At 52.3% G+C, this 204642-nt stretch carries 157 protein-coding genes, 3 tRNA genes, 2 pseudogenes and 2 riboswitches (1 of these 164 cut by a window edge); of the genes and pseudogenes, 105 read left to right on the forward strand and 57 right to left on the reverse strand.

From position 1 onward, the window contains the following. Together N909_RS0120425 and N909_RS0120430 are read left to right on the forward strand one after the other, a co-directional pair. Positions 1-923, forward strand: the 3' portion of a protein-coding gene (locus N909_RS0120425) for a DUF4815 domain-containing protein (protein WP_029917973.1). The gene continues 2626 nt to the left of window position 1, outside the view; 923 of the gene's 3549 nt are visible here — the last part of the coding sequence; its start codon lies off the left edge, out of view; the stop codon is at positions 921-923. A 12-nt stretch (positions 924-935) separates the two neighbouring features. Further along, the gene (locus tag N909_RS0120430; protein WP_029917974.1) at positions 936-1187 is read left to right on the forward strand and encodes a hypothetical protein; all 252 of its coding nucleotides are present in this window, start codon (positions 936-938) and stop codon (positions 1185-1187) included. Positions 1188-1255: 68 nt separating this feature from the next. Here N909_RS0120430 and N909_RS0120435 read toward each other — a convergent pair whose 3' ends face one another. Genes N909_RS0120435 through N909_RS0120455 form a run of 5 tightly spaced genes read right to left on the reverse strand, consistent with a single transcriptional unit; the run spans position 1256 to position 3595 of the window. Continuing rightward, positions 1256-1585 (reverse strand): CGGC domain-containing protein, encoded by a 330-nt coding sequence (locus tag N909_RS0120435; protein WP_029917975.1) that lies wholly within the window; start codon positions 1583-1585, stop codon positions 1256-1258. Beyond that, positions 1582-2256 carry a class I SAM-dependent methyltransferase gene (locus tag N909_RS0120440; RefSeq protein ID WP_051689984.1) on the reverse strand — a complete coding sequence of 225 codons (675 nt, stop codon included), beginning with the start codon at positions 2254-2256 and terminating at the stop codon, positions 1582-1584. Before N909_RS0120440 ends, N909_RS0120435 begins: the two co-directional genes overlap by 4 nt. Positions 2257-2269: 13 nt before the next feature. After that, positions 2270-2596 carry an ArsR/SmtB family transcription factor gene (locus tag N909_RS0120445; protein ID WP_211254002.1) on the reverse strand — a complete coding sequence of 109 codons (327 nt, stop codon included), beginning with the start codon at positions 2594-2596 and terminating at the stop codon, positions 2270-2272. A gap of 38 nt (positions 2597-2634) precedes the next feature. Continuing rightward, positions 2635-2991, reverse strand: coding sequence for a DsrE/DsrF/TusD sulfur relay family protein (locus tag N909_RS0120450; protein WP_029917978.1), 357 nt, complete (start codon positions 2989-2991; stop codon positions 2635-2637). A 13-nt stretch (positions 2992-3004) separates the two neighbouring features. Next, the gene (locus N909_RS0120455) at positions 3005-3595 is read right to left on the reverse strand and encodes a class I SAM-dependent methyltransferase (RefSeq protein ID WP_029917979.1); all 591 of its coding nucleotides are present in this window, start codon (positions 3593-3595) and stop codon (positions 3005-3007) included. A 245-nt stretch (positions 3596-3840) separates the two neighbouring features. Between N909_RS0120455 and N909_RS0120460 the strand changes: the two genes are divergently transcribed. The 18 genes from N909_RS0120460 (at position 3841) to N909_RS0120550 (ending at position 27347) form a co-directional block, all read left to right on the forward strand. Next, entirely contained in the window at positions 3841-4803 is a 963-nt protein-coding gene (locus N909_RS0120460; protein ID WP_029917980.1) for an amidoligase family protein, read from the forward strand. An 11-nt stretch (positions 4804-4814) separates the two neighbouring features. Next, positions 4815-5336 (forward strand): DUF5049 domain-containing protein, encoded by a 522-nt coding sequence (locus tag N909_RS0120465; protein ID WP_029917981.1) that lies wholly within the window; start codon positions 4815-4817, stop codon positions 5334-5336. Beyond that, entirely contained in the window at positions 5321-6118 is a 798-nt protein-coding gene (locus tag N909_RS0120470; protein ID WP_029917982.1) for a class II glutamine amidotransferase, read from the forward strand. Before N909_RS0120465 ends, N909_RS0120470 begins: the two co-directional genes overlap by 16 nt. Continuing rightward, the gene (locus N909_RS0120475; protein WP_029917983.1) at positions 6115-6639 is read left to right on the forward strand and encodes a gamma-glutamylcyclotransferase family protein; all 525 of its coding nucleotides are present in this window, start codon (positions 6115-6117) and stop codon (positions 6637-6639) included. Before N909_RS0120470 ends, N909_RS0120475 begins: the two co-directional genes overlap by 4 nt. A gap of 160 nt (positions 6640-6799) precedes the next feature. Then, positions 6800-7015, forward strand: a complete 216-nt coding sequence (locus N909_RS0120480) for a helix-turn-helix domain-containing protein (protein ID WP_029917984.1) — start codon at positions 6800-6802, stop codon at positions 7013-7015. A 9-nt stretch (positions 7016-7024) separates the two neighbouring features. After that, entirely contained in the window at positions 7025-9157 is a 2133-nt protein-coding gene (locus N909_RS0120485; protein ID WP_029917985.1) for a type I restriction-modification system subunit M, read from the forward strand. Continuing rightward, positions 9157-10578 carry a restriction endonuclease subunit S gene (locus tag N909_RS0120490; RefSeq protein ID WP_029917986.1) on the forward strand — a complete coding sequence of 474 codons (1422 nt, stop codon included), beginning with the start codon at positions 9157-9159 and terminating at the stop codon, positions 10576-10578. The genes N909_RS0120485 and N909_RS0120490 overlap by 1 nt, the downstream gene beginning before the upstream one ends. Continuing rightward, positions 10565-13552 carry a type I restriction endonuclease subunit R gene (locus N909_RS0120495; protein WP_029917987.1) on the forward strand — a complete coding sequence of 996 codons (2988 nt, stop codon included), beginning with the start codon at positions 10565-10567 and terminating at the stop codon, positions 13550-13552. Before N909_RS0120490 ends, N909_RS0120495 begins: the two co-directional genes overlap by 14 nt. Continuing rightward, a complete protein-coding gene (locus N909_RS0120500; RefSeq protein ID WP_029917988.1) occupies positions 13549-14226 on the forward strand; it encodes a response regulator in 678 nt (225 codons plus the stop codon). The genes N909_RS0120495 and N909_RS0120500 overlap by 4 nt, the downstream gene beginning before the upstream one ends. Continuing rightward, on the forward strand, positions 14204-15622 hold the full coding sequence (locus N909_RS0120505; RefSeq protein ID WP_051689986.1) for a sensor histidine kinase: 1419 nt from the start codon (positions 14204-14206) through the stop codon (positions 15620-15622). The genes N909_RS0120500 and N909_RS0120505 overlap by 23 nt, the downstream gene beginning before the upstream one ends. A 110-nt stretch (positions 15623-15732) precedes the next feature. Next, positions 15733-16728: an undecaprenyl-diphosphate phosphatase gene (locus N909_RS0120510; RefSeq protein WP_211254003.1), complete on the forward strand. Its 996-nt coding sequence runs from the start codon at positions 15733-15735 to the stop codon at positions 16726-16728. A gap of 480 nt (positions 16729-17208) precedes the next feature. Continuing rightward, a complete protein-coding gene (locus tag N909_RS0120520) occupies positions 17209-17832 on the forward strand; it encodes a DedA family protein (protein ID WP_029917992.1) in 624 nt (207 codons plus the stop codon). 3 nt (positions 17833-17835) lie between these two features. Next, positions 17836-19041 carry an MFS transporter gene (locus tag N909_RS0120525; RefSeq protein ID WP_029917993.1) on the forward strand — a complete coding sequence of 402 codons (1206 nt, stop codon included), beginning with the start codon at positions 17836-17838 and terminating at the stop codon, positions 19039-19041. Next, the gene (locus tag N909_RS0120530; protein ID WP_051689987.1) at positions 19038-19643 is read left to right on the forward strand and encodes an undecaprenyl-diphosphatase; all 606 of its coding nucleotides are present in this window, start codon (positions 19038-19040) and stop codon (positions 19641-19643) included. The genes N909_RS0120525 and N909_RS0120530 overlap by 4 nt, the downstream gene beginning before the upstream one ends. A gap of 5 nt (positions 19644-19648) precedes the next feature. After that, on the forward strand, positions 19649-21733 hold the full coding sequence (locus N909_RS0120535) for a bifunctional DedA family/phosphatase PAP2 family protein (protein ID WP_051689988.1): 2085 nt from the start codon (positions 19649-19651) through the stop codon (positions 21731-21733). Further along, a complete protein-coding gene (locus tag N909_RS0120540; RefSeq protein WP_029917996.1) occupies positions 21730-23190 on the forward strand; it encodes a TolC family protein in 1461 nt (486 codons plus the stop codon). Before N909_RS0120535 ends, N909_RS0120540 begins: the two co-directional genes overlap by 4 nt. Continuing rightward, positions 23187-24287, forward strand: a complete 1101-nt coding sequence (locus tag N909_RS0120545) for an efflux RND transporter periplasmic adaptor subunit (protein WP_029917997.1) — start codon at positions 23187-23189, stop codon at positions 24285-24287. The genes N909_RS0120540 and N909_RS0120545 overlap by 4 nt, the downstream gene beginning before the upstream one ends. Positions 24288-24290: 3 nt before the next feature. After that, positions 24291-27347 carry an efflux RND transporter permease subunit gene (locus N909_RS0120550; RefSeq protein WP_029917998.1) on the forward strand — a complete coding sequence of 1019 codons (3057 nt, stop codon included), beginning with the start codon at positions 24291-24293 and terminating at the stop codon, positions 27345-27347. A gap of 569 nt (positions 27348-27916) precedes the next feature. Here the strand turns inward: N909_RS0120550 and N909_RS0120555 are convergent. Further along, positions 27917-29665: an ABC transporter ATP-binding protein gene (locus N909_RS0120555; RefSeq protein WP_029917999.1), complete on the reverse strand. Its 1749-nt coding sequence runs from the start codon at positions 29663-29665 to the stop codon at positions 27917-27919. 150 nt (positions 29666-29815) lie between these two features. Then, positions 29816-31573, reverse strand: coding sequence for an ABC transporter ATP-binding protein (locus tag N909_RS0120560; protein ID WP_029918000.1), 1758 nt, complete (start codon positions 31571-31573; stop codon positions 29816-29818). A gap of 587 nt (positions 31574-32160) precedes the next feature. On the opposite strand from N909_RS0120560, the gene N909_RS0120565 reads away from it, so the two are divergent. Continuing rightward, a complete protein-coding gene (locus N909_RS0120565) occupies positions 32161-33522 on the forward strand; it encodes a DUF2254 domain-containing protein (RefSeq protein WP_029918001.1) in 1362 nt (453 codons plus the stop codon). Between the two features lie 164 nt (positions 33523-33686). Continuing rightward, complete coding sequence (locus N909_RS0120570) at positions 33687-34973, forward strand: mechanosensitive ion channel family protein (protein WP_036684363.1); 1287 nt, start codon at positions 33687-33689, stop codon at positions 34971-34973. Between the two features lie 194 nt (positions 34974-35167). Here the strand turns inward: N909_RS0120570 and N909_RS0120575 are convergent, their stop codons facing one another. Then, positions 35168-35845, reverse strand: coding sequence for an SDR family NAD(P)-dependent oxidoreductase (locus N909_RS0120575; protein WP_029918003.1), 678 nt, complete (start codon positions 35843-35845; stop codon positions 35168-35170). A 496-nt stretch (positions 35846-36341) separates the two neighbouring features. Between N909_RS0120575 and N909_RS0120585 the strand changes: the two genes are divergently transcribed. The 5 genes and pseudogenes from N909_RS0120585 (at position 36342) to N909_RS0120605 (ending at position 41675) form a co-directional block, all read left to right on the forward strand. Beyond that, positions 36342-37361 (forward strand): NAD-dependent epimerase/dehydratase family protein, encoded by a 1020-nt coding sequence (locus N909_RS0120585; protein WP_029918004.1) that lies wholly within the window; start codon positions 36342-36344, stop codon positions 37359-37361. 140 nt (positions 37362-37501) lie between these two features. Beyond that, positions 37502-38824 (forward strand): hypothetical protein, encoded by a 1323-nt coding sequence (locus N909_RS0120590; protein ID WP_029918005.1) that lies wholly within the window; start codon positions 37502-37504, stop codon positions 38822-38824. A gap of 159 nt (positions 38825-38983) precedes the next feature. Continuing rightward, positions 38984-39339, forward strand: a pseudogene (locus N909_RS0120595) (DUF3375 family protein); the annotation flags it as partial. Beyond that, entirely contained in the window at positions 39333-40091 is a 759-nt protein-coding gene (locus N909_RS24085) for a Wadjet anti-phage system protein JetD domain-containing protein (RefSeq protein WP_425415860.1), read from the forward strand. The pseudogene N909_RS0120595 and the gene N909_RS24085, both read left to right, overlap by 7 nt. Positions 40092-40565: 474 nt before the next feature. Continuing rightward, a complete protein-coding gene (locus N909_RS0120605; protein WP_051689991.1) occupies positions 40566-41675 on the forward strand; it encodes an AbrB family transcriptional regulator in 1110 nt (369 codons plus the stop codon). A gap of 139 nt (positions 41676-41814) precedes the next feature. On the opposite strand, the gene N909_RS26515 is transcribed toward N909_RS0120605, so the two are convergent. The 3 genes from N909_RS26515 to N909_RS25820 all read right to left on the reverse strand — a co-directional run bounded on the left by N909_RS26515 (position 41815) and on the right by N909_RS25820 (position 42841). Next, entirely contained in the window at positions 41815-42105 is a 291-nt protein-coding gene (locus N909_RS26515) for a c(7)-type cytochrome triheme domain-containing protein (RefSeq protein WP_084167838.1), read from the reverse strand. A gap of 170 nt (positions 42106-42275) precedes the next feature. Further along, positions 42276-42563 carry a sll1863 family stress response protein gene (locus tag N909_RS0120610; RefSeq protein ID WP_029918008.1) on the reverse strand — a complete coding sequence of 96 codons (288 nt, stop codon included), beginning with the start codon at positions 42561-42563 and terminating at the stop codon, positions 42276-42278. Between the two features lie 101 nt (positions 42564-42664). Then, positions 42665-42841 (reverse strand): hypothetical protein, encoded by a 177-nt coding sequence (locus tag N909_RS25820; protein ID WP_155006021.1) that lies wholly within the window; start codon positions 42839-42841, stop codon positions 42665-42667. A 378-nt stretch (positions 42842-43219) separates the two neighbouring features. On the opposite strand from N909_RS25820, the gene N909_RS0120620 reads away from it, so the two are divergent. Further along, positions 43220-43948, forward strand: coding sequence for a PRC-barrel domain-containing protein (locus tag N909_RS0120620; RefSeq protein WP_029918009.1), 729 nt, complete (start codon positions 43220-43222; stop codon positions 43946-43948). Positions 43949-44243: 295 nt separating this feature from the next. Here the strand turns inward: N909_RS0120620 and N909_RS0120625 are convergent, their stop codons facing one another. From N909_RS0120625 to hrpB, 3 genes are all read right to left on the reverse strand, one after another. Further along, the gene (locus tag N909_RS0120625) at positions 44244-44921 is read right to left on the reverse strand and encodes a type 1 glutamine amidotransferase domain-containing protein (RefSeq protein WP_029918010.1); all 678 of its coding nucleotides are present in this window, start codon (positions 44919-44921) and stop codon (positions 44244-44246) included. Positions 44922-44946: 25 nt separating this feature from the next. Continuing rightward, positions 44947-45972 carry an NADP-dependent oxidoreductase gene (locus tag N909_RS0120630; protein ID WP_029918011.1) on the reverse strand — a complete coding sequence of 342 codons (1026 nt, stop codon included), beginning with the start codon at positions 45970-45972 and terminating at the stop codon, positions 44947-44949. Between the two features lie 172 nt (positions 45973-46144). Further along, a complete protein-coding gene (gene hrpB, locus N909_RS0120635) occupies positions 46145-48631 on the reverse strand; it encodes an ATP-dependent helicase HrpB (RefSeq protein WP_029918012.1) in 2487 nt (828 codons plus the stop codon). Positions 48632-48789: 158 nt separating this feature from the next. Here hrpB and N909_RS0120640 point away from each other — a divergent pair, with 158 nt between their 5' ends. Both N909_RS0120640 and N909_RS0120645 read left to right on the forward strand, forming a co-directional pair. Continuing rightward, positions 48790-49644 carry a pirin family protein gene (locus N909_RS0120640; protein ID WP_029918013.1) on the forward strand — a complete coding sequence of 285 codons (855 nt, stop codon included), beginning with the start codon at positions 48790-48792 and terminating at the stop codon, positions 49642-49644. Positions 49645-49931: 287 nt separating this feature from the next. Continuing rightward, positions 49932-50477 carry a YaeQ family protein gene (locus N909_RS0120645; RefSeq protein ID WP_029918014.1) on the forward strand — a complete coding sequence of 182 codons (546 nt, stop codon included), beginning with the start codon at positions 49932-49934 and terminating at the stop codon, positions 50475-50477. Positions 50478-50703: 226 nt separating this feature from the next. On the opposite strand, the gene N909_RS0120650 is transcribed toward N909_RS0120645, so the two are convergent. The 4 genes from N909_RS0120650 to N909_RS0120670 all read right to left on the reverse strand — a co-directional run bounded on the left by N909_RS0120650 (position 50704) and on the right by N909_RS0120670 (position 57966). Continuing rightward, positions 50704-52692, reverse strand: coding sequence for an alpha/beta hydrolase family protein (locus tag N909_RS0120650; protein WP_029918015.1), 1989 nt, complete (start codon positions 52690-52692; stop codon positions 50704-50706). A gap of 424 nt (positions 52693-53116) precedes the next feature. Beyond that, positions 53117-53701 (reverse strand): YdbL family probable chaperone protein, encoded by a 585-nt coding sequence (locus N909_RS0120655; protein WP_029918016.1) that lies wholly within the window; start codon positions 53699-53701, stop codon positions 53117-53119. A gap of 117 nt (positions 53702-53818) precedes the next feature. After that, entirely contained in the window at positions 53819-57010 is a 3192-nt protein-coding gene (locus tag N909_RS0120665) for a translocation/assembly module TamB domain-containing protein (protein WP_029918017.1), read from the reverse strand. Between the two features lie 266 nt (positions 57011-57276). Then, entirely contained in the window at positions 57277-57966 is a 690-nt protein-coding gene (locus tag N909_RS0120670) for a FadR/GntR family transcriptional regulator (protein ID WP_029918018.1), read from the reverse strand. Between the two features lie 292 nt (positions 57967-58258). On the opposite strand from N909_RS0120670, the gene N909_RS0120675 reads away from it, so the two are divergent. The 9 genes from N909_RS0120675 to N909_RS0120720 all read left to right on the forward strand — a co-directional run bounded on the left by N909_RS0120675 (position 58259) and on the right by N909_RS0120720 (position 66472). Beyond that, the gene (locus N909_RS0120675; protein ID WP_051689992.1) at positions 58259-59497 is read left to right on the forward strand and encodes a CaiB/BaiF CoA transferase family protein; all 1239 of its coding nucleotides are present in this window, start codon (positions 58259-58261) and stop codon (positions 59495-59497) included. Continuing rightward, on the forward strand, positions 59494-60369 hold the full coding sequence (locus N909_RS0120680) for an HpcH/HpaI aldolase/citrate lyase family protein (protein ID WP_029918020.1): 876 nt from the start codon (positions 59494-59496) through the stop codon (positions 60367-60369). Before N909_RS0120675 ends, N909_RS0120680 begins: the two co-directional genes overlap by 4 nt. Before the next feature lie 20 nt (positions 60370-60389). Next, the gene (locus tag N909_RS0120685) at positions 60390-61355 is read left to right on the forward strand and encodes a tripartite tricarboxylate transporter substrate binding protein (RefSeq protein WP_029918021.1); all 966 of its coding nucleotides are present in this window, start codon (positions 60390-60392) and stop codon (positions 61353-61355) included. A gap of 167 nt (positions 61356-61522) precedes the next feature. After that, positions 61523-61981 carry a tripartite tricarboxylate transporter TctB family protein gene (locus N909_RS0120695; protein ID WP_029918022.1) on the forward strand — a complete coding sequence of 153 codons (459 nt, stop codon included), beginning with the start codon at positions 61523-61525 and terminating at the stop codon, positions 61979-61981. Between the two features lie 2 nt (positions 61982-61983). Further along, positions 61984-63510: a tripartite tricarboxylate transporter permease gene (locus N909_RS0120700; RefSeq protein WP_051689993.1), complete on the forward strand. Its 1527-nt coding sequence runs from the start codon at positions 61984-61986 to the stop codon at positions 63508-63510. A 165-nt stretch (positions 63511-63675) separates the two neighbouring features. Further along, positions 63676-64386, forward strand: a complete 711-nt coding sequence (locus N909_RS0120705) for an RraA family protein (protein ID WP_029918024.1) — start codon at positions 63676-63678, stop codon at positions 64384-64386. Between the two features lie 146 nt (positions 64387-64532). Next, complete coding sequence (locus N909_RS0120710) at positions 64533-64865, forward strand: ArsR/SmtB family transcription factor (RefSeq protein ID WP_036684196.1); 333 nt, start codon at positions 64533-64535, stop codon at positions 64863-64865. A gap of 48 nt (positions 64866-64913) precedes the next feature. Further along, entirely contained in the window at positions 64914-66221 is a 1308-nt protein-coding gene (locus N909_RS0120715) for a permease (protein WP_029918026.1), read from the forward strand. A gap of 17 nt (positions 66222-66238) precedes the next feature. Next, complete coding sequence (locus N909_RS0120720; protein ID WP_029918027.1) at positions 66239-66472, forward strand: thioredoxin family protein; 234 nt, start codon at positions 66239-66241, stop codon at positions 66470-66472. Positions 66473-66534: 62 nt separating this feature from the next. Here N909_RS0120720 and N909_RS0120725 read toward each other — a convergent pair whose 3' ends face one another. After that, a complete protein-coding gene (locus N909_RS0120725; protein ID WP_029918028.1) occupies positions 66535-68397 on the reverse strand; it encodes a sigma-54-dependent Fis family transcriptional regulator in 1863 nt (620 codons plus the stop codon). Between the two features lie 267 nt (positions 68398-68664). Between N909_RS0120725 and N909_RS0120735 the strand changes: the two genes are divergently transcribed. The 8 genes from N909_RS0120735 to ttdB all read left to right on the forward strand — a co-directional run bounded on the left by N909_RS0120735 (position 68665) and on the right by ttdB (position 76952). Then, positions 68665-69630: a Bug family tripartite tricarboxylate transporter substrate binding protein gene (locus N909_RS0120735; protein WP_029918029.1), complete on the forward strand. Its 966-nt coding sequence runs from the start codon at positions 68665-68667 to the stop codon at positions 69628-69630. 103 nt (positions 69631-69733) lie between these two features. Then, positions 69734-71278 (forward strand): tripartite tricarboxylate transporter permease, encoded by a 1545-nt coding sequence (locus N909_RS0120740; protein ID WP_211254006.1) that lies wholly within the window; start codon positions 69734-69736, stop codon positions 71276-71278. 3 nt (positions 71279-71281) lie between these two features. Further along, positions 71282-71752, forward strand: a complete 471-nt coding sequence (locus N909_RS0120745) for a tripartite tricarboxylate transporter TctB family protein (RefSeq protein WP_029918031.1) — start codon at positions 71282-71284, stop codon at positions 71750-71752. Positions 71753-71804: 52 nt separating this feature from the next. Then, a complete protein-coding gene (locus N909_RS0120750; protein WP_029918032.1) occupies positions 71805-72890 on the forward strand; it encodes a tartrate dehydrogenase in 1086 nt (361 codons plus the stop codon). A 13-nt stretch (positions 72891-72903) separates the two neighbouring features. Further along, positions 72904-74166, forward strand: a complete 1263-nt coding sequence (locus tag N909_RS0120755) for an aconitase/3-isopropylmalate dehydratase large subunit family protein (RefSeq protein ID WP_029918033.1) — start codon at positions 72904-72906, stop codon at positions 74164-74166. Between the two features lie 45 nt (positions 74167-74211). Then, positions 74212-75375, forward strand: a complete 1164-nt coding sequence (locus N909_RS0120760) for a mandelate racemase/muconate lactonizing enzyme family protein (RefSeq protein WP_029918034.1) — start codon at positions 74212-74214, stop codon at positions 75373-75375. 75 nt (positions 75376-75450) lie between these two features. Beyond that, positions 75451-76350 (forward strand): L(+)-tartrate dehydratase subunit alpha, encoded by a 900-nt coding sequence (ttdA, locus tag N909_RS0120765; RefSeq protein ID WP_029918035.1) that lies wholly within the window; start codon positions 75451-75453, stop codon positions 76348-76350. Further along, complete coding sequence (gene ttdB / locus N909_RS0120770) at positions 76347-76952, forward strand: L(+)-tartrate dehydratase subunit beta (protein ID WP_029918036.1); 606 nt, start codon at positions 76347-76349, stop codon at positions 76950-76952. The genes ttdA and ttdB overlap by 4 nt, the downstream gene beginning before the upstream one ends. A gap of 116 nt (positions 76953-77068) precedes the next feature. Here the strand turns inward: ttdB and N909_RS0120775 are convergent, their stop codons facing one another. Together N909_RS0120775 and N909_RS0120780 are read right to left on the reverse strand one after the other, a co-directional pair. Beyond that, on the reverse strand, positions 77069-78796 hold the full coding sequence (locus N909_RS0120775; protein WP_051689994.1) for a MopE-related protein: 1728 nt from the start codon (positions 78794-78796) through the stop codon (positions 77069-77071). Positions 78797-78973: 177 nt separating this feature from the next. Next, a riboswitch (cyclic di-GMP riboswitch) is annotated at positions 78974-79050 on the reverse strand. A gap of 424 nt (positions 79051-79474) precedes the next feature. Then, complete coding sequence (locus N909_RS0120780; RefSeq protein ID WP_029918038.1) at positions 79475-79984, reverse strand: hypothetical protein; 510 nt, start codon at positions 79982-79984, stop codon at positions 79475-79477. Positions 79985-80242: 258 nt separating this feature from the next. Between N909_RS0120780 and N909_RS0120785 the strand changes: the two genes are divergently transcribed. The 6 genes from N909_RS0120785 to N909_RS25825 all read left to right on the forward strand — a co-directional run bounded on the left by N909_RS0120785 (position 80243) and on the right by N909_RS25825 (position 90005). Then, on the forward strand, positions 80243-80746 hold the full coding sequence (locus tag N909_RS0120785; protein WP_029918039.1) for a methyltransferase family protein: 504 nt from the start codon (positions 80243-80245) through the stop codon (positions 80744-80746). 318 nt (positions 80747-81064) lie between these two features. Beyond that, positions 81065-81829, forward strand: coding sequence for a type I 3-dehydroquinate dehydratase (aroD, locus tag N909_RS0120790; RefSeq protein WP_029918040.1), 765 nt, complete (start codon positions 81065-81067; stop codon positions 81827-81829). Positions 81830-82020: 191 nt separating this feature from the next. Further along, positions 82021-82860: a hypothetical protein gene (locus N909_RS24920; protein WP_029918041.1), complete on the forward strand. Its 840-nt coding sequence runs from the start codon at positions 82021-82023 to the stop codon at positions 82858-82860. A 517-nt stretch (positions 82861-83377) separates the two neighbouring features. Continuing rightward, positions 83378-88567: a RecQ family ATP-dependent DNA helicase gene (locus N909_RS0120800; RefSeq protein WP_029918042.1), complete on the forward strand. Its 5190-nt coding sequence runs from the start codon at positions 83378-83380 to the stop codon at positions 88565-88567. 46 nt (positions 88568-88613) lie between these two features. Next, entirely contained in the window at positions 88614-89321 is a 708-nt protein-coding gene (locus N909_RS0120805; RefSeq protein ID WP_029918043.1) for a DUF4124 domain-containing protein, read from the forward strand. Positions 89322-89684: 363 nt separating this feature from the next. Beyond that, complete coding sequence (locus N909_RS25825) at positions 89685-90005, forward strand: hypothetical protein (RefSeq protein WP_155006022.1); 321 nt, start codon at positions 89685-89687, stop codon at positions 90003-90005. Positions 90006-91696: 1691 nt separating this feature from the next. Here the strand turns inward: N909_RS25825 and N909_RS24925 are convergent. From N909_RS24925 to N909_RS0120830, 4 genes are all read right to left on the reverse strand, one after another. Next, the gene (locus N909_RS24925) at positions 91697-94618 is read right to left on the reverse strand and encodes a c-type cytochrome (protein ID WP_029918044.1); all 2922 of its coding nucleotides are present in this window, start codon (positions 94616-94618) and stop codon (positions 91697-91699) included. 231 nt (positions 94619-94849) lie between these two features. Next, positions 94850-94926, reverse strand: a riboswitch (cyclic di-GMP riboswitch). 786 nt (positions 94927-95712) lie between these two features. Continuing rightward, complete coding sequence (locus N909_RS0120820) at positions 95713-96381, reverse strand: response regulator (protein WP_051689996.1); 669 nt, start codon at positions 96379-96381, stop codon at positions 95713-95715. A gap of 15 nt (positions 96382-96396) precedes the next feature. Next, complete coding sequence (locus tag N909_RS0120825; RefSeq protein ID WP_029918046.1) at positions 96397-97803, reverse strand: PAS domain-containing sensor histidine kinase; 1407 nt, start codon at positions 97801-97803, stop codon at positions 96397-96399. Between the two features lie 472 nt (positions 97804-98275). Then, the gene (locus tag N909_RS0120830) at positions 98276-98911 is read right to left on the reverse strand and encodes a DeoR family transcriptional regulator (protein WP_029918047.1); all 636 of its coding nucleotides are present in this window, start codon (positions 98909-98911) and stop codon (positions 98276-98278) included. A gap of 296 nt (positions 98912-99207) precedes the next feature. Between N909_RS0120830 and N909_RS24930 the strand changes: the two genes are divergently transcribed. The 23 genes and pseudogenes from N909_RS24930 (at position 99208) to N909_RS0120960 (ending at position 127394) form a co-directional block, all read left to right on the forward strand. Beyond that, positions 99208-100203: an energy transducer TonB gene (locus tag N909_RS24930; RefSeq protein ID WP_029918048.1), complete on the forward strand. Its 996-nt coding sequence runs from the start codon at positions 99208-99210 to the stop codon at positions 100201-100203. A 41-nt stretch (positions 100204-100244) separates the two neighbouring features. Continuing rightward, positions 100245-100436, forward strand: a complete 192-nt coding sequence (locus tag N909_RS0120840) for a hypothetical protein (RefSeq protein ID WP_029918049.1) — start codon at positions 100245-100247, stop codon at positions 100434-100436. 344 nt (positions 100437-100780) lie between these two features. After that, positions 100781-102859: a TonB-dependent receptor domain-containing protein gene (locus N909_RS0120850; RefSeq protein WP_029918050.1), complete on the forward strand. Its 2079-nt coding sequence runs from the start codon at positions 100781-100783 to the stop codon at positions 102857-102859. 561 nt (positions 102860-103420) lie between these two features. Further along, positions 103421-103522, forward strand: a pseudogene (locus N909_RS25420) (sugar phosphate nucleotidyltransferase); the annotation flags it as partial. Between the two features lie 128 nt (positions 103523-103650). Next, positions 103651-105057, forward strand: a complete 1407-nt coding sequence (locus tag N909_RS0120865; RefSeq protein WP_029918052.1) for a sugar transferase — start codon at positions 103651-103653, stop codon at positions 105055-105057. A gap of 334 nt (positions 105058-105391) precedes the next feature. Then, positions 105392-106939 (forward strand): capsule assembly Wzi family protein, encoded by a 1548-nt coding sequence (locus tag N909_RS0120875; protein ID WP_029918053.1) that lies wholly within the window; start codon positions 105392-105394, stop codon positions 106937-106939. Between the two features lie 33 nt (positions 106940-106972). After that, entirely contained in the window at positions 106973-109666 is a 2694-nt protein-coding gene (locus N909_RS0120880) for an SLBB domain-containing protein (protein ID WP_245613653.1), read from the forward strand. 59 nt (positions 109667-109725) lie between these two features. Further along, positions 109726-110031 (forward strand): nucleotidyltransferase domain-containing protein, encoded by a 306-nt coding sequence (locus N909_RS0120885; protein WP_029918055.1) that lies wholly within the window; start codon positions 109726-109728, stop codon positions 110029-110031. Positions 110032-110123: 92 nt separating this feature from the next. Then, positions 110124-110531, forward strand: a complete 408-nt coding sequence (locus N909_RS24110) for a hypothetical protein (RefSeq protein WP_155006023.1) — start codon at positions 110124-110126, stop codon at positions 110529-110531. A 301-nt stretch (positions 110532-110832) separates the two neighbouring features. Further along, the gene (locus N909_RS0120895) at positions 110833-111186 is read left to right on the forward strand and encodes a GxxExxY protein (RefSeq protein WP_155006038.1); all 354 of its coding nucleotides are present in this window, start codon (positions 110833-110835) and stop codon (positions 111184-111186) included. Positions 111187-111466: 280 nt separating this feature from the next. Beyond that, the gene (locus N909_RS0120900; RefSeq protein ID WP_029918058.1) at positions 111467-112681 is read left to right on the forward strand and encodes a GumC family protein; all 1215 of its coding nucleotides are present in this window, start codon (positions 111467-111469) and stop codon (positions 112679-112681) included. 241 nt (positions 112682-112922) lie between these two features. Beyond that, positions 112923-114044, forward strand: coding sequence for a non-hydrolyzing UDP-N-acetylglucosamine 2-epimerase (wecB, locus tag N909_RS0120905; protein ID WP_029918059.1), 1122 nt, complete (start codon positions 112923-112925; stop codon positions 114042-114044). A gap of 19 nt (positions 114045-114063) precedes the next feature. Further along, a complete protein-coding gene (wecC, locus tag N909_RS0120910; RefSeq protein WP_029918060.1) occupies positions 114064-115290 on the forward strand; it encodes a UDP-N-acetyl-D-mannosamine dehydrogenase in 1227 nt (408 codons plus the stop codon). A 163-nt stretch (positions 115291-115453) separates the two neighbouring features. Next, positions 115454-116464 carry a UDP-N-acetylglucosamine 4,6-dehydratase (inverting) gene (pseB, locus tag N909_RS0120915; RefSeq protein WP_029918061.1) on the forward strand — a complete coding sequence of 337 codons (1011 nt, stop codon included), beginning with the start codon at positions 115454-115456 and terminating at the stop codon, positions 116462-116464. Between the two features lie 9 nt (positions 116465-116473). Further along, entirely contained in the window at positions 116474-117637 is a 1164-nt protein-coding gene (pseC, locus tag N909_RS0120920; protein ID WP_155006024.1) for a UDP-4-amino-4,6-dideoxy-N-acetyl-beta-L-altrosamine transaminase, read from the forward strand. A gap of 73 nt (positions 117638-117710) precedes the next feature. Continuing rightward, positions 117711-119495: an N-acetylneuraminate synthase family protein gene (locus N909_RS0120925; RefSeq protein ID WP_029918063.1), complete on the forward strand. Its 1785-nt coding sequence runs from the start codon at positions 117711-117713 to the stop codon at positions 119493-119495. Next, positions 119474-121015 carry a UDP-2,4-diacetamido-2,4,6-trideoxy-beta-L-altropyranose hydrolase gene (gene pseG / locus N909_RS24115; protein WP_036684200.1) on the forward strand — a complete coding sequence of 514 codons (1542 nt, stop codon included), beginning with the start codon at positions 119474-119476 and terminating at the stop codon, positions 121013-121015. Before N909_RS0120925 ends, pseG begins: the two co-directional genes overlap by 22 nt. Next, the gene (pseI, locus tag N909_RS0120935; RefSeq protein WP_051689998.1) at positions 121015-122091 is read left to right on the forward strand and encodes a pseudaminic acid synthase; all 1077 of its coding nucleotides are present in this window, start codon (positions 121015-121017) and stop codon (positions 122089-122091) included. Before pseG ends, pseI begins: the two co-directional genes overlap by 1 nt. A gap of 6 nt (positions 122092-122097) precedes the next feature. Next, a complete protein-coding gene (locus N909_RS0120940; RefSeq protein WP_155006025.1) occupies positions 122098-123390 on the forward strand; it encodes an MATE family efflux transporter in 1293 nt (430 codons plus the stop codon). Positions 123391-123394: 4 nt separating this feature from the next. Beyond that, positions 123395-124672, forward strand: coding sequence for a hypothetical protein (locus tag N909_RS0120945; RefSeq protein WP_155006026.1), 1278 nt, complete (start codon positions 123395-123397; stop codon positions 124670-124672). After that, complete coding sequence (locus N909_RS0120950; protein WP_155006027.1) at positions 124656-126041, forward strand: hypothetical protein; 1386 nt, start codon at positions 124656-124658, stop codon at positions 126039-126041. Before N909_RS0120945 ends, N909_RS0120950 begins: the two co-directional genes overlap by 17 nt. Before the next feature lie 50 nt (positions 126042-126091). Continuing rightward, on the forward strand, positions 126092-126622 hold the full coding sequence (locus N909_RS0120955) for an acyltransferase (protein ID WP_029918069.1): 531 nt from the start codon (positions 126092-126094) through the stop codon (positions 126620-126622). A 7-nt stretch (positions 126623-126629) separates the two neighbouring features. Further along, positions 126630-127394 carry a WecB/TagA/CpsF family glycosyltransferase gene (locus tag N909_RS0120960; protein ID WP_051690023.1) on the forward strand — a complete coding sequence of 255 codons (765 nt, stop codon included), beginning with the start codon at positions 126630-126632 and terminating at the stop codon, positions 127392-127394. A gap of 5 nt (positions 127395-127399) precedes the next feature. On the opposite strand, the gene N909_RS0120965 is transcribed toward N909_RS0120960, so the two are convergent. The 14 genes from N909_RS0120965 to N909_RS0121025 all read right to left on the reverse strand — a co-directional run bounded on the left by N909_RS0120965 (position 127400) and on the right by N909_RS0121025 (position 143159). Further along, complete coding sequence (locus N909_RS0120965) at positions 127400-129004, reverse strand: glycoside hydrolase family 55 protein (RefSeq protein WP_245613654.1); 1605 nt, start codon at positions 129002-129004, stop codon at positions 127400-127402. A 147-nt stretch (positions 129005-129151) separates the two neighbouring features. Then, positions 129152-129352, reverse strand: a complete 201-nt coding sequence (locus N909_RS26600; protein WP_425415856.1) for an IS3 family transposase — start codon at positions 129350-129352, stop codon at positions 129152-129154. 224 nt (positions 129353-129576) lie between these two features. Then, positions 129577-133929, reverse strand: a complete 4353-nt coding sequence (locus N909_RS0120970; RefSeq protein ID WP_063336446.1) for a multicopper oxidase domain-containing protein — start codon at positions 133927-133929, stop codon at positions 129577-129579. A gap of 88 nt (positions 133930-134017) precedes the next feature. Next, entirely contained in the window at positions 134018-134305 is a 288-nt protein-coding gene (locus tag N909_RS0120975; protein ID WP_029918073.1) for a hypothetical protein, read from the reverse strand. Positions 134306-134447: 142 nt separating this feature from the next. Continuing rightward, the gene (locus N909_RS0120980) at positions 134448-134873 is read right to left on the reverse strand and encodes a hypothetical protein (protein ID WP_051689999.1); all 426 of its coding nucleotides are present in this window, start codon (positions 134871-134873) and stop codon (positions 134448-134450) included. Next, entirely contained in the window at positions 134858-136558 is a 1701-nt protein-coding gene (locus N909_RS0120985) for an ABC transporter substrate-binding protein (protein ID WP_029918075.1), read from the reverse strand. The genes N909_RS0120980 and N909_RS0120985 overlap by 16 nt, the downstream gene beginning before the upstream one ends. Positions 136559-136565: 7 nt before the next feature. Further along, positions 136566-137144: an SCO family protein gene (locus N909_RS0120990; protein WP_029918076.1), complete on the reverse strand. Its 579-nt coding sequence runs from the start codon at positions 137142-137144 to the stop codon at positions 136566-136568. A gap of 482 nt (positions 137145-137626) precedes the next feature. Further along, positions 137627-138286 (reverse strand): response regulator, encoded by a 660-nt coding sequence (locus tag N909_RS0120995; protein WP_029918077.1) that lies wholly within the window; start codon positions 138284-138286, stop codon positions 137627-137629. Then, entirely contained in the window at positions 138283-139326 is a 1044-nt protein-coding gene (locus N909_RS0121000) for a sensor histidine kinase (protein WP_029918078.1), read from the reverse strand. Before N909_RS0121000 ends, N909_RS0120995 begins: the two co-directional genes overlap by 4 nt. A gap of 175 nt (positions 139327-139501) precedes the next feature. Then, positions 139502-140518 carry a hypothetical protein gene (locus N909_RS0121005; protein WP_029918079.1) on the reverse strand — a complete coding sequence of 339 codons (1017 nt, stop codon included), beginning with the start codon at positions 140516-140518 and terminating at the stop codon, positions 139502-139504. Position 140519: 1 nt separating this feature from the next. Continuing rightward, entirely contained in the window at positions 140520-141206 is a 687-nt protein-coding gene (locus N909_RS0121010; protein WP_155006028.1) for an ABC transporter ATP-binding protein, read from the reverse strand. Positions 141207-141211: 5 nt separating this feature from the next. After that, a complete protein-coding gene (locus tag N909_RS0121015) occupies positions 141212-142366 on the reverse strand; it encodes an ABC transporter permease (RefSeq protein WP_029918081.1) in 1155 nt (384 codons plus the stop codon). Positions 142367-142387: 21 nt separating this feature from the next. After that, a complete protein-coding gene (locus tag N909_RS0121020; RefSeq protein WP_029918082.1) occupies positions 142388-142687 on the reverse strand; it encodes a hypothetical protein in 300 nt (99 codons plus the stop codon). A 4-nt stretch (positions 142688-142691) separates the two neighbouring features. Further along, the gene (locus N909_RS0121025; RefSeq protein WP_029918083.1) at positions 142692-143159 is read right to left on the reverse strand and encodes a nitrous oxide reductase accessory protein NosL; all 468 of its coding nucleotides are present in this window, start codon (positions 143157-143159) and stop codon (positions 142692-142694) included. Between the two features lie 411 nt (positions 143160-143570). On the opposite strand from N909_RS0121025, the gene ispH reads away from it, so the two are divergent. From ispH to gltX, 15 genes are all read left to right on the forward strand, one after another. Then, entirely contained in the window at positions 143571-144422 is an 852-nt protein-coding gene (gene ispH, locus N909_RS0121030) for a 4-hydroxy-3-methylbut-2-enyl diphosphate reductase (protein WP_029918084.1), read from the forward strand. 216 nt (positions 144423-144638) lie between these two features. Beyond that, on the forward strand, positions 144639-146066 hold the full coding sequence (locus N909_RS0121035; RefSeq protein WP_245613655.1) for a PfaD family polyunsaturated fatty acid/polyketide biosynthesis protein: 1428 nt from the start codon (positions 144639-144641) through the stop codon (positions 146064-146066). Further along, on the forward strand, positions 146063-152914 hold the full coding sequence (locus tag N909_RS0121040) for a type I polyketide synthase (RefSeq protein ID WP_029918086.1): 6852 nt from the start codon (positions 146063-146065) through the stop codon (positions 152912-152914). The genes N909_RS0121035 and N909_RS0121040 overlap by 4 nt, the downstream gene beginning before the upstream one ends. 2 nt (positions 152915-152916) lie before the next feature. Next, positions 152917-159876 carry a type I polyketide synthase gene (locus N909_RS0121045; RefSeq protein WP_029918087.1) on the forward strand — a complete coding sequence of 2320 codons (6960 nt, stop codon included), beginning with the start codon at positions 152917-152919 and terminating at the stop codon, positions 159874-159876. Positions 159877-159956: 80 nt separating this feature from the next. Next, positions 159957-161000, forward strand: a complete 1044-nt coding sequence (locus N909_RS0121050) for a 3-oxoacyl-ACP synthase III (protein ID WP_029918088.1) — start codon at positions 159957-159959, stop codon at positions 160998-161000. After that, entirely contained in the window at positions 160994-161914 is a 921-nt protein-coding gene (locus N909_RS0121055) for an alpha/beta fold hydrolase (RefSeq protein ID WP_029918089.1), read from the forward strand. The genes N909_RS0121050 and N909_RS0121055 overlap by 7 nt, the downstream gene beginning before the upstream one ends. Then, positions 161911-163572 carry a fatty acid CoA ligase family protein gene (locus tag N909_RS0121060; RefSeq protein WP_029918090.1) on the forward strand — a complete coding sequence of 554 codons (1662 nt, stop codon included), beginning with the start codon at positions 161911-161913 and terminating at the stop codon, positions 163570-163572. Before N909_RS0121055 ends, N909_RS0121060 begins: the two co-directional genes overlap by 4 nt. Then, entirely contained in the window at positions 163569-164567 is a 999-nt protein-coding gene (locus tag N909_RS0121065) for an NAD-dependent epimerase/dehydratase family protein (RefSeq protein ID WP_029918091.1), read from the forward strand. The genes N909_RS0121060 and N909_RS0121065 overlap by 4 nt, the downstream gene beginning before the upstream one ends. Next, positions 164515-165240 carry a 4'-phosphopantetheinyl transferase family protein gene (locus tag N909_RS24935; RefSeq protein WP_084167847.1) on the forward strand — a complete coding sequence of 242 codons (726 nt, stop codon included), beginning with the start codon at positions 164515-164517 and terminating at the stop codon, positions 165238-165240. Before N909_RS0121065 ends, N909_RS24935 begins: the two co-directional genes overlap by 53 nt. 272 nt (positions 165241-165512) lie before the next feature. Further along, positions 165513-166892 carry a PQQ-dependent sugar dehydrogenase gene (locus N909_RS0121075; protein WP_051690002.1) on the forward strand — a complete coding sequence of 460 codons (1380 nt, stop codon included), beginning with the start codon at positions 165513-165515 and terminating at the stop codon, positions 166890-166892. Positions 166893-166895: 3 nt separating this feature from the next. Continuing rightward, on the forward strand, positions 166896-167699 hold the full coding sequence (locus N909_RS0121080) for a hypothetical protein (RefSeq protein ID WP_029918094.1): 804 nt from the start codon (positions 166896-166898) through the stop codon (positions 167697-167699). A 55-nt stretch (positions 167700-167754) separates the two neighbouring features. Beyond that, positions 167755-167828 (forward strand) — tRNA-Cys (locus N909_RS0121085). Between the two features lie 55 nt (positions 167829-167883). Then, positions 167884-168702, forward strand: a complete 819-nt coding sequence (locus N909_RS0121090; RefSeq protein ID WP_029918095.1) for a sulfite exporter TauE/SafE family protein — start codon at positions 167884-167886, stop codon at positions 168700-168702. 107 nt (positions 168703-168809) lie between these two features. After that, positions 168810-169613, forward strand: coding sequence for an AmmeMemoRadiSam system protein B (gene amrB / locus N909_RS0121095; RefSeq protein ID WP_029918096.1), 804 nt, complete (start codon positions 168810-168812; stop codon positions 169611-169613). Between the two features lie 69 nt (positions 169614-169682). Then, the gene (gene gltX / locus N909_RS0121100) at positions 169683-171080 is read left to right on the forward strand and encodes a glutamate--tRNA ligase (RefSeq protein ID WP_029918097.1); all 1398 of its coding nucleotides are present in this window, start codon (positions 169683-169685) and stop codon (positions 171078-171080) included. A gap of 71 nt (positions 171081-171151) precedes the next feature. Here the strand turns inward: gltX and N909_RS0121105 are convergent, their stop codons facing one another. Continuing rightward, positions 171152-171511 (reverse strand): PilZ domain-containing protein, encoded by a 360-nt coding sequence (locus tag N909_RS0121105; RefSeq protein ID WP_029918098.1) that lies wholly within the window; start codon positions 171509-171511, stop codon positions 171152-171154. A gap of 316 nt (positions 171512-171827) precedes the next feature. Here N909_RS0121105 and N909_RS24940 point away from each other — a divergent pair, with 316 nt between their 5' ends. The 10 genes from N909_RS24940 (at position 171828) to N909_RS0121155 (ending at position 183039) form a co-directional block, all read left to right on the forward strand. Continuing rightward, the gene (locus N909_RS24940; protein ID WP_029918099.1) at positions 171828-172427 is read left to right on the forward strand and encodes a TetR/AcrR family transcriptional regulator; all 600 of its coding nucleotides are present in this window, start codon (positions 171828-171830) and stop codon (positions 172425-172427) included. Further along, on the forward strand, positions 172424-173968 hold the full coding sequence (locus tag N909_RS0121115) for a TolC family protein (RefSeq protein ID WP_029918100.1): 1545 nt from the start codon (positions 172424-172426) through the stop codon (positions 173966-173968). Before N909_RS24940 ends, N909_RS0121115 begins: the two co-directional genes overlap by 4 nt. After that, a complete protein-coding gene (locus tag N909_RS0121120; protein WP_029918101.1) occupies positions 173955-175031 on the forward strand; it encodes an efflux RND transporter periplasmic adaptor subunit in 1077 nt (358 codons plus the stop codon). Before N909_RS0121115 ends, N909_RS0121120 begins: the two co-directional genes overlap by 14 nt. 2 nt (positions 175032-175033) lie before the next feature. Further along, on the forward strand, positions 175034-178132 hold the full coding sequence (locus tag N909_RS0121125; protein WP_029918102.1) for an efflux RND transporter permease subunit: 3099 nt from the start codon (positions 175034-175036) through the stop codon (positions 178130-178132). A 305-nt stretch (positions 178133-178437) separates the two neighbouring features. Then, positions 178438-179628, forward strand: coding sequence for an amino acid aminotransferase (locus tag N909_RS0121130; RefSeq protein ID WP_029918103.1), 1191 nt, complete (start codon positions 178438-178440; stop codon positions 179626-179628). Positions 179629-179836: 208 nt separating this feature from the next. Beyond that, positions 179837-179911 (forward strand) — tRNA-Gln (locus N909_RS0121135). A 481-nt stretch (positions 179912-180392) separates the two neighbouring features. Then, complete coding sequence (locus tag N909_RS0121140) at positions 180393-181355, forward strand: tetratricopeptide repeat protein (RefSeq protein WP_029918104.1); 963 nt, start codon at positions 180393-180395, stop codon at positions 181353-181355. Positions 181356-181423: 68 nt separating this feature from the next. After that, positions 181424-181582, forward strand: coding sequence for a hypothetical protein (locus N909_RS25830; protein WP_155006029.1), 159 nt, complete (start codon positions 181424-181426; stop codon positions 181580-181582). Between the two features lie 60 nt (positions 181583-181642). Next, on the forward strand, positions 181643-182920 hold the full coding sequence (locus N909_RS0121150) for a tRNA nucleotidyltransferase/poly(A) polymerase-related protein (RefSeq protein WP_029918105.1): 1278 nt from the start codon (positions 181643-181645) through the stop codon (positions 182918-182920). A gap of 43 nt (positions 182921-182963) precedes the next feature. Beyond that, a tRNA-Gly gene (locus N909_RS0121155) sits at positions 182964-183039 on the forward strand. 114 nt (positions 183040-183153) lie between these two features. Here the strand turns inward: N909_RS0121155 and N909_RS0121160 are convergent. The 5 genes from N909_RS0121160 to N909_RS25835 form a co-directional block, all read right to left on the reverse strand. Then, complete coding sequence (locus tag N909_RS0121160) at positions 183154-183750, reverse strand: PIN domain-containing protein (protein ID WP_029918106.1); 597 nt, start codon at positions 183748-183750, stop codon at positions 183154-183156. A gap of 84 nt (positions 183751-183834) precedes the next feature. Continuing rightward, a complete protein-coding gene (locus tag N909_RS25430; RefSeq protein ID WP_084167849.1) occupies positions 183835-184137 on the reverse strand; it encodes a DUF4156 domain-containing protein in 303 nt (100 codons plus the stop codon). A 489-nt stretch (positions 184138-184626) separates the two neighbouring features. Then, on the reverse strand, positions 184627-185967 hold the full coding sequence (locus tag N909_RS0121165) for an IS1380 family transposase (RefSeq protein ID WP_029918107.1): 1341 nt from the start codon (positions 185965-185967) through the stop codon (positions 184627-184629). 234 nt (positions 185968-186201) lie between these two features. Continuing rightward, a complete protein-coding gene (locus N909_RS0121170) occupies positions 186202-186657 on the reverse strand; it encodes an Lrp/AsnC family transcriptional regulator (protein WP_029918108.1) in 456 nt (151 codons plus the stop codon). 30 nt (positions 186658-186687) lie between these two features. Beyond that, positions 186688-186906, reverse strand: coding sequence for a hypothetical protein (locus N909_RS25835; RefSeq protein WP_155006030.1), 219 nt, complete (start codon positions 186904-186906; stop codon positions 186688-186690). A 397-nt stretch (positions 186907-187303) separates the two neighbouring features. Between N909_RS25835 and N909_RS0121180 the strand changes: the two genes are divergently transcribed. From N909_RS0121180 to N909_RS26235, 4 genes are all read left to right on the forward strand, one after another. Further along, positions 187304-188209 (forward strand): helix-turn-helix transcriptional regulator, encoded by a 906-nt coding sequence (locus N909_RS0121180; RefSeq protein WP_051690003.1) that lies wholly within the window; start codon positions 187304-187306, stop codon positions 188207-188209. A 443-nt stretch (positions 188210-188652) separates the two neighbouring features. Beyond that, positions 188653-189105 (forward strand): hypothetical protein, encoded by a 453-nt coding sequence (locus tag N909_RS0121185; protein WP_029918111.1) that lies wholly within the window; start codon positions 188653-188655, stop codon positions 189103-189105. 70 nt (positions 189106-189175) lie between these two features. Continuing rightward, positions 189176-189352, forward strand: coding sequence for a DUF3012 domain-containing protein (locus N909_RS24125; RefSeq protein WP_036684418.1), 177 nt, complete (start codon positions 189176-189178; stop codon positions 189350-189352). A 284-nt stretch (positions 189353-189636) separates the two neighbouring features. After that, positions 189637-190416, forward strand: a complete 780-nt coding sequence (locus N909_RS26235) for a choice-of-anchor N protein (RefSeq protein WP_029918112.1) — start codon at positions 189637-189639, stop codon at positions 190414-190416. Positions 190417-190526: 110 nt separating this feature from the next. Here N909_RS26235 and N909_RS0121200 read toward each other — a convergent pair whose 3' ends face one another. The 12 genes from N909_RS0121200 to N909_RS0121260 all read right to left on the reverse strand — a co-directional run. After that, positions 190527-191378 (reverse strand): metallophosphoesterase family protein, encoded by an 852-nt coding sequence (locus N909_RS0121200; protein WP_029918113.1) that lies wholly within the window; start codon positions 191376-191378, stop codon positions 190527-190529. Between the two features lie 3 nt (positions 191379-191381). Beyond that, positions 191382-192758, reverse strand: coding sequence for an SLC5/6 family protein (locus N909_RS0121205; protein WP_029918114.1), 1377 nt, complete (start codon positions 192756-192758; stop codon positions 191382-191384). A gap of 69 nt (positions 192759-192827) precedes the next feature. After that, positions 192828-193736, reverse strand: coding sequence for a radical SAM protein (locus N909_RS0121210; RefSeq protein ID WP_029918115.1), 909 nt, complete (start codon positions 193734-193736; stop codon positions 192828-192830). Further along, entirely contained in the window at positions 193723-194379 is a 657-nt protein-coding gene (locus tag N909_RS0121215; protein ID WP_029918116.1) for a ferredoxin--NADP reductase, read from the reverse strand. The genes N909_RS0121210 and N909_RS0121215 overlap by 14 nt, the downstream gene beginning before the upstream one ends. Then, entirely contained in the window at positions 194376-194996 is a 621-nt protein-coding gene (locus tag N909_RS0121220) for a TetR/AcrR family transcriptional regulator (protein WP_029918117.1), read from the reverse strand. Before N909_RS0121220 ends, N909_RS0121215 begins: the two co-directional genes overlap by 4 nt. Positions 194997-195321: 325 nt before the next feature. Then, a complete protein-coding gene (locus N909_RS0121225) occupies positions 195322-196653 on the reverse strand; it encodes a multiheme c-type cytochrome (RefSeq protein ID WP_029918118.1) in 1332 nt (443 codons plus the stop codon). Positions 196654-197031: 378 nt separating this feature from the next. Then, entirely contained in the window at positions 197032-197709 is a 678-nt protein-coding gene (locus tag N909_RS0121235; protein WP_051690005.1) for an FKBP-type peptidyl-prolyl cis-trans isomerase, read from the reverse strand. Between the two features lie 54 nt (positions 197710-197763). Further along, the gene (locus N909_RS0121240; RefSeq protein ID WP_029918120.1) at positions 197764-198438 is read right to left on the reverse strand and encodes an FKBP-type peptidyl-prolyl cis-trans isomerase N-terminal domain-containing protein; all 675 of its coding nucleotides are present in this window, start codon (positions 198436-198438) and stop codon (positions 197764-197766) included. Positions 198439-198507: 69 nt separating this feature from the next. Beyond that, positions 198508-199233 (reverse strand): FKBP-type peptidyl-prolyl cis-trans isomerase N-terminal domain-containing protein, encoded by a 726-nt coding sequence (locus N909_RS0121245; protein WP_029918121.1) that lies wholly within the window; start codon positions 199231-199233, stop codon positions 198508-198510. Further along, entirely contained in the window at positions 199230-199676 is a 447-nt protein-coding gene (locus tag N909_RS0121250) for an FKBP-type peptidyl-prolyl cis-trans isomerase N-terminal domain-containing protein (RefSeq protein ID WP_029918122.1), read from the reverse strand. Before N909_RS0121250 ends, N909_RS0121245 begins: the two co-directional genes overlap by 4 nt. 162 nt (positions 199677-199838) lie before the next feature. After that, the gene (locus N909_RS0121255; protein ID WP_051690006.1) at positions 199839-202334 is read right to left on the reverse strand and encodes a multicopper oxidase domain-containing protein; all 2496 of its coding nucleotides are present in this window, start codon (positions 202332-202334) and stop codon (positions 199839-199841) included. Between the two features lie 432 nt (positions 202335-202766). Next, on the reverse strand, positions 202767-204642 hold a 1876-nt coding region (locus tag N909_RS0121260), incomplete at its 5' end, for an efflux RND transporter permease subunit (protein ID WP_036684206.1).

Raw genomic sequence — 204642 nt, forward strand, 5'->3', positions numbered from 1 at the left:
TCACGGTGCAGATTCGCGGCGTCACCACCGGTCTGCCCAACGGCGTGGTGTTCGCCGAGAAGGTGCTGGCCCCGAACGAGATCAGCCTGAGCGGCGAGACCCGCATTCGCTTCGATGACCCGTTCTACGCCGAGGCCAACACCAGCTATTCCGTGGTGCTGCTGACCAACAGCACCAACTACAAGGTGCGTACCGCCACCCTGGGCAAGATGGGCCGCTGGGGCATCATCACCCGCCAGACCTACATGGAGGGCGTGCTGCTGGAGAGCTCCAACGCCGAGACCTGGACCCCGCTCAACGGCTCCGACCTGGCGATGAAGATCTACGGCTACAACTTCCAGTCCGAGGGGATGATCCGCTTCCAGCCGATCACCGGCGTGCAGTTCTCCGACATCAACCTCGACGAATACTCGGCCATCCCCCAGGGCACCGGTCTCGACTGGGAATACTCCACCGACGGCGGCGTGACCTGGGACGCCATGGTTCCCGCCGAGGAGGAACGGCTGCCCAACCTCGCCACCCGGGTTCAGATCCGCGTGCGCCTGAGCAGCTCGCTTTCCAACGACACTCCGGCCATCAACTTCCGCGACGTCAACCTGGTGGGCTACCTCAACAAGACCACCGGGGCCTACCTGACCCGCGAGAACGAGCTGACCCAGGGCGTGGAATCGACCAAGGCCTATGTGCAGATGCAGATCCCCAGCGGCACCACCCTGCAATGGTTCGCCAGCAACGACGGCGGCCTGACCTGGGAGGCGATGACCATCCAGGACACCCGGCCCATCGACGAGAACTGGACCGAGTACACCCTGGTGCGCACCTTCACCGACAACACCGGCAACAAGGTCCGTTACAAGGCCGAGATGACCGGCACGCCGCTGATCTACCCGCGCATCCATTCGCTGGGCGCGACCCTGAGCTAAGGAGGCACGGCCATGATCGTTCGACGCAAAGGCGGCCTGACCGAGTTCATCCCCACGCCGCAGGAGAAGCGCGACGGCCTGATCCGCGACCACGCCCTGGGCCTGCTGGAGAATCTGCACCAGCGCCTGGCGCGGCTGGAACGGGCGTCAAAGCTCCCGACCGACGAAGCGGAGGCCTTCACGGCGCTGCTGGCGCGGATGCGGGCCGATGAGTCGCGCAACCTCGAGCTGCACGCCAGCCTGTTTCAGGATTATCTGGAATAATTACTTGATTGAGGGGAAAGGAAAGACCTCCTGAGTTTACGCTCAGGAGGTCTTTGTAAAGAGAGGCTTTAGTGAGTCCAGTCGATGATCTGGATCTCATCACCGACCTTTTTGACAATCGCTTCCCGCATCGCTGCGAAGTGTGGGCATGCGACCCCAATGGGGTTTCCTTTTGAAATGCAGGAGGCGAAAACGATGGCTTCAGCGCCTCTGTCCACCATCAATTTGGCCCTCGGAATGGCTCGTTTTCCAGGACAGCCGCCACAACTGACGAAGCCAACGACCTCGGCCGGGCCGCTTTCCTCGAATGCCATCTTGCCCGCAGCGGCGACTTTAAAGTCCGTATTTCCCGGACACATATCCTCTGTTTGTTGACACCTGATAATACCAACCTTCATCCATGATCTCCTTTGTTGTTATTTGTCCTGAAAAAAGAAAGCACGACGAAACTCTCATCTCGGAGAGTCACTCTGCTTATGTCATCGCCGCCAAGTGGTTCATCTGGAATCGGCAGAACGCAATCGTGTTCGGTTTGACAGGTGAAACCTGCGTTTTCCGCTAACGCTTTGATTTCCTCCGAAGTATAGAAATGGGCGGAGGAATAAAAGGTGTGGCCTCGCTTTCCTCGCAGCGAATGGTAAACACCCCACGGACTGTTCGAGGGGACGAAACTGATGACCAGACGTCCGCTATCAGTCAAGACGCGCCAGCATTCCATAAGCGTTTTCCTGGGGTCATTCAGAAAACAGATGGTACAGACCAGCAACACGCCATCAAATGAAGAGTCTTCAAAGGGAAGTCGCTCGCCAGGAGCCAAATGGGCTTCAATGCCGCGCTCAGACGCGATGTCGACCATTTCCTGAGAAGGGTCGATACCCACTTGAACCCCCAGCGCGTTTGCGAAACGGCCGGAGCCGACCCCAACTTCGAGCCAGCGGCCACTTACCGGATCGACGGCCTGTCGCAGGCAATCCAGCTCCAGCGAAAAAATCCGGGACCCGTGCTCGGAATCAAACCACTGATCGTATTCGGCGGCGTGAGTTTCAAAGGGGCTGGGCTGGTTCTTCATATCGGCAATCCATTCATTTTTCCGCCGACATCAGCCCGGTGACTGATTGACAATTCCTGTCTTCGTAATCCCCGGCGAGCACGCACATCAACGCCTTGATCAATGCTGGGTTCGTGAGGAAATAGCACCGCTTTTTCCCGTCTTCAGTGAAACTGACAACTCCCTCGCGTCTCAGAATCGACAGGTGCTGTGACAGGTTGGGTTGCGGAACGCTGAGAATCTCGCAGACATCGCTGACGCATTTCGTGCCATCCTTCAAAGAATCCAGGATGGCAAGTCGCGTCGGATGAGCCAATACGCGCAACAGGTCCGCCCATTCGGCATAATTACTTGTTTCCACAGTCACGTCCTCGCTGATATTTCCAATTGGGTAGGCACTCAAAAGGTGAGCACCTTGTCGCTGTCCACCACCCATTCAGAAAGCGCGGCCATCGTGGACTGCTCCGCCCCTTCAAAATACGGGTGGTTTTTATAGATCCCGCAACGGGCCATGCAGGTGCCGCAAACCTTTACGGGAACACCTCCGACGATAAGATCTTTCAGCATCTGCGAAAGGTCCTGGTCGTAACCTTCCGGCGGCTTACAGACATCCCTTGCCATATCTACGGCATCGTTCATAAGGAAAATCCGCACGCTCTGGCCGGTTTCCAATAGCTTTCCGGCAAGACGCAGACCGTTCCAGGTCACGTCCGTGTTGTCATAAGGTTCGCGGTTGAAAATAATCAAGATATTCATGGTTCTCTCCTGGTTAAAATGAGGTTTCCGGCCTGATCAGTAGGATTCCAAAGTGGTACGGGCAGCATGCCGAAATATCGATTTGCTCATGCCGCTTGAATCCAGCGGCTTCCGCCCAGGCTTTGCACTGTTCAGGGCTGGGCCTGATCTCCATGGATGGTCCGCGAGGGGTGGGAATGTCACGTCTCCAATGGATGACCGAGGCGATCCCACCAGGCTTCAAAATCCGTAGAGCTTCCTTCAGCAGTTCCACGGGATGTTCGATATGCAGAAGGTTGTAAATCATGACATGCGCGACGCTCCCATCGGGCAGCCCTGTGCCGTTCTCGACGAAATCGCGTGCTGCTAACCGAACATTATGGAGACCCAGGCGGTTACATTTCTCATCTACGAGGGTGACGAGGTCAGCCTCGATATCAAAGCTATGAACAAACCCTGAGATCTTTTTGGCAGTCGGGATCGTGAACGTCCCGTAACCCGACCCAAACTCAGCAACATCCCCCTGATCGACACGGCTGGCAACCAGCGTATCGACAAGACAGTCGGCGTCGAAAAAACTGTCCCAATAATCTTCATCCGGCATGCCGCTCTCTCGGCCTTTCATTCCTCAGCTCCTTTGCGCGTTCGTATTCTCATATTCGCACATCAATATATGAAATGGCGCGACAAGGTTCAAGCCTAAATTCCAGAATCTATCAAGTCATTGAAAATACACGTGTTAAATGTCGGCTTCGGCTGTTCTTCTACTTGATTTGTGTCCGGAAAGAAGCATTCATTCATGGTGTAAGCAGAGGCTAAAAATCCTTGCCCGACAACGACTTAGAAGCGCCATGAACGACGGAGGCACGCATGAACCTGAAAGAGATCCACTACGGGATCGAGATCGAGACCGTAAAACGCACCCGGGAGCAGATCGCCTGGGCCATCCACTCGGTGGTGGGCGGCACGGTCCGCCATGTCGGCATCCCCAGCAGCTATGACCCCTGGGAGGTCGAGGACCTGCGCGGCCGCGTCTGGAAGGTGGTGGGGGACGCCTCCCTGACCAGCGTCCCGGCCCATCTGCGGGCCGAGGTGGTCAGCCCGGTGCTCGGCTACGACGACATCCCGCAACTGCAGGAGGCGGTCCGGGCCATCCGCCGCGCCGGGGGCAAGATCAACAGCCAGTGCGGCATCCACATCCATATCGACGCCGCGCCTTTCGACGGCAGGCACCTGGGGAACCTGGCCAAGATCATCTACAAGCAGGAACCGCTGATCCTCCACGCCCTCGGCATCAGCCGCGACCGGCTCAACCGCTACACCCGGCCGGTCAGCGACGAGCTGATCCAGCGCATCGAACAGCATCGCCCGCGCACCAAGGACCAGCTCAACCGCATCTGGTACGGCTACCACAACCGCCAGCCCCAGCACTACGACAACAGCCGCTACCACGGGGTCAATCTGCACAACGTCTGGTACCGGGGCACGGTGGAGTTCCGCTGGTTCGAGGCGACCCTCCACGCGGGGCGGATCAAGGCCTACCTGCAGTTCTGCCTCGCCGTTGCCGCCAAGGCGCTCAACGGCCGGGCCGCTTCCAGCCGCAAGCGGGACTTCGATCCCCAAAGCGCCAAGTACGACTTCCGGGTCTTCCTGCTCCACCTCGGCCTGATCGGCGACGAGTTCAAGACCGCCCGCAAGCATCTGATGGCCAACATGCCCGGCGACGCCGCCTTCAAGAACGGACGGCCCAAACCGGAGGACGTCCTGCCGGACGAAACCGAAACCACCACTCTCACCAACGAGGCCGGGCAAGTTCCCGGCCTCACTGTTTAAGGAGGTGCCCAATGAAGATTCTGATCCGCTCAACCACGCTGGACGGCGAACCGATCCCCGGCAGCGGGGAAACCATCCAGGCAGCCGACTGCCTCGAAGTTGTCGAGCTGATGCGCGGCCAGACGCCGTTCACCGCCAGCCGAGCGCCCCGGGACTACATGACCGAGGTGCTCTCCGGCATTGAAGGCGGACCGACCCAGCCTCTGCCGGAGGACGCCGCCGCTGCGGCCGCCGAGTTTCTCACCCGCCTGGCCCGGCATGGCTTGATTGAGTTTCTGCCCGACGACAAGGCCAGCGATCCCTGGCCGGAACGCTTCCTCGAAGCCCTGGAGACGGTGCGGCTCTCCGGTCGCACCAACATGCTCGACCACCCGGAGGTGACCCGGCTGACCGCCGAGATGGGCTACCCGGAGGTGGCCGAGTGGCTGGCGGACCACCGGCGCGAATACGCGACCTTCGTCCTCGAAGGGACGAGACCGCTCGGCAAGAACTTCGGCGGCAAGGGGGACCCGGCTCCATGTGCGGACAAGTAGGCATCATCTTCGGCCGCAAGCGCAGACGGCCCGACGAGCGGGATTACCTGCGCGAGGTCTTCATCCGCATGCTGCTGCACAGCGAGGAACGCGGCCCGCACGCCTCCGGTCTGGCCTGGCTCAAGATCGACGGCAGGCACCGGATCTTCAAACGGCCGATGCGGGCGCACGAGCTGGTCTACGAGAAGCTGTTCCAGGAGATGCTCGGGCAGGTCGACAACGAGACTACCATCCTTATGGGGCACACCCGCTGGCGCACCCGGGGCAACGAGTTCAACAACCGCAACAACCATCCCATCCGGGCCGGGATCGTCATCGGCACCCACAACGGCACCATCTACAACGCCGACCACCTGTTCCGCCGCCTCGGGCTGCCGCGCTACGCCGAGGTGGACAGCGAGCTGATCTTCCGCCTGGCCGACCGTTTCGCGCCCGAAGGCCCTATCGACCAGGAGGGGTTGAAGAAGGCACTTGCCCTCTGTCGCGGCCAGATGAGCGCCGTGCTGGCCTCGCGGCTAGACCCCGGAACCATCACCGTGCTCAAGGGCAACAAGCCGCTCTGCCTGCGCATCCACCGCCAGCACCGGGTGGTGCTCTACGCCTCGGAGACTGCCTTTATCGACTTTGCCGTGGACAACGAGAAGGGCTGGCGCGAGCTGGAGGTGCCGCCCATGACCATGCTCACCATCCGCCACGAGGATGTGCGGGCCATCGAAAACAGCGAATTCCGCTTCATACCCCAGGAGCGCAAAGGGACACTGCCCGAAGGAGTGAATGCATGAACATCGGAGACACCGCGAAGCTGAACACAAATCCGGAAGACAGTCCCGAGACCATCCTCCGGCTCTTCGTCTACGGCACCCTGAAACGGGGCTACTGGAACCATCAACGCTTCTGCGCCCAGGCCCGCAGCATCGAACCAGCCGTGGTCTGGGGCAGGCTCTACCATCTCCACGCCGGTTTCCCGGCCCTGGAAGTGCCGGAAGGTCTGATCCTGGCCCGGGGCACCGCCAATCCACTGGCCGATGCCCGCAGGCAGCAGGAGATCGGCACGCCGCGCTTCGGACGCCCGACCGGCGACTGGGATCTGATCCATGGGGAACTGGTGACCTTCACCGACCCGCAACGCGACCTGCTGCCCATCGACCGGCTGGAAGGCTTCCGGCCCGGCGGGCACAGCATGTACCAGCGGGTGATGGTGGCGGTGCTTTGCAAGCGCACCTCGATTCCAGCCTGGATCTACCGGATGCCCCGTGTTGAAACCGGCACTCGGCTTGACTCCGGCGTCTGGCATCGAGCGTGATAGAAAATAATCGGCTCAAATCGGTAAAGATCGTTTGACATAGCACATAGTGCCTTTGTATATTGATGGAGTTTTTTAACCTGGGAGAGGTGCGTCCAGTCTCTCCCGTTTCGCCTCTGGCGGACGTGGCAAACAACCAAAACGCCCGTGGAGCAAGAGAATGAACGAGATGGAAGACCGCTGGTTATCAATAACCGAGATCTGCAAGTACCTCGGGGTCAGCAACGACACCGTGTACAAATGGATCGACAAGCATGGTATGCCCGCCCACCGCATGGGTCGACTTTGGAAGTTCAAGAAAGATGAAGTGGACGAGTGGGTCAAGGCTGGCGGCGCGGCCGAGCCTGTAGAAACCGACAAGAAGCGCAAGGAGTAATAACGGGCTATGAACCATGTGATCCACAACAGCATCGTGAATTTTATCTGGGGTATCGCCGACGACGTGTTGCGCGATGTCTATGTGCGCGGCAAGTACCGCGATGTGATCCTGCCGATGACGGTTATCCGCCGCCTCGATGCGCTCTTGGAGCCGAGCAAAGAAAAGGTGCTCGGCATGAAGAAGCAGCTCGACGGGGCCGGGATCGCCAATCAACACGCCGCGCTCTGCCAGGCCTCCGGCGAGGCCTTTTACAACGTTTCGCCCTTTACCCTGCGCGACCTGAAGAACCGTGCCAAGCAACAGCAACTCAAGGCCGATTTCGAAGCCTACCTGGACGGCTTTTCGCCCAACGTCCAGGAGATCCTCGACAAGTTCAAGTTCCGCAACCAGATCCCCACGTTGATCGAGGCGGACATCCTCGGCCACCTGATCGAGAAGTTCCTCGACGGCCGCATCAACCTCAGCCCGAAGCCGGTGCAGGACGTGGACGGCAACGAGATCCTTCCGGCGCTCGACAACCACTCCATGGGCACCATCTTCGAGGAGCTGATCCGCCGTTTCAACGAAGAGAACAACGAAGAAGCCGGAGAGCACTTCACGCCCCGCGACGTGGTCAAGCTCATGGCCGACCTGATTTTCCTGCCGGTGAAGGGTGATATCGAGTCCGGCACTTACCTCGTTTACGACGGGGCCTGCGGCACCGGCGGCATGCTGACCGTGGCGGAGGAGCGCCTGACCGAACTGGCGGCAAACCACAGCAAGGATGTTTCTATTCATCTATATGGGCAGGAAATAAACCCTGAAACTTATGCAATCACAAAAGCCGACCTGCTGCTGAAAGGCGAAGGGGCCGAGGCAGAGAACATGAAGTACGGCTCCACGCTCTCCAGCGATGCCTTCCCGTCGCAGGAATTCGACTTCATGCTCTCCAATCCGCCCTACGGCAAGAGCTGGAAGACCGACTTGGAGCGCCTGGGCGGCAAGGGCGACATCAAAGACCCGCGCTTCGTCACCCAGCACGGCGGCGACCCGGAATACAAGATGATCACCCGTTCCTCGGACGGGCAGCTCATGTTCCTGGTCAACAAGCTCTCCAAGATGAAGCACACCACCCGCCTCGGCAGCCGCATCGCCGAGGTTCACAACGGCTCGTCGCTCTTCACCGGCGACGCCGGTCAGGGTGAGAGCAACATCCGCCGCTGGATCATCGAAAACGACTGGCTGGAGGCCATCATCGCCCTGCCGGAGAACATGTTCTACAACACCGGCATCGCTACCTACATCTGGGTACTGACCAACCGCAAGAGCGAGGAACGCAAGGGCAAGGTCCAGCTCATCGACACCACCGAATGGTACGTTCCGCTGCGCCGCAATCTTGGGAAGAAGAATTGCGAATTCTCCGAGGAACACATCCGCGCCATCTGCGACCTAGTGGTCAATCCGGTCGAGACCGAGAAATCCAAGATCTTCCCCAACGAGGCCTTCGGCTACTGGAAGGTGACGGTGGACCGCCCGCTGCGCCTCGCCGTTGACCTGAGCCCGGCCCGGCTGGAACGGTTTGTGAAAACCTGCACCAAGGCGAAGGAAGAGCCGCTGGCCAACCTGGCCAGTCGCGTGGCCGAGCCCCTCGGTGCTGGGCCGCACCTGGATTTCAACGCCTTCATGGATGCCTGCGACACCGATGCCGACAAACACGGCGTCAAGCTCACCGCCAAGCGCAAGAAGCTGCTGCAAAGCGAGCTCTGCGACACCAGCGAGGATGCCGCGCCGGTGCTGAAGAAGATTTACAAGCCCGGCAAGGCCACGCCCGACCCCATCCACGGACTGTTCGAGGCCGAGGTGAATGGTAAGACCTGCGTGGTCGAATACGAGCCGGATACCGCTCTGCGCGACAGCGAGCAGGTGCCGCTGCTGGAGGAAGGCGGTATCGATGCGTTCTTCCGGCGCGAGGTGCTGCCCTACACCCCGGATGCCTGGATCGACCCGGGTAAGACACAGGTGGGTTACGAGATCTCCTTCACCCGCCATTTCTATCGGCCAGCGCCCATGCGCACCCTGGATGAGATTAAGGATGACATCTATGCCCTGGAGCAGGAAACCGAAGGGCTGCTGGAACAGATTGTCGGGGAGGCTGAGTAATGAAGCTGGCCCCTTATCCAGACTACAAGGACGCGGGTGTGAGCTGGGTCGGGAGCATTCCCGCGCATTGGCCTGAGAAGCGGGCAAAATATTACTTCAAAGAGATCGATGAACGCTCCCAGGCAGGCGACGAAGAAATGCTCTCGGTGTCGCACATCACGGGAGTGACACCCCGCAGCCAGAAGAACGTAACCATGTTCAAGGCCGAGTCGAATGTCGGCCAAAAATGCTGCCAACCAGGCGATCTGGTCATCAATACGATGTGGGCCTGGATGTCTGCACTCGGTGTCTCGAATCATGCTGGAATTGTAAGCCCCGCTTATGGCGTTTACCGGCCAAGAGGCAACCAGGCCTACGATAACTATTATCTCGATCATCTGTTGCGGATTGAAGGATATCGGTCGGAATATATTTGCCGGTCAACGGGCATTCGCTCTTCACGGCTCAGGCTCTATCCCGATAAATTTCTGAGCATGCCGGTGGTCTGCCCTCCGCAGGAAGAGCAACAGACCATCGCACGATTCCTGAAGGCGCAGGACCGCTTGTTCCGTAAATTCATCCGCAACAAGCGGCGGCTCATCGAACTGCTCAAGGAGCAGAAGCAGAACGTCATCAACCAAGCCGTGACCCGGGGGCTTGATCCCAAGGTCAATTTCAAGCCCAGCGGCGTGGAATGGATCGGAGATATTCCGGAGCATTGGGACGCCAGACGGCTCCGCACGCTGGCGGCGGTCAGGGCAAGTGGCGTCGACAAGAACACGAACGAGGACGAAGTCCCGGTCATGCTCTGCAACTACGTGGACGTTTACAAGAACGACCGCATCACCGCTGCCATCGATTTCATGAAGGCCACGGCCACGCTGGAAGAAATTCGCGCTTTTGAGCTGAAAGCGGGTGACGTGATCATCACCAAGGACTCCGAAAGCTGGGATGACATCGCCATTCCCACTTTCGTGCCCGAGGCAATTCCAGGCGTCGTTTGTGCCTATCACTTGGCCTTGATCAGACCGTTCTCAGGGGAAATCGAAGGCGAGTTTCTGTTCAGGGCCTTCTCATCCGACCCCGTGGCAGACCAGTTCCGGATTGCCGCCACCGGCGTTACTCGCTTTGGCTTGGCGCAAGGTGCAATCAAGGGAGCGTTCTTCCCACTCCCGCCGTTGGACGAACAGCGGGCGATTATTGCTCACATCAATGAGAAGTGCGCCGAGATAAGCCAGGCGATTTCAAGGGCCGAGCGTGAGATCGAACTGATGCGCGAATACCGCACCCGGCTGATTTCCGATGTGGTCACCGGTCAGGTGGATGTACGCGGCATCGAGGTGCCGGATGTTGCTGTGGACGAACTGCTTGCGATAGATGAGGACACCAGTGAGTCCGATGACGTGATCGATGACGAGGGGGATATGGATGAAACCGACTGACACCAGCGAAAAGGGCCTGGAATCGATCATCGTCGCCTCCCTTGTGGAGGATGCCGGATATGTTCAAGGCGACCCGCAGGACTACGACCGCGAACATGCCGTCGACCTGGCCAAGTTGCTGCAATTTCTCGCCGCCACCCAGCCCGATACCTTTGAGGCTCTCGGCATCGACGAGGAAGGCCCCAAGCGCACCCAGTTCCTGCACCGCCTGCAGGGCGAGATCGCCAAGCGCGGCGTGGTAGACGTGCTGCGCGGCGGCATCAAGCACGGCCCGGCCCATGTGGACATTTTCTACGGCACGCCGACGCCGGGCAACGTGAAGGCAGCGGAACGGTTCGCGGCCAACATCTTCAGCGTCACCCGCCAGCTCCGCTACAGCCGCAACGAGACTGCTCTCTCCCTCGACATGGCCGTGTTCATCAACGGCCTGCCCATCGCCACCTTCGAACTCAAAAATAAGCTCACCAAGCAGACGGTGCTCGATGCCGTGCAGCAGTACCAGCGCGACCGCGACCCGAAGGAGCTGCTGTTTCAGTTCGGCCGTTGCGTCGTCCATTTTGCCGTGGACGATCACGAGGTGCGTTTCTGTACCCACCTCAAGGGCAAGGGCTCGTGGTTTCTGCCCTTCGACAAAGGCTACAACGACGGCGCTGGCAATCCGCCGAACCCTCATGGGCTCGCCACCGATTACCTGTGGAAGGAGACCCTCTCCAAAGAGGGGTTGACCGATATCCTGGAAAACTACGCCCAGGTGGTGGAGGAAAAGGACGAGAAGACCGGCAAAAAGAGGTGCAAGCAGATTTTCCCTCGCTACCACCAGTTGAAGGTGGTGCGCATGCTGCTGGCCAATGCCGCTGAGAGTGGCATCGGCAGGCGCTACCTGATCCAGCACTCGGCGGGCAGCGGCAAAAGTAACTCCATCGCCTGGCTGGCGCACCAGCTCGTGGGGCTGGAGCACGAGAGCAAGGCGTTGTTCGATTCGGTCATCGTGGTCACCGACCGACGGGTGCTCGACAAACAGATCCGCGACACCATCAAGCAGTTCGCCCAGGTCTCCGCCACCGTCGGCCATGCCGAACACTCCGGCGACCTGCGCAAATTCCTCAAGGCCGGGAAGAAAATCATCATCACCACCGTGCAGAAGTTCCCGTTCATACTCGATGAGATCGGCGACGAACACCGCCAGAGCAAGTTCGCCATCATCATCGACGAGGCCCATTCCAGCCAGGGCGGCAAGACCACCGCCGCCATGAACCGTGTGCTGGAAGAGACCGCGCCCTACGGCGGCTCTGATGCCGAGGGGGAAGAGACAGTCGAGGACAAGATCAACAAGATCATGGAAGGCCGGAAGATGGTGACCAACGCCAGCTACTTTGCCTTCACCGCGACCCCAAAGAACAAGACCCTGGAGATCTTCGGCGAGCCGGACCCGCAACCCGACGGCACAGTAAAGCATCACCCGTTCCACAGCTACACCATGAAACAGGCCATCCAGGAGGGCTTCATCCTCGATGTGCTGAAGAACTACACCCCGGTTGAGAGTTATTACCGCCTGGCCAAGACCGTGGAGGACGACCCGCTCTTCGACGCCAAGAAAGCCCAGAAGAAGCTGCGTCGCTATGTGGAGTCCCACGAGCATGCCATCCGCGAGAAGGCCGAGATCATGGTGGACCACTTCCACGCCCAGGTGATCGGCCATCGCAAGATCGGCGGCCATGCCCGGGCCATGGTCATCACCAACGGCATTGTGCGGGCCATCCAGTATTTCCACGCCTTCAAGGATTACCTCAAGGAGCGCAAGAGCCCTTACGAGCCCATCGTGGCTTTTTCCGGGGAGCACGAGTACGGCGGCAAAAAGGTCACTGAGGCGACCCTGAACGGCTTTCCCAGCAGTCAGATCCCGGACAAGGTTCAGCAGGACCCGTACCGCTTCCTGATCGTCGCCGACAAGTATCAGACCGGCTACGACGAACCACTGCTGCACACCATGTACGTGGACAAGGCGCTTTCCAGCATCAAGGCGGTGCAGACCCTCTCGCGGCTCAATCGCGCCCATCCGCAGAAGCACGACACTTTTGTGCTCGATTTCTACAACGACTCGGAGACCATCCAGAAGTCGTTCGAGCCCTATTACCGGACCACCATCCTCAGTGACGAGACCGACCCCAACAAGCTCCATGATCTGAAGTCGGATCTGGACGGCTACCAGGTCTATTCGCAAACGCAAATCGACGACCTGGTGGGGCTCTACCTGAACGGCGCGGACCGCGACAAGCTCGACCCGATCCTGGATGCCTGCGTGGCCACCTACAACGCCGATCTCGATGAAGACGGCCAGGTGGACTTCAAGGGCAAGGCCAAGGCTTTCGTCCGCACCTACGGCTTTCTGTCCTCGATTCTGGCGTACTCGAATGCCGACTGGGAAAAGCTGTCGATCTTTCTGAATTTCCTGATCCCGAAACTCCCCGCGCCCAAGGAAGAGGACCTGTCCCGGGGCATCCTGGAGGCCATCGACATGGACAGCTACCGTGTCGAGGTGAAAACCAGCCTGAAGATTGGCCTTCCGGATCAGGATGCCGAAATCGGACCGGTGCCGACCAGCGGCGGCGGCCGCAAACCGGAACCTGAGCTGGACCAACTGAGCAACATCATCAAGGCGTTCAACGACCAGTTCGGCAACATCGATTGGAAGGACGGCGACAAGATCCGCAAGGTTATCGCCGAGGAGATCCCGGCCAAGGTGGCGGCGGACGCGGCCTACCAGAACGCCATGAAGAACAACGACAAGAAGACCGCCCGGATTGAGCACGACGCCGCGCTACAGCGCGTCATGATCGACCTCCTGTCCGACCATACCGAACTGTTCAAGCAGTTCAGCGACAACCCGTCTTTCAAGAAGTGGCTGGGCGACACCATTTTCGGCGTGACCTACCAGCAACAGGCCGGACAATCGCCGAGAGGAGAGGCGCTGTGAGGATTCTTGTCGTTGAAGACGACAAACAAACCCTGCAATTCATTGCCAAGGGATTACGACAGGAAGGCTTCGCCGTGGACCTTGCCTCCAATGGCGAAGACGGACTTCATTTCGCCCTTACAGAGCCTTATGACGCTGCGGTGGTCGACGTGATGTTGCCCAAATTGGATGGTCTGGCCCTGATAGACGAAATGCGCAGCAACCGGGTTCATACCCCGGTTATCGTTTTAAGCGCCAAGGGTTCGGTGGATGACCGTATCAAGGGGTTACAGGCGGGAGGCGACGATTATCTGGTAAAGCCCTTCGCTTTCTCGGAGTTGGTCGCGCGTCTTCAGGCTCTCATCAGAAGGGCTACTCGAGAGGATGCACCGACGTTTCTCTCCGTCGGCAATCTCGAAATGGATTTGGTGAAGCGAAAGGTCTTTCGTGACGGGGTTTCAATCGATTTGCAACCCAAGGAATTCGCCTTGCTGGAGTATTTGATGAGGAACATGGGCCGGGTTGTATCGAAAACGATGATCATGGAGCACGTTTGGGATTACAACTTCGATCCTCGGACCACAGTGGTGGAAGCTCGCGTATGCCGGCTGCGGGACAAGGTCGACCGCCCATTCGGGAACGACCTTATCCACACAGTCAGGGGAGTCGGCTATGTTCTGGAAGAGCGGGCGTAGATTCCTAAGGACAACAACCTTCCGGTTGACCCTTTGGTATCTTGGTGTCTTCAGCGCCCTATCCGTGGCGGTGTTTCTGGTCGTTTATGTGTCTCTGGCATTGCGTCTCCAGGCCCAGACGGACAGTGAGCTTTTGGACAAATCGAAGGAATTCGTGACGCTTTACCGGGAACACGGCATCAAAGCGCTTCAGGCCGAGTTCGCGCGAGAGGCGGAGTCGCAAGGCACGGGCCACGTGCTTTTTCAGTTGCTTTCGTCCAGCGGAATCCCCCTGGCATCTTCCAATCTGAGTCAATGGAAGGAACTCGATATAACCCGCTCAAAAGAGCCCTCTGTTCAAGAAAGCCAGCCGTCTTATCGGACTATATCTCTGCGTAGGCAAAGGCATAAGATCAGGTTGCTTTCCATGCCGATCAGCGGCGGAGAATGGATCGACGTCGGCAGTTCGCTTCAGCGTGAGGAGCTTATTCTGGAGAGATACCGGGAAACGTTCGGTGTCGCTCTCATGGTCATGGTGGGGTGCGGAGGTCTTTTCGGCTTTTTGCTGGCCCGAAAAGCCATGGCCGGAGTTCAAAGAGTCACGGACACGGCGACTGGCATCGGAAGAAACGATCTTGGCCGAAGGGTGCCGCTGACCGACGAAGGGGAAGAGATAAACGCCCTGGCCCTGGCCTTCAACGCCATGCTCGAACGGATAGAGATTCTCCTGGGCGAGTTTCGGCAGGTCACCGACAATGTCGCCCACGAATTGCGCACCCCTATCACCCGAATCCGAGGGATGGCCGAAACGACGCTCAAGGGAAACGATGATCTTTGCGAGTATAAAGAAACGGTGGCTTCGGTCATAGACGGATGCGACGACCTCATCGAGATGATCGGCACCATGCTCGAAATTGCAAAGACAGATTCCGGTACTGTGGACCTCGATCTGGTTCTCTTGGATCTTCTCGAACTCGTCGAAGAAGCCGCAGACCTGTTCACGCCCATGGCCGAGGATAAAGGCATCGATATCCGACTGAACAAACCGTACAGGACGGCAACGGTCGTTGGTGACCGGCGCAGACTTCAGCGCGTGGTGTCGAACCTTTTGGACAATGCCATCAAGTACACGCCCCATGGTGGCGTAATAACCGTTTCAATCGAGATTGAAGCGGGAAATGTGAAAGTTGCTATTGCCGATACCGGTATCGGTATTAACGAAAACGACCTCCCTCATATTTTTGAGCGATTCTACCGTTGCGATCATAGCCGCTCCACCCCAGGAAGCGGCCTCGGGCTCAGCCTGGCCCTGGCTATCGTTCATGCTCATGGAGGCGACATCACCGTGCAAAGCTCCGAGCATGGCAGCACCTTCTCTTTCTTCCTTCCCGCCTCATCGTCTCCTGATCGCTCCTGAAGTTTACCAAAAAGTAAACTTGGGCGAATGTTCCGGTAAACTTCGACCTCCTATATTAGTCGCATGTTTGGAGATGAAATGAACTTTCAAGACATGGAGAAATAGTGCCCATGGGGAAAAGATTACATACAGCCTTCATCGTCGGTTTGACATTGTTGGCGTGTTCCTTTTCGGCTCTCGGCTCTGAAGGAACGCTTGGAGCAAATCCGGTGGTCGCTGTTGAACAGAAAATGATGACCACCCCCCAGGCCGTGGTTTTGGGCGTGGTCGAAGGACTTACGGAATATTTGCCTGTCAGCTCCACGGGCCATCTCCTGCTGGCGGAAAAGATCATGGGTATCGGCGAAGATCCTTATCAATCTCCAGCGCAGCGTGAACAAACCAAGGAAGCCGTTGACGCTTACACCATCTGTATTCAGGCAGGAGCCATCCTGGCCGTGCTTTGGCTCTATTTCGGGAGGATCAAACAGATCTTGCTTGGGGTGGTGGGCAAGGATTCCACCGGCCGCCGTCTGCTATTCAACGTGACGGCCGGGTTTCTGCCTGCGGCGGTTTTAGGCTTGCTGTTCAACAAAGTGATCAAATCGTACCTTTTCGGGCCGTGGCCTGTTGTCATCGCATGGCTGCTCGGCGGCCTCGCCATATTGGCCGTGAGCTGGCGCAACCGAAAAAGGAATCAGGGGACACGACTCGGTAGCCTACTGGAGGACATGACCTGGCAGATGGCCTTGATCATCGGTTTTGCCCAATGCATCGCCATGTGGCCTGGGGTCAGTCGTAGCCTGGTTACCATTGTGGGCGGCCTGCTGGTAGGGCTGACAATGGAGGCGGCCGTCGAATACAGTTTTTTGTTGGGAGTCGTGACGCTCGGCGCGGCCACGGCATATGACACGTTGAAGCATGGTCAATTGATGCTTCAGACATTCGATCATTATTCGCTGATCGTCGGCGTAGTGGTGGCCTTCATCGCCGCAGTCGTTTCCGTGAAATGGATGGTGAGCTACCTGTCCCGGCATGGATTGGAGATCTTTGGCTACTACCGTGTGGCTATTGCCGTGGCGACGACGGTATTCCTGCTGACGACGAAAATGATATGGATTCAATAAACCCCGCCGCCTCTCAATTCCATTGATGGCACCGGCGGTCTATAGGAAAGAATATGAAATCATTTAGTTCAAATGTACACAGATGGGTTGACCGAACTTCTGTTTTGCCCGTTTCACTTGATCATTTGATTAGCGCAATCGGCCGTGTAGTCACGGATTCCCGCTTTTTACTTCACATCACCGGTAAGATCCGACGTTTCTGGCTGGTCCATTTTAGAAAACAATATATTCAAACACAACTCATGGTCCGTCATGGCGATTGCCGGCAATGTGGAAGTTGCTGCAATCTGCTCTTTACATGTCCCACGCTGACAAAACAAGGGAGATGTCTTGTCTATGGTTCGTGCCGTCCCAGTGCCTGCAAGGTTTTCCCAATTGATCAACGGGACATCGAGGAAATTCGCCTTTGTGGTGGTCATTGCGGCTATCGGTTTGAGAAAAAAGACTCATACCCGATGGCCGAAATAGGAAGGCGTTGAAATGTTTCATCAATTCATTGTTTGGTTGTCTCATACCGTTGGTGAGTGGGGGTATCCCGGCATTGTCATGCTCATGGCCCTGGAATCGTCGTTTTTCCCATTTCCCAGCGAGGTGGTGATCCCACCGGCCGCCTATCTTGCGGCAAGCGGAAAAATGAATATCGGGATGGTCATTTTTTGCGGCACGCTGGGCAGCCTGCTGGGGGCTGTGTTCAACTACTGGATCGCCATGAAGTTCGGGAGACCGTTCTTTGAAAAGTACGGGCGATACCTGCTGGTCAGCCACCATTCTCTGGAAAAGGCTGACCGTTTTTTTGACCGCCATGGGCATATCAGCACATTTATCGGTCGGCTGTTGCCGGGAATCCGCCAATACATCTCGTTACCGGCGGGATTGGCTCGCATGGGTGTCTTTACCTTTTGCGTCGCAACGGCGTTAGGCGCTGGGTTATGGGTGCTGGTGTTGGCCGGTTTGGGGTTCTGGTTTGGCCGTAACGAACAGCTCGTGTTGCAAAATCTGCAATGGGTCACTTTGATGTTGATAGCGGGGTGCGGCGTTATTGTGTTTTTCTATTGGCGCAAATGGCAAAGCCGCCCCAGACGGATTCAGGGGAGTTCAGAATAAGGTATGAGCACGAACACCCCTTTTAAGCGTATCCCGATCAGTATTTGGGCTCTTGGCTTGGTGAGCATGTTCATGGACATCTCGTCCGAGATGATCCACAGCCTGCTTCCCCTATTTCTGGTTGGCACCTTGGGTGCCAGTACGGTCGTTGTTGGTCTGATCGAAGGTTTGGCCGAGTCCACAGCCCTCATTGTCAAAGTCTTCTCCGGCGCATTCAGCGACTATCTGGGCAAGCGCAAGGGGCTGGCTGTATTTGGTTATTCCTTGGGCGCGTTGACCAAGCCGTTGTTTGCCATCGCGCCGACTGCGGGTGTCGTCTTCACGGCACGAATACTGGATCGAGTGGGGAAAGGTGTGCGTGGCGCTCCGCGCGATGCACTGGTTGCGGACATCGCGCCAGTCGAGGTGCGCGGTGCGGCATTCGGCCTGCGCCAATCACTCGACACAGTGGGTGCGTTCCTTGGCCCTCTGATGGCGGTCGGCCTGATGCTGCTCTGGGCCAATGACTTCCGGGCCGTGTTTTGGGTTGCTGTCATCCCAGGCATGATCGCTGTCGTTCTGCTTCTGTTCGGTGTACGCGAACCGGAGCGGCACGTCGGCGGGAAACGCACCAATCCGATTCGTCGTGACAACCTCAAGCGCCTGACGGGTGCGTACTGGTGGGTGGTCGGTATCGGTGCGGTGTTCACTTTGGCGCGGTTCAGTGAAGCATTCCTGGTGCTTCGCGCCCAACAGGGAGGTATTCCAGTCGCCTATGTCCCGCTGGTGATGATGGGCATGAACGTGGTCTATTCGGGATCAGCCTATCCGTTTGGCAGGCTGTCGGATCGAATGAACCACGGCAAGTTGCTATCGCTGGGCTTGATGGTCCTGATCGCAGCCGATCTGGTTTTGGCCGCAAATGATCATTGGCTCACTGTGGCTGTCGGAGTGTCCTTGTGGGGCTTTCACATGGGAATTACCCAGGGATTGCTTGCGACCATGGTTGCCGATACCGCTCCTGTGGATCTGCGTGGCACCGCCTTCGGTTTTTTTAACCTAGTCAGCGGCATCGCCATGTTGATCGCCAGCGTCACCGCAGGGCTCCTCTGGGACCGCTTTGGCGCATCCTTCACTTTCTATGCGGGGGCGGCTTTCGCAGTGCTGGCGCTGATGGGTCTTGCCCTTTACGCATGGCGACAGCGACAACTTTCAGAGGTGTCTCGATGACAACGAGTCTCAATATAGAAATCTTCACCTGGATTCATTCCGGTGCTGGAACACGTCCACTGTTGGACGGCCTGGCCGTCTTTTTTGCTGAAGGCGGTCCCTTTATTTTGGCGATTCTATTTGTCGCGCTGTGGTTCATTGCAGGCAACCAAAGAAAAATAATCCTACTTGAGGCGACCTGGGCGGCGGTTCTCGGCCTGGTTGTCAACCAGATTATCGGTCTCTTCTATTTTCACCCGCGCCCATACATGGTCGGTCTCTGCGATCCGCTTTTTGCCCACGGGCCGGAAACCTCCTTTCCCAGCGACCACGCCACGCTCATGTTCGCCGCTGCGTTTTATCTGCTTTTCACCCGGCGTAGTACTGTCTTCGGTTTTTCGTTGTTGGCAATCGCATTGTTTACCGCCTGGGGACGGGTATATTCGGGCATCCATTTTCCCTTCGACATGATCGGCAGTTTGGTCGTTGGTTCCATGAGCGCCTGGTTCGTGCGCTTTTCAGTAACACCGCTAAGACCATTGAACGAACGATTCATCCATATCTTTAATCAGGCTGCAGGTCGACTTTTTGGAAAGAGCAAGCGCCCTGCGGAGAGGCTATAAATCGTATGCATTACCTGAATACGTTACTGGCCTTTATCACCCATCACCCCGGGCTGGCCTACGGCGCGATTTTCATCATCTCTCTATCTGAATCCCTGGCTTTGGTGGGACTGCTGGTGCCGGGCACGGTGATCATGTTCGGTGTCGGTGCGATTGTGGCTACAGGCAGCTTGAGCTTGTTTCCCGTTCTTCTAATGGCCATGATCGGAGCGATTGCCGGAGACGGTATCAGCTACTGGTTGGGACATCATTACAAAGAAAGGCTGGTCAATATCTGGCCGTTTTCACGCTACCCCGGAATGTTAAACAAGGGAGAATCCTTCTTTCATCGGCACGGGGGCAAGAGCGTTCTTTTCGGCCGTTTCGTGGGGCCGGTGCGTCCGGTGATACCGGTCGTGGCGGGGATGCTGGGCATGCGCCCGGTGCGTTTTAGTGTCGTCAACATTCTTTCGGCCATTGGCTGGGCGTTGGTTTATATCCTGCCGGGGGTCTTTTTCGGAGCATCTCTTGCGGTGGCCGGGACCGTCAGTACCAGATTGGCCGTGCTCGTGTTGATATTCGTGGCCGGGATATGGAGCCTCATCTGGATATCCCGCAAGACCCTGTCTCTATTAGACCGCAAAGGACCGGCGGTTTTTGCCAGCTTGAAGCAATGGACAACGACGGAATCTCTACATCTACGGACAATAGTCCGGCCAGTTAAACGACTTCTTGCACTCCTGATTTTTCGCGAACAAGGAGAAGAAGTGCTGTTCGCATTTTTAACTCTGCTCCTATTTGCCGCAGGATGGGGCTTTTTGGGTGTGTTGCAGGATGTTCTGGCAAAAGACCCGCTGGTTGTCGCGGACCAGGCGGTATACCACTTTCTTCAATCTCTTCGTACCCCGTGGGCAGATAATGCCTTTGTCGCGGTTACCGAGTTGGGCGATTCGTTCGTCAATATCGCTCTGTTCTGCACAGTCCTGCTTGTTCTGCTTGTGAAACGCTGCCACCGGGCGGCGTCTTTTTGGGCTTTAACGGTTCTCGGAGGACTCCTGGCTGTTCAAGTGCTCAAGTGGACAATTCACTTGCCGCGCCCCGTGTCTATTTACGACGGGGCCTCCGCCTTTAGCTTCCCCAGTGGGCACACAACCATGAGTGTGGTTCTTTATGGGTTTCTGGCCATCTTGATCGTCAGACAGATTGGTTCTGCCTGGCGGTGGGGATTGGTCTCCAGCGTTGTACTCATTGCCTTTATCATCGGATTTTCGCGACTCTATCTGGGCGCACACTGGCTTTCCGATGTGTTGGGCGGCTATTTCATTGGTACGAGCTGGGCGACTATAGTCGGTATCGCCTACCTGAAAAAGGCGGATAAACCTGTGCCCAAGCGCCTGCTGGCTGGAGCCGTCATAGGCGTCGTTCTCATTGTCGGTGGATGGCATGTGACCCGGCAGCATAAAAAGGATCTGTCGTTTTATGCTCCACGCCACACGATGCAAACCATGGCGCTTGCATCGTGGCTGACTGATGGATGGCGAGACCTTCCCGCCTATCGGATTGACCTGGCGGGCGAAAAGGAGCAGCCCCTTACCATTCAGTGGGTGGGATCGACCGACGAGCTGACCCGGTATCTCTTATCCAAACAATGGCAAACACCGTCGCCGCTGGACCTCAAAGACCTCCTGAGGATGCTTTCTCCAGACACGCCGATTGGAGAACTGCCGGTGTTGCCTCGTTTGCATAATGGCCGAATCGATGTGGTGCGCCTTGTTCAGCCCGTCGACGAAACGCGTCGATGGGTGCTGAGACTCTGGCCTACGGATTTAAAGATATCGGAAAATGGCGCTCCCGTTTTCGAGGGGACGATAGAGGTGCAAAACCGGCGGCACCTTGCCGACATGATTCTTCTGGCGACGGATTCCGGCAGGTATGGCTTGCCTTTGACGAGGCTGACGGAAGTACTCAACGGGCGATTCACCATGAAACTGGTGAATCGTAAGGGTGACGAGATTATCACTGAGAACGAGGATCGTAGAGTGGTCTGGCATGGCGGAGTTCTACTCATACGCCGAAATGCCGAGCCCGATGGAGTTCCAAGCAAACGATGAAACGTGAATATTCCCGACCAAGACAATCTCTTAAAAAATGGGCACGCTACTGGCGGCATGCAGTCGTTTTTTTGTTCCTTGTTACCGTCAGTGGCTGTGCCGCATACCGCCCAATGCCCATCACCGAGGAGGCGGTTCGCGCCAGGTTGCAGTCTCCCGACATGGGACAGGTGCGAGCGCTTGCGCGTGAAATCAAGCATCCGATTCTCCACCCGGTCGAGTTGAAGGCGGATGAGGGACTCTCCCCTAACGGCGCGGCCGTTCTGGCGGTTTTGTTGAATCCATCCCTGCGTGCGATTCGCGATCAAAGAGCACTGTCGGACGCACAGATTCTTGATGCAGGTTTATTGCCTAATCCGGAGTTGACATACAGCCTTGACGTGCCGACAGGCGGCGACACGGCAGGCAGGGTAAACGCATTTGGGCTCGGGTTGGACTGGAATGTGACGTCGCTTATCACCAGGGCTTCAAAAGTGCGTGAGGCAAAGGCCCGAGGGGAGGCTGTCGATTTGGATATCGCCTGGCGGGAGTGGCAGGTGGCCCAGGGGGCGAAGGCAGCCGTCTACCAATTGTCGAGCCTGCGGAGTCAAATTGCGCTGCTTGAACAAGTCCATAAACAGGCGGTGGAAAACCTGGCGTATGTCCGGAACGCCGTCTCGAACGGTTTCATGACCGCAAGCGATTTGAATTCAATCCGGACCGTCAATTCAAGCGTGAATGAGCGGCTGCTCTCGCTTGAGAAACAGGCCGATCAACAACGCCTGAACCTGCTGCGATTGATGGGACTTCCGACTGACTCGCAGATCCATTTGCGTAAAAACCTATCACTGCCGTCCAGGATCATCTTGCCGAATATGTCTTTAATCGACGGGCTTGAGCAAAGGCGATTGGATCTTCTCGCATTACGGCGGGGGTATGACAGTCAAGAAGCTGCGGTTCGAGCGGCCGTGTTGGAGCAGTTCCCAAAGATCACTATCGGCCCTACGTTCAGCAGGGATACAGACAACATACGGACAACCGGATTCGGCCTAAACATTGGGTTGCCGATCTTTAACCAAGGCCAGGGAAAAATAGCGGTTGAGCGGGCAACTCGCAAGAAGCTTTACGATGAGTACATAACCCGTGTTTTTGAAGCCCGCTCAGATATTAAACAAGTTGAATCCGGTATTCGTTTCTTGAACGAGCAGATTGCCGCCGCCCAGGCAACGGAAGCAGATCTTGGGAAGCTGGAGGAAGACTACCGCACCGCTTTGGCCGATGGACGAGCCGATGCCCTGGTCTATTACCGTACATGGACTGATCTGATCGATGCGCAGATAAAAATTGTTGATCTTAAAGGGCAACTGGCCCAGGCCGTGGTCGCGCTCGAACTGGCGACAGGCTTTTTTGAAATTCCTGGACCTGACAAATCGTCTGAAGCGGTATCGATAAAGTCCAGTGTGGAGAAAGAACAATGAAGCGTAAAAATTATATCACCCTGGCGCTGGTGGCCGCGATCATCGGCTTGGGAGCCTATGCCCTTTTGCACTTCGAACCCGGGGAGACGGTCGCCGGAAAAACCGCCTCCGATTCATCATCCGCCCCCGAGTCGCTGATCAGCACCGCGTATCCTACTAAGCGCACTTTCCCGCTTCAGGTTCATTGGGTCGGCACAGTGGAATCACAGGCGTCCATCGAATTGGCCGCTCTCGTGGCTGGGCGGGTCGAGAGCATCGATGCCGAGGATCAACGCCCTGTCAAAATGGGCCAATCCGTAATCCGACTGGGAGGCCCCCAAATCGAAGATACCCGCGCCAGACTCACGGCTCAGATCGAATCCCTGGAAACGCAGGTTCAACTTAGCCAGGAAACACTTGTGCGCCTTGAAGAGAACCTCAAGACCCGGTTGGCGACCAAGGACCAGGTGGCTGCGGCGCAAGAAGCGAAGGTCAGGCTGGAGACGCAGTTGCGCGATGCGCGGTTGAACCTGACAACCTTAAACCGGCAAAGCCGTATAACTGCGTCCATGAAGGGGATATTTACCAACCGGCGGGTTAGCGTGGGGCAGGGAGTAGCCGCAGGTCAAGTTATCGGCGACGTCATCGACACGGATCGGTTGCGAGTCAAAGCATCACTTTTTCCCCCACGGGACCTTGAGTTGCAAGGCAGGGAGGCGGCTATTCGCCTCAGTGAAAGCCAAACCATCACAGGCATTGTCCGGCAAGTTCTCCCGATGGCTTCCGGCACAGGGGCTGTGACTGTGTGGATTGAAGGCCCGCAAATAGACGCGCAACTGCGACCTGGTCAAACAGTCGGTGGGGAAATCGTGGCTCAATCGAAGTCCGGCGTCCTGGCTGTACCGGAATCGGCAATCGTTTATGATCCCCAGGACCATCCATTTTTATTTGTGGGTAAAGACGGTACCTATGAGCGGCTCAGCATCCAAACAGGAATGACGCAAGACGGCTGGATCGAGGTTCTTTCCGGCTTGAAAGAGGACCAGTTGGTTGTTGTCAGGGGAGCTTATGAGCTTTTCTACCGAAAATTCAATGAACAGTTCAAGGTGCAGGATTAAGGCATGCGTAAGTTTCTCCAACTGACTATCGCCAATCCCATCGCGGTCCTTCTGTTTGTCGTCGTTGTCGCCTGGGGAGGCATTTTCGCACTGCTGCATCTGCCCGTGGGGCTGTTTCCGGGACTGGATGTGCCGGTGGTCAATGTAATCTCTCACGATCCCGGCACCGCGTCCGAGGACATGGAGCTGCTCATCACCCGCCCAATCGAGGACCGTATTCGTGCAATTCCTGGTGTGCGGCGCGTATCCTCAACCTCGGTCGAGGGGATTTCTCAGATTACCGCCGAGTTCGCCTGGGGGACCCGGTTGACCGACGCTCGGCAGCTTGTCCAGGCGGAGCTTTCGTCCGTGCAAAGCGATCTACCGGCTAACGTTACGCCACGTCTGGAAAATATCGGGACCACGCTTCAAGAGGTCGCTGGTTACGTTGTTTACGGCGCGGGAAACCCGGTTAATCTCCGTACCACAGTGCAGTTGAATCTCGCCAGTCGCCTGATGGGCGTGGAAGGAGTATCCCGAGTGGAGGTGCTGGGCGGTGATGAGCCGGCGTTTGTCGTTCACGTCCGCCCCGAGGCGTTGGCCCGTGCCCATTTGACTATCAGTGATGTGACAGCCGCGCTGGCCAGGTATAACCAGGTGGCAGCAGCCGACTACATAACCAGAGGGTCGCGGGAGTACCTTATTCGCGGTGACAGTCGACTGCAGACCATCTCCGATGTTCTCTCGGTGCCAGTGGTTGAAAATGGTGCCAACTCCGTTCTTCTCAAAGATATCGCAACCGTTACGTCGGGGCGCGTACCGCGTCATTATACCGTGCATGGAAATGGCTTGCCTGCGGTTTCGTTTGTTGTCTTTAAGCAGCCTAATGCCAGCACAATTGATGTAGTGCGCGGCGTTGATCGTGAACTGAAGGATTTTCGGTCCCTTTTGCCTCAAGGTGCCCAAGTTCGAAAGTTTTACGATCAGTCCGATATCGTGACCGAGGCACGCGATTCCCTTTTTCATGATCTGATTGTCGGTGCATTGCTTGCCGCCGCTGTGCTTTTTTTCTTTATGGGAACGGTGCGGGCAACCTTGATCGTCACTGCGACCATTCCTATCACGCTGCTGGCAACCCTGGCGCTGATGCAGGCATTCGGCCAGACTCTCAATGTGATCACCCTCTCGGCACTCACGCTGGCGGTCGGCATGGTGGTCGACGATGCCATCGTGGTGGCCGAAAACGTGGTGCGACATCTACAGGCAACAGGAGACCGTCAGTCCGCCAGCCTGGATGGAGCTGCGGAAATCGCGGGACCGGATGCCTCGGGAACTTTCACTACGGTGGCTGCATTTGCGCCCCTGCTTTTTCTCGGAGGGATAGCCGGTCTTTTCGTGCGGCCATTCGGACTGGTGGTCAGTGTGGCCTTGCTGGCTTCGCTCATCGTCTCCTTGACCTTCGTGCCGATGATGTTTGGCCGCATCGGTTCGACCGGACAGCGTCGCGCTGTCGGTTCACGTCTGTTGACCCGTATCGACGCGGGTCTGCGAAAGACGCTCCAATTTGCCTTTGCCCACCGGGGCCTGAGTGTGGTGGCGGGCGTCATGATGCTTGGACTTGGGGGCCTTGCCGCATGGCTGGGGCCGATCGGTGTCTTGCCGCCAATCGACGAGGGAGCCCTTCTGATCGAATACGTTATGCCGCCGGGCACATCGCTCCAGGAAAGTAATCGCATCGGCGATATCCTGGAGCGTACAGCTCTCGCCCAGCCTGACATTGAAACCGTACAACGCCGCACTGGTTCACCGGCGAGCGGATTCCAGATCGAAGGTGTAAACAAGGGGGAGATGGTCATGAAACTTGTTCCACGTGGCAGCCGTCACTATACCGTAGAACAGATCTTCGACCATTTGCGTGCCTCCTATAGCAAAATACCCGGTGTGGCATTTTTGTATCATCAACCGACCCAAGAAAAGATGGACGAGAGCCTTTCCGGTTTACCGGCCATGTTCGGCGTGACCATATTCGGCCCCGACATGAATGAATTGGTGTCTTTAGCCGGGCAAGTTGAAAAGGTAATGGCTCAAGACTCAACGATTGCCAACATCGTGAACAACACAAAAATCAAGAGTCCTCAGATCATTGTCCGGCCGAATCCGGTTGAATTGGCCCGCGTCGGCCTTTCTCCGGCTGATATTTTTGAAACGATCCAGGCAGGCCGGTTTGGGGTTCAGGCCACAACCATCCTTCACCAGCGGCAACAGGTGCAGGTCCTGGTTAAAAGCAATGTCCCTTCCGATAGCACGATTGATTGGCTGAGAGATCTCACCATCCCTACGGCATCGGGGCAAGCCGTTCCACTTAAAACAGTGGCTGATATTCAAATTACGCATTTGCCTGCGGCTGTAACACGCCTCAACGGAGAACGTGAAATCACCATTCTGGCTGAAGTTGATGGGAGTATTTCTGCCGCTGTGAGTCGGCTTCAACAGAGGTTTTCGTCAATCTCTCTTCCGGATGGATATAGTATCGCCTTCACTGGTCAGTACCAGGTTCTCCAGCGCACGATAATGGACTTCGTCCTGATCGGGCTGGCGGCTGTAATATTGATATATCTCCTCATGGCCATGCAATTTCATTCTTTTTTACAGCCACTTATTATCCTGGTGACCATTCCTGTCGCCCTTGTTGGAGCAATCGTGGTTCTTGCGCTCACCCAGGTCGGACTGGACGTTTCTGTAGGCATGGGGGCTCTCACACTCATAGGCATCGCTGTCAACAACGCTATTGTGCTGCTTGATTACACTAATCAACAGATCAACGCCGGGCATACGATCTCCGCTGCGCTCCAGGAAGCCGCTTCCATCCGTCTTCGACCTATCCTTATGACGGCTATAACTACAATTTTCGCGTTGATCCCGGTTGCGGTGAACCCCGCCGTTGGCTCGCGGATATTCCAACCATTTGCAATAACCGTAATCGGGGGCTTCTATCATCCACCGTTGCCACCCTGGTTCTGGTTCCTGTGCTTAGGACCTTTCTTTCACGCCAATGGAAATAGCAGAGGATGTGAATTTTGATGGATATGTTTCTCTTGGTGCGTTTTAGGCGTTTAACGAATTCAATTTGATTCCGAGTTTGGGAACCGAACCGGCGTCCGAAAATCGGATGCGAGGTTGTTGCGGTTCGATGCCAGGTGTCCGGTTTTACTACAAACTCGTCACCATCGTCCGGTGCCGGGAAATCTGGGGAGAAAATCGTTTCTCTGGTCGGGTTTGCGGGAAGTGGTTGTGCGAGATGACTTCGGCGTTTATTATCAAGGAGTTACGAGGAGCGCGGGCTTTGAGACTGTTTTGTGGTAGGTCGGCGTTCCCTCCACCAATTAAATCAAGTGAAAACAATATGTTATGGTTTTCACTCTTTCTGACTTTCGCCATTTTCCGATGTTGTCGGGTGATGGCGAAAGTTTTTTTTGGCTTCAGCAAAAGTCCGGGCCAAAATATTCCTTTTCTGGATTGCGATAAGTGTTCCTTTTCCTTTTCTCCTTGCCTCCACTTGAGTTGATTGATTGACGTTCCCCCGGTGTCCACGAAACCGGGGGAGGCCACTTCTGAAGGCTTGGAATTATCCGGAAGCTTTAGCCGGTCTCCTACTGTTCCATCCGTTTGAGTAGTTGAAGGTAGTAGCCGCCTTTTTTCAGTAACTCATGATGATTGCCTTGTTCCACGATTCGCCCATCCTTCATCACCAGGATCAATTCTGAGTGCTGGATCGTCGAGAGCCGATGGGCAATGGCAATGACCGTTTTTTCTTTAAAAATCCTGGCGGTGGCCTTTTGGATAAGATTTTCTGTCACAGAATCGACCGAGCTGGTTGCCTCGTCGAGCAGAATCAAATCGCTTTTTCCAGCAATGGCTCGGGCAAACGAGATTAACTGAGCCTGGCCAGCAGAGAGGTTTTTGCCGTTATCGATGATCCTGTAATCCAGCCCCTCCCTGAAACGATCAATGAATTGATCCGCATAAACAAATTCAACAGCATTTTTGACCTCCTGCTCACCAATTTCGGGTCGGCCTAAAGAGATATTGAATCTGATGCTTTCATTGAACAAAAACACATCCTGCTGCATCAGAGTGGTACAGGAGAACAGTTCTGTTTTGGAGATATCCCGCAGTTCCCTACCGTTGAGCCGGATGCTCCCCTGATAATTGTCATAGGCTTTGGTGATCAGTCTCAGGATAGTCGATTTGCCGGAACCGGTCGCGCCGACAATGGCAATGTTTTCGCCCCGGTTCAGGCTGAAACAAATCTGGTCCAGCACCCGGGTCCCCTCGTTGTAGGAGAAAGCGACCTCTTTGAACTCCAGGGTCTTGAAGCTCATGCGTTTAGCATTGGCCAGGGGGACGAGCTGTCCTTTTTCCGAGGGTTCGGCAAAAAGGCGGTCGATATGCTCCAGGGCCGAGAGAGCCCGCTGGATCAGGGCGATTTGCTGAGCAAATTCACGAATAGGGATGAACAGGCGGTTCAAGGTGTTGATAAAACCGACCAGCACCCCGATGGTCACGACTCCCTTCAGGATACCGCCGATACCGATCCAGATAATTCCCGCCATGGTCACGGAGGTCAGTCCTTCAATCACCGAATAGAGCAGGGAGTCATAGATATTCGATTTGGTCTGGGCCTCCATAAATCGCCGATTTTTCTGCTTGAAACGGCGGACGGCCTTCATTTCCGCGGCATAAAGCTGGATGGTTTTGATGCCGTTCAGACATTCTTGCAGGTAGGCCGTGGCATCGGCCAGCCCTTCCCTCGATTCGTTGTAATAGACCCGCAGCTTGTTTCTGAGCAGGTTCGTCAGAAAATAGACAGGCGGCAGGATGCAAAGGATCACCAAGGTCAGGTGCCAGGAGAGGTAAAGCAGAAAGCCAAACAGGGCGATGGTCTTGATGATATCGGTGACCAGGGAAAGCACCCCGATGGCCACCGATTCGCCGATCGCCTCCCCATCGGAGGTCATGCGGCTGAGGGTGACTCCGATGGGGGTGCTGTCATAATACTTCCGGGGCAGGGTTAGGCTGTGGCGATAGAGGTCCTTACGCATATCGGCGATAGCCATCTGCCCGGTCCGTTGGAGGCTGTAGGTGTAGATTGCATCGGCAATATAGTTAACGACGACCGCCCCCGCCAGTAGCGAGACCATGAAGACCAGCCCCTTGATCTCGGCGACGACTAGGTAGTCATCCACGATCTTGATCAGCAGCCAGGGGTTGAGTAGGGTCCCGCCGATGGAGAACGGGACTGCCAGAAGGCTGTAGATCACCCACCTGCGGTAGGGTGCCATGTAGGCAAAAAATCCACGGATCAGTTGCCAGTCAGATTTTTTTGTGTTCTCTTTCAAGGTGCTTTCCCAAAATAGGAATCGATGGCTAAGCAAAAATTTTGTCCCACAAGGCCTGGTGGTTTTTCAGGGGCGAAGGCCACCATCAGGTGGTCGAGGTCCTGAAAAACCAGCGTAACGCCGTGGGCGGACTTTTTGCGACGCCATCGCTCATCCCTGCTGCGCCTTTTGCAGTTCCCATGTCTGCTTATAGAGCCCTGGCCGGGCAATGAGCTCCTTGTGAGTCCCCTGATCGACCAGGTTTCCCTCATCCAGAACCAGAATTAAATCCGCCCCTTCCAGGGCTTGGACCCGATGAGAGACGATCAGCAGAGATCTGGAGTGCTTGCGTTTGAGTATTTCTCCCAGCAGGAACCGTTCAGTTTCATAATCGACCGCAGACAGGACATTATCCAGTATAAGGAGGTCACAGGGCTCCATCATCGATCGTGCCAGACTGATCCTCTGCTTCTGCCCTCCGGATAGCATGATTCCTTTTTCTCCGACCAGGGTGTTGAGCTGCTCGGGGAAGCGCTCTATTTCTTCTCTCAAGGCCGATTCATAAATAATCTGCTGGAGCTTTTCCTCGCCCGGATGTTCCTGCGTCGACTGGCCAAACAAGATATTCTGTTCCACCGACTCAGAAAACAAAAACACATCCTGGCTTACGGTGCGGATCGCTCGCCTTAAATCTTCAAAGGAGAGTTCCAAGATGTCTTTGTTACCCAGAAACACCGTACCAGGAGGAGGTTCCAGATAACGATTCAGACAGTTGACCAAACTGCTCTTTCCAGAACCGATTTTTCCCAGAATCCCGACCGTTTGCCCTGGAAGGATGGAGAAACTGACATTGGACAGGACAGGCTCACCGTCATAAGCAAAGGTCAGGTTTTTGACGAAAAGTCCCTTGTCAAACAGAGATTTTCTGGTTTCTGTAGGCAGATTCTCCAAGCCCTCATAGGGGGTATCCGCATTGATGATGGTCTCCAGGCTGGTCATCCCCACCATCCCCTGCTGGTAAAGAGTGGTCAGCCAGCCCAGGCCCATGAGTGGCATAGTCAACAGCCCGGTATAGGCGATGAAGGCAGTGATCTCGCCAATAGTGAAGTTGCCATGAATGACGTAGATTCCCCCCACCATGAGCACCAGAACCTTCAGGATATTTTCCAAGTTGATCAGGATAGGCATCAAAAAGGAACGGACAAATGAGATGCGCAATGATTGGTTCAACAGGCCTTGGTTGTGGCGGGCGAATTCCTGTTCACTCCAGTTGGTCAGGCCGTAATTCTTGATGACATCAATCCCGGACAGGGAAGAGACAATAAAGGCGGAAAGGGACTGCAGACGGGTCATTCTCTCCCTGGTGTGTCCCATCACCACCTTCATCCCGATTCGCACAATTAAAAAGACCGCAAACACCGGCACTATACAATAGAGAGTCAAGCGCGGGGAAAGTTCCCACATCTTGTACGGGGTCAGGGACAGGCTGGCGATGATGTTGAAAAACTGCATCAAACCAAAGCCACAGATTAAGCGCACTCCGGTTATGTCGTTTTGCAAACGAGAGATAATGCTCCCCGTTTCATTCTGGTCGTAATAAGTTCTTTGCAGCTTGGTCAGGCGGGTAAAAAGATCATTTTTCAGCTTGTACTCGATCGCCCGGCCAGGGTTGAAAAAGAAAATTCGCGAACAAGTGCGAACAACAATCACTAATAGCGCAAGGGCAAACATCAGGATCAAATAATGATATAGCTCATCTGAATTCGATCGAAGATGATCCTTCCCCTGGCTCAGGATATCCACGCTCAATTTCAAATAAGTAGGGATCGTTACTGCCAGCCAGTTGGTGGCAAAAATAAACAGTATTCCCAATCCGTAGGACGTTTTGTGTTGAGAAATGTAATGGCGGAGGAGGTGAAAACGGCTCATATCTACTTTGTCTTGAGGCTCAGTTTGATCAGTTATTATCGAAAAAAGGTATCAGCTCCCAAAAAGCGGAGCAAGATGAAAAGCTGTTTATTAAAGCGACAGGCTCCGGGTCAGGTTTACTTTGCCAGTCTACAGCAATAACAGGTGGCTTAACACAGGAAGGTCAAATCCACTTATAAAACGAGCAGACCTGTTCTAACAATCGGGGCCATCTCTTCCGTCTCCGGATTGCCGTGGCCGGACAACAAGCATCGGTATACAGCGAAACAAACTGCTCGCAAGAGCACCCCTTTCAATCCTTTCGGCCAATTAGACCAGCGAATTTGACATGCCACAAACAAAACAGCCAGCCGGCCCTCGAAAAATTTTTCCAGAGGCTGATTTTCCGGCTACTTAGGGCGCGTGGTTTTACCAGAGAATAGGAAGGAAAAGATACTTATCTTACAAAACACTATACGATAAAGTGAACTAAAATTTAGCAATGTCGGACACTTAAATATTTTAAACGATCGACTTGTTAAGGTCCTATCGCTTGGCAGGCTCATTATTTAATATATACTTAAAAATGCCCTTTGAGGTGAACCTTCATGCGCACCAAGATCTCAAATCTTTATGAAAGGATTCAATCTAGCTACTGGTTTATCCCTTCGATAATGGCTATCCAGGCTTTGGCATTCTCGACAATGATGGTCTATGTCGACTTACTGAATGCTCAAATCGAATTTGTCGACTTATCTTGGCTCAAATTGACCGGTGCGACCGGTGAACAGAACATCTTATCCACCATTGCCGGCTCGATGATCACCGTCACTGGCGTTATCTTCTCGATCACGGTTGTCTCCCTGTCGTTAACCGCTCAGCAGTACGGACCGCGATTATTGCAGAACTTCCTGCGTAACAGGGGGAACCAAATTGTCCTGGGGACGGTAACAGCCACATTTCTGTATTGTCTACTGGTTCTGAGAACTGTCAATGAGAGCCAGGGCCAAGAGTTTGTGCCGTATCTCTCGATCCTTTGTGCCTTATGTTTGGCCGTTTTGTGCGTCGGCATGCTGATTTATTTCATTCATAGCATCACCGTTTCGATTCAGGTTTCCACTGTTATTGCCAATGTAAGCCGGGACCTTGGCCGAATGGTAGAGAGGCTCTTTCCCGATAAAATTCCCTGCTACATCACCTCACGCGAGAATGAAATAGTACTTGCCAACCAAATTCCCGAAGACTTCGCTGAACAGTGCAAACTGTTATCCTGTGATTCCTCAGGATACCTCCAGGCAATTGATTACGATGGACTGCTCAAACTTGCAGTTGAACATGATCTAATCTTGCGGGTTCTGCACCATGTCGGAGATTTTTTGGTTCGCGAATCAGATTTGATTGAAATCTGGCCGGGAATAAAGTGTGAGGATAAAGAACTCTGCCAGAGGATTAAGGGGCATTTCATCACAGGACCAAAGAGGATCCAGAATCAAGATCTGAAATTTCTCATCAGAGAGCTTGTAGAGATCGCCAGCCGTGCCTTATCCCCAGGCATCAACGACCCGTTCACGGCGATGTCTTGTATTGACCACTTGACCCTGTCGCTTTGCGAACTTGCGCAACGAGCCTTTCCCTCTCCGGGTCGAATAGATAAGAACAATAAAATTCGAATTATCGATGTCCCCCCATCGTTTCGAGAAATTGTCGATCTGGCGTTTGATCAAATACGGCAATATGGTCGCTCACATACAGTGGTCATTCTTCATCTCCTTGAGGGGATCAGCCGCATCTTGCCGTTCACTCGGAACGTAGAACAGCGTGATGCCTTACTTCGTCAGGCATCAATTATCGAGCATGACGGCCAGTCGGGGCTGCCAGTGACGGAAGACCGCGAAATGATACATGCCAAGTATCTATGCATCTTCGAATTAGTTAAGGACAAATTTGGACTAACCGGGGACCTCCCATGATTCAAAGGCAGTTATATAGCAGACCCGGTCGGATGCTTTGCCTGCCTGGTCCAAAGATGTGGTGTCTGATAGCACTTTTATGCTTGATCCACATTTTTTTAGCGACATCATCTATTGCTCAGCCCATCTCTTCGTCTGATGTCTCAGCCACGACAGTAGATGACATGACCGGACCGATTGCGGATCGAATTGAAGTCGAGCCACGCGTCAGCGACGCAGCAATTGCCAAGCGACTAAACAAGATCATGGCCTCGACCGGCTGGTTTACCGCACTCGACGTCCAGGTCAAGGACGGTGTGGTCTTCCTGGATGGCCGAACGAGAGAAGCCGAGTTCAGGGCCTGGGCAGCAGAGCTTGCCAGCAGGACCAGTGATGTGGTTGCCGTGGTCAACCGCATTCAACTTGAGGAGCAATCACCGTGGGAGTTGACCCCGGCCTGGACCGAGATCAACCGTCTTTGGCAAAAGTTTCTGCAGAAGTTGCCAGGAATGGGTCTTGGTGTCCTGGTCTTAAGCGTCGCCATTCTGTGTGCCATAACGCTGGCCTCGGCCACACGCCGTGCGCTTGCACAAAGGCTCAAGCCACTACTTCGGGATGTTGCGGCACGTGCCGTCAGCATCCCGATCGTGCTCTTAGGCCTCTACCTGATGCTTCAGATCGGTGGCCTTTCAGGCTTGGCGGCGACGGTAGTCGGTGGCACAGGACTTGTCGGTTTAGTTGCCGGAATCGCCTTCCGCGAAATTCTTGAGAACTATCTGGCGAGTATTCTAATCAGCCTACGTAACCCGTTCAAACTTGATGATCTAGTCGAGATTGCCGGGCACACTGGAATCGTTCAACGGGTAACCACTCGTGGAACAGTCTTAATGAACCTCGACGGTAACCACGTGCAAATTCCAAACGCCATGGTCTACAAAAGCATTATCCTCAACTTTACGGCAAACCCCAATCGAAGAGAGACTTTCATCGTTGGCATCGGTTACGAGAACGAAGCCTCGACGGCCCAAAAAATTGCCCTCCATGTGCTCGTTGACCACCCGGCGGTTCTCCAAGAGCCAGAGCCGTTGGTCTTAGTTGACCGACTCGGCGCGGCCACAGTCGATCTTCAGGTCAGCTTCTGGTATGAAGGAACCAGCTTCAACGGGCCAAAGGTTAGGTCATCTGTAATCCGCCTGGTCAAAAGGGCTTTTGAAGAACATGGCATCTCAATGCCGGACGAAGCACGTGAAGTCGTGTTCCCCCAAGGTGTACCTGTGCAGTTGGTCAAGCAGGAGTTGACGAAAGAAACTGAAACCGTTGTTGAGGCTAATAATCAAGGAACCCTGGAACCCAACCTGATCAAAGCCACTGGTGAAGGGGATTTTAGTAGTGAAGACGAATTGCTGAGAAAACAGGCGCGACAAGCCAGAAACCCTGAAGAGGGGGCTGACCTTCTCAATGAAAAAGGATAAGCCTTCAGCTACCGCCTTCCTGATGTTGATCAGCATTGAAAAATGACCCACCATCGGCGTCCAACTTTGACCTAGCTATTTGATTGTTTTCCCCCTGTAGGAAGTAATTGCCGCCATTTAGATGACTCTTGACCCTGTGCCGATTTTGCGAAAAAGCGAGCCAAGATTGCATGCTGATCAACAGGGACAAGATTTCAATTCGTCGGCATCACCTCAATCTCTCTCACGGTGCTATGGTGGGGAGCATTCAGGGCAAAAACGACCGCGCTTGCAATGTCCGTTGGTTTCAGCTTATCTGGTTTTGGCTCGTCAAAAAACTCGGTGTTGACCATTCCTGGACAGATGATCGTGCAGCGACCTCCCCACTCCTTCATCTCTCTTGCGAGATTATGCCCAAAACCGGAAGCGAACCACTTGGAAGCGCCGTAAACGGAACCAGACAAATAGACTTTACCAGCGACTGAGCTTGTTATAAGAAAATGCCCCTTCGTCTCTCTTAAATGCGGCAATGTCGTCTTTGCGGTATACAAAAGAGCTTTCACATTCAAATCGATCATCTGGTCCCACTCTTTGGGATCGCCATTTTCCATACCCGCTTTGTCTAGACCTTTGCCGGCATTTGCATAGACAGCGTCAATTTTCCCAAACTTCTCAACTGTTGCCTGGACCGCTTTATCAAGTTCTTTTAGCTTAGTGATGTCGGCAGGAATAGCAATGGCGTTGTCCTTTCCGACTTCATCAACAATTTCTTTCAGTTTGCTTTTACGTCTTGCCACCAGTGCGAGTTTATAGCCATTCTTGGCGGCCATAAAAGCAGTTGCGCGACCAATGCCGCTTGAAGCGCCAGTTATCAGTAAAACCTTTTCTTTCATATTTTCTCCAATATTGAAAGTTGATAGGAATTTGCTTTTAAGAGATGCGCCAACGGCGCGGCGGAACCGCTCCTCCCGACCTGCCGTCACCATAGTTCTCCTAAAATTCAGCCCTTCTCTTTATATTACCGCTCTTCGATTGTCCGTCAAATCCACAACCCAGGCAGGTAAACCTTTCAAGCCCAACGGCTCTTAACGGTCATGAAATAGATAAATCTGGGGCAGGCTGAATATTCCGGTTTCAAAAAATAATGAATTTTGCAAAGACATCAGCTGCTGCAACGATGTCCCATATCTAGGTTTGTCCCGATCCTTTTTCACAAGTTTTGCAGAGATTTTTGAAGTAATGAGGCGATCCAACAATTTGTGCTATGATTCGCCGGATCATTCAAAACAAGTTGTTGAAAAAGTCCACCCCTGGCCTCTTTCAAGACCGGTGGAGAAAAGTGAGAGTTTCTCCACCTTTGCAAATTCAGATTCTAAAAAATAGTATGGTGTGCATCAATTGAGTAAAAAGCGAATTTTCATTACAGGGATCGCAGGTTTTTTAGGGAGTCATATAGCGGACAGGTGTCTGGCTGAAGGGTACAGGGTGTCGGGATGTGACAACCTGACGGGTGGCTATCTTGACAATGTTCCGCGTGGTGCTGTGTTTCATCAGGTCGATTGCAATGATTTTGCGTCACTGGCCCCTTTGATGAAAGATGTCGATATCGTCTACCATTGCGCGGCTACAGCTTATGAAGGCCTCTCCGTCTTCAGCCCCCATCTGGTGACCCGGAACGTGGTCACGGCCACCAGTGGCGTTGTTTCCGCGGCGGCGGCCGGAGGGGTGGGGCGCTTTGTGCTCTGCTCGTCCATGGCCAGGTACGGCACAAATAAGGTTCCGTTTACCGAGGATATGGTGCCGGCTCCTCAGGACCCTTACGGTATCGCCAAATGGAGTGCGGAACGGCTGCTGGCCAATATCGCCGAAACCCACGGGATGGAGTGGGTGGTGGCGGTTCCTCACAATATCATCGGGCCACGGCAGCGCTATGACGATCCCTATCGCAACGTGGCCGCTATCTTCATCAACCTGATGTTGCAAGGACGGCAACCCTATATCTACGGGGATGGCAATCAGAAACGCTGCTTCAGTTTTGTCTCTGATGTGGTGGATCCGCTTTTCCTTATGGCGACCAACGACCGTTGTGTCCGGGAGGTGATCAATATTGGCCCCGATGATGAATTTGTGACCATCAACGAGCTTGCCACCATGATCGCTCGGCTTCTTGACTTTGATCTGCAACCGAATCGGATCGATGGTCGTCCCCAGGAGGTTTCCTTTGCCAACTGCAACGCCGACAAAGCCCGGCGCTTGCTCGCTTACCAGCCGAAGGTGAAACTCGAAGAGGGCTTGGTGGTTATGATTGACTGGATAAAATCGCGTGGACCGCGGCCTTTTCTGCATAATGTGGAGTTGGAAATAGCCGGGCCGACTGCGCCGAAAACATGGTCGAAGAAGATCCTGTGATAAGGAGGATATCGGACTTTACATGAATCTGCTACGAAACCGTCTGATCGGCCCATATTCCCGATCCTTTTCGACAAATAGCTATGGCTATTCGCTCTCAAATGATCGAAAATCTGTTCTCGAGCAGCCAATTTCTCGCAATGATCCGCAAAGTCCGACAGCCTCCTATGCTGCTCGATAACGAAACGGAAGGCGCAGGGCTCACACCAAAGGCCGCTACGCTTTTGGCGGAGGCCACGGCATTGGAAGGACGCCTGCATCGGCCCGGAGTGCGCGATGACTATCGCACCCGGCTCGAGCAGGTTGTCTTATTGGCTACCAGTCGGCTGGATAGCGCGGTGGAAAACCGCGAGGTTAAGTTGCTGCAATGGCTGTTGGTTCAGGCTCAGGCGGCCCGGGCCGAGGATGCGCGTTATGGTGCCGGGCAGCTTTCGCGTGGGTCGCAGCGGGCGCCAACCTTGGCAGATTGTGAAGACGGCTGGCAGCGCGTTAAGGAGATCGTTTGCACTGCAGAAGAGTCGGCATTGGAGGCCGCTCGATTTGCCCGGCTACTTGATACCGCCAAAGCGCAAGCGCTGGCCTGCAGAGCTGAGGCTGCTGCAAATGCCGCCAGACAAATCATCACAGAGCGGAACCGCGCCTACACCTTTCATGCCGATCCCGGTTTTTCCTTTGGTGAAGGCTGGTACCTGGCTGCTGCGGCACTGTTTGCCGGCCTTCTCATTCAGATTCGGCCTGGCGCTGTCCAGGAATTGCCGGCCAAGCGCTTCCTTTGCGCTGCCGGCCTAGTAGGCTCCCTGCGCCCATATCGGTCTCGTCCGGCGAGTCCCAAACATCTGACCCACATCATTGCTGAAGCTTTTCATGCCGACGCGCCCACAGCACAACGCACCCTGCGCGCAGCATTTCTGGGCGACGAGTCGCCAGCGGCTTCCTTAAGATCATGGATCGATGGCAAGGTGGGCGGAAACCCTGAACAGAAGGTGCTGCTATGGGTTCGAACGGGTGACCATGATGCCGGGCGCAATACCTGCTTCGATGAATTGCACCAGCTTGCTGAACTGGTATCGGATGCCGGGCTCATGCCCATCTTTTTCGGCGATGCTGTTCCTTTAGAGCTGGTTCCGACACGCGCTGTCAACCTGACCCTGTGCTGGAAAGAACCGCTCTTTCAGGGGCCGGACATGCGCCGAGCTCAACTGCAACTGTTTGAAGAGTTGCGGTGCCGCCACGGTCTGGTGGGACAGCTTGGTGTGACTACGGCCGGCATGGACGGACCGGCGCTGATGGGATTACCCACCCTTTATCTCACCCAGGAACGCAACGTCCGCCTGGGCAAGTGGGTGGGCGCCGTTCCGGGCTATCAGGAAGTCGTGCGCGAACCGGGCTATTTTGACATCATCCGCACCACCCTGCAGCAGTGGCAGCAGTCAGCCCCCGGGCTTGCTGACCGAATCTCTTGAAATTGGCAAGATCGGTTGGAAATACATCGTTTTTATGACAGCGCTGGTTGCAAAGGCTACTTTTGATCAATTCAACAGCCGTGCGCAGAAATGCCGCGTGACTTCAACGGTTACCGGTGATTTGTCTTACAAAAGATTGAATAACATCGAGGGGAAGAAATGGCTCTGGATTACGCCACATTAGAGTTGCTCCGCCAAAATCGTTTGCCTGGCGGTTACTGCGTGCTCAGCATGCGCCGCTGGTGGCCGGTTTTCTGGACCGGGTATTCATTGTGCCCAATGTCCGCAATCTGTCTCAGGCAGATTTGGTCGAGGCTTTAGAAGACGAGCTCTTCACTTTGCGTGAACAACTGGGTGCTGAAGCTTTTCCCGGAACTGCGCAAAGTTATCTTAATGATTGGGCCGACAACGACAAGGGATGGTTGCGGAAATTTTATCCACCCGGGACGGACGAACCATACTTTGACCTGACTCCGGCAACGGAAAAGCGGCGGAGTTGTTTGCTTCTTTGGTTGAACTGATCAGGGAAAAACAGCCTGTTTTAATCCCCTGGCTGGTCAAGCGACCGTTGCGTGCCTTGGCCTTGGCCGAAGATTGGCCGCAACTACTGGATATTGTCGCCTGGTGTTTGACCCATCCTCGGCCCGCGATATATCTGCGACAGATCGATCTGCCGGGTGTTCATACCAAATTGATCGAAGGCCATCGCGGGGTACTGACGGAACTCCTTGACCTTGTCTTGCCTGAGGATTGCATTGATGGGGTGCACACGGGCATCGGCGGCTTCTGCCGGCGGTATGGGTTCATCGACAAACCTGCGCGAGTTCGTTTTCGGGTGTTGGCCGCGAATGTTCGATTGCTGCCAGTCGAAGCAGATCAGGATATCACCCTGACTCAGGCCGCCTTTGCCACCCTTGATCCGCCAGTAGCGAAGGTCTTCATCACTGAAAACGAGGTCAACTTTCTGGCCTTTCCGGAGGTTCCTGATGCACTGGTCATTTTCGGGGCGGGATATGGCTTTGACAACCTTGCCGCCGCCCCTTGGCTGCACCGGAAGAACCTTTATTATTGGGGGGATATCGATACCCATGGTTTTGCCATTCTCAACCAGCTGCGTGGCTTTTTTCCCCACGTGGAATCTTTTCTCATGGATCAGCAGACACTTTTGGCCCATAGATCTCTTTGGGGCGTTGAGGGGCAGCCTGAAACCGGGATGCTTTCCCGATTAAACGCTGAGGAATCAACCCTTTATGATCAACTGCGGTAAAATCACTGGGGAGATCGAGTTCGACTTGAGCAAGAGCGGATAAGGTTCGATTTATTACTTGAGGTCCTGCACGAGTTGGTCTGAAACAATAGGCTTTTTTTATAAGAAGCGGGTGCGGAGTATGGGGTATCATTTTGATGCCTATGATACGTCTTTGGGCGACTACGCGAGTTCACCTTGCAAACCCTTTGCAAAACATGCTACCAATTCTGTCTGTCATTTGTCGAACCAGCCGCCCGGTATCCATGGGCATTATCAAATCAAGACTGGTCTCGACTCTCATTTCGTAATACATGTGAATCAGATCTTCCGCTTCAATATTGCCAGGGCCGTTTGGCACGGCAGGCTTGGGGAAGCTTTTCAATCAGCTTTTCGTTGCCCTGTTACCTCTAACGGCTGAGCAGGTACGCAATTATTTCAAGCCTTTAAAGATCGTTTAAGCTCCTTGATGGCTTGGCCATAGAATTCAATGCAATGATAAACAACAATAAAAAAACTCTATTTCAGTGGTTCTTTCTTTTCGCGCTGTCCTTTGCCCTATTCTTCGGATTTCATCATTTCCGGCTCCCTGCCGCACTTTTGCTTGGGCCGATGCTGGCGGCGATTTTGCTGTCATCCTTTGACCTGACGGTCACCGTCAGCAAGCCGTTGTTTGTGCTTGCCCAGTCATTTGTTGGTATTATGATTGCCGGACAGCTGCCGGTGACCATTTTATCGCAGGTTTCGGTCCACTGGCCAATCTTCCTCAGCGGTGCCCTGTTTACTGTTGTTGCTGCGGCCGTGTTGGGTTGGTTACTGTCCAGATCCGGGCTTTTTTCAGGCAATACGGCAATTTGGGGGACTTCACCCGGTGCGGCAACGGTCATGACCGTCATGTCCGAGTCCTTTGGAGCGGATATCAGGCTGGTGGCGTTGATGCAATACCTGCGGGTTGCCTGCTGCACTTTTTCCGTGACGTTGGTTGCCAAGTACCTCGGGGGGAGCGGCGACCATCCGCCGTCTCCGCACTTTGATCTCTTCACAATCAGCTCAGGCCGTGATTTCCTCTGGACCGCAGCGATTGCCGTTTTGACTTTTGTGTTTTTGCAAAAGGTCAACAAGCAGAGTATGGCTTTTATCCTGCCTATGGTTCTGGGGATAGCCTTCAAAATGCTTGGACTGACACAAATTGTTCTGCCGGGAGCTCTGGTCGCCATCGCCTATACCATTATCGGTTGGAGCATCGGGCTGCGCTTTACCCGGGCAATTCTCCGGCATGCCGCCAAGCTTATGCCTGTCTTATTACTGTCCATTGCCGTGTTGATCGCAGTGAATGCAGCGTTTGGTTTGGTCATCGCCAAATGGGCGGGGACTGATTATCTGACCGCCTTTCTGGCAACCAGCCCGGGTGGCGCGGATTCTGTCGCCATTATTGCAGCATCGACTCCGGTCGATGTCGGTTTTGTGGTGTCGATGCAGATCATCCGGTTTTTTATGGTGATCATTTTAAGCCCGGTGCTGGCTCGCTGGCTTTCCAACCTGAGGCGGAGTTCCGTTGGTGTTGTGGAGTCGCAAGGTATCGAAAGAGATGAGTGTTCCGACTGAATAGTGAAAGTCAACAATCCCAGTAGAAATTAACCGGCCTGCTTGGTCATGCCGTCAGTTCGCTCAGAAAAAATCAGGGTCATCCATATCTGGGATGACCCTGATTCTCTTACTTTTTCAATCTGCTATAAACGAATTGTCAGGGGGAGAGCGATTCCCTCATCCTGACTGGGAACGATGGAGCTGACGGCTCCATCTGGTGGCAGCTCTCACAATCTCCTTCTACGGAAAAAGCCGTGCTCCCCTCATGACAGGTACCGCATGATTCTCCTTCAGACATAGCGTCCATGGTCACCTTTTTATTCTCCGATGGATATCCATATTGCCGATTGGTGCCTTGTTCCCAGAGGCCGATCGCGAATATCACAATACCTGTGCAATCCTCTGGTTCGGTTATTTTTCGACAGCGCTTCAACTTAGTTATTGTCATCCGGAAACTCTGGATGACAATAACTAAGTTTTCAGATTGGGAACGAGAAATTTTCGTTGTGGCAAGGAAATCAAGAGGTTATACGGAGACGTACTTCTTTACGCCGCACAAGAAAACCCGCAGATTGACACCGACACAGCGGAAAAGGGCCGTTTCCGGATGAAAACTAGTTATTTGAAACTTTCGATAACTGCCTGCAAGCGTGCATCAAGATCAGAGATAATCCCTTCAGTGGCGTTTTTGATATCCTCCCAGCTATCCTCACCCTGTTTTTTTATGTCTTCGAGCTTTTCCTGAACCTCAGCTCGCTTCTTTTTTAATTCATCAATAGATTTTTCGTACTGCAGGCGACTCTCTGCTTCTGCCTGGGCGGCCTTTGCATTGAGTTCATCAATTTTGGCATCCCATTTATCGAGATATGCTTCGAGTTTCTTTTGGTAATTTTTTTTGTCAGTCATGTCTGCTCCCCTGAACGAACAAGCCATTCATGGCTTGCGTCATGCGTGGCTTGTTTATGGGTGATCATAGCGAATAAACGGCAAATTTCTGTTTGTTCTAATCAGGGACCGAAACTTTCCTGATGTAATTCGGTTAGGGTGCGCCCACAACATGTGTTGTTTTTTTCTTTTGCCGTTTTCTTGTCATATTTTTTATTGCAGCTTTTGCAGATAAAAGCTGATTTATCTTCAAGTTCTTGAGACGCTTTTGAAAATTTGTCATTGTATTGTTCTGACATATATTCTCCTTTCTTCTTTTTAAAAGTTTAACATGAAGACGGTCTGCGTCAAATGAACTGTTTGTTTCCACTGTCAACGATAAAGAACTTAGGTGAATAAAAGAATTATCTATCGCTAAAATTGATATTATTGAAAAACGCTATCCGCCTGTCGAAAAACGGCCTGCCGAGCCCATGGAGGGGCCATCGAAAGCATTTTTCTCAACCGAGCTTGAATAAGCTCTAGGATGACCTTTGGCCTTTTAGGGCTTTCCAAAATACGGCGTAATCTTTTTGGGCTCTCTGTTTTGTCTCTTAGAGTTTGGGGCTGCTTGTGATGCCACCTGCAAGTTTGTTAAGGTTTAATGAGGGAAGAGACGACAGTAAAGGAGTTGGAAAATGGGTGAACTAAGAAAGTTGAGCGATTTGACAGGTTATAATTTTCAAGCAAGTGATGGAGATATTGGTCGTTTGGAAGAGGTCTATTTCGATGACCAACGCTGGCAGGTTCGTTACCTTGTGGTACGGACCGGAAGTTGGTTGCTGGGCCGACAGGTCTTGCTGCTTCCCGCAGCAGTTGTTGGAATTGATGATAAGAACCATTCCATTCAAGTTGATTTGACCCAACAACAGATCAAGGATGCTCCGCCGGTCGACAGCGAAGAGCCTGTTTCTCGCTATTATCAACAGCAATACCACAGCTATTACGACTGGGAACCATATTGGACGACTGACCCGTTGTTTCAGGCTAACCCTTTGATTTTGCCGCTTAATCAATCGGAAACTACAGAGCCGGAGAACCCACATCTACGCACCAGCGATGAGGTTTCAGGCTACAATCTTGAGGCGGAAGGAGGCTCGGTGGGACACGTTGAGGACTTGATTCTGGATGATCAGACCTGGACAGTCCGTTTCCTGGAAATTGATACGCGTAATTGGCTCCCTGGTCGCCATGTCCTGATTTCACCCGCGTGGGTTGAAAAGATTGATTGGAGCAAACAACGCGTGCAAGTCAAGCTTTCGCATCAACTCGTGAAAAGTGCGCCGGAATATGATTCTTCCCAACTAGTCAGCCGGGAATATCAGCTGGCTCTGTACAAGCACTACGGAAAGGTATTTACCGACTGAGAATTATGATCAAATTTTTATCTCAAGGGCTTTGATTCCCTTTAACCTTAGCGGTTGCCCTTCGGAGTTTCCGGATGGCAACTAACTAATAAGGCTAAGCCTGCGGCGGCACGTCTTGACAGATGATCCGGAATTCATTCAAATATTCACCAACGGGGCACGAGTGACTATGCTGTGGCTCTCCGCGCGTGTTCAACATATCCACCTAAGACACCGCCAATTCCATACGACCACCGCTTTGCAGGCCACCTCCCATGGTTAGCAGGACCGTCATATCCAGGAAATCCGGATTGAATCATGAAAGCTTTGCCAGCAGCGCCTCCGCTGCGGATTCTGACGAAGCAGGGTTTTGTCCCGTGATCAACAGGCCGTCAATGACGACATGAGGTTGCCAGTCCGCCAGCTTCGTATATTTTCCCCCGTTTTCCTTAAGCATATCCTCGACCAGGAAAGGGACGATCTTGGTCAATCCGACGGCTGCTTCCTCACTATTTGCGAAGCCGGTCACCGTTTTGCCTTCCACGACTGGTCTGCCCTCGGGGGTCTTGGGATGGCGTAACACACCAGGAGCGTGACAAACGGCGGCGACTGGTTTTCCAGCAGCCAACAGCGTTTGGATGAGGCTAATGCTAGCCGCATCTTCGGCCAGATCCCAAAGGGGACCATGGCCGCCCGGATAAAAGACAGCGTCAAAATCATTGGCAGAAATATCTGCCAGTTTGAGCGTATTGGCCAAAACTTCCTGGGCCGCCGGATCTGCTTTAAAGCGGTGGGTCGCTTGGGTTTGAAAATCCTCGGTATCGCTTTTGGGATCAAGTGGCGGCTGGCCGCCGAGGGGGGACGCAAGGGTGATTTCAGCACCGGCGTCTTTGAAGACGTAGTAAGGTGCGGCAAATTCTTCTAGCCAGAAACCGGTTTTTTCGCCGCTTTTACCGAGTTTATCGTGTGAGGTCAAAACCATTAATATTTTCATGTTGACTCCTTGCTGAACAGATGCGTCAGTCATTGGCGACTCGAATGACCAACTTGCCGAAATTCTTGCCTTGGAGCAGACCGATAAAGGCCTGCGGCGCGTTTTCAAGCCCATCAACCAGATCTTCGCGGAACTTGATCTTACCCTCTTTGACCCAGTCACTCATCTGGCTGAAAAACTCGTCATAACGATGATTGTAATAGTCAAAGATGATGAATCCCTGCATTTTGATCCGTTTGGTGAGCAATGTGCGAGCCAACAGTCCAAGCCGGTCCGGCCCTTCGGGCAGCGCGGTGTCGTTATAGTGGGCGATCAGCCCACACACAGGAATGCGTGCGGCCGTATTCAATAAAGGTAGAACGGCATCGAACACTTTACCGCCGACGCTTTCGAAGTAGACGTCGATCCCTTTGGGACACGCCAGCGCTAACTGTTTATCGAAATCGGCAGCGTAGTGGTCGATGCAGGCATCAAAGCCTAACTCTTCAGTCGCAAAGCGGCATTTCTTTTCACCACCAGCTACACCAATCACAGTGCACCCCTTGATCTTGGCAATCTGTCCCACGAGCGAGCCGACTGCACCGCTGGCGGCAGCGACAACGACTGTTTCACCTGCTTTTGGTTGACCAATGTCAAGCAGGCCAACATAGGCTGTAAAGCCAGGCATACCGAGAACGCCAAGAGCTAAAGAAGGTTTTGGAATCCGCGGGTCAATTTTGCCGAGATCCGAGCCATCGGAAAGGGCATAATCCTGCCAGCCATTGAAGCTGAGGACCAGATCGCCGTTTTGATAATCTGGATGAAGGGACTTTTCAACGCGTGAAACGGTGCCACCGACCATTTCGGCCCCAACCTCCACCGGTGGGGCGTAGGACGGGGCATCACTCATGCGACCACGCATATATGGATCAAGTGACAGATACAGGGTCCGCAACAAAACCTGCCCCTTCTCAGGAACCGGGATAGCTGTTTTTTCAAGTCTGAAGTTGTTTTCAGTGGGGGCCCCGACTGGACGTGAATTCAGGATGATTTTGCGATTGACGTTCTGCATGATCGTTATCTCTCCTAAAAAAATAAGTGCCGATCTGATTGAACTTTAACCGCTTTGTCAGAAACCAGGATTCAAAGCCGTTCAGTTTTCACTCAAAGCATAACAGGTTTTGTTGCTTATTCATGGTCCAGGCAGGGGAGCGTCTCTTGTTGATCGACAATCATCTATGGGGTCAGAGGCTGTTTTTCAACCGTCTGTTAGTCCGTGCCGTGGCCGGAGCGTTCCAGGGATCGTCCGGCCAGGGGTGTTTAGGGTAGCGGCCGCGCATCTCTTTGCGGACTTCAGGGTAGACCTGGTCCCAGAAATGCTCCAGGTCCCGGGTCACGGCCAGGGGCCTGCCGGCCGGCGAGAGCAGGTGGATCAGTACCGGCAGGCGACCGCCCAGAATGGTCGGGCCCTGGCGCAGGCCGAACAGTTCCTGCAGTTTGGCTGCCAATACCGGAGGACCATCGGTACAATAGTCAAGACGAATGTGCGAGCCGCTGGGGACCTCGATCCGTTCCGGCACCAAATGTTCAAGACGGGAACGCAGTTCCCAGGGGAGCAAGTTCTGTAAGGCGGGAAGGGGATCGAAGCGTTCCAGGGCCGTTCGCGTGGTGATCCCTTCAACATAAGGAGCCAACCACTCTTCCAGCTGGGCTTCCAGGGCGCTCGGACTGAGGTCGGGCCAACCGTCCTCCAACCCGGCCGCGGCGCAGTGGCGAACCCGGGCAAGGAACTGCCGGGTTGCACAAGGCCAGTTCAAACCTTCGATACCAAACTGGCGGATCCCGGCCAACAGGGCCTGAACCTGCTCCTGGCGGGTCGCTTTAAGGGGGCGTTCGCTCAGCGCCAGAGCTCCCAGGCTGACGACTTCTTTCGCTACCACCCGGTCTTCCCGTTCCTCCCAATAAACCTGACGCCGGGGCTGCAATCGCTCGGCAAAGATCTCTTCAAGGGTGGAACGGTCAATCTTGCTGGCGACAATAATGTCCGTTTGATTCTCGCGTTGTTCTAATTCAATGGCAATGAGAAACGGTGGTCGCTTGACCCCGCTGCGCGCGGAGAGCACCGCACCGCTGCCGTCGCTGAGCAGGTAGCGGTCGGTCCCCGGCTCCCTCTGCCGGGCGATGCGGTCTGGCCAGGCTGTGGCCAGCCAGCGACCGATCTGTTCCGGATCCGCGGGCCAGGCTGTTGGCATGCTCTGGCCAAGCAGGCGTTGCAGGTCAGCGGCTGCACGGCGCACTGCCGCGGTGCCGGGCAATGGCGGGCGTTGCGATAATAACTGCCAGCGGGTCTCCAGATCACAAGCGGTGATGCTCTGGGCCGCGGTGGGGGGGAGCAGGTCCCTTTCACTCAGCAGGGCCGCAAGTTCGCAGGCCAGTGCGTCTGCGCCGTCAGTTTCCGCTGCCAGCAGCAGTCGGGCCAGGCGCGGCGGCAAGGGCAGGCGCACCATCCGTTTACCAAGATCGGTCGGCCGGCCATGGCGGTCGAGGGCGCCCAGCTGCTGTAGCAGTTGACCGGCCTGCTCAAGCTGGCTCGGGCTCGGCGGGTCGAGCCAGGTGAGCCGCTCGGGATTGTTTTCGCCCCAACAGGCCAGCTCTAAAAGTAATGGCGCCAGGTCGGCGTTACGGATTTCCGGCGGAGCCTGGGGCAGCAGTTGGTCCTGCTGACCAGTGCTCCACAGCCGGAAGCAATGCCCCGGGCCCAGGCGTCCGGCGCGCCCTTGGCGCTGGGTGGCGCTGGCTGCCGAGATCCGCTTCAGTTCAATTCTGGTGATGCCGCTGCCGAGATCAAAGCGGGGGCGACGCTCCCAGCCGCTGTCGACCACGCTGCTGATGCCGCTGATGGTCAGGCTGGTTTCCGCGATATTGGTGGCCAGCACTACCCGGCGGCGAGGTCCGGGCTCCAAGGCCAGGCGCTGGTCAGCGAAAGGCATGGCGCCAAACAAGGGCCGGACATCGACCTCAGGCAAGCTGTCCAGCTCTTCGGCACAGCGGCGGATTTCACCAGCGCCGGGCAAAAAAGCGAGGATATCACCATCCGTCTCCTGCAGCGCAATCCGTACTCCGGCAGCAACGCTGGCGGCGATACTGCGTTCCTTGGGGTGGGGGAGGTAACGAGTGGTCACCGGGTAGGAGCGTCCGGCGCTGGTCAGCACCGGGCAATTGTGCAGCAGCGCCGCGACCGGTTCCGCATCCAGGGTGGCGGACATCACCAGCAGTTTCAGATCCTCGCGCAGGGCCGCCTGGGTATCGCAACACAGAGCCAGGGCCAGATCGGAATGGAGGTTGCGTTCATGGAATTCATCGAAAATGACCAAGCCGATTCCGGTCAGTTCAGGATCGGCCTGAAGCCGCCGGGTCAGGATCCCTTCAGTGACCACCTCGATACGGGTTGCCCGGGAGCGTTTGCTTTCAAAGCGAACACTGTAGCCGACCCTGTTCCCCACTTTTTCGCCCAGCTGGGCGGCCATGTATTCGGCGGCGTGACGGGCAGCCAGCCGACGCGGTTGCAGCATCAGGATCGATCTATCCTCCAACCAGGGCTCGGCCAGCAGGTCAAGGGGGACGCGGGTGGTTTTCCCGGCGCCGGGCGGGGCCTGCAGAACCACTGCGGTATTCTCTGCCAAGGCCTGGCGCAGTTCGGGAAGGATGATGTCGATGGGTAACGCGTTCATGCCCAGAAAGTAAAGCAGGCGACGGTTTCCTGCAAGATGAAAGTCGGTTGTCGCAATTGCGGAAGGGCTGTTGCTGAAGCGAAATTTTAAAGTGTTTCATTGGCCGGGCAGTTGCTATACTGCCTGCGGCCAATCTGAAATTTTGACAGGAGGAGCTTATGATCAGACGCAGAATCAAACGGATATCAACCAGTGTCCCGACCATGGACGGGGCTGGCGTGCACCTGCGCCGGGCATTCGCCAATAACGAAACAGAGCTTTTTGATCCATTTCTGCTCCTCGATGATTTTCGCTCTGATAATCCGGCTCACTACCAAAAAGGTTTTCCATGGCATCCGCATCGCGGTATCGAAACCATCACCTATGTGCTCAAAGGAGATGTTGAGCATGGTGACAGCCTCGGCAACAAGGGAGATATCAGTGATGGTGATGTTCAGTGGATGACGGCCGGCAGCGGGATCATTCATCAGGAAATGCCCAAGGGTGATCAGCAGGGGCGAATGGATGGTTTCCAGCTCTGGGCCAATCTGCCTGCCGCGCATAAAATGATGCCGCCGCGCTACCGGGATATCACCGCAGCGCAGATACCGACGGTCAAACTGGACGGTGGAGTCGAGATCAAGGTGGTCTGTGGTCGGGTCGGTGAGATTGCCGGGCCGGTCACCGATGTCATGATCGAACCTGAATACCTGGATGTCCGCGTGCCCGCCCATGGAACCTTCCATCACCCGACCCCGTCAGGACATACTGTCTTTGCTTATATATTTGCCGGGGAGGGGCGTTTCGAGGAGGACGACAGCGTCCCCATCGGCGATCATACCCTGGTCCTGTTTGAGGACGGAGAACAGATTCAGGTCGTTGCCGCAGAACAGGAACTGCGGTTTTTGCTGATTTCCGGCAAGCCTCTGGGCGAGCCTATTGCCTGGGGCGGGCCGATCGTGATGAATACTCAGGAAGAGCTGCAACTGGCTTTTGACGAGTTGCGTGACGGCAATTTTATCAAGCATTCCTGAGCTTTTTCGGCCGGCCACAGCGGTTCCGCCACCTGTCGTTCATTGTTGGTCTGGGACCGGTTCTGCCTCATCCGTTCCCAACGGGGATAATGACCTGCGGGGGCTGTTTCCTTGGCAGGCTGGCGGAAAAGCGTCTGTCAGGCCCGCGGCTGAGCGGTTAAAAAGGATTGTGACCCTCTTCACCGAGCGTATTTGAAGCAATCCGCGGGTGGTCTTTTTCAACCCTCCTGTTGGTTTTCTCCAGGTTTTATTCATTTATCAAACAGCTTACAGATAAGGAACCGCTGATGGCCCTGACTGCAACCATCTTTAGAATAAATCTGCAAATTGCCGATATGGATCGCAATTACTATGCGGAGCACCAGTTGACCCTGGCCCGCCACCCATCCGAGACCAATGAACGGATGATGGTGCGGGTCCTCGCCTTCGCCCTGCACGCCGATGAGCGGCTCACCTTTACCAAGGGGTTGTGCGTGGATGACGAGCCGGACTTGTGGAAACGATCATTAACGGAAGAGATCGAGTTGTGGATCGATGTCGGCCTGCCGGATGAACGGCGGGTGCGCAAAGCCTGCAATCGGGCGACTCAGGTTTACCTGTACACTTACGGTGGCCGTGGTGCGGATCTCTGGTGGCAGAAGAACAACGCCAAGTTGCAGCGTTTTGCCAACCTTCATGTCGTTGATGTTCCTGAAGACGCCAGTAAAATGCTTGGCAGTCTGGTCGATCGCAGCATGCAGCTGCAATTTACGATACAGGACGGCGCAATCTGGCTGAGCTGTGGCGAGCAGAGCTGCAGTATAAACCTCAGGGTGAAAAAGGCGCCGGATTGATCAGCAGCCCTTGGTGCTGATCTTTGTTTTCGCCGTGCCGGGGCCGTCCCATTCGCCGTCCGTATTCTGTTGAATAATCTGATCGATTTGTAAGAATGACATGGATTATGCGCTGTTTTCGACAGCCAATGAGAAAAAGCCATACGAACCCCGGGGTGTCTTTCAAGACACCCCGGGGTTCGTTATGGACTGCAGCGAAAAAAATCTGGTTGTCAAGAACCGGAATTTAATACTCCGGGTAGATCTGAATACGATCGCCGGCAACCTTGAATCCGGACGGACTGTAATAACGAGTCAGGTTCCCCCCGGCATCCGTTTCGCTGCTGAAGTGTTTCAGGTAGTTCCAGAGCAGTGGCATCTCTTCATGAATGCAGTTGTGGGACCGGAACAGGTTCTTTCCGACTTTAAAAACCGGGACGTCCATTCCCGCGAATTCCCTGTTCCAGGTCCAGGTATGAAAACGGTCATGCCAGCCGCTCATGGTGTAGCCAGAGCCGTCACCGAGGGCAAGCCCTCCATTTACGTTCAGGAAATAGCCCGCCCAGCTGTCGAGGCTGTTGAATTCCAAATCCCACAGTGAACCACCGAAAGAGGTGATGTCTCCCGCACCATAAATCATGTAGTTCGGGATCATCTCGTAGCTCGCCGGGGTGGTGGGGCCGCTGAAACCGTCGAGCCGGACGTTTCCGTCGGCATCCGGAGCCGACGGGCCGGATGTCGAGGCGACAGCCGCGAAATATTCCGGTTTGGCTACGGCGAAGCTCTGTGTTGCCATACTTCCGGCCGATTGACCCGTGCTGTATATCCGGGCTGGGTCTATGGAGTAATTCGTGGAGACAAAATCGCGTAACTGCTGGAAGAACATGTCATTGTCTCTATGGCTCACGGATACGGAGCTGCTGCTGTACTGCTCGCAGGGAAGCACCAGGATAACCCCTTCTTTGCTGGCGACCTTCCACCAGGCTGTAGCATCGATGAAAACCTTGTCGGTCTGGCTGTTTCCGGCCCATACGAAGAGAACCGGTGCGGCGTCGCCCCAGATGAACCTAGCCGACCTGGGGGCGTATACCATGAACTCCCGGACATAGCCGTTGACCATCATGTTGAAGATTTCAATGCCAAGTTTTTTATAATCGGCCCTTATGACCAGTTGATTGGCATACCCGACTGCGTTTTCGTAGCGTGAATAGAAGTACATGAACTCCTGGATATCGCTCTGGGTGTTTTTGTTCCAGTAGCTGACCGGGCGGTCAAGAATGGCGACTTTTGAAATTGAGCCCATATACGAGGTCATCCAGCGGTTCGAAGGGTCTTTCTGCATGTAAACCATGCCGAAATCCCTGTCTCCGTGCCCTTTGGATTGACAGTCATTGGAGGCTTTCCAGTAGGCGATGCTGGCGGCGGCACTCCTTGCGGGGTTGATATACCAGGTCGGCAACACGGTCTCGGCGTAGGTCAGCTTTTCAAAACCCTCCGGAAACTCGATAACCCCGTAACTTCCATTTTCGCCGCCGTATTCAAGAGCGGCATACTGTTCGATAAATGAGGCGGGAAGTCCTTTCGAATCCAGATAAACCTGACTGATGACCTTGAGCGGATTGGCGACAGCCCAGGCTTCCAGGGCTGGAGCTCCTTTACCATACCCGACGAAATAGTTTTCCCCAAATATGGAAAAATAATTGTTGGAGGCGTAGAAACCCAGGGCGGCGTTCACATAAGCGATTTCTTCTTCGTAACTTCCCCAGCCTCCGGCACCCGGTTCAAGAACGAACAGGCCTTCTCCCCTGTGGTTCGCCATATCGACCCAGCCCGCTTTCCATAAAAACTCCGCCGTGTTCACACCGTCCGGGACGGCGATCACGGTGTAATAGGAGCGGATTGGCGTTTCCGGGGAGATATAGATCTTGGCGGTACGGATGAACCCGTCGACATTAAAGGATTTTTCCCAGTATCCGATCATTTCCGCGGGAAGCCGGTTTGCCCGACTGTAATCGTACTCCGGATAAGGACGATCGTCCAGAGAGCCGGGGGGCTGAAATTTAAAGTGTTTTGAGTGAACGGCGGGGTGGTGGCCATGATCCAGGTGGCTTTTTTTCGATTGACTGTACTGGTAGGGTTTTGCCGAGGCGGTGTTCATGCTCGGGGGAAATAGAGCAAAAACGGTGAATAGATTGATCAGAACCAGGACTTTCAAGATCTTGTTCATCTTTGACATTTTTTGCCTCCCTGACATCCAATTGAATATGGAACTGCGACTCAAACAATCCTCAGGAATAAAATAATACCTCCTTTCTGGCGATTATCCTACTTGTTGGGATGGTGAATTGAAGAGTGATATAAATCAGTATTGATTGCTTTTTGAAATATTCAACTCAAAACGATGTTATTTTTAAATAATAATGAAGTTCTAAAATTATAAACGGCGAAAGACGGAGAGGGGCCGGGACAAGCCGGGCAGCAGGACCGGGGCGCAAAGACGAGTGCGGGCGCCGGGTAAAACAGGCGGCTTCTCCCATGATTGTTCGGACAGAGGGGGGCGTGGCGTGCATACCGGGCCGCTCAGGACAGGCCGTTCCCGGTTCTAGACCGCCGGCACCCGGAAGGAATGCCGGCGGTTTCTCAGTGACATGGTTAGTGTTCTATTTCTGCTTCCAACCCCCGTCGGGGCTTTCCATGTACCAGCCTTTCTGAGCCTGATCCCGCCAGGAGTCGGCAAAGATGCTCTGCACTTCGTCAGCTTTATCGGGAAAATTATTGGCCTTGGCAATCTCCCGGTAGAGGCGCAGGCGATCGTCATTTTCCGCCTTAACCAACTGATTGAGTTGTCCTTTCTGCTTCAGGGACAGCCCTTCCGTGGTGCGTACCTTGAGCAGGCCGTCGTGACCTAAGCCCACATTGCCGGAGTTGAGCAGTTCGATGAGCTGGCCGGCGCGCTGTTTGATGGAGTCCTTGATCGCTCGGATCGCCGGGGTGCTGACGTTGATATCCTGGGCGGCATAGGCGGCGGTGGGTAACAACAGTTGGTAAAAGCCACTCCCCGGTGGCTGATTGGCGGGCGGGGCGGGGTTGTTATCTCCGCCGGTCGGCTTTTCACCCCAGACCTCGTTGACGATCTTATCGGCGGCACCACGCATCTCTTCCGCCGGAAAATAGATGTTGATGGTCACGCAGGAAAATACTGCCAGGGTCAACATCAGGCTGAAACTGCGAAGGACAGTTTTCATTTTTTTTCTCCTTGAGCTGGTTGTTGAAATGTCCATCCAAAAACTTTTTCTGCCCGGCCGACAACTGGTGATTGTCGCGACCGGGCCAGAGACTGCTTGAGACATCCGGCACAGTTTTTACCCGCCCGTTCCCGTGGGAGCCGTGTCATTAGCGGTTTTGCCGCTGGTGCGATCGATCCGGCTGAGCCGTTTGAGCATTTCCTTAAAGGAAATGGTCGGGGTGCTGATGGTGATATCGATACGCGGTGGCAACAAGGCTCCATACACCAGATAGCGTTTCGAATCAGGCAGCGCCGTGCCGATCAGGGTAAAGGTATCATTGACCAGCGAGCAGTCGAAGGCGATTTTTCGATACCGGTAAAAATCGATGAACCGGTAAATGCCTCGGGACAGAGCTGCTGAAATCCCCCCCTGACTGAGGATGCTGATATTATTCAAGGCCTTGACGCTGATGTTGCGGGTTCCGGCCGTGCGGGTGGAAACCGAGGCGACAAAAGCCGCCGGGGTGGCGCCGTACAGCTGCAGGCCATGAATATATCCGTCAAGTATGCCATTCATTTCGCCAAAGTCGAAGGTCCGGGTCGCCTGTTGCAGGTCGAGACCGTCAAAATCGATGTCCGCAAAAAAAGTCGGATGGCTGGAAAAGGGTTGGCTTAAGCGCATATTGCCGATTTGAAAGCGGCCGTCGAAAACGTTGATACCGGCGACTCCAGCTGTGCTGAGTTCCCGGTTACTGTAACGGATTTTGCCGAGGTCGGCACTCAGACTGCCCTGCATGACAGGCAGTCCCAGCTCCCGGGTCAGACTCTCCAGGTTGACCCCGACGATGTTGATGGTCAGCTCCCCCTGCGGCAGATCGTCATTCCAGGCCAGGGCGACATCCTCAATGGCCAGGGTTCCGTCAGCCAGCTGCAAACGCAGGGCAGAGGGCAGCGCGATTCGGTTGCGCTCGGCAAGAATTTCAACACGGGCCTGCTCCAGCCGGGCTGGACCGAGGACCAGAGACTGGACGCTGATGGCTCCCTGTTGCCGGGAAGGGGCGTTGGCCTCTGCGAGAGTGCCGCGGCCAACAATGAAGGGCAGGGCGCCGTGACCATCAGCAATGACGATTCGATCATTGTTCCACCGGGCGTTGAGCGCGCTGAGCTTGAGAGTTCCAGCAACCAGCCAGCCCGTGGCTTGACTTTGCAACTGAACGTCGAGCGCTGCAGCTCCGGAAAGATCCAGGGCGGTCAGCTGTGGCCAGGTTCCTTCCAGTAATGGTTGAATAGTTTTTTTATAACTATTTGTCATATCGTAAAATTCTATGTTGAACTTTGTTTTGAGAAGCTGTCCTCCGAGCCGTCCCTGGGCCGATAACCTGGCTACCTGTGGCAGTTCGATTTGCAGGGATTTTGCAGTCAGTTCCATGTCGATCAGATCGGCCCGACCCTGCAAGGAGAAGTTTGCCTGCTGCTGGGACAAGTCGGCATAGAAAACCCCGGCAAGAACTTCGCGGACGCGGAGACTGCCGTTCAGGTCAAGGTCGATGTCCTGCACCGGCCAGTCTCCGGTGATCGTGCCGGCGACGGAGAGAGCAGCGGCCCCGACTCCGGACAGGCCGTCCGCCGAGTTGTAATTGAGGTCGTCGACTGAAAACCGGGTCAGCTGAATGGAATAGCCGGAACCGGACATGTCCGCCGTTGCCGTGACCCCGAGTCTTCCGTTCAGAACTGCGCCATAAGCGACTTCGCTAGTCGCTGATAACTCTCTGAAATTGAGCTGGTCAGCGGTTATTCGCAGCTGCGACCGGCCGGTCAGCTTCCTCAGCGTGAGCCCGGCCAGGACAGCTTTATCGAGGTTGATTCCAATTTGGCCGGTCCAGCCGGATTGAGTTGCAGTGAATCGTCCTTGCACGTTGATGCCGCTGGCTTCCCGGATCTCAGCCGGGATGCGTTCCGGTGGAAGCACTTGATTGATGACTGTCAGCTCAGCAATTTGCAGGGATGCTTTGATATCCTGAAATGTTCCCGAAGCGGTCAGCAGAGGGTGGCTGGCCTGGGCCAATACGAGGGAGAAAGTCTCCTTGCCATCCTGCAGCGCCAGCTTGAGCTGTCCGCTGATGGTGCTGATATTGAACAGGTCGGCGGTGTTGCGTTCATTATCAGGCGTTCCCTGCAGGGTGGTACTGAGTTCCAGGTGGTTCCCGGCCAGGGAAAAGTCTGCTTTCAGTTGCAGGCCGCCACTTATTTTCAGGTCCGCGCCACCGAACAAAGCCTGTTTGAGCCTACCGGGGTCAGGACTGCGCAGTTTTGCCGTGCCGGTCAACCGGTTGCGGTTGTCGAGACTCGTGGTAAAGGACAACGCCGTCTGCGCCGGTCCGCTGAGCTGACCGTTGATATCCCAACCCTGCGCACTCTGGGTGACAACCGCAGCGAGGTCGGAAAATGGTCCGCTGAACTGCTTCCAGGCCAGTTTTCCGGTGGCTACCGCCAGTTTCAGTTGGATGCTGTTGTTGTGTAGTGTAAAGCCTATTTTCACCCTGTTCAGGGAAAAACTCAGTTCTTTGGGGAGGGGTGTCGGCTGGCCCAAAGCGCTGAACAGCTCCTGTAGCTGCCTGCTGTCGAAATCTACCAGGGTAAAGCGGGTTTCCTGGAGGTCAATCCCGTCATCAGCCAGGGCCAATGTCAGAGGTGCTGTGAGGATGGGTTGCTCCAGCCAGGTCAGGCTCTGTATGGTCAGGGCCGCAGTGGGGGTGAGCTGCAGTTCCCCGGTTATGGAGAAAGGCTGCTGGTCTTGATCCGTGTGGCCGAAAGTGCCGGTCAGGCTGAACGGGCTATGCAAGTCCAGGGAACCGCTGACGTTGAGCTGCTGAAACTGGACGCTGTGGGATGGTGTATTGATTTGCAGCCGGCCATCGGTTATGCGGATCAGCGCAATTGTCAAGGGTGGGCGGATGGGCAATTGCCGGGCAGACGTTGCGCTCTGCCCTTGATCTGCCGGCAAGGTCAGCCGCAGGCGGGGTTTGCTGATAAGTAATTTATCAAGGCGGCGTTGCCAGAGCGAGGTCAGGCTGAAATCGATCCTCAGCTGAGCGATTTCAATATTGCCCTGGGCAGTGGAGATCTCCAGGTCAAGGGCTTCCAGCCCCTGATCCGTGCGCTGGAGGCGCGCGATGCTGACCTGGCCGTCGAGCAGGGTTGCTGCCAGTTTCTCCAGCTGTGGGCGGGCGATCCCGTTCAGCAGCTGATCCGCATAAATCCAGCCGATGCCACCGAGCAGAAGAATGACCAGTAGCGTCAAACCGATCCAGAGAGTGAACTTTTTCATAGGGCGTCGATTTCCAGGACGGCAGCATTATCTGAAAAAATTTTATCATCAGATGCTGTCATTGTGTTTTTTCCCGGTGGTAGACCCAAATATAATTCAGAATCATGTCGCCCGATAATTTTTTTGCTGATAGGGAGATGTCTCTGTATTTGAATGCAAACTTTTTGCGCGGAAAACAACCAATCCGTAACTAGGAGTCGCAAGGATCTCTTTGAACCCAGTTGTTCCCAAAACTTGGGAAGGTGTATCGATTGCGTAATTGCAGACTATTTTTTCAGTAACATGGTGTTGGCTTCGGTAAGATGTTTTTTCATGGCCGCTTTAGCGGATTGTATATCTCTTTTGCGAATCTCTTCCATGATCTGAATATGCTCTCTTAGTGCGATTTTGTATCTGTCGTCAATGACATACATTTCATGTGCAAAATCATTGATCAGATCTGAATAGGAAGACATCAGGTTAATAAGAAGAACGTTTTTGGTCAGTTCCGAAAGCCTCAAATGAAAATTAAAATTAGCTACAGCGGATAGCCCCTTGTCCTGCAGGTTTTTTATGTCGTTGTAAAGTGTCTCAATGTCACTATCGGAGGCCCGTTCAATCACAAGCTGGACGCATAATTCTTCCATGGGTGATCTGAGTTCCAGGGCATCACTGTAGGAGGCTTTTTTAAACAGGTTTTTTAATGAATCGGTATTATCGTTTTGGATGTCGGGCAAGTCCCGAATAAAAGTTCCATAGCCAGGGGTTCTGCGCAGGTAACCTTTGGCGCTGAGAATGGTTAATGCCTCCCTTAACACTCCTCGACTAATTCCGAATTCGGCGGCAAGCTCCGGCTCTGGCGGCAACTTTTCTCCTGCCTTCAACTTGCCGTCATGAAGCATCTGAATGATTTCATTGGCAACTTTTTCGGATAAATTTTCATTTTTGAAAGTTTTAAATTTCAGCGATTTTGTCACATCCCCTCCTGTTTCCGGATATTGTCTTCATCTTGTTTGCCTTACGGGGAGTTGATCCTCTCCGGATTTTATCAGTTATTTTATCTTCTTTAAAAACAGCAGGTTAGAGTCTTTTTGATGGTGTCGGCGGCCCATCTAAGATTACTTGTTTTGTTTCTCAACAATTTGGAAGACCAACCTATTTTTAAGGAAATATAACAGAAAATAGTCATTGACAACAGCCAAACCTTGCCCTAATGTTCGATTGTCAATTTGTTAAACAATTAAACATTTGATGGGATGGCTAAAACAAATGCAGATTTTCAAGACAATTGAATTTTTGAATGCTCCTTGTGGTCCTTTGCAAAACATTAAGGTTTTGGACTTGTCGCGGTTGGTTGCGGGTAACACGTTGACAATGTGCTTGGCTGATTTTGGAGCTGAGGTTCTTAAAGTCGAGCCTGTCAAAGGTGATATTTTGCGGGACTGGAAAGTCGAAGGCATTTCTACCGCTTGGAAAACCTACAGCCGGAACAAAAAAAGTTTGAGTGTTGATTTCCGGGCCAAGGGCGCAACAGATGTCGTACTAAACCTGGTCGAAGGTGCCGATATTTTTGTGGAGAGTTTTCGACCCGGGACTCTTGAAAAAATGGGACTGGCTCCGGAACTCCTTTTAAAAAGAAATCCCAGACTTATTGTTGTGCGCATCTCAGGGTGGGGGCAGGACGGGCCCTATGCGCACCGACCAGGTTTCGGAACCGTGGTTGAAGGGATTTCTGGATTTGCCTCTATGAATGGATTCTCCGATAGAGAGCCAGTTCTTCCACCTATTTATCTTGCAGATATGACCGCAGGCCTTTATGGGGCTTTTGGTGTTATGGCCGCTTTGCGTCATGTCGAGATCGCCGATGGGGCAGGGCAGGTTATCGATTTGCCGCTTTTGGATCCTCTCTTTTCCATCCTTGGTCCTCAGGCGGCCAACTATCGGTTGACAGGCCAGATAAAACCACGAACCGGGAGTCGTTCAACTAACAGTGGCCCTCGCAACGTTTACCGGACGAAAGATGATCGTTGGGTGTCCCTGTCTGCTTCGGCGCAAAGTATGGCGGAAAGATTATTTCGATCAATCGGGAAACCGGAGCTTATTGATGATCCGCGTTTCAAGACCAATGCAGATCGCGTGGCAAATGCGGAGGTTCTTGACGGGATTATTGGTGAATTCATAGGGAATCTGGATCAACAGGAGTGCGTCGAATTTTTTGATAAGGCCTCCGTTACCATCGGTCCTGTCTACGATATTGCCCAGATTGAACAGGATCCTCACTTCCAGGCCCGCAATATAGTTGTCGAGTTGCCAGATTCAGAAATGACCGCGATCCCTGTCCACACGATCACCCCCCGTTTGCTGTCAACCCCGGGTTGTTTTCGCCGTCCCGCTCCCGAACTTGGCGAACATACGCGCGAAGCTCTTGAAGAGGCAGGCTATTCCGCAACGGAAATTAATACCCTGATCAAGGATAAAATCGTCTTTGCCGCCAAGGGGGACCAGTGAGAACCCGCTATTTATTACGCAGCAAGCTATTTGTTCCGGGAAACCGCCCAGACCTGTTTTCCAAGGCGCTGAGGTCTGCTGTTGATGCCGTCTCCTTTGATTTGGAAGATGCCGTTCACCCGTCATTGAAAAGCAGCGCGCGTAAGACTCTTGCTGATTTTATCAAAGGGGATGACGTTAAAAAAACCGACAAGCTGATTATTATCCGGATCAACGATCTGTCCAAACCGGAAGCTCCGGATGATATTAAAGCTGTGGTTTCACCTCGCCTTGATATTGTTAATATCCCTAAGGTTGAATCTTGCGCTGATATTAAAAAAGCGGTGGCGCTTTTACGTCAGGAGGAAGAAGAACAGGGCATGACAAGGCAAATTGCAATCCTCGCTAACATCGAAACACCGAAAGGGTTACGTTGTGCTGCTGAAATTGCATGCGCTGACTCCAGGGTTATGGGGTTGCAGATCGGCTTTGCCGATTTATTTGGAGCTCTGGGGGTTAATCGACAGGATCTTATGGCAACTCATCAGGTGCGGTTGTCAGTTAGAATTGCAGCTGGCGAAGCGGGAATCGATGCTTATGATGCGGCATTTCTCAATATTAAAGATCATGACGCATTACGTGCTGAAGCGCAGATCTCAAAGCAACTTGGTTTCGCCGGCAAGTCTTGTATTCACCCATCCCAGATAGAACCCGTCAATGACGTTTTTATGCCTTCGGATATTGAGATAACGCAGGCCAGGGAACTGCTTGAATATGCCCGGTTGCATGATCAAAGTGGCGAAGGTGTTTTTGTTTTCAACGGCCAGATGATAGATAAGCCTGTGATCGAAGCCGCAGAGAGAATAGTTCAACTGAGCACTATTAACCGTTAACAAAAACAAAGGAGAGAAGAATGAAAAAGGCTCTGACTTTTTGGTTGTTCATGTCCACTATGATGGTCGTTTTCGGACCATCCTCTGCAATCGCTGCAGACAAGTTTCCTGACCGCCCGCTTGAGTTTATCGCCTGTTATGGTCCCGGAGGCGGGCATGACATTATGATGCGGACCATGACAAAAATTCTGCGTGAGGAAGGCATCATTACAACACCGATTAATGTTGTCAATAAACCGGGTGGTGGTGGCGCTGTCGGTATGGGCTATGTCAATAAGCATAAAGGTGACGGCCACTATCTTATGGCGACGACCTCGTCTTTTATTACCACACCCCTAAAATCCGATATCGGCTTGACGTACAAAAATTTCACTCCGATCGCCCGCCTGGGGTTCGACCCGGAAGTGATTCTGGTAAATACTGAGAAAAATTTTAACTCGCTGGATGACGTTCTGAAAAGTAAAGAGGTTCTCAACGTTGGCGGTTCAGGGCAGGGAAGCCTTGAACATATCATGACGGTGCAACTTGGAAAGGCCGTTAATAAAAAGTTGAACTATATTCCTTTCCAGGGGGATGGCCAAGTTGTTGCGGCTTTGATGGGTAATCAGGTTGACATGATCGTTTCCAACCCCGGTTCCGCTGTTGATTTCATCAAAGCTGGTAAATTCAAGGCATTAGGGATCAGTTCTGAAAAACGTCTTGAACTGATGCCGGACGTCCCAACCTTGACCGAACTTGGTTATCCTTTAGTTCTGGGTCTGTTCCGTGGTGTTGCCGCTCCTGGCGATATCTCCAAAGAGGCTGCTGATTTTTATAAAGAGGCGTTGCGTAAAATGGTGAAAACCGATGCCTGGAGAATCGACTATCTGGAAAAGAATAAAGTTTTGCCTGCTTATCTTGAGGGCGATGACTATGGCAAATATCTTGATTTTATGAATGGGACCTATCACGACACTCTGGTCGAAGTCGGAATTCTTAAAAAATAACACAAGCAGAGCGTGGGGCCGGTTGTGCCGATCCCACGCTCTGTTCTGCTTTATCTTTTGATACCGGATCCGGCAGAGCAGAGTGTTTGTTTGGTTGATTATCGGCTTGAGAATGACAATGCCGATCCTGAATATTCCTCCAAAACGGAATAGCTGAAGGGACATTTATGAAACTGGCAGAGCGTGCTTTTCTCGTCTGCATGGCACTTTTTTCTGTGGTCATCATCTGGAAAAGCCAAGAATTGTCCATGGGATCCGAATATACAATCGGCCCGGGTTTTTTCCCAAAAGTTGCGTCAATATTAATGCTGGCCACAATCATTACCATGTTTGCAAAAACTTTTTTTGGGGATAGCGGAACAAAGAAAAAGTTTTTTGCTGATAAAAAACTGGCGTTAAAAGCTTTGTATTTTTTTATAGCCTTGACCCTTACGGTTGTCGCCATTTCATTTATCGGCATGTTCCCGGCGATCCTTTTATTCATGATTTTCAGCTTCATATTCACTGAAAACAACAGTTTTAAATCTTCAATTCTTGTCGCTATTCTCGTGGCCGTTATCGTTTTCTGTATTTTTAAAATCTGGCTCGGTGTACCTCTGCCGGGATTTAATCTGTCGGGGATCTGATTATGCTTGAAGCTCTACATGGTTTAAGTTCCGGTATGGTGGATGTTTTTACCACCTACAACATGCTGGTTATCCTGGCGGGATCGCTGTTCGGTACCATTGTCGGGGCATTGCCCGGACTGGGGCCGTCAGCCGGAATCGCCCTGATGCTGCCACTGTCTTTTGGTATGCCTGTTTCCAGCGCTCTTTGCCTGATTTCGGGCGTGTACATGGGGACGATGTATGGAGGACGCATTACCTCCATTCTGATTAACACGCCCGGCGACGCTCCTGCAATTATTACTGCGCTTGAGGGCTACCCTTTAACGAAAAATGGCCGGGCGGGAATTGCCTTGGGAATTTCTGCCTTTAGTTCCTTTATCGGGGGTTTTTTCGGCCTTGCTGTCCTGGTGTTTTTTTCTCCCATAGTGACACGCCTGGCCATTAATTTCGGTGCCCCTGAATATTTCATGCTGATGATTATGGGCCTGAGCACGATTGTATTACTTGCCGGCGATTCGGTTCTCAAGTCGATTATGGCTGCACTGTTCGGCATTGTTGTCGGCTGTTTCGGAAGTGACTACGTGTCCGGGACGGTGCGTTTTGCTTTTACGCCGGAATTGATTGAAGGTGTTGATTTTGTTGCGATGATCATGGGCCTTTATGGCATTGGTGAAGTTTTGATTAATGTTGAAGGGGCGGTGCGCATCAAACTGGGCAAACCAACTTTCAAGCTGAACGATTTTATCCCGAGTCGGCGCGAGATGAAAGAAATCGCCAACCCGACCCTACGCGGATCGATTATCGGTACTCTTGTCGGTATCCTGCCTGGTGCGGGAGGGACTATTGCCACCTTTCTTTCTTACGCCACAGAAAAAAAACTATCCAAAAAGCCCGAAGAATTCGGCCACGGGGCCATCGCCGGACTGGCGAGCCCGGAAGCGGCGAACAATTCTTCCGTTCCCGGCGCCTTGATTCCATTAATTACGTTAGGGATTCCCGGTTCCGGGGGGACAGCTATCATGCTTGGCGCCCTGATCATGTATGGGTTGCAGCCAGGACCATTATTAATGATTCAGTCCGGAGAGGTGGTTTGGACCATGATTGCCGGTCTTATCATCGGCAATTTTATGCTGCTGGCGTCGAATGTTTTGCTGATACCGATTTTTGTTAATATTATCAGGGTGGTTCAGCGGTATCTCTCGGCAATTGTCGCGATTCTTTGTGTCGTAGGGGCCTACTCTCTCAGTTACGGCGAGTTTGATATCTATGTGATGCTGCTTTTCGGGGTCATCGGTTATATTATGAAGAAATTGAATTACCCGACCGCTCCACTGATTTTGTCCGTAGTCCTGGCTCCATTGACAGAAAATTACTTTCGCCAGGCCATGATGTTGTCGCAGGGACACTACTCGATATTTGTGACACGGCCGGTCAGCTTGGGAATTCTGCTCGTATTACTTGGCGTCGTTGTTTTATCCATGTTCAGCAAAAAATTGGGCAATAAACTAAAAAAACAACAAAAAGCAGTTGATTTGAATGAAGAGTAACAGCCTTTCAACCCATTTTAAAATTGAATTATTGGCAGCATGAAAGATTGTTGAACAACAGCCTGCTGATACCCCTGCTTACAAGCCTTTGTAACAGGGGTATTTTTCCACTCGGTCATCACTCAGGGCGGGAGCGTTGCTAAACAGTTACTCCGGAGTTTTTAAATGACAGATCACATTGACAGCCTCTATCCCGATTTATTGCCGGATCATTATCTGCAAAGAGCTGAAAGGCTCGGTGCCGCTCTGCTTTGCGATGGTATGAGAGGTCTGGACATTCCGCAGGAAGGTTGCATGTCTTCTGCAATAAGACCGCTTGACAACAGGATGCAGGTGGTCGGTACTGCGGTCACCGTAGCGACCGCAAACGGAGACAATTTTCCCATTCATATGGCTACTTACACCGGTCGGCCCGGATTTGTCATGGTTATTGACGGACAAGGTTATAGCGAACGGGCATATATCGGCGAGTTGATTATCGGCGCCGCGAAAGCGGTCGGTTTCAAAGGCATTATTATTGATGGCTGTTCGCGGGATCTGCTGGCCTGCATTGAACTGGGGCTGCCGGTCTTTTCGACCGGACTGACGCCGCGCGGACCGGTCAAAAAAGATCCTGGCAAGGTGAATGCGCCTATTGTCTGCTGCGGGGTCCGAGTCAATCCCGGTGATCTGGTGGTTGCTGATGCAGATGGTGTGGCCGTGGTGCCCCGTGACCAAATTGAACAGGTCCTCACTAACGCAGAAGAAAAGCAACAATATGAAACTCAACGCAAAAAAGATATCAGCAGCTACGAAAAGGCTTTTGCTGGGGGAGGGCCTTTGCCTAACCTTGCGCCGCAATGGGTGGTTGATATGTTAGAAAGAAGGCCTCGTTGAATTTTTCTCATTGCACAGCGCCCGCCGTCAGGTCCATTCATTCAGTTGATAGCTTACCATTCACTGCCTGCTTTGCATTTTTTGATGAAGTCTTGACTTGCCTTTGTCTATTTGGCTATATTGCCAAATAGACAAAGGAGCCGATCATGTTTCAGCAACGCAAAAAACATCTCGATGCGCGGGCCAAGGTCCTCAAGGCGATGGCCCATCCCAGTCGACTGTTTATCATTGAAGAGCTGGAAAAAGGGGAGTGCTGCGTCTGTGATCTGACCGAGATGATCGGGGCGGATGTCTCAACCGTGTCCAAGCATCTCTCCGTTCTCAGACAAGCCGGTATCGTTGTCGATGACAAGCGGGGAAATCAAGTTTTTTACAGCTTGCGCGTGCCCTGCATCCTGAATTTTTTCGGTTGTGTCGAATCGGTACTGGAATCGCAGGTCAAAGATCACGCGGCCTCTCTTGCCGGTCTGAACAAGTAGTTTTTTTAACCTGATTCTTGGCTAATCAGCCAAATAGGAAAATATGTGATGAATTGGAAAACCGAATGGAAGCCGTTGTTCTGGATTATCGTGGTCTTTGCAGGCTGCTTTTTCCTGCCGGTGGATGTGCCGCGAGTGCAGGGGGCGATCATGGAATCCCTCTACCTGGTCAAATGGTACGCCCGAGAGCATGTCCTGCTCTGCCTGGTCCCGGCCTTTTTCATCGCTGGCGCCGTGGCGGTGTTCGTCAGCCAGGCAGCGGTGATGAAATACCTGGGACCGACTGCCAATAAACTGCTCGCTTACGGTGTGGCTTCGGTGTCCGGCACCATCCTGGCTGTCTGTTCCTGTACTATTCTGCCCCTGTTCGCCGGGATCTATCGGATGGGTGCCGGGCTGGGTCCGGCCTGCGCCTTTCTCTATTCCGGACCGGCCATCAATATTCTGGCCATTGTCCTGACCGCACGCATTCTCGGACCGGAGATGGGTATCGCCAGGGCCGTCGGCGCGATTGTCTTTGCCGTGGTCATCGGCCTGCTGATGCACTTTTTCTTCCGTCATGAAGAAGCTGAAAAAGCTGCTGCCGCTCCGGTTATGGCCGCGGATGACGACAGTCGTCCGTTGTGGCAGACCGCCCTGTATTTTGCCGCCATGGTTGGTATCCTGGTCTTCGCCAACTGGGGAAAGACCGATCAGCCGAGCGGGCTCTGGCATGATATTTATACCGCCAAGTGGTGGATCACCAGCGGTTTCTCCCTGGCCCTGGCAGTGATGCTCGCAACCTGGTTCAAGGTCGGGACGGCGCGGGTTCTGTTGGCCGCAACTCCAGCCCTGGTCATGGCCGTGCTGGTCCCTCAGCATCCGGAACTGGCCTTTACCTTCGGTGTGATCGGCCTAGCCGTATTAAGTAATCTGGGAAGCACCCGCGATGGTGAGATGGGGCAATGGTTCGAGGAAAGCTGGGATTTCGCCAAAAAAATCCTCCCCTTGTTGCTGATCGGAGTACTGATTGCCGGGGTTCTGCTCGGCCGGCCTGGTCACGAAGGGCTGATCCCCTCGGCCTGGGTGGCTTCGCTGGTCGGCGGGAACTCGCTGTTTGCCAATCTGTTTGCTTCGGTGTTCGGTGCCTTTATGTACTTTGCCACCCTGACCGAAGTACCGATTCTGCAAGGGCTGATGGGAGCCGGCATGGGGAAAGGCCCGGCCCTGGCCCTCTTGCTGGCTGGACCGGCGCTTTCTTTGCCAAATATGCTGGTCATCCGCAGCGTGATGGGAACAAAAAAAACCGTGGTCTTTGTGGTCCTGGTGATGTTGATGGCAACTGCTAGCGGACTGATTTATGGGGCATTTTTCTAACCTTGAGGAGGCAGATTATGAAAAAAATTCAAATTCTCGGCACCGGTTGTGCCAAATGTCAGAAACTGGCGGACAACGCCAAGCAGGCGGCAGAGAATCTCGGTCTTGATTACGATATGGAGAAGGTGACCGATCTGAATCAAATCATGGGTTTTGGTGTCATGACCACGCCGGGACTAGTTGTTGATGGCAAGGTTGTGATCACCGGCAAGGTTCCCAGCCCGGCAGATATTGAAAAGCTGCTCGGCTGAGATCGCGTCGACTCTGCTCTTTCTTCACCGCAGTCCTGCCGGGTTCGATCCGGCGGGACTGCTCAGGTTGTCTTCTTCAGCTTTCGCCACAGGGTTGACCGGCTGATGCCGAGGATCCTGGCAGCTTCCGCATGTTTTCCCCTGGTCAGAGCCAACGCCTGCCTGATTTCTTCCATCTCGTCCTGACGGATTTGCGCCTGGATTTCATTCTCTTCATGCAGGTCTTCCAGGTGTTGCTGGACCATTTCGGTATCGATCGTTGAGCCCTTCAGGGTGGCCAGGATTCGTTCAATGATGTTTTGCAGTTCGCGGACATTGCCGGGCCAGCGCTGGCGGGTTAATTCCTGCAGGGCGGCGCTGGAAAATTGCAGTTTCCGATTCATCTTTTCCGCATGTCGGGCCAGAAAAAAATGAGCCAGGGGGGCGATGTCCTCGCTGCGTTCTCGCAATGGATAGAGCCTGAGCTGGAGGACGTTTAAGCGATAGTAGAGATCGGCCCTGAATTTGTTTTCGTTGACCAGGCTCTTCAGTGCCCGGTTGGTGGCGGCCACAATCCGGACATCCACCGGGGTGACCCGGTCGCTACCTAAGCGCATGACCTTTTTTTCCTGCAGAACCCGGAGCAGTTTCCCCTGGGTCCGATATTCCATTTCCGCAATCTCATCCAGAAACAGAGTTCCGCCGTGAGCGATCTCAAACAGCCCGGCTTTCCCTTTCTGGCTGGCTCCGGTAAAAGCTCCGCCAACATAACCAAACAGCTCACTTTCCAGGATCTGGGCGGGGAGGGCAGCGCAGTTCAGGGCGACAAAGGGACCCTGGCTGCGGCTACTGGCGTTATGAATGCTCTGCGCGAAGATCTCTTTGCCGGTACCGGTCTCGCCCTGAATCAGAATCGCCGCATCGGTGCCGGCAAAGTCCCTGGCCAGGGCAATGGATTTCTGCATCCGGGCGCTGTTGCCGATAATATCCGCAAAGCGGTGGCCGGCCACATGGCCGGTGGCAAACAAGCGGCGGCGGACCCGTGCTTCCAGCTGTTGCAGCTTGGTCGCGTCCTGAAAGGTGACGACCGCACCGACCACCTGTTTATTGACCCGGATGGGCACCTTGTTGCAGACCACATGCTCATTGTTCACGGTGAGCAGGTGGCCGAGATCTTCCCGGCCGGAATTGAGCACCCGGTCAAGGGCGAGCTCAGGCCAGATGCTGTCGATGGGCATGCCCACGGCCTCTGTCGCGGTGCGCTGGGTGACCTTTTCGGCAACCGGGTTGAAGATGGTGATCCGTCCCTCGGCATTCACCGAAACCACCCCGTCATAGGCATAATCGAGGACGGCGCGGAACAGGTTCCCCTTGGCTTTCTCCAACTGCCTGGCAAAGGCGATGTTTTTCGCCTCCTGGGCGGCTTGAATGATGTTTTCAGGACTGTTCTCAATGAGGGCAAAAGGGATGCCGAGCCGGGCCGCGACCCGCCCCATCACCGCACCGCCGACGATGATGTCGGCACTGTCGGCCACCGCCTCAAGGATCTTTGCTTCAACCTTTTCTTCGTCTTCGAGGGGGTAAAAACGGATCGCTGCGCCGAGCAGCGTACCGAGCTGGTCAAGGCCGAGGATCATCGGTGCAAAGGCCACCACCCCGATCCGGTGGCCGTGAAATTTGGCTTTTTCTATGGTCTGAAAAATGTCCAGAACCGTAAAGGGCATTTCCACGATGGATGCTTCCAGCCCGGCCTGCTTCATGAGCGCAGCGGTCTTGCCACGGCTGATGAAAACCTCAAATCCCTCTTTGCTCAGGCGCTCGGCCAGGCGGACGCCGTCTTCCAGCAGGCCGATATCAATATGGATGTCCTGATGCTGGGCCTGGAAAACCAGGCGGGTCTGTTCGAACAGCCTTTGATCCGGAAGTATGCAGGCAATCTTTGACATGGCGGCTCCTGGTGAAACGGGTTGGAACGTTGTGAAACAATATTGCAACAATGGGCAGTTTTTTTCAATGCAACAATTGTAAACACCCTGATTTTACGATGATTGTTCTCGTTGGCATGAATATCGCTATTTTTAATGAATCGGTAAGCGATCAGGATTTGATCTGGCAGATTGTTCTGTTGTGATGCCGGGAGCAGGCCTGGCCTGTCCCTTGACTTCATTTTTCGAGGCTGTTTCAGCACCCCAACCCTAAAAGGAGGAAATGGCATGAAAAGAAGGAATATCTGTGCATTACTACTGATATTGGCTGTTGTCCTGGCTTTGCCGCTGGCGGTCGCCGCGGAGACCTTTCCCAGTAAACCGCTGACCTACATTGTCTGCTTCAATCCCGGTGGTGAGTCCGATTTAACCGCCCGGATTCAGGAAGCACCGCTGAAGAAGTATTTCGGTCAGGACGTGATTGTCTCCTACAAAATCGGCGGGGGCGGTTCGGTCGGCTGGTCCGAACTGATTCAGAGCAAGCCCGACGGCTACACCATCGCCGGCGACAACCTGCCGCATATCATCCTGCAACCGCTGACCCGTGGCAACGCCGGTTATGAGACCCTGGATCTGCAGCAGGTCTACATGTTTGAAAGCACCCCCAATATCCTGGTGGTCCGTCAGGATAGTGAGTTCAAAACCCTCCAAGATCTCCTCGATTACGCCAAGGAGCACCCCGGTGTGGTTACGGCGGGCGGCAGCGGCAGCAGCTCGGCCAACGAACTCGGTGTGATCATGCTCAACAAAGCTGCCGGAGTGAAATTGACCTACATCCCGTTTTCCGGCTCCGGTGCAGCGACTCCGGCCCTGCTTGGCGGCCATGTCGGCGCGTTGATGACCTACTCGACCATGGCGATCCGCTATAAGGATAAATTCCGTCCCCTGGCCATCATGTCCGATAAACGGATGTCGGTGCTGGCTGACGTGCCGACTTTTAAAGAGCTCGGCTATGACCTGGTTGAAGGTGCCTATCGCGGCGTTGCCGCCCCTCCCGGAACTCCCGACGATCGGATTAAATATCTGGCCGATACCTTTGACAAGGTCATGAAGGACCCGGAAGTGGTCAAAAAAATGGATGAAAACGGCTTCAAGATCGAAGCCATGGGCCCGCAGGAAGCGACTGATTTCGTGAAGAAAAAGATGGCTGAATACAAAGTTCTGATGGCGGAAATGGGACTGATCAAGAAGTAATTCCCTCTGTTTGTCCCAGCCGGTTCGGGAGGGCGTCGCTGTTCAGGCGCCGTTCCGAACCGGCTCCTTCTGAACCAACCATCTTTACGCGGGAGCTTGCTCAGTGTTCAATCATATTCTTATGGGCCTGACCCATGTGTTTTCCCTGGAAAACCTGCTGCTGGTGCTGGCCGGGACCGTAGCCGGGATGATTGTCGGTTCCCTCCCGGGGCTGACCGCAACCATGGCTGTGGCGCTGCTGGTCCCGTTCACCTACACCATGAGCCCGGTGGCCGGACTGGTGACGCTGGGGGCGATCTATATGGGCTGCATCTATGGCGGCTGCTTCAGCGCAATCCTGATCAACACGCCGGGAACGCCGAGCTCCATCGGCACGACTTTTGACGGTTATCCCCTGGCCAAACAGGGGCGGGGCGAAGAAGCGATCGTCGCGGCTACTCTCGCTTCTGCAGTCGGGGGGCTGGTCGGGGTCATTGCGCTGATCTTTCTCAGTCCGCCGCTGGCAGAAATAGCTCTGCGCTTCGGTCCGGCCGAATATTTCTGGGTCGGGGTGTTCGGCCTGACGATTATCTCCAGCCTGGCGGCAGGGTCCTTTTTAAAGGGGATGACCGGTGCCGGGCTGGGAGTGCTGATCTCCACCATTGGCATTGCCCCCATCGGCGGCGATGTCCGCTTCACCTTTGATATTCCGGCCATGCAGGGAGGCCTGAACCTGATCGTTATGCTGATCGGGCTGTTCTGCGTGCCAGAGCTGCTGACCCTGGCCTTGAACGGGGTCAAGAATCATCAGGCTCTGGAGTTCAAAAAACAAAAAGGTGTGCTGGGCGATACGGTCCGCAAGGTTCTTTCCAAACCCGGCAACCTGATCCGTTCTTCCATCATCGGCACGGTGGTCGGGATCCTGCCCGGGGCCGGCGGCAATATCGCCAACCTGGTGGCTTATAACGAAGCGCGCCGGGCCTCCAAGCACCCGGAAAAATTCGGCACCGGGATTATTGACGGAGTCGTCGCGACCGAGGCTGCCAACAACGCGGTGGTCGGCGGTGGCATGATTCCGCTGGTCACCCTCGGCATCCCTGGCGCACCACCTGACGCCATCATCTACGGCGTGTTGATGCTGCAGGGGTTGCGACCCGGGCCGGAGCTGTTTACGGAACGCGCGGACATTACTTATACCTTCATGCTCGCCGTCGGCCTTTCCGCCATCGTGATGATTCCGGTCGGCCTCTACGGTGGACGCCTGCTGAGCCGCTTTGTCGCCACCCTGTCGCCGAAATACCTGATTCCCGGCATCGGGATTCTCACCATCGTCGGCTCCTATGCCATTCGCAACAATTATACCGATGTCCTGTTGATGCTGATTTTCGGGGTGATCGGTTTCGGCCTGCGCTATCTCGGTTTCCATGGTGCGCCCATTGTCCTCGGCCTGATCCTGGGACCGATCATGGAAGAAGGGCTGGTGCAGAGTTACCTGATGGGGCAGGGTAATGCCTGGCCCTATGTCACCCTGTTTACCAGTCCGCTGTCCTGGGTCCTGATCGCGTTTTGCCTGATGTCCTTCTTCTGGCCGTACCTGGGTCATATCAAACGTTTCCTGCGCCGACCGACCGGCCGCAAAGTGCCTTTCGACACCGACAAGGAGGAGTAGCCCATGAGTGCCAAAGCCAGGGACCTGCTCGGGTCCATCCTGATCTTTATCTTTGTCGCCGTACTCTGGTCGGAACGCAACTACATGACGCCCTTCGGGGGGATCTTCCCCGATGTGGTGATGGGCTGTCTGTTTCTGCTGGTGGCAATCACCTTTATTCTCTCGTTCACGCCGTATCGAACCATCAAGGATGGTGACGGGGCCAGCGCGGAAAAGGGAAAAAAGCACTGGCGGGAAATGATCGTGGTGGCGGTTATTCTGCTGGCCTGGGCGACTTTGCTTCGCTACCTGGGATTTGCCCTGACCGGGGTGGTCGGTTTCGGCAGTATCACCTGGTATTTAAGTGAGCGGCGCACCTCGCTCCGCTGCATCCTGAGTGCCGTTATCATCGCCCTGGCCATGACCTATTTGCTGGTCTTTGTCTTTGAATATCTGTTGAAGGTTCCTTTGCCTCCGGGGCGGATTTTCGGTTGAGGCGAGACCGGTTGACAGTTGCTTGAACTCTCTTCAGGGAAAGGGTTTGGACATGAATGTTTTTCAGATCGCCGCAATCCCCGGTGACGGAATCGGCAAGGAAACAGTGGCCGCCGGCCGCGAAGTGCTGGATACTCTTTGTGAGGTCCACGGCGGGTTGCGCCTGGAATATCTCGATCTCGACTGGAGCTGCGAATACTACCTGAAACACGGCCGGATGATGCCGGAAAACGGGCTGGATACCCTGCGCTCCTGTGCTTCCATATATCTTGGCGCGGTGGGCTTCCCCGGCGTTCCCGACCATGTCTCCCTGTGGGGGCTGCTGCTGCCGATCCGCCGAACCTTCCAGCAGTACATCAACCTGCGCCCGGTCAAGCTGCTGCCCGGGGTGCGCACGCCGCTGGCTGATAAGAAGCCGGAGGATATCGATTTCCTGGTGGTGCGCGAGAACAACGAAGGGGAATACTCCAACATGGGCGGGCGGCTCTATCCGGGAACAGCCCAGGAAGTGGTGGTCCAGAATACCGTCTTTACCCGTTTCGGGGTCGAAAGGGTTATTCGTTACGCTTTTGAATTGGCGCGCAAAACCGGTCGGGGCAAGGTTTCTTCAGCCACCAAGTCGAACGGGATCAACTTTACCATGCCGTTCTGGGACGAGGTCTTTAAAGAAGTCAGCTTGGAATACCCGGAGATCACCACGAATCAATTTCATATCGATGCCCTTTGCGCCCGCTTTGTTACCCATCCACAGGATTTTGACGTGGTGGTGGGGAGCAATCTGTTCGGGGATATCCTGACCGACCTCGGCCCGGCCATCGCCGGCAGTATCGGCGTGGCGCCATCGGCCAATATCAATCCGCAAAAGGAATATCCGTCCATGTTCGAACCGGTCCACGGCTCGGCCCCGGATATCGCCGGCAAGGGGATTGCCAACCCCATGGGGCAGATCTGGTGCGGGGCGATGATGCTCGATCATCTCGGCTATGCCGAGGGGGGCGAGCTGGTGATGCAGGCCTTGACCGATACGCTGGCGGCCGGGACCACTACGGCGGATATCGGCGGCAACGCCAATACCCGTCAAGTGACCGACGCGGTTTGCGAGCGGATCAAGGCGCTGGCCGGAGCTGCCCGCAACTGATTGAGCCTGCGCCATGCACGCGCTGGAAAAAATTCTCGCCCGGGCTGCGGCAAAAAATCGGGTCAGGGCGGGTGAAAAAGTCACCTGCCGGATCGATGTGGCCGGAATCAGCGATCATGACCCGCAGACGGTGCGTTCCTTTTACGCCATGGGTGGCAAGCGGGTTGCTGCGGCTGGCAACATTCTGCTGTTCTTCGATCATTACACGCCTGCTGCGACCCTGAGCCAGGCTGAAGATCAACGGCTGTTGCGCAACTTCTGCCATGACCAGGAGATCGCCCAGCTCATGGATATCGATCGCGGCATCTCTCATCAGGTGCTGGCCGATCAGGGGCTGAGCCGACCCGGCGAGCTGGTGATCATGACCGATGCCCATGCCTCCACCCATGGCGCTCTCGGTGCTTTTGGCTGCGGCGTGCCAGCTGGTGAGATGGCAACGGTTCTGTTGACCGGCGAGTTGGATGTGCAAGTCCCGGAAGTGCTGCGGGTCAACCTGGCCGGTGAATTGCCCGGCGGAGTGTTTGCCGAAGATATCATCCGTCAGCTCAGGACCCAACTGGGAGCAGAGGTCGCCGTGGGTCGGGCAGTGGAATTTGCCGGGCCGTTGCTCAATCGGCTGCCGGTCTCGCAACGTATGACCCTGTGCAATATGGTGATTGAAATGGGCGCCCTGACCGGCTATGTCCAGCCGGACGAGTTGACCTTTGACTATCTGCGTGAAAAAGGTGTCGAACAATTCCGCCCCATGTGCAGCGACGCCGACTATGGCTATGCCGCGGAGTTCAGTTTCGATGTCAGCGGCTTCAGGCCACAGCTGGCGGTTGTGCACAGCGAATGCCAGGCCTTGCCGCTGGAGCAGCTGGTCGGCCGGCGCATTGATCAGGCCTACCTGGGAACCTGCAGCGGCGGCCGGGTCGAGGATATGGCCGTGGCCGCGGATATCCTGTCCGGCTGCAAGATCCATCCGCGGGTCCGCCTGTTGGTGGTGCCGGCCTCCAAGGATGTTTTACTGGAAACTATGGCCCTTGGCCATCTGCAGACCCTGATCCAGGCCGGGGCAACCCTGATCACGCCCGGCTGTGCCGCTTGTGGCGGGAGCCGGCAGGGGCTGCTGGCCGCGGGGGAAACCTGTATCGCTTCGGCCAACCACAGTTTTTTCGGTCAGCTGGGGACTCCGCGGACGGAAATCTTTCTGGCCTCCCCGGCCGCCGTCGCTGCGGCAGCCCGGGCCGGGGAAATCATCGACCCGGCCGTGTTTCTTAATCCATGCAACTGATAGCTTGTTACTTGGTCCCCGGAAGGGAAGGAAAGGGTTTGCTTGATGAAGATTGTCGAACTGAAAGAGGTCACCAAACCGATTGCATCGCCGATACGCAATGCCTATATCGATTTCAGTAAAATGACCCTGAGTCTGGTGGCCGTGGTCACCGACGTTATGCGCAACGGCAAGCCGGTGGTCGGCTTCGGTTTCAATTCCAACGGGCGCTACGGCCAGGGCAGCCTGATCCGCGAGCGCTTTCGGCCCCGCCTGCTGGAGGCGGACCCCGCAACCTTGTTGGATTCGGAGCGTGACAACCTCGATCCGCAGCGGATCTGGACCTGTCTGATGAGCAATGAAAAACCGGGCGGGCACGGCGAACGCTCGGTGGCGGTCGGCACCATCGACATGGCGGTCTGGGATGCCGTGGCCAAGATTGAGGAAAAACCGCTCTTTCAGCTGCTTGCCGAGCGTTACGGGGACGGCCAGCCGCAGCGTAAGGTCTTTGTCTATGCGGCTGGCGGCTATTATTATCCGGGTAAGGATCACCGCGCCCTGCAGGACGAGATGCAGAGCTACCTCGACCGCGGCTATACAGTGGTCAAAATGAAGATCGGCGGGGCAACCCTGGCCGAAGACCTGGCCCGCATCGAAGCGGTCCTCAAGATTCTGGGTCCGGGGCAGCGCCTGGCCGTCGATGCCAACGGCCGCTTCGATCTGCCTACCGCCATTGACTATGCCAAAGCACTGTCGGCCTACAACCTGTTCTGGTACGAAGAGCCCGGCGACCCTCTGGATTATGAGCTACAGGCCAATCTGGCCAATCATTATTCCGCCAGCATGGCCACCGGGGAAAACCTCTTCTCCATGCAGGATGCCCGTAATCTGATCCGCTATGGTGGGATGCGCCCTGACCGCGACTGGCTGCAGTTCGACTGTGCCCTCAGCTACGGGCTGGTCGAATATCTGCGTACCCTGGCAATGCTCAAGGAGTACGGCTGGTCGGCGCAGCGCTGTATTCCTCATGGCGGGCATCAGATGTCACTCAATATCGCCGCCGGGCTGGGCCTGGGCGGCAACGAATCCTATCCCGATCTGTTCCAGCCTTATGGTGGGTTTCCCGACGGTGTCGCCGTGGTGGACGGCCATATCCTCATGCCCGATCTGCCGGGAATCGGTTTTGAAGGGAAGGCGGATCTTTACCGGGAGATGCAGCGACTGGTCTAACCGAGGCTTGCCAAGCCTTGGGAATGAAAATGACGAATCGGCACATCCTTAACCCGATCCAGAAGGAGTCATAACATGCAGCATGAACAGGCCGTAGCGGCCATGACCGATATTATGGCGAAGTTCACCGACTATGTCGGCAAGCATTTGCCCGATGATATCCTTGCCAAACTACGCCAGTTGCGCGCGGAAGAAGACAGCCCCCTGGCCAAGGTGGTCTACGATTCGATGTTCGAGAACCTGGCCAAGGCCGAAGAGCTGAATCGTCCCAGCTGCCAGGATACCGGGGTTATTCAGTTTTTTATTAAGGCCGGGGCCGACTTTCCACTGCTCTCCGAGGTCCGACCGGTGCTCGATGAAGCGGTGCGCACCGCCACCCGTACCGCGCCCCTGCGTCACAACGCGGTGCAGATTTTTGAAGAAAAGAACACCGGCAACAATACCGGTGAGCGCATCCCCTGGATCGACTGGGAGATCCTGCCCAACCAGGCCGATATCACCATCGAGGTCTATATGGCCGGCGGCGGCTGCAGCCTGCCCGGCCAGGGCAAGACCCTGATGCCGGCGGCCGGCTATGAAGGGGTGACCCAGTTCGTGTTCGATGTCATGACCTCCTACGGGGTGAACGCCTGTCCACCTTTGTTGGTCGGAATCGGTATCGGCGGGTCCATCGATGTGGCCGCCAACCTCTCCAAAAAAGCCCTGTTCCGGCCCATCGGTTCGCGTCATGCCGATCCGCGCGGGGCGGAAATGGAGCTGTTGATCGAAAAAGGGCTCAATGAGATCGGCCTGGGTCCGCAGGGGCTCTCCGGCAAAAATTCGGTCATGGGGGTGCACATCGAAACCGCGGCCCGCCATCCGTCCACCATCAGCGTGGCCATCAACGTCGGTTGCTGGGCGCATCGGCGCGGGACCATTCATATCAAGGAAGACCTGAGCTATGAAATTCTGTCGCATAAGGGGGTGACGCTGTGAAGAAAATTCTCACCACACCGATTCGGAATGAAGATATTGAGCAGCTGAGCGCCGGCGACATTGTTTTCCTGGACGGCTACCTGGTGACCTGCCGGGATATGGGGCACCGCCGCCTGATTGATCTGGGCCGGAAACTGCCGGTCGAACTGGACGGCATGGCGATCCTCCATGCCGGACCGATCGTGGCCAAGGATGGTGAGGGCTGGAAAATGATCTCCATCGGTCCGACCACCAGCATGCGCATGGAAGTGCATGAAAAAGAGTTCATCCGCCAGACCGGCGTCAAGCTGATCATCGGCAAAGGGGGGATGGGCCCGGAAACCGTGGCCGGCTGCGCGGAGTACAAGGCGGTACATGCCGTGTTCCCCGGCGGTTGTGCGGTCCTCGCGGCCAGCGAGGTGGAAAAGATCGAACGGGTCGAATGGCTCGATCTGGGCATGCCCGAAGCCCTCTGGGTGTCCCGGGTCAAGAACTTCGGACCCTTGATCATCTCCATCGACACCAAAGGGAACAATCTGTTCGAAATGAACAAAGCCCGGTTCAATGAGAAAAAAGTGCCGATTGTGGAGGAGATTTCCAAACAGGTGCGTTTTATCAAGTAGCTGTTCAGAAATCCGGGCCGCGTTCTGTTTGCCCGGATCTTTGCGGATAAGGCTTGCCAGTCACCCCGTCATGAGCGGGGTGACTGGCAATTTTTTTAGCGATTTTTTACCGTATGCTACCTGCTGAAGTTATGGCAATCCGCGCAGGTGGCGCCTTTTTCATTGACGTGTTTGTTATGGTGGGCCTGGTATTCTTCCCAATCACCATAGCGCCATTCCGCTGCCTTGGAGCTGCTGTGGCAGGCCAGGGAACAGGTGGATTGCGGTTTTTTAGGAGCATAGCCGAGCTCGCCCTGCAGGTCCAGTTCGCTGGTCCTCAGGTGGCAGTTGGTGCAGTTGAGGGCCTGGCTCTTGGGGCTGACCTGGTGATTCAGGGCCTGGAAGGTGTCGGTGGTGACCCACTCATAGGCATCGGCTGAACTGTAGCCCATGTTGACCAGACCGGCCCGCGCTGCGGCATCGGCGTCGGCGCTGGCAAAGAAGACACTGGTATCAAGGGGGATCAGCTCCTGGCTGGCCGTGCGCATGGGGTAGTCCGAAATCTTGTACTTGAACGGGTAAAGCTTGCCGTCATTGATGGTGCCGGCCGGACGCGAGGTCGGATAAGCGCCGGTGGCCGGATCGATGCCGGTAATTTCGCCAAGCATGTAGTTCTCGCTCAGGCCATTCCAGAAGCGGTAGACAGGTTTGAGGTTGTTGGCCTTGACCACCACCGGATGGAAGGGCGGGGCCGCATGTTCGGTGCCCTGTTGCCAGTGGCGTTCGGTCTCGGTGGCTTCGGTGCTGGCGGTATCGGCGGCGTTTTTACCGTAGACCGGAATATGGCAGGTCTGGCAGGCGATCTTGGCCGTATGCCGATTCAGGGTCGAGTTGGAGTGCGGCGTGGAGCGGTGGCAGTTGCTGCAGCTGACCGGGACATCCAGGTCGGTGGCGCGCAGGTCGGAACCGCGCCCGGCAATCCGATGGTTTTCCACCTGGTGGCAGCTCTGGCAACTGAGGTTCGCGCCGCTGGTGGCCATGTGGACATCATAGGTGCGATCCGTGGTATTGGCGGAAGCCAGGGCCAGATCGCCACGCTTGAGGGCATCTCCGCCCCCGGCCTTGGCGTGACAATTCAGGCAGTTCTCCCGTTGCGGCAAATGGACGGTCTGTACCGCCTCGTCCATGCTGATGCTCATATTGGCGGTATCCGGGACCATGACGCCGTTGACCTTGACCCGGCGGTACTCTTTCTGATGACAGAGCAGACAGTCGATGTTAGCCAGTTGCTCCGGCGACTGCACGGTTTCTGGAACCAGTCCGCGACCAGTATGACAGGCGGAACAGCCACCCCAGTTGCCGCTGATATTGCCGCAATAGGAATTGACCGCACCGGCGATTTTTCCCTGTTTTTCCGGACCGAAGGTCATGTAGGGGGTGTCGCCCTGCCATTGGTAGTGCAGGGAGTTGAACATCTCGGCCGCTTCAACCTGATGACAGCTCAGGCAAAGGTCGGGACCGCTATAGGTCAGACCGGCATGGCCGGTGGTCGGTGGCGGAGTTGAACCGGTGGGATCAGTGGGTGTTGGCGGCTCGGTAGGTGCCGGTGGCTCAGTCGGATCGGTTGGTTCTGTCGGCGGTGGTGTGATGGTGCAGCCGTCATCCGGCACGCCGTCGCAATTCTGGTCGATGTTGTCGCCGCAGATTTCCGGTGCGCCGGGGAAGATCCGCGGATCCCTGTCGTTGCAGTCGACCCGTCTGCTGAAGCCGTCATGATCGCGATCAGGCGGGGCCGCGGTTGCGGTAAGGACTCCGGCAAGGAACAAAAAACACAGTAATACACCGATTTTACCTGCTCTTTTCATTTGTTGATCTCCTTTTCATTTAATTTCACCCGGAGCACATCTGCATTGCAGCAGGGTGGATTGCGCTGCCTGTCTGCAGAAAAGATGTCCCCGGGCTGGTCGCGGCACCACGCCGCAACTCTCATGTGGCAGATTGTAAAAAAAAGCCGGGTTGCCAGTTATCTTGGTGAAAAGATATTCGGCAACCCGGCTGTCTCAGTAAGACCCTGTGGGCTTTCCGCCCCACCTTCGCAGGTGGTTAAGTATTATCGATATCAAGATCGTGATATATGAAAATAAGTATCGGCAGTTTAAACAAAACTCATAAAAAAGTGCAACACTTTTTTACCAGTATAATGCCCGGGATTTATCGTTCCAGTGTGCTAGTTCAAAACTATGGACTTTCAGATTCTATGAATTGAGTCCTTCCTCCTTGATGGGGGAAGGTTAGGATGGGGGTGGAAATGCTGGCTTGTTTCCCCCCTCACCCCAACCCTCTCCCACGAGGGAAGAGGGAGCTATTTTAGGGACTTTCAGCCCTGTCAAAACCTATGCACATTAAACTTATGCGTTGGCATCCGGAGTTTCCGGATGCCAACGAGCTGGGAGCAGAAGGGGGGCGAGGAGGAATCGTTGCTACAAAATTAAAGGCCCGGCTGTAAAGCGCGGGCCTTTGGTTTTGCGGATGTTTATCCTTGATCAGGCATGATCGCTGTATTGACCGATACCCAACTCCTTGTCGTTCAGACGGTTACTATCCACCGAAGCCTGCTCATTATAAGCGCCGATGCCGAGTTCCTTGTCGCTCAGCCGGTTGCTGTCGACCGATGCGTGCTCACTGTAAGCACCGATCCCCAGTTCCTTATCGTTGAGACGGTTACTATCCACCGAAGCATGCTCACTATAAGCACCGATCCCCAGTTCCTTGTCGCTCAGCCCGTTGTTATCAACCGATGCATGCTCACTGTAGGCACCGATACCCAATTCCTTGTCGTTCAGACGGTTACTGTCCACCGAAGCTTGTTCATTATAAGCGCCGATGCCGAGTTCCTTATCGCTCAGCCGGTTGCTGTCGACCGATGCGTGCTCACTGTAAGCACCAATGCCCAGTTCCTTATCACTCAGTCCGGGGGTTGCAAAAGTGGCGGCTGCAAACACCATAGCGGTCACTGAAAAGATGCTGATAGCTGCAATACTGATTTTTTTCATTGTACCTCTCCTTGGAAAAATTTTGTTGAATCGATTTTCAACAACTGCCCATTCTCTTATCAAAACCGGTGCCAAGTTTAAAAAATACATAAATTCAACACGTTATAGGTTTTGACTGCACAGGCAGGATTTAGAACCAGAGAATATTCCCCGTGCGGTGAAGCATATTGTGCAGTGCCAAAGCATCTGTCGGGCGTAAATTGCTGTAAAATGCGGGAAGTTTTTTACAGCCGGGGAAGAGCAGGTTATAGTCACAGGATGAGTCTTTGGCGCAAAGATATTCTCCGTTACCAGCTCCGTGACGCCTGCCTCTACTGGCTGGCTATCCCGGGCTTGGTGCTCGGTTCCGGCTGGTTGCTCGATCAGCTGCTGGACTGGCCGTTGCTGGCGGGCGGCCTGCCGATGGTTGCCATTGGGGTCGTGCTGCTGGCGGTGGGTGGATTTTTTATCAGCGCGGCAACTCTCGATTTCAGCCGGATTGGCAAAGGCACGCCCAACCCGCGCCGACCGCCTCAGATCCTGGTCCGCCAAGGCGTATATGGGATCTGTCGCCACCCCATGTTTTTCGGTTACGATCTTTCTGCAATCGGGTTGGTGTTGCTGTGCCGGTTGTCCGCAGCGCTGCTGATCAGCCTGCCGATCTTTTTGGTCTGGCAGGTTTGGTTTTTACGCAAAGAAGAACGCTATCTGGCCAGGCGGTTCAAGGATGAGTTTGCGGAATACCGCCAGCAGGTGCCTTTTTTGCTGCCGCGGCTATTTTGAAATTTAATTGGTTGTCATCGAGAGTTTTCTGATACTAACTAGTTTTCATCCGGAAACGGCCCTTTTCCGCTGTGGCGGTGTCAATCTGCGGGTTTTCTTGTGCGGCGTAAAGGACTACGCCTCCGCGCATCCCCTTGATGTCCTTGCCACAACGAAAAATTGCTCGTTTCCAATCTGAAAACTTAGCCGTTGCCCTTCGGAGTTTCCGGATGGCAACTAACTAGTTGTGGTTTATATCTATTATCAATGTCAGCAGGTTGTTGAAAGCTTCTGCCAGAGGCGCAGCAGCCGGTTATTTTTGCTCAAAGGAGACGTCGGATGAATACTGTCAAGGTTAAGGATGTTGTTTTCGGGGAAGGGCTGCCCAAAATATGTGTGCCCATTGTTGCGGAAACCAAAGCGGCCATTGTCGAGGAAGCAAAGAGCTTTAAGGACATCCCGGTCGATGTTGTCGAATGGCGTGCGGATTGGTTTGAAGGGATCACCGACCCGGACAAGGTGATAGACGTTTTAACCGATCTGGTGCCAGCCCTGGCCGGCATCCCGCTGCTGTTCACCATCAGGACCGCCAATGAAGGCGGTGCCTGCGCCATCACCCCGGAAGACTATTTGCGGATCAACAGCGCCATTGCGGCCAGCGGCCTGGTCGATCTGATCGATGTTGAAGTCTTCATTGGCGCTGAGACCGTTACTGGCGTCATTGCCGCGGCTCACGCTAATGGCGTCAAGGTGGTTGGCTCCAATCATGACTTTGATAAGACCCCGGCCAAAGACGATATCATTTACCGGCTGCGCAAAATGCAGGACCTGGGCGCTGATATACCCAAGATCGCCGTTATGCCCAAATCGGCCCAGGATGTTTTGACCCTGCTGGAAGCGACCACCATCATGAAAGAGCAATATGCCGACCGACCCATCATCACCATGTCCATGGGCGGGCAGGGCGTTATCAGCCGCCTGGCCTGTGAGATCTTCGGTTCCTGCCTGACCTTTGGGGCCGCCAAGAAAGCCTCAGCACCGGGGCAGATCGGCGTTAAAGATCTCCAAGGTGCATTGGACCTGATTCACCGAAGTTCCAACTGATTTTCCACGTTAGCATTCATTTTGACCTTCATTGAACAGCCCCGCCTTCCGGACGGGGCTGATTTTCTTTGAGGTTACGGGAAAGCGATTAAAACAGTTGCTATCTCTAAAACAGTGATTTAAGTTGCTTTATGATCGGTAAAATCGATAGTTTCTTTGAAATAGATTGGTAATGTTAATTCGGAGAGCGTATGGCGGGCAACATTGCAGTAGGCAAGAGCCACATCAAAGACGAACTGCTCAATCAGGTCATTATGCTCTCCAATTTTGTCCTGATTTCCTATGGAGCCGGTCAAATCAGAGCCCTTTACATTGGCTGGCACATCCGGGATCTTATCCACTTTCTCTGCATTGTTCTGCTGATTCTTCTTACCATTTATCGGCGTCGGTTTGGGGTTCGGCAGAAAGCCATATTCATCTTGGCTCTATATACCGTGGGAGGCTTGGCCGGTGTCTTCTCCCTCGGCATTATGGCCGGCACCACGACCATCATCCCGGCTGCAGCAGTCATTTTTTCCATTTGTCATTCCCGTCGTTCCACCTATCTCTATATTTTGGGTTTAATGGCAATGTATACGGTCATTGCCATTCTGTTTTGCTCAAAAATCATAAGTTTTCAATATGATGCCGATCTGCTCATGACCAGCTATTCCCATTGGTTCCCTTATATTATCAACACCGCTCTGTTCTGCACCGTTTCTTGTGTTGCGATTCTGAACTACAGGGAACGAACCGAGGTCCTGATCGATGAAGTTCGTCAGCAACGCGATGTTTTGAAGGCTACCAACGCCCAGCTGGAGCAGGCCTTATCCGAAGTCAAAACCCTCAGCGGACTGCTCCCCATCTGTGCCTCGTGCAAAAAAATCCGTGATGATCAGGGCTACTGGAACCGGATCGAGGCTTATATTGAAAACCACACCGACGCTCATTTCAGCCATGGCATTTGCGCCGAATGCCAGGAAACGCTCTACGGGGATACCGAGTGGTATAAACGAAAGATGCAGGAACAAAAAGACAACAAGGACGATTGAGTGTTCCCTCCTTATCAACTGCACCGCTACAGCGCCGGATTAATGACTCTCAGGTTGCGGGGAAATTAAGCTGGCATTAAAAATCACTTTCCTATAATATGATTCCGCTAATACAAATTGGATAAAGGCCGGTTTTCAAAACCGTCTATCCTGCCAAAATGAAAAGGGCCGCCATGGATGATGTGATGCACGCCATAGGCGGTTTTGTTTTTTCTGCAAAGGGGGGCAAGTCTGAAATCTGATCAAGATAAACAGTCAACATCTTATTATGATCAAAAGGCACAGGACTTTTTTGATAGCACCTTTGATGTGCCGATGGACTCCCTTTATCAACTGTTTTTTTTGCAAGGGTGGAGCCGAGATCGCTGATTATTGATGCCGGATGTGGCTCCGGGCGTGATGCACTGGCATTTACTCGTTGAAATCGCTAGCAAACTCCCCTTGGAATCGGTGGATGCTTGTTGCTTGTTAAATATTTTCCCTGTCATCGGGATACCCATATTCAATGAGATGTTCAATGTTAAGCTCTGAATCTTTGTTTCTCGACCTCGAAACTACCCTCGAAGGTAAAATCATCAAAATTGGGGCGGTATTTCAGGGTCAAACCTTTGAACGTCAGGGAAAATTTGATTTAAAAGCAGCGCTTGTCGAGCTGGATCAGTTCGGCAGTGCTGCGTCTCATGTCTTAGGTCACAACCTACTAGGGCATGATTTGCCGTTACTATCAGCCTTGGCCCCAGAATTATCGTTATTAAAAAAACCGGTTATTGATACCTTATACCTTTCCCCCCTTGCTTTTCCTGAAAACCCCTATCATCGGTTGGTTAAAGATTACAAGCTGGTTCGTCAATCGGTGAATGATCCGGTTGCCGATGCTCGCTTGGCGGCGGCTATTTTTTCCGATCAGTGTGACGCCTTTGAGCAACAATACCTGCAGAACCCTCTGCTGGTTGAGTTTTACCGTTATTGTTTTGAAAACTCTACAAATTCTGCGACCAAGTGGGATGGTATAAGTGATGTATTTGCTGCTGTTGGAGCCAAGCTCTTAGAGTTGGAAGATGCAATCCAAGGAGTTATCAAACTGACCGAAGGGAAAGTTTGCAAAACCGCTTTGCGGGCAGTCTGTAATCAATATATTTGGGATCCGGAAGAGTGCGCGACTTTGGCTTACTGTATTGCCTGGTTGCAGGTCAGTGGTCACAATTCAGTTTTACCACCTTGGGTGCGCAATAATTTCCGAGGTACGGTTTCTATTTTAAGGCAACTACGGGATATCCCCTGCGAAGACACTGCTTGTGATTATTGCCGAACTAATCATAATCCAGTGTCTCAATTGTCTCGTTATTTTGGTTTTCCAGCTTTTCGACCCGTACCGGAAGCAGATGATGGAAGCAGCTTGCAGGAGAGTATTGTCCGTTATGGTATGAGCGATCGACCTCAGTTGGCAATCCTGCCCACCGGTGGGGGAAAATCGCTCTGCTACCAATTGCCGGCACTCGTTCGTAACCATCGGCGGGGGACCTTGACGATAGTTATTTCTCCGCTTCAGGCTTTGATGAAAGATCAGGTTGATAACCTGATGGTTAAAACAGGCACTCCGTTTGCTGCCGCGTTATATGGCATGCTGACGGCCCCGGAAAGAGGGCAAGTGCTTGAGTCCGTTCGCTTGGGGGATGTCGCCATTCTTTACGTGTCTCCTGAACAGCTGCGCAATAAATCTTTTCGAGATGTTATCAGTCAGCGTGAAATCGGTTGCTGGGTGTTTGATGAAGCTCATTGCTTGTCGAAATGGGGTCACGATTTTCGAACCGATTATCTTTATGCCGCTCGTTTTATCCGTGAGTTTTGCCAATCCCAAAAGATTCCTCTGCCGCCGATTGCTTGCTTTACTGCAACGGCAAAAAAAGCGGTTATTGAAGAGATAACTGACTATTTTCGGCGTGAATTAGGGCATGAACTGAAGCTATTCGAAGGGGGTGTTGAGCGCAGCAATCTTAATTTTGAAGTTCAGACCGTGACTCGTGCGGAAAAAATGGGGCGGGTTGCCGAACTACTGCAAGAACGTTTGACCGCGGATGGGGCGGCTGTTGTTTATGCTGCAACGCGCAAACAAACTGAAGCAATCAACGAATTTCTGCAGGTCAAGGGATTTTCCAGTGCCGCTTTTCATGCTGGTCTGAAACCACCGATTAAAAAGCAAATACAAGAAGAGTTTATCGTTGGAAATATTCAGATCATTGTTGCGACCAATGCATTTGGCATGGGGATCGACAAGGAGAATGTCAGGCTTGTTGTCCATGCGGAGATTCCCGGTTCTTTGGAAAATTATATACAAGAGGCGGGCAGGGCAGGCCGTGACCAACAAGCGGCCGAATGTGTCCTGCTTTACGACGAGCAGGACATCGAAACCCAATTCAAGATGGGTGGTTTGTCTGAGCTAAGCCTGCGCGACATACGCCAGATCCTACGTGGGTTGAAATTAGCGAAGCGAAACCGCGACGGTGAAATCGTGGTAACCGCGGGTGAATTGTTACGTAGCGAGGTGGTTGAGACTAGTTTTGACTCGGATGACAGGCTGGCCTCGACAAAAGTGAAAACGGCTGTTGCCTGGTTGGAACGGGCGGGCTTTTTAGAGCGAAATCATAATAGGACAGGGGTATTTCAAGGCCGTCCTGTGGTGAAAAATCTCAATGAAGCTCGCCAGAAGATTGACCTGTTAAACGTTTCCATTTCAACCCAACAGCGTTGGATGGCTATTTTGCAAGCACTTATCAATGCCGATCCTGATGAAGGATTAAGTGCGGACCAATTGGCTGAATTGCCCGAGTTCACAGAGCCCAAAGATCGATCAGAGGGAGTCTCCCTGCAGATTGCAGATTCTCAACGGATACTGAAAACTCTTAATGAAATGGCTGAGGCAGGCTTGATTAAGCGAGATCTGCTTTTGACGGCTTTTGTTCGCTATAAAATAGCTCAGAGTTCTCCGCAGTTGCTTGAGCAGGTCTGCCATTTGGAAACGGCTTTGTTGAAATTATTGCAGGAAGAGGAACCTGACGCAGAGGGTTGGCTACAGTTGTCTCCGCGACGGGTTAATCAGCGTTTGGTCGATATGGGGTTTGTTTGTGTCCCCGAATTTTTGCTGAAAATCATTCGAAGCCTGAGTCTTGATGGTAAAGGTTTGGCTGGACAGCGGGGTAGTCTTGATCTTGTCTATATCAGTTCGGAACACTATCGCGTCAAGCTGCATCGAAACTGGGAGGTATTGATTCAAACTGCTCGGGTTCGATCGGATCTTGCCAAGGTTTTGTTGGATGCGATTATGGCCAAAATTCCTGAAAAAACCTCAGCTGGAAAAGATATTCTGGTCGAATTTTCCTTGGATGATCTGGTTTTAGCACTGAAGGGGGATTTGTTTTTGGCGGGGCAAGTGAAAAACGAGCTAGCAGCCATTGAACGGGCCTTGATGTTTTTGCATGAGCAGGACGTTATTGTTTTGCAACAAGGGTTGGCCGTTTTTCGTCAAGCGATGACGATCAAACTGTTGGATACCAAAAAGCGCTATAACAAAGGAGATTACACGCCGCTGGAACAACATTATCATGAACGAACTTTTCAGGTGCATGTGATGAACGAATACGCGCGCCTGGGAGCCGAAAAAATTAAACAGGCATTGGGATTGGTTGCCGCTTATTTCTCAATGGAAAAGCGTGATTTTATTGCCAGGTTCTTTGCTGGCCGTAAAGAAGTTTTGGATCGAGCGACCAGCCAGGATTCCTATCGGCGCATCGTTGACAACCTGGAAAATCCATCGCAAATAGCTATCGTGGCAGCTCCTGAAGACGAAAACATGCTGGTGCTGGCGGGGCCTGGTTCGGGTAAGACGCGGGTTGTTGTACATCGTTGTGCATATCTTTTGCGGGTCATCAGGGTTCCTCCGACCAGCATTCTAATTTTGTGCTTCAACCGTCAGGCGGCGGCAACTCTTCGCAGGCGGTTGTGGGATCTTGTTGACAGTGATGCCGTGGGGGTAACGATTCTTACCTATCATGGCTTAGCGATGCGTTTGACCGGGACCTCCTTTGCTGAACGATTGGTCAGTCGTGGGGAAGAGAATATCGATTTTGATGAGTTGATCGATCAAGCGATAAGGCTGCTTAAAGGTGAAGAGAATCTTCCCGGTTTGGATGAAGACTCTTTGCGGGATAGGTTGCTTGCTGGGTATCGCCATATTTTGGTCGATGAATATCAGGATATCGATGAACGTCAATATGAGCTAGTCTCTGCCATCGCCGGACGGACATTGGATGAAGATGATGACAGCAAATTAACCATTATGGCTGTCGGTGACGATGATCAGAATATTTATTCCTTTCGTGGGGCTAACGTTACTTTTATTCGTCAATTTGAACATGACTACGGGGCGAGATATCATCATTTGATCGAAAACTTTCGCTCGACGGCCAACATCATTGCTGCAGGCAATGCGTTGATTGCTGAAAACAAAGATCGGATGAAGATTGAGTATCCGATCAGAATCAACAAAGGGCGCGAGCGTCTTGTTGCTGGCGGGGATTGGAGTCATTTGGACGATGTCGGTAAGGGGCGGGTTCAAATCTGTGCGGTAGCTGATGCTTTTGCACAGGCGAAGGCAATCGTCGGACACCTCGAACGTTTAAAGAGGAACAATCCAGCGTTACACTGGGGTGAATGTGCTGTTTTATCTCGAAATCATGAAGATTTAGCTCCGGTGCGAGCTGCTCTTGAATATTTCACAATACCTATTTCTTATAGTGGGCAGAATTTGTCCTTGCCCATTGGGCGTGTTCGCGAAATCAGATTGTTCTTCGAGCGGTTAGCGCCGATTAAATATGAATTTAGACGTGCAAAGGATTTAGAAAAATTATTTATTGAGAACCTTGGAACAAAGGTGGTTGCGTCAAATCCTTGGTGGGAATTACTTCTGCTATGTCTCGATGAATGGCATAGCGAAACAGGAAACTCTGAATTGCCGGTATCGCAAGCTATCGATTACCTTTGGGAGTCTTTAGCTGAGCAAAAGCGGGATCGATTTATGGAACGAGGTGTGTTTCTGAGCACTGTCCATTTCGCCAAGGGAACAGAATTCGAGCATGTTTTATTGATAGATGGTCATTGGGATGGACGGAAGAACGATTTAGAGGAAGAACGACGGGTTTATTACGTTGGCATGACTAGAGCAAAGCAGACATTGTCGTTGTATTTGCGTCAGGATCAGAAAAATCCTTTTATAGTGTCGATAAAGAATAAATTAACTGATAATCAACTTTTTTGTTTTAGCCCTGGGCTGCCAGATGTTCCTTTTGAAATTCTCAAGCGGCGTTATGATTTAATTGGATTGAGGGATTTGTTTATTGATTATGCCGGCCGCCAAAAATCTGATACCAACATCAATCAGACGCTATCCCAGTTAGATACGGGAATGTCAGTTGGTCTGCATGAGGAAAATGGCAGGATTGTAATAAAAACAAGTAATGGGATCCGCGTGGCGGTATTGTCGAAGCATGCTTATGAATTCTGGCATGACAACTTACATAAGATCGAAAAAGCGTCTGTGATTGCTATGATTGAACGCCTGTCAGAGGATGGCAGTGATGCCGCGTTTAAGGAAAAACTGTGCAATGAACGTTGGGAAATACCTCTGATTGAAATAATCTGGACTGACAAGTAGCATTTGTTTTTTCAGCATTTCTCGTTTTCTAAAAAAAAGGGGGCTTGTGAATATCTTCATCAAAATACTCCTCTGTAGTTTCCCAATCGTCCTGGCAGGCCTCATCTTTTGGCCGACTATCAAAGACAATATTCCACTGACCTACCGTTCAGCGACCTTTGACGAATCCAGGCTGGCAACAGCGATTGTCCCTGCGGCCCAGCGGGAAGTTAAGGCACAAACGGCTAAGCCGACAGTTCAACGCTCAGTACCGGCCAAAGCTGCACCGCAAAAGCAATCCGGAATTTATCGCTGGGTCGATGAAAACGGGCACGTGGTTTATTCGGATCGGCCTGATAGCGCAGATGCCGTTGCTCATACCCCCAAGCCGATCGGCTATCTCTCTGCTAGCGGAACTCCTCATAACACCCAAACCGTTGCTTCTTTCTCTGCCCCGGTACAAACCACGACTGTCGTACAAATCGCCCAAGCGGACCGACAGGATTTTACCTTCTCAACCCTCAGTGCCAGCCAGAAATACGGATATGTCCTGCTGACTGGACGAATCTCTGACGGTTTCGCCTGCAAACGACTGCAAGTCACAGTTGTTGCGAGAAAGGACACTGGCCGCCGGGTAAGGGGATACGATGTGGTCAGCTATAACGGTTTTGGCTCGGCGTTGTATGAGGTCAAGATCCCGTCTTCCTGGAATGGTAAAGGCCGTCGGCCACAATGGGAGACTGCTGAGGTTCGGGCGCAGTGTAAGTCTCTGTAGGAGAATTTATTATGAGACCGCAATGTCCGAATCCCCCTCAATCCCCCTTTGTTAAAGGGGGAAGTTGGGCGCGGCAGTACTTTGACGTTCCCCCGGTGTCCACTCAACCGGGGGAACGTCACCTCTATAGCCTGTGGCCATAGCGGATACCCACCATTCCACGCCTGTCAGCCGGGTCGGCAAAAAATTGTTTTAGTTTTTGACTTTCCCCCTTTTGCTTGCGCTGGAGCGGAACAGGTTTGGGCCGGAATAAGCGAGGAATGTCCGCAGCCCGATAGGGCAAGTTTTGCGAGCGCGGTCCAAAGCTGTGGAGCGGAAGGGATCTGGCGCAGCCAGACGCTGGCATTGGGGCGGGGTCTTTTGGTGACTTTTCTGACCTGGAGCAGAAAAGTCACTCGGCTGGCGGGACGAGACCCGCCGGTTTCTCTCGTTTCTCAACGAATCGTATCCGTTCATATCGAAAATCTTCAAAACCCTGAAATCAAAATCAAAGTCGCAGGGTTGCGACCCCGCCGCCGCCCACCTTTTTGTCCAGGCCAACAAAAAGATGGGAAAAAATGGCCTTTTGATTTCTCGGGATTTTCGTTTGTTTTAGGAATGATTCAGGGGGCGCTGGTCGCTGCTGGTTTGGCAGGGTTGGTCACCGTTGCATTTAATCACGGATCATGGCCGCTACTGGCCTGACCGTCGTCGAATGCGCCTTGACGCGAAGCAGAGCTTCCCGTACTGGCGAACTGAGGGGCTGCGGAATTGAGAGGGTCGGTGGATTGATGGAATGGGGTCCGATCTTTTCCAAAGAGCCGAAGTAACGGCTGTCCAGCCCGATTCGAGAGGATTCTTTCTAATGGGTTGTTTTAGCTTCTAACTTCCATCCCCCTTTTGTCTCCACCGGAGTGGAACAAGCATTTCCGGAGCTTTGCCGCGAGGTTAAGCGTAGCGCATGGGAGCGGCCCGGAAATGATTGTGGAATGCAGGTTGCCACGGTAGTGGCTGGAGACATTGAGGGCGGGGTCTTTTGGTGACTTTTCTGACCTGAAGCAGAAAAGACACTCGGCTGGCGGGACGAAACCCGCCGGTTTCTCTCGTTTCTCAACGAATCGTATCCGTTCATATCGAAAATCTTCAAAACCCTAAAATCAAAATCAAAGTCGCGGGGTTGCGGCCCCGCCGCCGCCCACCTTTTTGTCCAGGCCAACAAAAAGATGGGAAAAAATGGCCTTTTGATTTCTCGGGATTGTCGTTTGTTTTAGGAATGATTCTGGGGTGCGCTGGTCGTTGCTTGTTTGGCAGGGTTGGTCACCATTTCATTTAATCACGGATCATGGCCGCTACTGGCCGGATCGTCGTCGAATGCGCCTTGACGCGAAGCAAAGCTTCCCGTACTGGCGAACTGAGGGGCTGCGGAATTGAGAGGGTCGGTGGATTGATGGGATTGGGTCCGATTTTTTCCAAAGAGCCGAAGTAACGGCTGGCCAGCCCGATTCGAGAGGATTCTTTCTAATGGGTTGTTTTAGCTTCTGACTTTCATCCCCCTTTTTGCTTGCGCTGGAGCGGAACAGGTTTGGGCCGGAATAAGCGAGGAATGTCCGCAGCCCGATAGGGCAAGTTTTGCGAGCGCGGTCCAAAGCTGTGGAGCGGAAGGGATCTGGCGCAGCCAGACGCTGGCATTGGGGCGGGGTCTTTTGGGGACTTTTCTGACCTGGAGCAGAAAAGTGCCTCGGCTGGCGGGACGAAACCCGCCGGTTTCTCTCTTTTTTTCAACGAACCTTACCTGATCATGCTGAAAATCTTCAAAACCCAGAAATCAAAGTCAAAGTCGCTGGGTTGCGGCCCCCTTCGCCGCCATACTCTTTTGTTGCGTGACAAAAGAGTATGCAGAAAAACACGCCCAGCTCCTTGTCCTCTATAGCCTGTGGCCATAGCGGATACCCGCCATTCCACGCCTGTCAGCCGTTCCATTCCGGCTGCGTCACATGGGGAGTTCCGTTCTGGAAAATTTTTAGTCTTTGACTGTCCTCCCCCTTTTGTCGGCGCTGGCGCGGAACAGGTTTGGGCCGGAATAAGCGAGGAATGTCCGCAGCCCGGCAGGGCAAGTTTTGCGAGCGCGGCTCAAAGCTGTGGAGCGGAAGGGATCTGGCGCAGCCAGACGCTGGCATTGGGGGCGGGGTCTTTTGGTGACTTTTCTGACCTGAAGCAGAAAAGACACTCGGCTGGCGGGGCGAGACCCGCCGGTTTCGTTTGTTAAAAGCAAAGCTTCTCAAGAGAGGGGCTGTAAAATTGGGAGGGTTGTCAGGCGCTTGCAACGAGGGGGACTGCTCAAACACAAACCCGGCCGGAGCATTCTCCGGCCGGGTTTGCCAATTGCTTATCGCTTATTACCAGTGTTCGCTGCCGTGACAAGCAATACTTGAACAGGACCTATTGCTGTAACTGCCAACACTTGTTCCGCTGCCGCCGACAGTCGAAGCCGCTGAGACTTCAAAATTATCGGTCAACAGATCGCCAATGTGGTTCGGCATGCGAGTACTGTTGTGGCAGGTTGTACAGCTGTAACGGCTGTGCTTGCTGTGTCTGCCGGAGGTTTGGCTGATGTATTCGCCTGCTCTTGAATCGTGGCAGGAGGTACAGTCAGCGGTCAGGCTGATCGAGCCGCTCCACCAATCAGGAGTGGTCTTGCCACCGTGACAGCTGATATTGCTGCAGGTGCCGTCAAGGTTGTCGGTTGCGGCACCATTGGCGGAGTTGTAATCAGCGGGGAATCCCAGATCGACGGACCCGTTATGACTTGCACCGGTGTGACAGATTTGGCAATTCGTGCCGATTGATGCAATGGCCTTATGAGCGCTGTGGGCACCATCAATGTTTGGCTCGCTGGTCCCGTTCGGTGGCTGGGCGTGGCAAGCCGTACAATCGCTGTAATCCGGGCCACTGTTCCCGTTGGTTGCCGGCAAGACATCGGCAATGGCCTGAACTTCTGCAGTAGTCAAAGTGCTGAGGTAACCCATGTTGCCAACGTTCTGATCAATTGCGGTTTGAATGGCAGTCGCGGTCCGGCCAGGTTTGTTGGTGTTGGCCAGTGTCCCGTGACAGCTGGCACAGCTGGTTGAGTAGAGGGCTGCTCCGTCGACCGGCTGGGTCGGATCAACTGGAGGCGCTGCCGGTAAGACATCAGCAATGGCCTGAACTTCTGCAGTGGTCAAAGTGCTGAGGAAGCCCATGTTGCCAACGTTCTGATCAATGGCGGTCTGAATGGCAGTCGCGGTCCGGCCGGGTTTGTTGGTGTTGGCCAGTGTCCCGTGACAGCTGGCACAACTGGTTGAGTAGAGAGCTGCTCCGTCAACCGGCTGGGTCGGATCAACGGGAGGCGCTGCCGGTAAGACATCAGCAATGGCCTGAACTTCTGCAGTGGTCAAAGTGCTGAGGAAGCCCATGTTGCCAACGTTCTGATCAATTGCGGTTTGAATGGCAGTCGCGGTCCGGCCAGGTTTGTTGGTGTTGGCCAGTGTCCCGTGACAGCTGGCACAGCTGGTTGAGTAGAGGGCTGCTCCGTCGACCGGCTGGGTCGGATCAACTGGAGGCGCTGCCGGTAAGACATCGGCAATGGCCTGAACCTCTGCGCTGGTCAAAGTGCTGAGGAAGCCCATGTTGCCAACGTTCTGATCAATTGCGGTCTGAATGTCAGTCGCGGTCCGGCCGGGTTTGTTGGTGTTGGCCAGCGTTCCATGACAACCGGCACATTCACTGGTGTAAAGAGCGGTTCCATCCGCGGGCTGAGTCGGATCAACCGGGGTAGCAGCGGGCAGGACATCGGCAACGGCCTGAACTTCAGCGCTGGTCAAAGTGCTGAGGAAGCCCATGTTGCCAATATTCTGATCGATGGCACTTTGGATCGAGCTGGCAGTGCGCCCCTGGATGGTGGTGCTGGCCAGGGCGCCGTGGCAACTGGCACAACTGTTGGAATAGACCGTGGTCCCGTCAATCGGCTGAGTCGGATCGACCGGGGTGGCCCCGGGCAGGACATCGGCAATAGCCTGGACCTCTGCGCTGGTCAAGGTGCTGAGGAAGCCCATGTTGCCAATATTAAGATCGATGGCGCTCTGGACGGCGCTCGCGGTATTGCCTTGGATGGTGGTGCTGGTCAAGCCGCCATGGCAGCTGGCGCACATATTTCCATAAAGGGTCGTTCCATCAACTGGCTGGGTTGGATCAGTCGGTTGCGGGACTGGCAGCACTGCGGCAATGGCCTGGATCTCTGCTGTGGTCAGGTTGGCATAAATGCTCATGCCACCAAGGTTCTGGTCGATGGCCGCTTGAATGGCGTCGGCAGAACGCCCCGGGATATTGGAATTAGCCAGGTCGCCGTGACACACTGCGCAATCATTTGCGTAAAGCATTGTCCCGTTCGGGCCTCCATTCCCCGGGTTTTGCCCGGACATGTTGTTCAACATGTCACTGCTGGCGCTCATGGCTTCTTCATGCAGTGCCACCGGATCAATGCTCCCATTGTTCGTGAGTTGGGACTTCATCATGGCGATAACTGGCCGCGTGTAGGTCACCGAAGCATTGATGAACTCCTGCATGGTCGGTCCATTGTTATTCTGTGCTGCGTTAATTTGGGCAAACAGTTCGGGTGACAATGTCTCTTGAACTGCGTCAAGGCAGCTTGTGAAGATCTCGAATTCGCTGGAGGTCGTCATGTCCAGAGCCGTGGCCTTAGGTTGATTCGTTGCTTCAAGGTAGTTGGCGACGGCCATGGCGGCCTGCAGCCGGGTCAGATCGGCAGAAGTCACACTGGAAGAGAGATTGTTCAGGCCGGACATGGGGTCAATATAAATATCGGCGGCTGCAAAATCGGTCATTCCTGCCGTTTGCAGTAGCGCCACCACATCGTTTTCGGTGCTGCCGTTGGCAATCAGTGTGGTCAGCGGGGAAACGACCAGAAGACCATCGTCGTTTGCACGAATTTGCCGCCGCAAGACCAGCTGATTTGGCTCACCGACATGGGTGCCAAGTTGACTGATTTTTGTTTCAATGATTGAACCGACTTGAACTTCTGCTGAAAATTCGAAATGGCCCTGCGCATCGGTGGGGGTTGAAACCCGCTGCAGGACGGTTGAACCATCTTCGGCCACTTCCTGGAGGATGGCACCGCTGATATATGGATCGACCAAAACCCCTGTCGATCCGCTGTCGGTCAAGCCGTTGTCTCCACCGGATCCTGAACCTCCACAACCGGACAGCACGACAATTGTCGTGACCATAAGCCACAAAAAGACTTTCTTTGGAATTCGCATCATGAAGCGCTCCTTTTCATTTTTTAAATCTGTTATTGGAGCTGGAGTGGTTGCTCCCTGGGTGTTCTTAACGAGAATTTAGCTGGTTTCCAATCCGAAAACTTAGCCGTTGCCCTGCGGAGTTTGCGGATGGCAACGAGCTGGCTTGAGCCCAATAAAAAAGCTCATCTCCGATAACGAAGATGAGCTTTAAAAAATCTTGGATGATGAAGGGCGGGAGGGATGCTCATTCTCTTCGGCAGCCCGGCTGTCCATTCTCTGGACCCGTGGCTTTGCGTCACCAAATTGCTTTGGTTTTGCCCTTATCGGAGATAAATAATTTATTTGTTTTTAAAATATAGTAATAAAATTAATAACCTTGATGTTTTGGATGAGTGGTTCTTGATCAATTCGGTCGGTACGTTATCACAGGTAAAAAATTAAGGCAATATGCAGATAATGTATCGCCCTCATTTATTGCTGTGTCGTTACATTTGCAAAATAGGCCTAAAATACAGACAGTTATCCTGCAGTAATAATGTTCCCATCGAATATTACGCAATTTGCTCCTGCAAAATAGGGAAAATGCGCATAGACCTAAGAAAGATAACCGATTAAGTTATATATAAAGGGGCGGCGATGATTTAAAAAAGGAGGAGCAAATGAGAAGAGAGCAGCCAGTGTCCATACATACCAACTATGATAAAGAAGAGCGCGAAAGAATGGAATTCCTGGTTTATCTTATTTTCGGTTATATTTTTGCCTTCTCAGTGCTCATTGTCTCAGCGTGGCTGTGCTTTTAGGTGGGCCGCAAAAAATCGCTCCTCTTGTCCTCTTGAATACCAAGAGCAGGTTGTTGAAAAAGTGGTTTTGAAGAGCTGTGTTTGAATAGAGGGCAATCCTTAATGGCGCTAGTTTAAGAGTCGTTGGCAGCAAAACCGGGACTGTCCCCGCACGGGGGCTGTCCCAGGTCTTTGCGGTGTTAACCGTGACAGTTTCATGGCTCGCAAACTCTTGGGACAGCCCCCGATGACCCTGGGGACAGTCCCGAGTTTACTGCAGCGTTGCTTAAACTTGCGTCATTCAGGACAATCCTCTTTCTTTATCCCTCCGGGAGTTTACTCCTCCCATACCGTCGGGTCGATAATCCCATTGCGAATAGCGTATTGAACCATTTTGACGGGGTTGTCGATTCCGATCTTCTTCCCAATGCTGGCTCTGTGTTTATCAACCGTTTTGGAGCTGATGAATAAAACTTTGCCGATTTCAATGCTGCTATGACCTTGGACGAGAAGGTGAAAAATCTGCTTTTCCCGGTCTGATAGTTGACCGAACTCGGCATGCTCCTCTTCCGTTTCATCCACTGTTTCAAGATAAGAAGAAATAACCGACTTGTGAATTTGTGAACTGAGGAAGAAACGGCCCTGGGCAACGCAACGAATGGCTTCGAGCATTGTGGCTCCGGCCTCTCCTTTAACAACATAGCCTAGCGCCCCTGCCTTAAGGGCTTTGCGGACATAAGCCTCTTTTTCATAGCGGGACAGAATAACGATGCCGGTTTCCGGAGCGATGCGATGGACCATTTGAATGGTTTCCAGGCCGGTCATGCGTGGCATGGCAATATCGAGCAACAGAACGTCGGGTCGCTCGGTGCGGACCTTTTCAAGGGTTTCGATTCCGTCTTCAGCTTCCCCGACAACATTCATATCGTCTTGAGAATGAATCAGCAGTCTTAATCCCTCACGTAGCAAGGCATGATCATCGGCAATCAGTATTTTTAATGGCACAGTTATCTCCGGTGGTCAGGCGGGTAATTCCGCGCGAATGGTGGTGCCCTGGTTTGGCGCGGACTCGACAAACAGGTGCCCGCCGACTGCGGTGGCGCGTTCCCGCATACCAAGCATCCCCAAGCCCCATGAACTGTGGGTGATGTTGTTCGGTATCTTTATGTCCAGCCCGCAGCCATTATCCTGGACTGTCAGCACGACCTGATTATCGAACATATCCAGTTTGACTTTAACTTCGGTGGCTTGAGCATGTTTACGAACGTTGGTGAGCGCCTCCTGGTAGATCCGATACAGGACGATTGTTGCTTCACGGGATAGTTTTTTATTGCCGTTCACCTGGAAATCAACCTGAAGAGAATGGGCTGTATGGAAAAATTCGCGAATGTGCCAGCGGATTGTTTCGACCAGCCCATGATCATCAAGAATGACAGGGCGAAGTTGGTCACAGACATGCTTGAGATCGGTTTCCAGGCGCTGAACCATACTTAACAGACGATTGCACTGTTGGGAGTGCTCTTTCCCTTGTTCTGAATGTTGATCGCGTAACATTTCCAAGCCCAGTTGAAAGGCGATCAGGACCTGCCCGAACTCATCGTGCAGGTCCTGGGCTAGGCGTTTTTTCTCCTCTTCCGAAGAGTGGATCAATTTGTGAGACAACATGCGGATTTCTTCTTCACTCTGCAACAAAGCGGCTTCCGCTTTTTTGCGCTGGGTGATGTCGGTATGAGTGCCGACCATCCGTAGCGGTTTACCTTCAGCGTCCCGAGCCACTATCTGACCGCGGGAGAGAAACCATAACCAGTTTCCATCCTTGGCTTTCAAGCGATGCTCAAACCTTAAGTGATCCGTTATCCCGTTGAGATGATCGCTCTTCGCCTGCATGAACAGCTCAACCTCGTCCGGATGGAGCAGCTTTTTCCAATCGTCGATATGGGAACCGATTTCACCGGCCTGATAGCCAAGCTTGGTTGCTGATTGCGGGCTGACATAGATTTCCCCAGTTTGAGGATTGAAGTCCCACAAAGAGTCATTGACGGCCTGCAGGGTCAGCTGAAAGCGCCGTTCGCTCTCATAAAGCTGTTGGGCAATCTTCATGCGTTCGCGGTGGTGGCGTTGCAGTGGCTGATAGTGAAAGAAATAGACGGTCGGCGAGAGGATAATCAGCAGCAGGGTCGAATCAAGAAGCGCCAGTACCGCAGGATGGAACGGGGGGATTAATCCGAAAATCAGCATAATCGCTGTTTCGGAAAGAAAAATAGACAGGACCATGAGCCGTAACAGGCGCTTGGGAGAGAGCAGGGCAGACGTCTTTTCGGCTGAGAACAGCTTCTTGAAATCGCTGCTGTCCGTATACGCTTCAGTTCTGGAACGCGGAGTATGGAGAATGGTTGGTTTTCCGAGAACATCAGTCTTACTGTTCATATTCATTTCCCCTGACTCATATCCACCAGTATTGACCACAAGCAAAGATGAAAGCGATCTGTTTGCTTATGCCTAAAAAACTCATAAATCCGGCTATTTGTTCACTATATCAAAATTGCCGAATAAAAGGATACGTTTGCAGGCTATTTTTGTTCTGGTGACGAGCGGGACACGGCCCGGCGCTGTTGCTGTTGGGCCTTCTCAAGTTGAAAACGCCGGACCTTTTTTCAATATTTAGAAAGGTGTCATTGATTTCCATCGCCCATTCATGGGCTGTTTTATACAGCCTGTTAGATAGTTTTCATCCGGAAACGGCCCTTTTCCGCTGTGGCGGTGTCAATCTGCGGGTTTTCTTGTGCGGCGTAAAGTACTACGCCTCCGCTCAACCCCTTGATTTCCTTGCCACAACAAAAAATTGCTCGTTTCCAATCTGAAAACTTAGCCGTTGCCCTTCGGAGTTTCCGGATGGCAACTAGATAGTTCCTAAGGGAGCGGCGTGTCCTGAGCAATGAGGACATCCTTCTGAATCATGGATACTCATATCCTTTCTGAGGAATTCGATGGCATCTTCAAAGCGGCCTAAGGTGCCGCCGAAGCCTTTTTGGAAGCGTTCACTGACTTCCGCTTCGGAAAAGGTCAAAATGGAAGGTTTGCAACAGGGGACGACAACAGAGCCCAGAACGAAGAATGAATGTTGAGCTGCATGCAGGCGGCCGGATAGAAAGTCCGTGGTCAGGGCCATGGCGATCTGGTCCCCCATCATCAACTGTGCCGAGATGCCGCAATGCGGGCAGCAGGCGACCTGTTGTTCGCCGTTATTTTTAGTAATGGTATACAGCAGTTGTTGAGTCGGCGGGCGATAACAGATCAGGCAATTACCCTGGGCAGAGGCGATCTGTTTATGATTGTCGCCTCTTTGGGCACCGTTTTCAAGCCGGGCTGCACCACCGTGGATGCGTTTTAAGGCCTGTCTTCGTTCCAGTAAACCCAAATCCCGATGAATCGTCATTTTGGTGACCCCAAACCGGGTCACCATTTCGGCCAGGCTGAGGGTGCCTTCCTTTTCCAACCATTCCAATAACTGCTTTCTTCGTTCCGTCGGTTTCATAGTCGCTCCTGTTATCAAAACAACATGAAAATGCTTGAATATATGACTTTCATATTTATTACAAAAACGCTGTCGTGATAGCCTTTGAAAGTAGAACGAAATTATAAAGATGAATTCATTCTACAGAATTGTTAATAGGATAACAATGTAATTGTTGCTGAATGGATACAATAAGAAGCTTCTTGTGAATTTTATTCAGCCATGGTTTGAACCCTTAGCTGCTCCCTTTTTTAACCCGGTAAATCCTGACTTGGGGGAGCGCTCTTGGTAGCTGCTAAATGTGAACCGGGGGAGAGATGAAACACGAGTTGCAGCAGCGGTTGAATTGTCCTGTTCCGGCTGGCGTCTTTACCGCCCTGGGCGCAAGTGTTCTGCTGCACAGCGTGTTGGTTCTTTTTCTTGTCGGTCTGAAGGGGGCCCCCCCGGTCAGAACAAAACCGGCGATTGTTCAAATCAACTTGAAGTCTGTTCGGTTATCCCCTGGTTTAGAGGGGACATTAGGGATGAAGGCAACTGATCAGCCTGGGTCGAAGGCCAGATCATTGGCTCCGCAATCTGTTCCTAGTGCGATGCCGGTTGCAGGGCGTGAGCAAGCACCACCGGATCAAAAACCCAGTCCTTCAGCAACAGTTGCCAAGCCTGCTTCTGCGCTTAACGCTGCACCAGCGGGTATTTCAAAAAAAATCCCGGCTCAGAAGATTGAAGTTGCCCGGAAGACCCCGGTTCAGAAACCTGTCACCGGCAAGGCAGAGAAGCCGTTGGTTGCACTAGTTCCAGCGGAACCTTCATTCTTAGATGTTGATCAACCAACTGTTGAACAAGAGGCCGTGTCCATTGCCAAGATTGACAATACTGGTGCTAAAACACGATTTTTGCCTCCTCAGTTGTCGGTTGACAGGGCTGTCGCGATTTCGCCTCAAGATGTTGACGTCAATGATGACGTTGACGGTGAAGCTTTCGTTGTTGAAGCTCCTCAAGAAGAAAGTCCTTCAGGTGCGGCGGATGCCCTTCGCGAGGAGTATCTCAGTTTCAACTTTGGATCCATTCGCGACAAAGTCAGGGATAATCTGCGTTATCCGACCATTGCACGACGGCAGGGATGGACGGGCAGGGTGGAAATCGAGTTCACCATATCTTTGTCCGGAACTATCGATAATAAGAGGATTCTTTCCAGCTCCGGATACCCGCTGCTGGATCGTCAGGCCTTGCGGGCTGTCGACGTCTCGGCGCCTTTCCCGCCGCCTGCGGTTATTGCAACCGTCATTTTACCGGTCACATTTTCTCTTGAGTAAGAGCCGGTGGACACAATCATTTTAACGTGAGGAGGACTGAAATGAATAATTCGACGCAAAAAAGCCATTACCGGATGACAGCAGAATCTTGGGATGAATTGCCAAAAGATGAAAGAATAGCTGACATTCAGGCTTTAATAAAAAGCCCTTATTGGATGATGCTCCACGAGGATGACAAGAGCCGCTGGTTGCATCAGCTGCAATCCCTTGAATCGACACTCGAGTACTGTTGATGACTTGCTCACTATCGGGTTGTTGAAAGACAGTCTGCAGAGCCTGGATGGACTTTTTCAATAACCTGATAGTGAACCCGTTGATTAGTCCGGGTGGATTCTGTCCGGTTTGAGGAAAAGTCGAGCCCAGGATTTTTCAAAGCGTGGTGGAGGGGGAATTCTCGACCGCATATAAATCAATATTCAAGCCAATGTTTTAGAAAACAGCCCTTGCTTTTGATGACCCAGTCTATGGCTCAGAAGGTCCATTTTGACGGCCTGTTTGCTTCCCTGTTGGATATCGCCATCCAACAGGGAATCGAATGGCTCTTTCAATCCATTTCAGAAAGAAGGAGGGATGAACCATGATCAGATTTGGAATCGTTTGCCTGGTGGCCTTGGTCTGTTGTGACGTGCTGATCTGCTCATCGGCTATGGGAGAATCTGTTCTCTTGGATGAAATTACGATTCGCGGTGAGCAGCAACAGCCTATTGAGGAAAAATTGACCATTCGAGAAGTCCGGGAAAGCCCGGCGCGGGATATTGGTGAGGCATTGCAAAACGTTCCCGGGCTGTCAAGTGTCAGAAAGGGCGCAATTGCAAACGATATTGTTTTGCGTGGCATGCAGAGAGACAACCTGAATGTTTTTCTGGATGGCGTCAGGCTGCATGGGGGTTGTCCTTCGCGGATGGACCCGCCTTCGTTCCACTTTGATTTTGCCGAAGTGGATTATATCGAAGTCATCAAGGGGCCTTATGATGTGCGCAATCCGGGCAGTTTGGCGGGGATGGTCAATGCGGTCTCCAAAGAACCGAAACGCGGGCTGGCGACCAATCTCAATGTCAGTTACGGCAGTTTCAATTATCTCGATCTTTCCGCAACCGGATCCTATGGCGGAGAAGTTTTTGACACCCTGATCGGCTACGCACATAAAGCGTCAGACGTGCCCGAAGCCGGAAACGGTCAGCTGCTGACGGATATTTATCCATCAACCAGCAACAATCGCTATCGTTCGAACACCCTTGATTCCGACGCCTATGAAACAGACACCTTTTGGGTCAAAGGAGGAGGCAAGCACGGGACTGGCCGCTCCGAGTTGAGTTACAGCTATCAGGATGCTGAACACGTTCTTTACCCAGCCCTGTTGATGGATGCTGATTATGATCGCACCCACCGTGTTAACTGGAAAACAACCATCGACAACCCCGGGTTGGCCATCTCCAAATTGCGTTTTCAGGCCTTTTTGAATCGTGTCGATCACCTCATGGATGACACTCTCAGAGTTTCATCATTGCCCAGCATGATGGTCACAAAAGATTATATGATGCAGACCGATGCCAAGGCCACGACATTTGGCAGTAAACTCAATGCGGATATGCCGGTCGGAGCAGGACTGTTGACCAGTGGAGTTGATTTTTACCGACGCAATTGGGATGCGACCAACGAGTCTGCCATGTGGATGAGTTATGCCGAGCAACCGATGATTCCAGATGTGGATATCGATAATTTTGGAATTTTTGGAGAATACAGTTATCCATTGTCCAGACAGCTGACATTAAAGGGTGGCGCCCGGCTTGATCATACCCGGGTTACGGCCAATGCATTAACCGGAACCCGACTGGATAGTCTCTATCAACCCTATTTCTCTTCAAGTCTCGACAATAAGGCCGATTTTACTGAGCCGAGTGCAAATCTGCAATTGACCTGGAAGACCTCTGAACAGCTGGAGTTCTTTACCGGCATCGCCTCCGCCAGCCGTACCCCGGACCAGCAGGAACTCTTTATCGGTCTGCAACGCATGGCGGGTAAAAACTGGTTGGGCAACCCAGCGTTGGATGCAACGCGTAACAATCAGGTCGATTTAGGTGCAAAATGGAAGAGCGCCAATTTTCTTGCCAATGTCAGCGTTTTTTACAGCTCCTTAACTGATTACATCTATATCGCCGAAGCAGCCGACCCTGACGGCGCCGGCCCTCTCATTCAGGCGCGCACCTATCGCAACATCGATGCAACCATGTATGGTGGCGAATTCAGCAGTCAGGTGGTCATGCCTTTTGATCTGTTTTTAAAGGGGACCCTCTCTTATGTGAGAGGGGAAAATGCAGACACCAATCAGCCCCTAGCCGAGATTCCACCGCTTTCCGGCGTTGTTTCCCTGCGCTACGATAACGGTAACTGGTACGCCGAAATCAGCGAAAGGTTTGCCGCCCGGCAGGACCGGGTTGACGAGAGCCTGCAGGAAAACGAAACCGCAGGGTGGGGGGTGACAGACCTGAAGGCCGGCACCTTTTGGGGGCGCTGGGAATTGCTTGGCGGCGTGAATAATCTGTTTGATAAATATTATTTCAGTCATCTTTCCTATCAGCGCGACCCGTTTAACGCCGGAGTGAAAGTCCCGGAAATGGGCCTGTTTGCCTACGTAAATTTGAGTTATCGCTTCTGATGTAACGCTTCTTTTTGGGGCTCCTCCGCTATTTGTTTTTTCAATCCCCCCTTTGGGAAAAAGGGGGATTATTTGTAATTTTTCATTTTACACTTGTCTCATTATTGGCTATAAATCCTCTGTCCATTGCTCCTTATAGGGCAGTCTTTGGGCTGATATTATATTTCATTCTTTTGTTGTACTCTCGTGGGGGGGGGCTGCGGTTATCTGTTTTTATACCCTTCTTTTTAGGCGACTTTCCTGCCATTTAATTAGTTTTCATCCGGAAACGGCCCTTTTCCGCTGTGGCGGTGTCAATCTGTGGGTTTTCTTGTGCGGCGTAAAGGACTACGCCTCCGCGCATCCCCTTGATTTCCTTGCCACAACAAAAAATTGCTCGTTTCCAATCTGAAAACTTAGCTGCTGCCCTTCGGAGTTTCCGGATGGCAACTAATTAAAGTTTCGAAGATTTTTAAGTTGGATTTAACTTTCTATTTATTTTAAGTAGTGATTTAACTATATTTATAAATTGTAACAAGATTAAGAATGTCTAAGTCTGTTTTGGCAAAAAGGAGATTTTCATTGAAAGGCATCATTCTGGCTGGAGGGTCAGGGGCCCGGCTCTATCCTGCGACTCGTTCCGTCTGCAAGCAGCTGATTCCCATTTATGACAAACCGATGATCTGTTAATCTATATTTTTCAAGACTGGCCACGTCTTGCAGAATTAATAGGGTATATAGGGGTTGGATTGAGGGCAATTGTTGTTCAAAAAATTAGGCCGCAGCGATTATGAGATTGAGGATATAGTGAAGTGCTGAGAGAGCAAATTAAATTATTTAATCGATTTCTGGGAGTTGGCGATTTTTTAATCTTGGCTGTTTCTATGTTTCTTGCCCACTCTATTACTGACGGGCAAAAATTTGAGTTGCGTCAGCATTTTTGGATTCTTTCTCTCGCTCTTCCCCTTTGGATATATTTGTTGGCAAAATATAAATTATATGCAGGAGGAACTGTTCGCAAAGGAATCTATGACGTTCTCACCTCGGTGTTTTCTGTCCATATCCTTGGTGGCAGTATCTTAGCCGGTTTTTTGTATTTCCTCCAATTGCCTTATGTCGGGCGTAGCCAGTATCTTTCTTTTTTATTTTTCTCCTTCGTTCTTTTTAGTATTGAGCGGCTGGCGATCCGTAGCTTTGTAAAAATTTATTCCCGGTCGGGTTTGGTTTCCAGAAACTTGATTATTGTTGGGGCACAGGATAAAGCACAGGAATTTTATAAATTAATCCAGGAACATTCCGCTTGGGGGATGAAAGTTCTGGGTTTCGTACAGATTATGCCCAAAGGTCGACCAAAGGAATGGGTTAAGGGGAATATCCTAGGTCAAGTCGAGGATCTCATTGAAATTTGCAAACAGCATCCGGTCGATGAAGTCGTTTTCTGCCCACCAAAAAACTTTATTGTTGATACTGAGAAGTATGTCAATGCCTTGGATGAACTTGGGGTGACTGTCCGGTTGACCCTGGATTTTTATCAGATTCCTCAAGCCCGGCAGGAACTGAGCTTTTTTCATGATCAGATCCCGGTTTTGACATTCTACAGCAAAGCTTTTAATTCTCGTCAACTTTTTTTAAAACGTCTTCTGGATATTTTCGGATCTCTCGTCGGGTTGTTGTTAACATGTTTGCTGCTGCCTTTTATCGCATATGCAATCAAACGGGATTCTCCAGGACCTTTACTTTTTGGTCAGGAGAGAGTCGGCCAAAGCGGCAGAACGTTTCGTTGTTGGAAGTTCCGTTCTATGTATATAGACGCGGAGGAGCGTAAAAAAGATTTAATGGCGCAAAACGAAATGAGCGGTGCGATCTTTAAAATCAAGGATGATCCGCGGGTCACCAAAGTTGGCCGTTTTTTACGAAAGACCAGCTTGGATGAGCTACCGCAATTTTGGAATGTTCTTAAAGGGGAGATGAGCTTGGTTGGGACCCGGCCGCCGACTCCCAATGAGGTGGCTGAATATGAAAATTGGCATCGCCGCAGGATCAGCATCAAGCCTGGTATCACGGGGAACTGGCAGATCAGCGGGCGAAGCGCAATTGAAGATTTCGATTCAATTGTCAATCTGGATCTCCAATATATTGATAACTGGACAATCTGGCTGGATATCAAAATTCTTATAAAAACAATCTTAGTGGTGTTTTCCCGTGAAGGGAGCTGCTAAGCTTGGTGTCTTTGTTTTTGCGTTAGCTGGGGTTACCAGAAAGAATTGTTATCAGTACTTTTCCTGCGGGAATATGCTTTGACTTCATGGATGAGTATCCGTTATTTTCATTTTTTTTCTGAACTGCGGTTTATTAAATAGTTGGCATCCGGAAACTCCGGATGCTAACGCATAAGTTTTTAGATTGGAAACGAGCAATTTTTGGTTGTGGCAAGGAAATCAAGGGCTTATGCGGAGGCGTAGTTCTTTACGCCGCACAAATAAGCCCGCAGATTGACACCACCACGGCGGAAAAGGGCCGTTTCCGGATGACAACTAAATAGAAGGGGAGTCAATGGCTTATTTTCAGAAGCCTTTCATAATTGCACTCATTGTTTTCGGGCTGTTTTTAAATCTCCCCGGCGTGGCCATTGCTGTCCCTGCGACCAGCCAAATACCTTTGGACAGTTGGGTTTATTCTGCACTGGATAGAATTTCTGCGCTCGGCTTGGTCAATTCGTCACTTCAAGGAACCAGGCCATATACTCGATTTGAGGCGGCCAGGCAAGTTGAAGAGGCACTAACTACAGCAGAGTTTCAAGACGTTTCTCCTGCTATTCATACTCTTCTCAAAAAGTTGGAACGTGAGCTCGGTGATACGTTGACTGATTTGCGAGAGGATTCTTCAGCGGGCTTTCTCAAAGTACGGGAAGTCCAGCTCAAATATATTTATCAAGATGGTGATAAGTCCACGATCGCTGGAAACGGTGTTGCCGCTAGTCAGCATCCCCTTAATTATAATAATTATGGTCTCAATTATCAGGAGCAGAATGCTCAACTTATTCTCCAGGCAGAAGGCAGGCTTGGCGGTTTTTTTCTGGTTGATTTAAGGCCGCTGATTCTATTTCAAAATGGTGAAGATAATGATACCGATGTGACTCTGCTTGATGGCAGGGCTGTTGTTCAGTTAGGTTCATTTGAGATATCCGTCGGTCGGCAATCATTGTGGTGGGGGCAGGGAAAGCACGGCTCTCTGGTGTTGACTAATAATGCCAAACCGTTGGATATGGTTCGAATGACCAATTCAACTCCATTTCTTTTGCCTTGGTTTTTCAAGTATCTTGGTCCTTTTCGGTTTGATGTATTCTGGAGCCGATTGGAAAAAGATAGGAGTGTTGAGAACCCTTATTTCGCAGGATTGAGGATTAATACCAAGCCTTTGCCATGGATTGAGTTAGGTGCATCCAGGACGGTTATGTTTGGAGGCAAAGGAAGACCTAATGTAGGATGGAGTGATTTTATAACGATATTGGGTGGAAAAAACCTTTCCGGTGGTGAAGATACCAGTAATTCAATAGCTGCTCTTGATGCGCGCCTCCGGTTGCCTTTTTTGTGGAATGCTGAGGTTTACGGTGAATATGGTGGGGAAGATGAAGCAGGTCATTTTATTGCCAATACTGCCTGGCTGGCTGGTTTGTACCTGCCTAAGATTGATCCCTCCGGGCGGTTAAGTTTGCGCCTGGAACAGGCTGACTTATCTCAAATTGACGACAACTCGCCGGTTTGGTATCAGCACGGCATTTATCGTTCCGGCTACACCTATGAAGGGATAATCATGGGTCATCATGCCGGTGGCGGTGCCAAAGATACGTCTTTGGAAGTTGAAGCCATTCTTAGTGAAAACCTTTTGCTGACCGTCGGTTTTGATTACGAGGAAAGAGGCTTTGATCAGCCTGTTCATGAAAAATACAAAGAAATATCCACCGCTCTTTCCTGGGATTTTACCGAAAACCTGAGTCTTGATTGCTCAGCCCGGTATGGAAAGGTCGATAATTTTAATTTCGAATCCAATGACAGTGAAAATGTGAGTTTGGTTTCTGTTGGTTTGCGGGGGCATTGGTAAATGAAAGCTCGCATAAGGAGTTTGGTTGTGCTGATGAAGTTTGGTCGTTTGCTGTTTCTTCAGATATTGATTGTCGGTGTTTTTTTATTCCCGACGGTGGCTTTCTCGCAGGTCATGCCAACTGAAATCGGTGCAACAAGCTTGCAAAGCACTGCCGGTTACAGGAATGTTATTAAAACCCTGACTCCTGATCAGCAAAAGCAGTTGGCAGAGTATCAGCAAATGTTGCGACAATTATCTCCGGAACAACAGGAGTTGTTGCAACAATATCAGAATAACTCTGCTGATGCTGGAGGAGCGAACGAGCATATCGAGTATGATGCCACCGGAATGAGTGAACAAAACAGGGATATGCGCCAGGACGGAGGCACCAACACTGGGAGTGGAGATCCTGACGCTTCGTTCGGTAGCAATTTGAAGGCTGTTGGCTCCCCAGGCGTCGAATTTTCAAAAAGCGATAAGGTGTCTCTTGCTTCTTCGGCAGAAAAGTATTTTTCGGGTCTGGCCAAAGAGAAAAAGAGTCCGCGCGCGCAGGTTCCTCAAGATCTAACCGTGCTAAAGCAGTTCGGGTTCGAATTTTTTGCCAATACAGAAGGGTTTAAAGCAGATCCAATGGAACTGGCTGGACCCGATTATGTTTTGGGCCCGGGCGATGCGTTGCGGGTTGATGTGTGGGGAAATATTGAAGGTCATTATCAAACCGTAATTGACCGTAACGGTGAAATTGTTCTGCCTAAAGTCGGGGTTATTAATCTTTTAGGAGAAACATTTGCTCAAGCAAAGGACACAATTAATAACCAGATCGGGAAATATTTTAAGCAATATCAAGTGAATGTTTCTCTTGACTCTTTGCGTTCCATTAATGTTTTTCTGGTTGGAGAAGTGCAGGCACCTGGCACTTATCAGGTCAGTTCTTTAAGTTCGGTCCTGGCCGTTTTATCCGAGGCCGGTGGCCCCACTAAAAACGGCAGTCTTCGAAATATTAGTGTGCTACGCCAAGGTAAACAGCTGGCCAGGATCGATCTTTACGACTTTTTCCGGTCCGGAGATAGTAGTCAGGATGTCCGTTTGCAAGCAGGAGATACCATCTTAGTGCCAATAGCAGGTTCATTGGTTGGAATATCTGGCGATGTGCGACGACCGGCAATTTATGAGTTGACTACAGGAGAGACCCTTGGTGATCTGCTGGACATGGCTGGAGGAATTGTATCAACGGCCTATTTACAAAAGATCCGCCTGCAGCGGGTGGCAGACCACAATCGTAATGCTGTGATTGATCTGTCTTTGTCTGGACCTGAAGAGAAAGTTGCTGAAACCCTCAAATATAACCTGCAAGATCGTGATCTTGTGCAGATTGCTCCGATTACTGATGCCGGAGGGTATGTCTCTTTAACGGGTTATGTCGCCAGACCAGGAGAATACCAACTGGAGCCTGGCATGCGTTTAGCCGACTTGCTGCTTCCTTATGGCAATCTTCTTCCTGAATATTATCCACAAAAGGCACAGCTTATTCGTACATCACCACCAGAGTATCGGCAGGAACTCCTGACTATTAACTTACAACAGGCTTTAGACGGGGATTCGACGCAAAATCTTTTACTGCAGGAATATGACGAGGTTCAACTTTTTTCACGGCAAGAGATGGAAGAGCTTCCTCAGGTGACCGTCTCTGGGGCTGTATTGCGTCCAGGGCAATACCCATTGTTTGATAACATGTCTATCGTTGATTTGGTAACAGCCGCTGGCAATTTGAAGAGAAGTGCCTATCTGGATATGGCTGAGTTGACCCGTTATCTTCCCTCTGGAACTGAGACCAAAGTTGAGCGCTATGAAATTAACCTTGCCAATGCTTTAAACGGTCAGCCTCAGAATAATATGAAATTGGAACCCAATGACCATTTGATCATTCGCTCCATTCCTGACTATCAGGATCGGTTTATGGTCAAGGTTTCCGGAGCTGTTTTATTCCCAGGCGATTATGCTATTGGCAAAGGGGAGACTCTCTCTTCTGTATTGGAACGAGCCGGAGGATATACCGATAAAGCGTATTTACGCGGTGCTGTGTTCAGCCGCGAATCTTTAAAAGAAGTTCAAAAGAAACAGATTGATAAATTAATTGCTGAAGAACAAAAGCAACTATCCAGGATTGCCGAAAATATTGCTATTGGAGCGATGAGCGCTGAGGAGGCTAAATCAGCGGAAACTCTTTTGGCCAATCGGAAAATGCTGATTGAGGACTTGAAAAAAGCCCCTGTGACCGGACGCTTGGTCATTGATTTGGCCTCTATCGAGAACTTGAAAGGGTCTCCTCAAGATATCGTTTTAATGGATGGCGATTCGCTTCTGGTTCCAGAAAACCCTCAAACAATCAACATCCAAGGGGAAGTATACAATTCAACCTCACTTAACTGGGAACCGGGGAAAACGGTTGGTTATTATCTTGACAAAGTCGGCGGTACCAAAGAAACAGCCAACAAAGAAGAGATGTTTGTTGTTCGTGCCGATGGTACTGTCGTAAGTAAGCAACAGTCTGGACATTCCCTTGGTTGGGACAAGGAAAAGTGGCGGTGGACCTTTGGTGGATTTGAAAATACAGTCCTTTATCCAGGAGACTCCATTCTGGTTCCGGAAGAATATAAGCAATATGACTGGTTGAGAGAAACTAAGGATATCACAACAATTCTCTACCAGATGGCTCTGGGCGCTGCTGCTGTGGCGAGCTTTTAAGCGAGTGGCGTGAAGAGAGGAGCTTTGCGCTGCACTCTCCTCATCGGGAAAGATTTGTTATGCGGTTAACCCAGCATCAGATAACTACCTTCAAACGAGTCGGCGAGGAAGTTTTCGGACCGGACGCCCAACTCTATCTGTTTGGTTCGCGAGTGGACGAACGTCGAGCAGGCGGTGATATTGATCTCTACGTCGTTGGGTTTGATCGACCAACAGAACAGCAAATAGAAGCTAAATTACGTTTTTTGAGCAAAGTGAAATTGTCCATTGGAGACCAGCGCATTGATTTAGTGTTTTCACCTGCGCCCGGACAGTCTTTTTTGCCAATACATCAGCAGGCTGAGCAAACTGGGGTTTTATTGTGAATCGACAGGAAATAATTAGCCTTAAATTAAGGCCAGCTCTGGCTGAATGCGATCAGCATCGATTGCGGCTGCATTCTGCCTGGGAGGAAGCCGTGACCTTTGAACCGTTTCAGGTTGGTTTTAAAGGTGATTTTTCTGATGATCAGATCAGAACCCTGGACCAACTGCTGTTCCGTTTTGGTAAACTCCAGGACGCGATTGGCACGCGTCTGTTGCCCGCGACGCTGCAAATGGTTCAGGAATGGCAGGATGTCGAACCATTTCTGGATAAATTGAACAGAGCTGAAAAGCTTGGCATGCTCCCTTCCGTGGAGCAATGGCAGTTGCTGCGAGAATTACGCAACCAGACGGCCCATGAATATCCCGATCAGCCGGAAATTGCCAAAGCAAATCTTGCCAGGTTGTTGGCGCAAGTTCCTATTTTGGAGAAAATCCATAGCCAGATCTCTCAGTGGGCAGAGAATCGTATTTACAAAATGGACGCAGATAAACGCAGATAAAACCAGAAGAAATTTTGGGTTAAGGTTTGTAGCCAAAAGAAAAAGGTCTGGACTTCATCCACAGTTATCAGCGTGCATCAGCGTTCGCTAAAAAAGGTTCTACGACAGAAATGAAATTGAACGCAGATAAAAACGAATAAACGCGGATAAAACAGAAAATATTTTGGGTTAAGATTTATTGTCAAAAGGAAAAGGTTTGTTTTTATCCGCAGTTATCGGCGTTCATCAGCGTTTGATTATTAGGTTTTGAGTACATCTGAATGGGGAGGATGTGGTTAAGGATAAAGCGTATTATTCCAGTATGACCGAAGAAATCATTGGTTGCGCATTTCGAGTTGGCAACCTTCTTGGTAACGGGTTTCTTGAGAAGGTTTATGAAAATGCCTTGGGTTATGAAATCCAGAAGTCTGGTTTGAAAGTTAAGCAGCAACACCCGATCAGTGTCTATTATGAGGGCGTTGTTGTAGGCGAATATTTTGCTGATTTGATTATCGGAGATTCTATTATTGTTGAGCTGAAAGCCGTGTCTGCTTTAGATAAAAAGCATTTTTCTCAGTGTATGAATTATCTCAAAGCAACAGGATACAAGGTTGCACTTTTGATTAATTTTGGAACTTCAAAAGTACAGGTTAGAAGGATCGTAAATTCTTTGTGAATAGAACGCAGATAAGGGCGGATAAACGCAGATAAAATCAGAAAAGATTTAGGGTTAAGCTTTATTAGCAAAAGAAAAAGATTTGACTGTATCCTCAGTTATCAGCGTGTATCAGTGTTCGCTAAAAAATTAAATGCCGATAAAGCTGAATGATCACTGATAGAGGGAATAGAACATATGGTTATTGGCCTTAAACTTTGAAATATTAAATTTGATTTTATCTGAATTGATCGACGTTCATCTGTATTGATTTAAATAGCTTTTTTCTTGGAATATTAATATGTCAAATAGCATTGATGATAGAAACCCGGCTTCTCAACAAACTGACGGCGATGAAATAAATCTTCTCGAATATCTCCTAGTGATCGTCAAGCATAAGAAAATGATTTTCTTGACCTGTCTGGTGACCTTCATTCTCACTTGTGGGATAACTCTGTTGATGCCAAATATTTATACGTCTACAGCACGGATATTGCCGCCGCAGAATGATAAAGGCGGGTTGAGTTCGATGCTCGGTAGCGTCAGTAATATAGCTGCGTTGGCGGGACTATCTGTTGGTGGCGGGTCTGGAGAACTCTATGTCGGAATGCTGAAGAGTCGCTCTATTGCTGATGCAATTATTGATAAATTCGATTTGATGGAAATTTATGGTCAAAAGTATCGAGTTAAAACTTATAAAATTCTTAATGATGCCGTCAATTTTTCAGTTGGGAAAGATGATGGAATAATTACTGTAACTGCTGAAGACGAAGATCCTAAACGAGCGGCAGCTATTGCTAATACTTATATTGAAGAATTGAAAAAACTTAACATTAAACTTAACCTTAATAATGCTGGTAGAGAGCGATTGTTTCTTGAAGAACGGTTGGCTGTTGTCCAAAATGATCTCTCCAAAGCTGAAGATGCGCTCAAGGATTTTCAAGAGAAAAACAAGGCGATCCGTATTGATGCACAGGCAAGTGCGATCATTGATGCGTTTGCAACCTTGAAAGGAGAGTTGGCCAGCAAAGAGGTTGAGTTGGGCGTTCTTCGTTCTTCACAAACTGATCAAAATCCACAAGTTAAAGCTCTTCGAGAAGAAATTACTCAGATTAGAGAGCAAATCTCTCAACTCGAACAATCCCATGATGGAAAAACTTCCTCTGCGGATATTTTTCTTGCAACTTCAGAGGTTCCTGAATTGGGCATTCAGTATGCTAGGTTATTGAGGGATTTGAAAGTCCAGGAGACTCTTTATGAGTTGGTTACCAAACAGTATGAAATGGCAAAAATTAGTGAAGCCAAGAATACTTCGACTATTCAAGTTCTTGATGCTGCAATGGTTCCTGACAAAAAAAGTAAGCCTAGAAGGAGCATAATCGTTTTGGCTACAACTTTTGCCATGGGATTCTTTGCTCTCATTTTTGCATTCATTCGGGAATATGGGCAACGGATGGATAAGGAAGACAGATTGTTGTGGCAACAAATTAAAGAAAATATTTCTTTGAAAAAATAGTATTAAAATGAATATTTTACTAAAACTTTCTAAAAGTAAAGAAGGTTGGAATCCTATATGTATTTATTGGTTTGTGAAAAATGTAAGTATGGTGCAATAAAAAATGGACATAGCCACTGCCAGCGTGAGTCTGTTTTTAGTTATTTGACAAACTGTATTCAAAAAAAAGCATTGGATGATTATTTGGAGCGTAATGTCCATGTTGATCTGAATTTGGACCAGTTTGTCGGGCAATGAAGATATGAAGCGAATACTTTCAATTTTTGGTACCCGGCCAGAAGCGATCAAAATGGCTCCAGTAGTCAAAGCTTTAGCGCAATATCCAGATAAATTTGATAGCCGTGTGTGTGTCACAGCACAACATCGGGAAATGCTTGATCAGGTTTTGGCATTGTTTCAAATAAAACCTGACTGGGATTTAAATATTATGAAACCCGGACAAAATCTTACGGAGGTAACCTGTAATGTGTTACAGGGGTTGTCTCCTGTTCTAGAGAGTTTCGGGCCAGATGTTATTTTGGTTCATGGGGATACCACAACGACGATGGCCGCTAGCATGGCTGCTTATTATCAAAAGATTTCCGTAGGGCATGTTGAGGCGGGTTTGCGAACGGGGGATATCTACTCTCCCTGGCCGGAAGAAATGAATCGAAAGTTGACGGGGAACATGGCCCGTTACCACTTTGCTCCGACCGAAGGAGCAGGTAAAAATCTTCTTGCTGAAGGAATTACTGGTAGCTCTGTCTATGTAACTGGGAACACGGTTATCGATGCACTCTTGAGTGTCGTTGCTCTGCTAAACAATGACAAACAATTGATTCAAGATATGTCCGAGCAATTTTCTTTCCTCAACAATAATAAAAGGCTTGTGTTGGTCACCGGGCATCGGCGGGAAAATTTTGGGCAAGGATTTGAGGATATCTGCCAAGCTCTTAGGGAAATTGCTCTCAATCATCAAGCTGTTGAAATCCTCTATCCGGTTCATCTCAACCCGAATGTTCAGGAACCTGTCACGCGGATTCTCAAAGGTATTGACAACGTATTTCTTATTAAACCGCAGGAATATCTCCCCTTTGTTTATCTGATGAATCGTGCATACCTGATTCTGACTGACTCCGGCGGCATTCAGGAGGAAGCTCCTTCTCTAGGCAAACCGGTACTTGTTATGCGCCAAACCACCGAGCGTCCAGAAGCCGTGGAAGCTGGGACCGTCAAGTTGGTTGGAACGGATTGTAGAGTAATTATAAGAGAAGTTTCTGCATTATTGATGGATCAGAATTATTATAAAAAAATGAGTCTTGCCCATAACCCTTATGGGGATGGCCACGCTAGTCGACGAATAGTTGAAATATTATCAAAATAGAAAGAAAAAGAGATATCTTATGGAATTTAATACAATTTCAGTAATTGGTCTTGGCTATATTGGATTGCCGACCGCTGCAGTTTTCGCCTCCCGCAAAAAGCAGGTTATAGGTGTGGATATTAACCAACAAGCTGTTGATACAATCAATGAAGGAAATATCCATATCGTTGAACCAGACCTGGACATGGTTGTTCGTGCTACTGTTACTGAGGGTTACTTAAAGGCAACTACAATCCCAGAACCTGCAGATGCCTTTTTGATAGCTGTTCCTACGCCATTTAAATCTGATCATATTCCGGATTTGTCTTATATAGAAGCCGCTTGCAAAGCGATTGCTCCAGTTCTTGCCAAGAATAATTTAGTGGTGCTCGAGTCTACTTCTCCGGTTGGAGCAACAGAGCAATTAGCTTCCTGGTTGGCGGCATTACGACCTGACCTGTCCTTTCCTCAGCAGTTTGGCGAGAATTCAGACATCAGAATAGCCCATTGCCCAGAGCGTGTTCTTCCTGGACATGTTTTAACCGAATTGGTCCTTAATGACCGCGTTATTGGTGGAATGACAAGCAAGTGCTCAGACATGGCCGCTTCACTATATAAGACATTTGTCAAAGGTGAATGCATTATAACTAATGCCAGAACTGCTGAAATGTGTAAGTTGACAGAAAATAGCTTTAGGGATGTCAATATCGCTTTTGCAAATGAATTGTCGATTATCTGTGACAAGCTCGCTATTAACGTCTGGGAATTGATTCAATTGGCCAATCGACATCCACGCGTTAATATTTTGCAACCGGGACCAGGTGTTGGAGGACACTGCATCGCAGTTGATCCGTGGTTTATTGTTAGTAAGACCCCCGCAGAGGCAAGGTTGATTCATGCTGCTCGGAAGGTCAATGATAGTAAGCCTTTTTGGATCCTTGATAAGATTGTTGCTAAGGCAAAACGTTTTAAAAATCCGATTATTGGTTGTTTAGGAATAACATTTAAGGCCAATATAGATGACATTCGTGAATCCCCTGCTTTGAGAATAGTGCAACAGCTCATAAAAATGAATGTTGGTGAAGTGGTTGTTTGTGAGCCGAATCTACATCGCCGATTTTTAGAATTTTCTTTATATTGCCTTGATGAGGTTCTTGAGAAAGCTGATATCTTAGTAGTATTAGTAGATCATGATGAGTTTAAATCGATTTCAGGAGATGCATTGAAAGAAAAAGTTGTGATTGATTCGAGGGGGATTTTGAAATAAAAAAATCTTTTGTAATAATTTTTTTAGTAAAAATTATCGTAAACCTTTAATTTTTATGGTGTATTTATATGTAGTTACTTGCTGATTTTAAAAAATGTATTTTAACTTAAAGCAGGTCTTCGCCTATTTTTAGGTCGAGGAATTATCAATTCAAGGAGAAAAAATGTTTAGTGAAAAATCAATTTTAATAACAGGAGGGACTGGTTCATTTGGTAGGAAATATGTTCAAACGATTCTTGAATCCTATCCTACAATAAGTCGGTTGGTTATTTTTTCTAGAGATGAACTAAAACAATATGAAATGGCACAAGAATTTCCTCCAGATAAATACCCTCAAATTCGTTATTTTATTGGTGATGTTAGAGACAAAGATCGAATTACACGAGCTCTAAAAGGTATAGATGTTGTTATTCATGCGGCTGCACTAAAGCAGGTACCAGCTGCTGAATACAATCCGTTTGAATGTATTAAAACCAATGTTATCGGAGCACAAAACTTAATCGAAGCTTGTCTCGATTCCGATGTAAAAAAAGTTGTTGCGCTTAGTACAGACAAGGCTGCTGGACCGATTAATCTTTATGGGGCTACCAAACTATGCTCAGACAAATTGTTTACAGCAGCCAATAATATGAAAGGAAGGAAAGATATTAAGTTTTCTGTGGTCCGTTATGGCAATGTCCTAGGGAGCCGTGGTAGCGTCATCCCATTCTTTCTGGAGGAACGAAAAAAAGGCTCCATCCCCATTACCGATGAACGTATGACACGTTTTAATATTACCCTTTCTGAAGGAATACAATTTGTCCAAAAGGCTCTAGAGGTCATGTGGGGTGGTGAGATTTTTGTACCGAAAATTCCCAGCTACCGTATCCTTGATGTCGCAGAGGCTATTGCTCCAGATTGTCAGCGCAAAGTTGTAGGGATCCGCCCTGGCGAGAAACTTCATGAAGAAATGATTACAGCAACTGACGCTATTAATAGTGTCGAGTTTGAAGACTATTTTGTTATTTTACCTAGCTTGAAATTTTGGTGTCCTGAAGAATTTATGAATATTAATAGCGGCATTCGTTGTCCCGAAGGCTTTAGTTATAATAGCGGGACAAATGCGGAATGGCTTACAGTCGAGCAAATAAGAGCGCTTATTCAGCAACATGTTGACCCAACTTTTCATGTGTGAGAGATCTCGGTGGTAAATAAATTTATTCCATATGGCCGACAAGCAATTGATCAGGCCGACATAGAATATGTCATTAATGTTCTGCAATCGGATTGGCTGACCCAAGGACCTTCTGTCTCTAAGTTTGAAGACGCTGTCGCAAAATATTGCGGTGTCCGCTATGCTGTGGCCGTGTCCAACGGTACAGCTGCGCTACACCTTGCTGCCCTCGCCGCTGGGTTCGGCGCTGAGGATGAGGTGATTACCTCTCCTATTACATTTGTTGCTTCTGCTAATTGTATTTTGTATGCGGGTGCTCAGCCGGTGTTTGCCGATATTGATCCCGACACCTATTGTATTGACCCAATTCAAATTGAGTCTAAATTATCAGAGGTTACCAAAGGGGTTATTCCTGTCCACTTTGCTGGTCACCCTTGTGATATGGGGGCAATTTCAAAAATTGCTAGGGAAAATCAGCTTATTGTTATTGAGGACGCTGCTCATGCTATTGGTGCTTCCTATACAATAGATGGAAAACACTACAGGGTTGGATCATGCGCTCACAGCGATATGTCGATTTTTTCTTTTCATCCAGTTAAGCACATCACCACTGGTGAGGGGGGGGTGGTAACTACAAATTGCAGAGACCTCTACGAAAAACTTCTCATGCTAAGGTCACATGGAATTACCAGGGATCCTAGGCTGCTTAAAAGAAATGAGGGCCCTTGGTATTATGAAATGCAAACTTTTGGTTTCAATTACCGCATTACTGATCTGCAATGCGCATTGGGCATTAGTCAGCTCAGGAAACTAGATGGGTTTGTTCAAAGAAGACGGGATATTGTTAAACAATATAATTCCAATTTTTCAAATGATCCACGTTTTATTGTTCCACACGAAAATCAAAATGTATTTTCGTCGTACCATCTTTACGTGCTCCGTTTTAGAAGTCCACTAAGGTTGGAAATTTTTGATTATCTGAGGCAGCAGGGAGTGGGTGTTAATGTTCACTATATCCCCGTTCATTTCCATCCTTATTATGAGAAGAATTTTGGCGACCACCGTGGTGAATACCCTGTTGCTGAGGCCTATTATGAAAATGTAGTAACAATCCCACTTTTTCCAGGCATGACGAATAGTGATGTTGACTATGTCATCTCTAAGGTCCGTACTGCTGCAGATATGTTTGCCTGATTGCTACTTCAACCTAAGGTTATTGGAAGGGTAAAATAGCAAAAAATTATTTTTCTCGGGAGGTCAAGCTCTAATGAAATTAGTAAAAATAATTGCTGAAGTAGCAAATGCCCATCAAGGTGACGTAGGACAGCTTCACGAACTTGTTGTGGCGGCTTCAGCGTCAGGTGCTGATGCAATTAAGTTTCAATGGTTCCGATACGATGTTCTAGCCACTCCAGATTACCAGTGGTATCAAGTTTACAAAGATCTTTTTATTGAACCTGAAGTTTGGAGTGAGGTGGTCTCAGCGGCAAAGAAGATAGGTTTGGAGGTATGGATTGATGTCTTTGACACCTGGGGGTTGAAGCTTGCGCAACAGTTAGATCAGTATATTGATGGATACAAACTACCTCCGACAGTGATACAAATGCCAAGCTTAGGTGCGGAGTTGGTGGCCATGGAAAAACCTCTGCTGATTGGGGTTGGGGGATGGTATGATCAAGAGATCTCTCAGGCATTGACAACTATGGGGGCCGGGCCAGATAGCCAATTGGTGTTGATGCACGGTTTTCAAGGCTATCCGACTCAAACTAAAGATGCAGCATTGTCGAGAATAAGGCATCTGAGGGATCATTTTCAGCGGCCTGTTGGCTTCGCCGACCATGAGGATGCGGCAAAAGTTACAGCTATTGATATGCCAGCTTATGCAGTTGCCGCCGGTGCTGAGGTTCTGGAAAAACACTTGACTCTTGATCGATCAGCCAAGGGCTATGATTATTATTCGTCTCTTGAGCCTGCTGAATTTGCTGCAATGGTCGGGAAAATCAGACAGCTTGAACAAATCTTCGGCGACTCGTCAATCACTGAGTCTCAGCGAGCCTATCTAAAAGATGCGCTGCGGGTAGTGGCAACGCAAAACTTGGAGGCAGGCGAGCTTGTGACAGCAGCTAACACTGCCTCCAAAAGATGTCCTACGGAAGCAGGGCTTTTACCGGTAGATTTTTTTAATAGGCTTCCTGCTGTTGTCCGTGGCAAGGTTAAGAAGAACCAAGCTATTACTGATGACATGCTGAGACCCCCCAGAATTGCAATTGCGGTTATCTGCCGGTTAAAATCTACCCGACTAAGAGAAAAGGCATTGCTTCCGATCAACGGTGTGGCATCAATTGAAAGATGCCTGCTTAATTGCTTGGCCGTGCGTGGGGTAGATTCAGTTGTGTTGGCGACCTCAGGTCTTCCTGATGATGATCCATTGGCTAAAGTTACACTTGATGGAAAGGTGAAAGTTCTGCGCGGCGACCCTGAGAATGTAGCGATGCGAATGGTACAAGCTGCTGACTTGGTACAGGCTGATATTATTTTAAGAGTTACCGGTGATTGTCCTGTCGTTTCCCCGGAGATTCTTGAATATCTGATTGCTTCACATTTCGAGACTGGAGCCGATTTTACTGCGCCGACAAATGAACATGCCATTGGAACGGCGGGAGATGTCTACACAGTGGCAGCAATTAGAAAGCTGTTGGGGGTTTCGGTTCCGTTGGCTCATACTGAGTATCTGTCCTTTTATTTCCGAAATAATCCGAAAATTTTTTCCATAAATGATGTTGTCCTCCCTCAAATGTGGAGAAAAAAATGGCGATTGACTTTGGATGAGCCAAGAGACCTTGATATGTTCCAAGAATTATTCAGCGGGCTTAAGATCGGATTTGAACCGACTTTTTTTACCGATGTCATTAAGTATTTTGAGCGCCATGAAGCAACAGCTCTAATTAATGAATCCGTTTCCCTTAAATGGCGAGATAATACTGAACTAGTTGAAGCTATTAAAATTGAGACAAAAATTGAGGATAGATTTTGGAACTTCAAAAAGTCATAATCCGGGCAGACGCCTCATTGGAAATTGGTAGTGGACATGTAATGCGTTGCCTTACACTCGCTGAAGCCTTAGTGAAAAGAGGGTTTGATGTCTCGTTTGTATGTAGGGATTTAATTGGAAATCTTGCGGAGGATATAAGGCAGCGAGGATTTGCCTGTCACCTTCTTTTTCATGAACCATGTGATCATGTCAATAGAGAAGATAATGAAGCATTCCCTCTTCATATAAAATGGCTTGGAGTAGATTGGGAGAAGGATGCAACACAAACCCTGTCAGTTCTGGCAAAAAAGAATAATTGTACCAACTTGTTGATAGTTGACCACTACAGTTTGGACTACAGGTGGGAGACATTTTTGCGTCCCTATGTTGAGAAAATAATGGTCATAGATGATTTAGCTGACCGTTCTCACAACTGTGATATACTTCTAGATCAAAATTTATACGCAAACTTCGAAAATCGTTATAACGATTTAGTTCCCTCGCATTGTAAAATGTTACTTGGTCCAAAGTATGCTTTGCTCCGGCCTGAGTTTGGAAGTGCTAGGGAAAGAGGCAAACAAAGAGACGATGAAAATAAACGGATCTTGGTATTTATGGGAGGAAGTGATCCCAATAATGTGACTGAAAGAATTTTAACAACTATCCATCAATTGAGTCTGTCTTGCCTTGATATTGACATCGTTGTTGGTAGTACCAATCCTCATGTGGATAAACTCAATCATTTCTGCGAAGGAAAAAGCCGTTTTGCCTTACACTGGCAAGTAAATAATATGGCAGAATTGATGATCGAAGCTGACTTGGCCATTGGTGCTGGCGGTACTGCGACGTGGGAACGTTGTTGCCTTGGACTTCCGAGCATTGGGATATCGATCGCTTCAAATCAGGAGGAATTGTCTGTCTGTTTAGCAGAAAAGGGAGGGATGTTATATTTGGGTTCTTCTGAGACGATTTCAGAGGACATCCTTGCCAGTGCCATTATGCTATTAATTAATAATAATAGTCTTTCCAAGTCAATGAGTCACACCTGTTTGAACCTAGTCGATGGCTGTGGTACAGAAAGAGTCGTAAATATTTTAGATGAGATCATAATACAGTTGCGAAAAGTTACCATGGAAGACTGCGACGTTATTTATCAATGGCGTAATGCTGAAGTGACTCGCAGACATATATTTAATCCTCAGCCAATCTCACTGGTTAACCATCAAAAATGGTTTCGGGAGAGTATTGATAACCCAGCGAGGGTTTTACTTATAGGAGAGTCTGAAGGAAAACCAATTGGTGTGTTGCGCTACGATTTTGAAGATACCGAGGCACTTATCTCCATTTACCTTACACCTGGAAATCATGGCAGCGGGATTGGTACGCAGTTGATTCGGGTTGGCAGCAGATGGTTGCGCAGTAATATGCCACATATAAGAAATGTCAGGGCTGAAATACGGGCTGAAAATATTGCATCGCAACGAGCCTTTGCAAAGGCAGGATATAAAGAAAATTATTCAATTTTTGTAAAGGATTTATAATGAATTTTCGCAAACTAAAAACTCATCAAGGCATAAGTATAGGCGAATTTCAAGTGGGGCCAAATTTTCCTCCCTTCATCATCGCTGAAATGTCGGGTAATCATAACCAATCTCTTGAACGCGCTTTGAAAATAGTTGATGCAGCAGCGGAAAGTGGGGCGAATGCTCTGAAGCTCCAGACTTATACTCCTGATACGATGACATTAGATCTTGATGATGGAGAATTTTTTATAGAGGATCCCAAAAGCATCTGGAAAGGAAGCTCTCTTTATGCTCTTTACCGGGAGGCGCATACGCCATGGGAATGGCACAAGCCGATCTTTGATCGATGTCGTGAACATGGAATGCTATGCTTTAGCACTCCGTTTGATGAGTCATCGGTAGATTTTCTGGAGAATTTGGGTGTCCCTTGTTACAAGATTGCCTCCTTTGAAAATACAGATATCCCATTGATACGAAAAGTTGCTTCAACTGGGAAGCCGATGATCATATCCACAGGCATGGCTTCGATAGCGGAGCTTGATGAAACAGTCAGAGCGGCAAAGGATGCTGGTTGTCCGGACTTGGTTCTACTCAAGTGCACCAGTACCTATCCTGCTACTCCGGAAAACACGAATTTGCGGACTATCGCTCACATGCAGGAACTTTTCGGCTGCGAGATTGGGCTGTCCGATCATACAATGGGTATTGGGGTGGCGGTCGCAAGTGTCGCTTTGGGTGCGACTGTCATCGAAAAACACTTTACACTTTGCAGAAATGACGGTGGTGTGGATGCTTCATTCTCCATGGAGCCCGATGAAATGAAGGCGCTGGTTTTTGAAACGAGACGAGCTTGGCAAGCGCTTGGCAAAGTAAACTATGGTGCGACAGACAAAGAAATAGCCTCCCAAAAATATCGCCGCACCCTTTATGTGACCAAGGATATCGCTCAGGGAGAACCTTTCACTAACGAAAATTTACGGGCGATTAGACCGGGATACGGACTGCCTCCAAAATACATTGGTGTTTTTATAGGGAAAAAAGCCCGTATATCCTTGAAAAAAGGAACTCCTCTTGACTGGGATATGATCGGATAGCCCTAGGTGGACAGCGTTGTATCAATGTTAAAACAGTCTCTTGCCAAAAGGGCGGTTAAAGAGTCTGTTTTATTTTCACTCAGTTCTGTTTTTTTTCAAGGTTCCAAATTTTCCACCTTCCTGTTGGCAGCAAAGCTTCTGGGACCAGAAATTTATGGTCTGTGGAATGGGATTGTATTAATTTTAATGTATGGTCCAAATATCCACTTGGGAGTTCTTAATGCCTTGAATCGCGAGATCCCATATCAGGAGGGGGCAGGGAATCATGAGAAGGTCGTTGTACTGCGAAATACGGGAGCTGGGGTAGTATTTGTAACAGCAGTACCATTGTCTTTGTCTGTTTTCTGCATTTCGTTTCTCCCTTGGATTGATCATCCGTTGGATGTTGGCCTCAGGTACGTGGCCGTTATTCTTTTTTTTCAATATTTCTATATATTTCAACAGATGTTACTCAGATCTCATGGGTTGTTTAGCCTGATGAGCATTCAGCAGGTACTCTATTCAATAGCAACTATTTTGATCATATTACCTGCAACTTACTATTTTAAGTTTGATGGATTTTTGGGCGGGCAAATCATCGTATTGATTGTGACCTTATTGTTTTTACGTGGGCATAATGCAATTAAAGTAAAACCTCGATTTTTATGGGTGGATATCTTTCCTCTAATAAAGATTGGTTTCCCTATCATGATGGTGAGCCTCGCCTACAGTTTATTACAGTCAATTGACAGATTATTTATCGTCAAGTATCTCGGTAAGGTAGAGTTGGGGTATTATACTCTCTCGATTATGGCCACAGGAATACTCACGCTATTTCCAATGGTCGTAGGCCAAGTTGTATATCCCCGGATGGCAAGGAAGTTTGGGAAAACTCGTCGGATCGAAGATTTGAAGCCGCTCATCTACACTCCTACTGTTCACTTATTATGGTCGATGGCAGTACTACTGACAGCTGTTTATTTTTTTGCGCCGTTTCTGGTTGAGACATTTTTGCCTGAATATGCAAGAGGTCTTGATGCGCTGAGGATAACGATTTTTGGCCTACTGTTTCTCTCTCTGGTTGGAGGCTTTGCTAATTTTCTGAATACGGTCGGATTGCAAAAAACCTATCTAGCAACTCTGACAATTGCAATCACAATCGGCATTGCTCTCAATTATGCATCAATGATGTATGGATATGGTATTGAAGGGATTGCCGCAGCGACAAGTATTACGTATTTTCTCTATTTACTGATTATCATGGGAGTTTCTTTCAAAGCGATGGGCAGTGGGGATTTTAAGTCTAGGATGGATGGGTAATGCTGTGAACCGAGAACAGTTAACAATCTATCGAGATATTAGTTTTATTGCGTGTTTGGTGTTGGTGCCAACGATTATATCTGCCGTTTATCAAACCCAGATGTTTAATGAAATGGTAAGCCTTCAGTTTGTTGACGAAATTATTTATATTTGTATGATATTTATTATTCTTTATAGGTATATAATAAAGAAAAAAAAAGTACTTTATCTTGGTTTTATTTGTTTTTATATAGGGTATTCTTTTTTTTTGATTTTCAAAAATTCTCTACCAATGACACACGTATTGCAGATTTTTTTGACAGTTAAGGCATTTTTAGCTTATTTTTATTTCAATACTATGCCTTGCCAATATAAAGATAAAATGATTAAACTTATTGTCAAGTTTTTAATGATTTTATTTTTCATCTCTTTTGTTATCTCTATAATAGAGATTATAAATCCTGTTATGGTACACAATATAACATCGTCTCGCCTAGAATATCGTGGTATTTTTAATGTAGGTATTTCTTCTTTTGCATCTTCAAGAGTTTTTTTTGCTGAATTTTTATTAATAATTATAGTTTTGAAAATTTCCTTCCAAAAAAAAATACTTGCCTATGGAACGGAATTTAATTTTAAACCAATTAAAATTGCCCTTATTTTCTTTAGTCTTTATTTGCTACTATTGGCAACTGCCAGTCGGAAGGAAATTGTTCTTGGATTTGCTGCTATCCCGGTTTTGGCTTTATCGAGGGTAGGGGGCATAAAGAAAGTCATTATACTTAAAATTTCATTTATTCTTTTGCTAGGATTTGCGGTTTTTTTTATACAATTGTTTAAAGATATTAACTCGGTTGCTCTTTCGGAGCGCTATGTCCGCTTATATCTTCTGCTGATTGCCTTGAATATTTTTGTAGATTACTTTCCTTTTGGATCTGGTCCCGGTACGTTTGGTTCAACGATGTCTATTGGGTATGGAAAGGTCTACGAAATGTATAATGTCGGAGAAAATATTTTAGGGTTTGGTGGGGCCGCCCGCGGGCCAATTTATGATATGTTTTTGACGTCATTACTGGCGGAGTATGGAGTTGGGATTTTAATCTTCATATTTTTTCTTGTTGCTCTTTACAGAGCTCACCCTAGGGAAATATTTCTTGATGGGTCTATTGCCGATATAATATTTTTGAAAAGAGCGTTTTTCTTAATGATTTTTGTTTTTTCAATATTTACCCCGGTGCTAACAAACTGGATCGGGCTAGTTATGTTTTCAATTTTAGGTTTGATAAATGAAGAGCGTGCCTAGATCTTTTTCAGAGATCACTGATAGTTTGTCTTCCCTTGAGGGGATTATGCCACTCGTTCGTCTTGGAACGAAGCGCTATTCAGCGTGGCCAGCCATAAAGAATTTTTTATTTCAGAAATGCTCAGGGGATATGATTAAGGCAAGAAATAATCAGCCTCTCGATCTCTTGTCGAGGCAGGGTATTTTTTATTTTCTCATATCTATTGTTAATTTTTTAAGATTGATTTGGGGGAGAGGTAGGGCGAGAAAGATTATACTGACTGCTAGCTCTGGTCTGCTTGTGCATGAGATGCAGATTATTGATTCTTACTCTGCGCTGAAGTTAAATTCGTCAAAAAATATTTTTTTTATTAATTGTAACAATATAAAAAATTTTTCTCGTTTTAAAAGTGAAATTTTTAAAAATTGTATCATCGTCGACAACTATAGCCTTGGTATTTTATCTAGAATATTTGGACTTGCAGTTAAGGCAGTATATAGATTTTTTCCGACTATGTTCTTCAATCACTCAAATTTAATTGATTCTGTGTCTGCACTAAAAGAACACGGATTTAATGTTGAGAAGAAAGAATTGTCTGATGTGATTGTGAAGTTTTTATCTGAATATTTTATATATCGAATTGTCTTCAACTTACTAGGGCCAAAGGAGGCACTGATTGTATCAGCTTTTTCAAAGTCAGGCATCTGTGCTGCGTTGAAGCATGGTGGTGTCTCGGTGACCGAACTCCAACATGGTATTGTAGGTAGAACCCACCATGGATATAATTATAGGCCACACCTCAAGTCAAGTACGCCTGAAATGCCTACGCCAGATAGCATTGCCGTATATAATAGTTTTTGGAAAGAGGAATTGTGTTTGCCTGGTTTTTTTAAACAAGAACAAGTTTTTATTTCTGGTCGATTGAAATATGATATCGCGACAGAGCCAATCGAGTTGCCCGGTTTGAAGAAAGAACAATATGTTATTTTTACTGGACAGGCTGCTTTTTACGTGGAAATTGCCGGTTTTGTTAATAGTTTGATCGCGCTCTGCAAGGAGATGGATCTTGCTCTGACTTTTGCATACCGACCACACCCGAAAGAATCTATTGAAGATATTAATCGTTTGTATAAACTTATTGATTCCAATATGAATTTTGTTGTCATTGGAAATGAACTGGACATTACCACGGAACAATTGATTTATAATTCTAAATTACATCTGTCTATTTTTTCTGCTTGTCACTTTGATGCTATCCATTTTAAGGGAAGGTCTTTTGTTCTGGATACCGGTGTTGATGGGGCTATCGACTATTTTATTAGTAAATACAAGGGTGATAAATTTGTCATCGTCTGCAGTGCAGATGATTTAGTTAAGTTTCTGTGCTAGCTGAATTCTACTATCGATTTACAGAACCTCTTTGACTATAAGGTGCTAACATGAAAGGAAGAAAGCTGAGTTTTAAAAGAAGGTTTTTTTTTCTAATTTATCACTTAGTCGGGAAGCATTTACCACCTACTCACATGCCTTATGCTGTCGGTGTAAAACAGTTCAGAGGTTTTCTTGTCAGAAATTCTATTAATTCAGCAGGGAAAAATTTAAAGATTGAAAGCAATGCAAACATTTCGCCTTTTATTGAGGTTGGTGACAACTCAATGCTAGGAGAAAACTGTCGAATCTATGGAGGTGTTGTAATTGGCAAGGATGTCCTGATGGGACCCGATGTTCATATTTTAACAAAAAATCATGTTGCCGATAGAATTGATATTCCGATAAATCTACAGGATGAAACGTACGCGCCGGTTACCGTTTTGGATGATGTCTGGATAGGTACCAACGTTATTATCCTGCCGGGAGTTATCGTTGGAGCACATTCTATTCTTGCTGCAGGGGCTGTCGTTACTCAAAATGTTCCTGAATACGCTATTGTCGGTGGCATTCCTGCAAAAATCATTAAATATAGAAGATAAGATGATCATGACTTTAATTGATGAAAAAACGGTAAGTATCGGCAATGTGCCAATGCATTCATTGACAATGAAGGAAACCCTACTTCTCATTGAACAGGCTATGTCTAAAGAAGGATGTTTTCTTCAGCATGTTGTTATAAATGTGGCTAAATTGGTCAACATGCAAACCCAGAAAGATCTTAAGGACTCAGTCCTCGCATGCGACATCATTAACATTGATGGAATGGGGATTGTGTGGGGCGGTCGTTTTTTAGGATTGAAGATTCCAGAAAGAGTCGCTGGTATTGATCTGTTTTCCGAGTTGCTGTCCTTTGCCCAGCGTCAGGGGGAAAGGGTATTTTTCCTGGGGGCTAGCAATGTGGTTCTCAATTTGGCTGTTGACAATCTTCAGAAGACTTACCCTGATTTGAACATCGCTGGTTGGCATCACGGGTATTTTGGGGATAATGAGCTATCCGTTGTTGAGAAAATTAGAACTTCGGGTGCAACGATGTTGTTCGTAGCTATGAGTTCACCTCAAAAGGAAAAATTTATAAATAAATGGCGTGATGTCTTAGGTGTTAAATTTGCCATGGGAGTAGGTGGAACTCTTGATATTGTTGCAGGTAAAACTAAAAGGGCGCCATTATGGATGCAGAGATACGGTCTTGAGTGGTTGTATCGAGTTATTCAAGAGCCACGAAGAATGTGGAAACGATATCTCTTTACAAATTGTAAATTTTTATTCCTACTGATTAATGAGAAATTAAAAAATATTTCTGCAGAGCAGTAAAAAAATTATTGTATATTTTCAATATCTTTTATAATAAAATTTTTATCATTATTGTAAATCCTTTTATTCTTAGTAAAATGATTTTTTCTAAGAATAATAAGACCGTCGATCTTTCTCTTGGAGTAGACAAACAAGTCATAATCTGGTCTATGCTCACCATCATATTTAAAGATATTTCCTTCAATTATATGTAAAGATCCTTTAATTGGAACTATCTGTATTGCTTTAGTCTGACTGTGGTCTCGCGATTTAATTCTAATAAATACATTGTTTTTTATGACTGAATGTGAGACTCCATAACTGCCTTTTCCGTAAAATTGTATGCCGGCAGATGAAATAACTGCTTTGACGATATCAATGGAATCAAAAAAATTACCTTCAATCGATACTTCTTTTAACAACGATTGAATTCCATGATTCGTAAAATTTTTAAAATGATTACTTATTATTTTGAGTGAAGCCTGTATTATAGCTCCATCTTTGTCTGGCCCAGAGGTTATAATCCCATCGTCTCCTCCAATGATTTTATTTTTTTTAATAGTGATATTTTTGGTTATACAGTTAGGGGCTATTGAGTTTCCATGAACATATATTCCATTGGTCTGGTCTAAGTTTCTATTGCCAATTTTATTAAGATTTGGAATGATAAAACTACAACCTTGAACTAGAATATTAGATAGAATTCTATCACTATTTGTTTTTTGATTTACTCCGCCAACTGTTATGAATACTCCAGTTCTGCTATTTATGGATCGACTATTTTCTATGATAATATCCTGAGTTTTTGCTCCTTGATGCCAACTCCCCACATAAAAAGCCCTTTTCCCTCCGTTTAAGTTAACGCTAACGTTGTCGATGATTACGTTTTTAGCATTGGAAATAGCCACTCCATTCATGTGTGGATCGGGGCCATTATATTCAATAGCTAAGTTTTTGATTTGGATATTTTTAATTTGTGTAGTGTGCAGCCACTTATCGTTGCCCGTGAATCCAGAGGTTGGACCCATTATTGCTATAAATGCACCAAGGTGTGTTGAGGAATACTTCTTGGAGTTGTTTTTTATAATTGTTGCCTTTCCATTGCCAGACACTATTAGATTGCTAAAGTCAATTATTAGGTCTCTTATCAGGTAGGTTCCGGAAGAGAAGTGGAGATGTTTGTTTCCAGTAGATTTAATATCTTGTAGCATCTTTTTTGTCAATATCTCACTTCTTATACTCTTGTCTGCATTTCCGAAGAGTCCCCACCATTCAGGAAATACAGTCATGATTTTATTCCCTAATTCAATAGATCCTTCTCCTTTAAATATGTTTATGAGTGGGGCATTTATTGAGCCATTTATACATAAATTTTTGTTTTTTTCTGTATAAAAACTTCCATTTTTACCAAAAATTATGGTTATGTTTTCAGGTATTATTGTATTTTTTTGTATGATAATTTCATTTTTAACTACTATAAAATTTTCTTTTTTTTTTGTAATTTCTTTCAAAAGAGAATTGAAATCTTTTATTTCTACCCTATGGAGATTGGTTAAATCTTCTAGGAAAAATATTTCTTCTAATTTCGTTGAAAAGCTTAAAGAGGGACCGAGCATGAAGAGAACTAGCATCACAGACATGCTATAGTTTGAAGGTTTTTTTATGAATTTACAATAATTAGGCATAGCGGTTAAATAGTCGATCCCTCTAAAGCCTGCATTCCATGATGCGGATAAGAAAAAAAATGGACAATCGCTTAAGTCACTTTTTCATTGCCATTATCTTTTCAAATTCTCTGGGCTGAGATATCCAAGATGGGAGTTGAGTCCCCCGCTGTTGTAGAACATCTCAATGTAGTCAGTGATATCCCTACGAGCATTCTCTCTAGTTCTGTAATGAGAAAAGAAGACCCATTCCGTTTTTAAACTGCTCAAAAAGCTCTCTGCAAAGGGGCGAGTAGTGCAGTGGGATCTCACCACTGCACTCTCATCAATTTTATGCGTGATCCTCTCGACTCATACGGTTCTTGGCATCCAGCTTTGATATTGTCAATATGAAAAGGGTTTGCGGGCTTCGTCGAGAAACATCCTTAAGCCACGCGTACAAGCGAACCTTTCGCTGTTGACGAAGTTACCACGTGGCCAGGTTAAAATAACGAAGGCTTGGGGGGAAACCAAGCCTTCGTTGTTATTTCTTGAATACTTTATGGACCCGTAATTGAAAAATCACCATCTGACATATCTGTGTTTAGCCCTGTTGTGCCATTATAGGCCACAACTCTAAACCGTGCAGTTGTCGTATTTACGTTTGGAACGGTCCAATTGTACGAAGTAACTGTGCCCACATTAGCAACCCATGTCCAGGGAGCACTGCCTGTTTGTGAGTAGTAAAGGACATAACGTGTAGCATTTGGCATTGCGTTCCAGCTAACAGGTGCCGTTGTAAGTGCTGTTAATGTTTCTCCACCGTTTGGACTGGTGATCGCACCGGGAATTGGTGCTTGGGTAATAGTAAAATCACCATCTGACACATCTGTGTTTAGCCCTGTTGTGCCATTATAGGCCACAACTCTAAACCGTGCAGTTGTCGTATTTACGTTTGGAACGGTCCAATTGTACGAAGTAACTGTGCCCACATTAGCAACCCATGTCCAGGGAGCACTGCCTGTTTGTGAATAGTAAAGGAGATAGCGTGTAGCATTTGGCATTGCGTTCCAGCTAACAGGTACCGTTGTGAACGCAGTAAATGTTTCTCCACCGTTTGGACTGGTGATCGCACCGGGAATTGGTGCTTGGGTAATAGTAAAATCACCATCTGAGACATCAGCACTTAATCCTGTTGTGCCATTATAGGCCACAATTCTAAGTCGTGCAGTTGCCGTATTTACGTTTGGAACGGTCCAATTGTAAGAAGTGACTGCACCGACATTGGCAATCCAGGTCCAAGGAGCACTGCCTGTTTGTGAGTAGTAAAGGACATAACGCGTAGCATTTGGCATTGCGTTCCAGCTAACAGGTACCGTTGTAAACGCAGTAAGTGTTTCTCCGCCATTTGGAGAAATAATATTGCCTAGCCCAATAGTAGAAGTATTTGATATCGCACCAGGAGCTAATTGACCCATTGGTTGACCTATATCAGTTGCATTCACACCATACACTCTATATGCGTATATAGTTCCAGAAATTGCTGTTGTATCAATAAAAGTTGTTGAATTTGCTAACGTTGTTCCTAGGGGTTCCCAAATTCCAGCCGAGAATCTTTCAATCAAAAAGCGAACCTCATTAGCAGGGTTGCCGAAATTAGCCTTGGTCACAAAATCAACTGGTGTAGGATCGTTCCAAGTTAATTGTACATCTCCATTTGTTAATAGTTGTGCCGTCAAATTCGTCGGTGCCGGTGGCAATCCTTCTACGAACTTGAAGCTCATCGGGCGCATCATGTCGTTTTCTTCGTGGCTGAGGATATGGCAGTGCCAGACGTATTCCCAGTCGAAGTTCATGAAGCGGTTAAGGTTCGGCTGAAGCCAAGCTTGGCCGGTGATCGGGTCGACGAGGGAGAGGTGCGTCGGGTCGTCGAGGGTTGTTGCCGGGTTGAGTGGCCGGACACTTTCGGGTACACCGAACGGAACCCGCGGGGTGATCGGCCTGAGTGCGACGATGGTGTCTTCAAGCGGGCTGATGCGGACGGTGTCTTTCCAGCCCACTTCAGTCGGGTCGGGCAGGCGCAGGAAGCCGTCCCAGCCGACGCGGTTAAGAACCTGAACGTCGAACAGGTGGAAGTGAACCGGGTGTGTATCGACGCCGTTGTGGGTGATCTTCCAGACCTGGATGCCATCTTGCTCAAGAATTTCAGTTGATGGGTCACTGAAAGTCTGGACCACGAAGTTGACCTGTCCGGCAGCCGGGTTGGCAACAGTCAGACCCAGGCCTGCTCTCATCCGGCCGAATTCATCAAAGGTTTCCCCTTGCTCATCCTGAATAGCTTTCTTTTCCAGTGGAGCAGTGACGATACTGGCGGATTCAGGATTGTAGAAGCTGATCTGAGTATCGTTGATCTGGGCAATACCCCAGTTCGGCCAGGTGGTTTTAAAGGTGCCTGCCGGGGGCTCATAAGCATTGACATAGGCGTCGAAGGCAACGCCGTTATGCTGGAAAGCTTCGTAAAGAGCTGGATCACCGGTGGGGTTCATGTTGCCCTGTCCGGCAATAATGGTGTCCTGTGAACTCTGGAACACGCCGACGCCGACTTCAGTGGTTGATGTCGATGGAGCGAATTCCGCTTTAAGGGCAGCTACATCATAAGCCGGATCAGCACCGGTTGCTGCAACTTTGATCTTCATAACGGTCCGAGTGTTGGGGCCGATACCGATCGGTGTGGTATTGGTGCCACCCATGTCGCGATTGTCAGGTGCGCCAGTGTAGTAGTCGTAGTGCGGGTCAAGTGCCGGCCACGGAGCGGGCGCGTCGTTGTAAACGATGAGTTCTTGTCCTGCGTATTGCGAGAAGTCAACGACGACATCGACACGCTCGGCAGGTCCGACGATCAGTGATCCGCCGTTAACGTTACCGGCGTTGAAGGTGGTGACGTCCGCATTCCAGGTGATCGGATGGCTGGGAATCTCAACCGGTTGCGGCAGGAAGCCGCCTTCAGAACCGATCATGATCCAGGACGGGCCGGCCATGCCCCAGTCAGGCACACCACCGGGGCGACCATCGACCGGCCAGGTGTCCGGCCTGGTGGCGCCGGTGCTGCTGACCGCAACGGCCGTTGCCGGAAGCATGGGGACTTCGGTCAGTGATGCCAGCGTTTGGGCACCAACATAAGGGCTGGTTGTTGCGGTAAAGCCGGTCAAATCAGGGGTGGGTGGTGTAGCTTCCACATGACCTGGATCGGCAACAGCTTTATACATCTGCAGGTTATAGAAGCGGTCATGGGCGGCATTCAAAATACGGAAGCGATAGGCCTTCGGTTCAACTTCAAGTACCGGGTAGGCTGTTCCATTGATGGTCGGTGTGTCCATGAATGCTTCAGCACCCCAGGATGGGTTCGGCGAACTTGGCATGTATGGTGGTTGACAGAAACCGCCCAAGCTGCCTGGTGTGGTGTCGTCGGCTGGGTCGCAGCCGCAGTAGAACGGGTTAGCGTTGGGGTCGGCGCAATCTGCCGCGTAGTAGGGGTTCGGGATCGGCTGGAAGTGATTGTTGGTAGCCGGCCAGAAGTAAGGACCATAGGCCCAGCGCCCCATCGGGGCGATGCCTGTGAAATCATAGGGGTTCTGAGCAGGCATGTACACATGTGGCCACCACAGATCGCCTAAAACCGGGGTCATGGTTTGGCCGTCGTTAACCGGAGCTGTTCCCCATTTCCAGGTCGGGTCGGTGGCTGCAATGGTATTGGGGTCAACAAAGGTCCGATCTTCAAAGATCAACGGAATTTCACCACCCAACGAGGTCGTTGTCCCATCGGATTGAACACCGGGGAGTATCGCGGCGTCGATCAGAGCTTGCTCGGTATCGTCGCGAATAATGTAACCGGCTGCGCCGCCGACATAAACGCCGAGGCGGGTGATGCCCCATGAGTGATCATGATAGAACATCAACCGTGAACTTTGCTGGTTGGTGTAATAGTAGGTTGAAGCACCGGGACCCGGATCGGGCATGTCCGGCACGTTATTGGTGCTGACGCCGGTCGGGTAATCAGTCGTCTCACCGGCCGGGGTAATCCATTGGTGAGGAGTCCCGTCACTGATCCAGGGGGTCCGGCCACCGTGGAGGTGGAGCAGGGCGCGGTTCTGGGTGAAATCACCAGTGGTCTTCGGGATCATTTCTTTGGTTACCGGATCATAGTCGATCTCAAACGGACCGGCTCCCATGATCGAGGTATCGACAGGAACAAACAGCTTACCGGCTTCACCGATCGGCAGGTTGTTGACGAACTTGATGCGAACCGGGCGGTCTTTTTTAGTCACAATGACAGGGCCGAGATGATGCGGTCCGGCGTTGGCGACTGAAGTATCGGTATTGTTAGCTACGGTACAGGCCCCAGGCAATTGCAGGACCGGATCGCTACAGGTTGAGGTGTCGGTTCCGGCATTAATCTGATGATAACCGCGCATGGTCGTCGCTGCGGTTCCGGCCGGCAGGTCGGAGTGCATCTGCTCGTGGAATTGAACGATTTCGATCTCGTAATAATCAGAACCGGGGTAGGTGACGATGTCCGGCACTGCCACCGGGACACATTGCCCCAGGTTGTTGGTCTGGTCACAGCCCAGCGGGGCCAATTTGTCGACGAATTTCCGCAACGGCGGGCTATAAGCCCAGTTGGGGTTGGTCAGGTAGTCGGGAATACTGCCCGGTCCGATCAGGTAACTCTGGTTCGGGGTTGCGGTAAAATCACCCTGATAGCTTGGATCCATATATTTAATCTGATCCGGATCTGCGGAAAGCACAGCAGGGTTACTGGGACTCAGATAGGCCAAAGCGGGGCCGGTGGCCAGGAAAATCGCCAACGCAGATAACACTGCGCTGATCCAAAACCTTGAATGTCGCCTATTCATACATACCTCCGTGAATGGTTTCCATTTTCTTTCCAGTCATTGTTTAAAAATGTGGTTGCCGAGCAAAGGCATTTTGTGGCAGCAAGCTTCATTGCGGTGCCTTGTCAACCGGCGCATTTCCTGAATTCATTGAATTGATATTCTGCTGGCGCAGTTTCAGCAGTTCATCACGGCGTTTCTTGGCCTCTTCACGTTTTTTGATGTAGTCAAGCTGGGCTTGAGGAACCGTGCCGACCTGGCCTTTTCCAGGTTCGGCCTGTGCTTGTGGAGCGGCCTGGTCCGCCGGCGCATTGCCATTGCCAGCTAACAGCATGGCTGGCGCTGCAAGCATGACTGAAAGGGTTAGGATTAAGGCTGCAAACAATTGCTTTTTCATACATAACCTCCCCATTTTCGTATGAACTAACCTAGTTGATAGTTTGTAGTCGAAGTTGATGTGCTGCTGTTCACAATGTTGAACATCAAAAAATGATTTCGCTTGATCCGGAATTGATATCCTTTCGTCTCTTTGTCTGGTGTCACTTGGACATATAAATGTTGTTCACTTTGACGACGTATTGGTCGGCAATGCAGATGCAGTTTCCGTTAATCCCCATTTTTGTAAGATCGATGAGAACTTCATGGTCTTTTGCGACCCGTAGCATCCTCCAGCCGCCTGGTGTTGTAATGTTCAGATAATCGACCGAAAGAGCATTGCAGCGCGTTCCACAAAGAAATAATCCAACGTCGGCATCTTCAGTGGCGTCAGCAGGGGTATAGCGATAGTCTTTGGACACGTAGACATATTCGACTTCGGCTTCAGGTTTGCCCGCAGGTTTAGTCCCGGCGGAATCTTGTGCGGTCTGAGCACAGGCCGGTAACGCCAGGAAGAATAGAAGAATGAGCGTTGTCATAAAGAGTCTGAACATGAGCAAGGTCCCCCGCTTGATTATTTGATGATCCATTCACTACGTCGTTCGAGTTTGGGTTTGTCTCCATCACTGAGCTGGACGATAAAGCATCCTTTTGAAGCATATCTTTGGCCAGGACCAAAGGTCAGGCGTTCATAAAGAGGCAAGTAGGTGTCTTCCATCATGCCGATGGAATCGAGCAGGAAGTCACGATAATACTCGCTGCGCATTTCCATGAGCGCGTCACCAATCATTTGATTCGTGATATAGCCCTTCTTGAAAATTTTCTCATCGTACAGGGCGATGGATTTCCCTTGCAGAACCTTGTTCAAAAGAGTTTTGAAGCGGGCTTCTTCTTGGGGCAACCGGTAGGGATAGGTCATATAGAGAAAGCCACGTAATGGTTCTGGAACACTGTAGATGGATTGGTCCAGCCAGGTTGCAGAGGCAACAAAGAAGTTCGGGTGACTTTCCCCTGCAGCGACCTCGGTCAGCGCGGGGAGGGCGCTCTCGTCGTCCCAAACGATGACGGCCACCGGCTTATGCTTGTTAATCAATTGCTGAAGTTGGGTTTTCGTCAGTTTTTCCCCTGGCGTCAGGGTTGCTTCTATCGCCGCCGTATTTCCAGCTGTATTCCATATCTCACGGAATCCGTCTGCAAGAGCCTGCCCGCGTGGATTATCACGGTAGACTTGCAGAATCGCGCCATCTTTGAGCAAACTTTGGATACTCATCAGGTAGCGTGCGGCCGCTTCTCCCTCTTGCCGTACTCCACGTGAAAGGTAGAGGGTGTACCAGTCGGTATCGGAGAGCACCGGATAATCAACCACCGGAAACAGGTTGGGAAGGTGCATATCTTCACAGAATTGATGCACCGGCGCCCAATCGCCTTCCGATATTCCGCCAAGCAGCGCAAACACTGGTTCGTTTTGATAATAATCTTCCAGCTGTGCACGCCAAGTCTCAGGGGCGCCCTTTAGGATCCAGTGCGACAAAGTAAATTTTTTGGCCATCAGGTCCGGGCCCAACATGTTGTAACCCATGCGTGCAACCCGGTCGTTGTTGCCAGCGGCAACCGCTAAGGCATTTTTCCGGTCGATGCCAAACTGGATCGGATCCAGCATCGATTTAACTGCTTTCGGGTCGGTCCCCTCAACGATGACTGTGGCAAACTTGATCTGCTCCTTGCTGACCCCAGGAGAAGGCTGGTCAGAGAGAGTTTTCAAATAAGCGATCAGGATGTCCATGTCCTCGCCGTAAATATCGTAACGCGGCATGACATGCAGGACCGAACGGCCGGTCGGGTCGACACCGCCCTGAATCAATTCGGCCAGGGTCTGGTCGGTATAGGCCGGCCGGACCGGCAGATATTTGGCGTAGTTGGAAAATGAAGGAACGTGCTCATACCCTTTGATAAAAGGTTCACGAGGTTCATAGAGAATGCGACCATTGGTCGGCGGAGTGATGACTTCTCCCTCAATGGAGCCCATGCCACTATGGAGATGGCAGCTAACGCAGGTGAAGGCCGTACCGTCAACCGGAACATCATCACTGACAAAAGCCTTGATGGGGTCGCCAGAAGGCAGGACGCCGTCGCGATACATTTTTTGCCCGATTTCCTGGATTTTTTCAGGCGGAAGGTCGGTTCCTGCCAAAACAGATGAAACCAACAGACCGCTCAGGCACAGGGCGGCTGCAAAGAAGAAAACCAAGGCGATTCTGGATTTGCTGAAGAACATGGCCACGTTATAAAACCCCCACTTTTTCACATTCTTTAATAAAGTCTTTGCCGCTGAGCAGGCCGTAGAGCCTGATCCAGGTCCCGTCCTCGGGTGAATGGATAAAGGTCAGCGGCTTATGATCCATTTTGTCGCGAAAATAGGAATCGAAAGCATTCATGACCCGGTTAATATCCTGCCGGCTGCCGGTCAGGAAATCCCAACCCGGCTTGCTCCGGTAGCGCTCGAGGTACTCTTTCATGACTTCAGGCGTATCGTTTTCGGGATCGATTGTGATGGAGATCAGGTGGACTTTTTCACTGTCCTTGCCAAGTTTGCGTTGCAGATTGGCGTAGCCTGCCGACAATACCGGACAGATGGTCGTGCAGGTCCCGTAGATAAAATCGACAATCACCATTTTTTCGGTGTCAATGATTGATTTTAGACGAACTCGTTTCCGGTCCTGATTCACCAGAACGATGTCGGGGATGGTGAAATTATGCACCGACCGTTCATAGCGCGGCGCGGCTGCCTGGGCTTGTGGAAGCGGAAGTGTCAGCAGCAGAAGCATTGCCGCCATCATGGCCTTCCTGAAAGAGCCTGTCATTTACCAATCCCTCCTGAGTTTGTGGTATGGCTGCCGCCTGTGGATGTTATCAATGTCGTGTGCTGAGTTTTCTGCAAACCTCGGTTCAGCAATGAAGCATGCTGGAACCCGTGCAGCTAGGACTCAAGGGAACTTTTCATTTGCCCCCGCTATTGAGAATTCCTTTTGTTGTCTTCCAGGGGAGGGAATGAAAAGATTTAGAGAAAGAAAACGCTCTCCTGCAAGTCAATCCCCATCTGATTGAATCTGTCAAATTAAACCGTTTATTAAACGGCTAAAGTCGACTTTAATAATTCTTTGTTGCGCTTTCTCTATCTTATTGAATTACTTTTCATCATAAAGTCGATACAAAGTTTTATAGTCGACAAACAGATTATCGCAAAATTGTAATAAATTGGATATGGGGGAAATGGTAGGGTAGGGGGTAGGAAAAACCTACTTTTAGTATGTCATTTGAGAGTCTTTCTATGGCGGTTTGATCTTCACCACATTTCAGGATCGATTATGCCTTCCTTGATGGCATATTGCAACATTTTGATCGGTTGGGTTGTGCCCAGTTTTTTACCGATATTGACGCGATGCTTTTCAACAGTCTTGGGGCTGACGCAAAGAATATTACTGATTTCCACAGTTGAATTGCCCTGGACCAGAAGCAGAAATACCTGCTGCTCCCGATCCGACAGCGACGTGTAACCACCGTTCGGTTGCTCTTCCTTGCGTTTGCCGGTCACAAAAAAATCAACCACATCACTGCGGATTTTGGGGCACAGGTAATATTCCCCCTCTGATACCTGGCGAATGGCTGTTAAGAGGTTGGCGGATGGTGAAGTTTTAAGCACATAACCACGCACCCCGGCGTCAAAAGCCTGTTTGATGTAAGCTTCTTTTTCGTGCATGGAAAGGATAATGATTTTGGTCTCGGGAACATTGTCCCTGATCAGTTTGGCCGCTTCCGTCCCGGGCATTTTGGGCATGCCGACATCGAGTAGCAAAATATCCGGCTTTTGGGCGCGACATTTTTTTAAAGCGTCTAGGCCGTTTACCGCCTCATCCACGACTTTGATATCACTCTGCAGATTAAGCAGATTGCGTAGGCCTTCTCTGACCAGAGCATGATCTTCGGCAATAATAATTTTGATCAAGGATGTTCCTTTCTTTCAGGTCTCTTGGTAGGGATTTTAACATAAATTTCAGTTCCTTGCTTTTTCCCGGTTCTCAATTCCAGATAACCGTTCAGGGCGGCAACCCGCTCTCTGATGCCCAACAGGCCGACCCCCTGACGTCCAGCCCCCCGTCGGCCGAGCTGAGCCGAATGCAGTTCTTTGCTGCTGAACCCGATTCCGTTGTCCTTGATAGAGAGAACCATAACCTGATTATCTTGGTTATTGAGGCGGATTTCGACATGGCTGGCATCGGAATGCTTAAAGATATTATTCAGCCCCTCCTGGCAAATCCTGAAAATACCCAGTTCAACTTCCGGAAACAGACCGTCACTGAGTCCCTGGCAAGTTAAATTGATGTCGATTTTATCAGATTGTTTGCTGTATTCGTTCACAAGCCATTCCAGGGTGACTTCCAGTCCGAGTTCGTCCAGCATGGGGGGCCTTAATCCTGATGAAATTTTGCGGATTCGCTGCCCCAGATCTTCAATCAGATAGGTCAGCTTTTCCCCTTGTTGCCGGCAGTTCAAACGGATTTCTTCGGGGTTGCGTTCGCTTTTCAGATTGAGATCGCAGGTAATGGCCATGGTTTCAACGCCAAGCTGCAGTGCGGTCAGGATCTGCCCCAGATCATCGTGGAGGTCGCGGGCCAGAGCTTTTCTTTCAAGTTCGCCAATATTGATCAGTTGTCTGGAAAGCGCCTGAATTTCCGTTTTAGCTTTTTGTTGTTCGGCATCCAATTGCTGAAACGGTTTGTAGAGGCAGAAAAAAAAGATCGGGGAGAGGAGCAGTATGGTGCCGGTTGCATCGACCAGGACGTGCTCCATAAAACCGAAGATGGAAACTCTTAAAATAAACTGTTCAATAATAATCTCCACCAGAAACACCGACACCGCCATATACAACAGAGGTCTGGTCAAGGTGGGGAAAATCTTTGCTTTCTCGGGGAGAATTTTCAAACCGCCCAGATGGCCTCCAATATCGGCCTGGTCTCCGCCAAGTTCCTCCCGGTAAACTTTCATAGGCTAGCTCCTGAGTGTCTTTCAGTTGCCAAGTGCAAATAACCACTGTTGATTGATAATTTTAATTATAACTAAAATGGTAAAAAATTGGGTTAATTTTCCAGTTTGTTCGCAATTTGCAGAGGGGTTAAAAGGAAACAGCGCATTCAGCAGTATCAACCCCGCCAAAATTTGTTTAAAAACGGGCAAAGTTCATCAGCCTGAAATGACCGAAAACAATGGGCCAGCTGGCAATCAGAACAAAAAGAACAAAGAATATGAGGGCTGTGAGAAGCCATTTTTTTTCGAGCCGTTCTATTTCAAAGATTAACGAAGGATATTTTTTGAGCGGTTGAAACAGCCCGGGCAATATGCTGAACAGGGTCCCGACAAACAATCCGACATACAATGGATAGCCGATAAAGCCGTAATTTTTCTGCAGCAGGTCAAAGGGGCAGTGGTGGGTAGGGAGTTCGTAAATATAAAGAGAAATGAAAGAGATGACGGAAATCAAGGCAGCGACAAAGAAGATTGCTCCGGCCAGGGAAAAACTATATCGCAGCCATGGGGCCGTTTTTTTCCAACAAAGCCAGGCCAAACCAGCCAGCAGAGCAGCCAGGCCATAAAAGAGAAGCATCATGCGTCCAGGGGCCAGCCCGGCCAGGTCGGCCGCAACGCCGCTGCCGTCAGCACTGAACAAGGAACCGCAGCAGGAGGTAATGATTTCTGGATCAAGCTGATAAAAGTAGCTGATTTGCAAATAGAGCTCACCGCCAATCAGCGGAGTCAGCAGCAACAAGTAGGAGTATTTCAATTTAATCAGAGGAGAATCTTCGGCTCTACCGTCAAGATAATTCAATGCAATCCACAGGGCGGCTGCAAAAAAAACCAGAATTTTGACGTAGAGTGCAGACCAGCCGATCGGGTTCGCATTCAGGCTGCCGGTTGCGCACATGGCGCCGACAAAAAGAGGGTGGATTTCTTCCAGGGTATAAATGAACAGGAACAGCGACAGAACCTGAAAACCCAGCGCGTAGTTGACAATGGTCGAAACCAAAAAAGTTTTGCGCTCGAGCTGAAGCTGTTCTTCCGAACAGCTGTAAAAATCCCAGCGACGCAGGATTTTTATCGCCAGGCTACTGGCGTAAAGCATCATCAACAGCACCAGACCGGTTCCGCCGAGTAATGCCATTATGCCGGGATGCAGTATCAACTCAACAGTCCTCCATCAGCCTGCCGCTGTGCATGGAGAACGCACTGCTGATCAGGGAGTGGTTGAACAACTGTGGATCGTGGGTTGCAATCAGGATCGTTCTGCCGCTTTGGTGGATAGTGGTCAGTATCTCTATCAGGTCGGCAGATAGTTGACTGTCAAGATGTGCGGTGGGCTCATCCGCAATGATGATGTCCGGGTCATTGATCAGCGCCCGGGCAATGGCCACCCGCTGTTGCTCTCCGCCGGATAACTGGCGGATTTTTGCCTGTTGCTTATTTTCCATATCCAGTTGTTTTAACAGTTCAAGGCCACGGTTTTTCATGGCGCTGATGGGGACCTGTTGCGGATAGAGAGGCATCAGAACGTTTTCCAGGACAGAAACATCGCGTAGCAGGTTGAATTGCTGAAAAATGAAACCGAAGGTCTGTTGACGGGTCCGGGCCAGAAACCGTTCGGAGAGTTTGACCACATCCTTCTCGCCGATCCTGATCCGTCCCTCGGTCGGCCGTGACATACAGCCGATCAGACTCAGCAAGGTGGTTTTACCCGAACCGCTCGGACCCTTGAAGACGGCAACCTCTCCAGCTTCGATCTGCAGGGAAATATCGTCCAGGGCGCAAAATTCATCCGGCTTGTGCGCATTGTAGATTTTTTTGACATGTTCTATTCGGATCAAAGGTGGCAAATCAATTATCCTCTCATCGCAGCTTCAGGGTCGGTAATTGCGGCCTTCCAGGACGGGATAACCGTACTGACGACATAGGGTGGAACGGTCAGAAAGGCGATGACCAGAATCTGGTAAGGATCAATAAATGGGGCCAGCCGAAAGGTCGGAAACAGGACCGACCAGCCCTTGATGACCGGGGTCAACAGGGTGGCGTTAAGAAAGAAAACATGGATATAGGCGGTCAGAAGCCCCAGCAGCAGGGCGGTCAAGGAGACCGCTATCCCTTCCCAGAATTTGACCTCAAGAATATTGGAGGTTTCCCAGCCGATCGCTTTGAGTATGCCGATCTCCCTCTTTTCCTCGGCGCTGATCCCGGTCGCTTTGTCCCAGGCGAGAATGCAGAAGGCAACCAGGGCGGCAACAAATACCGACAACATCATTCCGCTGCGCCAGTTGAATACGGCCGCATAGGTACGGAGAATCTCGCTACGGCTGATCGGCCGGGTGTCGGGAAGCTGGCGTTTGATCTTTTCCGCGATGGTGTTGATTTCGACCGGATTTCTGACCGAGACCGCGATGTCTGTGGCCAGATCGGCCGGATAGTCAAAGAAGTCGATGAGGTCCTGCTTTTCCAGGATGACCAGATCGTTGGTTAATAAGGCTGATTCGGGCTTGAACACTCCGGTTACGGTAAAAGTCCGCCCGACATTGGCACTGTCGACCATGATCAGATCGTCCTCAAGTCCGATCCTGCGAACCTCAGCCACTCCGGCCCCGATGGAGCATTCGCCCGGATTTTGGGGCAGCCGGCCTTGCAGCATCGGCAACTTGGAGTGGCTCGGCAATACTTCCTGGAGGGTGTAGTTGGCATCGATCAGACCGTCATAATAGTAACCCCAAAGACGCGGCTGAACCTGGGCCACTCCGGGAATCCGCCGGATTGTTTCCCCGTACTCCAGGGGGATGAGCTCATGACGCCCCCCGGAGAGCCGCTGGACCACCAGTTCAGGTGCATCGGCTAAAAGGTATTCAGCCTCCTTTTTCAAGGAGTGGGTTAAAAAAAGGATGGAAGCCAGGGTTGCAACGGTAAATGTGTAGACGATAATAATGGCCAGGTTCTTGAATTTTCTGCGAATCAGAGACGAAAGTGCATATTCTAGAATTTTGAAGTGATGCATGGGCCACCGTTGTCCGGAAAATTATTGATTGCTCCTGCCAAAGCTGCTTGGGGCGATAATGGATCCGGCCGGAAAATGCTCAAGGGCCGAAGGAAAATCCTGAAACGGCGTAAACCGATCAGCCTGGGACGGATGGCGGGTGTAGCGAGCCTCGGTCCAGATGGCCAGATCGGTCAGTTGTAAAGCACCTGCCGTTGTTCTTAATTGGGGCAGCTCTGTCGCCAGCAGATGGTCGGCTCTGATCTGTCCAAAAAAGAACAGCAGGCTCAGGACCAACATTTCCAGGGCGGTCAGAGCAATGAAGACCCGGTGCTTGAGCATCGAGTTACTCGACTTCGGTTTCGATAAGATGGTGTTCTTTGTAGATGAGAACTTTTTTACCGCCATGATCACGCATGAACGATTTGACCTCTGCGCTGTTGCGCAGGGTGACGTACTCTTCACCCATGGGGCCGAGCACATCACTGCCACTGACAAAATAAACCTCGCTGGCAGGCAGCAGCACGACATTGTAATAATCGGTCACAAAAACCCCGGAAATGTCTGCCAGTTTGGCGCCGGGGTTATATTTATTCAGATCAGCCAGGTAGGTGAACATGTCCTTCGGACCGTCAAAATAGGCCTTGGTGTCGTCCTTGAACTGGACAACGGCAATCCAGTTCGGATATGGTGCCACGAACATTCCGCAGACCGGACAGCGCTCTTTATCCGGCAATGGCGGAGTATCCGCCAACGCGGGCAGGGCAAGGAAGGTCAGGACCAACAGGATTGCTGTCATTTTGCCAATGGCCATCGCAAGACACCTTTTTTAGATAGGGTTTGTGACAGATATGAGTATTTATATCTGATTGAATGATAGCCGTAAATGTAGCAGCATTGCAACATCAGGTTTTAATCTTTTATCAAGAATTACGGGTTTTTCCAGACCTGCTGATCCGCTTGGGTGACGATGATAGCGGGGAAAGGCAGCCAGAACCAGCTGCGCAGCGGTATTTGGAGAGACGTGTAGAATCCCCGGTGGAGAGTTGCTGGGTGAGAGCAGTCTGCAAATTATGGGGAAAATTCCACAAAATCTTGATTCTTGTCGGTAAAAAATGAGATTGTAGATAGTTTGTTGGAGTTAAACGAGGATACCACTCTGGCTTGTTGCCAGGGGGTCGAGTTTAACAGTTTGAAAGAGCAAATTTAATTCCGGATATTGAATATGGAATCTGTGCGGGCGAAAAGCGCAGGCTTCTGCATGGGAGTCAGCCTGGCCTTACGCAAATTGGATGAAGTTATAAAAAAACATCCCGACTCAGGAAAGATCTACATTTTCGGTTCAATCATTCATAACCCTCAGGTGGTTGAAGATTATGCCGGAAAAGGGGTCGTTACGGTTGAATCGGCTGAGGATATTCCGGACGGCTCGATCGTTGTGGTTCGGGCTCATGGGATTACCAAGCAGATCCGCCAGCGGCTGACCGAGCGGGGTATTCATGTTGTCGATGCGACTTGCCCGAAAGTCAGGGAAGCCTGCCTGAGGATTGAAAAAAGCACCGCAGAAGGGCGGACTTTATTGTTGTTCGGTGAAGAAACCCACCCCGAAGTCAAATGCCTGTTAAGTTATGCGGCTGGAACCTCTTTTGTGTTCGATAGCTTTGAACACTGCCGTCGCCAGCGGCTTGATCCTGCTCTGAAATATTGCCTTGCTGCACAAACAACGCAGGATAAAAGTACTTTCGACCAGATCAGCAAGCACTTGACCAATCACGAAAATCTGGACCTGATTGTCCTGCCGACGATTTGTGATGCCACTAAAAAACGTCAGGGAGAAGCCATTCGCCTGGCTGAAGAGGTCGACTTTTTTATTGTTGCCGGGGGGTACAACAGTAGCAATACTAAGCGTCTGGCCGAAGTGATCGCCGCCCACGGCACCAAGGTCATTCATGTTGAAACAGCTGCCGAATTGCCGCTTGACGAACTGCGCCAGTATCGCAAGATCGGGCTGACCGCCGGGGCTTCCACCCCAAGGAAGATTGTCGATGAAATCCAGGCGGTTCTGGAATCGCTTTAAATTCATAGCACCATGGAGTCTGTTTTGCCTGTCATAAATCAATCCGTTCCGGAAATCCTCCGTCCCGAGCTGTCCGGGAATGGGGTCTGTATCGAATCAACCGAGCTGAAAAAACAGTTACAGCAGATTCAACGGCCGCTGTTTTTGGCACAGGACGGTGCCGGTGTCCGGCTTCGGGATGCTGCTGCCAGCGGACCGAACGGAGAGTTTTCCGGGATGGTCCTGCCGTGCCCCCTCGAATCCCTTGGCAGCCGCCGCTTCTGCAGCGATTTCAATATCAAGTACCCCTATGTCGGTGGCTCCATGGCCAAAGGGATCAGCTCGGTTGCGATGGTCCGTGAATTGGGGCGCCACGGCATGCTCGGTTTTTTCGGCGCCGCCGGGTTGTCTTTGCAGGATATCGAAAGGGCCATCGATCAGCTGGAGTCGGAGGGCAATGCTTTTTCCTACGGTTTCAACCTGATTCACAGCCCCAATGAGCCTGAACTGGAAAAGGCCGTGGTCGAACTTTATATCCGCCGCGGCATCCGCCTGATTGAAGCGTCCGCGTTTTTGTCCTTAACCTTGCCGGTCGTCCGTTTCCGAACCCATGGAATTTATCGGGACGCCCAGGGAAGGGTGGTTGCGCCCAACCGGGTCATCGCCAAGATATCCCGGGAAGAAGTGGCTGCGAGGTTTTTAGCTCCCCCACCGGAGAAAATGTTGCGCCAACTGGTTGCCGAAGGTCAGTTGACCGAAGAACAGGCCCTGCTGGCTGCTGAGATCCCGGTGGCGCAGGATATTACCGTTGAGGCTGATTCTGGCGGGCATACCGATAATCGCCCGGCACTGGCTTTGTTCCCAACCATTCTTGCTCAAAAAGAACAGGTTCAGCGTCAGCAAAACTATGCCTGCGAGTTGCGGGTCGGACTCGGCGGCGGCATCGCCACTCCGGCTTCGGCCGTTGCCGCATTTGCCATGGGCGCTGATTACCTGGTGACCGGGACTGTCAACCAGGCCTGTATTGAATCGGGCACCTGTGACGAAGTGAGGCAGATGCTCGCGGAAACCCGGCAGGCGGACATCACCATGGCTCCTTCCGGGGATATGTTTGAATTAGGGGTTAAAGTTCAGGTGGTTAAACGCGGGACCATGTTTGCCATCCGGGCTCACAAGTTGTATGAACTTTATCGCGCTTTCAGCAGCATTGAAGAATTGCCTGCCGATGAGCGGGACAAGCTGGAAAAAACCTTTTTCCGCACTTCGCTGGATGCGGTCTGGGAGCAGACCCGGCGTTATTTCTCCGGGCGTGATCCCCGCCAGGTTGAAAAAGCTGAAAAAGACCCGAAATATAAAATGGCCCTGGTTTTCCGCTGGTATCTGGGGCAGTCTCCCGTTTGGGCCAATAGCGGTGAGGCGAGTCGGAAAATCGACTATCAGATCTGGTGCGGACCGGCCATGGGAGCCTTTAACGAGTGGGTCCGTGGTTCGTTTCTGGAACAGGTATCGGAACGCAAAGTTGCTGTCGTTGCCATGAACATTCTGTTTGGTGCTGCCGTGTTGCAACGCGGCAATCAACTGAAACAGCAAGGGGGGACCCTCCCTTCAGCACTGAATCTGACAGCTCCGCTGACCATTGATCAAATCAAGGAGTTCCTCAGTTGAATAATAACAATGAAGTTAAAGAACAGTCGCCGGCATCCGTCCCTCTGGCTATTGTCGGGATCGGTTGCATGTTTCCTCAGGCGGATAACGCCGGTGCCTTCTGGACCAATATCAGGAACGGCGCCGACGGCATCAGCGAAGTTCCGGAAACGCACTGGCGTCCTGAAGATTATTTTGATCAAGACCCTAAAGCGGCCGATAAAGTTTACTCCAAACTTGGCGGCTTTTTGTCGCCGGTAGAATTCAACCCGATGGATTACGGGATTTTGCCCAATTCCATCGAGGCCATCGATACCTCACAGCTGCTTGGACTGCTGACTGTTGAACAAGCCCTGGCCAATGCCGGTTATGCTGGTGATAAAGAGTTTGATCGGGATCGGGTCAGTGTCATCCTCGGTGTGACCGGTGCCCTGGAACTGGTGATTCCGTTAGGGGCAAGGCTCGGCCACCCGCGTTGGCGGCAGGCTTTGGAAGATGCCGGGGTAGATCAGGAATTGGCTGAAGATGTGGTCCGGCGGATATCCGATTCCTATGTCCCCTGGCAGGAGAATTCCTTTCCCGGTTTGCTCGGCAATGTCGTGGCCGGGCGGATCAGCAAGCATTTTAATTTCGGCGGCACCAACTGTGTTGTCGATGCGGCTTGCGGCAGCTCTTTAAGCGCTTTGAACCTGGCCGCTCTGGAACTGGCGGCCGGTCGCTCCGATATGGTCGTGACCGGCGGTATCGATACCTTCAACGATATTTTCATGTACTCCTGCTTCAGCAAAACCCCGGCCTTGTCGCCTTCGGGACATGCCAGACCGTATTCCGCCGACTCCGACGGGACCACTATCGGTGAAGGTCTCGGGGTGGTGGTGCTGAAACGGTTGAGCGATGCCGAACGGGACGGTGATCGAATCTATGCGGTGGTCAAAGGGATCGGTGCGTCCAGTGACGGGCGTGGCGGTGCCATTTACGAACCGACTGCCAGCGGTCAGACCAAGGCCCTGCGCCGGGCTTACGAGCAGGCCGGAATTGATCCGCGCAGCATTGAACTGATTGAAGGGCATGGGACCGGGACCCGGGTCGGTGACGCCATCGAAGTGGCCGCCTTGCAGGAAGTTTTCGGTCCCGCGGAACAGCCCTGGTGCGCTCTCGGATCGGTCAAGTCGCAGATCGGCCATACCAAAGCCGCTGCTGGCTCGGCCGGGCTGATCAAAGCAGCCCTGGCCCTTTACCATAAGGTTCTGCCGCCAACAATCAAAGTTGACCAGCCCCATGAAAGCCTGTTGCAGGAGTCATCAGCCTTTTACCTGAACACCGAATGCCGCCCTTGGGTTGGCAACCCGAACCACCCGCGGCGGGCCGGAATCAGCGCCCTGGGCTTCGGTGGCAGCAATTTCCATTGTCTTCTTGAAGAATATCAGCCGGAAAAAGCCGTGGTCGATTGGTTGGGTGATGTCCAGCCGGTGCCCTTTTCAGCGTCAACCATCGAGCAACTGAAACAGGCGGTCAACGATTTCCCGGTTGCGGCCGACTGGCGCGCCATCCGCGCTGCCGCCGCCGCCCAGCGGCAAAGCTTTGACAGCGCTGCTGAATACCGTCTGGTAGCGGTTCTGGATCGCCGCCAGGCTGATCCGGTCGGGCCGTTAAAGACCTGCCTCACCCAGTTGGCTAAACATGCGGAGCAAAGCGTCTGGGAAACACCTGACGGCGCTTATTTTGCCAGCGGCCCGGCTGGTGGCAAAGTGGCCCTGCTGTTTCCAGGACAGGGAGCCCAGTATCCCGGCATGCTTGCCGATCTGGCCGTGCAGTTCCCGGAGTTTTTTGTTGTTCTGGAGCAGGCCGATCGTTCCTTTTCCGCTGCCAATGGACAGAGCAGCGGTGCCCTGGCCGGAAAACTGTACCCACGGCCGCAATTTGATCAGGCGGGCAGGGACGCCAGTTTTGCCGCACTGCAGGCCACCGACCTGGCCCAGCCCGCGCTGGGAGCGGTCAGTCTGGGAGCGATGCGGGTTTTGAATGGTTTCGGCCTGCAGGGGGATGCTTTTGCCGGACACAGTTACGGTGAACTCGCGGCGCTTTGTTGCGCCGGTGCTCTGGCGGAACCGGATCTCTATCGTCTGTCCAAATTAAGGGGCGAACTGATGGCCGCCGGTGGCGGGGACCGGGGGACAATGCTGGCGGTATCCGCCCCCTTGGCGGAGATTGCCGATTTTATCAGCACGGCTGGTCTCGATCTGGTTTTGGCGAATCGCAATACGCCCACTCAAGGGGTTCTTTCCGGGGCGACCAGCGAGATTGAGAAAGCCGCTCGGTTACTCGAACAGCAGGGGATTGCCCACAAGCGTCTCTCTGTGGCTGCGGCATTTCACAGCGCGCTGGTTGCGGAAGCCGCCCAACCGTTTGCTGCTGAACTGGCTCAGGTTGACTTTCAGCCGGCCCGCGGCCAAGTGTATTCAAATACTACCGGCCAGGCTTATCCGCAAGAGACTCAAGCCATGGCGGAACTGCTCTCCAGACAGTTGGCCAGCCCCGTCGATTTTGTCGCGGAAGTCGCCAGTCTCTATCGGGATGGCGCACGCATTTTTGTTGAAGTGGGTCCTGGTGCACGCCTGGTCGGGATGGTCAAAGCGATCCTCGCTGAGCAGCCATATGCGGCGGTTGCCCTTGATTCTTCCAACGGTAAACGTTCCACGATTCACGATCTGGCCCGACTGCTGGCCCGGCTGGCCTCCCTTGGCGTCAGCCTTGATCTGAGTCGTTGGGACCAGGGTTACGGTGCAACTGTTGGAACCAAGCGGAAGAAAGCCGGTCTGACCTTGACCCTGAGCGGCGCCAATCATTTTAAAAAGCCGGCCAAGCGGCCGCCGTTGGCTCGCCTTCAGCCGCAGCCAACAGAACCTGTTGCAGCACCCGCTTCACAGTCGTCTGCAGCAGCCGCGCCAGTAGCAATCGGTGCGGCGGGAGTCTCTCCCGCGGCGCCGTCACGGCCGACCGTGGCAAGCGACCGGCTGCAGGATGCGCTACGGATGACCACGCAGAGTATGCAGGCCCTGCAAAGCCTGCAGGAACAGACCGCCAAGCTGCATCAACAGTTTTTAGAAGGGCAGCAGGCCGCGACTCAGTCCTTCATGCAGCTGATTGAACAGCAACAGCAATTGCTGCATGGGCAGCCTTTGGTGCAGAACACAGCCACCCCGGCTGCTGTAGCCGCACCAGTTGCCGCACCCGCAACTCAACCGGTGGCGGCCGCAGTTCCAACCACGCCGACTAGTCCTCAGCCCGCCAGCGCTGCCGCAGCGCCTCTGCCGGTAACTCCGGTTGCCCCAGCTGCCCCGGCTGTCGTCAGTAACATTGCTCCGTTATTGCTCGAAATTATCGCCGAGAAAACCGGTTATCCGGTAGAAATGCTCGAACTTGAGATGGCGCTGGACTCGGATCTGGGAATTGACTCCATCAAACGGGTGGAAATCCTCTCCGCGCTGCAGGACCGCTTACCGCAAGCTCCGACCATCGGCCCGGAAGACCTTGGCCGCCTGCAGACCCTGGGGGAAATCGTTGCTCATCTTGATGCGGAGATGCCCGGTGATAAGGCTGCCACGGCGACCAGCGGGGTTTCTTCCGCAACCGTGGATGCGTCCCAGATTACTGCAACCTTGTTGGCGGTGGTCGCAGAAAAGACCGGCTACCCACAGGAGATGCTTGAACTGGAGATGGCCCTGGATAGCGATCTGGGGATCGATTCCATCAAACGAGTGGAAATTCTTTCCGCCTTGCAGGAAAGCCTGCCTGAGCTGCCGCCGATTAAACCTGAAGAACTGGGGCAATTGCAGACCCTGGGACAGATTGTCGCTCATCTTGGCAGCGCGATTAGCGTTCCCGCCAGCGTGGCAACAGTTGCTGCTGCGGCGCTGCCGCAGGTGAGCCGCAAGCAGGTGAGTGAGACCCTGCTAGCCGTGGTCGCAGAAAAAACCGGCTATCCGGTCGACATGCTCGAACCGGAGATGGCCCTGGATACCGATCTGGGGATCGACTCCATCAAACGGGTGGAAATCCTCTCCGCCCTGCAGGAACAGCTGCCGGATCTGCCGGCCGTCAAGCCGGAGGATCTCAGCGTGCTGCAGACTCTCGCCCAGATCATCGATCATCTCTGTCGCAGCCAACAGCCGAGTGCCATCGGCGTGGAACAACCGCAGCCTACAAGCGTCGATCGTGGCACAGTTGCCAGCACCCTGCTTGAGGTGATTGCGGAAAAAACCGGTTACCCGGTGGAGATGCTTGAACTGGAGATGGCCCTGGATACCGATCTGGGAATCGACTCCATCAAGCGGGTGGAAATCCTCTCCGCTTTGCAGGAGCGGATACCGGGTGCGCCGGCCATCAAGCCGGAACATTTGGGTACTTTGCAGACCGTTGGTCAGATCGTCGATTTCCTGGCCAGCCTGGCCGGTTCGGAAGAAACCAGGGAACCTTCCTCCAGTCAAGCGGTTGCGGCTGCCAAAGGGATCTCCCGACAGGTTCTCCAGGCCCTTCCATTACCTAAAAAGCGCCCCCAGAAGGAGTTCAAATTTACCTCCGGCGCGCAGGTCTGGATTACCGATGACGGTTCTGCCCTAAGTGATGAGCTTTGCAAACGGTTTACCGCTCGCCAGTTGATCCCGCGGAAAATTTCTCTGTCCGAATTGACCGACCTGGAAATTCCCGAGACCCTCTCCGGGCTGGTTGTGATGGCGCCTCTGCATGGCACCAGCGACCGCTTTTTAATCGATTCATTTGCCCTGGTGCAGAAATGTGAACCCGCCCTGGATACCGCCAGCGGGCGCGGTGGTGCTTTTATTGCCACCGTTTCCCGTCTGAACGGCTGCTTTGGGCTCAAATCACGCAGTAGCATTAGCGATCCCTTGTCCGGCGGCTTGGCCGGGCTGTGTAAAACCGCAGCCCTGGAATGGCCCTCCATTCATTGCAAAGCCCTGGATATCGCCATGGGAATGGAGATCGAAGCGACTGCCGAAACCCTGGTCAACGAGATCTTCCTGGCCGGCCCCCTTGAGGTCGGCGTGACTTCGGTCGGGATTCAGGGGTTGGAACTGGTCGAGCAACCGCTGTCCAGTCAAGCTTTGGACCTGCCGGTCGGAGCCGGGGATCTGGTGGTGATCAGCGGTGGTGCTCGGGGCGTCACGGCCGAAGCGGCAGTTGCGCTCGCCCGCGCCAGTCAGGCAACGCTGCTGCTACTGGGCCGCAATCGTCTCAGTGAGAGCGAGCCGGCTTGGCTCAACGGGCTGCATGATGAGGCAGCCATTAAAAAGGGAATTCTCGCTCATGCTACCGGGCCGATGAAACCGAAAGAGGTTGCCCAGGAGTTCCAGCGGATCAGTGCTGAGCGGGAAATCCGCGCAACCCTGGAGCGGATTCTTAACGCCGGCGGCAAAGCCCTGTATCGGTCCGTGGACCTGCGTGATGCCGACCAGTGTCGGGCGGTTATTGCCGAAGCTGTTGCTGAGTATGGTCCGGTGCGCGGGATTATTCATGGTGCCGGAGTGCTGGCCGACAAACTGATCAAGGAAAAGACCCTGGCTCAATTTGATCAGGTCTACGCGACCAAGGTGGACGGTTTGCGCAACCTGCTCGCTTCAGTGACTGAAGCGGATTTGCAATTCCTTGCCCTGTATTCGTCCTCGACCGGGCGTTTCGGGCGCATCGGCCAGGTCGATTATGCCGTTGCCAATGAGGTGCTGAATAAAATTGCCGCTGCAGAGGCGGAAAAACTGCCTCACTGTCGGGTTCTGGCTCTGAACTGGGGCCCCTGGGACGGGGGGATGGTGACCCCGGAACTGAAGAAAGTCTTTGCCCGGGAAGGGGTTGCGGTCATCGATCTGCAGGCCGGAACCGACTATTTGCTGCAGGAGTTGTCCAATCCGGATCGGGAAGCTGTCGAACTGGTGATCAGCGGCGCTGAAGAACAGGGCAGCGCTCTTTCGACCGCCGAGCCGCAAGCGAATATCTATGTGTCCAAGGCCTTCGATCTTGAGCTGTCCGTTGAACAGTATCCGTTTTTGAAATCTCATGTCATGGATGGCAAAGCGGTTCTGCCGGTGGCGATCATGGTCGAATGGATGGCCCATGGTGCGATCCACAACAATCCTGGCCTGAAATTTCAGGGGTTCAATGATCTGCGGGTCTTGAAAGGGGTCATCCTGGCGGCGGACAGTAGCTACAGTCTGCAGGTCATGACCGGTAAAGCGATCAAGAGTGACGGAATCCATGTCGTGCCGGTGGAAATTTCCGGCACCAACGGCAAAGGGCAGGTCGTACCTCACGCACGGGGCCGAATTCTTCTGGCCTCAGCCTTGCCGGCTGTCAAAGCCGCTTTGCCGGCTCCTGAGCTGCCGGCCTATAACCGGGACGGGGAAATTTACACCGCCGACCGTCTGTTCCATGGTGCTGACTTCCATGGCATCAGCCGGGTGCTCGGTTGCTCCAGCCAGGGGATCAGCGTGGTTGCTCAGGGGGCACCGTCGCCCGGGCAATGGATCGACCAGCCGCTGCGCAGCAGCTGGTTTGCCGATCCGTTGGTCCTCGACAGCAGTTTCCAGTCATTGATTCTGTGGAGTTTTGACCAATATCAGGCCGGCTCGCTGCCGGTGTTTGCCGAACGTTATCGGCAGTACCGCGAGCGCTTCCCGACCACCGGGACCGAAATCAGGGTCAAGGTCATTGAGCGGAGCACCAGCCGCGCTGTTGCTCAGATCGACTTTGTCGATGCCACCGACGGTTCGCTGGTGGCGCGGATCGAGAACTACGAATGTGTGATCGATGCCTCGCTGAATGCAACTTTCCAGCGTAATAAACTGACTGGAGTCGCTTGAAAATGCCCCTTGCTCAATCTGTTGCGATTGTCGGGGTCGGTGGTGAGTTCCCAGCATCTCCGACCCTTGATCGTTTTTGGGATAATATCGTTCATAACGTCAACACGGCCAGCGAACCCCCGGCGGGACGCTGGCTGCTGTCGGCTGATGAAGCCTATGACGCCAGAGTCGGCGTCCCGGATCGGGTCTATTCGCGCAAGGCCTGCTTTCTTGATCCGGCTACCGATTCGGCTGAGATCCCCGGGCTGGGGATTGACGCCGGCTTTCTCGCCAGGCTCGACCCCATGTTCCGGCTGCTGCTGCGGGTTGGTCAGCAGACTCTGGCCGATGTGCGCGGGAAAAAACCGCGGCCGGCCCAGTCCGGCATCATCATCGGTAACCTGGCTTTGCCCAGTGAAAAATCTTCCGCGTTGGCGCGCGCTTTTCTCGGTCAGACCTTTGTCGAACAACTCTCTGCCGAGAGACAGCTCTCCTTACCGGAACACCAGTTGGAACCCCTCAATCACTATGTCGCTGGCTTGCCGGCATCGCTGCTGGCCAGAGCCATCGGCTTTCAGCGGACCTGCTTTACCGTTGATGCGGCCTGCGCTTCATCATTGTATGCCATCAAGCTCGCCGTCGATGAACTGCTGTCCGGGCGGGCCGATGCCATGCTCGCCGGGGGACTATCGCGGCCCGACTCCCTCTATACGCAGATGGGGTTCTCTCAGCTCAGGGCGCTCTCTCCAAGCGGGACCTGCTCGCCGTTTGATCGTAACGGCAACGGTCTGGTGGTCGGTGAAGGCTGCGGTCTGGTGTTGCTGAAACGGACCCAGGATGCCGTGCGTGACGGTGATCGAATCTACGCGGTGATTCGCGGGATCGGGCTCTCCAACGATCTGGGAGGGAATCTGCTGGCTCCGGCTGCGGAAGGCCAGCTGCGGGCCATGCGCGACGCCTACAAACAGGCTGGTTGGACCCCTGATGTGGTCGATCTGATCGAATGTCACGCGACTGGAACCCCGGTCGGTGATGCGGTGGAATTTTCCAGTCTCTCGCAGCTCTGGCAGGACAGTTCCTGGCGACCGGGGCAATGTGTCATCGGTTCGGCGAAAGCGAATATCGGCCATCTGTTGACTGCCGCCGGATCCGCCGCGCTGCTGAAGACCCTTGTGGCCATGAAGTCTGAGATTTTACCGCCAACGGTCAACTTCGCTGAGCCTGCGGCAGGGATCGATCTGGACAGCAGTCCATTTCGCATTCTCAAGCGTTCTGAGCATTGGGAACGGCGGGCCGGACAACCGCGTCGCGCCGCGGTCAGTGCATTCGGTTTTGGCGGCATCAACGCCCATCTGCTGATTGAAGAGTGGCGACCCGCAGCAGGGAAAAGAAACCCGGTCCGGATTCATCCGTCTTCCAAGAAAAAACAGCAGCCGGTGGCCATCGTTGGGATGGCGACCCATTTCGGCGATCTGGACAGCCTGGACAAATTTGCCCGGCAGCTGTTTCAGGATGCCACGCCCAGGTCACCCGAAGCGGTCACCAATTGGTGGGGTGCGGAAACCAGCCGCTGGTTACGCCAAACGTTGCCTGATTCTGTAGCAGCGCAGGGTTACCCCCTGACTGAGGTTTCCGCCGTTGCCGGCGAATTCAGAATCCCACCACTGGAACTGGCGGAAATGCTGCCACGGCAACTGGCGATGCTGAAAGTAGCTGCCGCAGCGTTGGCCGACGCTGATCTGACTGCTGCTGACCTGCTTTTTGCCGGGGTCTTTATCGGCTGCGGCCTTGATCTGAATGCAACCAACTTCAGCTTTCGCTGGGCACTGGAAAAATATGCCCCGCGCTGGGCTCAGGAACTTGGGTTGGAGCTGGATGAGCAGCAAATGGGCGAGTGGATCGCCCAACTGCGGACGGCCGCCGGCCCGGCCCTGAGCGCCAATAGAACCATGGGTGCTCTGGGGAGTACCGTGGCGAGCCGGGTCGCCAAGGAATTCCGCATTGGCGGACCCAGCTTCACCCTCTCCAGCGAGGAAACTTCAGGGCTCAGTGCGTTGCAGGCCGGCATTCATGCCTTGCAGGAAGGGTCCATTACCCGGGCGATTGTCGGTGCTGTCGATTTTGCAGCAGATCTGCGTGCCGTGTTAAGCAGGCAACTGGGTGGCACCTTGGCAGAGGATACCCTGATCGGCGAAGGTGCCGCGGCTCTCGTCCTGAAACGCCTGGCTGATGCCAAGCAGGATGGCGACCGGATTTATGCCGTGATCAGTGGCATCGACAGTGTTATTGCCGGTTCGCCCGAACAGCAGGGGCGGGATGATGACTCCTGGCTCGGTTCGTTACAGGGGGCCTGCGCTCATGCCGGGATCAAACCCTGCCAGCTTGACGCCGTCATCTCCGGCAGCAGCGGTCCGGCAGCGTTTTTAAACCGTGATGTGGCGGGGTTGAACAAACTGTTGGCCGACCGGGACGACAACCGACCCTGGAGTCTTTCCGCCGTGGTCGATTATATCGGCGACAGTGGCGGGGCAGGGGGCTTGGCAGCGGTTGTCCAGGCGGCGCTCTGTTTGCATCGTCGGCTGCTTTCAGGAACCGCCACGGGTGCTGCCGTCCAAGCCGCCGCAAGCGGCAACTGCTGGACCCCGCAGGCGCCTCAGTATTGGTTGCATAATCGTGTCCGCGGGCCGCGCCGCATGTTGGTCAGCGATCTCGGCTTTGACCATTCAGCACTGCATGCGGTCCTGGAAGAATATCAGGGCCCCGAGCAGGAGCGAGCCGAGCTCAGCGATGGCCTGACCCTGCCTGCTGCTGAAGCGCTGTTCGTTATTGAAGGTGATTCACCGGCCCAGCTCTTGGACGGTTTGGCCCAATTGCAGGATCTGGTTCGGGCACTGACCGGAAAGCCGCTTGCCGTTATGGCGCGCCGCTGGTTTGAAGCCCATCCTCCACAACCGCAGTTGCCTCTCTGTATCAGCCTGGTGAGTGCCGCTGAGCAGGAATTGAACGAGCTGATCAGCTACGCCGAACAGGCCCTCAGAAGCAATCCTGAACAGAGTTTAGGCCGACAATCCGGCCATGGCGATGGCAATGGGACCCTGTTGCCGCCGGCGTTGCGGGAGCGGATTTTTTACTCTGCCGATCCCCTGACCAGGCAGGGCAAAGTCGCCTTTGTTTTTCCTGGCTCCGGCAACCATTTTGCCGGGATGGGGCGCGAACTATCACTGTTCCGACCGGACATCTATGCGACCCAGGAACAGAGCAGCCAGCTGCTGGCAGATCAATATCAGCCCTGGCGGTTCTGGAACCAGGAGTTGCAGTCGCAACTCCATGAGGATCATAACGCCCTGGTGATTTCTCATGTTGCCTTGTGTACGGCCCTTCATGATCTGCTGCGCAATTTCAATATCCACCCGCAAATGATCAGTGGCTACAGCCTGGGCGAGTCTTCCGGACTGTTCTCTTCCGGTGCCTGGCGCGAGCGGGATGGAATGCTCAAACGCCTGAAAACCTCGGCACTGTTTACCGATGAGTTGGCCGGAGCCTGTCAGGCCGCTCGCCGGGTCTGGAATCTGCCTGCCCACGAGCCGGTCGATTGGTCCCTTGGTATTGTCAATGTACCGGCTGACAAAGTGCGTTCGCTGCTTCAGGGGCGCGACAGAGTTTATCTGCTGATCGTCAATACCTATCGCGAATGTGTGATCGGCGGCCAGCGTACCGAGGTGGAAAGGCTGGTCCGCGATCTCGGCTGCCATTTCATCCCTCTGCAAGGGGTGACCACGGTCCACTGTGAAGTCACCAAGGCTGTGGCCGAGGCCTATCGACGGCTGCACCTGTTTGAGGTCACACCGCCGCCGGGGATCGATTACTACAGCTGTGCACTGGGGAAAAAATACCCGCTGACCTCCGCCAACGCTGCTGATGTCATTCTTGCCCAGGCTTTGGATACTATCGACTATCCGCGGGTGATCGAGCAGCTTTATGCTGATGGGGCGCGGCTGTTTCTGGAAGTCGGTCCCGGCAATTCCTGCAGCCGGATGATTAACAGCATCCTTGCGGAACGGCCGCATCTGTCCCGTTCTTTGTGTGCTCCGGGGGTTGCTGAAGCCACCCAGCTGTTACGCTTGTTGGCCCACTGTCTGGCTGAGCGGGTGCCGGTCGATTTTGCCCAGCTTTACCCGGTGACCAAAACACAGCCCGAAAATATCGCTGCCCGTGACAACCGCAAGATCGCCATTCGCTCTGGGGGAGAAGCTTTTTCACCACAGCTTCCCGATGTTAAATATGTCAAAAAAACAGTAACTAATGAATCTGTTATTGATAAAATGGATGAAGAAATTATCAGGCCGATAAAGAGTCCGCAGGCTGCCCCGGAAGCTGCCCCGGAAGCTGGTATGGGCGGCGGGGTTGCCGCAACCATGACCCGGCTGTTGCAATCCGGCGCCGCTGCCCACGAAGCTTACCTCAACTTTGCTAAATCCATGGAACAGGCGCTGAGCAGCAATATTCGGCAGCAATTGGGCCTGCTCCAGCAGTTTGAGGCCAGCGGGCAATCTTTGCCCGAAGACCTTTTCCCGGCCGCACCGCTGAGCGCAGACGACAAACAGCCGAGCGCTGCCGCGCCGAGTCCGCCGCAACCGGAGTCGGTCCCGGTTGCCTTTGACCGAGCCATGTGTCTGGAGTTCGCCATCGGTTCCGTCGGCAAAATGCTCGGTCCCGACTTTGCCGCTGTCGATCAGTTTCCAACCCGGGTTCGTTTGCCGGACGAACCGCTGATGCTGGTTGACCGCATTCTGAGCGTGGAGGGTGAACCCAAATCCATGACTCAGGGACGGGTGGTGACCGAACATGATGTGACCCCGGAGCGCTGGTATCTCGACGGGTTGCGGATTCCAACCTGCGTTGCCGTTGAAGCCGGTCAGGCCGATCTGTTCCTGTCAGGCTATTTGGGGATCGATTTCATCACCAAAGGCGAGGCGGTTTATCGACTCCTTGATGCGGAAGTGACTTTTCATCGCGGGCTGCCTCAGCCCGGCGATACCATCCGCTATGACATAAAAATCCATAATTTCTTCCGCCAGGACCAGACCTACCTGTTCCGTTTCAGTTTTGAAGGAACGGTCAACGGTCAGCCGCTGCTGTCCATGGCCAAAGGCTGCGCCGGCTTTTTCAGCGCGGCGGAACTGGCCGCCGGACGCGGCATCGTTCACACCAAGTTGGATCTGCTGCCGCAACCGGGCAAGCTGCCCGCAGACTGGCAGGAGCCGGTTTCCCTGACTGTGGAATCTTATGATGAAAACCAGATCGATGCCCTCTACCGGGGCGATCTCGTCGCCTGTTTCGGACCGCAGTTTGCCAATCTACCGCTGCAGCGACCATATACGCTGCCGGGCGGGAAGCTGAAGCTGGTCGACCGGGTCACCCGGCTCGATCCCCGCGGCGGGCGTTACGGTATCGGCCAGATCAGCGCCGAGATGGATATCCATCCCGAAGACTGGTTCCTGACCTGTCATTTTGTCGATGACCGGGTCATGCCCGGCACGCTGATGTATGAATGTTGCCTGCATACCCTGCGGATCTATCTGCTGCGCATGGGTTGGATTGGTGAAGAAGGGGAGACCTGGTGCGAACCGGTGCCCGGGGTGACCAGTGGACTGAAGTGCCGCGGTCAGGTCATTGAATCCACTAAAACAGTCACTTATCGGGTCAATATCAAGGAACTCGGCTATGGCCCGGAACCCTATGCAATTGTTGATGCATTGATGTATGCCGATGGGCATCCGATCGTCGAAATACCCGATATGTCGGTCCGCCTGTCCGGTCTGAACCGCGCCAAGATCGAGGCGCTCTGGTCCGGACACCAGCCGACCCGGGCTGCGGACAAGCGCCAGGTTCTGTTTGATACCGAGCGTATCACCGCCTTTGCCATCGGCAACCCCTCCTTTGCTTTCGGCGAGCCCTACCGGGTCTTTGATCAGGAGCGCAAGATCGCCCGGCTGCCCGGGCCGCCGTTCCAGTTTCTGGATCGTATTGTCGCGATCGACGGCGAACCCTGGAAACTGGTGGAGGGAGTGGCGATCGTTGCTGAGTATGACGTGCCGCCGGATGCCTGGTATTTTGCCGCCGGCCGCCAGCCGGATATGCCTTTCAGTGTGCTGTTGGAAATCGGCCTGCAGCCCTGTGGTTGGCTGGCCGCTTACCTTGGCTCGGCGCTGACCAGCTCGGTGGACCTGTCGTTCCGAAATCTCGACGGCAACGCGGTCATGCATCGGCCGGTCACCGCGGCTTCCGGAACTCTGGAGATTGCTGTTAAGATCACTCGCATCGCCAGCAGTGGCGGGATGATCATCCAGGGGTATGATTTTCAGGTCAGTGATCGTCAGGGGCCGGTCTATAGCGGAGACACTCTGTTCGGATTCTTCTCTAAGGAGTCCCTGGCGCAGCAGGTCGGGGTGCGCGGTGCCGTGCTCTATCAGCCGGCCGAAGATGAGTTGGCAATGGCCCGCTCCTTTACCTACCCTGAAGATGCTCCTTTCCCGGCCAGTCAGCTGCGGATGATCGACCGGATCGAGCTGCTGATCGAGCAAGGCGGCCCCCATGGCCTGGGCTATGTGCGCGGTCAGAAAAAGGTGGACCCTGAAGAGTGGTTCTTTAAAGCGCATTTCTATCAGGACCCGGTCTGCCCCGGCTCCCTCGGCCTGGAATCGTTTCTGCAGTTGTTAAAAGCTTTTGCGGCCGCGCATTGGCAAGTGGGCCCGGAAAGCCGTTTTGAGACCGTCGCCTGTGGCATGAAGCACAGTTGGAACTATCGCGGACAGGTTATTCCGACCAACCGCCAGGTCACCGTGGAAGCGATGATCAAGGCGATTGACGAGGAGCAGCGGATCATGACCGCCGACGGCAGTTTGTCCGTCGATGGCAAGGTGATCTACCAGATGCACGATTTTTCCCTCAGGTTGTACCCGGCTGACGGGGAATTGAGTTGAGAGACTTCACCTCCGCCTGATTTCATGTTACAAGAGCTTTCCGTAATCAGATCAACCTTTTGCCCTGAAGCATTGTATAGATGAAATATTCAAGAGTATTTATCGAATCGGTCGGTTATGAGCTGGCCCCGATCGTCATGTCGTCGGCCGAACTGGAACAGCGACTTGCCCCTGTGTACGAGAAATTGCATATCGGTTCGGGGCAGCTGGAAGCGCTGACCGGAATCCGCGAACGGCGCTGGTGGAAACCGAACACCCCGGTCTCCCACGGTGCGATCGCCGCAGCCAAAAAATGCCTCCAGGAACGGAACGTCGCGCCCCAGGATATCGGTGCAGTCGTCTATGCCGGGGTCTGCCGGGAGTATTTCGAACCGGCCACGGCCTGCCAGGTTGCTGCTGCGTTGGGTGTGCAGGGGGATGCTGCGGTTTATGATATTTCCAATGCCTGCCTCGGCGTGCTCAACGGCGTTCTTGATATTGCCAACCGCATCGAACTGGGTCAGATTCGCTGCGGCCTGGTCGTAGCCTGTGAAAGTTCACGGGAAATCAACGAGATCATGATCCAGCAGATGCTTGACAATCCGACCATGGAATTGTTTACCACGTCGCTGGCCACCTTGACCGGTGGTTCCGGCGCCGCCGCTGTACTGCTGACCGACGGTTCTTTTGCTCCGTCGCGGCGTCCCCGGCTGCTGGGCGGCGTGAATATCGCCGAACCACAGTTCAACGAGCTGTGCCGCTGGGGGATCCGCAAGGAAGCGGACGGTTCCCATTCCCCGTTTATGCGCACTGACGCGGTTTCCGTCATGAAGCATGGCGTGGAATTGGGCAAGCGCACCTGGGAAGTTTTCTCCCGGGAGCTGGGGCTCAGCCCGGAGCGTATCGACCGGGTCATTTGCCATCAGGTCGGCGAGGCCCATCAGAAGCTGATCCTGCAGACCCTGGGGATTGCCCCTGACAAGGATTTTCCCACCTTTGAATTTCTCGGTAATATGGGGACCGTGTCTTTGCCGATTACTGCCGCGATCGCTAAAGAGCGGGATATGATCCGCCCCGGCAACCTGGTCGGTTTCCTGGGGATCGGTAGCGGTCTGAACTGCCTGATGATGGCCATCCAATGGTAGTGGATTCGCAACTGCAGCAGGCCGGATATCCGTTTACCAGTCATTTTCTGGATCTGAACGGACTGCAATACCATTATCTTGACGAAGGGCAGGGGGAGGCGGTGGTCATGCTCCACGGCAACCCGTCCTGGTCCTTCTATTACCGGAACCTGGTTCGCGAGCTGCGGTCGACCCACCGGGTGATTGTGCCCGATCATATTGGTTGCGGCCTGTCGGATAAACCCGCCGACTCCCAGTATTCCTATCGGCTCGAACAGCGGGTTGCGGATCTTGATGCGCTGCTTAACAGCCTTGACCTGCCCGCCAAACTGACCCTGGTTGTCCACGACTGGGGCGGGATGATCGGCATGGCCTGGGCGGCCGCAAACCCGGAGCGGATCGCCCGACTGGTGATCTTCAATACCGCCGCGTTCCCGTTGCCGGAAGGCAAGAAGTTCCCCCTGGCGTTGAAGATCTGCCGGGACACTCAATTTGGGGCTTTTCTGGTACAGGGACTGAATATCTTCGCCCGCGGGGCGGCCTGGGTCGGTTGTAAGCGCCGGCGCATGTCGGCTGAATTGCGCAAAGCTTATTGCAGCCCTTATGACAGCTGGCACAACCGCGTGGCGACCCTGCGCTTTGTGCAGGATATCCCCTTAGCTGCGGACGATCCCGGTTTCGACCTGATCCACCGGGTCGGGCAGGCCTTGCCGCAGTTCGCCCAGGTGCCGACCTGTATCTGCTGGGGTGAGAAAGATTTTGTGTTTGACCGGTATTTTCTTGAAAAATGGCAGGAATACCTGCCCCAGGCCGAGGTTCATTCCTTTGCCGATTGCGGTCATTACATTCTCGAAGATGCCGCGGACGAGATTCTGCCCCTGGTCAAACAATTCTTATTGGCCAATCCCGTCGCAACTGCTGCCAAGTCATCATGAATGCGGACAGTGACTATAATATAGCGTCTTATCTACCGCGCATGGCCGCGCTCCAACCGGAGATTCCGGCGGTTCATTTTCCCCTTGGCAAGCAGGCTGGCAGGGAAGCCGATTATCTGACCCTGAGCTACCGGGAGCTGAATGAGCGAAGTGACCGGATTGCAGTGGGACTTGAGCGTATCGGCATCCGGCGCGGGTTGAGGACCGTGCTCATGGTCAAGCCGAGCCCGGATTTTTTCGCCCTGACCTTTGCCCTGTTCAAAGTCGGCGCCGTACCGGTGCTCATCGATCCGGGGATGGGCCTGAAAAACCTGAAAACCTGCCTGGAAGAGGCCGCCCCGGAAGCTTTTATCGGCATTCCGCAGGCCCAGGCAGCGCGGATTCTGCTTGGGTGGGGGAGAAAAAGCATCCGTATTCTGCTGACCGTCGGTTCCCGCTGGTTTTGGGGCGGCAGCACTTTGCAGCGCCTGCTTGAGCAAAGCTCGACCGATTCGCGCTATACGACCGTTGCCAGCGCGCGCGATGAAACCGCCGCCATTCTCTTTACCAGCGGCAGCACCGGCGTCCCCAAAGGGGCCATTTACAGTCACGGCAACTTCCTGGCTCAGGTTGAGGCGTTGCGTCAGGTTTACCACATCGAACCGGGCGAAATCGATCTGCCCACCTTTCCGCTGTTTGCCCTGTTTGCTCCTGCTCTGGGGATGACTTCGGTGCTCCCGGCCATGGATTTTACCAAACCCGGCAGCGTTAACCCGGACAATATCATCAGTGCGGTCCAGCGTTTTCAGGCCACCACCATGTTCGGTTCGCCGGCGCTGATCCGCCGGGTCGGTCGCTATGGCTGTCAACATGGGGTTAAGCTGCCCAGCCTGAAGCGGGTGATTTCCGCGGGAGCGCCGGTTCCGGCCGGTGTGCTCGCCGATTTTTCTCAGCTGCTCGGTGAAAACGTCGAAATATTCACGCCCTACGGAGCGACCGAAGCCCTACCGGTCTGTTCTATCGGCAGCCGGACCATCCTTGCTGAAACCGCTCAACTGACCGATCTCGGCAAAGGGGTTTGTGTCGGTTATCCGGTTCCCGGCATTGAGCTTAAAATCATTCGCATCAGCGATGAAGAACTGCCGGAATGGTCCGCCGACCTGCCGCTCAAAACCGGGGAAATCGGTGAGATTGCGGTCAAGGGCGCACAGGTGACCCGGGAATATTTCCATCGCGAAGAATCGACCCGGTTGGCGAAAATCGCTGATCCGGCCGGTGGTTTTTATCATCGCATGGGGGATCTCGGGTACTGTGATGAACAGGGCCGGATCTGGTTTTGCGGACGCAAGGCTCATCGGGTTGAAACCGCCGGGGAAACCTTGTTTTCCATCCCCTGTGAAGCGATTTTCAATACCCATCCGGAGGTGTTACGCACCGCTTTGGTTGGTGTTGTTAATGGGCAGGATACGCTGCCGGTCATTTGTGTGGAGCTGGAACCGGGCCATTCCCAGCCTGAAGAAGCCATCCTTAAAGACCTTCAAAAGATCGCAAAAACAAATAGTTTGACGCAAAACATCAAGCAGTTTCTCATTCATCGCGAGTTCCCTGTCGATATCCGTCACAACGCCAAGATTTTCCGGGAAAAACTGGCGGTCTGGGCACAGGAGCAGCTCTCATGAACGTCCTGGTAACCGGCGGCGGCGGTTTTCTCGGCAAGGCGATCGTCCGGCTGCTGGTTGAGCAGGGGGCCAGCGTCACATCCCTGGCACGCAGTTATTCTCCTGATCTCGCTGCCCTCGGGGTGACCCAGCAGCAGGGGGATATCGCTGATCCCACAGCGGTCTCCGCGGCTGTGGCAGGGACTGAGCTGGTATTCCATGTTGCCGCCAAAGCCGGGGTCTGGGGCAGCTACGATGATTATTACCGGCCCAATGTGCTTGGAACGCAAAACGTGATTGATGCCTGTCGCCGCCACGGGGTCGGACGTTTGGTCTATACCAGCTCTCCCAGTGTGGTGTTCAACGGTAAGGACATGGAAGGCTGTGATGAAACCGTGCCCTATCCGGATCATTACCTGTCCTGGTATCCGCAGACCAAGGCCGTTGCCGAGCGGCTGGTGCTGGCAGCCGATGGTCCTGGCTTGACAACCGTCGCGTTGCGCCCTCATCTGATCTGGGGCCCGGAAGATAATCAACTGGTGCCGCGGATTCTGGAGCGTGGCCGTAAAGGGCAGCTGCGCCGGATCGGACGTCGTGATTGCCTGGTCGACACTGTCTATATCGATAACGCCGCTCAGGCCCATCTCGCTGCGGCGCAGGTGCTTGCACCCGGCTCGGCGGTTTCGGGCAAGGTCTATTTTATTGCCAATGGTGAGCCTGTACCGCTCTGGCAACTGGTCAATCAGATTCTCGCTGCTGGCGGGGTGACCCCGGTGACCGGAACCATTCCATCCTCGTTCGCCTACGGGCTCGGCTGGCTGCTGGAACAGGTTTACCAGCTGTTTAAATTACCGGGCGAACCACGGCTGACCCGTTTTGTGGCAGAGGAACTGTCCACCGCCCATTGGTTCGACCTGGCGGCGGCACGGCGCGATTTCGGCTATCGGCCGCAGGTGAGCATCAATGAAGGACTTGCGCGCCTGGCCGCTTGGCTGGATGGCCATGAACAGCCCTGAACGGTGCTGGCAGCAAGGGCCGGATAGACTGGCCATTGACGATGGGGTTCTTGATCTGTGGCGGTTTCCGCTGGCGGAAAGAGCTGTGGAGGATGTCCATCGGCAGCTGTTGAGTGCACAGGAACTTGACCGCGCAGGCAAATTGTTGGTCGAACAGAAGAGAACCGAATTCATCCTTTGCCGGGCCACGATCCGGCGTATCCTTTCCCGCTACCTTGCCTCAGCTCCCGAACAATTGGCTTTCACCACCCTTGAACATGGTAAGCCGGTGCTGGCAGCTGACGTGCATGATCGGCCACTGTCTTTCAACCTGAGTCATGCCGGTGGCTGGGGCCTCCTCGCCGTCACCTCGGGGGCTGCCGTCGGGGTTGATATCGAGCTGATCGATGCACAGTTAAACTTCTTCGGTATTGCCAGCAGATTTTTTACCCGCCATGAGCAAAACGAGCTGGACTCATATCCCGCTGTCCGGCAAAGGCGTGGTTTTTATCGTCTCTGGACCCGTAAAGAAGCTTTGCTGAAGATGAGTGGAAGCGGTTTCTACGGGGTTGGCAAAGGGCCTGCTGAGCAGGCTGATTATCTGCAGCATTTGGTCGTGGGCCCTGGTTATGTTGCTACCGTGGCTGTTGCCGCTGCCATCAGAACCTGGCACTGTTATCAGTTTGCTCCCTGAGTTGCCGCAAGCACCTGCCATCTGCGGTCACAACCATCGTCTGACCCGTCGTTTAAAGATCTATTCTAATCTTCGTCGCACCTGCACGGGTATTTTCGACCTCTGTCCAATATTTATTTTTTTGCCGGAGGAGCCGGTCTTTCCGCTCTGGCTGTGGTTTTGCTGCGCTTAGGGCATGGTTTTCAGTTAATCTTGTTATACTTGAACCATTCACTTTTGTGGGGGAGCGTAAAAAAATCGCAGCTGGTGACCGATAAGGGGGTATGTTCGCTATGAAACGCCAATTACGGATCGGTCTGGGGGTTGTTCTGCTGCTGAGCGGCTGGATAAGCGCCTTTCTTCTCAACAGCATGCCGCCGGGCAGCAATTACTATATCATTGGTCCGACCTTGTTGTTGGGGGGCGGGTTGGGATTGATTTTTAAAACCGCCGGCGGCAAGCTGACCGCGGTGACGGTAGCTTTGACCGCCTTAACGGCCCTGTTGACCATCAACCAGATTTATCCCAGCGCCGGGGTCAGTATCTCCGCGTTTGAACAAGGACTGCAACAACCCGCTGAGCGGGGAAACATGGTCCCGCTGGCGGTTGCGCAGGACGAACATAGCGGACCCTTTGCGACCGAGCGGCAGCTTGAAGTTTTTGCGGACCTTGATATCAAACTGTTCGCGCGACTGCCCGGCCCGGTCCGCATGCTTGCCTTTGACGACAGTGGCAGGCTGTATGCCAGCATTCCCCGGCTTGGTGCCATCTATCTGCTGAAGGATGAAAACCGGGACGGCTTTGCGGAACAGCCGATTCTCTTTCATGTCGGCCTGGACCGCCCCCATGGTCTGGTGTGGGACGGCAATAAGCTCTATATCGCCGAAACCTCCCGCCTGCTGGAACTGCAGGACAGGAACGGCGACAACTCCGTGGATAAGGAACGAACCATCCTCGACGGCCTGCCGGACGATGGCGGGCACTGGACCCGCTCGTTGGCCCTCGGCAAAGACGGCTCCCTTTACCTGTCCATCGGCTCCCGCTGTAATGCCTGCGCCGAAGCTGATCCCTTGCGCGCCACGGTGATCAAAGTTGATCCGGCCACCGGGCAGTCCGCTGTTTATGCCAGCGGCTTGCGCAATTCAGTCGGGCTGGCCTTTGCGCCTGGCAGTGATGTCCTCTGGGGGAGCGATAACGGGCGGGATATGCTCGGGGATAACGTACCGCCCGATGAAATCAACCGGATTGTCCAAGGGCAGGATTACGGCTGGCCTTACTGCTACGGGCAACGGACGCCTGACCCGGAACTCGGTTCGGCTGCTCGCTGCAAAGAGACCAGCGCCAGTGTTGTCGACCTGCAGGCCCATTCCGCTCCCCTCGGGATCAGTTTCGGGGCCGGTCTGAAGGCTCCGGCCGAATATCGCAACAGCCTCTACGTTGCCTTGCACGGGTCCTGGAATCGTACGACACCGACCGGTTACAAACTGGTCAGAATTCCCTTTGTCGACGGTCGGCCCAGTGGAGCGGTGCAGGAATTCCTGCGCGGCTGGCTGCTTGATGACAGTGCCTGGGGGCGACCGGTCGACCCGCTGGTCGGCCCGGACGGGAACCTTTACCTGAGCGATGATCGCGCTGACGCAATCTATCGTATTCATTGGAAAACGACGGAGTAACTGATGTTGTACCGATTAATCCTGCTTGTTTTGTTTGTCCTGCCCAGTTTTACGGTGGGCTGTGCCCAGGCCGAGAGCAAGGTTTTTACCCTGACCGAAAGAGCTCCGGTCGAAATTGTCGGGCAGGTTCGTGAATTGCTCGATAGCGGTGAAAAGGCCGTTGCTGCCGGCTCGACAATTGTGGTTCAGGGGAGTGCCGAATCGATTGCCGCGGTGGGGAAGCTGATCGCCGCCCTGGATCGACAGCCCCAACAGCTGATCATCCGGGTCAGCAATGAACGTCACAGCCAACGGGCCGGCCAGCGCATCCTGGCGACCGGAGAGATGCCGGCGGGCGGCCCGGGAACGCGCTACCTGGGCAATGATTTTCGCCGCCTTGAATATTCCCTGCGGGTCCAGGAGGGCGCGGTGGCTTGGCTGGAGATCGGCCGGGATATCCCTTATACCGAGGAGTGGGCCACTTTCAGCGGGGATATTAACGGGTATCGGGAAAGGATCGCCTATCAAAAAATTACCACCGGCTTTCGCGTGGTCCCGGTGCAGGTGATGGGGGACAGGGTCCTGGTCGCTTTTGATCCTCAATTCATGGATGCCTCTGGTGGTGACGGGAACAGGGCGCCTGATATTGATTTTTCCCGTTATCATAGTCAAATGTATCTGCCTTTGGATGCCTGGGTCGAGTTGGGTGGACAATTCAACAACAGCAACCGTTTAGGGCGAGCCATTATTTCCAGCAGCACGGGTTCCGGAGTTGCCAAGGAAAATATTTTTATCAAAATCGAGCGGGCAGCAGGATTTTCCCCTTGACACTCCTGGGGCGATTTGGTACTTCAATGCGCACGCCAAAGCGGCGAATCAAAATGGCCCCGTCGCCAAGTGGTAAGGCAGAGGTCTGCAACACCTTTATCCCCAGTTCGAATCTGGGCGGGGCCTCCACAAATTCAAAGTGTCAGCCGTTTCCGGCTGACACTTTTTTTTTCCGGTTGAAACGATGGAACTACTTTCCCCACAGATCATTATTTTGACCCTGATGCTGGGCTCTTGCGCCGGTTTTCTGGCCGGTCTGCTCGGGATTGGCGGTGGCGTTATCCTGGTTCCGTTGTTCCTCTGGTTGTTCCCCCTGGCCGGTTTTCCCCCTGACCTGGTTGTGCATTCCGCCTTCGGCACCAGCCTCGCCATTGTTTTTCCCACCGCCATCAGCAGCACCCTGGCACACCGCAAACGCGGCAATGTCGACTGGTACATGGTGCTTTACCTGACCCTGGGCGGGATTGCGGGATCCATTCTCGGGTCTTCCCTGGCGGCTGTCCTGCCTGGCGCTAAGCTGAAAATAGCCTTCGGGGTGATGCAGATTCTGGTCAGCCTTAAACTCATTTTTTATAAAAATCAGGAAGCCCTGACGGATTATCAATTTTCCGGAAGCCGGAAACCGCTGCTGCTGATCGGCCTGATCGGAGGTTTTTTTTCCGCTTTCTTCGGCATTGGCGGCGGGGTGGTTGCCGTGCCCTTGCTGTTCATGCTGCTGCGGGTGCCGATCCGTCTGGCGGTCGGCAATTCCAGTGCGCTGATCGTGGTTTCCTCTTTAGCAGCCGTGGTCTGTTATATCTGGTATGGATTGGAGCAACCGGTCCATGCCCCATTTTCCCTCGGCTATGTTAATATTCTGGTAGCAGTGCTGGTTGCCCCCCTGACGATTATTTTTGCCCGGATCGGCGTCACCCTGGCCAGCCGGATCAGCCAGGCCAAACTGGTCAAGGTCTTTGCCTTGCTGCTGATGGTTATCGGTCTGAAAATAGTCTTTAAGATCTAGCAGGCCGCCGCTACCGTCTGCCGACCTTATGACCGGGCAAGCAAAAGTCATGGTGGCAACGGGATAAGAGAGTTTTTTGAACCTTTGATTGATTCACGGAGGTAGCTATGATACGACCTGCGGCTGTTGCCGGTAGTTTTTATCCTGCCGATCCTAAAGAATTAGTCAACCAGATCGATTCGTTCCTGACCTGGGCGGATGACGATCCGGCAGTGAAAGCGGTGATTGTTCCCCATGCCGGGCTGGTCTATTCCGGAGCCGTCGCCGGGGAAGTCTTCAGTTGTACGGCTGTTCCTCCTTGTGTGCTTATGCTCGGCCCCAACCATCACGGTGGCGGTCCGGCCATCGCGGTCAGTAAGGCCACGGCCTGGGCAACACCGTTCGGGGCGGTTCCGGTGGCCAGTGAGCTGCGGACGGCCCTGTTGAAACGGATTCCGCAAGCGGAGGCTGATGACCAGGCTCATCAGTATGAGCACTCTCTGGAAATCATGTTGCCGTTTTTGCTCCGCAAACAACCGGATCTGCAGATTTTGCCCATCGCCCTGGGACAGTTGAGTTTCGCCGAGTGTCAGGCGCTGGGTGCCGAGCTTGCCGCACTGCTGAAGGATTGGCAACAACCGGTGTTGCTGCTGGCGAGCAGTGACATGAATCATTTTTTTCCGGCGGCTGAGAATAAAAAGCTCGATAATATAGCGATCTCAGCCATGACCGATTTTGATCCGCAACGCCTTTACCAGGTGGTGAAGGAACATCGGATCACTATGTGCGGTGTGTTGCCGACCGTGGTTGTCATGCACGCCGCGCTTCAACTCGGTGCAGAGGAGTGCCGTCTGGTCCGTTATGCCCATTCCGGAGAGGTCAGCGGCGATAACAGTCGGGTGGTCGGCTACGCCGGACTGACGATCCGCTGAGGAGCTGGTTTTTCTGCGCTCCGGTTTGTTCGACGACCAATTATTTTTGAATGGTTTCAAGGAGTTTTCATGTCTGATCTACGTGTTCGTTTTGCCCCCAGCCCGACCGGATATCTCCATATCGGCGGTGCCCGGACCGCTCTGTTCAATTATCTGCTCGCGCAACAGCAGCATGGCACCTATGTCCTGCGGATTGAAGATACCGATGTGGCCCGCTCGACCCAGGAATCCGTCGACGCTATTCTCAACGCCATGGACTGGCTGGGGCTGTCATGTGACGAAGGCCCGTTTTACCAGTCGGACCGGTTTGATCTGTATCGGCAGAAAGTTCAGCAACTCCTTGACGAGGGGAAGGCTTATCGCTGTTACTGCACCCAGGAAGAGCTGGACGCCAAACGCGAAGCAGCTCTGCAGGAAGGGCGCAAACCGAAATACGACGGCACCTGTCGCCACCGCAGCGATCAACCCGATGCCCCCTATGTGGTGCGCTTCAAGCTGCCTGAAGGGCAGGGGGCAACGACCTTTGTGGATAAGATCAAAGGCCCGATTACCTTTCAGCATGACGAACTGGACGATCTGATTATTCAGCGGACCGACGGAACTCCGACCTACAATTTTGTGGTGGTTGTCGATGACGCCGAAATGGGTATGACGCTGATCATCCGGGGGGACGATCATGTCAACAACACTCCACGACAGATCTTGCTGTACGAGGCCCTCGGTTATCCGGTGCCCGAGTTTGCTCATGTTCCGATGATCCTGGGGTCCGATAAAAAACGCCTGTCCAAGCGGCACGGCGCTACCTCGGTCATGGCTTATCAGGAGATGGGATTTCTTCCGGAAGCCCTGGTTAATTACCTGGCCCGCCTCGGCTGGTCCCATGGTGATGAAGAAATTTTCAGCATGAGCGACCTGATTGAAAAATTCAGCTTGGATCATGTCGGCCGTGCCGCCGGGGTTTTTAACCCGGAAAAGCTGCTCTGGCTCAACAGTCACTACATCAAGAGCGGCGACCCGGCTCGTCTGGCCGAACTGCTGCAGCCGTTTTTGGCGGCCAAAGGAGTTTCCACGACCGCTGGCCCTGATCTGGTTGAAGTTGTCAAAAGCCTGCAGGAAAGGGCAGCGACCCTCGTGGAAATGGCTGATGGCGCAGCATTCTATTTTGCTGAGCTGATTGAATACGATGAAAAAGCCAAGAATAAATTTCTAAGTAATGATCAGCGGGAACTGTTCGAAATCTTGCTTGAACAGCTGAACGGCTGTGAGCGGTTCGATGAAGAGAGCCTTGAAAAGGCTTTTGCCGTGATCATGGAAAAAACCGGTTTGAAATTCGGAAAAGTCGCCCAACCATTGCGGGTGGCTTTGACCGGAGGAACGGCAAGCCCGAGTATTTACCAGGTGTTGGAAGTCCTCGGCAAAGAAGAGTCGCTGAAAAGAATAACCCAGGCGCTGGGCGCCTTGGTTTAGCAGGTTACTAAAAAGCCCGGCTGTTTGAAACAGCCGGGCTTTTTTTATTTGGCAAGCAGTGGAACGAGTATTTACAGCTGATCCTTGATCCAGTCGTCAATCTGTTGCGATACCTCGTCGTCAAGGTCGATAAACTTCATACCCATCCCCGGCTCAAAAGGCAGATGCGAGCCGAAGGGACGTTTCCATACCACTTCACAACAACAGCGGACATGCCCCTTGAGCGGAGCCGGCAGGGCAAATTCCAGGTTGATGCGTTGCCCCGGTTCAATGGGGTTGGTCGTCGCAATAAACATCCCGCTCTTGCTGATATTTTTGGTGTAGCCGAAAAACACCGGACGGTCGCCGTCAATATGGACCTTCTGAATGATCAGCGGTGCTCTGAGATTTTTTCTGAGGTCTGCTTTGGGGCGTTCAGGGGTTTCTTTCATAGTTTCTCCACACATGCATTGGCGATTGAATGTAACCTATTCGATTCATAAGATGGATGCAATGTTTAATTCACGATTGAGCCCGGAAACTGCCTCCATTTATGACCCGCTTCGGGGAGAAGTAAGCATTTATACAGATATTACAAAGGGTGTAATGATTACATATCATGGTTGACATTAAAACAATTATCGCTAAACTCGAATCTGTTCGAGTTTAGCAGGCTGTTGAAAAACTGCCTGCCAAGACCATGGACGGAACGGGCTTGAAAAAGGCCAAGGATGGACTTTTTCAACAACCGGTTAGCGAGGAGTGCAGATGTCCGGAATACGGGAACAGAAAAAGCAGGAAACCAGGCAGGCGATTTGCGCCGCGGCAATGAAATTATTTACTGAAAAAAGCTATGAAGCGACCAGCATCGAAGATATCGCCTTGGATGCCGGTATCGGTAAAACGACCATTTATGGTTACTTCTCTAACAAAGAAGAAATATTTGTCACTTACTGTGACACTGAATTGGAGAGGGCTTTTAACCAGTTTCGTTCCGATTGCGAAGAAGAACGTCCGCTGTTGGATAAACTGGTCCGGTTTTTTTTGAGTAAATTTTCCTTTGTAACGGAAAATCGGGAGTTCGGTCGGCAGATGATGAGAGAAATGCTCTTTCCCCGCACGATTAACGAACAGGCGGAGCTCCATGATCGCAGGTATCTCGATCACCTGCAGGCGATCTTTATCGATGCCGAACAGCAGGGGGACATTGCGCCAGGACAGGATAGCTTTATGCTCGCTGTTCATGCTTTTTCCGTTTATCTGGGGGTTCTGACGGGCTGGTTCAAAGGCCATGTCAGCGAACTTGAACAGGCTGAGAACGCTCTACGGCAGCTCTTTTCCCAGTTGCTGGAAGGGGTTCAGTCATGATTACGGTTCGGCTGTGGATTCTGCTTCTACTCTTGCTGCTGACCACTTCAGCCGCTGCAGAAACGCCCCCTCCGGCGTTGCGTGAACTGATCGCCATCGGTCTGGAAAACAACCTGGGACTGCTGACTGAAAAGGTCAATGTCGGCCAGCAAGCGCAGCAGGTCCAGATCAAGCAGGCCGAATTCGACCCGGAGGTCCAGGCCAAGGTCAGTTATGAAAAGAATTCCACCCCTTATGAGTCGAGCAGTGGATTCAGCGGCAACAGTCGGGCCGATACCGCGTCTGGCAAGGTCGGGGTCGGGAAAAAACTGAGCACCGGCATGGAGCTTTCGGTGTCGCTGAATTCTGAATGGATGACGGATAACGACTTCAGTAACGATCTGGATGATCGCTACCGGACAGCCCTGATCCTCAGCCTGACCCAGCCTCTGTTGCGCAATCTGGGCCGCGACGTCAATCTGACCAGCCTCAGGCTTAGCAGGAACAACCAGCGGCAGGCGTCGTTAAGCTATCTGCTCAAAGCCCAACAATATATTTTGAAACTGGAAGATGCCTTCTGGCAACTGGCCGGCAGTGAACAGGTCATTCGGCTCCGTAAAGATTCCCTGGCCCTGGCCCAGGGACTGCTGGAAGCCAACCGGAAGCGCTTTGCCGCTGGGGTGGTCGCGGTGACCGAGATTCAGGAAGCAGAAACCGCCACGGCCGACCGGGAGCTGAGTTTATCCCAGGCGATTCAGGAGCATAGCCTGCAACTTGAGGAGCTCAGCCGGTTGCTCAACTACCAGTTGCCAGAGAACTATCAGCTTGCCGGCAGCGAAGCTTTTCCCGAGGCGGTCGAGCCGCAAAGCTTTCCCGCGGATCAGGCTCTTTATGATCAGGCCCTGAAAAAGCGCCTTGAACTGAAGATCAATGCCTTTGATATTGAAAATGCCCACTTGCAAAAGAATTATCAGGCCAATCAATTGCAGCCCAAACTCGATCTCAACCTGCAGGCCGGGCTCAATGGGCTGGCCGGCGAGGATCGGCAGACCGTTCCGGGGAGTCGCTACGAAGGCGGCTGGCTCGATTCGGCAGGATCCCTTGCCGAAGGGGACGGTTACCAGTGGGGAGTCGGCCTTAATTTTTCCATGCCCCTGGGCAATCGCGAGGCCCGGGCGCGCTATCAGCTGTCCCGCATGCAGCTGACGCGGGATCGTTATGCTCGGCAGGATCTTGAGCTTGCGGTGCGCAATGAGCTGCGCCAACAGCGGATCAATGTCCGCCGTTACCTGGAACAACTGGGGATTGCGGAACGGTTCGCCCAGCTTGCGGAAAAGACCCTGCAGCAGGAACAGCGGCGGCTCGATGAAGGGCTGTCCGACACCTTCCGCATGATCAGCTTCCAGGAAAATATGATTTCGGCGAAGATCGGTCGCATCAACGCCATGATCCGCTATCACCTGGCCGTTGCCCGCATGGCCTATGTCAGAGGAAACACTTTTGAGCGGCACCATATTATTATGACTGAAGATAACGAGGAGTTAACCCTTGAGAACTTATAAACGGTCCAGAGTTGCGCTGTGGTTTGCCCTGATCTGTTTGCTGCTGGTCAGCGGTTGCGATAAAAAGCAGGACGCTGCCGTCCCGGCGGTGGCGGCCGAGCAGCCAGTGGCAAAGGTGATCCCCGTTGGCGTTGAAACGGTGGCCCGCGAAAATCAGGAGGAAGCGTTCACCTTGCCGGCCAGCCTGGAAGCCTGGGAAGATCTGACCATTGCGGCGGAGTTGGCCGGGCCGGTTGAGAAGGTTCATTACTCGGAAGGTGATGCCGTCAAAGCCGGCGACGTTCTGCTGGAGATCGATTCGGATACCATCAACAGCAACCTGGTGCGGGACGCAGAGAATGTGGCTGTTGCCGAGCGCAAGCTGGAGCGTTATCAGCAGCTTGAAAAGGACGGGCTGGTCAGCCGGCAGGACGTTGACGATCTGGAAAACAGTCTGGCCGCGGCCAGGGCCGCCGTACAGACAACGCGCATTCAGCTGGCCAAAAGCAAGCCTAAAGCGCCGGTCAATGGTATTGTCGACCGGATTTACGTGGATCGCGGTGAATATATCGAGATGGGTAAGCCGCTGCTGCGGCTGGTTCAGGTCGATCGCCTCAAAGTGATTGCCGATGTGCCGGAAAAGGATGTTTCCTATCTGCACCTCGGGCAGGCGGTTGAGGTGATGACCGCCGGGATCACTGCGCCTGACGGCCAGGCAATCGAAGGGCGTATCGAGCATATTGCTTATGCCGCTGACGATACCACCCGCACCTATCGCACCAAGATCGTCATCGCCAATAAAGACCGGCGGTTGCGGCCGGGAATGATCGTCCGGGCGGTCTTTGTGCGGCGTAAACTTGACGATGTGATTTCCGTGCCCATGTATGCCCTCATCGACCGGGACGGCGATAAATTCGTTTTCGTTGTTACTGACGGGATCGCCCATGAGGTTAAAGTCACCATCGGTCGCTCCATTGCCGATCGGATAGTGATTGAGTCCGGTCTTGAGGTTGGGCAACAGCTGGTCGTCAAAGGGCAGCAATTGCTGGTTGACGGGGCTGCCGTCGTGGTGAGGGGCGAATAATCATGCTGATTGCCGATGCGGCCATAAACCGGCGCAGTACCGTTTTTGCGCTGATGGTTATTATCCTGGTGGTTGGGGTCTACAGTTATGTCGTTCTGCCGCGCGAATCTTCGCCGGATATCACCATCCCTTATGTCTTGGTGGTGACCACCTATGAAGGGGTCTCTCCCGGGGATATCGAAAGCCTGATCACCCACCCCATCGAACGCAAGCTGAAGGGGCTCAAAGACGTAGAGGAGGTTCGTTCTGTCTCGGCGGAAGGCTCCTCCATGATTACCATCGAATTTGTCCCCGATATCGACATCGATAATGCCCTGCAACGGGTCCGCGACAAAGTCGACCAGGCCAAGGGCGACCTGCCCACGGACCTGGAGAACGATCCTTCCATCATGGAGATCAACCTGTCCGAGTTCCCGATCCTGATGGTTTCGATTTCCGGGCAAGTTCCGGAGACCGTGCTCAAAGCGACCGGGGAGGAGTTGGAAGATCGCCTGGAAGAGATCCCCGGAGTCCTTGATGTGGTGATGAGTGGCGGTCGCGAACGGGAAATCCGTATTGAGTTCGACCCGGACCGGCTCTATGCCTATCGGATCTCGCTGGCCGAGGTGATGAGTGCCATTCGGCAGGAGAATGTCAATATCCCGGGCGGCAGTATTGATATCGGCCAGGGGAAATACCTGCTGCGGGTGCCGGGGGAATTTACCGATCCTGCTGAAATCGACAACCTGGTGCTGACCGAGCGGGACGGCAAGGTCATCTATTTCAAGGATGTCGCCCGTATCCTCGACACCTTTGAGGATCGGGTCAGTTATGCCCGGCTCAATGACCGACGCAGCGTGACCCTGGCCATCAAAAAACGGACCGGCACCAACATCATTGCCGTGGCCGACCAGGTTTTTGAACTGCTGCACCGGGCCGAGAGCCAGCTGCCGCCGGGCATCGACCTGGCCGTGACCCTCAATCAGTCCAAGGATATCCGGCGCATGGTGTCCGAGCTGGAAAACAACATCATTTCCGGGCTCATCCTGGTGGTCGCCGTGCTGTTCATGTTCCTGGGGCTGCGGAACTCCTTCTTTGTCGCTCTGGCCATTCCGTTTTCCATGCTGATGTCGTTTGCGGTGCTGAACCTGCTCGGCATGACGCTGAACATGGTGGTGCTGTTCAGCCTTATTCTGGCTCTGGGAATGCTGGTCGATAACGCCATTGTCATTGTCGAAAACGTTTACCGGCACATGCAGGAAGGGAAGAGCGGGATTGAAGCGGCCAAGATCGCGGTCACCGAGGTCGGTTGGCCGGTCATCAGCTCAACCATCACCACGTTGTGCGCCTTTTTCCCGATGATCTTCTGGCCAGGTATCATGGGCGAGTTCATGAAATTCCTGCCCGAGACCCTGATCATCACCCTGTCCGCATCGCTCTTTGTCGCTCTGGTCATCAATCCGACCATGTGCGGGCATTTCATGTCCCTGAGCAAAAAGGATCTGCTTGCCGAACGGAAGCCGGCCTGGATTATCCGTTTCTACAGCAGCACCTTGGAATTTGCCCTTCATCATCGGTTCCTGGTGGTCTGTGCTTCGATTTTGATGCTTTTCGGCGTTGCCGGGACCTATTTTTTCCTCGGTCACGGGGTCGAACTGTTCCCCGATACCGAACCGAACCGGGCCTATATCGAGATCAAGGCCCCGGAAGGCACCAACCTCGATGCCAGCAACGCTTTGGCCAAACAGGTTGAGCAGTTTGCCCTGCAGGAAAAAGATATCCGCTATGTGATCTCTGAGGTCGGGACTTCGGGGAGTGAAGAGGGGGGCGGGAACAGCGTTCAGTCGAACATGAGTAAGATTTCCCTTGATTTCGCCGAGCGACAGGATCGCAAGGAAGATTCCCGGGAGGTTCTGGATCGGATTCGCCAGCAGGTCACCCCGTTGGCCGGGGCCGAATTCAAGGTCGAAAAACAGGAAGAGGGGCCGCCCACCGGGCCGCCGGTGAGTGTTGAACTCAGTGGGGACGATATCGAAGTGCTGGGCCGGTTGGTCCAGGAGGCCCGGGAGAAGATCAAGGATGTCACCGGTCTGGTCGACCTCAAGGACGATTTTGCCAAAGCCAAGCCCGAGATCAGGATCGATGTCGATCGGGAAAAAGCCAGTCTGTTGAATCTGTCCACGGCGCAAATTTCCGAAATGGTCAAGGCGGCCATCGGCGGGACCAAGCTCGGCGTCTACCGGGAAGGGGAGGACGAGTACGATATTATCGCGCGGATGCCTGAGCTGCGGCGGACCTCCCTGGCCGATATTGAAAACCTGTTGATCCCGGCTGCGGATGGGTCGCCGATCCCTTTGTCGACCATCGCCCATATTCGCGTGGCCGCCGGTTATGGGTCCATTCGCCATATCGACCAGAAACGGGTGGTCACTATTTCCGGTGATACCTTTGGTCGCAACAGCAATGAAGTCCTGCAGGAAGTACAGGGGCGCCTGACGAGCCTGCACTTGCCGGCAGGCTACCAGATCAACTATTCCGGTGAACAGGAAGAGCAGCAAAAGGCCTCGGCGTTTCTCGGCAAAGCCTTTATCGCTGCACTGCTGCTCATCATGCTGGTGTTGATCACCCAATTCGATTCGGTGTTGCAGACCCTGATCGTCATGTCGTCCGTGGTGCTTTCTCTGACCGGGGTTTTCCTTGGGCTGATGATCACGGCCAAACCTTTCGGCATTATCATGACCGGCATCGGGATCATCTCCCTGGCCGGGGTGGTGGTCAATAATGCCATTGTGCTCATCGATTATATCAACCAGCTCATCAAGGAGGGACTTTCGGTCAGCGATGCCCTGGTGCGGGCCGGCGTGGTTCGGTTCCGGCCGGTGATGCTGACCGCAGCCACCACGATTCTTGGCCTGCTGCCCATGGCCCTGGGAATCAGCTTTGATTTTAAAACTTTCAGCTGGGAGATCGGTGGCGAATCCGCGCAATGGTGGGGACCGATGGCGGTCGCGGTCATTTTCGGGCTGGCTTTTGCCACTCTGTTGACCCTGGTGGTGGTGCCGGTCTTATATTCCCTGGCTGATTCGGCAAAGCGGCGTTTCTATCGCCGCAAAGCGGGTTAGCCGTCTTTGCCGAATTGGCTGCAGTCATTCCGCTGAAATTTTCCTTCTGCCAGGGGATGCCGATAGCAGCCCAAAAAGCCGCAACAGGGCGGTAAAATCTTCGCTGTGAAAAAGAGTATGACGCCACGGAAATTTTGTTAAACCTGCTTATTTCAGCGGGTTTTGGATTTGACAAGAGTTGAGGCTTGAGGTAGAAGAATCGACAGAGAGATCATTTGTCCGGATCCGTTTAAGCCCGCCAATTCAGGTCGGAATTCAACGATGGCCTTGATCCGGAAAACTTAATGTGTGAAAGGTGAATTGTTATGTTCGAAAAGGTCCAAGTTGCTCCTGCTGACCCGATTCTCGGTTTGTCCGAACTCTTCAAAGCCGATCCGAATCCTGAAAAGATCAATCTTTCAGTCGGCGTTTATCAGGATAACAACGGTAAAACCCCGATTCTTGAAACCGTTAAAGAAGCCGAAAAAATCATTTACGGCAGCGAAGGTTCCAAAGGTTATCTGCCGATGACCGGCGATCCCGTCTATTGCGCCACGACCCAGGAACTGCTGTTTGGCGAAGGGCACGATATCATCACCAGTAAACGCGCGGCAACTGCGCAATGTCCCGGTGGAACCGGTGCCCTGCGGGTGGCCGGCGACTATCTGCACCTGCTTCATCCGGATGCCAAAATCTGGCTGAGCGATCCGACCTGGGCGAACCATAATACCATCTTCAAAGCGGCGGGCCTGCAGTGTGAAAAGTACGCTTACCGCAACCCGAAGACCAACGGTCTCGACTTTGACGCCATGCTGGCTTCCATCAAGCAGATCCCGGCTGGTGACGTCATCCTCCTGCACGGTTGTTGCCACAACCCGACCGGCATCGACCCGACTCCTGAACAATGGGCGAAAATCGGTGCCGTCCTGGCTGAACGTGGCATCCTGCCGTTGGTTGACTTTGCCTACCAGGGACTTGCAGACGGCATCGAAGAAGACCGTCAGGGGCTGCTTGAACTGGTTAAACATGTCAAGCAACTGCTGATCTGTTCCAGCTATTCGAAAAACTTCGGTCTTTACTGCGAGCGGACCGGCGCACTGACCGTCGTTGCCGACAACCCAGAACAGGCCGCTACGGTCATGAGCCAGGTCAAGCTCAGAATCCGTTACATTTACTCCAATCCGCCAGCCCATGGCGGTAAAATTGTCGCTACTATCCTCAGTAACAAGGAGCTGAAAGCTCGCTGGATTGAAGAAGTGGCCGGCATTCGCAACCGGATTAATGAAATGCGGCATCTTTTTGTCAAAACGCTGAAAGAAAAAGGTGTTGACCAGGATTTCTCGTCGATTATCGAGCAACGCGGGATGTTCAGCTTCTCCGGGCTGAGCAAAGAACAGGTCCTGCGGTTGCGGGATGAGTACTCCATCTATATTGTCGACTCAGGCCGGATCAATGTTGCCGGAATGACCACCTCCAATATGGATAAACTGTGCGAGGCGATTAAGTCCGTTCTTTAATGACCGGAGCAACAGCAGCAAACCCATCAGGGCCTGCATAATCCCTTATGTCAGGCCCTGATGTTTGTTACGGAAAAACAATTATTTAAATTGGCTTCTTGCGCGGTCTTCTTTTGAAGCCTTTTGGGCATGTAACTCCACTGGGAAAAAGTATAATATTTTTCCTTGACGGTGCTGATAATCTTTGCTAGAAAGTGCATCTCTTTGATGGGGCGTCGCCAAGCGGTAAGGCACCGGATTTTGATTCCGGCATTCCCAGGTTCGAATCCTGGCGCCCCAGCCACTTTAAAAATATCAGTGTTCTCCAGGATTCGAAGCGGAACGAGCGCTGACTGAATGTCAGAAAAGCGGCCCGGATGGCCGCGGCAGCGAGCGAAGGGGAGCCGACGCAGGAACCGCCACGACGGCGGTGACGGAGTGGGCGAATCCTGGCGCCCCAGCCACCAAAAAAATATCAGTGCTCTCCAGGATTCGAAGCGGAACGAGCGCTGACTGAATGTCAGAAGAGCGGCCCGGATGGCCGCGGCAGCGAGCGAAGGGGAGCCGACGCAGGAACCGCCACGACGGCGGTGACGAAGTGGGCGAATCCTGGCGCCCCAGCCACTTTAAAATAATTCAGGGCAACCTGTGCAATAGTTAACCGTCATCCCGAGGGGTGGCGACTGAAAGGATGGAGTCTCGACTTCATCCTTTTTACGTATTAGGCTTAGCTTTGACCGCCATAAAAGTTCCATTCCGTTTATCGCTCTGACCAAGGAATTTGCATGATGAAGTCAACATCTCAGCTCAACTCCGTCGATTCCGCCGATTTTCAATTCTGGTTGCCGCCCGAAGGCATGACCCTGACCATCGGGCCGGACAGCCCGGACCTGGACGTACCGCAGATCCCACTGCCGATTCGCACCGCGGACCTGACCGTCGGGCAGCAGCCCTCGGAAAAAGCCATCGGCGACGGGCTCTACGAATACCTGTGCCGGTTTCCCGCCTGCGACCATGCCGCTGACTATGCACGGATTTTGGAGCAGGCGTATCCTTTTCTGATTTCTGATATCGGCTCTCAGCTGATTCTTCTTGATGTCAAAGCGGTTGATGCCGATGGCCTCCAGCGCAAAATCGCTTTACTGAAAATCCTCCATTACCTTGACCCGGACAATTTCGGACCGCTGCATAAGATCGGAGTCGGCTATTTTGATCTGGCCCATAATTACGGCGAGCTGCTTCATGTCCAGATGTATCTGCGCGATGCCCGCAGCTGGCTGGAAAAGGCCCGCCGCAGCAAGCCGACGGACACGGCCAATCTTAATTACCTGGGGCAGGTCTGCTATCTGGCCGGGAATTACAATCAGGCCAAACTGTATTGGAAGATTGCCGCTGACCAGCTTGAAGAGGGTTCTTCCAGGGAAGAACTCGCCCAACGCGTCGAAAGGATCGTCGCCGGGCAGTTGCCGATTGAGCCTCTGGTCGAAAACCTGGAAGCGGTCGGCGTCGCTTTGGAGCATTTTGCGGTTGAGGAATTTTCGCAGGCCTGTAACATTATGGAAGACCTTGCGGGAAACAGCAGCATTGCCGTTGAACTGCCCAGCACCGACTTTTTTTACTTTCTTGGGCTGTGTCGGGAAAAATGCCAAAATCTGCCGGGTGCCAAAGATGCTTTTGCCCGGGCTTTGACCATTGATCCGGAGCATGAACCGTCGCTGGATGCACAGAAAAGATTAGCGACCCACTAGAGAGTTGTCATCTGGAAACACTGGATGGCGATAATTAAGTTTTCAGATTGGAACCTAGAGAGAAAATCATGGATTCGATACGGTTTGCGGATGTTTTATTCACGATTGTTGTCCTGGCCATCACCTTCGGGATTTTGTATCTGGTCCATCAGGCCAGAAAGAAAACCGCCTCTCCTGCGGCAGAGGATCTGTCCACCGAATCGTCCGAAGAGGACGAGGACAGCTGAAGGGGGGGATAGGGGAGGAGCGCCCGTCTTTGCCGTTAGGCCTCATTGCGGTACCGGTCCATGCTGAGTGACAAAATAGCTCATTTCCTCAAGCAGCATCCTGAATTTGAACGACTTCAGGATTTATTTCGTGACCTCATGCCCTGTTGGCTGGTCGGCGGTTGCCTGCGCGATCTGTTCCTGGAGCGGCCGATCAATGATGTCGATATCGCCTGTGCTGGTGATCCGACTGCTGTTGCCAGGCGCTGGACAAGGCAGGTCGGCGGGCGTTGGTTCTGGCTGGATAAAGAACGCCGCCAGAGCAGGGCCTTGCTCCCAACCGGGATCACCGTTGATTTTGCCCCTCTGCGCGCCGAGACTATCGCTACCGATCAGGCTTTGCGCGATTTCACCATCAACTCCCTGGCGTTTCCTCTGCAGCAACCACTCTCCGCTCAGCAGGTTCTTGACCCCCTCAATGGCATTCAACACCTGGCTGACCGAAAGTTGCTCCCCTGTTCAACACGTAGTTTCAGCGATGATCCGTTGCGTATGCTCAAAGGGATCAGGCATGCGGTGACCCTCAAGCTTGCAGTTGATCCGGAGACCAAACGCCAGCTTTTACACCATCGCGATCTCATCCAAAATATAGCCGGGGAGCGTTGCCAGGAGGAGCTAAGCAAGATTCTGGCGGCCGAGGATATTCGCACGGCGGTGCAGCTGTTATTGGAAAGCGGGTTGCTCGCGGCCTTGTGCGGAGAGCCGGGTGGAAAGTTTCACCGGGACGAACTCAGTGCCGATATGGAAGCCCTTGGTCAGGCGATCGATCAATTTAACCAACAGGTGAGGGCGCAATTCAGCGAAGAACAGATCGAGATAAGGCGTATCGATCAGCTCCTTGCCCAACTGCTGCGCATTTACCAACCAGCCAATCTATCCAGGCTCCTTCATGATCGGTTGCGTTTGAGCCGGGAGCGGCAACAGCTGATTCAACAACTGCAAGAAACCCCGGCCGCAGAATTGCTTGCCCTGGCTGAGTCTGTCTCCACACCGCGCCGACAGGCGCTGGTTTTTGAAGCCCTGCAACCCTTTGCTGAACAGATGCTGTTTTTCCAGGGCTGGCAACAGCAGCGGTTTGCCCCACAACGGCTTATTGCACTGAGCCAAGCTTTCAGCAGCCTACAGCAATTTAACCGGATTCCGCCCTTGCTCAGTGCCAAAGAGATTTCCCAGCTGTTGAACAACGCTAAGGGACGGATTCTAGGGCAGTTGGAAAAGAAGCTCAAACATGCCGAAATGACCGGGGAAATCAATTCCCCGGAAGAAGCAAAAAGCTGGCTCAAAAAGCAAAATATTTGATTGACAACCGGGAAGGCAGATTACTATACTGCGCCCACCAAATGCGGGAGTAACTCAGTTGGTAGAGTATCAGCTTCCCAAGCTGAGAGTCGCGGGTTCGAATCCCGTTTCCCGCTCCAATAACAATAACGGGCACTTAGATGAATTTCTAGTGCCCGTTTTTTGTGTCATTTTATTGTTTCACGGTAGCTCTGGGGGTAGCTTTTGTAGTCTGGTTGATGCTGGGGTTAGGGCTAGCTCGGTAGGTGATATGACACATTATTATTGTTCACCTGTATGTATTTCCGCTGTTCCAGTTCATTCACCAATACTCTTAATTGCTGCTCTGAAAGGTTTTCTGTGAACAGCGAGTTAATGGTATTTGAAAGTGTTTTTACCTTCCTTGGTCTCGATTGACCTCGGCCTGCAAGATTTTTGACGATTGCAGAAATTTTTTCATCATTCGATGTTGTGGTGGATAACCTAAGCACAGGGATTTCGCCCAAATCACTCTCACGCTGAACTTTTATTTTTTTAGTCTTGAGATGACGAATCAGAGGGTCAAAACCCGCATCGCGAGAGATAATATGAAAAAGAGCACCAGGTTCTTTTGCGGCCAATTCGCCAATGTAGTACGCAATATGGAAATCAAGAGCATTTTTCCCGGAACCAGAAATTTTTACGTATTGGGCTGACTCCCCCAAGGCCTGCATCGCAGCAGCTATATCAAACGGTATCTTTGTTTGGGTTGCCCCTACGAACACCAACACCTTGAAAGGATGATGCTGAAGAATTTCCAGGCTACTTGGCTGGACATTTTCAAAATCAATCAAAACGTAGTTGGTAGACAAAAATGTCTCCTTTCCCTTATGCCCTAACGAGTTTGTAGGAAAAACCTACGCTAAATAGTTCGTGTAAAAAATGGCTTTAAAAATCTATTGGCATTTATAAGCATCTGCTTGAATTAGTGTTCTGATTTCGTTGCTTGAACTCTGGTTAATAACAAAAGCGTTTCCTCCTAGGTCAGCAACTTGATTTCTGATTCTGTTTAATGCTCCCCTGCGATCATCTGGAATGTCCAAGCCGTTGCCCTCAGAAGCTTCAATTGCTCCCAAGTGTTCACATCTCGTTGACCAGTCTGGTTGAACCTCTCGTACCATTCTGCCTTGTTCAGTAAGTTGGGCGGCACATCCTGAAAGTGCTAGCAGCGCTAAAATTGTGACAAGGTAGTATTTCAATTACTATCCTTTTTGAAACATAGCTAGGGAGTAGAAAATTCCTATGGTTTAATTTGGGCAAAATATTTTCGCACTCGTATGCCAACCTTGAAATGTCATTAAAAGTACCCTTTTTCCTGTACTTAAGAAAGGGCTTTTGTATTGGAGTTTGTTTATTCTTTTTGCTACTGTAGGTTTTATTTTGTAGGGGGGATGTCATGGGCAATTATATTGTTTTCTTTGTTGTCGCTTTTATCGTGCTATTCTGGGCTTTTTTATACCTGAATCAGTGAGGCAGCCCATCGGCACATTTGCTGTTTGCCTGCGACACCATTTTCGCAGTTGATTTTGCTTAAGGCTCGTCTGTTTTGATCAAGACGGCCATGCTCTTTGACAATTCAGCTGATTATTTCTCTCGTTCTGCTCGCTCATTTGCAGATTGTGGACGTGCGTAACCAGCCACCGCCTTGGATGCGGTGTTATTCAGCACAGTTCTGCTGGTTGCAGATCTCAGCCATAGGCAAACCGCTCATAGATTTTCGTAAATGCCTGCGTCTGCCAGTGTGCATGGCAACTGAATCGCAGCGCCAGACCATGGGCGTGGCGCAGAAACCGGGCGGCGAAGTACATCAGGTCCTGCAAAACGGTTTTCAGCCGCCGCCGCTGTTTTGCCCGGCGAGCCTGTTTTTTATCCATCAAACCGATCTGGCCGATGGCGCGGAGAAGGTTGTAGGCCAGGCCAGCACAGCTCATCACCAGGGCGTTGGTGGCGAACTTTCCAGATGGCAAACGCTCCAGGTCGAGATCGGTCTTGAGTTCCGAGTGATACTGTTCGCACAGCGCGTGCCCCTGGTACAGCTCGATGACTTTCTCTTTGTCGCTGGAGAGGCTGGTCCACCAGCCTTCGACCTCGATGTCGGGGGTCAGCAGCGGGCCGTCTTTATCGAACCAACGCTCACTGGCGCGCAACACCCGGCGCAGCTTGATGGTTCTGGTTTCGTCATCCTCATGCTGGTAGCTGCGTTCGACGGTTTCAGTCATGATTGCAATACGTTCGGTTTTGGTGTCCTTGAGCCGTTTGCCATGAGCGAAGATGTCCGTCGCCTTGATCGGCATGTCGCTGTTACGGCGATTCCATTTGACGATGAAGTCGGCTTCTGCCTCCTTGAGTGAGACCAGAGTGGCGATGGCATCATGAGCACTGTCCAGGCGCACCAGCAAAGGGGCTTCCGACAGTTCCCGTGCCTTGCGAATCGATCGGAGAAGAAGCGGAACAAAGCCTGCTTGCGCATGCTGGGAGCCGGGCCGGTGCTCGATCTCCAGACACCAGCCTTCAAGCCCGAGCCAGACACCCAGCGGCGCATAGCCGTTAAAGCCTCGGTAGGTGTAGGAGACGCCCTCTTTCTTGGTGTCAGAATTGTCGAGGGTAAACACATCCAGATCCAGCGGCATGTGGCCAGTGGACAGCGGCGAGAGCTGGGCCTTGGCTTTTTTGAGGAACTCCACCGAGCAGAAATCGACAATGGTGCGCAGCACCTCGGCGAACTGGTCAAGCCGCTGGCGCAAGGTCTCGGGTGACGGCACTTTTGTCAGTCCGAGAGAACAGCGGAAGAATTCATCATCCTCAAAAAAGGGGCGGATCGCCGCAAAGTCGCTCTTGCCCTGACAGAGCAACCCCAGATAACTGCGGACCACATCTGACGTGGCAATTCCCCGCTTCGGAGCCGCCTTATCAACCCGTGAGGTCAGCGTGGTGAAACGATTCAGTGCCACGCCAGTCAAGGCCAGACCGGAGTTGGAGGTATAGAATTCCTGCTTGGACTGCTCAATCTTGAACCGGGGAAACGTCACAACCAAAACTCCTTGGGTGAAATTCGAAGCAGTTCAAAGATAGCAGAAAACCACAATAAAATCAGCTGATTGTCAAAGATCGAAGGCAGTTTTAAGTTCTTAAGCTCACTGATTCAGGTTATAGTTCAACCGTGACGGCCTTCAAGGCTCTGATTAGCCTGAAAATAGCAGTATGAAAATAGGTTGATTTGGGTGTTCGACCTGCCGCCCCAGATAATCGTTTCCGGATGCCAACTATTTAAGCGGAATGGCGGTTTTTTGAATGATCTTCTGCAATGAGAAGAAAGAATTGATTCTTGCGACATCCGATGCTTCTGCGATTTTGTTATGGACGGCAAGTAGGTTTTCGTTGTTCTTGACGCCTAGCTTGATGAGATAATCGAATTCTCCGGACAGGAGAAAGCATTCCATGACTTCGGTGAGTGTATGGATGTGATCCTGGAATTTCTCCAGGGTTTTTCTGCTTTGATTCTTCATTTTAATCAACAGGAAAATCTCACTGGTAATCCCGAATTTTTTCTGGCTCAAAAGGGCCGTATACTTTTCGATGATCCCGTTTTTTTCAAGGGATTTAACCCGCCGCAGGCAGGATGAATTGGAGATGTCGACCTTTTGCGACAGTTTTGCAATGCTGATGCGTCCGTCGCTCTGCAGTTCATTCAAAATTTTAATATCGGTTAAATCCAGCATGCTCATCCCTGGGTTGGAAAGGTTAAGTTTTTAGTAACTGTTCAACCTGTCTCTTTTCGGTAACGTTAGATTGAAATAATGGCCATTGTAGATCTGGTGCAGATAGAAAAAGGCCAATATCGATTTTTCGTTTAATTCCAGGTTGTAAAGGTTGTTTAAGGTCGCACAGGACAGTGTCCAGTCCATGTCTGAATTTCCGGAAAAAACGATATCGTAAATGGCATTTTGATTGTTGATCTCGTTCGCCATGATTGAGTAAACATTTTTTGCCAATAAGATTTGCTCGTCATAAAATTTTAGATCCGCTGTATTCAACAGATTTTTATGGCAATTTAAAGACATTGCACAGATGTCTAGGCAGTTCTTCCTGGGCAAGCTCTGCCCTTTGAAGTGGTAGCCGAACAGACCGATCATCTCGCTAATATGTGAGGAAATCTGGATGTAGAGGTTCACGTCGATCGGTCCTGTATTTTTTTTCAAGCCGAGAATGTTGTTTATGAATCCCATGATTGTCAGCCAAATTGGATGCTTTTAACTTCCTTTATTGACTTCGATCTTAGGTTCAAATAGTCTAAGCGTAAATACGATAAATTTACCTATTTAATCCCTATTTTTTATAGGCAATTTAGCTGGAACTGTATGAAAAATGGATGATTTCACAACAGGGCAAATTTTCGACAGGATCAAGGCCGGCAAAGAATCCCTTGATAAAGCGCTTCGGGAGAGGGTTAAGGAACTTGATTGTCTTTACCGGGTGTCTAAATCGATCCAGAGGAATGACAAGTCTATTGCTGCCGTCTTCGCCGATCTGACCGTGATCTTGCCCGGGGCCTGGCAGTATCCCGAGATGACTTGCATAAGGATCGTATTTAATGGGGATGTCTATACGTCTGCTAATTTTCAGGTTTCTGAATGGAAGCAGAGCGCAAGTATCGATGTTTTCGGGGAAAAAAGTGGTGATATCGAAATTTATTACCTTGAGGAACGGCCCAAGGCCTTTGAGGGTCCATTCCTTAAGGAAGAAAGATTTATGCTTAATACGATTGCAGAGCAGATTTCCAATGTTGCGGAGAAAATTTTGTCCCAACAGGAACTGCTCATTGAAAGGAAGTCGCTGCAAGACACCAATGAGTCTCTGCACGACTTTCTAAGGCAGAGCCAGAGGGAGAAGCGGATCTTCGGGGGGATGATTCAGGCAAAAATCGATAAGATATTGATGCCTATTATCAACGAGTTAGAGGTTGATGTTGATAAAAAACAGAAGATTTATTTGAGTATTCTCAAGAAAAACCTGAGGAATATCGTTGCTCCTTTTGTTGAAGAAGATAAGGCCATCATTTTTAAGCTAACCCATACGGAACTGCTGATCTGCAATATGATTCGATCGGGGATGACGACAAAAGAGATCGCGCATGTACGTGGGATCTCCCTGGCCACGGTGAATCGACATCGGGAGAGCATCCGAAAGAAGCTTAAGTTGACCAACCGAAAGATCAATTTACGGAATTACCTCAATCTGGCTTTGGAGGATCAAGTCCGCAAGCTTAGGTAGTTGTCATCCGGAAATGGCCCTTTTCCGCCGTCGCTGTGTCAATCCTCCGCATAAGCCCTTGATTCTCTTGCCACAACGAAAAATTGCTCGTTTCCAATCTGAAAACTTATGCGTTGGCATCATTCCGCTTCTTCACTCAAAAATTTCGCTATCAACGTCGTAGTCTTTGGCCGCATGCCTGGCCAGTGTCTTTCTTCCCCACGTTTATCTTGGCGTGACCATGTCTCTTGAGTGAAACTCTCTATGCTCGGTTTTGTTGGTGATCAACTGCCTTATTGTAACTTTTGACCTTTGTTGCCAATCGGCGTATATTGTCAACCTTTTTAATCAATAAATTCCAGAATCTTAGGGCGGGCTGGGTGGCGTAGGATGGTGCTGTTTTTTCTCACTATGGCGCTCAGTCGATAGAACATCTAAATGAAAAGAATTGAAAAGGAAGACAGATGATGAAAACTGTAAAGAATGGCTTTGTTCTGCTGCTGTTGCTGGTTCCTCTGTTTGCGGTTTCTGCGGCGCATGCCGGTGACTTTGATTGGATGCATGACCTGAGTCTGCGCGCTCGGGCTGATCTTTCCGGGTTCAGGGCGCAGTTGGCCACGCGCTTTAAGATTGGCGATGCCCAAGTCAGGGTTGTCCTGGATAATGTTGCCAACCCGGCTGACGCCTATATGGTGTTGCGTCTGGGTGAGATGACGTCACGGCCGCCCAGATATGTGTTGGATCGCTATCGGTCCGAGCAAGGCAAGGGCTGGGGGGCGCTGGCAAAAAGCCTGGGTATTAAGCCCGGTTCAAGTGAGTTCAAGGCTCTCAAGCAAGGGAACGATCTCTATGGAGCTGAAGATTCGCAAGGGAAAGGGCATAAAAAGGATAAGCATAAGGGGAAAGGGAAGGGCTGAAATCCCTTTTTTGATGAGTCGAAGCGATGAAATTTTTGAACATTATGAATGGAAAATTGGGAGGAATGTGATGCGGATACAAAAAATGATTGGCCTGTTGTTGCTGTTGGCTTTTGTCGCGTTGCTCTCGGCCTGTTCGCCGGAGGTCGGCAGTGACGATTGGTGTAAAAACATGAAAGAAAAACCCAAGAAAGACTGGACCGCTAGCGAAGCCGCTGATTACACCAAGTATTGTCTCTTTAAATAACAGCTGGAGGAACTGCTGTCTTGACCTGTTGAAACAGGCGGTCGCCATGGCCGCCTGTTTTCGTTTGGCTTGATTTACCCAAGTTTTCCCAAGTCTAAACAGGCTGGCATTAAGGCAGGTCAAGGATGGCGCGGTGAGAACTAGAGCGTTGTCGATATTATTTACATTGAGTCGATGAACGACGAAATTGTCTTTTATCTTGCCGATATAATTGGGGTTTGTTCAAGGGCATATTTATTGCTTACTCATATGGTAAAGAATTTTTTCGAGGAAAGGATTCGACTATGAGAAATAAAGATATGCTAAATATAATCGTTATTCTATTTTTTCTCCTGATGGCCCCACTCTCCGCATGGGCAACCCCGATTCTTCAGGTCGGTGTGCCGACGGGTTCCGGCGGCTATGTCGTCAATACGTCCTCATCATCAAACCCGACCGAAACAGATACTGCGCTCACCAGCGGCAATCAGATTGTTGCGGCGGGGCAGTATCAGGACGGTTCGGTCGTGAACCTGGGTGGTGCTTATCTGACCGGGCCGGACTGGTCGTCGTTCGGATTTGCCGATGTGTTCAATGGGCATGGCGCAGTTTTGCTGGTTTCGGTGGCTGACGGACTGGGTGCCAACGCTTTTGCGAGTTTGACCATCAATGGCAATAATGCTTTCGCTTGGGACGCCAATAATAGCTATTTCAACAACAGCCATGATCCGTTGAAAGCGTTGACCTCAGATTTCCTGTTTTTCGATATCGGAACTTTTGCCAACAACAGCGCTGAGGTGCCAAACTTTCAAGATCCCGGTGCCGCATTAAAGGATGGCGAAGTCAAAAGCCTTACCCTGGCCGGAATGGGTGATCTCAGTTGGATTCACTTTGATCTGATGGCCTTGGAAACAGCGTATGGGAACGGGCAAAACAAAACCAGCCTGTTTACCAACGATCTGTTCAGCCCGAATTCCAAAGATGTGACCTGGAAAGCCCCGGCCCCTGTTCCCGAGCCGTCGACACTCATTTTGCTGGGGTGTGGCATTGCCGGGCTGGCCTTATACCGGAAGAGAGCTAAATGACAGGTTGAACTCTAGTCAGATGTAAATAATTTCGACAGGTAAACAAAAGCGGAACCTAAACTGGTTCCGCTTTTGTCGTTTAAAGAGTTTCTTCGGCTGCCAGCCAGCCATCAACTGATCAGTAGATCCTCCAACTGCAGGGGAATTCCCTGGCGGCTGCGTTCCAGCGCGGGCAACACATCCATGCTTGGCCAGAGCCCGTTTTGCAAGGTCTCTGCGTAACCACCGCTCAACCCGGCGGCCCGCATCTTTTCAACGCTGGTCGCGGCACTGTAAACAAGTCGCTGCCAGCGGCAATGCAGTCCGTGGGGAGTCGGGGAGAGCAGCATAAACCAGCCGTCCTGGGTGCCATCGTTGGCGGGCAGGCCGATGGCGCCGGCGTTCAGCCAGGCTCGGCGGTCAAGAATCCTCCCCCAGGGGATGCCGCAGTGGCCGCCGATAACGATGTCGGCAGCGGAATGTTCAAGCTCTTGGTACAGGGTCTGCTCAGCGCTGGAAGCGAAGAGGAAGCGATTGGTCTGGTTGACGCCGCCGTGGATCAGCTGAATGGTGCGGCCATGCATGCTGCAATGGAGGGCCCGCGGCAGGGTTGCCAGCCAAGCCCGCTCTGCCGCTGTCAAACTGTTGCGGGCAAAGTGGTACCAGTTGACGGACAGTAACGAGCAGGCTGAACCTTCGGCGAACCCGCAACCGCAATCAGGGGCCTCTGCGGCCAAAGCCTGTTCGCAGTTCCCCTGGACCACCGCAATGCCCCAATCCTGGATTAACTCCAGACACTCCCGGGGTTCGCCACAATAGGCAATGATATCGCCGGTGCAGATCACCCGCCGGGGCGGAAACTGATGCTGTTCAGCCCATTGGCGCATGGCTGCGGTCGCAGCCAGGTTGCTGTAAGGACCGCCGAAAATCAGCAGTGGTTCGTCAATGGAGCCGAGGTTCAGTGAATCAGGCAGTTGAGACATGGCCTAATCCCGTTTCGAGAGCGAACCGGAGGTGGTTTTGCCGCCAACCCAGAATGCGAGGCAACCGAGGCCGAGAACAGCGATGGTCAGGTAGAGTAATTTGGTGTACTTGTGAATATCGCCGAGCAGATGGCTGTAGCCGCTCGATTCGGTGAAATAAAGCACGGCCGCGGCCAGAGCCAAAACAAAGCTGGACAGATAGCTCCAGAGGGGAATGCGCTCCTGTTTGCCCCAGAGGGAAAAGAAGATGACCGGCGCCAGGTAAAGGGAGGCAGTGCCGCTCACCGCCACCGCACTGAACAGGTCTTTGTTCCCCCAGAAGACCAGGGCCAGCCCGATCAGCATGAACACGGCCATGACTGCACGGCCGTTGCGCAGGCTCATCTTCATGACGCCCATGTCCACCGCCAGAAGCTTGGCCGAACTGGATAGCGTGCTGTCCAGGGTCGACATCGCCGAGATGACCAGGGCGGCGTTGAACAGCATCATCGGGACGGTTCCCAACAGCTGCATGAGGGTGTCGTTCATGCTGGCGCCGGTAACCGCATGCGCTCCGGCCAGAACGCCAAGACAGCCGAAGGCGACAATGCAGACAATGCTGATCCAGGCAGCGTGCAGAAAACTTTTCCGGGTGGTTTCCCGGTTGGCCAGAAAGCCACGGTCCATCATCACCGGGTCGTGCATGGGGTAGCTCCAGACCTGCAGGAGCGCAACCAGCATCAGGACCGGGCCGGGTTGATCAATCACAAAGGGTTTAACCCAGAGGTCGGCGAAACCGACCGCGTGGTTGGTCACCACCAAAGCCAGCAGCAACAACAGCGTACCGAGGAAAATAACCATCTGAAACAGGTCGGTGCGCAACGATGCACGTAGCCCGCCGAGCATGGAATAGCCCAGAGTGATGGCGGAAAAAGCCAGGATGGTCAGGGTATAGGCGCTGCTCCCGGCCACCCCGAAGAGGATCCCGATGACCAGCAGGTTGGCGAACACTTCGCTGATCAAACGGATGGCGATCACGAAATTATAGCAGCCGGTTCCCCAGCTGCCGAAACGCGCCATCAGGAATGCCTGGACACTGCTGAAGCCCTGCTCATGACGGAGGCTGTCGATGATTTTGCCACCAGTTAGAAACGACAGGTAATAGCAGGCATAAGCCAGGGTTCCCCAGATACCGTAATAAAAGCCGAGGATCGCTGCATTCATCAAGGACCGGGCGAAGATCCAGGTGGTCACCTGGGAAAAGGTCAGAGTCAGCAGTCCGGGCTGGCTTCCGTCAATTCCCTGGCCCTGATAAAATGCCCCTTCGCTTTCCGCTCGCGGAGAAATCAGCACCGAAGCGAGGGCGACAAAACCGGCGAAGACCGGCAGAATGTAATCCATAAAAAGCTCTCCTGTCAGACAAGCTATAAATCTTTATTTATCAGCTAATTAATACATTGTTGTTAAAGTTTATTCCGAACAACTGGCTCCGCAGGCGAAACAGGAATAGCAACGATGATGGCCGAGCATAACCCGTTTGCTCATGGCTTCCTGCAGGGTGCTGCCCAGATCGTACACGGACAGGTCATCAACCAGGGTGCAGGCGTAGACCCCACAGCGACCGTTTTTGCGGACGATCATTTTACTGAAATTACACATGAAGGCGTCGCGCTGATCGGCATTGAGGTACCGGGTCATACAGGTTTCGGTGATCTCCGGGACCTCGGGGAAAGAGCCGGGCAGGTGAAATTCGGGAAATTTGATGATGGTGATGTCTTCTGGAACCCCGGCAGATCGAAAGTAGGGTGCATAGGCCCGGTCAACCGCGGCGCTGTCTTCATTGGGCAGCATCAGCCGGGCAATGGACACGCCAAAGCCCATGGCATGCAGCCGGCCGAGGGTGGCGAGGGCTTTTTTAAAGTTGCCCTTGCCGCGTGATTCGTCATGCTTGGCCGGATCGGGGTGATCGAGGCTGACCCTGAAATTGAGCGGGTTCGGTTGCTCCGCCAATGCGCGCACTTCGGCCAGGCGATTCATCAGCGGCTCGGTGGCGTTGGTCAGGACCAGACAGGGTCGGTGCTCCAGGGCTGCGGCCAGAATGGCGGTGAACTCGGGGTTGACGAAGGGTTCGCCGCCGGTGAAGGAGAATTTTTTCACACCGAGATCAAGGGCTTCGGTAATAAAACGCCGGGCGTCGGTCAGGGTCAAAAATTCGATCCGATTGTCCCCTGGTTTGGAGCCTTCCAGGCAGAAAGGGCAACGCAGGTTGCAGTTGGTTCCGGTATGGAACCAGAGCTCATCCAGACGTTGCGGTTGAATATAGCCACGTGGCTCGTTCTGGCTGGTTTTGAGCCACTGGTCAGTGTTATCCGTTTTCATAGAAAAAAATCTCCCGATGAATTTGAGTAAAGTCGATCCCCCGGCTTTCCAGCCAGGTGCTGATGTCGTCGATCATGCTGTCCAGGCCGCACAGATAATAATGAATATCCGTTGCCAGCGGGACCTGGTCGAGGAGCCCGGTAATGCGGCCGTAAAAGTGTCCGTTCTGGCGTTCTTGCGAGGTTGCCAGACGGAACCAGGGCTGGTTTTGCAGTTCCGGCAGGGCAAAGGCGTCCATTTGCCTGGTTACGCCATACAGGCAGAGTTCCGGCTGCGCCGCGGGGCGGCTGCGCAGGCAGCTTAAAAATGGAGCGATCCCGGTGCCGGTGGCAAAGTAGACACGTTTTCCCGCCTGTCCACCGGCCGGCCGGAACCAGCCGAAAGGAGCACTGATGGTCAACCCGTCGCCGGGTTTGCGGTCGGCCAACCAGTCACTGACCTGGCCGCCCGGAAGGCGCCGGATCAATAACCGCAAGGCGGACTCACCGGTCCCCGAAGCAATGCTGTAAGGACGGGATTCCCCCTGCGGATTGAAAACGGCGACACAGGAGCCGGGTTCAAAGACAATCTTTCCCCGTTCCAGTTGCAGTTCAAAGAGGCTCTCGGTCAAAAAGTGCACGCTGCGAACCTTCAGTTCGATCATCGCGCTTCCCCCTCTGGTGCTGATACCGCAAACGAGTCCAGTTCAAGGACCACCCGCAACGCGTTCAATGCCCGCGCCAAAGGACCGGTTTCCTGCTGCAGACGGGCTTGCATAATGGCCCCCTCGATGGTTTCGACAATCAGCTCGGCCAACTCGACTGGCGGAAGGTCGCGACGGATTTGCCCGCGTTGCTGCGCTGCGGCAACCATGCTTTCCAGGCGACTGATCCAATCGTTAAAGACATGTTGAACCAACCGGGCAAAGCGCGGTGCGGTATCGGCCGCTTCCAGGGCTGTATTACCAAAAATACAGCCGCCGTTCGCACCTTTGGCCAGGTTGCGCTCCAGCACTCCGGCAAAAAAGTGCTCCAGGGCTGCCCCTGGGGTGGGGCCGGTCAGTGCTTCATCCAGAAATGAATTGAAGGCCGCATGCGCTTTCTGGAGCACTTCCAGACCGATATCTTCCTTGCTTGAAAAATGAAAGTAAAGGTTGCCCTTGGTGGTCCCGGTTGCGTTGAGCAGGTCGGTCACCGTTGTTGCCAGGATTCCCTTGCGTTGGAAAACCTGGCTGGCATTAGCAAGAATTTTGGAGCGCGTCAAGTCCCCTTTGGTCGACATAATTCCCTCATCTACAAAAACAGACCGTTTGGTATATTAACTTTATCAACGGAAATGACCGTTTTTGTCAATGGCTGAACAGGTGTTCAGAGAAATCTTGATCTGAGGTTTATAAAATCTTTATCTGGCTGCCAAAAGACAGCGCACAGAGATGATTGCAAATATGACGGGGGCTTACGGGGAAACGCTTCGGCCACGCTGCTCAAGTCAGGCAACCTGGCCGAAAAGGTGGAGTATTTTCTGACTTCCCAGAAGCAATGAGAGAGGGAAGGTCATTGCTTCTGGTCGGCCAGCCTTTGGATTGCAGCAGCCTGCTACCGAGCGGTCAACGATTGGTCCACTGAAACGCATGGGGCCATAAAGAAGTATTGCTGCTGGTGATGCTGGTATGACAGACATTGCAGGCGCTCGGATTACCGGAGCCGTGCTCCTCAATAAATTCTCCGGAACCTTCCCCTTTGGAACCTGAATGGCAGACCGCACAACTGCCCAGGGAAAGAGCTTTCCCCTGATATTGCAGGGGTTGATAGTTGTCTGTGGCCTCGCGGGAAGGATACATGGCATGGGGGCTGCCATGACAGGCCGCGCAGTTCATGCCGCCATGCCCGACCGCATTGCGATAGAGCACGGTGCCGGTATTGACCTCGGCCACGCCGGTATGACAATCGCTGCAGTTCGGCTCTGATCCCCAGGGAATCCGGCCGTTGGCGATGGTGGTGGCGACATTCTGCAGGGTCCCGTGGCAACTGGTGCAATTGCCGTCGGCTGCGGTATGGGCAAGGCTGCGGTTACATTTGGTTGTGGTCCCCGGGTGGCAGTCGTAGCAGGTTGCGGTGCTGTGCGTAGCATGGTAACCGTGGATAGCCTGAGAGAGGTAGGGCGCTCCATTATTTGGAGCATTCAAAGCCGGGCTGCCATGACAGGAGGCGCAGAGCACCGGGGTGCTGCTGGCAAGGCTGGTTCCTTCTCCAGCATCATGCAACTGTAGGATATTGGCGAATGCATTTGTTCCATGGCACTTTGCGCAGTTGATCTCATCCGACGTCGGCACGGTGGCGCGGGTCTGGGCAAGAGTATTGCCGTTACCATCCTTGGCGGTGATTTCGATCACCTGGTAAGGGTTCCACACCCCGTCATCATCGACCGGGGTGGCGGGGATTCCGTTGACCTCGAAGTGGCTTCCGGATACGACCATGGTGCCGGAAAGACCGTTATGGCGGGTTGGATCAACCAGGTTGAGCCCGGTATCCGGCGTCAGGGTGATCCCGAACAAATCGAGGACATAAGTCCAGAACTGGCCATAGTCACTGCCGAAGCCGGAATAGGTTTTGTCGGCCGAGGAGGTATTGTTGACCAGCCGATAGGAGAGGGTGACCCCGCTGGTGACGATCTGCGGCGGGCTGCCGCGTTTGACCAGTTGGGCCCAGACCGTATTGTAGGGCGGCAGGATGACCAGGGTGTCATAGGTCGGGTTCAGGCAGTGCATGCCCAGATCATTCCAGGCCAGCAGGGTGTAATCACTGCCGGTTGCGGGAACGTTACTGCTGTCATCGTCATTATCTCCGCCGCCCCCTCCGCCACCGCACGCGGTCAGAAACAGACCGCAACAAAGTATCAGACCAACGAGCCAAATCGTAACGCGATTCCTTGTTTTCATGGGAATACCTCCTGAAGAATGAAATTGACCAATAGCGGTGTCGTTGTCTGAGTCGACTCTTGTGCCTATCCGAAGCAGGTTCTGGCTTCGGAAACTCAGCTGGCAGTTGCTTGAAAAGTCCAGTCCGGGACATTTCCAAGCGACACCGGGGCCCTCAGTAGAATGACAATGTGGCCGTTGAATACATTTCACGTCAAAAGGGTAAGTATCTGAAGACAAGAAGGTTCAAATAAAATCAAAACAGCTATTTTGCAGATCTCAACCAGGGTCCAAAAAAAAGCTGTGGTATTGGTATCGTTTATTTTTATCCGGCAGTCAAAAGAGAAACCTTTGACCTCGATGGGGGATAACCGCATGCCGAATGCTGCTTTGAGTGAGCTATTGGGGTGGCATAACTTTCAGCAATTCAACCGTATAGACCAGAGTCTGATCCGCGAGCGGTCCGCGTTTGCCATAGCCGAGGCTGGGGGGAATATAGAGCTCCCATGTGCTCCCTTCGGTCATCAACTGCAGCCCTTCTGCTAATCCCGGGATCAGCTGGTTGATTGCAAGGGTGGCGGGTGTCCCTTTGCGGTAGGTGGAATCGAAAACCTGGCCGTTGACGGTGGCCGCTTCATAATTCAGCTGGACACTGTCGGCGCTCTGCGGCTGCGCTCCGCTCCCTGCCGCAATAATGCGATATTGCAAGCCGCTGGGAAGCACGGTCACTCCTTGCTCCCGGGCATTGGCGGACAGAAAACTCTGGCCGGCTTTTTTTGCCAGATCTTCTCTCTGCGCAGCGCTTTCAATGAGGTATTTGCGGGGATCACTCAGGATGGTCCGCATTTCTCCCTTGGGGAGTAAAGGGATATCGGTTTTACGGGCGTCTTCCAGCCCGCGCATGACCATTTCCGGAATCAGGGGAATACGTTGTTTGACGAACATATCGCCCAGCCGGAAACCGGCGGCATAGCTGACTGCATTCAAACCGGTCAGCTCCGGCGGGTCTTCAGTGTGGCCGAAGGAAGCTGGGAAGAGCAGAATGAACAGCATGAAGCAGAGTAGATTTTTTTTCATAAGGCATCCGGTTTTTATCCGTTGACTTGCGGTTATATGACCAACCAGGCACAGCTATGGATTGACTTTGATGAGTTTGATTTTATAGACGACGGTCTGGCCGGCCAGGGGACCGCTGTCCTTAAAAGCGAGGTTGTAGGGGATGTAAAGCTCCCACTCACTCCCTTCCGGCATCATTTTCAGCGCTTCGGCCCACCCCGGGATAACTTTATCGATCGTGAATTCAACCGGTGAGGCGGTGCCGTTCTTGGTGGTGCTGTCAAACTGCTGGCCATAGATATCCTGACCGGTATAAGCCACCCGAACCCGGTCTGTGGCGGCTGGTTGCGGTCCGCTGCCGGTTTGCAGGACTTTGTATTGCAGCCCGCTTGCCAGACTGACAACTCCGTCTTTGCTTTTGTTCTCAGCAAGGAATTTCTGACCGGCCTGGCGGATGTCGAGTTTTTGTTGTTCGGCCAGCTTGACAATCTTCTCCCGCAGTTCGGCCAGGGTAGTGATCATCTGGTCAAAGGGCATCAACGGTTCATTGCCGCTGGTGGCATCGATGATCCCCTGCAACAGGACTTCCGGGTTGACCTTGACCTGCTGACGGAGCAGGTCGCGACCGACCTGGTGACCGACACTGTAATTGATTTCGTCATTTTTCCCGTTCAGGACCGGTCGATCAGCGGCGCTGGTCGCTATGGCAAAGCCGATGAGTAGGGCGGTGATGAAAAGGGTTCGGTGCATGACGCCTCCGCTCTGTGGGGAACTTGTCCGGTTGTCAAAATGCTATTAGACCGTCCACCGTGTTCAGGATCAGTGGAATTCCGGCAGGATTTCCAGGAGTTCCATTTCGTAGATAACGGTCTGTCCGGCCATGGGGCCGGTATCCCGGTAGGCCATCCGGGTCGGGATATAAATTTCCCACTTGTCGCCTTCCCGCATCATGGGGAGAACCTGCGCCAGCCCCGGGATCAGTTTATTGACTTTGAATTCTGTCGGAGTCGGAATGCCCAGGGGGAAACTGCTGTCATAAACTTCGCCATCCACATTTTTGGCCTTGTAATTGACCAGGACCGCATCGGTCGGTTGGGGATGTTTGCCTTGCCCGGTCTTGAGGATTTTGTACTGCACGCCGCTCGGCAGGGATTCAACACCTTCCTTCTGGCTGTTTTCGGCAATAAATTTCTGCCCCTCCAGACGGTAGCCGATGATATCTTTTTGGGGTTCAACCGTCTTCGGGGCAGGCCTTTCCGCCGCTGCCGGCGACTGAGGTGCCAACTGTTCCAGGACCCGTCGCATGGCCTCTTCGGTCATGAACGGTTGCGCATGATTGGCCCCGTCGTAAACCCCCTGCCAGAGGGTTTCCGGCCTGAACTCCAGTTTTTTCTCGCGCAGTTGTTGCCCCAGCTGATAACCGAGACTGTAATTGATCTCATCCAACCGATCCTTAATAACCTGCGGCTCGGCGGCAATTACGGGGACAGCCGCGGCAAAAAACGTGCAGATCAGAAGTTCGACCAGCAGGCGATGGGTTTTCATGGCTGGTCCTTTTTCAGTTGAGCCAGCAACTCGGTCATCTCCTTGACGCTGAACCGCAATTTTTTGTGGTCGGTGACATCGGTGACTCCGAACAGGAGCGGTTCAGCGTTAATTTCAACCTTGGCCGCAACAATCTCTTGGCCGGTTTTATAGCCATAGGCATAGTTGATCTTTTCTAGAATATCTTCTTCCTTGGCTTGTTTAACAGTTCGCAATGCCTGCATCTCGTCCTGTGAATATTGAGGCTCCAGTTGCTCCGAGGCATCAAAGAGCCCGTCCAGGAGGCGATCAATGCGCAACTGGACGGCGTTGCGCTGGAGATCCTTGCCTAAAAAGTGGCCGAAGCTGTAATTGATATCATCCAGCCGCTGACTGTTTTGGGCGAAAGCGGGGAGTGCGCCTGACAGGGAGATGAATAGAGTCAGTAAAAGAATCGTTCTCATTGCAGGTCCTTGTCGCGACAGGGGGAATGTGCCGATCATGGTTGCTTGATTTCAAACTATGTTTTGTTTGTAGATTTTACCTTGCTTCTCACCATTTGCAGAGTGAAAAGTTGCCGCCCCGCGGTTTTGGGGCGGCAACATCGTTAACTGCGACCTGACGAATCAGGGCACCGGGAACCCTTGAGGTTTGGTCCCGACATAGTAGGGGCGCATCATTTCGTTGTCTTCGTGTTCAACGATATGGCAATGCCAGACATACAGCCCCGGGATGTCAAAGGTGGCCTTAACCCGGGTGATCTCGCCGGGATAGGTCAGCACCGTATCCTTCATTCCGAGTTCGTTGGGCAACGGCGGAATCGGTGCGCCGATGGGGGCAAAGGTCGGGCTGAGCGGATCAAACAACTGGCGATGAACGATTTCGTAACGGACCAGGTGCATATGGATCGGATGGCCGTCTACCGTCAGGTTGTAGAAATCCCAGTTTTCCGTTGAGTTAAGGGCCGGGTTTTCGGTCACCGGATCTCTCCACAACATCGGAGAACTGGCTAGCGGGCTGTTGGCGACCAGCGGGTCAGACCCGATCGTCCCCAGCAGGGCAGCTTTTGGCGCCTGGGGAACCGCACCTAAGGCAGCGCAGTCCGCGACGATATTCGGATTGGGGGCCGGGAACGTTGCCACGGTGGTAATGGCCCCGGTCGGTCCGACCGTGACGCAGACCTGGGCGGACTCTTCTTCATTCAGGCTCAATTGGCGGGTGACCGAAGCGGTTGCCGTAATATCCGGCTCGGCATTCATGGTCAAAGCCAACGGTGAGGTGGTGGTGGCATCTGCCAGTACGGTCAGCGCATTATTGACGACAAACTGCATGACCTGGCCGGAGGTGGCCGGATCAGCCGGGATATCCGGGAACCCGCCAAAGGGGGCGTCCGGCGCGGTGTTGAGTACGCGGACAATGGTTCCGTTCGGCAGACCGCTGAAATCGACGATAACATCGGCGCGTTCAGCCGGGGCCATCAACAGCGCCTGCATCGGATCGGGCAGTGGTACCGGGGCCGGGATCGTTCCGTCACCGGGCAGGACCGCTGCGGAACCGGTCTGGATCATGACCACGTTAGGCAGGAAACCCTGATCGCCACCGATCTGATAAAAAGGAACCTCAATCCCGTAGCGAACCGGACGTTGGTTCTGGGCAGCCACCAGGCGAGCCTGCAAACGCGCTGCCCGGGCCGGGAAACGGACCGCAAGGCGATTGATCAGGCGAATTAAGGCTGCGTCGACCTGATTGACAAATGGCGTGGGGATCACCTCAAACATCGACAGATTGATAAAGCGTGAGTTGCTGCCATTAAGCAGCCGGAAGCGGTATTTGGCCGGCGCGACCTCAAATTGAGGCCAAGTGGTGCCGTTGACCACCATGGTGTTGAAAAACGCTTCCGGGTTCCAGATCGGCGCGATATCGCTGCCGGCATTGGCATCGCCGACATAGGGGCCGTTAAAGCCGTCAAAGAACGCCCGGGTATTCGGGTAGAACAGGGAGCCGTCGGTATTAAAGGAACGATCCTGGATCACGATCGGGATCTCGCGAATGGTCTGCCGGACAGCTGGATCAAAGTTCGGGTCTGCCATGCCGCTTGGGGCAGGCCCTGGTAAAACGGCAGGGGCGCCACCGGTCGTGGTGGGAGCATCGTAGCTGCCACGGATCAGCCAGAAACCGGCCGGGCCGGCATAGACGTTGAGTCGGGTCATGCCCAGGGCGTGGTCATGATACCAGAGAGTTGCTGCCGGCTGGCTGTTTTCATAACTGTAAAACGCTGCGCCCGGAACCGGATCGAAATCGACCGTATTTTTATAATCCTGGACGGCACCGGTGGAGCTGTCGTACTGGGTGTAGAGAGTCCCGGTGGTGATGTACCCGGCCGGGATGTTGTTGGCTGCCGGCAGCCACCAGGCTTCCGGATAACCGTCAGATTCTGGGTTGACATGGGCTCCGTGGACGTGAGTGACAATCGGGACCGGTCCGGTGTAGGGCGCCGGATTAAGGGTTGCACAGTCGGTCTGTTGCGGCAGGCCACTGTCAACGCAGCCGGTTCCGGTCGGATTGGCCCAGTGCAGGGTCTGATCGACGGTATTGGTCAGAATGTGGGGAAGGTAGTTGCCGGTGACCGGATCTTTGAGATCATTGATCCAGCGCACGGTCGTCGGGCTGTTGGAAAGGTTTTCAACGGTAAAGGCCGGATAGTTGTAATTCGCACCCGGACTTCCCAGTGCTGCCGGGGCCACATACCCCGGAGGAGGTAAATCCTGTTCCGGGCCATAGCTCCAGATCGGGGTTGGTGGAAACGCGTCACTGCGTCCGTTAACTGTGTTCCAGACTCCACCGGGCAGAATCTGCTGCTGGAATTGGCGAACCGCAATGTTGTATTTGGCCGCAGGGATGTTGTTCGGGTCAACGCCCGGAACTGCTGGCTGTACGGTGGCGGTGGGCATTTCAGGGGGAATAACCAGCGGTTGCACATACTTGGGGATGGTCAGCGGATCCAGGGTTCCTCCCGGTAACGGGGCGGCCATGGTCGTAGCGGAAATCCAGGCCATAACCAGAATCATGGAGACTGAAAGAATCCCCCATCGTTTGCTTCTGCTGCATCTTTTTTCAAGCATTTTTACCTCCCTATGTCTCGATAAACGAGAAAACCAGGTGCCTGTTCAGTAGGTAGCCGAGGATGTTTGTAACGTTTATGAAATATTTTGTTTATTAAATCAGTAATATAAGAAAGTACATTGGTCTATGGGGGAAAATAGAAATGGTTGGTAGGAAATGCCTACCATAAAAATCTTGAAACAACAGGGTGTTACCTATTGTTATATGATGGGATTGTTGAAATTTCTAAATAGCACGGAAGACCGAAAAATTCATTCGTGTTTACAATAGGTTGTCGATGCTTGTATTGAATAACTTAATAACAAGGTTTTTATTGATCGATTCAAAGTTGAGTTTTTGGTGATTTTAAGAACAAAATTATTTTTTTCTAAATAAAAGAAAAAGATATCATGCTTGTAATAAATATCGATAAATCGGGGTGTTGGAGGTTACTATGAGAACGTCTTCCGGCAGTCAACTAAGGGAGTTGTCCTTTTATTAAGGTTACGCCCGAACCAGAGATAATAGATAGCTGGATAAAGCAGCAGTTCCATAATGCCCGAGGTCATCACTCCGCCGATCATGGGTGCGGCAATCCGTTTCATCACGTCGGCGCCGCTGCCTTGACTCCACATGATTGGTAGCAGTCCGAAGATAATCACGGCAATGGTCATGATTTTTGGGCGGACCCGGCGTACCGCGCCATGATGAATGGCTTCTTTCAGATCCTCCCGGTTATTCAGCCGTCCCTGTGCGCTCCACAGCCGCTGGGAGAGGTCCAGATAAAGCAGCATGACCACGCCGGTTTCGGCATCAAGTCCGGCCAGGGCGATCAGCCCGATCCAGGTCGCCACAGACAGATGATAGCCCAGTAGATACAGAAACCAGAAAGCTCCAACCAGGGAGAAGGGGACGGCCAACAGGACGATCAATGTTTTGGCGATCGATCTGGTATTCAGGTAGATGATCAGCACAATCAGCAGCAACGTCAGTGGGATGATCAGCTGCAGCCGTTGGTGAGCGGCCTGGAGATATTCATACTGACCGCTCCAGATCAGGCTGTACCCTTCGGGAAGGCTGATCTGCTCGGCTACTGCCTGTTGGGCTGCGGCCACAAAGGTGCCGACATCGATATTGCGCAGGTCAACATAAACCCAGACCGTGCGGCGGGCATTCTCGCTCTTGATCATTGGCGGCCCCTGGAGTATTTCCAGCCGGGCCAGTTGCGATATGGGGACGTGACTACCGTCGTCCAGCGGGACCAGAACCCGGTTGAGGGCGGGCAGGTCATTGCGGAAGTCGCGCTGATAGCGCAGATTGACCGGGTAACGTTCCAGCCCTTCAACGGTCTGAGTGATGTTACTGCCGCCGATGGCGGTCTGGATGATCTCCTGAACCTGGCCGACGGTCAGGCCGTAGCGGGCGGCGGCGCGGCGATCGACAACAAAGTCCAGGTAATAGCCGCCCACGGCACGTTCGGAGTAGGCGCTGAGCGCTCCTTCCTGCTGTCGCATCAGGGCTTCGATCTGCTCGCCGAGGGCAGAGAGGGTGGGCAGATCCTCCCCCATGATTTTGATGCCGACCGGGGTTTTGATACCGGTGGAGAGCATGTCGATGCGTGCCCTGATCGGCATCGTCCAGGCGTTGGTCAGGCCGGGGAACTGGATTTCCCGGTCCAACTCGTTGACCAGGGTGTCGATATCGATGGGACTTTGCTCCGGCCAGATCCAGGCCAGCGGGGTTTTGACGAAATCGAGGGCAGCCGGCCAGTCCGAATAGAAGCGCTTACGTTGCACCTGGCGCCATTGCTCGCGCGGTTTGAGCATGATGGTTGTTTCCAGCATGGACAGCGGGGCCGGGTCGGTAGCGGTTTCGGCGCGGCCGATCTTACCGAAGGTTTTGGCGACCTCAGGGAAAGAGGCAATGATCCGATCGGTCTGTTGGAGCAATTCACGTGCTTTGGTGGTGGAAATCCCCGGCAGGGTGGTTGGCATATAAAGCAGGTCGCCCTCCTGCAGCGGAGGCATGAATTCGCTGCCGAGGGGTCTGGGCGCCAGGTGTAGCGGCCAGAGAATCGACAGGGTTAAAAGCAGGGCCAGCAACAGGCTCGGCCAGCGCCACTTGAGGACGAAATTGACCAGCGGGTGGTAGATCCAGATAAAGAACCGGTTGATTGGATTGTGGGTTTCCGGCTTGATCTTGCCGCGAATAAACCAGCCCATCAGAATCGGCACCAGGGTCACCGAGAGCAGCGCGGCTGCGGCCATGGCATAGGTTTTGGTATAGGCGAGGGGTTTGAACAACCGACCGGACTGTTCCTGCAGGGCG

Source organism: Pelobacter seleniigenes DSM 18267 (genome assembly GCF_000711225.1).
GTDB lineage: Bacteria > Desulfobacterota > Desulfuromonadia > Desulfuromonadales > Geopsychrobacteraceae > Seleniibacterium > Seleniibacterium seleniigenes.

Excerpts from the sequence above, each read along its gene's own strand:
- N909_RS0120430 (WP_029917974.1), top strand. The coding sequence starts at position 936 with ATGATCGTTCGACGCAAAGGCGGCCTGACCGAGTTCATCCCCACGCCG.
- N909_RS0120435 (WP_029917975.1), bottom strand. The coding sequence starts at position 1,585 with ATGAAGGTTGGTATTATCAGGTGTCAACAAACAGAGGATATGTGTCCG.
- N909_RS0120440 (WP_051689984.1), bottom strand. The coding sequence starts at position 2,256 with ATGAAGAACCAGCCCAGCCCCTTTGAAACTCACGCCGCCGAATACGAT.
- N909_RS0120450 (WP_029917978.1), bottom strand. The coding sequence starts at position 2,991 with ATGAATATCTTGATTATTTTCAACCGCGAACCTTATGACAACACGGAC.
- N909_RS0120455 (WP_029917979.1), bottom strand. The coding sequence starts at position 3,595 with ATGAAAGGCCGAGAGAGCGGCATGCCGGATGAAGATTATTGGGACAGT.
- N909_RS0120460 (WP_029917980.1), top strand. The coding sequence starts at position 3,841 with ATGAACCTGAAAGAGATCCACTACGGGATCGAGATCGAGACCGTAAAA.
- N909_RS0120465 (WP_029917981.1), top strand. The coding sequence starts at position 4,815 with ATGAAGATTCTGATCCGCTCAACCACGCTGGACGGCGAACCGATCCCC.
- N909_RS0120470 (WP_029917982.1), top strand. The coding sequence starts at position 5,321 with ATGTGCGGACAAGTAGGCATCATCTTCGGCCGCAAGCGCAGACGGCCC.
- N909_RS0120475 (WP_029917983.1), top strand. The coding sequence starts at position 6,115 with ATGAACATCGGAGACACCGCGAAGCTGAACACAAATCCGGAAGACAGT.
- N909_RS0120480 (WP_029917984.1), top strand. The coding sequence starts at position 6,800 with ATGAACGAGATGGAAGACCGCTGGTTATCAATAACCGAGATCTGCAAG.
- N909_RS0120485 (WP_029917985.1), top strand. The coding sequence starts at position 7,025 with ATGAACCATGTGATCCACAACAGCATCGTGAATTTTATCTGGGGTATC.
- N909_RS0120490 (WP_029917986.1), top strand. The coding sequence starts at position 9,157 with ATGAAGCTGGCCCCTTATCCAGACTACAAGGACGCGGGTGTGAGCTGG.
- N909_RS0120495 (WP_029917987.1), top strand. The coding sequence starts at position 10,565 with ATGAAACCGACTGACACCAGCGAAAAGGGCCTGGAATCGATCATCGTC.
- N909_RS0120505 (WP_051689986.1), top strand. The coding sequence starts at position 14,204 with ATGTTCTGGAAGAGCGGGCGTAGATTCCTAAGGACAACAACCTTCCGG.
- N909_RS0120510 (WP_211254003.1), top strand. The coding sequence starts at position 15,733 with ATGGGGAAAAGATTACATACAGCCTTCATCGTCGGTTTGACATTGTTG.
- N909_RS0120520 (WP_029917992.1), top strand. The coding sequence starts at position 17,209 with ATGTTTCATCAATTCATTGTTTGGTTGTCTCATACCGTTGGTGAGTGG.
- N909_RS0120525 (WP_029917993.1), top strand. The coding sequence starts at position 17,836 with ATGAGCACGAACACCCCTTTTAAGCGTATCCCGATCAGTATTTGGGCT.
- N909_RS0120530 (WP_051689987.1), top strand. The coding sequence starts at position 19,038 with ATGACAACGAGTCTCAATATAGAAATCTTCACCTGGATTCATTCCGGT.
- N909_RS0120535 (WP_051689988.1), top strand. The coding sequence starts at position 19,649 with ATGCATTACCTGAATACGTTACTGGCCTTTATCACCCATCACCCCGGG.
- N909_RS0120540 (WP_029917996.1), top strand. The coding sequence starts at position 21,730 with ATGAAACGTGAATATTCCCGACCAAGACAATCTCTTAAAAAATGGGCA.
- N909_RS0120545 (WP_029917997.1), top strand. The coding sequence starts at position 23,187 with ATGAAGCGTAAAAATTATATCACCCTGGCGCTGGTGGCCGCGATCATC.
- N909_RS0120550 (WP_029917998.1), top strand. The coding sequence starts at position 24,291 with ATGCGTAAGTTTCTCCAACTGACTATCGCCAATCCCATCGCGGTCCTT.
- N909_RS0120560 (WP_029918000.1), bottom strand. The coding sequence starts at position 31,573 with ATGAGCCGTTTTCACCTCCTCCGCCATTACATTTCTCAACACAAAACG.
- N909_RS0120565 (WP_029918001.1), top strand. The coding sequence starts at position 32,161 with ATGCGCACCAAGATCTCAAATCTTTATGAAAGGATTCAATCTAGCTAC.
- N909_RS0120570 (WP_036684363.1), top strand. The coding sequence starts at position 33,687 with ATGACCGGACCGATTGCGGATCGAATTGAAGTCGAGCCACGCGTCAGC.
- N909_RS0120575 (WP_029918003.1), bottom strand. The coding sequence starts at position 35,845 with ATGAAAGAAAAGGTTTTACTGATAACTGGCGCTTCAAGCGGCATTGGT.
- N909_RS0120590 (WP_029918005.1), top strand. The coding sequence starts at position 37,502 with ATGATCCGCAAAGTCCGACAGCCTCCTATGCTGCTCGATAACGAAACG.
- N909_RS0120605 (WP_051689991.1), top strand. The coding sequence starts at position 40,566 with ATGATAAACAACAATAAAAAAACTCTATTTCAGTGGTTCTTTCTTTTC.
- N909_RS26515 (WP_084167838.1), bottom strand. The coding sequence starts at position 42,105 with ATGACAATAACTAAGTTGAAGCGCTGTCGAAAAATAACCGAACCAGAG.
- N909_RS0120610 (WP_029918008.1), bottom strand. The coding sequence starts at position 42,563 with ATGACTGACAAAAAAAATTACCAAAAGAAACTCGAAGCATATCTCGAT.
- N909_RS25820 (WP_155006021.1), bottom strand. The coding sequence starts at position 42,841 with ATGTCAGAACAATACAATGACAAATTTTCAAAAGCGTCTCAAGAACTT.
- N909_RS0120620 (WP_029918009.1), top strand. The coding sequence starts at position 43,220 with ATGGGTGAACTAAGAAAGTTGAGCGATTTGACAGGTTATAATTTTCAA.
- N909_RS0120625 (WP_029918010.1), bottom strand. The coding sequence starts at position 44,921 with ATGAAAATATTAATGGTTTTGACCTCACACGATAAACTCGGTAAAAGC.
- N909_RS0120630 (WP_029918011.1), bottom strand. The coding sequence starts at position 45,972 with ATGCAGAACGTCAATCGCAAAATCATCCTGAATTCACGTCCAGTCGGG.
- hrpB (WP_029918012.1), bottom strand. The coding sequence starts at position 48,631 with ATGAACGCGTTACCCATCGACATCATCCTTCCCGAACTGCGCCAGGCC.
- N909_RS0120640 (WP_029918013.1), top strand. The coding sequence starts at position 48,790 with ATGATCAGACGCAGAATCAAACGGATATCAACCAGTGTCCCGACCATG.
- N909_RS0120645 (WP_029918014.1), top strand. The coding sequence starts at position 49,932 with ATGGCCCTGACTGCAACCATCTTTAGAATAAATCTGCAAATTGCCGAT.
- N909_RS0120650 (WP_029918015.1), bottom strand. The coding sequence starts at position 52,692 with ATGTCAAAGATGAACAAGATCTTGAAAGTCCTGGTTCTGATCAATCTA.
- N909_RS0120655 (WP_029918016.1), bottom strand. The coding sequence starts at position 53,701 with ATGAAAACTGTCCTTCGCAGTTTCAGCCTGATGTTGACCCTGGCAGTA.
- N909_RS0120665 (WP_029918017.1), bottom strand. The coding sequence starts at position 57,010 with ATGAAAAAGTTCACTCTCTGGATCGGTTTGACGCTACTGGTCATTCTT.
- N909_RS0120675 (WP_051689992.1), top strand. The coding sequence starts at position 58,259 with ATGCAGATTTTCAAGACAATTGAATTTTTGAATGCTCCTTGTGGTCCT.
- N909_RS0120685 (WP_029918021.1), top strand. The coding sequence starts at position 60,390 with ATGAAAAAGGCTCTGACTTTTTGGTTGTTCATGTCCACTATGATGGTC.
- N909_RS0120695 (WP_029918022.1), top strand. The coding sequence starts at position 61,523 with ATGAAACTGGCAGAGCGTGCTTTTCTCGTCTGCATGGCACTTTTTTCT.
- N909_RS0120700 (WP_051689993.1), top strand. The coding sequence starts at position 61,984 with ATGCTTGAAGCTCTACATGGTTTAAGTTCCGGTATGGTGGATGTTTTT.
- N909_RS0120705 (WP_029918024.1), top strand. The coding sequence starts at position 63,676 with ATGACAGATCACATTGACAGCCTCTATCCCGATTTATTGCCGGATCAT.
- N909_RS0120710 (WP_036684196.1), top strand. The coding sequence starts at position 64,533 with ATGTTTCAGCAACGCAAAAAACATCTCGATGCGCGGGCCAAGGTCCTC.
- N909_RS0120715 (WP_029918026.1), top strand. The coding sequence starts at position 64,914 with ATGAATTGGAAAACCGAATGGAAGCCGTTGTTCTGGATTATCGTGGTC.
- N909_RS0120720 (WP_029918027.1), top strand. The coding sequence starts at position 66,239 with ATGAAAAAAATTCAAATTCTCGGCACCGGTTGTGCCAAATGTCAGAAA.
- N909_RS0120725 (WP_029918028.1), bottom strand. The coding sequence starts at position 68,397 with ATGTCAAAGATTGCCTGCATACTTCCGGATCAAAGGCTGTTCGAACAG.
- N909_RS0120735 (WP_029918029.1), top strand. The coding sequence starts at position 68,665 with ATGAAAAGAAGGAATATCTGTGCATTACTACTGATATTGGCTGTTGTC.
- N909_RS0120745 (WP_029918031.1), top strand. The coding sequence starts at position 71,282 with ATGAGTGCCAAAGCCAGGGACCTGCTCGGGTCCATCCTGATCTTTATC.
- N909_RS0120750 (WP_029918032.1), top strand. The coding sequence starts at position 71,805 with ATGAATGTTTTTCAGATCGCCGCAATCCCCGGTGACGGAATCGGCAAG.
- N909_RS0120755 (WP_029918033.1), top strand. The coding sequence starts at position 72,904 with ATGCACGCGCTGGAAAAAATTCTCGCCCGGGCTGCGGCAAAAAATCGG.
- N909_RS0120760 (WP_029918034.1), top strand. The coding sequence starts at position 74,212 with ATGAAGATTGTCGAACTGAAAGAGGTCACCAAACCGATTGCATCGCCG.
- ttdA (WP_029918035.1), top strand. The coding sequence starts at position 75,451 with ATGCAGCATGAACAGGCCGTAGCGGCCATGACCGATATTATGGCGAAG.
- N909_RS0120775 (WP_051689994.1), bottom strand. The coding sequence starts at position 78,796 with ATGAAAAGAGCAGGTAAAATCGGTGTATTACTGTGTTTTTTGTTCCTT.
- N909_RS0120780 (WP_029918038.1), bottom strand. The coding sequence starts at position 79,984 with ATGAAAAAAATCAGTATTGCAGCTATCAGCATCTTTTCAGTGACCGCT.
- N909_RS0120785 (WP_029918039.1), top strand. The coding sequence starts at position 80,243 with ATGAGTCTTTGGCGCAAAGATATTCTCCGTTACCAGCTCCGTGACGCC.
- aroD (WP_029918040.1), top strand. The coding sequence starts at position 81,065 with ATGAATACTGTCAAGGTTAAGGATGTTGTTTTCGGGGAAGGGCTGCCC.
- N909_RS24920 (WP_029918041.1), top strand. The coding sequence starts at position 82,021 with ATGGCGGGCAACATTGCAGTAGGCAAGAGCCACATCAAAGACGAACTG.
- N909_RS0120800 (WP_029918042.1), top strand. The coding sequence starts at position 83,378 with ATGTTAAGCTCTGAATCTTTGTTTCTCGACCTCGAAACTACCCTCGAA.
- N909_RS24925 (WP_029918044.1), bottom strand. The coding sequence starts at position 94,618 with ATGATGCGAATTCCAAAGAAAGTCTTTTTGTGGCTTATGGTCACGACA.
- N909_RS0120825 (WP_029918046.1), bottom strand. The coding sequence starts at position 97,803 with ATGAACAGTAAGACTGATGTTCTCGGAAAACCAACCATTCTCCATACT.
- N909_RS0120830 (WP_029918047.1), bottom strand. The coding sequence starts at position 98,911 with ATGAAACCGACGGAACGAAGAAAGCAGTTATTGGAATGGTTGGAAAAG.
- N909_RS24930 (WP_029918048.1), top strand. The coding sequence starts at position 99,208 with ATGAAACACGAGTTGCAGCAGCGGTTGAATTGTCCTGTTCCGGCTGGC.
- N909_RS0120840 (WP_029918049.1), top strand. The coding sequence starts at position 100,245 with ATGAATAATTCGACGCAAAAAAGCCATTACCGGATGACAGCAGAATCT.
- N909_RS0120850 (WP_029918050.1), top strand. The coding sequence starts at position 100,781 with ATGATCAGATTTGGAATCGTTTGCCTGGTGGCCTTGGTCTGTTGTGAC.
- N909_RS0120875 (WP_029918053.1), top strand. The coding sequence starts at position 105,392 with ATGGCTTATTTTCAGAAGCCTTTCATAATTGCACTCATTGTTTTCGGG.
- N909_RS0120880 (WP_245613653.1), top strand. The coding sequence starts at position 106,973 with ATGAAGTTTGGTCGTTTGCTGTTTCTTCAGATATTGATTGTCGGTGTT.
- N909_RS0120885 (WP_029918055.1), top strand. The coding sequence starts at position 109,726 with ATGCGGTTAACCCAGCATCAGATAACTACCTTCAAACGAGTCGGCGAG.
- N909_RS0120895 (WP_155006038.1), top strand. The coding sequence starts at position 110,833 with ATGACCGAAGAAATCATTGGTTGCGCATTTCGAGTTGGCAACCTTCTT.
- N909_RS0120900 (WP_029918058.1), top strand. The coding sequence starts at position 111,467 with ATGTCAAATAGCATTGATGATAGAAACCCGGCTTCTCAACAAACTGAC.
- wecB (WP_029918059.1), top strand. The coding sequence starts at position 112,923 with ATGAAGCGAATACTTTCAATTTTTGGTACCCGGCCAGAAGCGATCAAA.
- wecC (WP_029918060.1), top strand. The coding sequence starts at position 114,064 with ATGGAATTTAATACAATTTCAGTAATTGGTCTTGGCTATATTGGATTG.
- pseB (WP_029918061.1), top strand. The coding sequence starts at position 115,454 with ATGTTTAGTGAAAAATCAATTTTAATAACAGGAGGGACTGGTTCATTT.
- N909_RS0120925 (WP_029918063.1), top strand. The coding sequence starts at position 117,711 with ATGAAATTAGTAAAAATAATTGCTGAAGTAGCAAATGCCCATCAAGGT.
- pseI (WP_051689998.1), top strand. The coding sequence starts at position 121,015 with ATGAATTTTCGCAAACTAAAAACTCATCAAGGCATAAGTATAGGCGAA.
- N909_RS0120950 (WP_155006027.1), top strand. The coding sequence starts at position 124,656 with ATGAAGAGCGTGCCTAGATCTTTTTCAGAGATCACTGATAGTTTGTCT.
- N909_RS0120955 (WP_029918069.1), top strand. The coding sequence starts at position 126,092 with ATGAAAGGAAGAAAGCTGAGTTTTAAAAGAAGGTTTTTTTTTCTAATT.
- N909_RS0120960 (WP_051690023.1), top strand. The coding sequence starts at position 126,630 with ATGACTTTAATTGATGAAAAAACGGTAAGTATCGGCAATGTGCCAATG.
- N909_RS0120965 (WP_245613654.1), bottom strand. The coding sequence starts at position 129,004 with ATGCTAGTTCTCTTCATGCTCGGTCCCTCTTTAAGCTTTTCAACGAAA.
- N909_RS0120970 (WP_063336446.1), bottom strand. The coding sequence starts at position 133,929 with ATGAATAGGCGACATTCAAGGTTTTGGATCAGCGCAGTGTTATCTGCG.
- N909_RS0120975 (WP_029918073.1), bottom strand. The coding sequence starts at position 134,305 with ATGAAAAAGCAATTGTTTGCAGCCTTAATCCTAACCCTTTCAGTCATG.
- N909_RS0120980 (WP_051689999.1), bottom strand. The coding sequence starts at position 134,873 with ATGGATCATCAAATAATCAAGCGGGGGACCTTGCTCATGTTCAGACTC.
- N909_RS0120985 (WP_029918075.1), bottom strand. The coding sequence starts at position 136,558 with ATGTTCTTCAGCAAATCCAGAATCGCCTTGGTTTTCTTCTTTGCAGCC.
- N909_RS0120990 (WP_029918076.1), bottom strand. The coding sequence starts at position 137,144 with ATGACAGGCTCTTTCAGGAAGGCCATGATGGCGGCAATGCTTCTGCTG.
- N909_RS0121000 (WP_029918078.1), bottom strand. The coding sequence starts at position 139,326 with ATGAAAGTTTACCGGGAGGAACTTGGCGGAGACCAGGCCGATATTGGA.
- N909_RS0121015 (WP_029918081.1), bottom strand. The coding sequence starts at position 142,366 with ATGCATCACTTCAAAATTCTAGAATATGCACTTTCGTCTCTGATTCGC.
- N909_RS0121020 (WP_029918082.1), bottom strand. The coding sequence starts at position 142,687 with ATGCTCAAGCACCGGGTCTTCATTGCTCTGACCGCCCTGGAAATGTTG.
- N909_RS0121025 (WP_029918083.1), bottom strand. The coding sequence starts at position 143,159 with ATGGCCATTGGCAAAATGACAGCAATCCTGTTGGTCCTGACCTTCCTT.
- ispH (WP_029918084.1), top strand. The coding sequence starts at position 143,571 with ATGGAATCTGTGCGGGCGAAAAGCGCAGGCTTCTGCATGGGAGTCAGC.
- N909_RS0121035 (WP_245613655.1), top strand. The coding sequence starts at position 144,639 with ATGGTCCTGCCGTGCCCCCTCGAATCCCTTGGCAGCCGCCGCTTCTGC.
- N909_RS0121045 (WP_029918087.1), top strand. The coding sequence starts at position 152,917 with ATGCCCCTTGCTCAATCTGTTGCGATTGTCGGGGTCGGTGGTGAGTTC.
- N909_RS0121050 (WP_029918088.1), top strand. The coding sequence starts at position 159,957 with ATGAAATATTCAAGAGTATTTATCGAATCGGTCGGTTATGAGCTGGCC.
- N909_RS0121055 (WP_029918089.1), top strand. The coding sequence starts at position 160,994 with ATGGTAGTGGATTCGCAACTGCAGCAGGCCGGATATCCGTTTACCAGT.
- N909_RS0121060 (WP_029918090.1), top strand. The coding sequence starts at position 161,911 with ATGAATGCGGACAGTGACTATAATATAGCGTCTTATCTACCGCGCATG.
- N909_RS0121065 (WP_029918091.1), top strand. The coding sequence starts at position 163,569 with ATGAACGTCCTGGTAACCGGCGGCGGCGGTTTTCTCGGCAAGGCGATC.
- N909_RS24935 (WP_084167847.1), top strand. The coding sequence starts at position 164,515 with ATGAAGGACTTGCGCGCCTGGCCGCTTGGCTGGATGGCCATGAACAGC.
- N909_RS0121075 (WP_051690002.1), top strand. The coding sequence starts at position 165,513 with ATGAAACGCCAATTACGGATCGGTCTGGGGGTTGTTCTGCTGCTGAGC.
- N909_RS0121080 (WP_029918094.1), top strand. The coding sequence starts at position 166,896 with ATGTTGTACCGATTAATCCTGCTTGTTTTGTTTGTCCTGCCCAGTTTT.
- N909_RS0121090 (WP_029918095.1), top strand. The coding sequence starts at position 167,884 with ATGGAACTACTTTCCCCACAGATCATTATTTTGACCCTGATGCTGGGC.
- amrB (WP_029918096.1), top strand. The coding sequence starts at position 168,810 with ATGATACGACCTGCGGCTGTTGCCGGTAGTTTTTATCCTGCCGATCCT.
- gltX (WP_029918097.1), top strand. The coding sequence starts at position 169,683 with ATGTCTGATCTACGTGTTCGTTTTGCCCCCAGCCCGACCGGATATCTC.
- N909_RS0121105 (WP_029918098.1), bottom strand. The coding sequence starts at position 171,511 with ATGAAAGAAACCCCTGAACGCCCCAAAGCAGACCTCAGAAAAAATCTC.
- N909_RS24940 (WP_029918099.1), top strand. The coding sequence starts at position 171,828 with ATGTCCGGAATACGGGAACAGAAAAAGCAGGAAACCAGGCAGGCGATT.
- N909_RS0121115 (WP_029918100.1), top strand. The coding sequence starts at position 172,424 with ATGATTACGGTTCGGCTGTGGATTCTGCTTCTACTCTTGCTGCTGACC.
- N909_RS0121125 (WP_029918102.1), top strand. The coding sequence starts at position 175,034 with ATGCTGATTGCCGATGCGGCCATAAACCGGCGCAGTACCGTTTTTGCG.
- N909_RS0121130 (WP_029918103.1), top strand. The coding sequence starts at position 178,438 with ATGTTCGAAAAGGTCCAAGTTGCTCCTGCTGACCCGATTCTCGGTTTG.
- N909_RS0121140 (WP_029918104.1), top strand. The coding sequence starts at position 180,393 with ATGATGAAGTCAACATCTCAGCTCAACTCCGTCGATTCCGCCGATTTT.
- N909_RS25830 (WP_155006029.1), top strand. The coding sequence starts at position 181,424 with ATGGATTCGATACGGTTTGCGGATGTTTTATTCACGATTGTTGTCCTG.
- N909_RS0121150 (WP_029918105.1), top strand. The coding sequence starts at position 181,643 with ATGCTGAGTGACAAAATAGCTCATTTCCTCAAGCAGCATCCTGAATTT.
- N909_RS0121170 (WP_029918108.1), bottom strand. The coding sequence starts at position 186,657 with ATGCTGGATTTAACCGATATTAAAATTTTGAATGAACTGCAGAGCGAC.
- N909_RS25835 (WP_155006030.1), bottom strand. The coding sequence starts at position 186,906 with ATGGCGAACGAGATCAACAATCAAAATGCCATTTACGATATCGTTTTT.
- N909_RS0121180 (WP_051690003.1), top strand. The coding sequence starts at position 187,304 with ATGGATGATTTCACAACAGGGCAAATTTTCGACAGGATCAAGGCCGGC.
- N909_RS0121185 (WP_029918111.1), top strand. The coding sequence starts at position 188,653 with ATGATGAAAACTGTAAAGAATGGCTTTGTTCTGCTGCTGTTGCTGGTT.
- N909_RS24125 (WP_036684418.1), top strand. The coding sequence starts at position 189,176 with ATGCGGATACAAAAAATGATTGGCCTGTTGTTGCTGTTGGCTTTTGTC.
- N909_RS26235 (WP_029918112.1), top strand. The coding sequence starts at position 189,637 with ATGAGAAATAAAGATATGCTAAATATAATCGTTATTCTATTTTTTCTC.
- N909_RS0121200 (WP_029918113.1), bottom strand. The coding sequence starts at position 191,378 with ATGTCTCAACTGCCTGATTCACTGAACCTCGGCTCCATTGACGAACCA.
- N909_RS0121205 (WP_029918114.1), bottom strand. The coding sequence starts at position 192,758 with ATGGATTACATTCTGCCGGTCTTCGCCGGTTTTGTCGCCCTCGCTTCG.
- N909_RS0121210 (WP_029918115.1), bottom strand. The coding sequence starts at position 193,736 with ATGAAAACGGATAACACTGACCAGTGGCTCAAAACCAGCCAGAACGAG.
- N909_RS0121215 (WP_029918116.1), bottom strand. The coding sequence starts at position 194,379 with ATGATCGAACTGAAGGTTCGCAGCGTGCACTTTTTGACCGAGAGCCTC.
- N909_RS0121220 (WP_029918117.1), bottom strand. The coding sequence starts at position 194,996 with ATGTCGACCAAAGGGGACTTGACGCGCTCCAAAATTCTTGCTAATGCC.
- N909_RS0121225 (WP_029918118.1), bottom strand. The coding sequence starts at position 196,653 with ATGAAAACAAGGAATCGCGTTACGATTTGGCTCGTTGGTCTGATACTT.
- N909_RS0121235 (WP_051690005.1), bottom strand. The coding sequence starts at position 197,709 with ATGAAAAAAAATCTACTCTGCTTCATGCTGTTCATTCTGCTCTTCCCA.
- N909_RS0121240 (WP_029918120.1), bottom strand. The coding sequence starts at position 198,438 with ATGCACCGAACCCTTTTCATCACCGCCCTACTCATCGGCTTTGCCATA.
- N909_RS0121245 (WP_029918121.1), bottom strand. The coding sequence starts at position 199,233 with ATGAAAACCCATCGCCTGCTGGTCGAACTTCTGATCTGCACGTTTTTT.
- N909_RS0121250 (WP_029918122.1), bottom strand. The coding sequence starts at position 199,676 with ATGAGAACGATTCTTTTACTGACTCTATTCATCTCCCTGTCAGGCGCA.
- N909_RS0121255 (WP_051690006.1), bottom strand. The coding sequence starts at position 202,334 with ATGCTTGAAAAAAGATGCAGCAGAAGCAAACGATGGGGGATTCTTTCA.